Origin of the sequence: Kribbella polygonati, from assembly GCF_050320105.1 — a bacterium.
In the GTDB taxonomy this organism is placed as follows: domain Bacteria; phylum Actinomycetota; class Actinomycetes; order Propionibacteriales; family Kribbellaceae; genus Kribbella.
Window position 1 is genome coordinate 1,578,152 of record NZ_CP190129.1, and the last position, 224,330, is coordinate 1,802,481.

217 protein-coding genes, 1 tRNA gene and 2 pseudogenes (2 of these 220 running past the window's edge) are annotated in these 224,330 nt (G+C 69.9%); 135 read left to right on the forward strand and 85 right to left on the reverse strand.

The genetic code is table 11. From position 1 onward, the window contains the following. On the reverse strand, positions 1-579 hold the start of the coding sequence (locus ACQHIV_RS07415) for an MFS transporter (RefSeq protein WP_427892717.1). Its footprint begins 792 nt before the window's first position; the window shows 579 of its 1,371 coding nt (coding positions 1-579); its start codon is at positions 577-579; the stop codon falls past the left edge of the window. Between the two features lie 148 nt (positions 580-727). Here ACQHIV_RS07415 and ACQHIV_RS07420 point away from each other — a divergent pair, with 148 nt between their 5' ends. Continuing rightward, positions 728-4,372: a GH116 family glycosyl hydrolase gene (locus tag ACQHIV_RS07420; RefSeq protein WP_427892718.1), complete on the forward strand. Its 3,645-nt coding sequence runs from the start codon at positions 728-730 to the stop codon at positions 4,370-4,372. Between the two features lie 52 nt (positions 4,373-4,424). Here the strand turns inward: ACQHIV_RS07420 and ACQHIV_RS07425 are convergent, their stop codons facing one another. Genes ACQHIV_RS07425 through ACQHIV_RS07450 form a run of 6 tightly spaced genes read right to left on the reverse strand, consistent with a single transcriptional unit; the run spans position 4,425 to position 11,057 of the window. Next, on the reverse strand, positions 4,425-5,453 hold the full coding sequence (locus ACQHIV_RS07425; protein WP_427892719.1) for an ABC transporter ATP-binding protein: 1,029 nt from the start codon (positions 5,451-5,453) through the stop codon (positions 4,425-4,427). Next, positions 5,450-6,421 carry an ABC transporter ATP-binding protein gene (locus tag ACQHIV_RS07430; RefSeq protein WP_427892720.1) on the reverse strand — a complete coding sequence of 324 codons (972 nt, stop codon included), beginning with the start codon at positions 6,419-6,421 and terminating at the stop codon, positions 5,450-5,452. The genes ACQHIV_RS07425 and ACQHIV_RS07430 overlap by 4 nt, the downstream gene beginning before the upstream one ends. Beyond that, positions 6,402-7,334: an ABC transporter permease gene (locus ACQHIV_RS07435; RefSeq protein ID WP_427892721.1), complete on the reverse strand. Its 933-nt coding sequence runs from the start codon at positions 7,332-7,334 to the stop codon at positions 6,402-6,404. The genes ACQHIV_RS07430 and ACQHIV_RS07435 overlap by 20 nt, the downstream gene beginning before the upstream one ends. A 4-nt stretch (positions 7,335-7,338) precedes the next feature. Then, complete coding sequence (locus ACQHIV_RS07440; protein ID WP_427892722.1) at positions 7,339-8,337, reverse strand: ABC transporter permease; 999 nt, start codon at positions 8,335-8,337, stop codon at positions 7,339-7,341. Positions 8,338-8,373: 36 nt separating this feature from the next. Continuing rightward, entirely contained in the window at positions 8,374-10,089 is a 1,716-nt protein-coding gene (locus ACQHIV_RS07445) for an ABC transporter substrate-binding protein (protein WP_427892723.1), read from the reverse strand. A 32-nt stretch (positions 10,090-10,121) separates the two neighbouring features. Continuing rightward, complete coding sequence (locus ACQHIV_RS07450) at positions 10,122-11,057, reverse strand: ROK family protein (protein ID WP_427892724.1); 936 nt, start codon at positions 11,055-11,057, stop codon at positions 10,122-10,124. A 118-nt stretch (positions 11,058-11,175) separates the two neighbouring features. On the opposite strand from ACQHIV_RS07450, the gene ACQHIV_RS07455 reads away from it, so the two are divergent. The 3 genes from ACQHIV_RS07455 to ACQHIV_RS07465 are packed head-to-tail and all read left to right on the forward strand — an operon-like array spanning position 11,176 to position 13,178. Continuing rightward, positions 11,176-12,366 carry an ROK family protein gene (locus ACQHIV_RS07455; RefSeq protein WP_427892725.1) on the forward strand — a complete coding sequence of 397 codons (1,191 nt, stop codon included), beginning with the start codon at positions 11,176-11,178 and terminating at the stop codon, positions 12,364-12,366. A gap of 31 nt (positions 12,367-12,397) precedes the next feature. Next, on the forward strand, positions 12,398-12,757 hold the full coding sequence (locus tag ACQHIV_RS07460; RefSeq protein ID WP_427892726.1) for a VOC family protein: 360 nt from the start codon (positions 12,398-12,400) through the stop codon (positions 12,755-12,757). Between the two features lie 16 nt (positions 12,758-12,773). Further along, entirely contained in the window at positions 12,774-13,178 is a 405-nt protein-coding gene (locus ACQHIV_RS07465) for a hypothetical protein (RefSeq protein WP_427892727.1), read from the forward strand. Here the strand turns inward: ACQHIV_RS07465 and ACQHIV_RS07470 are convergent. Beyond that, positions 13,152-13,658: a winged helix-turn-helix transcriptional regulator gene (locus ACQHIV_RS07470; protein WP_427892728.1), complete on the reverse strand. Its 507-nt coding sequence runs from the start codon at positions 13,656-13,658 to the stop codon at positions 13,152-13,154. The two genes, ACQHIV_RS07465 and ACQHIV_RS07470, sit on opposite strands and share 27 nt — an antisense overlap. 38 nt (positions 13,659-13,696) lie before the next feature. Here ACQHIV_RS07470 and ACQHIV_RS07475 point away from each other — a divergent pair, with 38 nt between their 5' ends. The 4 genes from ACQHIV_RS07475 to ACQHIV_RS07490 all read left to right on the forward strand — a co-directional run bounded on the left by ACQHIV_RS07475 (position 13,697) and on the right by ACQHIV_RS07490 (position 18,801). Further along, positions 13,697-14,065: a nuclear transport factor 2 family protein gene (locus tag ACQHIV_RS07475; RefSeq protein ID WP_427892729.1), complete on the forward strand. Its 369-nt coding sequence runs from the start codon at positions 13,697-13,699 to the stop codon at positions 14,063-14,065. A gap of 40 nt (positions 14,066-14,105) precedes the next feature. Next, on the forward strand, positions 14,106-15,149 hold the full coding sequence (locus ACQHIV_RS07480; protein ID WP_427892730.1) for a M4 family metallopeptidase: 1,044 nt from the start codon (positions 14,106-14,108) through the stop codon (positions 15,147-15,149). 123 nt (positions 15,150-15,272) lie between these two features. Continuing rightward, positions 15,273-17,024, forward strand: coding sequence for an ABC transporter ATP-binding protein (locus ACQHIV_RS07485; protein WP_427892731.1), 1,752 nt, complete (start codon positions 15,273-15,275; stop codon positions 17,022-17,024). Next, entirely contained in the window at positions 17,017-18,801 is a 1,785-nt protein-coding gene (locus ACQHIV_RS07490) for an ABC transporter ATP-binding protein (RefSeq protein WP_427892732.1), read from the forward strand. The genes ACQHIV_RS07485 and ACQHIV_RS07490 overlap by 8 nt, the downstream gene beginning before the upstream one ends. On the opposite strand, the gene ACQHIV_RS07495 is transcribed toward ACQHIV_RS07490, so the two are convergent. After that, entirely contained in the window at positions 18,792-20,144 is a 1,353-nt protein-coding gene (locus tag ACQHIV_RS07495) for a phenylacetate--CoA ligase family protein (RefSeq protein WP_427892733.1), read from the reverse strand. The two genes, ACQHIV_RS07490 and ACQHIV_RS07495, sit on opposite strands and share 10 nt — an antisense overlap. Then, on the reverse strand, positions 20,144-20,422 hold the full coding sequence (locus ACQHIV_RS07500; RefSeq protein WP_427892734.1) for a hypothetical protein: 279 nt from the start codon (positions 20,420-20,422) through the stop codon (positions 20,144-20,146). Before ACQHIV_RS07500 ends, ACQHIV_RS07495 begins: the two co-directional genes overlap by 1 nt. A 259-nt stretch (positions 20,423-20,681) precedes the next feature. Between ACQHIV_RS07500 and ACQHIV_RS07505 the strand changes: the two genes are divergently transcribed. From ACQHIV_RS07505 to ACQHIV_RS07560, 12 genes are all read left to right on the forward strand, one after another. Then, entirely contained in the window at positions 20,682-21,602 is a 921-nt protein-coding gene (locus ACQHIV_RS07505) for an ABC transporter ATP-binding protein (RefSeq protein WP_427892735.1), read from the forward strand. Beyond that, positions 21,602-22,948 (forward strand): ABC transporter permease, encoded by a 1,347-nt coding sequence (locus ACQHIV_RS07510; RefSeq protein ID WP_427892736.1) that lies wholly within the window; start codon positions 21,602-21,604, stop codon positions 22,946-22,948. Before ACQHIV_RS07505 ends, ACQHIV_RS07510 begins: the two co-directional genes overlap by 1 nt. A gap of 123 nt (positions 22,949-23,071) precedes the next feature. Then, positions 23,072-25,711 (forward strand): alkaline phosphatase family protein, encoded by a 2,640-nt coding sequence (locus ACQHIV_RS07515; RefSeq protein ID WP_427892737.1) that lies wholly within the window; start codon positions 23,072-23,074, stop codon positions 25,709-25,711. 47 nt (positions 25,712-25,758) lie between these two features. After that, positions 25,759-26,415 (forward strand): DNA/RNA non-specific endonuclease, encoded by a 657-nt coding sequence (locus ACQHIV_RS07520; protein ID WP_427892738.1) that lies wholly within the window; start codon positions 25,759-25,761, stop codon positions 26,413-26,415. After that, a complete protein-coding gene (locus ACQHIV_RS07525; protein ID WP_427892739.1) occupies positions 26,412-26,795 on the forward strand; it encodes an immunity protein YezG family protein in 384 nt (127 codons plus the stop codon). Before ACQHIV_RS07520 ends, ACQHIV_RS07525 begins: the two co-directional genes overlap by 4 nt. 266 nt (positions 26,796-27,061) lie before the next feature. Further along, positions 27,062-29,089 carry a HelD family protein gene (locus tag ACQHIV_RS07530; RefSeq protein ID WP_427892740.1) on the forward strand — a complete coding sequence of 676 codons (2,028 nt, stop codon included), beginning with the start codon at positions 27,062-27,064 and terminating at the stop codon, positions 29,087-29,089. A 26-nt stretch (positions 29,090-29,115) separates the two neighbouring features. Further along, positions 29,116-30,387, forward strand: a complete 1,272-nt coding sequence (locus ACQHIV_RS07535) for a hypothetical protein (RefSeq protein ID WP_427892741.1) — start codon at positions 29,116-29,118, stop codon at positions 30,385-30,387. A 39-nt stretch (positions 30,388-30,426) separates the two neighbouring features. Continuing rightward, the gene (locus ACQHIV_RS07540; RefSeq protein ID WP_427892742.1) at positions 30,427-31,749 is read left to right on the forward strand and encodes a glucose-6-phosphate dehydrogenase; all 1,323 of its coding nucleotides are present in this window, start codon (positions 30,427-30,429) and stop codon (positions 31,747-31,749) included. A gap of 89 nt (positions 31,750-31,838) precedes the next feature. Next, entirely contained in the window at positions 31,839-33,515 is a 1,677-nt protein-coding gene (locus tag ACQHIV_RS07545) for a carboxylesterase/lipase family protein (protein WP_427892743.1), read from the forward strand. 20 nt (positions 33,516-33,535) lie between these two features. Then, positions 33,536-35,989, forward strand: coding sequence for a X2-like carbohydrate binding domain-containing protein (locus tag ACQHIV_RS07550; RefSeq protein ID WP_427892744.1), 2,454 nt, complete (start codon positions 33,536-33,538; stop codon positions 35,987-35,989). Positions 35,990-36,086: 97 nt separating this feature from the next. Beyond that, positions 36,087-37,013 carry a GTP-binding protein LepA gene (locus ACQHIV_RS07555; protein ID WP_427892745.1) on the forward strand — a complete coding sequence of 309 codons (927 nt, stop codon included), beginning with the start codon at positions 36,087-36,089 and terminating at the stop codon, positions 37,011-37,013. Further along, positions 37,010-37,597: a TetR/AcrR family transcriptional regulator gene (locus ACQHIV_RS07560; RefSeq protein ID WP_427892746.1), complete on the forward strand. Its 588-nt coding sequence runs from the start codon at positions 37,010-37,012 to the stop codon at positions 37,595-37,597. Before ACQHIV_RS07555 ends, ACQHIV_RS07560 begins: the two co-directional genes overlap by 4 nt. Here the strand turns inward: ACQHIV_RS07560 and ACQHIV_RS07565 are convergent, their stop codons facing one another. Continuing rightward, positions 37,598-38,365: an NPP1 family protein gene (locus ACQHIV_RS07565; protein ID WP_427892747.1), complete on the reverse strand. Its 768-nt coding sequence runs from the start codon at positions 38,363-38,365 to the stop codon at positions 37,598-37,600. A gap of 210 nt (positions 38,366-38,575) precedes the next feature. On the opposite strand from ACQHIV_RS07565, the gene ACQHIV_RS07570 reads away from it, so the two are divergent. After that, positions 38,576-38,827 (forward strand): hypothetical protein, encoded by a 252-nt coding sequence (locus tag ACQHIV_RS07570; protein ID WP_427892748.1) that lies wholly within the window; start codon positions 38,576-38,578, stop codon positions 38,825-38,827. Here the strand turns inward: ACQHIV_RS07570 and ACQHIV_RS07575 are convergent. From ACQHIV_RS07575 to ACQHIV_RS07605, 7 genes are all read right to left on the reverse strand, one after another. Further along, positions 38,798-40,006 (reverse strand): MFS transporter, encoded by a 1,209-nt coding sequence (locus ACQHIV_RS07575; RefSeq protein WP_427892749.1) that lies wholly within the window; start codon positions 40,004-40,006, stop codon positions 38,798-38,800. The two genes, ACQHIV_RS07570 and ACQHIV_RS07575, sit on opposite strands and share 30 nt — an antisense overlap. After that, complete coding sequence (locus tag ACQHIV_RS07580) at positions 40,006-41,343, reverse strand: ADP-ribosylglycohydrolase family protein (protein ID WP_427892750.1); 1,338 nt, start codon at positions 41,341-41,343, stop codon at positions 40,006-40,008. Before ACQHIV_RS07580 ends, ACQHIV_RS07575 begins: the two co-directional genes overlap by 1 nt. A gap of 19 nt (positions 41,344-41,362) precedes the next feature. Next, on the reverse strand, positions 41,363-41,734 hold the full coding sequence (gene crcB / locus ACQHIV_RS07585) for a fluoride efflux transporter CrcB (protein ID WP_427892751.1): 372 nt from the start codon (positions 41,732-41,734) through the stop codon (positions 41,363-41,365). After that, entirely contained in the window at positions 41,731-42,213 is a 483-nt protein-coding gene (locus ACQHIV_RS07590) for a fluoride efflux transporter FluC (protein WP_427892752.1), read from the reverse strand. Before ACQHIV_RS07590 ends, crcB begins: the two co-directional genes overlap by 4 nt. Before the next feature lie 144 nt (positions 42,214-42,357). Continuing rightward, positions 42,358-44,649: an FdhF/YdeP family oxidoreductase gene (locus ACQHIV_RS07595; protein ID WP_427892753.1), complete on the reverse strand. Its 2,292-nt coding sequence runs from the start codon at positions 44,647-44,649 to the stop codon at positions 42,358-42,360. Between the two features lie 27 nt (positions 44,650-44,676). Continuing rightward, the gene (locus tag ACQHIV_RS07600) at positions 44,677-45,921 is read right to left on the reverse strand and encodes a PucR family transcriptional regulator (protein WP_427892754.1); all 1,245 of its coding nucleotides are present in this window, start codon (positions 45,919-45,921) and stop codon (positions 44,677-44,679) included. Between the two features lie 98 nt (positions 45,922-46,019). Next, complete coding sequence (locus ACQHIV_RS07605; RefSeq protein WP_427892755.1) at positions 46,020-46,955, reverse strand: hypothetical protein; 936 nt, start codon at positions 46,953-46,955, stop codon at positions 46,020-46,022. Positions 46,956-47,099: 144 nt separating this feature from the next. Between ACQHIV_RS07605 and ACQHIV_RS07610 the strand changes: the two genes are divergently transcribed. Then, positions 47,100-47,513 (forward strand): MarR family winged helix-turn-helix transcriptional regulator, encoded by a 414-nt coding sequence (locus ACQHIV_RS07610; RefSeq protein WP_427892756.1) that lies wholly within the window; start codon positions 47,100-47,102, stop codon positions 47,511-47,513. Positions 47,514-47,615: 102 nt separating this feature from the next. Next, positions 47,616-48,026 carry a DUF6069 family protein gene (locus ACQHIV_RS07615; RefSeq protein WP_427892757.1) on the forward strand — a complete coding sequence of 137 codons (411 nt, stop codon included), beginning with the start codon at positions 47,616-47,618 and terminating at the stop codon, positions 48,024-48,026. Here ACQHIV_RS07615 and ACQHIV_RS07620 read toward each other — a convergent pair. Continuing rightward, entirely contained in the window at positions 48,016-48,825 is an 810-nt protein-coding gene (locus ACQHIV_RS07620) for a PIG-L deacetylase family protein (protein ID WP_427892758.1), read from the reverse strand. The genes ACQHIV_RS07615 and ACQHIV_RS07620 overlap by 11 nt on opposite strands. Before the next feature lie 81 nt (positions 48,826-48,906). Between ACQHIV_RS07620 and ACQHIV_RS07625 the strand changes: the two genes are divergently transcribed. The 9 genes from ACQHIV_RS07625 to ACQHIV_RS07665 all read left to right on the forward strand — a co-directional run bounded on the left by ACQHIV_RS07625 (position 48,907) and on the right by ACQHIV_RS07665 (position 57,126). Continuing rightward, complete coding sequence (locus tag ACQHIV_RS07625) at positions 48,907-49,908, forward strand: lysylphosphatidylglycerol synthase transmembrane domain-containing protein (RefSeq protein ID WP_427892759.1); 1,002 nt, start codon at positions 48,907-48,909, stop codon at positions 49,906-49,908. Continuing rightward, entirely contained in the window at positions 49,905-50,972 is a 1,068-nt protein-coding gene (locus ACQHIV_RS07630) for a glycosyltransferase family 4 protein (protein WP_427892760.1), read from the forward strand. Before ACQHIV_RS07625 ends, ACQHIV_RS07630 begins: the two co-directional genes overlap by 4 nt. Continuing rightward, positions 50,969-51,712, forward strand: a complete 744-nt coding sequence (locus ACQHIV_RS07635) for an FAD:protein FMN transferase (RefSeq protein WP_427892761.1) — start codon at positions 50,969-50,971, stop codon at positions 51,710-51,712. Before ACQHIV_RS07630 ends, ACQHIV_RS07635 begins: the two co-directional genes overlap by 4 nt. Next, a complete protein-coding gene (locus tag ACQHIV_RS07640; protein ID WP_427892762.1) occupies positions 51,709-52,368 on the forward strand; it encodes a response regulator transcription factor in 660 nt (219 codons plus the stop codon). The genes ACQHIV_RS07635 and ACQHIV_RS07640 overlap by 4 nt, the downstream gene beginning before the upstream one ends. Then, on the forward strand, positions 52,365-53,600 hold the full coding sequence (locus tag ACQHIV_RS07645) for a sensor histidine kinase (protein WP_427892763.1): 1,236 nt from the start codon (positions 52,365-52,367) through the stop codon (positions 53,598-53,600). Before ACQHIV_RS07640 ends, ACQHIV_RS07645 begins: the two co-directional genes overlap by 4 nt. A gap of 460 nt (positions 53,601-54,060) precedes the next feature. After that, positions 54,061-55,482 (forward strand): ferredoxin reductase family protein, encoded by a 1,422-nt coding sequence (locus tag ACQHIV_RS07650; RefSeq protein WP_427892764.1) that lies wholly within the window; start codon positions 54,061-54,063, stop codon positions 55,480-55,482. Between the two features lie 370 nt (positions 55,483-55,852). Continuing rightward, positions 55,853-56,116, forward strand: coding sequence for an FMN-binding protein (locus tag ACQHIV_RS07655; RefSeq protein ID WP_427892765.1), 264 nt, complete (start codon positions 55,853-55,855; stop codon positions 56,114-56,116). Further along, positions 56,113-56,559: an FMN-binding protein gene (locus tag ACQHIV_RS07660; RefSeq protein WP_427892766.1), complete on the forward strand. Its 447-nt coding sequence runs from the start codon at positions 56,113-56,115 to the stop codon at positions 56,557-56,559. The genes ACQHIV_RS07655 and ACQHIV_RS07660 overlap by 4 nt, the downstream gene beginning before the upstream one ends. Before the next feature lie 111 nt (positions 56,560-56,670). Further along, a complete protein-coding gene (locus ACQHIV_RS07665; protein ID WP_427892767.1) occupies positions 56,671-57,126 on the forward strand; it encodes a hypothetical protein in 456 nt (151 codons plus the stop codon). Here the strand turns inward: ACQHIV_RS07665 and ACQHIV_RS07670 are convergent. Further along, positions 57,123-58,079 carry a zinc-binding dehydrogenase gene (locus ACQHIV_RS07670; RefSeq protein ID WP_427892768.1) on the reverse strand — a complete coding sequence of 319 codons (957 nt, stop codon included), beginning with the start codon at positions 58,077-58,079 and terminating at the stop codon, positions 57,123-57,125. The genes ACQHIV_RS07665 and ACQHIV_RS07670 overlap by 4 nt on opposite strands. A 67-nt stretch (positions 58,080-58,146) precedes the next feature. Here ACQHIV_RS07670 and ACQHIV_RS07675 point away from each other — a divergent pair, with 67 nt between their 5' ends. Next, positions 58,147-58,722 (forward strand): TetR/AcrR family transcriptional regulator, encoded by a 576-nt coding sequence (locus ACQHIV_RS07675; protein WP_427892769.1) that lies wholly within the window; start codon positions 58,147-58,149, stop codon positions 58,720-58,722. 51 nt (positions 58,723-58,773) lie between these two features. On the opposite strand, the gene ACQHIV_RS07680 is transcribed toward ACQHIV_RS07675, so the two are convergent. The 4 genes from ACQHIV_RS07680 to ACQHIV_RS07695 form a co-directional block, all read right to left on the reverse strand. Continuing rightward, positions 58,774-58,986, reverse strand: coding sequence for an antitoxin (locus ACQHIV_RS07680; RefSeq protein WP_427892770.1), 213 nt, complete (start codon positions 58,984-58,986; stop codon positions 58,774-58,776). 14 nt (positions 58,987-59,000) lie between these two features. Beyond that, complete coding sequence (locus ACQHIV_RS07685) at positions 59,001-59,525, reverse strand: hypothetical protein (protein ID WP_427892771.1); 525 nt, start codon at positions 59,523-59,525, stop codon at positions 59,001-59,003. A 210-nt stretch (positions 59,526-59,735) separates the two neighbouring features. Continuing rightward, positions 59,736-60,122 carry an ArsR/SmtB family transcription factor gene (locus ACQHIV_RS07690; RefSeq protein ID WP_427892772.1) on the reverse strand — a complete coding sequence of 129 codons (387 nt, stop codon included), beginning with the start codon at positions 60,120-60,122 and terminating at the stop codon, positions 59,736-59,738. A gap of 20 nt (positions 60,123-60,142) precedes the next feature. Further along, positions 60,143-60,724 carry a sigma-70 family RNA polymerase sigma factor gene (locus ACQHIV_RS07695; RefSeq protein WP_427892773.1) on the reverse strand — a complete coding sequence of 194 codons (582 nt, stop codon included), beginning with the start codon at positions 60,722-60,724 and terminating at the stop codon, positions 60,143-60,145. Between the two features lie 224 nt (positions 60,725-60,948). On the opposite strand from ACQHIV_RS07695, the gene ACQHIV_RS07700 reads away from it, so the two are divergent. Both ACQHIV_RS07700 and ACQHIV_RS07705 read left to right on the forward strand, forming a co-directional pair. Then, positions 60,949-61,395, forward strand: a complete 447-nt coding sequence (locus tag ACQHIV_RS07700; protein WP_427892774.1) for an N-acetyltransferase family protein — start codon at positions 60,949-60,951, stop codon at positions 61,393-61,395. A 64-nt stretch (positions 61,396-61,459) separates the two neighbouring features. Next, the gene (locus ACQHIV_RS07705) at positions 61,460-61,969 is read left to right on the forward strand and encodes a DUF2505 domain-containing protein (RefSeq protein ID WP_427892775.1); all 510 of its coding nucleotides are present in this window, start codon (positions 61,460-61,462) and stop codon (positions 61,967-61,969) included. Here ACQHIV_RS07705 and ACQHIV_RS07710 read toward each other — a convergent pair. Next, positions 61,943-62,137, reverse strand: coding sequence for a hypothetical protein (locus ACQHIV_RS07710; protein WP_427892776.1), 195 nt, complete (start codon positions 62,135-62,137; stop codon positions 61,943-61,945). The two genes, ACQHIV_RS07705 and ACQHIV_RS07710, sit on opposite strands and share 27 nt — an antisense overlap. A 42-nt stretch (positions 62,138-62,179) precedes the next feature. On the opposite strand from ACQHIV_RS07710, the gene ACQHIV_RS07715 reads away from it, so the two are divergent. From ACQHIV_RS07715 to ACQHIV_RS07745, 7 genes are read left to right on the forward strand one after another with little or no spacing between them, the layout of a single operon-like run. Beyond that, the gene (locus ACQHIV_RS07715; RefSeq protein WP_427892777.1) at positions 62,180-62,692 is read left to right on the forward strand and encodes an NADH-quinone oxidoreductase subunit B family protein; all 513 of its coding nucleotides are present in this window, start codon (positions 62,180-62,182) and stop codon (positions 62,690-62,692) included. Next, complete coding sequence (locus ACQHIV_RS07720) at positions 62,689-64,704, forward strand: proton-conducting transporter membrane subunit (protein ID WP_427892778.1); 2,016 nt, start codon at positions 62,689-62,691, stop codon at positions 64,702-64,704. The genes ACQHIV_RS07715 and ACQHIV_RS07720 overlap by 4 nt, the downstream gene beginning before the upstream one ends. Next, positions 64,701-65,630: a respiratory chain complex I subunit 1 family protein gene (locus ACQHIV_RS07725; RefSeq protein WP_427892779.1), complete on the forward strand. Its 930-nt coding sequence runs from the start codon at positions 64,701-64,703 to the stop codon at positions 65,628-65,630. The genes ACQHIV_RS07720 and ACQHIV_RS07725 overlap by 4 nt, the downstream gene beginning before the upstream one ends. 5 nt (positions 65,631-65,635) lie before the next feature. Continuing rightward, positions 65,636-66,280, forward strand: a complete 645-nt coding sequence (locus tag ACQHIV_RS07730; RefSeq protein WP_427892780.1) for a hypothetical protein — start codon at positions 65,636-65,638, stop codon at positions 66,278-66,280. After that, positions 66,280-68,181 (forward strand): proton-conducting transporter membrane subunit, encoded by a 1,902-nt coding sequence (locus tag ACQHIV_RS07735; RefSeq protein ID WP_427892781.1) that lies wholly within the window; start codon positions 66,280-66,282, stop codon positions 68,179-68,181. Before ACQHIV_RS07730 ends, ACQHIV_RS07735 begins: the two co-directional genes overlap by 1 nt. Beyond that, positions 68,178-69,686: an NADH-quinone oxidoreductase subunit C gene (locus ACQHIV_RS07740; protein ID WP_427892782.1), complete on the forward strand. Its 1,509-nt coding sequence runs from the start codon at positions 68,178-68,180 to the stop codon at positions 69,684-69,686. The genes ACQHIV_RS07735 and ACQHIV_RS07740 overlap by 4 nt, the downstream gene beginning before the upstream one ends. A gap of 20 nt (positions 69,687-69,706) precedes the next feature. Further along, the gene (locus tag ACQHIV_RS07745) at positions 69,707-69,970 is read left to right on the forward strand and encodes a hypothetical protein (protein WP_427892783.1); all 264 of its coding nucleotides are present in this window, start codon (positions 69,707-69,709) and stop codon (positions 69,968-69,970) included. A 3-nt stretch (positions 69,971-69,973) separates the two neighbouring features. Here the strand turns inward: ACQHIV_RS07745 and ACQHIV_RS07750 are convergent, their stop codons facing one another. The 4 genes from ACQHIV_RS07750 to ACQHIV_RS07765 are packed head-to-tail and all read right to left on the reverse strand — an operon-like array spanning position 69,974 to position 75,153. After that, positions 69,974-71,146, reverse strand: a complete 1,173-nt coding sequence (locus ACQHIV_RS07750) for an acyl-CoA dehydrogenase family protein (protein ID WP_427892784.1) — start codon at positions 71,144-71,146, stop codon at positions 69,974-69,976. Positions 71,147-71,154: 8 nt separating this feature from the next. Next, positions 71,155-71,931, reverse strand: a complete 777-nt coding sequence (gene phaZ / locus ACQHIV_RS07755; RefSeq protein WP_427896422.1) for a poly(3-hydroxyalkanoate) depolymerase — start codon at positions 71,929-71,931, stop codon at positions 71,155-71,157. A 10-nt stretch (positions 71,932-71,941) separates the two neighbouring features. After that, complete coding sequence (locus ACQHIV_RS07760; protein ID WP_427892785.1) at positions 71,942-73,654, reverse strand: PHA/PHB synthase family protein; 1,713 nt, start codon at positions 73,652-73,654, stop codon at positions 71,942-71,944. Between the two features lie 5 nt (positions 73,655-73,659). Then, a complete protein-coding gene (locus ACQHIV_RS07765) occupies positions 73,660-75,153 on the reverse strand; it encodes a long-chain-fatty-acid--CoA ligase (protein ID WP_427892786.1) in 1,494 nt (497 codons plus the stop codon). A 133-nt stretch (positions 75,154-75,286) separates the two neighbouring features. On the opposite strand from ACQHIV_RS07765, the gene ACQHIV_RS07770 reads away from it, so the two are divergent. Next, complete coding sequence (locus ACQHIV_RS07770) at positions 75,287-76,435, forward strand: PucR family transcriptional regulator (protein WP_427892787.1); 1,149 nt, start codon at positions 75,287-75,289, stop codon at positions 76,433-76,435. Here the strand turns inward: ACQHIV_RS07770 and ACQHIV_RS07775 are convergent. Next, a complete protein-coding gene (locus ACQHIV_RS07775; RefSeq protein ID WP_427892788.1) occupies positions 76,371-77,288 on the reverse strand; it encodes a LysR family transcriptional regulator in 918 nt (305 codons plus the stop codon). The genes ACQHIV_RS07770 and ACQHIV_RS07775 overlap by 65 nt on opposite strands. 73 nt (positions 77,289-77,361) lie before the next feature. Here ACQHIV_RS07775 and ACQHIV_RS07780 point away from each other — a divergent pair, with 73 nt between their 5' ends. Then, positions 77,362-77,724 carry a hypothetical protein gene (locus ACQHIV_RS07780; protein ID WP_427892789.1) on the forward strand — a complete coding sequence of 121 codons (363 nt, stop codon included), beginning with the start codon at positions 77,362-77,364 and terminating at the stop codon, positions 77,722-77,724. 4 nt (positions 77,725-77,728) lie between these two features. Further along, positions 77,729-79,264 (forward strand): multicopper oxidase family protein, encoded by a 1,536-nt coding sequence (locus ACQHIV_RS07785; RefSeq protein ID WP_427892790.1) that lies wholly within the window; start codon positions 77,729-77,731, stop codon positions 79,262-79,264. Here the strand turns inward: ACQHIV_RS07785 and ACQHIV_RS07790 are convergent, their stop codons facing one another. Continuing rightward, positions 79,265-80,860, reverse strand: a complete 1,596-nt coding sequence (locus ACQHIV_RS07790) for a DUF4139 domain-containing protein (RefSeq protein WP_427892791.1) — start codon at positions 80,858-80,860, stop codon at positions 79,265-79,267. It abuts the gene before it with no gap. Between the two features lie 10 nt (positions 80,861-80,870). Beyond that, entirely contained in the window at positions 80,871-83,135 is a 2,265-nt protein-coding gene (locus ACQHIV_RS07795) for a N,N-dimethylformamidase beta subunit family domain-containing protein (RefSeq protein ID WP_427892792.1), read from the reverse strand. Positions 83,136-83,307: 172 nt separating this feature from the next. Between ACQHIV_RS07795 and ACQHIV_RS07800 the strand changes: the two genes are divergently transcribed. The 3 genes from ACQHIV_RS07800 (at position 83,308) to ACQHIV_RS07810 (ending at position 88,373) form a co-directional block, all read left to right on the forward strand. Further along, a complete protein-coding gene (locus tag ACQHIV_RS07800; RefSeq protein ID WP_427892793.1) occupies positions 83,308-83,721 on the forward strand; it encodes a hypothetical protein in 414 nt (137 codons plus the stop codon). 222 nt (positions 83,722-83,943) lie between these two features. Continuing rightward, entirely contained in the window at positions 83,944-85,005 is a 1,062-nt protein-coding gene (locus ACQHIV_RS07805; protein ID WP_427892794.1) for a LacI family DNA-binding transcriptional regulator, read from the forward strand. Beyond that, complete coding sequence (locus ACQHIV_RS07810) at positions 85,002-88,373, forward strand: sugar-binding protein (RefSeq protein ID WP_427892795.1); 3,372 nt, start codon at positions 85,002-85,004, stop codon at positions 88,371-88,373. The genes ACQHIV_RS07805 and ACQHIV_RS07810 overlap by 4 nt, the downstream gene beginning before the upstream one ends. 35 nt (positions 88,374-88,408) lie before the next feature. On the opposite strand, the gene ACQHIV_RS07815 is transcribed toward ACQHIV_RS07810, so the two are convergent. Next, positions 88,409-88,978: a hypothetical protein gene (locus ACQHIV_RS07815; protein ID WP_427892796.1), complete on the reverse strand. Its 570-nt coding sequence runs from the start codon at positions 88,976-88,978 to the stop codon at positions 88,409-88,411. Positions 88,979-89,145: 167 nt separating this feature from the next. On the opposite strand from ACQHIV_RS07815, the gene ACQHIV_RS07820 reads away from it, so the two are divergent. The 3 genes from ACQHIV_RS07820 to ACQHIV_RS07830 all read left to right on the forward strand — a co-directional run bounded on the left by ACQHIV_RS07820 (position 89,146) and on the right by ACQHIV_RS07830 (position 93,282). Further along, complete coding sequence (locus ACQHIV_RS07820) at positions 89,146-89,526, forward strand: hypothetical protein (RefSeq protein ID WP_427892797.1); 381 nt, start codon at positions 89,146-89,148, stop codon at positions 89,524-89,526. Positions 89,527-89,611: 85 nt separating this feature from the next. Beyond that, the gene (locus ACQHIV_RS07825) at positions 89,612-92,650 is read left to right on the forward strand and encodes a BTAD domain-containing putative transcriptional regulator (protein WP_427892798.1); all 3,039 of its coding nucleotides are present in this window, start codon (positions 89,612-89,614) and stop codon (positions 92,648-92,650) included. 65 nt (positions 92,651-92,715) lie between these two features. Further along, positions 92,716-93,282, forward strand: a complete 567-nt coding sequence (locus ACQHIV_RS07830; protein WP_427892799.1) for a GNAT family N-acetyltransferase — start codon at positions 92,716-92,718, stop codon at positions 93,280-93,282. On the opposite strand, the gene ACQHIV_RS07835 is transcribed toward ACQHIV_RS07830, so the two are convergent. Together ACQHIV_RS07835 and ligA are read right to left on the reverse strand one after the other, a co-directional pair. Continuing rightward, positions 93,279-94,886 (reverse strand): DHA2 family efflux MFS transporter permease subunit, encoded by a 1,608-nt coding sequence (locus tag ACQHIV_RS07835; protein WP_427892800.1) that lies wholly within the window; start codon positions 94,884-94,886, stop codon positions 93,279-93,281. The genes ACQHIV_RS07830 and ACQHIV_RS07835 overlap by 4 nt on opposite strands. 248 nt (positions 94,887-95,134) lie before the next feature. Next, complete coding sequence (ligA, locus tag ACQHIV_RS07840; protein WP_427892801.1) at positions 95,135-97,132, reverse strand: NAD-dependent DNA ligase LigA; 1,998 nt, start codon at positions 97,130-97,132, stop codon at positions 95,135-95,137. Positions 97,133-97,226: 94 nt separating this feature from the next. Between ligA and ACQHIV_RS07845 the strand changes: the two genes are divergently transcribed. The 9 genes from ACQHIV_RS07845 to aqpZ all read left to right on the forward strand — a co-directional run bounded on the left by ACQHIV_RS07845 (position 97,227) and on the right by aqpZ (position 106,640). Then, positions 97,227-97,730 carry a hypothetical protein gene (locus ACQHIV_RS07845; RefSeq protein ID WP_427892802.1) on the forward strand — a complete coding sequence of 168 codons (504 nt, stop codon included), beginning with the start codon at positions 97,227-97,229 and terminating at the stop codon, positions 97,728-97,730. 63 nt (positions 97,731-97,793) lie between these two features. Beyond that, a complete protein-coding gene (locus ACQHIV_RS07850) occupies positions 97,794-99,221 on the forward strand; it encodes a serine hydrolase domain-containing protein (RefSeq protein WP_427892803.1) in 1,428 nt (475 codons plus the stop codon). Between the two features lie 51 nt (positions 99,222-99,272). Then, positions 99,273-99,917, forward strand: a complete 645-nt coding sequence (locus ACQHIV_RS07855) for a MerR family transcriptional regulator (protein WP_427896425.1) — start codon at positions 99,273-99,275, stop codon at positions 99,915-99,917. Positions 99,918-99,956: 39 nt separating this feature from the next. Then, positions 99,957-100,970 (forward strand): hypothetical protein, encoded by a 1,014-nt coding sequence (locus ACQHIV_RS07860; RefSeq protein ID WP_427892804.1) that lies wholly within the window; start codon positions 99,957-99,959, stop codon positions 100,968-100,970. A gap of 82 nt (positions 100,971-101,052) precedes the next feature. Then, entirely contained in the window at positions 101,053-101,889 is an 837-nt protein-coding gene (locus ACQHIV_RS07865; protein ID WP_427892805.1) for a glycosyltransferase family 2 protein, read from the forward strand. Next, entirely contained in the window at positions 101,889-102,605 is a 717-nt protein-coding gene (locus tag ACQHIV_RS07870; RefSeq protein ID WP_427892806.1) for a polysaccharide deacetylase family protein, read from the forward strand. Before ACQHIV_RS07865 ends, ACQHIV_RS07870 begins: the two co-directional genes overlap by 1 nt. Before the next feature lie 74 nt (positions 102,606-102,679). Next, entirely contained in the window at positions 102,680-104,326 is a 1,647-nt protein-coding gene (locus ACQHIV_RS07875) for a DUF4091 domain-containing protein (protein WP_427892807.1), read from the forward strand. A gap of 33 nt (positions 104,327-104,359) precedes the next feature. Then, positions 104,360-105,814: an LCP family protein gene (locus tag ACQHIV_RS07880; protein WP_427892808.1), complete on the forward strand. Its 1,455-nt coding sequence runs from the start codon at positions 104,360-104,362 to the stop codon at positions 105,812-105,814. Between the two features lie 64 nt (positions 105,815-105,878). Continuing rightward, the gene (gene aqpZ, locus ACQHIV_RS07885; protein WP_427892809.1) at positions 105,879-106,640 is read left to right on the forward strand and encodes an aquaporin Z; all 762 of its coding nucleotides are present in this window, start codon (positions 105,879-105,881) and stop codon (positions 106,638-106,640) included. A gap of 28 nt (positions 106,641-106,668) precedes the next feature. On the opposite strand, the gene ACQHIV_RS07890 is transcribed toward aqpZ, so the two are convergent. Beyond that, entirely contained in the window at positions 106,669-107,118 is a 450-nt protein-coding gene (locus ACQHIV_RS07890) for an Lrp/AsnC family transcriptional regulator (RefSeq protein ID WP_427892810.1), read from the reverse strand. Between the two features lie 156 nt (positions 107,119-107,274). Between ACQHIV_RS07890 and ACQHIV_RS07895 the strand changes: the two genes are divergently transcribed. After that, the gene (locus ACQHIV_RS07895) at positions 107,275-110,715 is read left to right on the forward strand and encodes an indolepyruvate ferredoxin oxidoreductase family protein (protein ID WP_427892811.1); all 3,441 of its coding nucleotides are present in this window, start codon (positions 107,275-107,277) and stop codon (positions 110,713-110,715) included. A 67-nt stretch (positions 110,716-110,782) separates the two neighbouring features. Continuing rightward, entirely contained in the window at positions 110,783-112,321 is a 1,539-nt protein-coding gene (locus ACQHIV_RS07900; protein WP_427892812.1) for a CehA/McbA family metallohydrolase, read from the forward strand. 3 nt (positions 112,322-112,324) lie between these two features. Here the strand turns inward: ACQHIV_RS07900 and ACQHIV_RS07905 are convergent, their stop codons facing one another. After that, on the reverse strand, positions 112,325-113,140 hold the full coding sequence (locus ACQHIV_RS07905; RefSeq protein WP_427892813.1) for a phytanoyl-CoA dioxygenase family protein: 816 nt from the start codon (positions 113,138-113,140) through the stop codon (positions 112,325-112,327). A gap of 85 nt (positions 113,141-113,225) precedes the next feature. Here ACQHIV_RS07905 and ACQHIV_RS07910 point away from each other — a divergent pair, with 85 nt between their 5' ends. Further along, the gene (locus ACQHIV_RS07910) at positions 113,226-114,077 is read left to right on the forward strand and encodes an AraC family transcriptional regulator (protein WP_427892814.1); all 852 of its coding nucleotides are present in this window, start codon (positions 113,226-113,228) and stop codon (positions 114,075-114,077) included. Continuing rightward, positions 114,074-116,017, forward strand: coding sequence for a beta-galactosidase (locus ACQHIV_RS07915; protein WP_427892815.1), 1,944 nt, complete (start codon positions 114,074-114,076; stop codon positions 116,015-116,017). Before ACQHIV_RS07910 ends, ACQHIV_RS07915 begins: the two co-directional genes overlap by 4 nt. Here ACQHIV_RS07915 and ACQHIV_RS07920 read toward each other — a convergent pair. The 3 genes from ACQHIV_RS07920 to ACQHIV_RS07930 form a co-directional block, all read right to left on the reverse strand. Continuing rightward, positions 116,014-116,391 carry a hypothetical protein gene (locus tag ACQHIV_RS07920; RefSeq protein ID WP_427892816.1) on the reverse strand — a complete coding sequence of 126 codons (378 nt, stop codon included), beginning with the start codon at positions 116,389-116,391 and terminating at the stop codon, positions 116,014-116,016. The genes ACQHIV_RS07915 and ACQHIV_RS07920 overlap by 4 nt on opposite strands. A gap of 15 nt (positions 116,392-116,406) precedes the next feature. Beyond that, entirely contained in the window at positions 116,407-117,894 is a 1,488-nt protein-coding gene (locus tag ACQHIV_RS07925; RefSeq protein ID WP_427892817.1) for a CASTOR/POLLUX-related putative ion channel, read from the reverse strand. Positions 117,895-117,975: 81 nt separating this feature from the next. After that, positions 117,976-118,737 carry a RibD family protein gene (locus ACQHIV_RS07930; RefSeq protein ID WP_427892818.1) on the reverse strand — a complete coding sequence of 254 codons (762 nt, stop codon included), beginning with the start codon at positions 118,735-118,737 and terminating at the stop codon, positions 117,976-117,978. A gap of 107 nt (positions 118,738-118,844) precedes the next feature. Between ACQHIV_RS07930 and ACQHIV_RS07935 the strand changes: the two genes are divergently transcribed. Continuing rightward, positions 118,845-119,570: a VIT1/CCC1 transporter family protein gene (locus ACQHIV_RS07935; RefSeq protein WP_427892819.1), complete on the forward strand. Its 726-nt coding sequence runs from the start codon at positions 118,845-118,847 to the stop codon at positions 119,568-119,570. 121 nt (positions 119,571-119,691) lie between these two features. After that, a complete protein-coding gene (locus ACQHIV_RS07940; RefSeq protein WP_427892820.1) occupies positions 119,692-120,531 on the forward strand; it encodes a universal stress protein in 840 nt (279 codons plus the stop codon). Here ACQHIV_RS07940 and ACQHIV_RS07945 read toward each other — a convergent pair. From ACQHIV_RS07945 to ACQHIV_RS07955, 3 genes are all read right to left on the reverse strand, one after another. Then, on the reverse strand, positions 120,515-121,504 hold the full coding sequence (locus tag ACQHIV_RS07945; protein ID WP_427892821.1) for an Acg family FMN-binding oxidoreductase: 990 nt from the start codon (positions 121,502-121,504) through the stop codon (positions 120,515-120,517). The genes ACQHIV_RS07940 and ACQHIV_RS07945 overlap by 17 nt on opposite strands. 132 nt (positions 121,505-121,636) lie before the next feature. After that, positions 121,637-123,370: a GAF domain-containing protein gene (locus ACQHIV_RS07950; protein WP_427892822.1), complete on the reverse strand. Its 1,734-nt coding sequence runs from the start codon at positions 123,368-123,370 to the stop codon at positions 121,637-121,639. Positions 123,371-123,379: 9 nt separating this feature from the next. Further along, a complete protein-coding gene (locus ACQHIV_RS07955; RefSeq protein ID WP_427892823.1) occupies positions 123,380-123,814 on the reverse strand; it encodes a pyridoxamine 5'-phosphate oxidase family protein in 435 nt (144 codons plus the stop codon). A 205-nt stretch (positions 123,815-124,019) separates the two neighbouring features. Between ACQHIV_RS07955 and ACQHIV_RS07960 the strand changes: the two genes are divergently transcribed. The 6 genes from ACQHIV_RS07960 to ACQHIV_RS07985 are packed head-to-tail and all read left to right on the forward strand — an operon-like array spanning position 124,020 to position 130,573. After that, on the forward strand, positions 124,020-125,177 hold the full coding sequence (locus ACQHIV_RS07960; RefSeq protein WP_427892824.1) for an extracellular solute-binding protein: 1,158 nt from the start codon (positions 124,020-124,022) through the stop codon (positions 125,175-125,177). Beyond that, positions 125,174-126,118 (forward strand): ABC transporter permease, encoded by a 945-nt coding sequence (locus tag ACQHIV_RS07965; RefSeq protein WP_427892825.1) that lies wholly within the window; start codon positions 125,174-125,176, stop codon positions 126,116-126,118. Before ACQHIV_RS07960 ends, ACQHIV_RS07965 begins: the two co-directional genes overlap by 4 nt. Further along, the gene (locus ACQHIV_RS07970) at positions 126,118-126,984 is read left to right on the forward strand and encodes an ABC transporter permease (RefSeq protein WP_427892826.1); all 867 of its coding nucleotides are present in this window, start codon (positions 126,118-126,120) and stop codon (positions 126,982-126,984) included. Before ACQHIV_RS07965 ends, ACQHIV_RS07970 begins: the two co-directional genes overlap by 1 nt. A gap of 28 nt (positions 126,985-127,012) precedes the next feature. Continuing rightward, a complete protein-coding gene (locus tag ACQHIV_RS07975; protein ID WP_427892827.1) occupies positions 127,013-128,068 on the forward strand; it encodes an ABC transporter ATP-binding protein in 1,056 nt (351 codons plus the stop codon). Then, complete coding sequence (locus ACQHIV_RS07980; protein ID WP_427892828.1) at positions 128,065-129,567, forward strand: inositol monophosphatase family protein; 1,503 nt, start codon at positions 128,065-128,067, stop codon at positions 129,565-129,567. Before ACQHIV_RS07975 ends, ACQHIV_RS07980 begins: the two co-directional genes overlap by 4 nt. Before the next feature lie 28 nt (positions 129,568-129,595). Further along, complete coding sequence (locus ACQHIV_RS07985) at positions 129,596-130,573, forward strand: cytochrome c oxidase assembly protein (protein WP_427892829.1); 978 nt, start codon at positions 129,596-129,598, stop codon at positions 130,571-130,573. Here the strand turns inward: ACQHIV_RS07985 and ACQHIV_RS07990 are convergent. Further along, the gene (locus ACQHIV_RS07990; RefSeq protein WP_427892830.1) at positions 130,570-132,129 is read right to left on the reverse strand and encodes a N,N-dimethylformamidase beta subunit family domain-containing protein; all 1,560 of its coding nucleotides are present in this window, start codon (positions 132,127-132,129) and stop codon (positions 130,570-130,572) included. The genes ACQHIV_RS07985 and ACQHIV_RS07990 overlap by 4 nt on opposite strands. 94 nt (positions 132,130-132,223) lie before the next feature. Here ACQHIV_RS07990 and ACQHIV_RS07995 point away from each other — a divergent pair, with 94 nt between their 5' ends. After that, positions 132,224-133,066, forward strand: a complete 843-nt coding sequence (locus ACQHIV_RS07995; protein WP_427892831.1) for a MalY/PatB family protein — start codon at positions 132,224-132,226, stop codon at positions 133,064-133,066. Beyond that, the gene (locus ACQHIV_RS08000; protein WP_427892832.1) at positions 133,063-133,311 is read left to right on the forward strand and encodes a hypothetical protein; all 249 of its coding nucleotides are present in this window, start codon (positions 133,063-133,065) and stop codon (positions 133,309-133,311) included. The genes ACQHIV_RS07995 and ACQHIV_RS08000 overlap by 4 nt, the downstream gene beginning before the upstream one ends. Here ACQHIV_RS08000 and ACQHIV_RS08005 read toward each other — a convergent pair. Beyond that, entirely contained in the window at positions 133,295-133,876 is a 582-nt protein-coding gene (locus ACQHIV_RS08005) for a DUF2249 domain-containing protein (RefSeq protein WP_427892833.1), read from the reverse strand. The genes ACQHIV_RS08000 and ACQHIV_RS08005 overlap by 17 nt on opposite strands. Positions 133,877-133,930: 54 nt before the next feature. Here ACQHIV_RS08005 and ACQHIV_RS08010 point away from each other — a divergent pair, with 54 nt between their 5' ends. The 7 genes and pseudogenes from ACQHIV_RS08010 (at position 133,931) to ACQHIV_RS08040 (ending at position 137,421) form a co-directional block, all read left to right on the forward strand. Next, positions 133,931-134,536 (forward strand): helix-turn-helix transcriptional regulator, encoded by a 606-nt coding sequence (locus ACQHIV_RS08010; RefSeq protein WP_427892834.1) that lies wholly within the window; start codon positions 133,931-133,933, stop codon positions 134,534-134,536. Between the two features lie 4 nt (positions 134,537-134,540). Next, positions 134,541-134,747 (forward strand): annotated as a pseudogene (locus ACQHIV_RS08015) (O-methyltransferase); the annotation flags it as partial. Next, a complete protein-coding gene (locus ACQHIV_RS08020) occupies positions 134,735-135,124 on the forward strand; it encodes an O-methyltransferase (RefSeq protein WP_427896427.1) in 390 nt (129 codons plus the stop codon). The pseudogene ACQHIV_RS08015 and the gene ACQHIV_RS08020, both read left to right, overlap by 13 nt. 64 nt (positions 135,125-135,188) lie before the next feature. Then, positions 135,189-135,683 (forward strand): carboxymuconolactone decarboxylase family protein, encoded by a 495-nt coding sequence (locus ACQHIV_RS08025; protein WP_427892835.1) that lies wholly within the window; start codon positions 135,189-135,191, stop codon positions 135,681-135,683. Next, a complete protein-coding gene (locus ACQHIV_RS08030) occupies positions 135,680-136,018 on the forward strand; it encodes a GNAT family N-acetyltransferase (protein ID WP_427892836.1) in 339 nt (112 codons plus the stop codon). The genes ACQHIV_RS08025 and ACQHIV_RS08030 overlap by 4 nt, the downstream gene beginning before the upstream one ends. Beyond that, positions 136,018-136,926, forward strand: a complete 909-nt coding sequence (locus tag ACQHIV_RS08035; protein WP_427892837.1) for an SDR family NAD(P)-dependent oxidoreductase — start codon at positions 136,018-136,020, stop codon at positions 136,924-136,926. The genes ACQHIV_RS08030 and ACQHIV_RS08035 overlap by 1 nt, the downstream gene beginning before the upstream one ends. A gap of 18 nt (positions 136,927-136,944) precedes the next feature. Continuing rightward, complete coding sequence (locus ACQHIV_RS08040; RefSeq protein ID WP_427892838.1) at positions 136,945-137,421, forward strand: GNAT family N-acetyltransferase; 477 nt, start codon at positions 136,945-136,947, stop codon at positions 137,419-137,421. An 8-nt stretch (positions 137,422-137,429) separates the two neighbouring features. Here ACQHIV_RS08040 and ACQHIV_RS08045 read toward each other — a convergent pair whose 3' ends face one another. Genes ACQHIV_RS08045 through ACQHIV_RS08055 form a run of 3 tightly spaced genes read right to left on the reverse strand, consistent with a single transcriptional unit; the run spans position 137,430 to position 140,722 of the window. Further along, entirely contained in the window at positions 137,430-137,978 is a 549-nt protein-coding gene (locus ACQHIV_RS08045) for an alpha/beta hydrolase (RefSeq protein ID WP_427892839.1), read from the reverse strand. 51 nt (positions 137,979-138,029) lie between these two features. Further along, positions 138,030-139,190, reverse strand: coding sequence for a glycoside hydrolase 5 family protein (locus ACQHIV_RS08050; protein WP_427892840.1), 1,161 nt, complete (start codon positions 139,188-139,190; stop codon positions 138,030-138,032). A gap of 20 nt (positions 139,191-139,210) precedes the next feature. Continuing rightward, positions 139,211-140,722, reverse strand: a complete 1,512-nt coding sequence (locus ACQHIV_RS08055) for an FAD-dependent oxidoreductase (RefSeq protein WP_427892841.1) — start codon at positions 140,720-140,722, stop codon at positions 139,211-139,213. A gap of 71 nt (positions 140,723-140,793) precedes the next feature. On the opposite strand from ACQHIV_RS08055, the gene ACQHIV_RS08060 reads away from it, so the two are divergent. Continuing rightward, positions 140,794-141,507 carry a helix-turn-helix domain-containing protein gene (locus tag ACQHIV_RS08060; protein WP_427892842.1) on the forward strand — a complete coding sequence of 238 codons (714 nt, stop codon included), beginning with the start codon at positions 140,794-140,796 and terminating at the stop codon, positions 141,505-141,507. Here the strand turns inward: ACQHIV_RS08060 and ACQHIV_RS08065 are convergent. The 3 genes from ACQHIV_RS08065 to ACQHIV_RS08075 all read right to left on the reverse strand — a co-directional run bounded on the left by ACQHIV_RS08065 (position 141,497) and on the right by ACQHIV_RS08075 (position 143,000). Then, complete coding sequence (locus tag ACQHIV_RS08065) at positions 141,497-141,784, reverse strand: hypothetical protein (protein ID WP_427892843.1); 288 nt, start codon at positions 141,782-141,784, stop codon at positions 141,497-141,499. The two genes, ACQHIV_RS08060 and ACQHIV_RS08065, sit on opposite strands and share 11 nt — an antisense overlap. 20 nt (positions 141,785-141,804) lie before the next feature. Further along, the gene (locus ACQHIV_RS08070) at positions 141,805-142,635 is read right to left on the reverse strand and encodes a ZIP family metal transporter (protein WP_427892844.1); all 831 of its coding nucleotides are present in this window, start codon (positions 142,633-142,635) and stop codon (positions 141,805-141,807) included. A 167-nt stretch (positions 142,636-142,802) separates the two neighbouring features. Next, positions 142,803-143,000 (reverse strand): hypothetical protein, encoded by a 198-nt coding sequence (locus ACQHIV_RS08075; RefSeq protein WP_427892845.1) that lies wholly within the window; start codon positions 142,998-143,000, stop codon positions 142,803-142,805. A 176-nt stretch (positions 143,001-143,176) separates the two neighbouring features. Here ACQHIV_RS08075 and ACQHIV_RS08080 point away from each other — a divergent pair, with 176 nt between their 5' ends. The 8 genes from ACQHIV_RS08080 to ACQHIV_RS08115 all read left to right on the forward strand — a co-directional run bounded on the left by ACQHIV_RS08080 (position 143,177) and on the right by ACQHIV_RS08115 (position 150,755). Beyond that, complete coding sequence (locus ACQHIV_RS08080) at positions 143,177-144,226, forward strand: LacI family DNA-binding transcriptional regulator (RefSeq protein WP_427892846.1); 1,050 nt, start codon at positions 143,177-143,179, stop codon at positions 144,224-144,226. A 79-nt stretch (positions 144,227-144,305) separates the two neighbouring features. Beyond that, on the forward strand, positions 144,306-145,607 hold the full coding sequence (locus tag ACQHIV_RS08085) for an ABC transporter substrate-binding protein (protein WP_427892847.1): 1,302 nt from the start codon (positions 144,306-144,308) through the stop codon (positions 145,605-145,607). Further along, positions 145,604-146,485 (forward strand): carbohydrate ABC transporter permease, encoded by an 882-nt coding sequence (locus ACQHIV_RS08090; protein ID WP_427892848.1) that lies wholly within the window; start codon positions 145,604-145,606, stop codon positions 146,483-146,485. Before ACQHIV_RS08085 ends, ACQHIV_RS08090 begins: the two co-directional genes overlap by 4 nt. Before the next feature lies 1 nt (position 146,486). Then, positions 146,487-147,320 (forward strand): carbohydrate ABC transporter permease, encoded by an 834-nt coding sequence (locus ACQHIV_RS08095; protein ID WP_427892849.1) that lies wholly within the window; start codon positions 146,487-146,489, stop codon positions 147,318-147,320. 15 nt (positions 147,321-147,335) lie between these two features. Continuing rightward, positions 147,336-148,427, forward strand: a complete 1,092-nt coding sequence (locus tag ACQHIV_RS08100; protein ID WP_427892850.1) for a glycoside hydrolase family 172 protein — start codon at positions 147,336-147,338, stop codon at positions 148,425-148,427. A gap of 114 nt (positions 148,428-148,541) precedes the next feature. Continuing rightward, positions 148,542-149,318, forward strand: coding sequence for a phytanoyl-CoA dioxygenase family protein (locus ACQHIV_RS08105; protein ID WP_427892851.1), 777 nt, complete (start codon positions 148,542-148,544; stop codon positions 149,316-149,318). Between the two features lie 67 nt (positions 149,319-149,385). After that, positions 149,386-149,880, forward strand: coding sequence for a SigE family RNA polymerase sigma factor (locus ACQHIV_RS08110; protein WP_427892852.1), 495 nt, complete (start codon positions 149,386-149,388; stop codon positions 149,878-149,880). Next, positions 149,877-150,755 (forward strand): hypothetical protein, encoded by an 879-nt coding sequence (locus ACQHIV_RS08115; protein ID WP_427892853.1) that lies wholly within the window; start codon positions 149,877-149,879, stop codon positions 150,753-150,755. The genes ACQHIV_RS08110 and ACQHIV_RS08115 overlap by 4 nt, the downstream gene beginning before the upstream one ends. Here ACQHIV_RS08115 and ACQHIV_RS08120 read toward each other — a convergent pair. Then, positions 150,745-151,806, reverse strand: a complete 1,062-nt coding sequence (locus ACQHIV_RS08120; RefSeq protein WP_427892854.1) for a phosphotransferase family protein — start codon at positions 151,804-151,806, stop codon at positions 150,745-150,747. The two genes, ACQHIV_RS08115 and ACQHIV_RS08120, sit on opposite strands and share 11 nt — an antisense overlap. A gap of 53 nt (positions 151,807-151,859) precedes the next feature. Continuing rightward, entirely contained in the window at positions 151,860-152,816 is a 957-nt protein-coding gene (locus ACQHIV_RS08125) for a VWA domain-containing protein (protein WP_427892855.1), read from the reverse strand. Positions 152,817-152,995: 179 nt separating this feature from the next. On the opposite strand from ACQHIV_RS08125, the gene ACQHIV_RS08130 reads away from it, so the two are divergent. The 9 genes from ACQHIV_RS08130 (at position 152,996) to ACQHIV_RS08170 (ending at position 164,546) form a co-directional block, all read left to right on the forward strand. Further along, positions 152,996-154,555 (forward strand): DUF5722 domain-containing protein, encoded by a 1,560-nt coding sequence (locus tag ACQHIV_RS08130; protein ID WP_427896429.1) that lies wholly within the window; start codon positions 152,996-152,998, stop codon positions 154,553-154,555. Positions 154,556-154,571: 16 nt separating this feature from the next. Continuing rightward, positions 154,572-155,582: a LacI family DNA-binding transcriptional regulator gene (locus tag ACQHIV_RS08135; protein ID WP_427892856.1), complete on the forward strand. Its 1,011-nt coding sequence runs from the start codon at positions 154,572-154,574 to the stop codon at positions 155,580-155,582. A gap of 119 nt (positions 155,583-155,701) precedes the next feature. Then, positions 155,702-156,622, forward strand: a complete 921-nt coding sequence (locus ACQHIV_RS08140) for a carbohydrate ABC transporter permease (protein WP_427892857.1) — start codon at positions 155,702-155,704, stop codon at positions 156,620-156,622. 2 nt (positions 156,623-156,624) lie between these two features. Further along, the gene (locus tag ACQHIV_RS08145; protein WP_427892858.1) at positions 156,625-157,488 is read left to right on the forward strand and encodes a carbohydrate ABC transporter permease; all 864 of its coding nucleotides are present in this window, start codon (positions 156,625-156,627) and stop codon (positions 157,486-157,488) included. A 27-nt stretch (positions 157,489-157,515) separates the two neighbouring features. Continuing rightward, on the forward strand, positions 157,516-158,958 hold the full coding sequence (locus ACQHIV_RS08150) for an ABC transporter substrate-binding protein (protein ID WP_427892859.1): 1,443 nt from the start codon (positions 157,516-157,518) through the stop codon (positions 158,956-158,958). 14 nt (positions 158,959-158,972) lie between these two features. Continuing rightward, positions 158,973-161,897, forward strand: a complete 2,925-nt coding sequence (locus ACQHIV_RS08155; protein WP_427892860.1) for a DUF5722 domain-containing protein — start codon at positions 158,973-158,975, stop codon at positions 161,895-161,897. An 82-nt stretch (positions 161,898-161,979) separates the two neighbouring features. Beyond that, positions 161,980-162,528 (forward strand): hypothetical protein, encoded by a 549-nt coding sequence (locus tag ACQHIV_RS08160; protein ID WP_427892861.1) that lies wholly within the window; start codon positions 161,980-161,982, stop codon positions 162,526-162,528. A gap of 27 nt (positions 162,529-162,555) precedes the next feature. Beyond that, positions 162,556-163,236, forward strand: a complete 681-nt coding sequence (locus ACQHIV_RS08165) for a response regulator transcription factor (protein WP_427892862.1) — start codon at positions 162,556-162,558, stop codon at positions 163,234-163,236. After that, complete coding sequence (locus tag ACQHIV_RS08170) at positions 163,233-164,546, forward strand: sensor histidine kinase (protein WP_427892863.1); 1,314 nt, start codon at positions 163,233-163,235, stop codon at positions 164,544-164,546. Before ACQHIV_RS08165 ends, ACQHIV_RS08170 begins: the two co-directional genes overlap by 4 nt. Here the strand turns inward: ACQHIV_RS08170 and ACQHIV_RS08175 are convergent. After that, positions 164,543-165,151 carry an SMI1/KNR4 family protein gene (locus ACQHIV_RS08175; protein WP_427892864.1) on the reverse strand — a complete coding sequence of 203 codons (609 nt, stop codon included), beginning with the start codon at positions 165,149-165,151 and terminating at the stop codon, positions 164,543-164,545. The two genes, ACQHIV_RS08170 and ACQHIV_RS08175, sit on opposite strands and share 4 nt — an antisense overlap. Before the next feature lie 113 nt (positions 165,152-165,264). On the opposite strand from ACQHIV_RS08175, the gene ACQHIV_RS08180 reads away from it, so the two are divergent. Further along, complete coding sequence (locus ACQHIV_RS08180) at positions 165,265-165,996, forward strand: class I SAM-dependent methyltransferase (RefSeq protein WP_427892865.1); 732 nt, start codon at positions 165,265-165,267, stop codon at positions 165,994-165,996. Here the strand turns inward: ACQHIV_RS08180 and ACQHIV_RS08185 are convergent. Continuing rightward, entirely contained in the window at positions 165,958-166,671 is a 714-nt protein-coding gene (locus ACQHIV_RS08185) for an STAS domain-containing protein (RefSeq protein WP_427896431.1), read from the reverse strand. The two genes, ACQHIV_RS08180 and ACQHIV_RS08185, sit on opposite strands and share 39 nt — an antisense overlap. A 67-nt stretch (positions 166,672-166,738) precedes the next feature. Further along, a pseudogene (locus ACQHIV_RS08190) lies at positions 166,739-167,545 on the reverse strand (SulP family inorganic anion transporter); the annotation flags it as partial. On the opposite strand from ACQHIV_RS08190, the gene ACQHIV_RS08195 reads away from it, so the two are divergent. Next, positions 167,490-167,648 carry a hypothetical protein gene (locus tag ACQHIV_RS08195; protein WP_427892866.1) on the forward strand — a complete coding sequence of 53 codons (159 nt, stop codon included), beginning with the start codon at positions 167,490-167,492 and terminating at the stop codon, positions 167,646-167,648. The pseudogene ACQHIV_RS08190 and the gene ACQHIV_RS08195 overlap by 56 nt on opposite strands. Before the next feature lie 86 nt (positions 167,649-167,734). After that, positions 167,735-168,472 carry a dienelactone hydrolase family protein gene (locus ACQHIV_RS08200; RefSeq protein WP_427892867.1) on the forward strand — a complete coding sequence of 246 codons (738 nt, stop codon included), beginning with the start codon at positions 167,735-167,737 and terminating at the stop codon, positions 168,470-168,472. 85 nt (positions 168,473-168,557) lie between these two features. Here the strand turns inward: ACQHIV_RS08200 and ACQHIV_RS08205 are convergent, their stop codons facing one another. Then, a complete protein-coding gene (locus ACQHIV_RS08205; RefSeq protein WP_427892868.1) occupies positions 168,558-169,322 on the reverse strand; it encodes a universal stress protein in 765 nt (254 codons plus the stop codon). Positions 169,323-169,475: 153 nt separating this feature from the next. Between ACQHIV_RS08205 and ACQHIV_RS08210 the strand changes: the two genes are divergently transcribed. Then, positions 169,476-170,285, forward strand: a complete 810-nt coding sequence (locus ACQHIV_RS08210; RefSeq protein WP_427892869.1) for an amino acid-binding protein — start codon at positions 169,476-169,478, stop codon at positions 170,283-170,285. Here the strand turns inward: ACQHIV_RS08210 and ppk2 are convergent. Next, positions 170,282-171,076, reverse strand: coding sequence for a polyphosphate kinase 2 (gene ppk2, locus ACQHIV_RS08215; protein ID WP_427892870.1), 795 nt, complete (start codon positions 171,074-171,076; stop codon positions 170,282-170,284). The two genes, ACQHIV_RS08210 and ppk2, sit on opposite strands and share 4 nt — an antisense overlap. Before the next feature lie 144 nt (positions 171,077-171,220). On the opposite strand from ppk2, the gene ACQHIV_RS08220 reads away from it, so the two are divergent. The 4 genes from ACQHIV_RS08220 (at position 171,221) to ACQHIV_RS08235 (ending at position 174,468) form a co-directional block, all read left to right on the forward strand. Then, entirely contained in the window at positions 171,221-172,276 is a 1,056-nt protein-coding gene (locus ACQHIV_RS08220) for a zinc-dependent alcohol dehydrogenase family protein (RefSeq protein WP_427892871.1), read from the forward strand. A 44-nt stretch (positions 172,277-172,320) separates the two neighbouring features. Next, the gene (locus tag ACQHIV_RS08225) at positions 172,321-173,178 is read left to right on the forward strand and encodes an LLM class F420-dependent oxidoreductase (protein ID WP_427892872.1); all 858 of its coding nucleotides are present in this window, start codon (positions 172,321-172,323) and stop codon (positions 173,176-173,178) included. A 118-nt stretch (positions 173,179-173,296) separates the two neighbouring features. Next, positions 173,297-173,803, forward strand: a complete 507-nt coding sequence (locus ACQHIV_RS08230; protein WP_427892873.1) for a hypothetical protein — start codon at positions 173,297-173,299, stop codon at positions 173,801-173,803. Continuing rightward, positions 173,800-174,468, forward strand: coding sequence for an alpha-ketoglutarate-dependent dioxygenase AlkB family protein (locus tag ACQHIV_RS08235; RefSeq protein ID WP_427892874.1), 669 nt, complete (start codon positions 173,800-173,802; stop codon positions 174,466-174,468). The genes ACQHIV_RS08230 and ACQHIV_RS08235 overlap by 4 nt, the downstream gene beginning before the upstream one ends. 10 nt (positions 174,469-174,478) lie before the next feature. On the opposite strand, the gene ACQHIV_RS08240 is transcribed toward ACQHIV_RS08235, so the two are convergent. Genes ACQHIV_RS08240 through ACQHIV_RS08255 form a run of 4 tightly spaced genes read right to left on the reverse strand, consistent with a single transcriptional unit; the run spans position 174,479 to position 178,605 of the window. Then, on the reverse strand, positions 174,479-175,189 hold the full coding sequence (locus ACQHIV_RS08240) for a GAF and ANTAR domain-containing protein (protein WP_427892875.1): 711 nt from the start codon (positions 175,187-175,189) through the stop codon (positions 174,479-174,481). Beyond that, complete coding sequence (locus tag ACQHIV_RS08245; RefSeq protein ID WP_427892876.1) at positions 175,186-176,106, reverse strand: GAF and ANTAR domain-containing protein; 921 nt, start codon at positions 176,104-176,106, stop codon at positions 175,186-175,188. Before ACQHIV_RS08245 ends, ACQHIV_RS08240 begins: the two co-directional genes overlap by 4 nt. A 10-nt stretch (positions 176,107-176,116) precedes the next feature. After that, positions 176,117-177,988 (reverse strand): CheR family methyltransferase, encoded by a 1,872-nt coding sequence (locus ACQHIV_RS08250; protein WP_427892877.1) that lies wholly within the window; start codon positions 177,986-177,988, stop codon positions 176,117-176,119. Beyond that, positions 177,988-178,605, reverse strand: coding sequence for a chemotaxis protein CheB (locus tag ACQHIV_RS08255; RefSeq protein WP_427892878.1), 618 nt, complete (start codon positions 178,603-178,605; stop codon positions 177,988-177,990). Before ACQHIV_RS08255 ends, ACQHIV_RS08250 begins: the two co-directional genes overlap by 1 nt. A gap of 141 nt (positions 178,606-178,746) precedes the next feature. Between ACQHIV_RS08255 and ACQHIV_RS08260 the strand changes: the two genes are divergently transcribed. Beyond that, positions 178,747-179,205 (forward strand): hypothetical protein, encoded by a 459-nt coding sequence (locus tag ACQHIV_RS08260; RefSeq protein WP_427892879.1) that lies wholly within the window; start codon positions 178,747-178,749, stop codon positions 179,203-179,205. Between the two features lie 83 nt (positions 179,206-179,288). Here the strand turns inward: ACQHIV_RS08260 and ACQHIV_RS08265 are convergent, their stop codons facing one another. Further along, positions 179,289-179,579, reverse strand: a complete 291-nt coding sequence (locus ACQHIV_RS08265) for a hypothetical protein (protein WP_427892880.1) — start codon at positions 179,577-179,579, stop codon at positions 179,289-179,291. A gap of 136 nt (positions 179,580-179,715) precedes the next feature. On the opposite strand from ACQHIV_RS08265, the gene ACQHIV_RS08270 reads away from it, so the two are divergent. Genes ACQHIV_RS08270 through ACQHIV_RS08300 form a run of 7 tightly spaced genes read left to right on the forward strand, consistent with a single transcriptional unit; the run spans position 179,716 to position 187,174 of the window. After that, the gene (locus ACQHIV_RS08270; protein WP_427892881.1) at positions 179,716-180,813 is read left to right on the forward strand and encodes a sugar phosphate isomerase/epimerase family protein; all 1,098 of its coding nucleotides are present in this window, start codon (positions 179,716-179,718) and stop codon (positions 180,811-180,813) included. Then, the gene (locus ACQHIV_RS08275; protein ID WP_427892882.1) at positions 180,810-181,811 is read left to right on the forward strand and encodes a sugar phosphate isomerase/epimerase family protein; all 1,002 of its coding nucleotides are present in this window, start codon (positions 180,810-180,812) and stop codon (positions 181,809-181,811) included. The genes ACQHIV_RS08270 and ACQHIV_RS08275 overlap by 4 nt, the downstream gene beginning before the upstream one ends. Before the next feature lie 45 nt (positions 181,812-181,856). Next, positions 181,857-183,311 carry an extracellular solute-binding protein gene (locus ACQHIV_RS08280; protein WP_427892883.1) on the forward strand — a complete coding sequence of 485 codons (1,455 nt, stop codon included), beginning with the start codon at positions 181,857-181,859 and terminating at the stop codon, positions 183,309-183,311. A 23-nt stretch (positions 183,312-183,334) separates the two neighbouring features. Next, positions 183,335-184,240, forward strand: a complete 906-nt coding sequence (locus ACQHIV_RS08285) for a carbohydrate ABC transporter permease (RefSeq protein WP_427892884.1) — start codon at positions 183,335-183,337, stop codon at positions 184,238-184,240. Further along, positions 184,237-185,160, forward strand: coding sequence for a carbohydrate ABC transporter permease (locus tag ACQHIV_RS08290; protein WP_427892885.1), 924 nt, complete (start codon positions 184,237-184,239; stop codon positions 185,158-185,160). Before ACQHIV_RS08285 ends, ACQHIV_RS08290 begins: the two co-directional genes overlap by 4 nt. Beyond that, complete coding sequence (locus tag ACQHIV_RS08295; protein WP_427892886.1) at positions 185,157-186,479, forward strand: amidohydrolase family protein; 1,323 nt, start codon at positions 185,157-185,159, stop codon at positions 186,477-186,479. The genes ACQHIV_RS08290 and ACQHIV_RS08295 overlap by 4 nt, the downstream gene beginning before the upstream one ends. Before the next feature lie 17 nt (positions 186,480-186,496). Continuing rightward, a complete protein-coding gene (locus tag ACQHIV_RS08300; protein WP_427896433.1) occupies positions 186,497-187,174 on the forward strand; it encodes a GntR family transcriptional regulator in 678 nt (225 codons plus the stop codon). Here ACQHIV_RS08300 and ACQHIV_RS08305 read toward each other — a convergent pair. Next, positions 187,171-187,725 (reverse strand): 2-oxo-4-hydroxy-4-carboxy-5-ureidoimidazoline decarboxylase, encoded by a 555-nt coding sequence (locus ACQHIV_RS08305; protein ID WP_427892887.1) that lies wholly within the window; start codon positions 187,723-187,725, stop codon positions 187,171-187,173. The two genes, ACQHIV_RS08300 and ACQHIV_RS08305, sit on opposite strands and share 4 nt — an antisense overlap. A 128-nt stretch (positions 187,726-187,853) precedes the next feature. Here ACQHIV_RS08305 and ACQHIV_RS08310 point away from each other — a divergent pair, with 128 nt between their 5' ends. Both ACQHIV_RS08310 and ACQHIV_RS08315 read left to right on the forward strand, forming a co-directional pair. Beyond that, positions 187,854-189,083: an amidohydrolase family protein gene (locus ACQHIV_RS08310; RefSeq protein WP_427892888.1), complete on the forward strand. Its 1,230-nt coding sequence runs from the start codon at positions 187,854-187,856 to the stop codon at positions 189,081-189,083. Positions 189,084-189,112: 29 nt separating this feature from the next. Continuing rightward, positions 189,113-189,448, forward strand: coding sequence for a TraR/DksA family transcriptional regulator (locus ACQHIV_RS08315; protein WP_427892889.1), 336 nt, complete (start codon positions 189,113-189,115; stop codon positions 189,446-189,448). Positions 189,449-189,457: 9 nt separating this feature from the next. Here the strand turns inward: ACQHIV_RS08315 and ACQHIV_RS08320 are convergent, their stop codons facing one another. Further along, positions 189,458-190,186, reverse strand: a complete 729-nt coding sequence (locus ACQHIV_RS08320; protein WP_427896435.1) for a PIG-L deacetylase family protein — start codon at positions 190,184-190,186, stop codon at positions 189,458-189,460. A gap of 58 nt (positions 190,187-190,244) precedes the next feature. On the opposite strand from ACQHIV_RS08320, the gene ACQHIV_RS08325 reads away from it, so the two are divergent. Beyond that, on the forward strand, positions 190,245-190,718 hold the full coding sequence (locus ACQHIV_RS08325) for a ribonuclease H family protein (RefSeq protein WP_427892890.1): 474 nt from the start codon (positions 190,245-190,247) through the stop codon (positions 190,716-190,718). A 6-nt stretch (positions 190,719-190,724) separates the two neighbouring features. Here the strand turns inward: ACQHIV_RS08325 and nadB are convergent, their stop codons facing one another. Genes nadB through nadC form a run of 3 tightly spaced genes read right to left on the reverse strand, consistent with a single transcriptional unit; the run spans position 190,725 to position 194,094 of the window. After that, positions 190,725-192,227 (reverse strand): L-aspartate oxidase, encoded by a 1,503-nt coding sequence (gene nadB / locus ACQHIV_RS08330; RefSeq protein WP_427892891.1) that lies wholly within the window; start codon positions 192,225-192,227, stop codon positions 190,725-190,727. Further along, on the reverse strand, positions 192,224-193,192 hold the full coding sequence (gene nadA, locus ACQHIV_RS08335) for a quinolinate synthase NadA (RefSeq protein WP_427892892.1): 969 nt from the start codon (positions 193,190-193,192) through the stop codon (positions 192,224-192,226). The genes nadB and nadA overlap by 4 nt, the downstream gene beginning before the upstream one ends. Positions 193,193-193,221: 29 nt before the next feature. Further along, positions 193,222-194,094, reverse strand: a complete 873-nt coding sequence (gene nadC / locus ACQHIV_RS08340; RefSeq protein WP_427892893.1) for a carboxylating nicotinate-nucleotide diphosphorylase — start codon at positions 194,092-194,094, stop codon at positions 193,222-193,224. Positions 194,095-194,161: 67 nt separating this feature from the next. Here nadC and ACQHIV_RS08345 point away from each other — a divergent pair, with 67 nt between their 5' ends. Further along, positions 194,162-194,866 (forward strand): NUDIX hydrolase, encoded by a 705-nt coding sequence (locus ACQHIV_RS08345; RefSeq protein WP_427892894.1) that lies wholly within the window; start codon positions 194,162-194,164, stop codon positions 194,864-194,866. 3 nt (positions 194,867-194,869) lie between these two features. Here ACQHIV_RS08345 and ACQHIV_RS08350 read toward each other — a convergent pair whose 3' ends face one another. Both ACQHIV_RS08350 and ACQHIV_RS08355 read right to left on the reverse strand, forming a co-directional pair. Beyond that, positions 194,870-196,012: a Dyp-type peroxidase gene (locus ACQHIV_RS08350; protein WP_427892895.1), complete on the reverse strand. Its 1,143-nt coding sequence runs from the start codon at positions 196,010-196,012 to the stop codon at positions 194,870-194,872. Then, on the reverse strand, positions 196,005-197,162 hold the full coding sequence (locus tag ACQHIV_RS08355) for an imelysin family protein (protein WP_427892896.1): 1,158 nt from the start codon (positions 197,160-197,162) through the stop codon (positions 196,005-196,007). The genes ACQHIV_RS08350 and ACQHIV_RS08355 overlap by 8 nt, the downstream gene beginning before the upstream one ends. Before the next feature lie 193 nt (positions 197,163-197,355). Between ACQHIV_RS08355 and ACQHIV_RS08360 the strand changes: the two genes are divergently transcribed. Next, positions 197,356-199,521 carry an alkaline phosphatase family protein gene (locus tag ACQHIV_RS08360; RefSeq protein WP_427892897.1) on the forward strand — a complete coding sequence of 722 codons (2,166 nt, stop codon included), beginning with the start codon at positions 197,356-197,358 and terminating at the stop codon, positions 199,519-199,521. Between the two features lie 77 nt (positions 199,522-199,598). Here ACQHIV_RS08360 and ACQHIV_RS08365 read toward each other — a convergent pair whose 3' ends face one another. After that, on the reverse strand, positions 199,599-200,897 hold the full coding sequence (locus ACQHIV_RS08365; RefSeq protein ID WP_427892898.1) for an MFS transporter: 1,299 nt from the start codon (positions 200,895-200,897) through the stop codon (positions 199,599-199,601). Between the two features lie 171 nt (positions 200,898-201,068). On the opposite strand from ACQHIV_RS08365, the gene ACQHIV_RS08370 reads away from it, so the two are divergent. The 3 genes from ACQHIV_RS08370 (at position 201,069) to ACQHIV_RS08380 (ending at position 203,413) form a co-directional block, all read left to right on the forward strand. After that, positions 201,069-202,079, forward strand: a complete 1,011-nt coding sequence (locus ACQHIV_RS08370) for an RNA polymerase subunit sigma-70 (protein ID WP_427892899.1) — start codon at positions 201,069-201,071, stop codon at positions 202,077-202,079. Positions 202,080-202,182: 103 nt separating this feature from the next. Then, positions 202,183-202,992: a hypothetical protein gene (locus ACQHIV_RS08375; RefSeq protein WP_427892900.1), complete on the forward strand. Its 810-nt coding sequence runs from the start codon at positions 202,183-202,185 to the stop codon at positions 202,990-202,992. Between the two features lie 85 nt (positions 202,993-203,077). Beyond that, positions 203,078-203,413: a hypothetical protein gene (locus tag ACQHIV_RS08380; RefSeq protein ID WP_427892901.1), complete on the forward strand. Its 336-nt coding sequence runs from the start codon at positions 203,078-203,080 to the stop codon at positions 203,411-203,413. Between the two features lie 14 nt (positions 203,414-203,427). On the opposite strand, the gene ACQHIV_RS08385 is transcribed toward ACQHIV_RS08380, so the two are convergent. Next, positions 203,428-203,513: transfer RNA gene (locus ACQHIV_RS08385), tRNA-Leu, on the reverse strand. Between the two features lie 170 nt (positions 203,514-203,683). Here ACQHIV_RS08385 and ACQHIV_RS08390 point away from each other — a divergent pair. Next, a complete protein-coding gene (locus ACQHIV_RS08390; protein WP_427892902.1) occupies positions 203,684-204,475 on the forward strand; it encodes a maleylpyruvate isomerase family mycothiol-dependent enzyme in 792 nt (263 codons plus the stop codon). Positions 204,476-204,487: 12 nt separating this feature from the next. Continuing rightward, positions 204,488-204,976 (forward strand): VOC family protein, encoded by a 489-nt coding sequence (locus ACQHIV_RS08395; RefSeq protein ID WP_427892903.1) that lies wholly within the window; start codon positions 204,488-204,490, stop codon positions 204,974-204,976. 2 nt (positions 204,977-204,978) lie between these two features. Here ACQHIV_RS08395 and ACQHIV_RS08400 read toward each other — a convergent pair whose 3' ends face one another. Further along, a complete protein-coding gene (locus tag ACQHIV_RS08400) occupies positions 204,979-205,383 on the reverse strand; it encodes a DUF1003 domain-containing protein (RefSeq protein WP_427892904.1) in 405 nt (134 codons plus the stop codon). 130 nt (positions 205,384-205,513) lie between these two features. On the opposite strand from ACQHIV_RS08400, the gene ACQHIV_RS08405 reads away from it, so the two are divergent. Beyond that, positions 205,514-206,056 (forward strand): AAA family ATPase, encoded by a 543-nt coding sequence (locus ACQHIV_RS08405; RefSeq protein WP_427896437.1) that lies wholly within the window; start codon positions 205,514-205,516, stop codon positions 206,054-206,056. Beyond that, positions 206,053-207,378, forward strand: coding sequence for a M20/M25/M40 family metallo-hydrolase (locus ACQHIV_RS08410; protein WP_427892905.1), 1,326 nt, complete (start codon positions 206,053-206,055; stop codon positions 207,376-207,378). The genes ACQHIV_RS08405 and ACQHIV_RS08410 overlap by 4 nt, the downstream gene beginning before the upstream one ends. Here ACQHIV_RS08410 and ACQHIV_RS08415 read toward each other — a convergent pair. Next, positions 207,369-209,828 carry a glycosyl hydrolase gene (locus tag ACQHIV_RS08415; RefSeq protein WP_427892906.1) on the reverse strand — a complete coding sequence of 820 codons (2,460 nt, stop codon included), beginning with the start codon at positions 209,826-209,828 and terminating at the stop codon, positions 207,369-207,371. The two genes, ACQHIV_RS08410 and ACQHIV_RS08415, sit on opposite strands and share 10 nt — an antisense overlap. 41 nt (positions 209,829-209,869) lie before the next feature. Between ACQHIV_RS08415 and ACQHIV_RS08420 the strand changes: the two genes are divergently transcribed. After that, positions 209,870-210,370, forward strand: coding sequence for a hypothetical protein (locus tag ACQHIV_RS08420; RefSeq protein ID WP_427892907.1), 501 nt, complete (start codon positions 209,870-209,872; stop codon positions 210,368-210,370). Here ACQHIV_RS08420 and ACQHIV_RS08425 read toward each other — a convergent pair whose 3' ends face one another. Together ACQHIV_RS08425 and ACQHIV_RS08430 are read right to left on the reverse strand one after the other, a co-directional pair. Further along, on the reverse strand, positions 210,371-210,979 hold the full coding sequence (locus tag ACQHIV_RS08425; RefSeq protein WP_427892908.1) for a lysoplasmalogenase family protein: 609 nt from the start codon (positions 210,977-210,979) through the stop codon (positions 210,371-210,373). Between the two features lie 42 nt (positions 210,980-211,021). Next, positions 211,022-211,882: a LysR family transcriptional regulator gene (locus ACQHIV_RS08430; protein WP_427892909.1), complete on the reverse strand. Its 861-nt coding sequence runs from the start codon at positions 211,880-211,882 to the stop codon at positions 211,022-211,024. Between the two features lie 73 nt (positions 211,883-211,955). Between ACQHIV_RS08430 and ACQHIV_RS08435 the strand changes: the two genes are divergently transcribed. Continuing rightward, on the forward strand, positions 211,956-213,158 hold the full coding sequence (locus ACQHIV_RS08435) for an MFS transporter (RefSeq protein WP_427892910.1): 1,203 nt from the start codon (positions 211,956-211,958) through the stop codon (positions 213,156-213,158). Here ACQHIV_RS08435 and ACQHIV_RS08440 read toward each other — a convergent pair. From ACQHIV_RS08440 to ACQHIV_RS08460, 5 genes are all read right to left on the reverse strand, one after another. After that, positions 213,129-213,938 (reverse strand): ABC transporter permease, encoded by an 810-nt coding sequence (locus ACQHIV_RS08440; protein WP_427892911.1) that lies wholly within the window; start codon positions 213,936-213,938, stop codon positions 213,129-213,131. The genes ACQHIV_RS08435 and ACQHIV_RS08440 overlap by 30 nt on opposite strands. Then, a complete protein-coding gene (locus ACQHIV_RS08445) occupies positions 213,898-214,707 on the reverse strand; it encodes an ABC transporter ATP-binding protein (protein ID WP_427892912.1) in 810 nt (269 codons plus the stop codon). Before ACQHIV_RS08445 ends, ACQHIV_RS08440 begins: the two co-directional genes overlap by 41 nt. Continuing rightward, positions 214,704-215,162, reverse strand: a complete 459-nt coding sequence (locus ACQHIV_RS08450; protein WP_427892913.1) for a MarR family winged helix-turn-helix transcriptional regulator — start codon at positions 215,160-215,162, stop codon at positions 214,704-214,706. The genes ACQHIV_RS08445 and ACQHIV_RS08450 overlap by 4 nt, the downstream gene beginning before the upstream one ends. Before the next feature lie 78 nt (positions 215,163-215,240). Then, positions 215,241-215,426 carry a DUF5703 family protein gene (locus tag ACQHIV_RS08455; RefSeq protein ID WP_130385444.1) on the reverse strand — a complete coding sequence of 62 codons (186 nt, stop codon included), beginning with the start codon at positions 215,424-215,426 and terminating at the stop codon, positions 215,241-215,243. 21 nt (positions 215,427-215,447) lie between these two features. Continuing rightward, complete coding sequence (locus tag ACQHIV_RS08460) at positions 215,448-216,389, reverse strand: aldo/keto reductase (protein WP_427892914.1); 942 nt, start codon at positions 216,387-216,389, stop codon at positions 215,448-215,450. Positions 216,390-216,440: 51 nt separating this feature from the next. On the opposite strand from ACQHIV_RS08460, the gene ACQHIV_RS08465 reads away from it, so the two are divergent. Both ACQHIV_RS08465 and ACQHIV_RS08470 read left to right on the forward strand, forming a co-directional pair. Then, complete coding sequence (locus ACQHIV_RS08465) at positions 216,441-217,493, forward strand: LLM class F420-dependent oxidoreductase (protein ID WP_427892915.1); 1,053 nt, start codon at positions 216,441-216,443, stop codon at positions 217,491-217,493. Further along, positions 217,493-218,320 (forward strand): undecaprenyl-diphosphate phosphatase, encoded by an 828-nt coding sequence (locus ACQHIV_RS08470; protein WP_427892916.1) that lies wholly within the window; start codon positions 217,493-217,495, stop codon positions 218,318-218,320. Before ACQHIV_RS08465 ends, ACQHIV_RS08470 begins: the two co-directional genes overlap by 1 nt. On the opposite strand, the gene ACQHIV_RS08475 is transcribed toward ACQHIV_RS08470, so the two are convergent. From ACQHIV_RS08475 to ACQHIV_RS08485, 3 genes are read right to left on the reverse strand one after another with little or no spacing between them, the layout of a single operon-like run. Then, a complete protein-coding gene (locus ACQHIV_RS08475; protein ID WP_427892917.1) occupies positions 218,307-219,560 on the reverse strand; it encodes a vanadium-dependent haloperoxidase in 1,254 nt (417 codons plus the stop codon). The genes ACQHIV_RS08470 and ACQHIV_RS08475 overlap by 14 nt on opposite strands. Before the next feature lie 20 nt (positions 219,561-219,580). Beyond that, entirely contained in the window at positions 219,581-220,015 is a 435-nt protein-coding gene (locus tag ACQHIV_RS08480) for a hypothetical protein (protein ID WP_427892918.1), read from the reverse strand. A gap of 30 nt (positions 220,016-220,045) precedes the next feature. Then, complete coding sequence (locus ACQHIV_RS08485; protein WP_427892919.1) at positions 220,046-220,594, reverse strand: sigma-70 family RNA polymerase sigma factor; 549 nt, start codon at positions 220,592-220,594, stop codon at positions 220,046-220,048. A 110-nt stretch (positions 220,595-220,704) separates the two neighbouring features. Here ACQHIV_RS08485 and ACQHIV_RS08490 point away from each other — a divergent pair, with 110 nt between their 5' ends. Both ACQHIV_RS08490 and ACQHIV_RS08495 read left to right on the forward strand, forming a co-directional pair. After that, a complete protein-coding gene (locus ACQHIV_RS08490; RefSeq protein WP_427892920.1) occupies positions 220,705-221,103 on the forward strand; it encodes a BlaI/MecI/CopY family transcriptional regulator in 399 nt (132 codons plus the stop codon). Continuing rightward, positions 221,100-222,176: a M56 family metallopeptidase gene (locus ACQHIV_RS08495; protein WP_427892921.1), complete on the forward strand. Its 1,077-nt coding sequence runs from the start codon at positions 221,100-221,102 to the stop codon at positions 222,174-222,176. The genes ACQHIV_RS08490 and ACQHIV_RS08495 overlap by 4 nt, the downstream gene beginning before the upstream one ends. Here the strand turns inward: ACQHIV_RS08495 and corA are convergent. Beyond that, positions 222,101-223,072, reverse strand: a complete 972-nt coding sequence (gene corA, locus ACQHIV_RS08500; RefSeq protein ID WP_427892922.1) for a magnesium/cobalt transporter CorA — start codon at positions 223,070-223,072, stop codon at positions 222,101-222,103. The two genes, ACQHIV_RS08495 and corA, sit on opposite strands and share 76 nt — an antisense overlap. Before the next feature lie 48 nt (positions 223,073-223,120). Here corA and ACQHIV_RS08505 point away from each other — a divergent pair, with 48 nt between their 5' ends. Next, on the forward strand, positions 223,121-223,816 hold the full coding sequence (locus ACQHIV_RS08505; RefSeq protein WP_427892923.1) for a histidine phosphatase family protein: 696 nt from the start codon (positions 223,121-223,123) through the stop codon (positions 223,814-223,816). A 13-nt stretch (positions 223,817-223,829) separates the two neighbouring features. After that, positions 223,830-224,330, forward strand: partial view of a DUF3090 domain-containing protein gene (locus tag ACQHIV_RS08510; RefSeq protein ID WP_427892924.1) — the 5' portion only. It continues 81 nt past the right edge of the window; 501 of the gene's 582 nt are visible here — the first part of the coding sequence; it begins with the start codon at positions 223,830-223,832; its stop codon lies beyond the right edge, outside the window.

Sequence of the window (224,330 nt, forward strand, 5' to 3'; positions counted from 1 at the left end):
CAGCCGCCGCGACCGCCTGATGACCGCCGGCATCGCCCGCCACGCCCAGATGGCCGCGGGGACGCCGATCACGAGGTTCACGGCGAACACGGCGCGCCAGTTGGCGAGGGCGACCAGGTCGCCGCCGAGGAGTGGGCCGGCGGCCATCCCGGCGCCGCCGGCCGCGGCCCACCAGCTGACCAGCCGGTGCCGCGCGTGCTCGTCGGTCGCGGACGCCGTCGCGAGAACGAGCGCGCTCGGCAGCAACAACGCCGATCCGGCGCCCTGCAACAGCCGCGCGAGGTTCAGCATCAGCATCGATCCGGCGGCCGCGCAGACGGCGGACGAGAGCGTGAACACCAGCAGCCCGGTGAGGAAGGCGCGCTTCGCGCCGACCGTGTCGGCGATCGCTCCGGCGCCCAGCATCAGCGCCGCGAACGACAACGTGTAGGCGTTCAGCGACCACTCGAGCTCGGCGCGGGACGCGTGCAGATGGGTGCCGAGTTCGGCCAGCGTGACGTTCACGATCGTGCTGTCGACGAACACCATGAACGAGGCGATCAACGCGAGCGCGACCACCGACCGGCGAGGTTGGGGCATGGCACCGAGCCTACGACATTGTTTGATGTACGTCGAACAATATCCCACCGGGTGGACCCGTTGACCTCCGCCGGTGCGCTGGTTACGGTGTTCGAACCGCATCTCGGAAATCGATTTCTCCCGCATCCGCCCGTCAAGGAGAACCCGAATGACCGTCTCTGACGCCCCGGCCGGCTGTGCGAACAGATCCTGTGCCGGCGACTGTCCCCGCGCCCAGTTGAGCCGCCGTACGTTCATCGCCCTCGGCGCCACCGCCGTCGGCGCGCTCGCCGTCCCGGTCCAGGCCCTGGCCGCGCCGCAGAAGCCCGACCCGAAGGTCCTCTTCGACCGCGGTACGCCGACGTCGTACACAGGTCCCGCGCTGCCACGGATCGGGATGCCGGTCGGCGGCGGCACGACCGGGCAGGTCTACCTGTCCGGCGACGGGCGGCTGTGGGCGTGGGACGTCTTCAACCCGACGTCGTTCCCGCTCGGCGGCGCGGACTTCTCCGGGCACCACTACGCGTTCCCGTTGTCCGCCGACGATCCGGGTGCGTCGCAGTTCGGCCAGGGGTTCGCGTTGCGGACGACGACCCGAGGCCGGACGACGACCCGCACGGTCGACGCGGCCGGGTTCAAGGACGTGCGCTTCACCGGCTCGTACCCGATCGGCCGGGTCGCGTACGCCGACGCCGCGAGCCCGGTGACCGTACAACTGGAGGCCTTCTCGCCGTTCGTCCCGCTGTCCACGGCGGACTCCACGCTGCCGTCGACGATCATGTCGTTCACGCTGCGGAACACGTCCTCGGCGGCGGTCCGCGCGACGCTGCTCGGGTACGCCGAGAATCCCGTCTGCATCGACAGCCGCAAGCGCCAGCCGACGACGCTGCAGGCGCGTGCCTTCAAGGGCGGCGTGCAGTTCGGGGCGATCGACGACCTCGGCGCGGAGCAGAGCGACATCCTGTTCGAGGACTGGGAGAACGACACGTTCGAGGGCTGGACCGTGACCGGCGACGCGTTCGGTGCGGGCCCGGTGCGGCCGCTCGACGTACCGAACCTGATGAAGCGGTTCGGCGACCTGAACGTGTCCGGCACCCGCTTCGTCACGTCGTACGACTATCGCGGCGGCACGTACGACGGTGCCGTCGGCAAGCTGACCAGCCGCGAGTTCACGGTCGAGCGCCGGTACGTCGCGGTCAGCCTGAGCGGCGGGCGGCACCCGGGGGAGACGTGCCTGAACGTCGTCGTCGACGGCCAGGTGGTGGCGACCGCGACCGGCGACGAGAGCGAGCCGCTGGTCGCGCAGATGCTGGACGTCGGCGCGTACGCCGGACGGACCGCACACCTCGAGATTGTCGACAGCCATACGGGCGCCTGGGGACACCTCAGCTGCGACGCGATCGTCTTCACGGACCGCCCGGACATCGTCTTCGAGACCTGGGACAGGACGACGTACGACGGGTGGACGGTCACCGGCGACGCCTTCGGTGCCGGCCCGGTGACGGCGGCCGAGACGCCGGACGGCTTCCGCCGCGCGTTCGGCGTCCGAACGGATCTGAACGTCAGCGGGCGGTTCGTGACGTCGTACAACTTCCGTGGGACGGGCGATCCGGACCACTACACGGGCTCGCTGACCAGTCGCGAGTTCGTGATCGAGCGCCGGTTCGTGACCGCGTGGGTCGGCGGCGGCAGCCATCAGGGGGAGACCTGCCTGAACGTCGTTGTCGACGGCAACGTCGTGGCATCGACGGCCGGCACCGACATCGAGCCGTTGACCGCGGTGTCGATGGACGTCGGCAAGTACGCCGGCAGGACTGCCTCCCTTCAGATTGTCGACAGCAACACCGGCGGCTGGGGTCACGTCAATGTGGACCGGATCCTGTTCAGCGACCGCCCGATCCGCCGGCAGCCGGTGGCGGAGCGGCCGGACGGCGGGACCTTCGCGCTGACCGCGCTCACGCCGGCCCCGAACCACGCCGCCGGCGAGGACGGTGTGCAGGTCGTGGTACGGCCTTCGATTGCTGACTGGTCGACGGTGGACGCGCTGTTCGACTCGGCCGCGGGGCCGGCAGACTCGGCCGACCCGCAGGCGGGGACGGTCGCGGTCACGGTCACGCTGCCGCCGGGTGCCGCGCGGACGATCCAGTTCGCGTACGGGTGGTTCTTCCCGAATCCGCAGCGCGAGCTGTTCGCCGAGCTCGTCGGCGCATCGACGTTCCGCCGGCACTACGCCACCAGGTTCGGGTCGGCCCGGGAGGTCGTCGAGTACGTCGGCCGCGAGGCAGCCCGGCTCGAGCGCGACACCAAGCTCTGGGTGCAGACCTGGTACGACGACTCTTCGCTGCCGCACTGGTTCCTCGAGCGGACGCTGGCGACTGCGTCGACGATCGCGACCAGCACCTGTTACCGCTGGGACGACGGCCGCTTCTACGCGTGGGAGGGAACGTACTGCTGCGCAGGCACCTGCGAACACGTGTGGAACTACGCGCAGGCGATCGGCCGGCTGTTCCCCGACCTCGAACGGGACACCCGCGAGCGCGTGGACCTCGGCATCGCGTTCCGGCCGACCGGCGAGATCGGGAACCGTGGCGAGTCGGGTGACGCGTCGAGCTCGTTCGCGGACGGGCAGACCGGGACGATCCTGCGGATCTACCGCGAACACCAGATGAGCAAGGACCCGTCGTTCCTGCAGCGGGTCTGGCCGCGGGTCAGGACCGCCGTCGAGTTTCTCGTCACGCACCGGGACGGGGCGGACGAAGACGGGATCTTCCGCGGCAGCCAGTGGAACACGCTCGACACCGAATGGTTCGGCGAGGTGCCGTGGATCAGTGGGCTGTACGTCGCGGCGCTGCGGGCTGCGGCGGCGATGGCGGGCGATGTCGGCGACACCGCGAGCGCCACGCGCTACACGACGATTGCCGATCGCGGGTCGGCGTACCTGGCCGGGACGCTGTTCAACGCGGAGTACGGGTACTACGTGCAGAAGGTGGATCCGGCGCATCCGACGGCGGAGAACAGCAACCGGGGGTTGTTCATCGATCAGCTGTACGGGCAGACGTATGCGTCGCAGCTCGGACTTCCGCGGGTGTTCCCCGAGGACCAGGCGCGCAGTGCGCTCGCCAAGCTGTACGAGTCGAACTTCCGGGCGGCGCCGGGGACGTATCGGCCGCCGGGGATCGGGGCCGGGCGGGTGTACACGACCGGCGACGAGAGCGGCGTGCTGATGGCGACCTGGCCGCACGGGGGATCGGACGAGACCCGCGGGCTGATGTACTTCAACGAGGTGTGGACCGGGCAGGAGTACCAGTTCGCCGCGCATCTCTTCGCGGAGGGGATGGCGGACGAGGGGCTGGCGGTCACGCGGGCCATGTACGAGCGGTACGACGCCACGAAACGCAACCCGTACAACGAGATCGAGGCCAGCGATCACTACGCGCGGGCGATGATGGGGTACGGCGTCTACCTGGCGGCCTGCGGGTACGAGTACCACGGGCCGCGAGGTCATCTCGGGTTCGCGCCGCGGATCCACCCGGAGAACTTCCGCGGCGCGTTCACCGGCGCCGAAGGATGGGGCCTGTACACCCAACGCCGTACGCCGAAGTCCCTGACCGCCACGATCGACATCCGCTACGGCACCCTGAAGGTCACCACACTGTCCTTCGAAACCACAACCCCGGCCCACCACGTCGAGGTCCACGCCGGCCCCACCCGCCTCCCGGCAACCCTAGTCACCACCGGCAACCGAGCCGTCGTCACCCTCGCCAACCCCACCACCATCACCCCGGGGTCCCACCTCAACGTGGTTCTCAGCTGACCTCCGCCCCGCCGCCGGTGCAGGGGAGGTCCGGCGGCGGGACAGAGGCCGGTCAGGTGGCGATGTCGGGTTCGGCTACGTGGCAGGCGGCTTGGTGGTTGTTGCCCAGGGTGCGGAGTTCGGGGGTGACCGAGTGGCACTTGTCGATGGCGAGGGGGCAGCGCCAGCGGAAGCGGCAGCCGGGGGTGGGGTCGATGACCTTCGGGGGTTCGCCGGTGTCGCCCTCGATGCCGGTGCTGAGCGGGGCCCGGGGGTCGGGGACGGCGCCGAGCAGCAGGTCGGTGTACGGGTGCTTCGGGTTCTGCAGGACCGACTCGGTCGGGCCGGTCTCGACCACGTGGCCGGCGTACATGATCATCAGCCGGTCGGCGACGTACCGGGCACTGGCGATGTCGTGGGTGATGTACAGGAACGAGACGCCCTGCGACTCGCGCAGTTCGGCCATGAGATTCAGCAGGCCGATCCGGATCGAGACGTCGAGCATCGACACCGGCTCGTCGGCGAGGATCAGCTTCGGGTTGTGCGCGAGCGCCTGCGCGAACCCGATCCGTTGCCGCTGGCCACCGCTCAGCTCGTACGGGAAGCGGTTCATGATGTCGCCGGCCGGGGTCAGCCCGACCGCCTCGATCACCCGTTCCGCCTCGGCGTACCGCTGCTGCCGGTCGAACTCCGGCCGGTGCAGCTTCAGCGACCGCAGGACGCCGTGCGAGACCCGGAACGCCGGGTTCAGCGAGCTGAACGGGTCCTGGAACACCATCGGCACCTCGCCCCGGTAGGACAGCTGGTCCTTCCGGGAGCGGAACGTCGACATCGCCCGGCCCTGGTAGAAGATCTCCCCGGCGGTCGGCTTGTACACGCCCGCGAGCAGCCGCGCGATCGTGCTCTTCCCGCTGCCGCTCTCGCCGGCCAGCGCGACGATCTCCTGCCGCCCGATCGTGAAGCTGACCTCGTCGACCGCGTGCAGCAGCTGCGGCGAGAACCCGCGCCCGACCCGGAAGTGCCGGGTCAGGTCCCTTGCCTCGAGCAACGGCGCGGCGGCGGACTCGGTCCCGCCGGTCTTCTCGGCATCCACCGTGGTCACTTGGCCTCCCGGACGAGATCAGGTGCGTGCAGCAGGCAGCGAGCCTGTACGGCGCCGACCTGGTACAGCTCGGGCTCGATCTTCGGGCAGTCCTCGAACGCCTTCGGGCAGCGCGGCTGGAACCGGCAGCCCGGCGGCGGTGACGCGAGGTTCGGCGGCGCGCCCGGGATCCCGGTCAGCGGCACCTTCGGCCCGCGAATCGACGGAAAGGCGTCCAGCAGCCCCGCGCTGTACGGATGTTCCGGGTGGTCGAACACTGCGCGGGTGTCGCCGAACTCGACCACCTGCCCGGCGTACATCACCACGAGCTTGTCCGAGAAGTGACTCACCAGCGACATGTCGTGGGTGACGAAGATGACCGCGAACCCGAGCTTCTTCTGCAGTTCCTTGATCTGCACCATCAGCGACCGCTGCGCGACCACGTCGAGCGCGGACGTCGGCTCGTCCATGATGATCAGGTCCGGCGTGAACAGCAGCGCCATCGCGATCATCGCCCGCTGCCGCATCCCGCCGCTCAACTGGTGCGGGTAGCTCTTCAGATGGATGGGATCGATCCCGACCAGCCGCAGCACCTCGGCGGGCCGGCCGTCGTCGACCACCTCGTCGTGCGCCATGATCGTGTCCCGGAACTGCGCGCCGATGCTGAGCACCGGGTTCAGCGCGTTCATCGCGCTCTGCATCACCACGGAGAAGTCCCGCCAGCGCATGGTGGCCAGCTTCTTCTCGTTCATCGTGACGAGGTTCTGCCCGTTGAACCGGACGCTGCCGCCGGTGATCGCGGCCGGCGACGACAGCAGGTGCGCGATCGCGAACAGCAGCGTCGACTTGCCGCAGCCGGACTCGCCGACCACCCCGACGAACTCGCCGGCGTGTACGTCGAGGTCGACGTGGTCGACCGCGACCACCGGCCGCGCGCCGGTGTCGTACTCGACGGTGAGGTCGCGGACCTCAAGAAGCTGTTCTGGCACGTCGCCTCCGAACCGGCCGCAGTGCGGGGTTGCTGATCTCGTCGAACGCGTAGTTGAGCAGGGCGAACGAGACGCCGAGCAGCGCGACCGCCAGACCCGGCGAGAGCGCCCAGGCGGGCAGTCCGTTCACCAGGGCGCCCTGGTTCTGCGCCCAGTAGAGCATCGTGCCCCAGCTCAGCGAGTTGGGGTCGCCGAGCCCGAGGAACTGCAGGCCGGCGGCGGTCAGCACGGAGTACAGCGCCGCACCGAGGAAGTTCGCGACGATCAGCGAGATCATCGTCGGCAGCACCTCGACCACGATGATGTACGACCGCCGCTCGCCGCGGACCCGCGCCGATTCCAGGAAGTCCCGGTTCCGCAGCGACAGCGCCTGCGCCCGCATCTGCCGGGCGCCGTACGACCAGCCGGTGAGGATCAGCACGATGATGATCACGGTCAGGTTGCCCTTGCCGGCGTACGTCGCCAGCACGATGATCAGCGGGAACGTCGGGAGCACCAGGAAGATGTCGGTCAGCATCGACAGACCGTCGTCGGCGAACCCGCCCAGATACGCCGCTGACACGCCGATGATGACCGACAGCACGGTGGCACCCAGCCCGGCGACCACGGCGATCACCAGGGACTCACGGGTGCTGTAGACGAGCTGCGCGTAGACGTCCTGCCCGAGTCCCGTCGTACCGAGCCAGTGGCTGCCCGACGGGTGCTGCAGTGGCGAGTCGCCGATCGCCTGCGGATCGTGGTGCGCGCCCGGGACGAACAGCCCCGGGAACAGCGCGAGGAGCACGAACAGCAACAGCAACGCGGCACCGACCACCGCCTTGCGATTCCGCAGGATCGCCCGGAACAACCCACCCCGAGGCCTCCGGGCAGCACCCGTGACCGGAGCCGATGCACCAGCAACAACAGCACTCATCGGTTCATCCCTTCGTCCGGGCGCGTGGGTCGAGCAGGAACACTGCGAAGTCGCAGAGCAGGACGCAGATCAGCACCGCGAGCGTCACCAGCAGGAAGAGTGCCTGCAGCAACGGATAGTCGGTGCTGACCGTGGCGTTGTAGAACATGTAACCCAGGCCGGGGTAGTTGAACACGTACTCGACCAGGATCGTCCCGGAGATCACGAAGCCGAGCGACATCGCGAACCCGGACAGGTTCGGCAGGAACGCGTTCCGGCCGGCGTACCCGAACATGATCTTGCGGCCCGGGATGCCTTTGGCGCGGGCCATCCGGACATAGTCCTCGGCGAGGGTGGTGACCATGTTGTTCCGCATGGTCAGGATCCACCCGCCGACCGCGGTGACCAGGATCGTGGTGGCCGGCAGGATGCCGTGCTTGATCACGCTCCAGACGAACTCGCCGGTGAACGCCGGCGTCAGGCTCTGGTCGTAGTTGAAGTCGTTCGGCAGCACCGGGTGGTCGCCGATCGCGAACAGCGAGATCAGCAGCAGCGCTACCCAGAAGTACGGCAGCGCCGAGGTGACGATGAACACCGGCGGCACGATGCCGTCGATCAGGCCGCCGCGCCGCCAGCCGGCGACCGTGCCGATCAGCGTGCCGAGGACGAACGCCAGCACGGTCGCGATACCGACCAGGCCGAGCGTCCACGGCAGCGCGCTGCCGATCAGGGTCGTCACCGGTACGCCGAGACTGCTGCCGATCGAGACACCCCAGTGCCCGGTGACCATCGACTTCAGGTACTCGCCGTACTGCAACAGGATGTTCTTGTTCGGGTCGAAGCCGAACTCTGCCAGCACCGTACGCAGTTGCTCGGGTGTGACCACCGCCCCGCCCTTGCTCAGGCGTTCCCGCAGTGCCTGCTCGGGACTGCCCGGCATCAGCCGCGGGATGAAGAAGTTCAGCGTCATCGCCGCCCACAGCGTGAGCACGAAGAACCCGAGACGACGTATCAGGTATCGCACTCCCACCAGCTCCTCGTGCTCACGCTCTTCGAATCCTTACTTCTGGGCGGACTGCGAATACAGGTTGGCCAGCACCTGACCGACGTCCGGGATGTTGTACGGCGCCGGCTGCGCGTACGGGTCGTCCTGGGTCGGCCAGCCCTGCAGGTCCTTGGTGTTGTACTGGTACCAGTCGACCGACTCGGTGGTCGGGATCACCGGCACGTCCTTGATCATGTACGACGAGATCTGCTTGATCAGCGAGACCTGCGTGTCCGGGTCGGCGGCGGCGTACTGGTCGAACAGCTTGTCCACCTCGGGCTTGGAGTAGCGCGAGTAGTTGCTGTTCGCCTGCTTGCCGATCGGCGCGGTGTTCTTCGAGTACAGCAGCTGCCGCAGCTCGTAGTACGGCGTCGGGCCGCCGGACTGGCTCGCGTACGCGAGGTCGTAGTCACCGGTGAACAGCTTCTGGTTGTACGACTGCTGCTGCAGGTCCTGGATCGTCAGGTCGATGCCCACCTTGGCGAGCTGCTGCTTCACGACCGCCAGCGACGCGTCCCAGTCGGTGTAGCCGGTGACCGTGATGATGTTCAGCTTCAGCTTGTTCGAGTCCGAGTACCCGGCGCTCTGCAGCAGCTGCTTCGCCTTGTCCAGGTTCGGCTTGTCGTAGCCGGCCGCGGTCAGCGCGCTCTGGTCGAAGTACTTGTCGAAGGTCGGCGTGACGACACCGGTCTGGTTCGCGGCCGGCTGGTAGCCGCTCTCACCGATCTTCGAGATCTGCTCCCGGTCGAGCGCGTACGCGATCGCCTGCCGGACCGCCAGCTTGCTGGGAGCCGGGCGGGACGGGTCGTTGTTCGGGACGATCGCGACGTTCGCGGTCGGCGGGAACCAGTAGTTGTTGGCCGGCGACTTCGACTTGTAGAAGTTGTCGATGTTCGGGATGTACTGGCCGCCCCACTGGGCCTTGCCGCTGGCCAGGTCGAGGTTGGCCGGGTTGTTGTCCAGGTACGCCGGGTACTGCACCTTCTGGATGTACGGCTTGCCCGGCTGCCAGTACGACGGGTTCGCGACGTACGAGATGTTGTTCGAGCTGCAGGACTCGACCGTGAACGGCCCGGTGCCGACCGGCTTCGGGTCCGCCCAGGTGGCGGGCTTGGACGCGGCCTCGCCGGTCGACCAGATGTGCTTCGGCACGATGCCGACCTGGCCGGCGAAGTTGAAGAAGTACGGCTCGGCGGCGGCCTTGAACTTCAGCGTGACCTTGTTGCCGGCCGCGGTGACGCTGGTCAGCCCGGCGCCGGTCCACAGCGAGTACAGGTCGAGGGCCGGCTGCTCCTTCATCCGCATGAAGGTGTAGACGACGTCGTCGGCGGTGAACGGCTGCCCGTCGCTCCACTTCACGCCGTCGCGAATGGTGAAGACGATCGAGTCCTTCTTCGGCGACCAGGTGAACGCGGTGGCCAGCATCGGCGTGGTGGCGCCGGCCTTCAGCACGTTCACGAACGTCAGCGGCTCGTACACGAACCCGCTGGACTCCTGGTTGACCGCCGGGTTGAACGGGTTGAACTGGCACGGCCAGGTCTGCCCGCCGACGTTGGCGATCGTGACGGTGCCGCCCTGTTTGTGCTCGCCGCCGCCCCCGCCGCCACTGCTGGTCGACGTCGACGGGTTGGACGAGCTTGCGCTCCCGATCGGCTTGTCGCCACCGCCGCAGCCCGCGGTCAGTGCGCCGACCGCGATCGTGGCGACCGCGATGCGTGTGATGCCCCTCATCGACTTCTGCCTTTCGCTACTGGAAATCCGTCTCATGCGAATGCTTCCGCACCGAGGACGACCCCCGCCGCCTCGACGCCGAGGGCGAGCGCTCCGATCAGCGGTGCGTCCGAAGGAAACCGGGCCACCGACAGCTCCGGCGGAAACGGGACGGCCGCGTCGAGGGCGCGCCGCAGGCCGGGTTCGAGCTGCTCCCAGGAGCGGACCAGGCCGCCGCCGACGACGATCCGGTCCGGATCGATCGCGATGGCCAGGTTGGCCAGATGCATTGCCAGCTCCCGGACGAACTCGTCGGTGAGGACGGCGGCGTCCGGTTGGGTCCGCGCCATCGTGAAGACGTCGGCGGCCGTGACCGGGCGGCCGAGCCGGGCGGACCCGGTGGTCTCGAGCGCCTGACCGCTGACGACGTGTTCCAGGATCGTGCGTTCCGCGTCGTCGACGTACACGTCGGCGGGGGAGCGCAGGTCGTAGCCGATCTCGCCGGACGCGCCGTGCGCGCCGGTCAGAACGGTGCCGCCGGCAACGATCGCGATCGCGAGACCGGTGCCGAGATTGAGGTAGAGCCCGGGGTCGGAGCCGGCCAGCGCGCCCCAGCGCAGCTCGGCCTCGGCCGCGGCCTTGACGTCGGTCGCGAGTCTGACCGGTACGCCGGGGAACCCGTCGCGGATCAGCCGCCCGAAGGGCAGCTCGCCCCAGCCCGGGAAGGTCGGTGCGAGTTCGACGTGGTCGTCGTACGGGATGCCCAGCGTGGCCGCGCCGACGCCGGCGAGCTCCTGGTCCGGCGCGACCTCGGCGAGCAGCTCGCGGGCCGCGGTCAGTCCCCGGGTCATCGCCTCCGCCGCACCACCGGACTCGACCTGGCTGTCGACGGTCGTCGCGCCCAGGCGGCGGCCGGACAGGTCGCCGACGGCCACGGCGATCTTCGTACCGCCGAAGTCCAGCCCCAGCACGACCGGTGTCGAAACCACGGGGTGGCACCTCCTCGCGCCGACCAATAGAATCGATTGGAAACTAACTTAACAATCACCGGGACCACAAGGGATCAGTGGAACTTGGTGGCCGAGTTGTTAGCGAGGGGGGTCGATCGTGACTGTTACTGCCGGTGGAGCACGCCCGCAGCTGATCCGGGAGATCAACGAGCAGGTACTGCTCGACCACATCCGGCGATCGGGACCGATCTCGCGGACGGAACTCGCCGGGCTGACAAGTCTCTCGAAGCCGACCGTCTCCGCGGCGCTGGGTTCCCTGGAGCGTGCCGGACTCGTCCACGTGACCGGGCAGCGCACGGGCGCACCGGGTCCGGCCGCCAACTTGTACGAAGTCCGTCCGGAGGCCGGCTTCGTGCTGGGGCTGGATGTCGGGCGGGAGTATCTGCGCGGTGCGATCGCGGACCTCTCGGGGACGTTCCGGGCCCGGTCGAGTGTGCGGACCAAGGCCGGTGACGCGATGGCGCGGATCCAGGAACTGGTGGACCTGGCTGCGGCACTGGCGGACGAGGCCGGCATCGGGGTCGGGCAACTGACCCAGACGGTCCTCGGCAGTCCGGGGGTCTACGACCCGCGGCTGGATGCGTTGACGTTGACCGGGCGGTTGTCCGGGTGGGACTCGCCGGCGACGCTGGCCGCGCTGCGGGACCGGTTCGGGCCGACGCTGATGATCGAGAACGACGTGGATGCCGCCGCGATCGCGGAACGGGTGCACGGGCACGGGCGCGACGTCGACAGCTTCGCGTTCGTCAGCGTCGGTACGGGTATCGGCATGGGGCTGGTGCTGGACGGGAAGCTGCGGCACGGGTCGCACGGCGTAGCGGGCGAGATCGGGTACCTGCCGTTCACCGAGGGGTCCGGCAGTGATCCGCGGGACGCCCGCAAGCGCGGCGGGTTCGACGCGTCGGCGTCGGCGGCTGCCGTCGTACGCGCGGCCCGCCGGGCCGGGGTCCGCGGCGCGTCGACCGCTGAGAAGGTGTTCGCGGCGGCGGCTCGTGGTGATGCGCTCGCGGCGGCGGTCGTCGCCGAGGAGGCGCTGCTCGTGGCGAAGGCGGTGTGCACTGTTATTACTGTCGTCGACCCGGATCTGGTCGTGCTCGGTGGCGGTATCGGACAGGCGCCGGGGTTCCTCGAGGCGGTCAGCAAGCAGTTGCGGGTGCTCGCGCCGGTGATGCCCGAGGTGAAGGCGAGCGTGCTCGGCTCCGAGACGGTGGTGGCGGGTTGTATCGCGGCCGGGCTCGACCGGGCGTGGCGGACACTGGCCGGAAATTCCGCGGAGAACCGGACGTAGACCGTCCGCAACCCGCACTAGAGTCCGGGCCATGACTATCGCGATGTACCCGAGTTTCGTCATCGACTGCCCGGACGCGGCGGCCCTCGGCGCCTTCTACGGCGAGCTGCTGGGCTGGAAGGTGAAGACCGACGACGGGTGGGCCGAGATCCGCCCCGAGGACGGCAGCAACTGCATCTGCTTCCAGCAGGTCCAGAACTACAAGGCGCCGACCTGGCCGACCCAGGACGTGCCGCAGCAGTTGCACCTCGACGTGATGGTGCGCGACCTCGACGAGGCCGAGTCCGAAGTACTGGCGATCGGAGCCACGAAGCCGGAGCACCAGCCGGGTACGTCGTTCCGCGTCTTCCTCGACCCGGCCGGGCACCCGTTCTGCCTGTGTGTCGACTGACAAATAGAGTGAGGGCGTGACGAGCTGGCGCGAGGAACGACGGCAGGCGGCGGCCGAGCATGCGGCGGCGCTGGAGCGGATGAAGGCTTCGGAGACGGCGCAGGCGCGGAAGCTGCTGCAGGAGTTCATCGCGCAGCTCCGCGAGCGCGGCGTCGAGCCCGAGCCGTTGCGTGCGCAGGTCGTCGGGTCGAACGCCAGCTACCGCACGACGCTGACCGGGTGGTACCTGCGCCGGAACCGGTCGCTCGCCGTCGACGTCGACGGGAACTTCTACATCCTCGGCGTACCGGCGAGTCTCAAGGCGCGCGTCGCCGGAGTGCAGGTGCAGCCGTCCGATCCGCCGCTCGTCGTCGGGCAGGGCGCCCGCGACGGCGAGTCGATGCCGCTCGCCGACCTACTCCGCCTTCGGCTCGAGTCCTAGCACCGACGCGATCAACGCCGTACCGGGGGCGGTCCGGCCGCCGGGACCCGGCGACGGTACGACGTCGTCGGTCGCGAGCGTCTCGCCGCACTCGGAGCAGCAGACCGTGGGGGTGGTGACCTTGCCGCACGTCGTGTGGGTGAAGCGGATCGGCTGGCCGGCCGGGGGAGTCGCCCAGCGGTCGCCCCACGCGGTCAGCGCCATCAGGATCGGTACGAGTTCCTGCCCGGCGTCGGTCAGCTCGTAGCTGTAGCGGACCGGGTTCTGCTGGTACGGCGTCCGCTGCACGAGCCCGCCGTCGACGAGCGTGGCGAGCCGGTCCGTGAGCAGGTTGCGGGAGATACCGAGGTCCGTGACGAACTGGTCGAAGCGGTTCAGGCCCAGGTAGAGGTCACGCAGTACCAACGGCGTCCACCAGTCGCCGATCAGCTCCAGCGACTGGGCCCCACCTCCACCCTCTTCTTCCCTCCCCTCACCCAAACGAACCTGCGGGGAACTAGGAGGCGATGGTGGCCGGGATGGCGACGTCGTTCACGTACCGGTTCTACGGAGAGCATGCGCTGGGCGGGGAGCGGCGTACTCACGAGGCGCTGCGGCGCTGGTGGGAGCGGTGCTTCCGGCTGCTGCCCGGGACGAGGTTCGACGTGAACGACGTGATCGTCAGCGGCTGGCCGTGGAACACGCAGGTGGCGACGGCGGTGACGGTGCACGTCAACGTGGTGGACGGATCGACGTACGAGAACGTCGTCCACCAGTTCCTGCGGATCCGCTGGGGCAAGATCACCGAGGTCCGAACGCTGGAGGACACGGCGGTGCTCGAGCGCACGCTGGACCGGCTCGCCGCGGCCGGCTACGAGGAGGCGCACGCGGCGCCGATCGTCGGCTGAGATCTTCCGCAGGTGCCGACAACGATCTACCTTGTCGGCCATGCGACCCCTGACCCGAACGACTGTTGCGCTGACCTCGGCCGCGGCGCTCACCCTGGCCGCCGTCGCGGCTCCGGCCGCCGCCAAGCCGCCGACCGGCGCGACCACCGCGAAGGCGTGGGTCTTCATCCCGAACCCGGTGCAGTCCAGCGGCGACGAGACGCTCACGGACCAGAACGACTCGGCGACCGCCGTCCCACAGGGTGACTACTACGAGGTGACGCTGACCGACCTGGACGGCTCGGGCTACCTGAACGGCACCTGGGCGAACGTGCGCAGTGCGACCGGTACGCCGGCGTACACGACGAACGGCACCTACTTCTACAACCGGCACGACGACCAGTTCGAGCAGGTGATGGCGTACTTCTGGGGAACGCAGTCGCAGAAGTACCTGCAGTCGCTGGGGTTCGGGCGCGACCTGCCGCCGGTGAACGCGGAGAGCCAGGACTACCGGGTCGACCAGTACGGCCAGGACAACTCGTTCGAACGGGACAACCCCGACATCGTCACGCTGGGCAAGGGCGGGGTGGACGACGCGGAGGACGGCGAGGTGATCGTGCACGAGACCGGGCACGCCGTCCACGCCGCGCAGGTGCCGGGCTTCGGGTCGTCGGAGCAGGCCGGTTCGATCGGCGAGGCCTTCGGCGACTACTTCGCCGTGACGGTCGGCGACTGGGTGGCCCGGCAGTACGGGGTACCCGAGCGCGAGGACCTGGCGTGCGTGGCGGACTGGGACTCCACGTCGTACACCTCGACGACGCCGCACTGCCTGCGCCGGCTGGACATGAACAAGAAGTACCCGAGGGACATGGTCGGCGAGGTGCACGCGGACGGCGAGATCTGGTCGCAGGCGCTGTACCAGATCCGTACGGCGCTCGGCCCGGCCGTGGCGGACCGGATCATCATCGACGCGCAGTTCGGCTTCGCCCCGGACACCAGCTTCGCGGCGGCGGCCCGGCAGACGGTCGCGACGGCGCGGTCTCTGTACGGCCCGAGCCAGGCGGCGGTCGCACAGAAGGCGTTCGCGGATCGCGGCATCCTGTGACCTGATTGCGGGCCTGTCCGGAAACTCGGGTGCGTTTTGTCGGTGGGGCGCATTACGGTCGGTCAGGTGCTGACTCTCTTGCGGTACGGCGTTCGGGTTGCACCTGGAAGCACCCTTCTGACGATGGGTCTGGCTGTCTTCGGCTCGCTGCTGGGGATGGCGGTCACCTTGCTGACCGGCCGGGTCGTCGGGGCGGTTCCCGGTGTGGTCGAGCGCGGCCCGGGGGCGATGCCGATCGGTCAGTTCAGCTGGTTGCTCGGCGGGCTGCTCGTGGTGTTCGTCGTGGACAGCCTGAAACCCGCGGTGCAGCAGGTCGCGTCGATGGTGATGGACGCGGGCCTGGTCCGGGCGATCGGCACCGGCATCACCGGGCCGCTGCTCGCGCCGCGCCGGATCGCACACCTCGAGGACGCCGAGGTGCTCGACGTCCAGGAGCGGGCGAAGGGCAAGGGCGGGTTCCACCTCGCGCAGGGGCTCGGCAACCTTCCCTGGCTGCTGGCGAGCCGGGTGACGCTGGTCGGGTCGGCGGTGATCGTAGGCTCGATGTTCGAGTGGTGGGTGGCGGCGATGCTGGTCGCGGTGACCTTCCTGCTGGAGTGGTACGGCGGCCGGCTGATCGAGCGCGAGATCGACGTCTGGTGGGGCAACACCGAGGAGCAGCGGCGCGCGCACTACGTCTTCAACCTCGGCATGCGGGACGCGCCGAAGGAGCTGCGGGTCTTCGGCCTGCACAACTGGCTGGTCGACCGGTACGTGCGCGAGTGGACGGACGGGTACCGCCCGGTCTGGGCGCGCCGGCGGACCAACGCGAAGTGGTCGCTGCTGATCGGCGGCGTGCACCTGATCGCGAACGGGATCGCCATCCTCGCGGTCGGCCGGGCGGCGTACAACGGCTCGCTGCCGCTCACGCAGGTCGCCACCACGCTGCCCGCGATCCTCGCGATCGGCCAGTCCAGCAACGGGTTCGGCGTCGTACAGGTCCGGCGCGGGCTCTCGGCGTACCGGGCGATGCGCGATCTGCCAGGCACGATCGCGACCAGGCACCCGGAGCCGGTCGTCAGCACGAAGCACCGGGTCGAGACCATGCCGGCCCGGGAGATCCGGTTCGAGAAGGTCAGCTTCCACTACCCGGGCTCCGAGAAGGCGGTGCTGCGGGACCTCGACCTGACGATCAACGCGCGCGAGGCCTTGGCGCTGGTGGGGATTAACGGTGCGGGGAAGTCCACGCTGGTCAAGTTGCTCGGCGGCGCGTACCGGCCGACCAGCGGGCGGATCCTGGTCGACGGCGTGGATCTCGCCGAGCTCGACCTCGCGGCCTGGCAGCGGCGGGTCGCGGCGATCGTGCAGGACTTCGTGCGGTTCCCGCTGACCGTGACCGACAACGTCGTGTTCGGTGCGGTCGAGCGCGCCGGGGACGAGCTGACGCTGGCCCGCGTGGCGCGCGAGTCCGGGATCGACGACGTCGTACGGCGGTTGCCGAAGGGCTGGGACACGATCCTGGACAAGACGTTCGACGGCGGCGTCGACCTGTCCGGCGGTGAATGGCAGCGGGTCGCGTTGGCGCGGGCGCTGTTCGCGGTCCATGCGGGCGCCGGCGTGCTGGTGCTGGACGAGCCGGCGGCGGCGCTCGACGTCCGGGCGGAGTCGGAGCTCGTCGAGCGGTACCTCGAGCTGACCTCGGGCGTGGCGTCGCTGATCATCTCGCACCGGTTCTCGGTGGTGCGGAACGCGGACCGGATCTGCGTGCTGTCCGACGGCCGGATCGTCGAGGACGGCACCCACGAGGAGCTGCTCGCGCTCGACGGCGAGTACGCCGGGATGTTCCGCCTGCAGGCCGAGCGGTACGTGACCGGTCCGGAGGCCGTCGATGCCTAAGTCCTTGCGGATCCTCTGGCTGTGGATCACCACGTCGTTCCGGGCGGCGCCGTGGTTGATGACGATCTCGACCGTGCTCGTCGCGGCCCGGGCGATCACGGCGCCGGCGCAGACGTACGGCGTGAGCCGGCTGGTGCAGGGGATCGCCGCGGAGCAGTCGAGCACGATCACGTTCGGTGTCGCGATCATCGTCGGCGGTCTGGCGGTCTCGTTCCTCGCCGACGGTCTCGGTACGCCGCTGCAGGACACCGCCCAGGAACGGATGGCGGGCCGTGTGCACGCCGACCTGGTCGACGTGACGACCGGCATCCCGGGGCTGACCCACCACGAGCGGCCGGACGTCGCGGACCGGCTGGAGCTGGTCCGGGAACGGGCGTGGCGGATGGGCGTCGGTGCCGAAGTACTGCTGTGGGCGTTCGCCACCGTGACCAACACGGTGACCGTGCTGACGCTGCTCGGCTCCGTGCATCCGGTGCTGCTCGCGTTGCCGTTGCTCGGCGGCGTGCGGATCTGGTCGGCGTACCTGAGCAGCACGCGGCAGCAGAAGGCGTGGGAGGACTCGATGCCGCAGGAGCGGCTGGTCGAGCGGCTGATCGAGGTCGCGAAGGACCCGCGGACCGGCCTCGAGGTGCGCGTGTTCGGGCTCGGGAAGGTCTTGCTGGACAAGATCTTCGCGTTGCAGACCGAGCGGTTCGAGCGCCGGGTGGCGGCCGCGCGCTGGGGCGGGAAGGTGGACGGCGCGGTCCGGCTGGTGTTCGGCCTGGCGTACGCCGCCGCGATCGTCTGGGTCGTCGCCCGGGCGCGGAACGGGCACGCCTCGGCCGGTGACGTCGTACTGGTGCTGCTGCTCGCGCCGCAGGTGGACCAGATGACCGGCGGCATCGCGCAGAACGTGTACTGGGTCGGCGAGGTGGTGCGCAGCTTCAGCCGGTACGACTGGCTGCGGGAGTACGCGAAGCAGCACGCGTGGCGATCGAGCCGGACGCCGGCGCCGGCCCGGATCACCGACGGGATCGAGCTGCGGGACGTCGGCTTCTCGTATCCCGGTTCGGAGTCCGCGGTGCTGAGCGGGATCGACCTCAAGGTGCCGGCCGGGTCGGCGGTCGCGCTGGTGGGGGAGAACGGTGCCGGCAAGACGACGCTGGTGAAGTTGCTGGCGCGGATGTACGACCCGACGTCCGGGCGAATCCTGGTCGACGGCGAGGACCTGGCGACGATCCAGCCGGACGCGTGGCGGTCGCAGCTGTCGGCGGGGTTCCAGGACTTCGTGAAGTTCGAGTTCACCGCCCGCGAGGTGGTCGGGATCGGCGACCTGGAGCGGGCCGGCGACGAGGACGCGGTGCGGGCGGCCGTCGTCCGGGGTGATGCCGAGGCGGTGGTCGCCGGGCTGCCGCGGGGGCTGGATTCCCAGCTGGGCAAGAAGTTCACCGACGGCGTGGAGCTGTCCGGCGGGCAGTGGCAGCGACTGGCGCTGGCCCGCGCGTTCATGCGCGAGCGCCCGCTGCTCCTGCTGCTGGACGAGCCGACCGCGGCGCTCGACCCGGAGGCGGAGCACCGGCTCTACGAGCAGTACGCCGACGCCGCGAAGATCGCCGCGTCCGAGACCGGCGGCATCACCGTGCTGGTCTCCCACCGGTTCTCGACCGTCCGGATGGCCGACCTGATCGTGGTCATGCACCGCGGCCGCGTCGAGGAGTTCGGCACCCACGAGAACCTCCTCGCCGCCGGCGGCCGCTACGCCGAACTCTTCGAACTCCAGGCCCGCGCCTACCGCTGAAGCCGCAACGGAACGACCCGCCGGAACTTCCCGCCGGGCTCCCGCTGGGGCGGCTCGTCGGCGCGCTCGATGGTCACCCCAACGACCTTCCGCTCGGCGAGCAGCTGGGTGAGCTCGGCCCGTACGACGTCCCACGTGGTGTCGGCGGGCCGCAGGCGGACACGCAGCGTACAAGGATCCGACTGGACGAGCTGGTACTGCTGCAGACCGGGCACGCGGTCGAGCGACGTACCGAACAGCATGGGGGAGAGGTCGATCGTCCCACCGTCTGCGGCCGGCAACGAGAGCAGGTCCAGCGCCCGGCCCTGCACCCGGACCGCCGGGAAGATCCGCCCACAGGGGCAGGGATCCGGGCGCAGCATCACGCTGTCGCCGAGGTCGTACCGCAGGAACGGCTGCACCTGGTTGGCGAGGTTGCTGAGCAGTACCGTGTGCGACCACTCGCCGGCCGGCGTCGGACGATACTCCGCGTCGACCGGTTCGAGGATCGCCCAGTCGCTGTTGACGTGGTACCAGCCCTCCTCACACCCGCCCGCGAGGTAGCTGCACTCGGTCGCCGCATAGGCGGCACGGACCTTCGCGCCGAACGCCTGCGCGAGCCGGTCGCGGACCTCCGCGCTCAACGTCTCCCCGCCGGGCACCACCACGGCAGGCCGGATCCGCAACCGCCCGGCCTCCTGTTCGCCGGCGAGCAGTACGAGCGTGCCCAGGAAGCCGCTGAGCATCCCCGGATCGAAGCGATTGAGCTCGTCGACCAGCTCCGGGATCGGCCGGTCGATCGAGAAGATCCGCATCCGCTGGCCGAGTCGCGGATGGTCGAGCCGGAAGCGCGCCGTCCCCGCGACCGTGAAGAAGTGCCCGTTCGGCGCCGCGACCACCGCCGTACGACCGCCGCGGGCCAGGAGCCGGATCCCGTCGCGCGCCGACAGCAGACCGCCGGCACGTGACGCGAGGACCATGTCCATGCCGGTGTATTGCCGATCCATCACGTACAGCCCGCGCAGCCCGCTGGTGCCCGACGAGGTGGCGACCAGGTACTCGCCGAGGAACCGATGACCGACCAGCGCCGGGTCGGCCACGAACGCCTCGACCTTCGCACGGGTCACCCGCCGGTCCGTCACCCAGTCGTCGAACCGCGCCATCAGCCGAGGCTTGTCGGTCACCGGCAGCAGCGCCGGATCCTCCACCCGGTCCGGCAGTCCGTCGTACAGCTCGCGGTAGTACGGCGAGTTCTCCCGCGCGAAGGCCACCAGTTCCGCCAGCCGCTCCCGCTGCCGGCGAGCGATCCCCGCCGGCCCCTCCTTGGCGGTACGTCGCGCATCGCGGCTCAGTTCTCGCGTCATCAGAACTCCCCGAGGATCCCGTTGGTCGCCACTGTCAGCGCGTGCTCGGCTGCCTGCCACAGTTCGTCCTGCGTGCGGCCGAGCTGGGCGCACGTGACGCTGGCCTGCTGGATCGCCCCGAGTACTGCCCCCGTCATCGCGGCCGCGGTGATCGGGTCCAGGTCGGGGAAGGCCGCCAGTAGCTGGTTCGCGACCTGGCTCTGCAACCTCAGCTGGAGCCGGGCGCTCTTCGCCTGCAGGTCCGGCGTGGTGAGCACGAGCCGCGAGATCGCGGACACCTGTGCGGCGTCGCGGAACGGCGTCTGCGGCCGGCGGTGGACGGCGTACTCCCGGACCGCTCGTTGCAGGTCTTGGTGTCGGCGTCCGCGGCCGCTGCGATCCCGGCGACGGTGGTCTGGGCGGCCTCTACTTGGCAGACAAAATTGAGACACAACTGAGAAGAAACTGAGAGGTTGGCTGCAATCAGTTGCTGCTCGTTCGCCAATAGTTAACCTTCGGTCTTCACGCGGCCGTACATCCCTTTCTAATGTATTCACCATGGACACACCGCCCGCTGTCCGTGCCCGCGGCATCACCAAGTACTTCGGTGAGGTCGTGGCGCTCGATGGCGTCGACCTCGACGTCGCACCCGGTCAGTTGCACGGCCTGGTGGGACCCAACGGTGCCGGCAAGACCACTTTGCTCGGTCTGCTGCTCGGCCTCGCAGTTGCCGACAAGGGCACGTTGGACATTCTCGGTACGCCGGTCGGCCGCGCCCTCGCCGTACCCGACGGGGTCGCCGGCTTCGTCGACGGACCCGGGCTGTACCCGTCGATGACCGCCCGGCAGAACCTGTCGGCGCTGGCCGCGCTGCGCGGCGACGGGACGCTGCAGATCGACGAGGTGCTCGAGCAGGTCGGCCTGACCGACGTGGCCGACGACCGGGTCCGCGGCTTCTCGCTCGGCATGCGCCAGCGCCTCGGTCTCGCGGCCGCCCTGCTCACCAAGCCGCGGCTGCTGATTCTGGACGAGCCGTCGAACGGCCTCGACCCGGCCGGCAAGAAGCACGTGTACGGCGTGCTGAAGAAGCTGGCCGCCGACGGCACGTCGGTGATCCTGTCGAGCCACCGGATGGACGACGTCGAGGCGCTCTGCTCGGAGGTGACGATCCTGGCGACCGGCCGGGTCGCGTTCACCGGGCCGATCAGCAAGCTGGCGTCCGAGGACAGCGAGCTCGACTACCGCGTCCTCACCTCGAACCCGGCGACCGCGCGGAGCCTGGCCCGGGAGACGCCGGGGGTCCGCCCGCACGAGTCCGACGACGCGGAGCTGCTGATCGTGTCGGCGTCGGTGCCCGCGCTGGACGACTTCGTGAAGCGGCTCGTCCGGCAGGACGTCGCCGTCCGCGAACTCGCGCCGGTCGTGTCGCCGCTCGAAGCAGCCTTCCTCGCCCTCACCGAGCAGCAGGAGACCAACTGATGACAGCCACCGTGGCTGCCCCCGACACCCCTGTGGTACGCCGGGTTCCGATCACCCGCGGGTACCGGTTCGAGCTCGTCAAGCTGCTGTCGCAGTGGCGGGTCCGGGTCCTGATCGTGGCGTGCTGGCTCGCGCCCGCGGTGTTCGTGACCGTGGTCAGCCAGCAGGCGTCGCTGCCGGTCGACACCCTGTTCGGCCGGATGATGCACGCGACCGGCTGGGCCGGACCGCTGGTACTGCTGGGCTTCTCGGGATCGTGGGCGCTGCCGCTGCTGACGTCGCTGGTCGCCGGTGACGTGTTCGCGTCCGAGGACCGGCTCGGCACCTGGCGGCACCTGCTGGTCGCGGTCCGGTCGCCGCGCCGGATCTTCGTCTCGAAGGCGCTGTCCAGCCTGACCGTGATCGTCGTACTCGTGATCGGTCTGGTCGTGTCGAGCACGGTCAGCGGATTGCTTGTCGTCGGCAACCGTGAGCTGATCGGCCTCGACGGCCACCTGCTCTCGCCGGGCGACGCGGCCCGCACGGTCCTGCTCGCCTGGCTGTGCGCGCTGGCGCCGACGCTGGCGCTGGCCGCGATCGGTCTGCTCGGTTCGGTCGCGATGGGCCGCTCGCCGATGGGCCTGCTGCTGCCCGCGGTCGTCGCGCTCGCGATGCAGGTCGTGCAGCAGCTGCCGATCCCGGTCGCGCTCCGGCTGGCGCTGCCCGGCTACGCGTTCATCAGCTGGAACGGGCTCTTCACCGAGCCGGCGCAGAGCGGGCCGCTGCTGATCGGTGTCATCGTCAGCCTGGCCTGGGCGGTTGTCGCGACCGGCCTGGCGTACTTCCTCTTCGTCCGCCGCGACTTCACGAACCCGACGCACGACGGCTCCGGCCGCCGGGCGTTGACGGCCGGACTGGTGCCGCTCGTCGTACTGCTCGGTGTCAGCACCGCGGTCCTCACTCCGGTGACCGGCTTCGGTTCGGGCATCGACCAGGACAAGGTGCAGCGCGCGGTCGCGGTCGAGTTCGCCCACCTGTACCGCCTGCAGACCAAGCAGCTGAACCGGGCCGATGTCACCGAGGCTCAGCTGCGGACCGCTGCCGAGTGCACGAAGGGCGGCGACCAGGTCGCCGCCCGCGGGCCCGGCAACGACTGGCGGTGCGTGATCAGCTGGCACATCCCGGGGGTCGACGTGGCCGGCTCGGCGATCTACCAGCTCGACATCAACCCACTCGGTCGGTACGTGTCCGACGGGGACGGACCGAAAGAAGTGAACGGCTTCTTCCTGGTCCGGACCCCGTCCGGGGACGAACCGAACCCCCTGTGGCAGTTCGACGGCAATATCGAACTGCTACCCGTCAAGTAGTGCCAACCCGAAGGGATTACTCCCATGCAGGTAACACGCCGCCGCAGGCGTGACGAAGAGGGCTCGTCAGGTCCCCTGCGCCGCAGATTACCACTGGTCACGGCGGGGGCCACGGCCGTCGCGGTGACGCTCGGTGGTACCGCGGCAGCCTCGACGACCGGCTTCGGTCACGACCAGGTCGGCCAGGTCACCGACAAGGGCCAGGTCGTCTCGTCCGACCAGTACATCAAGCCGCTCGGCGACCGTCTCGTCCTCCAGAAGGGCAAGATCATGTCGTCCTCGGTCAGCCCCGACGGCAGCCACCTGGCCGCCTCGGTGACCGACGGCGGGATGGCGCTGGCGATCGTCGACCTGAAGAACTGGAAGGTCCAGCAGTACGTCGGCAACAACGCCGCCGCGGACCTCAAGATCCCGGGCAACGACGTCGGCCAGGAAGGCCCGACGTACTCGCCGGACGGTAAGCAGGTCTGGCTGGGGCAGACCGACGGCTACCGGAAGTTCACCATCAACGCGGACGGCTCGCTCGCGAACCCGGCGTTCGTGTCGATCCCGGCCGACGGCGCGAAGCACTCGCTCGCGGCCGAGGCCGTGTTCTCCGCGGACAGCTCGACCGTGTACTCCGCGGTGAACGGGCAGAACCGGGTGGTCGCGATCGACACCGCGACCGGAACGATCAAGCAGAGCTGGGCGACCGGCAACGCGCCGCGTGACCTGGTCATGGTCGACGGCAAGCTGTACGTGAGCAACGAGGGTGGCCGGACCGCCAAGGACGGCGACACCACGCTCAACTCGTACGGCACGAACGTTGTCGCGAACAACGACTCGATCACCACCACCGGTACGGTCAGCGTGATCGACACCGCGAACCCGTCCGCCGCGGTGGCGAGCATCCCGGTGGGTCTGCACCCGACCGCGATCTACGCCAAGAACGGCGCCGTGTTCGTCACCAACACCGCCAGCAACACGGTGTCGGTGATCAACACCAAGTGGGGCAAGGTCACCCAGACGATCGCCACCCAGCCGTGGGCCGAGGCCTCGGTCGGGTACGAGCCGGACGGCGTCGCGCTCACCGACGACGGCCACCTGCTGGTCTCGCTCGGTCGCGCGAACGCGGTCGCGGTCTACAAGTACAACAACCCGCTGGAGCCGGTCAGCTACGTGGGTCTGCTGCCGACCGACTACTTCCCGGCCGAGCTCGCGCAGGTCGGCAAGGACATCGTGGTGTCGAACACCCGCGGCATCGACGCCCGCCGCGACACCACGGCCGCCGGTCACGGCACGCACGACACCACGTCGAGCCTGACCAAGTTCCAGCTGCCGGACGACCAGACGATCAAGAAGTACACCAAGACCGTCTTCGACCAGAACGGCTGGACGAACGGCTCGGCGCAGGTCGCCACCGACCAGGGCCACCGCAACCCGGTGCCGGTCCCGGCGAAGCTCGGTGACCCCTCGACGATCAAGCACGTGTTCCTGCTCGTCAAGGAGAACCGCACCTACGACCAGGTGTACGGCGACATGCCGGAGGGCAACGGCAACCCGGCGCTCGCGCAGTACGGCGAGAACGTGACGCCGAACCAGCACGCGCTGGCCCGCCAGTTCGGGCTGTACGACAACACCTACGACATCGGCACGAACTCCGCCGAGGGTCACAACTGGCTGATGCAGGCCGACAACCCGGAGTACACCGAGTCCTCGGCCGGTGAGTACCTGCGCAGCTACGACACCGAGAACGATGCCCTCGGCCACCAGAAGAGCGGCTTCCTCTGGACCGGCGCGCAGGCGGCCGGCAAGTCCGTCAAGGACTACGGCGAGTTCCTCTCGATCGAGCAGAAGCCGGCCGGCGCGAGCTGGCAGAACCTGTACTGCGACACCAAGCAGATGCAGGCCGGCGCGGACACGAAGTACCCGATCCAGGTCGGCTCGGCGATCCCGTCGCTGAACAAGGTCGCCGTCCAGGGCTTCCCGCAGTTCGACACCACGGTGCCGGACATCTACAAGGAACAGGTCTGGGAGAAGGACTTCAAGAAGAACGGTCCGGCGAACCTGAACATGTTCTGGTACTCCAACGACCACACCGGCGGGACCGCGAACGGCCCGGCGCAGGTGGCCGACAACGACCTGGCCGTCGGCCGGACCGTCGACGCCATCACGCACAGCAAGTACTGGAAGGACTCGGCGATCTTCATCGTCGAGGACGACTCGCAGGCCGGGCTCGACCACGTCGACGGGCACCGGGCGCCGATCCAGATCATCAGCCCGTACGCGCAGCACGGCGTCACGGACAGCCACTACTACACGCAGATCACGATGATCCGGACGATCGAGCAGATCCTCGGGATGAAGCCGATGAACCAGAAGGACACCGCGGCCACCCCGATGTTCGGCGCCTTCACCAGCAAGCCGAACTTCACGCCGTTCACCGCGCTGGCCAACCGGACCTCGCTGACCGGCGGCGTGAACCCGCTGCCGAGCTGTGGAGCGGACACCCCGGCGGCGCAGAACCCGAACGTCGCGGCCGCTCCGACCGCCACCGTTCCGGCCGGTATGGAGGCGACGGCGGCGCAGTGGACGGCCTGGAAGGACCAGCAGCGGACCACCGGCCCGAACGCCCGGGCCGACTTCGCGAACCCGTCCCAGATGAACCACTACAACTGGTACGAGGCGCACAACTGGTCGACGCCGTACCCCGGTGAGAGCCAGATCTTCGCGCCGCAGAACGTTCCCGGCGCGGTGATCCCGGCCAACGAGAACGACGGCTGACACTCTCCGGTAACCACAAGTTAAGAACCGGCCTGTAGAAACACTGCATGCCACAGCAAACGCGGGCGTCGGCCCGGATCGAGCAACCCGCCGATCCGGCCGACGTCCGCGTCGTCGGCTACGGCCCGGACGAGCCGCCGGTGGTGCCGGACAGGTACGCCGAACTGCCGGTGCACCAGGAGAAGTCCGGCCACGGCGACGACTGGAACCCGCACCTGATGGACCCGGAGCCGTCGTCGGTGTACGTCGTCGACGACCGCTACCTGTACGTCACCGACGCGCACGGCCGGGTGGCACACGCCGAGGGCTGGCTCGGATTCCTGCCCTCGAAGGACAACGAGGACCGCCGCAACCTGGACGCGCAGCGCGATGCCGGCAAACCCGACCGGCAGAAGACCGACGACGGCGGGCACCTGTTCGGTACGTCGTTCGACGGGCCGGGCGAGTCGATCAACATCACCGCACAGTCGCGCAACCAGAACCAGGCGGTGAAGGGCGTCACCGACAACTGGCGCCGGATGGAGGAGAGCTGGCAGGCGATGCGGGCCGCCGGTGTCCAGGTGCACGCCGCAATCGACGTCAAGCATCCGAACGGTACGACGCGCCGCCCGTCCAGCCGCACCGTCGTGTCGCGGCACGAGGGGAAGCGGTCGCCCCGGAGTATCTTCAGGGAGACCAAACCCGCGGCCAAGGGAGCCGGATGAGCGAGATCGGTGTCATCGACACGATCGCCCGCGCGCTGGTCGCGGACCTGCCGGCCGGGTGGCGTTCGGTGACCGCGGTCTACCGGGCGACGTCGTCGTACGCCGAACTGGACGCGGACGTGGACGGGTCGCAGGTCGAGGTGTTGCCGGAGGGACTCGAGGACCACTTCGAGGAGCTGCGGCGGGAGATGTACCGGCCGGACAAAGGCACCTGGTTGACGGCTCAGCTGACCATCACGTCCGACGGCCACTTCGCAACCGACTTCCAGTACGACGAACGCCCGGACTGGTCGATCGAGGTGGACGAACGCATCTACCAGGACGACCTGTCCGTGTTCCCCCGGGACCGGGAGAACACCCCGAGCTGGATGCGTAGCTGATCCGCTGCTCCGGCGGGACGGTGGTTGGCCCTCGCGGGGCCTGGTGGTTCCTCCGGCTGGGCGGTGGTTGGCCCCGGCGGGGCCTGGTGGTTCCTCCGGCTGGGCGGTGGTTGGCCCCGGCGGGGCGGTTGGGTGAGTGGGGTTAATTGGGTGGCAGGCGTGGTGGGGTGCTGGTAACGTCGCCGGTCTGTCTTTTCGGGATCGAATCGAACCGGATGGATCTGCTCCGGGGCGGGACCCAGCTCACGATTCGAGGCTCTGCTCCGATGGTCGAACCTGAGTTAGCGACCGAACGCGCCTACCTGTCCGCCGCACGCACCGCACTGCGCTCGATGTACGCCGAGGTCGTGGACCGCGAGGTCCAGATCATCGGCGGCGAGGACAACGACGAGCGCTTCACCAACGAGGCCAACCAGCGGGCCAAGGAGATGCGCACCCACGCGCTCCTCGACCTGCCCGACGTACCGCTGTTCTTCGGCCGGCTCGACTACGAGCGCGGCACGATCGAAGGGCACGACCAGATCTACATCGGCCGCCGGCACGTCCACGACGGCGCCGGCGTACCGCTGGTGATCGACTGGCGGGCACCGGTGTCGGTGCCGTTCTACCGCGCCACCCCGACCGACCGGCAGCAGGTGCTGATGCGCCGCCGGTACGGCTTCTCCGATCATGCGGACCTGACCGGATTCGAGGACGAGTCGCTGACCGTGGCGGTCGAGGTCGACCAGGCCGACGCCTTCCTGCGCGCGGAGATCGAGCGCCCGCGTACCGGTCCGATGCGCGACATCGTCGCCACCATCCAGCCCGAGCAGGACGACCTGGTCCGGGCACCGCTGCACCCGAGCGTCTGCGTGCAAGGCGCGCCCGGCACCGGGAAGACCGCGGTCGGCCTGCACCGCGTCGCCTATCTGCTGTACACCGAGCGCGAGCGCCTCGGCCGCGGCGGTGTCGTGATCGTCGGCCCGAACAAGTCGTTCCTGTCGTACATCCGCAAGGTCCTGCCCGCGCTGGGCGAGGTCGACGTTCGGCAGATCACGATCGACGAGCTGCTGGCGCGGCCCGCCGGCGCGACCGACGAGCCGGCCGCCGAGACGCTCAAGGGTGACGCCCGGATGGCCGGCGTACTGCGTCGTGCGCTCTGGTCGTACGTCGGTACGCCGACCGAGGGAGTCCTGTACAGCAAGGGATCCCGGCGGTATCGCGTGCACGACTACGAGGTCGTCGACATCGTGTCGGACCTGCGCGAGTCGACCCGGTACGCGCCCGGCCGGAACGCGCTCGCGCAGCGGATCGCGCACGTCGTGCTGGTCCGGATGGAGGAGCGCGCCGAGTCCCCGGACGACCGCGTGCAGAACGCGGTGGCCCGCTCGAAGCCGGTGAAGGAGGTGCTGGACGCGGTCTGGCCGCGCGTCGTACCGGAGCAGATCCTGCACCGGCTGCTCGCGGACCCGGAGTTCCTGGCCGCGGCGGCGCCGGACCTGACGGACGACGAACGGACGGCGCTGCTCTGGCCGAAGCCGGCCCGCTCGTGGAAGTCGGCGAAGTGGTCGTTCGCTGACACCGTGTTGCTGGACGAGCTCGAGGACCTGATCGAACGGCGGACCGGATCGCTCGGGCACCTGGTGCTGGACGAGGCGCAGGACCTGTCGGCGATGCAGCTGCGGGCGCTCGGCCGCCGTTGCCGGAGCGGATCCGCGACCGTGCTCGGCGACCTCGCGCAGGCGACGACCGCGTGGGCCGCCGGGCCGTGGGACCAGGTGCTCGGGCATCTCGGCAAGAACGACGGCGTCGTCGCCGAGCTCGACCGCGGGTTCCGGGTGCCGGAGCAGATCATCAACTTCGCCGCGAAGCTGCTGCCCGCGATCGCGCCGACGCTGAGCACGCCGACCGGCGTCCGGACGGTCGCCGACGCGCTGAGCATCGTGCCGGCCGCGGCCTCGTCGTACGCCGAGCAGGTGGTCGCCGAGTGCCGGACCGCGCTGGCCGGTGAGGGATCGGTGGCGCTGATCGCCGCGGACGACCAGATCGCCGTACTGCGGGACGCGCTGACCGCGGCCGGGCTGGAGGCCGCGCTGCTCGGCGAGACCGAGGACGAGATCGACACGGTCCGGCTGGTCTGCGTACCGGCGACGCTGGCGAAGGGTCTGGAGTTCGACGCGGTCGTGGTGGCCGAGCCCGCCCACATCGTCGCCGCCGAGCCGCGCGGCCTGCACCGGCTGTACGTCGTCCTCACCCGCGCGGTCAGTCGTCTTCAGATCGTGCACTCCGACCCGCTACCGGAAGCGCTTACCTGAGCCGCACCCGACGCTATGGTCCGGGGATGAGCTTCTTGGTCGTACTCGCGGTCATCGCGGTTGTGCTCGTCGTGGCCGGGGTGGTCTGGGGCATCGTCGCGCTGGTCCGCCGGCAGGCGTACATCAAGTCGATCCGGGCGCGCGGGTGGAGCTTCGTGAACACCCCGACCTGGGATTCGGTCGCGCGGCTCGGGAACCCGCCGTTCGGACTCGGCTTCGACCGCAAACCGGACGACCAGATCACCGGGACGATCGCGGCCGGCCGGCCGTTCCAGGTCATCGAGTACAAGTCGTCGTACTGGTCGGGCTGGCTCGGCATGGTGACGCTGTCGCGGCGGCTGCCGGAGCTGTGGATCACCGGCGGCGAGACCACCCCGCGGTACGGCGTACTCGCGCAGGCGGTGACCGCGCCGGTGCAGCTCGGCCCGGGATGGCAGGTCGGCACGATGGATCCGGCGTTCGCGCAGGAGGCGGTGACGCCGCAGGTGTGCCAGCAGCTGACCGCGCTGGCCGCGGGACAGCCCGGGGTGAACCTGAGCATCGACGTCGACCAGCTCGTCGTACTGGACCCGCCGCGGAAGGACCTCGACCGGCTCGCGCCGTGGCTCGAGCAGCTCGGCATGGTCGCGACGGCGATCGACAGCACGCCGCTCGACCACTGGATCCAGCCGGAGCCGGAGCAGCGGCTGCGGTTCTACCACCACCCGGACTGGTACTGGGTCGGCGTCGACGACAGCCTGCTGCAGTCCACGCCGGTCAAGGGCGGCGGGTCCAACCACCGCACCGAGGACGTCGTACGGGGCCGGGACGGCGACGGGCCGCCGTTCGTCGCGTTCGAGCACCACTGGACGACGACCCGGACCGAGTCGTACACCGACAGCAACGGCAACACGCAGACCCGGACCGTCACCGAGCACCACTCCGAACCGATCCTCGGCTTCCAGCTGCCGGTCCGGATGCCGCCGCTGACCGTCGGGCCGAAGGGGCTGAGCCGTGGAATCGAGTTCGAGAGCGAGGCGTTCAACAAGCGGTTCGCGATCTTCGCGCAGGACCGGAAGTACGCCTACGACGTGATCCATCCGCGGCAGATGGAGTACCTGATGGCGGCGCAGGGCCGGCCGTTCCAGATCGAGCAGGACTGGGTCTGGTTCTCGCCCGGGGAGCACAGCCAGCCGGCGATCGCGCACTGCTCGGCGTACCTGCGCGGCTTCCTCGGGCGGGTGCCGCGGTTCGTCTGGCGCAACCTCGGGCTGCCCGACACGCCGTACCCGGCGCTGGACAGCTCGCCCGTCGGATAGCGGGGAATGCGGTTGCCCTGACCGTGGTTGGATTCCACCGTGTTGAATCAACGAACCGTCGTCATCTTCGGCGCCAGCGGTGACCTGAGCTCGCGGCTGTTGCTGCCCGGCCTGGGCAGCCTGCTCGCCGGTCCGCGCGCCACCAGTGTGCGGATCATCGGCACCGGCCGGTCGCCGCTCGCTCCGGACGAGTGGACCGGGCGGATGCGGGCCGCGTTCGGCCAGGGCCTCAGCCCGGCCGCGGCCGAGACGCTGGCGACCACGCAGTACGTCGCTGGTGACCCGACGGATCCGGCCCACCTGCGGGCGCTGCTGGAGCTGGCCGGGCCGGCGCCGGTGCTGTACTTCTCGCTGCCGCCCGCGGTGACGACCGCGATCGTGGAGACGTTGCAGGGGATCGATCTGCCGGAAGGGACCGAGCTGGCGTTCGAGAAGCCGTTCGGGACCGACGCGGCGTCCGCGGCCGAGCTGAACAAGCTGGTCGGCACGCTCGTACCGGAGGAGAACGTGCACCGGGTCGACCACTTCCTCGGCCGTACCGCGGTACTGAACCTGATCGGGCTGCGGTTCGCGAACCGGTTGTTCGAGCCGGTGTGGAACGCGGAGCACATCGAGAGCATCGAGATCGTGTACGACGAGACGCTCGGGCTGGAAGGCCGGGCGCAGTACTACGACAACGCCGGTGCGCTGGTCGACATGATCCAGAGTCATCTGCTGCTCGTGCTCGCGCTGCTCGCGATGGACGCTCCGGCGACGATGGACGCCGTCGAGGTGCGGAGCGAGATGGCGCGGGCGCTGCGGAGTACGCATCTGTACGGGCCGGTGGTGCAGGCGAGCCGGCGGGCGCGGTACGCCGGGTATGCCGAGGAGGCCGGGGTCGATGCGGCGCGGGAGACCGAGACGCTCGCCGAGGTGACCGTCCAGGTGGACACGAACCGGTGGGCCGGGGTGCCGATCACGCTGCGGTCGGGGAAGGCGCTCGGGGTCGCGCGGAAGGAGATCGTCGTCAAGTTCAAGCCGCTGCGGCACCTGCCGTCCGGGTTGCACGGTGGTCGCGACGGGGAGACGCTGCGGATCGGGCTGAACCCGGGGGAGCTGTCGCTGTCGGTGCCCGCGCTGGGGGTGGACGGGCCGTACACGATGGGGCAGGTGTTCCTGGACGCGACACTGCCGACGTCGCCGGTGCTGCCGTACGGCGAAGTACTGAACGGGATCCTACGGGGCGATCCGTTGCTGTCGGTCCGCGGCGATGTGGCGGAGCGCTGCTGGGAGATCGTCGAGCCGGTCCTGGACGCCTGGCGCAGCGGCGAGGCCCCGCTGGAGGAGTACGAGCCCGGCTCGAACGGCCCAACCCACTGGTGACACCAGGGACTTACCCTGGCGCGACGGTCCTCCCTCCGCCCGGAGAGTGAGAGCAACAACATCCACTCTCCACCAAGAGGTAGAACCACATGAAAACCGTCCTCCCACGTGTCCGCCGCCTGCCCGCCACCCTCGCCGCAACCACCGCGGCCCTGGCGGCCGCGGTGGTCGGAGGCAGCATCACAACCGCCGCAGCCCCACCCGCTTCCGCGAGCGTGGTGACGCCTCCAGCGGGCGGCCCGGCCGCCGCTCCCTCCAGCCGCGCAAGCGCGGCGACACCTTCTGACGCAAGCGCCGGCGGGTCGCCGGTTGTGGTTGTTGGGGGTGGGGTGCTTCGGGGGGTTGGGGTTGATGGGACTGCTGCGTTTCGGGGGATTCCGTATGCGGCGGCGCCTACGGGGGACTTGCGGTGGCGGGCTCCGCAGGCTCCTGCGAGTTGGCGTGGGGTGCGCGATGCGACGACGTACGCGCCTGGCTGCCCGCAGGCGCCAGGGATCGCCCCGCCGGGCACGCTGAGCGAAGACTGCCTGTACCTCAACGTCTCGACAGCCGCCCTCCACACCCCCGCGAAGCGCCCGGTGATCGTCTGGATCCACGGCGGCGGTCTCACCGCGGACAGCGGCTCCAACTACGACGGTACGAAGCTGGCGAAGGCCGGTGCGGTCGTCGTCACGATCAACTACCGGCTCGGTGCCCTCGGCTTCCTCGCCCACCCCGCACTCCCCGCACACCCCGGCGGCGCGACCGGCAACTACGGACTGATGGACCAGCAGGCAGCCCTCCGCTGGGTGCAGCGGAACATCGGCCAGTTCGGCGGCGACCCGCACAACGTGACCATCGCCGGTGAGTCCGCGGGCGGTCTGTCCGTCCTCGCCCACGTGACCTCCCGCAGCTCGAAGGGCCTGTTCCAGAAGGCGATCGTCGAGAGCGGCGCCTTCGCCCTCGAACAGGAGTCACACGCCACGGCAGAGGCCTTCGGGAAGGAGTTCGCGACCAAGGTCGGCTGCACGGACCAGTCCGCCGACTGCCTCCGCAAGGTCCCGGTCCAAACCCTGGTGAACAACGTCGACAACCTCATCCCCGGGTACGTCGACGGCGCCGTCCTGAAGGAATCCATCGGCACCGCCCTCGCGGCCGGCCGTTTCAACCACGTCCCGGTCCTGAACGGCAGCAACCACGACGAGGAAGCCCTCTTCACCCTCGGCGGTCACGTCGTGAGCCGCGGCTACAACATCCCCTACACCACCCCGGTCACCCCGGAGAACTACGAACAGAACATCGCCACCGCCCTCCGCATCACCCCCACCCGGGCCGCAGCCATCGCCCAGGCCTACCCCCTCAAAGCCTTCTCATCACCTGACAAGGCCTTCGGCACCTTGATCGGGGACGCGACGTTCGCCTGCCCGGCAGCACAGGTCGACAACTGGACCAACGCACGCGCCTACGAGTTCAACGACGACACCGCGCCCTTCCTGTTCGCTCCCGCCGGCGCCATCCAGGTGGCGACCCACGGCTCCGAGATGTGGTACCTGTTCGACCTCCCCAACGCGCCGTTCCCGCAGCCGCTCAACGCCCAGCAGACCAAGCTGGCCGACACCATGCGCGCCGACTGGGTGCGGTTCGCGGCGACCGGCAGCCCCTGGCCGGCGTACGGGCGCAACCACATCACCAGGTCCTTCCAGCTCCCGGCCCCGACCGTCTCGGCGGACTTCGCCGAGCGGCATCACTGCACCACTTTCGCACAGAATCTTGACAACGTTAAGTAAGTAGCCAGAAGATCACCGCCATGACCAGATCCGTTCGGGGCAAGGCGTTACGAGTCGCGGTCGCCGGGCTCGCGGTCGCGGGGCTGCTGCCCGCAGGTTTCACCACCTCGGCAGCAGCTCCCGCGCCGGCCGCCGCGACCACCACCACCCAAGTCCTCTCCGGCCCGGCGGGGGACAAGGCCGCCAAGCCCTACATGGGCTGGAGCAGCTACAGCATGCAGGTCTTCAACCCGAACGGCGGCAGCTGGATCACCGCCGACCAGCTGATCAAGCAGTCCGACGCGATGCACGCGAAGCTGCAGCCGTACGGGTACAACTACCTCAACATCGACGCCGGCTGGAACGACGGCATCGACGCGTACGGCCGGCCGACGCCGAGCAAGAAGCTCTACCCCAACGGCCTGCAGGCGGTCATCGACCACATCCACGCGAACGGCCAGAAGGTCGGCCTGTACGCGATCCCGGGCGTCAGCAAGGCCGTCATCGACGCCAAGCTGCCGATCTACGGCGCGCCCGAGTGCACCACCGCCGACCTGCCGGTGCAGCCGCTGCAGAAGGCGGACTACTGGGGGATCGGCTACCGGCTCGACTTCTCGAAGCCGTGCGCGCAGAAGTACGTCGACTCGATCGCCGACCTGTTCGGCTCGTGGGGCCTGGACTTCCTGAAGTTCGACAGCGTGACGCCGGGCTCGGGGATCAGTGATCTGTCGGTGGACGCGCGGGACGACGTGAAGGCGTGGTCGCAGGCGCTGAAGCGGCACAACATCTGGCTCGAGCTGTCCTGGGCGCTCGACATCAACTACGCCGACACCTGGAAGCAGTACGCGAACGGCTGGCGGATCGACTGGGACGTCGAGTGCTACTGCACGGGTACGGCGCTGACCGCCTGGCCGAACATCAACCGGCTGTTCCCGAAGCTCGCCGAATGGTGGCGGCACGCAGGACCCGGCGGGTGGAACGACCTCGACTCGCTCGACGTGGGCAACGGCTCGATGGACGGCATGACCAAGGACGAGCGGCGTACGGCGGCAACGTTGTGGGCGGTGTCGGCGGCGCCGATGTACATCGGCAACGACATGACGAACCTGGACTCGTACGGGCTCAGCCTGCTGACGAACCCGGAGGTGATCGCAGTCGACCAGGCCGGGCGTCCGGCGCATCCGGTGTCGACCAAGTCCAACCGGCAGGTGTGGTTCGCGCTGAACGCGGACAGCTCGTACACCGTTGCGCTGTTCAACCTCGGCCAGACCGACTCCGACATGACGGTGAACTTCGCCGACCTCGGGCTGAACGGCGCGGCGAAGGTGCGGGACCTGTGGGCGCGTAAGGACGTCGGTACGTTCGCGTCGAGCTACACGGCCAAGAGCGTCCCGATCCACGGCGCGCGGCTGTTCAAGGTCACGCCGCAGAAGAACTCCACGATCAGCGTGAACGACGACGACCTCCGGGTGTCGTACGACGGCGCGTGGCAGCGGAACAACAACTACGAAGTACCGGCCGTGTCGCAGGCGCTGACGGTCGGCGTGACGGACTCGTCGTCGAAGACCGCTGCCAAGGCGCTCGACCTGCCGACGCGGACCGTGCAGGTGAACAACAACGATCCCGGCATCGTCTACACCGGCAACTGGAACTACAGCTCCGGGCGCGGGCTCGGTGACTACCAGGACGACGTGCAGTGGACGGAGACGAACGGCGACTCGTTCTCGTACCAGTTCGTCGGCACTGGGGTCGACTACGTGACCGAGACCGATCCGGGGCAGGGGGACGTCGACATCTACATCGACGGCGAGCTCAAGCAGACCGTGAGCACGTACCTGGATCCGTCGCAGGGGCACAACAAACCGCAGCAGGTCGTGTACAGCGTCTCGGATCTGCCGAACGGGAGCCACACGATCCGAGGCGTGAAGAAGTCCGGCCAGTTCATGCTGCTGGACAAGCTCAACATCCGGCAGGAGAGCCTGCTGAACCCGGACACCGCGGCGTTCGACAAGAACGCGCCGGCTGATGTGAACGTGACGCTCGGGCGGGACCCGGGTGAGCTGGACGGCATCGCGTACGGCGGCAAGGACCTGGTGAAGGGCACCGACTACACGATCGACGGGAACGTCGTCACGATCGGCAAGGCGTACCTCGCGACGCTGCCGGTCGGGAACGCGTCCCTCGACGTACGGTTCCGCGGCGACTACCGCGACGACATCCACGCCACCAAGGACAACGGCGCCGCGGTCACCTTCACCTTCACCGGAACAGGCGTCGACTGGAGCACCGCCCTCGCCCCGGACCAGGGCAACGCCGACGTGTACGTCGACGGCAACCTCGTCCAACGGGTCAACCTCCACCACGACGTACGCCTGACAAACCAAACCGTCTTCACCACCACCGGCCTGAAGAACGGCGCCCACACCCTGAAGCTCGTCAAGGTCGACGGCGACATACTCCGCAACGACACCATCCACTACACAATCGCGAAGTAGCGACCGACAGGGAACAACCAGGGTGGAGACCCTGGTTGTTCCCTGAGTCACAGGGCTCTGACTGACTGATCAGTCAGTTAGTTGTTAACCTTGTCGGGTGTCTTTGAGTGATCTGACCGTCTCGCGCCGCCGGAGCCGTCGGCGGGAAGACTCGCGGCTGGCCGAGCATGTGGACCGGCTCGGCGAGGAGCATCCGCCGATCCCGCTGGGCGGTGTCGACTACACGATGCAGAAGCCGGACCTGCTGGCCGAACGGTTCGGCCCGGTGCTGGCCTACATGACCCGCGTCGAGCTCGAGGTCGAGCGGAACGTGCTGGAGCTGAACATCCTGCTGCCTGACCCGCCTGAGGTCGACCGGCACTTCTACGCCGATGTGTGGATGCCGCAGGAGACCCGGCACGGGCAGATCCTGGACAGGCTGCAGGAACTGCTCGGCGTCGAGCCGCACGAGGCGAACCTCGACGAGGTCTCGTTCAGCCTCAAGCTCCTCGGCGCACTGGGCAAGGTCCCGGGCGTCCAGGACATCAGCCGGATGCTTTACTACCTGACCGGTCTCGCCACCGAGCGTTCCGCCGTCCTCGCCTACAACAAGCTGCACACCGGGCTGGCCGAGCTCGGCGAGCGGGCGATCGCCGCCACGGTGATCGCGCCGATCCGCCGGCAGGAGCCGGGCCACTTCGCGTACTACCAGATGGCGGCCCAGCAGCTGTGGGACCAGCTGTCGGGCTGGCAGAAGTGGCTGACGCGCGGCCTGCGGAAGCGTACGTTCGAAGTGACCGGCGCCTACAACAAGCTGCAGGTCACCCAGTTCGGGGACGTGATGGACAAGCTGAAGCTGAGCCACGGCGGCGAAGCGGAGCTGCGGAAGTACGCACAGCAGGTCGGGCGGGCCGAACACGACCTGCTGTGGGCACATCGCCGCGGTCTCCGCGTCCCCGACTACGTGTTCAAGTCCCTCAAGCGGGCCGCCGTGCTCGCTGCCGAGCGCAAAGGTGAGGTCTGGCCCGCACCGCAACCCTCATGACCGCATCCGCGCACCACACCAGCGCACGATCGACCAAACGGCAGGTCATCATCGAGACCGCCGAGCGGCTGTTCGCGGAGCACGGGTACGACGCGACGTCGACGGCGCGGATCGCGGCCGAGGCCGGCGTACCGTCCGGGCTGGTGTTCTACCACTTCGCGACCAAGCTCGACCTGCTGCTCGCGGTGGTGCACGAGCGGCCGGCGCCCAGTGAGGTACTGCGGTCCGCCGCCCGCAGCCGGACCGTACGGGCGCGGCTGCGGGCGATCGTCGCGACCATGGCCGCCGAGCTGGAGAACGACCGCGCCGTCCGGATCATCGTGTTCCGCGAGGCGCAGGGCCGGCCCGAGATCGCGTCCCGGGCGGCCGAGATGTTCGCGGACGCGACCAGGACGGTGGCCGACGTACTCGCGGGTGCCGACGACGTGATCGCGGATCGGGCCCGGGTGCGGACCGCGGCCGAGTTGGTGGTGAGCCGGGTGTTCCTGGACACGGTCGCACTCGGGCCGGTCGAGCCCGCCACCAAACGGCACGCGGCGATGATCGACCTGATCGTGGAGACGCTGACGACCACGCCGGGTTGATCAGGCCCAGGGGTCGAACGGGATCCCGGACGGCTTGGACGCGTTCAGCAGGTTGCGGAACCGGTCGTCCTTGTCGGTGATCTTGATCGTCGCGGACCCGAAGTCCGCGGTCATCAGCGTGTCGCGCAACGCCGTACTGGGGTAGCCGTTCCAGCCGACGAGCGGTGGGTAGCGCCAGTTGTGGTAGTGGTTCTCCGGCGGTTCGTCGTTGCTGTTGGCGAGCCGGAAGAAGTGCGTACTGGCGCCGTCCTTGTGGTAGACGACCTTCGGATGCGAACCGTCGAAGCGGACCTGCGAGCGGGGGTAGGTGACCTGGCTGGAGTGCTGCGTGGTGGTCACGTACTCAACCTGGTTGGTGGCCTGGTTGACCCACGAGATCACGTGTTCCCAGTCGTGCCGGTGACCGCCGAGGCTGCTCCCCGGCAGCGCCTGGTCCTTCTCGAAGTAGCTGGCGTACACGACCGCGCACCAGCCGTTGTTGCACTTCTCCCGCGAGTAGGTCTGGGAGTTGTCGAGGTCGGACTGGTCGCGGCAGTTGCCGTTCAGCGCGCCGGTCGGGTTCAGGCCCGGGTTCAGCGTGCCGTCCGGCCCGATTGCCGGGGTGGCGTAGCAGCCGTCGGTGTCGTAGTCGTACGCCGGCGAGAACGACTGCTCGTACCCGTCGGCGTTCTGCGGGAGGTTGTGCGGTGGCTCGGCGAAGGCCAGCGCGGCGGAGGTGATCATCAGGGCGGCGGTGCCGAGGACGACGCCGAGCGTTCGTCGGGGCATGGATGCTCCTCACTTATTTCAGGGCGGAAAGGAACTACCCGAGAATGACAGGCCGAGGCCACCTCCGCCTATACGTCACGTGGCTACAGGTTGACGGTCGGTGAAAGCCGGAACCAGAGGGTGCCGAGAGCGGTTCGCGTGCTGCACAGTAGGTCCCTGGCACCTGTCGCGGTGGGGAGACCGCGGCGGTGTCCGTGGGGAGGACCACAGATGCCTGATGAGGACCAGGCGGAGTTCAAGCCGCCGCCGGCACTGCCTGACGGATCGATGCCGACGTACGGCGGCCACGCGCTGCCCGAGGATCCGCCGCCACCGTTCGGCTGGGGCCCGAACCTCTCGCGGCTGGACAATCTGGAGCACGCGCCGCCGCGTACGGAGAGCCCGCTGCTGATCGTTGCCCTGATCGTCCTCGGCGGCGTGGCGGTGTCCGTTCTACTGGCGGCGCTCTCGGCCCACGTCTGACGCGCTGAGCGCGGCGAACCCGACCACGGCGAGCGCGGTCAGGCCGGCCGGGATGAAGAAGACGTGGGGGAGCCCGATGGCGGCGACGCCGATGCCGCCGATGGTGCCGCCGATCGCGGAGCCCAGTGGGATCGCGCTGAGGAAGATGCCGGAGGCGGTTCCGACGCCTTCGGGGTAGAGGCGTTGGGCGATCGTGACGCCGAGGGCGCCGACGCAGGCCCAGAGGCCGGCGGTCAGGGTCTGGCCGAGGAACAGGCCCGCGACGGACGTGCTGACTGCGTACGTGACGTTGCCGGCCAGCCCGAGTACGGCGCCTGCCGTCATCGCGCGGATGGCGCCGTACCGGTCGGCGAGCCGGGCGACGACCGGGAGCAGCAGGAGTTCGAGCAGCGGCTGGATGCCGATGACGGCGCCGCGGACGGTGTCCGAGACGTGCAGCTGGTCGGCCATGTAGAGCGGCAGGTAGCCGAACTTGATCGTGTCGCCGGTCATCGCGAGCACGCACACCGCGGTGAAGACCAGCAGCGGCAGCATGTGGTCGATCCGGCGCCGTTCGGTGGACGGGATCCGCTGCGGGTCGGCGTACCGCTCGACGTGCTGCCGGCCGAGCGGGAGGACCTGGGCGAACACGCAGACGGCCGTTGCCACCAGCAACGGTCGCAACCCGAAGACGCCGCCGAACCAGCTGCCGAACACCGGGCCGAGGATCCAGCCGGTGGTGAACGCCATCCGGACGGTCGCGATCACCCGGTTCTCGGCCCGGGTCGGGTGCCGGCTGAGCTCGTCCCGGCAGGCCGCGAACAGCTGCGCCATCGACCCACCGGCGACGCTCAAGGCGAGTGCGCTGATCACGAACGGCATCCACACCGCGGTCGACGCCGCCATCGCGAGCCAGCCGGCCGCACCGATCAGCGCGCAGATCCGGAACCACAGCAGCCGGTCGTGGCTCCAGTCGGACCAGCGCCCGACCAGGAATCCGGCGAGCGGTGCGGCCAGGTTCGTCACGTAGTACAACCCGGCGACGGGCAGCGGTGTGTGCAGTTCGCGGACCAGGAACAGCGTCAGCTGCGGAGTCGCCGCCGACACCCCGATGCCGGCGACCAGCAATGACAGGAACGCGGAGCGGTAGAACCGTGAGCCGAGGACGATGCCGAGTGCGGACTCCGACCGGTCGAGCATCACCGTCGGCGCTGCACGGCGAGCTGGACGGTGCGCTCCGCGAGGTCCGAGATCCGGGCGTGGTCGAAGCCGAACAGCGCGGACCGGGTGCGGTCCTCCAACGGCGCGATCACGTGCTCGGGCAGGCCCCGGGTGCCGGTCAGTACGCCGAGCACCGAGCCGACGGTCGCGCCGTTCGAGTCGGTGTCCCAGCCGCTCATCACCACCCGGCCGACGCCGGTGATCCAGTCGCCCTCCGACCACAGCAACGCGGCCGCCACGATCGCCGCGTTGTTGATCGTGTGCACCCACGAGTAGTGCCCGTACCGCTCCTGGAGCTGCGCGAGCGCGTTCTCCCAGGTGACCTTGGCGTCGTGCAGTTCGACGACGTCCCGCAGCGCCTGGGCCAGCCGCGACCCCGGCGGCACGACGCCGGTCGCGCGCTCCACCACCTCGCGCGGCGACGACGCGGTGAACGCGGCCGCGACCAGCGCCGCCGCCCACAGCTCGCCGTAGATCCCGTTCCCGGCGTGCGACAGTACGGCGTCCCGGTACGAGAGCCGCGCCGCGGCCCACGGGTCACCGGCGTGCACGTACCCGAACACGTCACCGCGGATCTGCGCGCCGATCCACTCCCGGTACGGGTTCCGCCGCCGCGCGACCTCCGGTACGGCGAACCCGTTGACCAGATTCAGGTACGCCGCCCGCTCCGCCGTGTACACCTGCTCGATCGGGAACAGCCGCGTCCACGCGCGCCCCACATCCTCGGTGCGCAGTTCGTCGCCGTGCTTCTCGAGCAGGTGCAGCGCCAGGATCGCGTAGTCGATGTCGTCGTCCCGCGCCGAGCCGTGCACGTTGCCGCGGGTCGTCTCCGGCCAGCACGGGACCAGCCGGAACCCGTCCGGCATCGGGTCCAGCACCGGCACGTAGTCGCGCAGCGGAAACGCGTCCGCGAGCTCGAGGTACTCGCGGATCCGGTCCGACGTCCAGTAGTCGCCGGACTCGACCGGCTTGCCGAGGTTGCACCCGGCGATCCGCCCGAGCCAGCCGCCGTGGATCCGGTCGGCCAGCTCGGCCTCGGGTACGCCGGACGCCGCGGGCGGGCCGTCCAGCGTGTCCTCGATGTCGGCGAGGCCGTCCGGTTCGACGTACGTCCAGCCGGGCAGGCGTTCGGCGAGGGACATCCGGTCGACGAGGTCCAGGACCGCCTCGCGGTCGGCCGGATCGGTCCGGTTCGCCTCCTGTACGAGCGCGTCGACGTCGTACCCCGTCTCGCGCCGCTGCCGGACCTCATCGGCCAGCAGGTCCACCGGCCGCAGCGCGTCGAACGCGTGGCTCGAGTACCTCAGCTCCGTCACGGACTCAAGTCCATCACGTTCAGGACCAGAGCGCCTGACTGACCGCCGCGCCCAGGAAGACGCTCCCCAGGCCGGCGACGATGCTCGCGGTCACGTTCGCGACGGCGAGGAACCGGGCCCGGTCCTCGAACAGCCGGATCGTCTCGTAGGAGAACGTCGAGTACGTCGTCAGCGCACCGCAGAAGCCGGTCCCGACGAACAGCTGGACGCCCGGCGGGAACGCGTTCGACGCCCCGGCCAGGAACCCGAGGACGAGTGAGCCGAGCACGTTCACGCTGAACGTGCCCCACGGGAACATCGAGTCGTGCCGGGCCTGGACCGCACGGTCGGCGACGTACCGCAGCGGCGCCCCGATCAGGCCGCCGGCGATCACCAGCAGCAGCCGGGTCATCGGGTCCGCCAGGTGATCAGGGCCCGCGTCGCGCTCACCGTGCAACGGACCGCGAGCAGCGCGCCGACGATCGTGGCGGCGAGGTACAGCAGCGCGGTCCCGGCGTGGTCCCCGGTGACGAGCTTCTCGATGTCCACGGCGTACGTCGAGAACGTCGTGAACCCGCCGAGCACCCCGGTGCCGAGGAACGGGCGGACCAGCCGCTGCTGGGTGAAGACGTCGGTGACCAGCACCATCAGGATCCCGATCAGCCCGCAGCCCACGATGTTGATCACGAAGGTGTTGACGGGAAACCCGCCCACCGGCGTCGGCCAGCCGAGGCCGATCAGGTACCGCGCGGTGGCGCCGAGCGCCCCGCCGGCCGCGATCACGCCGAGGACCGCCGGGTCGTGCACCCGCCGATCACGGCCGTCGACCCGCAGGTCGACGTCGGAGTCGACCGCGCCGCGCGGCAGCGGATTCCCAGGATGGTGCTCCACAGACAGGCCTCCTACCAGCACTGACCTCCCGGCGCGACGCCGAGAGGTTCCACAGGTAGGGACTGTTGGCCGCCGGACTGCGACAGTTCGGTCCGGCGAGCCCCACCGCCGGTCTATCGCCGTTCAGCATAACGGAGGCAGGTCTCAGGCGGATCTGGTGACCCGGACGTGCACGTTCTTCATCAGCGGCTGGTCGCTCTGGGTGCTGTAGTCGGTGGCGGCGATCAGGACGTTCATTTCCGGCATGTACCCGGCCGCGTTGCCACGGGGCATGTTGTAGCGGAGGGCGCGGTACTCGCGGAGGACCCGGATGGAGCCGTCGCGGGCGGTCGCCCTGATGTCGACCAGGTCGCCCTGGGCGAGGCCGCGGGTCTGCATGTCGTCGGCGTTCATCAGGATCAGTGTGCGGAGGTTCTTCACGCCGCGGTAGCGGTCGTTGTCGGAGTAGATCGTGGTGTTCCACTGGTCGTGCGACCGCATGGTCTGCAGGATCAGTACGTCGTCGTCCGCGGGCCGGACGTCCGGGAGGTCCGCGGTGGAGAACTCGGCGCGGCCGCTGCCGGTCAGGAAGACCAGTTCGCGGGCGGGCTGCCGGAGCCGGAAGCCGAGCGGGTGCCGGACCCGCCGGTTGAAGTCCTCGAACCCGTCCAGCGCCCGCGCCATGGTGTCGCGGATCCGGTCGTAGTCCTCGACGTACGCCGTCCACGGGGTCCGGGTGTCCGGCAGCGTCGCCCGGGCGATCCCGGCGACGATCGCGGGCTCGGACAGCAGCGACGGCGACGCGGGGCGTTTGCGGCCGGTCGACAGGTGGACCATGCTCATCGAGTCTTCGACCGACACCGACTGCGGACCGGCCTCCTGGACGTCCAGCTCGGTCCGGCCGAGGCACGGCAGGATCAGCGCCTGCCGGCCGTGCACGAGGTGGCTGCGGTTCAGCTTGGTGCTGACGTGGACGGTCAGCTCGCACGCGCGCAGGCCCTCGGCGGTCGCGGCCGTGTCCGGCGCGGCGAGCGCGAAGTTGCCGCCCATCCCGACGAACACCTTCACCGACCCGTCCCGCATGGCCGCGATCGTCTTGACCGTGTCCAGCCCGTGGTGCCGCGGCGGAGTGATGTCGCAGGCGGCCGCGAGCCGGTCGAGGAACGTCGTACTCGGCCGGTGGTCGATCCCGCAGGTCCGGTTGCCCTGCACGTTGCTGTGCCCGCGGACCGGCGACGGCCCGGCGCCCTCGCGGCCGAGGTTGCCGCGGAGCAGCAGCAGGTTGACGATCTCCCGGACGGTGTCGACACCGTGCTCGTGCTGGGTGACGCCGAGGCACCAGCTGATCAGAGTACGGCGGGACCGTGAGTAGATCGTCGCGGCCCGGCGGATGTCCGCCTCGGTCAGCCCGGACTGCTCGACGAGGTCCGCCCAGTCGGTCTCCGCGCAGATCTTCCGGTACGCCGCGAAGCCGTCCGTGTACCGCTCGAGGAACACCTCGTCGAGCGCCTTCCGGTCGGTCTCGGCCTCCTCGAGGACCGCCTTCGCGATGCCGCGGAGCAGCGCCAGGTCGCCGCCGACCCGGACCTGCAGGTTCAGCGTGCTGGTCGGGGTCGACTTGTTCAGCGCCATGTCGACGAACTCGTGCGGCACGATCGTCCGCCCGGCGGCGGCCTCGACCAGCGGGTTGACGTGCACGATCTGCGCGCCGCGCCGGTACGCGTCGGACAGCGCGGTCAGCATCCGGGGCGCGTTCGAGGCGGCGTTCACCCCGAGCACGAAGATCGCCTCGGCGGTCTCCCAGTCCTTCAGGTCCGCCGTACCCTTGCCGGTTCCGAGGGCGGCCTGGAGCGCGCGGCCGGAGGCTTCGTGGCACATGTTCGAGCAGTCCGGCAGGTTGTTCGTGCCGTACTCACGGGCGAACAGCTGGTACAGGAACGTCGCCTCGTTGCTGAGCCGGCCGGACGTGTAGAACGCCGCCTGGTCGGGGGAGTCGAGCGCCTGGAGCTCCGCGCCGATCAGGTCGAACGCGGCGGGCCAGCTGATCGGTACGTAGTGGTCCGTCGTCGCGTCGTACACCATCGGCTCGGTCAGCCGGCCGGCGTCCTCGAGCGCGAAGTCGGTCCAGCTCTCCAGCTCGGTGACGGTGTGCGCGGCGAACAGCTCCGGGCCGGTGCGCTTCGGGGTCATCTCCCAGACGACGTGCTTGACGCCGTTCTCGCAGAGGTCGAGCTTGAGCCCGTCGATCGCGTCCGGCCAGGCGCAGCCGGGGCAGTCGAACCCGCCGTTCTCGTGGTTCATCTTCAGCATCGCCCGCGGCCCGGACGTGATCGCGTGCTCGCGGCCGAGCACCTTGGCCACCGACATCGCCGCACCCCAGCCCGCGGACGGGTGGTGGTAGTCCTTCTGCGACCATTCCGCCTCGGTCGCCGGTCCGTCGCCGCCCTGGTCGCTCATCGTCTCCCGCTCCCTCTAGGTAGGGGTCTAGAGACGAGTCTGCACCTGCCGGTCGGAGAGCGCGGCGAGGTTGTCGGCACCGACAGCCGGTGTCGTCAGCGGCAACAGCCGGACGGCGTACGCCGCGGCCGCGAGCTCGGACGCCTGCCGCGGATCGGTCAGCGAGCGGCCGGTCAGCTCCTGGAGCCGGCGCAGGCGGTAGCGGATCGTGTTCGGGTGGCAATGCAGCGCGGCACCGGCCGCCTCGGCGGACCCGCCGTGGTCGAGGTGCGCGTCGAAGGTGTCCAGCAGTACGGCGCGGTCCTCGGCCGGCAGCGTCAGCACCGGGCCGAACACCTGCTGCGCGATCCGCCGGCCCTCGCGCGGGTCCATCGCCATCATCCCGGCCAGCGGGCTGGAGTCGAACACCTGAACCTCGGCCGTCCCGACCGGCAGCGTGACCAGCGCGGTCCGCGCGAGCTGCAGCGCCCGCGGCGTCTCGGCGGGGGAGTCGTACGGCGGACTGATCCCGGTCCGCGCCGTCGCCGCATCCCGGAGCAGGGCGAGCAGCGGTGCGGGCTCGTCCGGGACCGACACCAGCCCGAGCTGCAGCGCCGGCGTCAGCCGCCAGCCGGACACGACGCCGTACTCGGCGAGCTGCTGCTCGATCCCGGGCAGGCTCTCCTCGGCCAGGCCCTTGGTCTCGGCGGCGACCACGATCAGCTGGCTGTTCGGCGGGAACCCGAGCAGCGCGGCCGCCTCCCACGGACCGCCCTGCGGGCCGGGCTGACCGCTCAACAGGGCCTCGACCAGCGCCGACCGCTGGTGCTGCTGGGCGACCAGGATCGCGGCGGTGGTCGCGCGGTACTCCTCGGTGGCGGCGAGGGACTGCTCGTCGCTCAAGCGCCACAGGACGCCGGCCGCGGTCAGCAGGCCGTCGGCCTCGTCAGGTTCCCAGCTGCGCCGGACGTGCGCGACCAGCCGGTCCCACAGCACCTCGAAGCCCAGGCGGTAGGCCTGCAGCACCTCCGGCAGCGGGACGCTCTGTTCCGCCCGCCGCCGGCCGGTGTACTGGGCCGGGCGGGTGTCGAGGGACGTGTCAGGACGGCGCAGGACGCCGATGGTGGCCCGGATGTTGCCCTTGACCGACTTGTGCATCTCTTCGGCGTCGACGACGCCGCTGTCGCGGTAGAACGGGATCTTCACCCGGATCGCCGTACACGTCTCGTCGGTCAGGTCGTCCAGGTGCGCGTCCGCCCAGCGGGCGAGCGCCGCAAGTCCTGTACTGCTCATCAAATGCCTCCCTGGGGCCTCACATCATGCCCCTACACCAACGACGCCGCCCTCCGGACGTCATGCCGGAGGGCGGCGTCGTTGGTGCTACGGAGCGGTCAGCCGCCGTTCAGGACGTCGTACTTCGGGGCGATCCGGAAGTACTGCGGGTCCGAGAACGTCAGCGGGACCTTACCGAGGCTCCGGATCACCGTGCCGGTGCCGTTGGCGTGGCTGACGGCGTACAGGTAGCCGGACTTGGTGTCCCGGTCGATGCCGAGCAGCAGCGTGCCGTTGGTGCCGCACTTGGTCGCGATCAGCTGCTCGAAGCCCTGCCAGGTGGATCCACGGACGACCCTGCTGGTCGGCGCCGCGAGGTACTTCGTCGGCCAGGTCACCGTGACCAGCGCACCGGACCGGGTGTTGGCCAGGAACGTCTCGGACGTCGCGGTCCGCCCGATCAGCGCGATGCCCTTGACCGTGCTCAGGCCGCCGACGCCGGAGGTGATGCGCCAGCTGCCCCCGTCGGACACCCAGCGCTGCGTGATGCCGTCGGTGCGCTGCCCGTACAGCAGGACCCGCGCCGGGTCACCGGCGTTCGCGGGCTGCAGGACGGACTGCTCGATCCAGCGGTAGTTCCCCCAACCGCCGCCGACGCGGAGGTTGTTCTTCGGGTAGTGCGGGTCGACCTGGCTCTCGCCGTCGACGACGAACGAGTTGGTGTAGAGCGCACCGGCCTGCACCGTCAGCCCGGAGCGTGCCTCCAGAGTGCTGAGCAGCGGCGTACCGGTGAACGTGCTGATGTGCTGCACCTGGTTGGGCGCGAACACGCCGGCGGTGCCGCGGACGCCGCCGATCGTGATCGGGCTGGTGGCGTTGACCATCCGGCTGGTGAACGCCCCGGTGGACGTCACCGATCCGAGCCGGAGCGCGCAGGCGGCCGTGGTGGCGGTCTGCCCGGCCGTCGTGGACTGCTGTGCCTGTGCCGTCGCGGCCGTGCCGATCCCCAGCGCGAGCACGGCGGCGGAAGCGAGACCTACGGTCTTGCGAATCATGGCGGTTCCTCCCCTGACGCGGAGGCACCCCCGCCTCCGTCGTACCGCATTGGAATCCGGACCGGGCCGAAAAGTTGCCGCTATCGTTGGCCATCTTCGACGGGTTTCTGGCATCTCTTGTCAGCGATTGGAAGGGGTCCCACGGTGGTGAAAGCACTCGCGGCCGGGCCGGCTCTGATCCGGGTGTCGACGGCGGTCACCGAGCAGTACGAGCGGATCAGCTCGGACCTCGGGCTGACCATGCAGCAGGCGCGGCTGCTGTTCGTCCTGCACCGGCAGCCGACCAACATGCTCGGGCTCGGCGCGGAGCTGCGGCTGACCAAGTCGACGATGACCGGCGTGGTGGCCCGGATGGAGACCGCCGGCCTGGTGGCCCGGGTGCCGGACGAGGCCGACCGGCGGAACTTCGTGGTCACGCCGACCGAGCGCGGAGCCGAGGTCGCGGAGGAGTTCGAGCGCCGGCTGCGCACCGAGGTACGGCGGATGCTGCAGGTGCTGGCGCCCGCCGAACGGGACACCCTCGGCGTGCTGCTGTCTGCGGTGCTCACCGGCCAATAGTACGAGTTTCGGACTGATTTCGCCGAACCTCTGGTGCTTGCTCAGGGCTCTCGGCTACTCTCAAATTAGTACGAGAGTCGTATCGATTCTGGAGGTGGCCCGATGGCTTCGATCGATGTCCAGCGGCAGTCCGTGGCGGTCGGTCGCCGCCGGTACGCCGTCCTGCTCGCCGCCGCGATAGTGGCGGCCGGGCTGAACTACCTGGTCGCGCGCGGCGCGATCGCGCTCGGTGCGGATGCCGGCTTCGCGCCGCTGACCGCGCCGGTCTTCGTTCCGCTGACGCTGGTCGGGACCGCGGCCGGGTACGCCGGCTGGACGGCCGTCCGCCGCCGGTCCGCGGCCGCGCTCAAGGTCGTGGTGCCCGTGGTGCTCGTGCTGTCGATGATCCCGGACCTGTTGCTGCTGGCCACCAAGTTCATCCCCGGCACCTCCGGCACAGCGGTCGCGGGCCTGATGCTGATGCACGTCGTCGTGACGGCCGTTGCCGTGCCGGCGTATCGGCTTACTGCTTGAGCGAGGCGAACAGGTCGTCCAGCGGTGCGCCGGGGGTGCGGCCGTGCTCGACGTACCATTCCCGGCCGAGCATCGAACGGAACAGCCACCGCGGCAGCTTGAGCAGCAGGCCCAGCGTGCGGTCCCCTTGGTCGGCGCTCGCCTGACTCGCGTGCGCCTCGAACGACGCCCGCTTCTGCGGCGCGTACCGTCGTACGTCGACCCGATGCGTGATCGCCGTACTGGGGGAGTAGGCGTGCTCGTACGCCGCCGTCGACACCGCGGGCAGTACGCCGGGGAGCGCCGTCACGATCCGGATCAGCCGGCGGATCAGCCGCCGGTCGATCGTTGCCTCCAGCACCAACGGGGTGCCGGCCCGCTCGGCGGCGTACGTGCCGGCCGTGTACACCTGGCGGTGGTCGGGATGCCCGTAGCCGCCGGCCGGGTCGTAGATCGTCAGCGCGTCGGCCTGCTCCTCCTGGAGCAGCTCGATCAACGGCTGCGCCGCCTCCGCCGCGGGGAGCGTACTGAAGCCGCCGTCCGTGGGCGGGCCCGACGAGCCGGAGTCCTTGAAGCCGAACCGGACCACTCGCGCGCAGCCGAGCGCGGCCGCCGAGCGGTCCAGTTCGTCCCGCCGGTACGACGCCAGCCCCGGCCCTGAGCGGTACGACGAGGCGGCCGCCCCTGCCTCGCCGTCGGTGGCGACCGCCAGCACGACGCGATGACCTTCCGCGGCGAGCCGCGCCAGAGTGCCGCCCATCAGCAAGGCCTCGTCGTCCGGGTGCGCGTGGAAAGCCACCAGGGTGTACGGCCTCGCCATGCTCGAAGCATGGCATGCCGTACGCCCTCTGGCCAGTCTCTCTCAGCACCCTCTCAGCACCGGCGCGACAGGCTGGTGTCGATGAACGAGCGAGAACGGCTTGCGGGTTGGCGACGGCGGCTGCTGACGTCCGTCCTGAGTGCGTTGGTAACGGGGGCCCTCGTGGTGTTCCTGCCACGAGCGGTCGGCTCGACCTGGCACGAGGTCGGCGACGTACTCGCGCGGGTGTCGGTCGGGTCGCTGATACTGCTCGCGGTCGTGTGGATCGCGGGCTTGTGGGCACATTCGTTCGTCCTGGCCGCGTCCTTGCCCGGACTGACGAAGCGCCGCGCGCTGACGCTGAGCCTCACTGGCAGCGCGGTGGCAAACGTTCTCCCACTCGGTGGCGCCGTCGGCACGGCGCTGAACTTCACGATGGTGCGCCGCTGGGGCTTCACCCGGCGGGCGTTCGGCGGCTTCCTGACCGTGACCACGCTGCTGAACGTGGTGTCGAAGCTCGGAGTGATCGCGATCGCGCTCGGCCTGGTGCCGATCCTGCACAGCGCGGCCGCGTTCGGCCCGAGCAGCCTGCTCTTCCTGCCGGTGCCGGTCGCCGTCCTGCTGGGCGTCTGGATCCTCGCCGACGAGCGGGCCGCCAAGACCATCGGCCGCCAGTTGGACAAGGTGTTCCGGCGTTCGCGTCTCGAGGAACGGCTTCCCCGGTTCCGGCGGACGACGCTGCAGCTGATGCGCACCGGCTGGCGGCCGATGACAGGCGGGATGGTCGCGTACCTCGCGCTCCAGCTGGCGCTGCTGTGGCTGTGCTTCCAGGTGCTGCACGTACCCCTCGGCCTGGCGGTGCTGTTCACGGCGCTGGCGGTGGAGCGGTTGCTGACGCTGGTGGCCATCACGCCGGGCAGCGCGGGCGTCGTCGAGATCGGTACGACGGCCGCGCTGGTCGCGCTCGGCGGCGACCCCGCGGGCGTTGCCGCGGGGTTGCTGCTGTTCCGCGGCTTCACGTTCCTGATGGAGATTCCGGTGGGCGGTGTGATGCTCGCGATCTGGACCTCCCTGCAGCGCCGGTCGCAGGTGGTGGCGGCATGAGGATCGCGCTGGTCAGCGACGTCTACCTGCCGGCCCTCGGCGGTATCGAGCTGCAGGTGCACGACCTCGCCGTACACCTGATCCGGGCCGGGCACGACGTCACGGTCTACACGCTCCAGGAGGGCGCGCCTTCCGGCGTACCGGTGGTGCGGCTGCCGTCGAGGGCCGGCGTACCGCTGCCGTCGTCGGTCGGCCGGCTGCGGTCCGAGCTGGGCTCGTTCGACATCGTGCACGCGCACTCGTCGATCGTGTCGCCGCTGGCCTGGCGGGCGGCCCGGCTGGCGCGGTCCGCGATCGTCACCGTGCACTCGTTGCCCGGTCCGACGATGCCGTGGCCGCTGGCGCCGCTCGACCGGTACATGGGCAATGTGGGCTGGACCGCGGTCAGCGGGGCGGTCGCGAACGTGATCCGGCGGGCGTTGCCGGGGCGCAGGGTCGACGTACTGCACAACGGCGTCGACCCGGCGGCGTGGCGATCGGAGCAGCGGCCGGAGCACCCGTTGACGATCGTGAGCACGATGCGGCTGGCCCGCCGGAAAAGACCGCTCGCGTTGCTCGACACCCTCGCGGCGATCCGCGACCTCGTGCCGGCGCACATCCCGCTGCGCGGCGTGATCGCCGGGGCGGGACCGCGTGAACGGGCGCTGGACGCGCGGCGGCTGGACTTCGCGCCGTGGGTGGAGCTTCCCGGGCGGTTGACGCGGTACGAGTTGCGGCAGCTGTACGCGGCGTCGGACGTGTACCTGGCGCCCGCGGAACTGGAGTCGTTCGGGGTGGCGGCGCTCGAGGCACGGTGCGCGGGGCTGCCGGTGGTGGCGATGTCGACCGGCGGCGTCGGCGAGTTCGTCCGGAACGGGATCGAGGGGTACCTCGTCGACACGGACCACGAGATGGCCCGGACGACGGCGGCGCTGCTGATGACTCCCGCCGTACTGAACCGGCTGCAGCAGTACAACCGGCACACGCGGCCGAGCATGACTTGGGAGCGGGTGATCGCCCAGCACGTGGCGGCGTACCAGGCTCAGCTTGTCCTCAGGGAAGGATCTCTAGCCTCGGCATCATGAGGCGGAGCTGGGTCGAGCAGCTGATGGGGATGCCCATCAGCGTGCTGGCCCGGGGAGAGTACGCCGACTCCGCCGCGGCCGAGGCCGCGGTCAAGGAGCTGTACGCCGAACTGGACGACGTCGACCGGGTGTTCTCGCCGTACAAGCGGGACAGCGACGTCAGCCGGCTCGGGCGTGCCGAGATCGGCCTCGACGAGGTCCACGCCGACGTCCGCGATGTCGCCGAGCGGTGCGCCGCGGCGCGGGAGCTGACCGGCGGGCTGTTCGACGCCGACCTGCCGGACGGCGGATGGGATCCGTCCGGGCTGGTGAAGGGCTGGGCGGTCGAGCGGGCCGGGGACCGGCTGCGCGCGGTCGACGGCGTCGATTGGTGCCTGAACGCGGGCGGCGACGTACTCGTCATCTGCCCGGGCGGTACGCCGTTCACGATCGGGATCCAGGACCCGCACGACCCCGGCCGGGTGGTCGCGAGCCTGGCCCGGACCGGGGGAGCGGTGGCCACCAGCGGTACGGCGGCCCGCGGCGAGCACCTGTACGACCCGCGGACCGGTCGTCCGGCGACGAGCCGGTGGCTGTCGGTCTCGGTCAGCGGGGCTTCGCTGGAGTACGCCGACATCCTCGCCACCGCGGCGTTCGTCGCCGGGGACGGCTGGCCCGAGGTGCTGCCGGCCGGGTACGAAGGACTCGGTGTACTTGCCGACGGCAACCTCCAGGCGACGCCCGGGTGGGGCGTGACGTGAGCGGGCGGATCCTGGTGATCGAGGACGACGCGGACCTGGCCGGAATGCTCGACCGGGTCCTCCGCGACGAGGGGTACGCCGTCAAGCTCGCCGCCGACGGGCACACCGGGCTGCACGTCGGGCTGACCCGCCCGTTCGACGCGATGATCGTCGACCGCGGCCTGCCCGCGGTGGAAGGGCTGGACCTGATCGCGCGATTGCGCGGCCGGGGCGTCGGTACGCCGATCCTGGTGCTGTCGGCGCGGAACAGCACGGAGGACCGGGTCGAGGGGCTCGATGCGGGCGCGGAGGACTACCTGACCAAGCCGTTCGAGCTGACCGAGTTGCTGGCCCGCCTCCGGGCGCTGCTGCGGCGGCACCTCGACCATGCCGGGCAACTCGCCGTGCCGGGTGGGCTGCTGGACCTCTCCACGCGGACCGTGCAGCGGACGGCCGGTGGGCGGGTGGAGCTGTCGGAGCGGGAGGCTGCCTTGCTCGGCCTCCTGGCGGCGCGGCCCGGGGTCGTGTTCAGCCGTGCGGATCTGCTCGACCGGGTGTTCGACGACGCGGAGTCCGAGACGGTCGTCGACACGTACGTGCACTACTGCCGACGGAAGCTCGGGCAGGGCGTGATCAGCACCGTGCGCGGCCTCGGTTACCGGCTGGGTGGTGCATGAGCGGCCGGCCCATCGGCGACGAGGTGCTGGTACGACGTGCCGCGCGCGGTGTCGCCGTACAGGCCGCGGCGCTGGTCGCGCTGGCGATGCTGCTGCTGATCGTGCTCGTCACGGTGGTGATGATCCACGGGCAGTCGGGGGCGGCGGACGACCTGCTCAGGTCGGCGGTTGCCAGTGCGGACGACGTGGGCGACCCGCCGGCCGGTGCCTGGCTGGTGCTGGGCGACACCGCGTCGCCCGGACTGCCCGACGACCTGCGGCCGGACCTGCTGGCGTTGCGGACCGAGGCCGCGCAGCGGATCCAGGTGACCACGGTCGAGGACGACGACGGCGAGTACCGGATCGCGACCGGGCTGGTGAAGGGGCGTCCGGTGCAGGCGGTGCTGGACCTGTCGGCGCAGCACAAGGAACGCGCCCGGATGCTGCAGGCGATGGGGCTCGCCGCGGTGCTGGCGCTGGTGCTTGCCGGGCTGTTGGGCGTGCTGATCGGGCGTCGCGCCGTACGGCCGTTGGCCGAGGCGTTGACGTTGCAGCGGGCGTTCGTGGCGAACGCGGGGCATGAGCTGCGGACGCCGTTGACGTTGCTGAGTACGCGGGCGCAGTTGCTGGGGCGGTCGTTGCATCGCGACGGGGCCAGCGAGCAGGTTCTGGACGACGCGGACGGGGTGGTTCGCGACACGCGGCGGTTGACCGAGGTTGTCGACGATCTGCTGGCCGCGGCCGATCCGCGGCGTGCGGAGGAGCAGGAGCCGGTCGACCTCGTGGTGCTCGCCGACGACGTCGCCGAGGCCGCGAAGGCGCACGCGCAGCAGGTGGGTGTCCGGGTACGGTCGGCGTCGGACCGTGACAGTGCGCCCGCGCTCGGCTCGGCGAGTGCGATCCGGCGGGCGGCGCTCGCACTGGTGGACAACGCGATCGATCACACACCGCGCGGCGGCGAGGTGCGGATCGTGGTCCGGCGGCAGCGCCGGGACGTGATCCTGTCGGTCAGCGACACCGGTCCCGGGATCGGCCCGGAGGCGGCCCAGCGGGTGCTGCGGCGGTTCGACTCCGGTGGCCAGCGGCGCGGGCGGGCGCACTACGGGCTCGGCCTGGCGCTCGCCCACGACGTAGCGAACCGGTTCGGCGGCCAACTACGCCTGGCCCCGAGCGAGACCGGCGCAACCTTCGAACTGGTGTTCCCGGCCCTCCGCGACGACACTCCGGTGAAGCGCCCTCCGGGCGCGCGCTGACAGGTTGAGGCAGGTGCCGGTGGCACCGAGCGACGCCAGCGCGACGTTCGAGCTGGTGTTCCCGGCACTCCGCGACGACACCCCGGTGAAGCGCCCTCCGGGCGCGCGGTGACAGGTTGAGGCAGGTGCCGGCGGGGCCTCGGTGACGGATCCGGGGGCCGCCCAGCGGGCGCGGGGTGATGGGTGTGGGGAGGCGCGCTGCGGGGGCGTGGTGGCGGGTTGAGGTAGGTGTCGGCCGGGGTCTCGGTGAGGGTTCTGGGGAGGCGTCCTCTGGGCGGGTGGTGATGGGTCTGGGGAGGCGCCCTGCGGGCGCGTGGTGGCGGGTTGAGGTAGGTGTGGGCGGGGTCTCGGTTAGGGGTGTGGGGTGGGCGCGTGGTGAGGAGGTGAGGTAGGTGTCGGTCGGGGGGGGGTCGGGGGTGGTCCAAGGAAGGGCTAAGAAACGGCGGGCATCGTCGGGGGCATGACCTCCCGTGCAGCCGTGTCGGCCCTCGGTCGTCCGCGGATGCCGCATCTGCGGCGGCGGGCGCCGCGGACGCCGTCCTGGTGGCGGGACGCGGTGGGGATCGCGTGCTGGGCGAGCGTGCTGGTGGTCGTCGCGCTGTGGGTCTCGGGGCGCGGGCTGCAGAGCCTGTTCAGCAGTCCCGCGGACCTGATCACGTCCCTCGGCCGGCTGTCCGGCCTGGTGGCGGCCGACCTGCTGCTGGTGCAGGTGTTCCTGATGGCGCGGGTGCCGATGATCGAGCGGAGCTACGGGCAGGACGAGCTCGCCCGCCGGCACCGGCTGGTCGGCTTCTGGTCGTTCAACCTGCTGCTCGTCCACATCGCGCTGATCCTCGTCGGCTACACGCTGCGCGACCACAACGACCTGCTGCACGAGACGTGGACGGTCGTCACGACGTACGGCGGGATGCTGCTGGCGACGGCGGCGGCGATCGCGCTGACCCTGGTCGTGCTCACCTCGATCCGGGCGGCACGGAAGGTACTGCGGTACGAGTCGTGGCATCTGCTGCACCTGTACGCCTACCTCGGGGTCGGGCTGTCGATACCGCACGAGATCTGGACCGGCGCGGATTTCTCGACCTCGCGGATCGCCCAGCTGTACTGGTGGACGGCGTACGGCGTCGCGGCCGGGGCGATCGTGCTCTACCGGGTCCTGTTGCCGGCCTGGCGGACGCTGCGGCACGGGCTCACCGTGCGTGAGGTGATCCAGGAAGCACCTGGTGTCGTGACGGTGCTGATCGGCGGACGTGGGCTGCATCGGATGCCCGTACGGGCCGGGCAGTACTTCGTCTTCCGGTTCCTCGACGGGCCGGGGTGGTCGCGGGGGAATCCGTACTCGCTGTCGGCTTCGCCGGCGCCTGATCGACTGCGGGTCACCGCGAAGGTGGCGGGGGACAGCAGCAGCCGGTTGCCCTGGCTGCGGCCGGGAACGCGGGTCGCGGTCGAGGGGCCGTACGGGCGGTTGACGGCCGAGCGACGGGTGACCGATCGGGTCGCGATGTTCGCCTGCGGGATCGGGATCACGCCGCTGCGGGCGCTGCTGGAGGAGCTTGAGTACCGGCCGGGGGAGGCGGTGCTGGTGTATCGGGCGCACAGCGAGGAGGACCTGGTCTTCCGGGACGAGCTCGAGCAGCTGGCGCGGCGGCGGGGGATCGCGGTGCATTACCTGCTGGGACCGCGGTTGCGCCGCCGCCGGTCATGGCTGCCGGACGGCGCGGCGTCCTGGTCGGACGAGTACGCCGTACGCCGACTGGTGCCGGGGATCACGGAGTACGACGTGTACGTGTGCGGCCCGGACCCGTGGATGGACGCGGTCGCGGCGGCCGTCCTCAGGGTCGGCCTGCCGGCGAACCAGCTGCACCAGGAACGATTCTCATGGTGAAGGGAGCACGTGCGTGAGGCGCGGGATCAGACTGCTGATGACGGTGGCGACGACGGCGGTAGTAGCGGTCGCCTTCCGCACAAGCCTCCAACAACCCACCACCACAACCACAGGCACAACCACAGGCACAGCCGCAGTGGTCAACCCGGTGACACCGACGCCCACGTCCGCGCACACGACCAGCCGGCGCCAACGGCGCCCGGCGTCGCCGACGCCGGCCAGGGGTGGGGCGCGCACCGCCGTGCCGCCGCGGCCGGTCGACCCCAGCCCATCTCGCCGTCCCGGTGGGACGCCCTCCGCGGCGCCGACGCGGACGGCCAGTCCCACCCCGTCTCCTCCGCCGGCCAAGTCGGTGGTAGTTGCCGGCGGCGTGGTGGACACGCAGTACGGGCCCGTTCAGGTGGAGGTTTCGGTCAGCGGCGGGAAGATCACCAGGGCTCACACGCTCCAGCACCCGACGGGCGGGCGGAGCGATCATATCAACAGTTACGCCGTACCGCAGCTCAACCAGGAGACGATGACGGCGCAGAACGCCAACATCGACACCGTCTCCGGAGCGACGTTCACCTCCGGCGGTTACCGTCAGTCGTTGCAGTCCGCGCTCGACGCGGCGCATCAGGCGGGCGCACTGTGACTGCCCACGCCGAGCGACTCCGCCGCAACCTGCTCGTCGGCGGCGGTACCGGCGTACTGCTCCTGCTGCTCTTCCTCTACCCGACCAGCACCAACCGCGTCGACCACCCGGCGACACCCGCGGCCGCGCCGGGAGTGGTGAGCTCGTCCACCGGCGACCTCACCGTGAACGGTACGTCGGCCGGCACGCGGTACGGTCCGGTCCAGGTGCGGATCACCGTCCGTGCGAGCAAGCTCGTCGCGGTCGAGGCGATCGCGTACCCGTCGTCGGGCGGGCGGGACCGCGAGATCAGCTCGTACGCGCTGCCGCAGCTGAAGCAGGAAGCGCTTGCTGCGCAGAGCTTCCACATCGATACGGTGTCGGGGGCAACGTTCACCTCTGACGGATACCGTCGCTCGCTGCAGTCCGCTCTGGACGCAGCGCATTTCCGCAGTGCCGGCTGAGACCCCCGGAGTTCGTTGACGGTTCAGCGGGCCGTGTGAAACGTGCCAGACCGGGGTGCTACCTGATAGACACGGGTCCCGTACGTGTTGCGGACAGGGAAGCGGCTTGCGATGGTGATGGCATGGCGGTTCGGCGCTGTTGGCGTGGACGCCGTCATGGACGTGATCCAGGACGGGTCGCGGTTCGCTGACTGGATGGTCGCCGTACCGCCGGAGGTCCGGGCGGGACCCAACTGGCCGCGGAAGGGCAGCGTCGTCCAGCGGTACGACGGTCGCGAACCGCGGATGCGGCATGCGGAGAACCGGCACCTGACCGTCGCCCTGGTCGAACGCTGGCGCCCGGAGGACGACCTGGTGCTGCGGCTCCGCAGTGGTCTCGGCGGATGGGTGCGGATCTGGATCAGGGTGCAGTCACGTCCCGGTGGCGCGCTGATCGAGGTGCACGCGGAGCCGATCACCGCCACCGCCCGGCTGCGCTTCACCGGCAGCGCCCGCGGAGCCGCCGAGGAACGCTGCGCCCAGGTCGCCGAACGCCTCATCGAACTCGCCACCACCCACGAGGACTAGGGCGTCAGCACGATTCGCCCGAACACCTCGCCGGCGTCCATCTTCTGGTGCGCCACCACCGCGTCGTCCAGCGGCAACTTGTCGTGGATCACGATCGGCAACTGCCCGGCCGCCGCGGCAGCGAACTGCTCGACGCGGACGGTACGACGCTCCGCGGGCGGCACCGTGTCCGCGCTGAACGTTGCGAACGTCAACGACTTCCGGAAGTTCGCCATCAAGGCCGTACCGACGTCGGCCGGCGGTGGTCCGGCGACCGCGCCGACCGCGACCAGCCGCCCGTTCGGCCGCAGCCTCCCGAGGAACGACGGCAGTTCCGGACCGGCGACGACGTCGATGATCACGTCGTACGCCGCCAGGCCGTCCCCGGCACCGGACCGGTCCAGCACGTGCGTCGCGCCGACCTTGCGCAGCAGCTCTCCGCGTTCGGCCGACGAGGTCGTCACCGCGACCGCCGACGCGCCGCCGTGTGCGGCGAGCCGCACCGTGAGGATGCCGATGCTGCCGGCCGCGCCCCGGACGAGAACCGACTCGCCGCGCCGGAAGTGGGCGTGCGCCAGCCCGAAGTGCGCGACGACCCCGGAGCTCCCGAGCGTCACCGATCCGGCGGGGGACAGACCGGGCGGCAACGGTACGACGTCCTCGACCGCGGCGATCGCCTGCTCGGCGTACCCGCCGCCGAGGCCGGTGAACGCCCAGACCCGCTGCCCGATCCAGGACCGGTCCGTATCGGGGCCGACGGCAACCACTGTCCCCGCGACCTCCGACCCGGGGACGAGCCCCTCGCGGAAGCCGAAGGCCGACAACGTTCCGCTGCGGATAAGCACGTCCACACCTCCGACGCCGACCGCCTCGACCGCGATCCGGACCTGACCGCTACCCGGTTCGGGATCCGGAAGGTCGACGACACTCAGCCCCTCGGGTCCGCCGAACGCCTTGATGGCCACTGCCTTCACTGCACTCTCCTCTCGACTGCTTCGAGAGTAAGTGGACGCCTGCGTCCGGTTGGCTAGAGTGAGAGTCGTGACCGATCGTTTGTCTCGGAAACTGCGCGCCGACGCGGAGGACAACCGCGAGCGGATCCTGACCGCGGCGCGGACCTTGTTCGCCCAGAACGGGCTGACGGTGCCGATGCGGGACATCGCGCGCGCGGCCGGCGTCGGGCCGGCCACGCTCTACCGGCGGTTCCCGACGAAGCAGGACCTGGCGACCGCGGCGTTCGCAGAACAGGAACGGGCGTGCCGGCAGATCGTCGAGGACGGGCTCGCCGCGGACGATCCGTGGGAGGGGTTCTGCCTGGTGATCGAGCGGATCTGCGAGCTGCACGTGCACAACCGCGGATTCACCGACGCCTTTCTGGCGACGTACCCCGAGGCTGTGGACAGCAGCGCGAGTCGCGAGCTCACGGTGAAGTCGGTCGGGATCCTGGCGCGGCGGGCGAAGGCGCGCGGGCGGTTGCGGCGGGACTTCCAGCTGGGCGACCTGGTGATCATGCTGACCGCGCACCGCGGGCTGCACGCGTCGTCGCCGGCGGCGCGGCTGGCGGCTTCGCGGCGGTTCGCGGCCCTGACCGTGCAGGCTTTCCAGGCACATGCCTGAGGCGGCCGTGGACCGTGTCCACGACCGCCTCTCAGCTACACAGGCGTGCGATCAGCCTTCGTTGTTGAGGTTGTTGACCTGGTCCTTCGCGAGGTCAACGCCCTTGTCGATCTGATCGCCGTACTTGCCGCCGGTCTTCTCGTCGACGAAGTCGCCGGCCTTGTCCAGGCCCTCGCCGACCTTGTCCTCGTGACCGTCGATCAGGTCCGCGGCCTTCTCCTTCAGGCCCTCGGCCGCGTCCTTGATGTTGTCGAAAACACCCATGCTCCGAGCCCCGATCAGTTTCCGTAGTTGTTGTTGTCGTCGTTCGACGAGCCGTAGCCGCCGCCCGAACGCTCGTTGTCGTTGCCGTTGTCGTCCGAGCCGTAGCCGCCCCCGGACTCCTGACGCTGACCGTAGTCGCCACCGCTGGAGTCGTTGCCCGAGTCGTTGCCGTAGCTGGAGCCGCCGTCGTTGGAGTCGTTGCCCGAACCGTAGCTGCTGCCGCCGTCCCGGTCGTTGCCCGAGTCGTTGCCGGAGTCGTTGCCGTAGCTGGAGCCGCCGTCGCGGTCGTTGCCCGCGTCGTTGCCGTAGCTGCTGCCCGAGTCGTTGCCGGAGTTGTTGCCCTGGCCGTAGTCGCTTCCGCCCTCGTTGCGGTCGTTGTCACCGCCGTACGAGTTCCCCCCGGATTCCCCTCCGCTGGAATCCTGGCCGAAGTCGTTGCCCTGGCCTCCGGATCCGTAGTTGTTGCCGGAGTCCTCCCGACCACCCTGCTCGCCGTACTGGCTGTCGTTGCGCTGGTCTTCGTCGTAAGGATTGCTCATGCGATATCTCCCCGTGAGATATGAGTTGTCGCCCGCCCGGAGCCGAACGTGTCGATCAAGATCGCTCGGTACGACAGGGGCGGTCGTGAGCCGGATGGCACCCGCCCTTTCCTACCGGAAGGTATGAGGTGGCGCAAGCTCTTCCGGCCCGTGTTCTGCCTGCCTTCACGAACCGGCCACCCGGATCCTCAGCCGGCACTCAGCGCACTCTCAGGCAGTACGCCGGGAACGGCGGCCCGCGCGGGCGGTACGCCGGTCCTTGGTCGCGGCCAGCGGCTCCTGCAGGTCCTGCAGCAGCTCGGCCTGCTCCGACAGCATGCCGGTCAGGATCGTCCGCGCCACCCGCAGCAGCTCCGCGACCTCCGGACTGGTCAGCGAGTAGATCACCGTCGACCCGTGCTTGCGGCTCGACACCAGCCCGGACCTGCGCAGTACGGCGAGCTGCTGCGACAGGCTGGTGGGCTCGATGCCGACGTCGGTGAGGATCTCGGCCACCGAGTGGTCCCGCTCACTGAGCAACTCGAGCACCCGGATCCGCGCCGGATGGCCGAGCGTCTTGAAGAAGTCGGCCTTGACCCGGTACAGCGGCGTACTCACCCGCCCAACAATAGTGGTGGCTAGAGATCCTTGAGTATTCGGCGCAGTCGGTTGGTGGCGCGGAACTGGAGTTGTTTGATCGCGCCGTCGGTGCGGTCCATCGCGGTCGCGGTCTCGTTGATCGACAGGCCGGTGAAGAAGCGCAGCAGCAGGCACTCGCGCTGGTCGTCCGGCAGCCGGCCGAGGGCGGCGCGCAGCGATGCCTCGCCGACCGAGGCGAGCGCGGCCGCTTCCGGGCCGATCGCCTCGTCGACCTGCGGATCGACCTCGTCGGTGACGATCGCCAGCCGGCTCCAGCCGGAGCGGTGGTGGTCGATCACCACGTTCCTCGCGATCGTGACCAGCCAGGCCGCGAAGTTCAGGTGCGCCCGCGGCCGGCGGGCGATCGCGCGGAACGCCCGCAGGAACGTCTCGCTGGTCAGGTCCTCGGCCGCGGATCGCGACGAGGTCTTGCTGTAGGTGTACCGGTAGATCGACGGCAGGTACCGGTCGTAGAGCCGGCCGAAGGCCGCTCCGTCACCCGCTTGCGCGAGCCGGACCAGTTCCTCCTCGTCGTCCTCGGTGTGGAAGGTGCTTCTGGCGGTGGCGGTACGTGCGGCCATGTGTATGGACATGTCTAGGCCACGCACCGCCCGGTGCGAATGTGCATGCGCTTCCCAAGCCCCGTTCTCAGTCAGCTACGCGGTGAACATCACGAAAAGATTACCGAAAGTCGCCCATCGTGTCACCACCCTTCCGCTGAGTACCCGAATTCGGCTGGTCGGCCATTCTGGTATACCTGAGGCAGGGCAAGCTCCAAATAGTTGCCCAGGGCAACTGGAGGGTGATGGACATCCGGCTCCGTCCGGCGACGGCCGCGGACGGCGAGTTCCTGTACGACCTGCACCGGCGCGCGCTCGGCGACGTCGTCGAGGCGACCTGGGGTCCGTGGGACGACGCCGTACAGCGGGAGTTCCATCGCGCCTGGTTCGCGCCGGAGACCATCGAGATCGTGCTGGTCGACGGGGAGCCGGCCGGGATGGTCCAGGCCGGGCCGGCCGATGCGTCGACGTACTACATCTCCCGGATCGAGATCGCTCCCGAGGTGCAGGGGCGTGGCGTCGGTACGACGTTGCTCCGGCAGTTCGTCGAGCACGCCCGTACGGCGGGAGCCTCCGCCGTCGAGCTGCACGTCCTGCAACGCAACAAGGCGCAGGAACTCTACCAGCGCTTGGGTTTCGTCGTGGTCGAGGACGATCCGCCGAAGCTGCGGATGCGCCTCGCGCTCGACTGAGCCGGGCGGCCGGAAGCTGCAGTGGCGGTGACCGGGTGTGGCCGGTCGGTGCAAGATGGGGCGCATGGATCTGTCTCTCGCCACCTCGTACGACGCCTCTCCGGAGGAAGTCTTCGCGATGATCACCGACATCACGTTCCAGGAGCAGGTCTTCGAGCAGTTGCGGGCGCAGTCGTACGGGGTGCAGGTGGGCGACGACGGTGACGACATCGCGGTCCAGGTGCACTGGATGGTCGCCGAGGTGCCGGTGGTCGCGCGCCGGTTCGTCGGTCACAAGCTGGAGCTGGCGCAGTCCAAGCGCTGGCATCGCGCGGACGTCGACGGTGCCCGCGAGGCCGACGTCGACGGCGGCGTCACCGGTACGGCGGGGGTCGCCGGCGCGACTGTGAAGGTGTCCGGCACGACCCGCATCCTGCCGGTCGGGCGCGGCACCCGGCAGGCGTTCGACCTGCACATCACGGCCTCCCTGCCGGTCGTCCGCGGCACCCTCGAGCAGCTGGTCGCGGACGCGGTCCGGGCCCGGCTCGAGAACAAGTTCAAGGTCGCGTCACGCTGGCTGTCCGGGTCCCTCTGAGGGCTCCGGCGGCACCGTGACGTCGTTCTCCAGGGCCAGCCGCAGATGACTGTCCAGCTCGCCGGCGTACACGCGTTCGGCGTCGAGATCGCCGGCCTCCTGGGCAGCGCGCAGGGCGGCGCGGGCCGCAAGGATCCGCTGCCGTAGTTCGGCGCTGAACGTGTCCACCCGATGCTCCGTCCGTTCACGAGTTGCAGAATTCTTCAATTCATGATCGCATGCATTGCGCATCACGTGGAGGGCGGTTCGTTGAGAGGCCTGTCACGCAAGATCCGGTCGACCGGCCGGGTCGCGGAGTCTGCCCCGGAGCGGGAGCCGGCTCCGGACACCGCGTTCCGCGGCTCCGTGCAGGTCCGGCACGTGGACGCGGGGTCCTGCAACGGCTGCGAGATCGAGATCGGGTCCGCGTTCGGCCCGGTGTACGACGGGGAGCGGTACGGCGCCCGCCTGGTCGCCTCGCCCCGGCACGCCGACGTCCTGCTGGTGACCGGTCCGGTGACGCGGAACATGGCCGAGCCGCTGCGGAAGGCGTACGACGCGACGCCGGCGCCGAAGCGGGTGGTCGCGGTCGGCGACTGCGCGCACGACTGCGGCGTGTTCAAGGGCGGGTACGGCGTCGAGGGTGCCGTCGGCGACGTCATCCCGGTGGACGTCGTCGTCCGCGGCTGTCCGCCGGAGCCGCCGCAGATCATCGCGGCGCTGCGGGACCTGACCGGGCGATGACCATCGGTTTCGCGCTGCTCGGCGTCCTGATCGTCGCCGGGCTCGGGGCGCTCGGAGCTGCTCTGCTCGGTCCGCGTCCGCGCGCCGTCGTCGCGGGCGTGTCCACGACGGTCGTCGGTGCGCTCGGCGTGGTCACCGGCGCGGCCGCACTCAGCGGAGCGACGTACGGCGTCCGAGTCCCGGACCTGTTGCCGTTGAGCGAGGCATCGATCCGGGTGGACGCGCTGTCGGGGGTGTTCTGCGCGTTGGTCGGCGGCGTCGCGGCCGTCGCGGGGCTGTACAGCATCGGCTACACGGACCACGCGGGCGCGCACGGTGCGGGTTCGCGGACCGCGCAGGCGCTGCTGCCGGTGTTCGTCGCCACGATGATCCTGGTGCCGACGGCCGCGAATGTGACGACGTTCCTGGTGCTGTGGGAGCTGATGGCGCTCACGTCACTCGCGCTCGTCCTCGCCGAGCATCGCCTGCGTCCCGAAGTGCGCGAGGCAGGTGTCTGGTACGGCGCGATGACCCACGCCGGGCTCGTGCTGATCCTGCTCGGCCTCGTCCTGTTCGCGGCGAAGGCGGGCGGCGAGTCGTTCGACGCTCTCCGGGCCGCGCAGCTCTCGCCGGCCACGAAGTCGCTCGTGTTCGTGCTGGTGTTCGCCGGTTTCGGGTCCAAGGCCGGTCTGGTGCCGCTGCACGTGTGGTTGCCGCGCGCACATCCCGAGGCGCCGAGCCACGTGTCCGCGCTGATGTCGGCGGCGATGGTGAAGCTCGGGCTGTACGGCGTACTCCGGGTCGGGTTCGACCTGCTCGGCGGCGGCCCGCGCTGGTGGTGGCTGCTCGTCCTGACGGTCGGCGCGCTCTCGGCCGTGTACGGCGTACTCCAGGCCAGCGTCGCCACGGATCTGAAGCGCCTGCTCGGGTACTCGACCACCGAGAACCTCGGGCTCATCATGCTCGCGGTCGGCGCCGGCGGCATGTTCGCGGCCGACGGCAACCGGACGCTCGCGAGCCTGCTGCTGGCCGCCGGTGTGCTGCACGCGGTGAACCACGCCGGCTTCAAGACCTTGCTGTTCTTCGGCGCCGGTTCGGTACTGCGGTCCACCGGCACGCGTGACCTCGACGCGCTCGGCGGGCTGGTGTCGCGGATGCCCGTGACGACCGCGTTGTTCGGCGTCGGCGCACTGGCCGCGGCCGCGCTGCCGCCCGGGAACGGGTTCGTGTCCGAGTGGCTGGTCGTCCAGGGTTTGATCCACGGACTGCCCGGCGCCGACACGGTGGTCGCGGTCGCGATGCCGCTTGCCGTCGGGGTGGTGGCGCTGACCGCGGGGCTCGGCGTGGCGACCTTCGTGAAGGCGTTCGGGGTCGGGTTCCTCGCCCGTCCGCGGACGACGCGCGCGGCCGACGCCACCGAGGCGCCGGCGACCATGAAGGGGGCGATGGTCCTGATCGCCGCCGCATGCGCCGCCCTGGCGATCGTGCCGGCAGCGCTCGGGCCGGCGTTGACCGCCGTACTCGGCACGATGCCCACGGTCCGCGATCAGGACCCCTTGCGTGGCGGCGTGACGCTGCGGCTGGCCGGGATCGCGGGGCGGATGTCGCCACTGCTGATCCTGGCCGGGTTGCTCGTCGCGGCGTTGCTGGTGGTCGTGGTGATCCGGCGCGGGCTGCCGCGTCGGCGGTCGCTCGTCTGGGGTTGTGGCGGGACCCGGCTCGATCCGCGGATGGAGTACACGGCAACGTCGTTCGCGGAGCCGTTGACGCGGGTCTTCGACGACGTACTGCGGCCGGAGTCGGACGTCGACGTCACGCATCACGCGGAGTCGGAGTACCTGATCCAGAGCGTGCAGTACCGGCAGCGGGTCGACGACCGGCTCGAGAACCTGCTGTACCCGCCGGTGCTCGCGGGCGGGCTACGTGCCGGGCGGCTGATCAGCCGGCTGCAGAACGGCAGTGTCCACCGGTACCTCGCGCTCGGCCTGCTCGGGCTGATCGTCGTACTCGTCGTCGTGGGGCTGGTGACATGAGCGCGGTGCTGCAGTTGGTCGTGCTGGTCGTGCTGGCGCCGTACGTCGTGGGGCTGATGCGGCAGGTGCGGGCCGCGCTGGAGGGGCGGGCCGGCGCCGGGATCGGGCAGCCGTGGCGGGACCTGCGGAAGCTGTTCCGGAAGGAGCCGATCTCGCCGGAGGGCTCCAGCTGGGTGTTCGTCGCGGCGCCCGCCGTACTGGCCGCGACCACGTTGGTGATCGCGGCGGTCGCGCCGTTCGTGGCCACCGTGTCGCCGTTGGACGGGGTCGCGGACCTGTTCGCGATCGTCGCGTTGCTGCTGCTCGGGACGGTCGCGCTGGCGCTGGCCGGGTTGGACACCGGTACGGCGTTCGGCGGGATGGGTGCGAGCCGCGAGATCACCGTTGCGGCGTTGGCCGAGCCCACGATCCTGCTGGCCGGGTTCGCGTTGTCGGCCCGGGTCGGGTCGACGAACCTCGCCGCGATCGTTGAGCGGGGCAACCATTCGCCGGGGGACCTGCTGTCGCCCGCGACGTTGCTCGCGGCGGTCGCGCTCGCGGTCGTGGTGATCGCGGAGGCCGGCCGGCTGCCGGTCGACAACCCGTCGACGCACCTCGAGCTGACGATGATCCACGAGGCGATGGTGCTCGAGTACTCCGGGCGCGACCTCGCGCTGGTCGAGTTCGCGTCGGCGCTGCGGCTCACCGTACTGCTCGGGTTGTGGGTCAACCTGTTCGCGCCCTGGGGGATCGCGACGTCCGAGTCGCCGTTGGCGTTGCTCGGCGGCACGGCCGTGTTCGTCGTGAAGGTCGCGGTGGTGGGCGCGGTGCTCGCCGCGGGTGAGGTGTTCATGGCGAAGCTGCGGCTGTTCCGGGTGCCGGAGCTGCTCGCGGGGTCGTTCCTGTTCGGTGTCCTGGCCGTGTCGTCCTCCTTCTTCCTGGCGTGATCGTGATGACCCAATGGCTCTACCTGATCTGCGGCGGCCTGTTGCTGTCGACGGTGCTCGTGCTGTGGCGGCGGGAGTTCGCCGCGATCGTTCGGCTGCTCGTCGTCCAGGGCGTGCTGCTCGGCGCGCTGGCCGGGACACTCGCCGTACGGCTGGACAGCGTCGAGCTCGGCGTGGTCGCGGTCGGCGTACTCGTGCTGAAGGCTGTGGTGGTGCCGGGGATTCTGCGACGCGTGCTGCGGGACAGCGGTGAGGCGCGGGAGACCGAGCCGCTCGTGAACGTGACGGCGTCGATCGTTGCCGCGGCGCTCCTGACGTTGCTCGCGTACGCCGCGAGCCGGCCGATCGTACGGTTGTCGCCGACCGCCGAGACGCACGCGGTGCCGGTCGGGCTGGCGATGGTGCTGATCGGGTTCTTCGTGCTGGTCACGCGGCGGCGGGCGCTGTCGCAGATCGTCGGGTTCCTGCTGCTGGACAACGGGATCGCGACCACCGCGTTCCTGATCACCGGCGGGGTGCCTGGGGTGGTCGAGCTGGCCGTTTCGCTCGACGTACTGCTGGTGGTGCTGGTGCTGCAGGTACTGACCGCGCGGCTGCGGGCCGCGTTCGGCGGGACGGACATCGACGAGCTGCAGGAGTTGCACGACTGATGGACGTTCTGTTGGTGGCGTTGCCGATCGTCGCGCCGGTGGTCGCCGCGGGCGCGGCGCTGGCGATGGGCTGGCGGCGTTCGGTCGCGGTCGGGGCGGTCGTCGCGGCGGCCGTGGTGCTGGCGGTCGGCGTCGGTACGGCGGTGTCGACGGCGGACGGTGGTGCGGTCGAGGCCGGGAGCTGGCTGCGGATCGACGCGCTGTCGGCGGTGCTGCTGATCGTGATCGGGGCGGTCGGGGTGATCGCCACGTGTTGCGGGTTCGGGTACGTCGAGGACGAGTTGGCGGCGGGGCATACGGACGCGGCCGGGGCGCGGAGGTACGGCGTACTCGTGCCGTTGTTCCTCGCGGCGATGGTGCTGGCCGTGGTGGCGAACAACCTCGGGTTGTTGTGGGCCGCGATCGAGGCGACGACGATTGTGACCGCGTTCCTGGTCGGACATCGGGGGTCGCGGCGGTCGTTGGAGGCGACCTGGAAGTACGTGGTGATCTGCTCGGTGGGGATCGCGCTGGCGTATCTCGGGACGGTGCTGGTCAACTACGCGGCGAAGCAGGCCGGGGTCGCGGCGCACGGGACGCTCGACTGGACGGTGCTGGCGGCGCACGCGGGGGAGCTGGACCAGGGGGTGATGCGGCTGGCGTTCGGGTTGCTGGTGCTCGGGTTCGGGACGAAGGCCGGGTTGATCCCGATGCACAGCTGGTTGCCTGACGCGCACAGCCAGGCGCCGGCGCCGGTGTCTGCGTTGATGTCCGGGGTGCTGCTGCCGGTGGCGATCTACGCGCTGGCTCGCTACCGCGTGATCGCGGTCGGCTCGGCGGGGCCTGGCTTCGTGCGGGCGCTGCTGCTGACTGTCGCGATCGCTTCCCTGCTGTTGGCCGCTGGGCTCCTCCTCGCCCAACGCGACTACAAACGCCTGCTTGCCTACTCCAGCATCGAACACATGTCGCTGGCTGCCATCGGCTTGGCAATCGGTACGCCGCTGGCGGTCGCCGCCACGCTCCTCCACATCATCGGCCACGGTCTCACCAAGTCCGTCCTGTTCTGCACAGCCGGCGAGATCCTCAACCGTGAACACACCACCCGAATCGCCTCCGTCCAAGCCCTCTTCACCCGCGCCCCACTCCTGGCAGGCCTCTTCACCACCGGCCTGATAGCCCTCCTCGGCCTCCCACCCTTCAGCCTCTTCGCCAGCGAACTCTCCCTCCTCCGAGCCGGCCTCAACGCCCACCTCCTCTGGCCCATGGCCGCAGTCCTCCTACTCCTCCTGGTCGCCTTCACCGCCATAACCACCAAATCCACAACCCTCCTCCTCGGTGGAAAGCTGACAGGTGCTGCCACACCCGCGGCCGGTGCAGCGGCTAGCACGCCGCCCGACAGCAGTACGCCGACCGCGCCAGGCGCGACCGCGCTCGCGCCGGCGGCGCCCCCCAGCGGAGAAGCTCCTGCGGTGCGGGGCGTTACCGCTGCGTCCGCCGTAGGTGCTACGCCGGACGCGCACGAGCAGGCGCCCGCCTCTCCTGCGGCCGCCGTTCCTGCGGCTTCGGTCGGTTCCATCGTGCCGGCGCCTTCGAGCGCCCCTGGCGGAGGAGTCCCCGCAGCGCGGGGCGTTTCCGCTGCGTCCGCCGTAGGTGCTACGTCGGATGCGCACGTGACGCCCGCGGGCGCCGTTCCTGCGGCTTCGGTCGGTTCCATCGTGCCGGCGCCTTCGAGCGCCCCTGGCGGAGGAGTCCCCGCAGCGCGGGGCGTTTCCGGCTCGGCCGCCGCCGGGGCGGAGGGTTTGCGGTGGGTTGTGCTTGTTCCTTTGGTGGTGGGGTTGGTTTTGGTGGGGGTTTTGGGGGTTGTGGGGTGGCCGTTGGGGCGGTTGCTGGGTGTGGCTGGGGCGATTGTGGGGGTTCGATGAGTGTGGATGTGCGGACCTACCGGAATCGGCGGCAGGTGGGTGTGAGTGCGGTGGGGCTGGGGGAGCGGGCCGCGGGGTTGCTGGGGGACGGGTACCGGTTGGCGTTGGTGTCGGGGCAGGACGACGGGGACGTGTTCCGGGTTGTTTACCTGTTCGTGGCGGGGCGGCCCGATCGGCGGGTCGAGTTGGTGGTGACGGTGCCGCGGGACGCGCCGCGGATCCCGAGTCTGGCGGGGTTGTCGTTCCCGGCGGGGCGGTTCGAGCGGGAGCTGCACGACCTGTTCGGCATCGAGGCGATCGACCACCCGCTGCCGCGGCGTCTCGTCCTGCATCAGCACTGGCCCGAGAACTGGTACCCGCTCCGCCGCGACGCCGGGGACCCGCCCGCGTTCGGCGACATCGACGAGCCGTACCCGTTCCTGACCGTCGACGGCACCGGCGTGTACGAGATCCCGGTCGGCCCGATCCACGCCGGCCTGATCGAGCCCGGGCACTTCCGGTTCTCCGTCGTCGGCGAGACCATCCTGAAGCTCAAGGCCCGCCTCTGGTTCGTGCACAAAGGCATCGAGAAACTTGCCGAGGGCAAACTCCTGGCCGATGTCCTCCCGCTCGCCGAACGCGTTTCCGGCGACACCACCGTCGGCCACGCGCTGGCGTTCTGCCTCGCCGTCGAGGAGGCCCGCGACTGGGTCGTACCACCAGAGGCCCAGACCGTCCGCGCCGTACTGCTCGAACTCGAACGCCTCTACAACCACGTCACCGACATCGGTGCCCTGTGCAACGACGTCGGCTACGGCATCGCGAACGCCCACGCCCAGCGCATCCGCGAACAGCTCCTCCGCCTGAACAAGGCAACCACCGGCCACCGCCTGCTCCGCGGGGCGGTCGCCCCCGGCGGCGTCCGCGTCCAGAGCCTCCCGACGATCGAAGCCCTGACGGCGATCGCCGCCGACATCCAGGAGGTCGTCGACATCGCGCTCGCGAACAGCGTCGTCCGCGACCGGATGACCGGCACCGCGATCCTGACGCCGGACCAGGCCCGCGACATCGGCACCCTCGGGTACGTCGCCCGCGCCAGCGAGCTGGACCGGGACGCGCGCCGCGATCACCCGTTCACCCCACTGACTGCCGGTGTACGACCGGCCGCCCACACCGGCGGCGACGTACTCGCCCGGCTCCTCACCCGTCTGGACGAGATCCACGCCTCGGTCGCCCTGATCGGCGAACTGCTCGCCACCCGCCCGCCGCTGAGCGCCGAGACCGCCAAGCCGAGCTGGCTCGCGGCCGGCCGCTCGTCCGGTGCCGGACTGGTCGAGGGCTGGCGAGGTACGATCGCGCACCGGATCGAGTTCGGCCCGGACGGCACCGTGTCCCGGCTGAAGATCGTCGACCCGTCGTTCTTCAACTGGCCGGCGCTCCCGGTCGCCCTCGCGGACACGATCGTGCCGGACTTCCCCCTGACCAACAAGAGCTTCAACCTCTCCTACGCTGGGAACGACCTGTGAAACGCCGTCAGCCCAAACCGATGAAGATCGAGACCGTCCAGAAGTGGGTCGCGTCGGTGATCCTGTTCCACGTCGGCAGTGTCCCGGCGGTGTCGCTGGCCGTGTACAGCATCGGCTTCGCCGACCACGACCGCGGCCGGGGGATCGGCCTGTGGCTGATGTCCGGCGTGATCGGTCTGGCCACGGTCGCCGGCATGCGGCTCATCCACCGCCGCAACCCGCTGTCGCTGTGGCTGCTGTTCGGCATCCTCCCGACCGTGGTCACCGGCTTCTGGATGTTCTGAGGTTCAGGCGAACGCCGACAGTCCGGTGATGGAGCGGCCGACGATCAGCGTGTTCATCTCGCGGGTGCCTTCGTAGGAGTAGATGGCCTCGGCGTCGGCGACGTACCGGCCGACGTTGTGTTCGAGCAGGATGCCGTTGCCGCCGAGGAGTTCGCGGGCGAAGCCGACGGTCTCGCGCATCCGGGTGGTGCAGAAGGCCTTCGCGAGGGACGCGTGCTCGTCGTACGCGACGCCGCCGTCCTGCAGCTGCGACAACCGGGCGCACAGCGTCGCGGAAGCGGTCGTGTTCGCGAGCATCTTCACGAGCAGGTCCTGGACGAGCTGGAAGCCGGCGATCGGCCGCCCGAACTGCTCCCGGTCCCGCGCGTACGCGAGCGCGTTCCGATACGCGCCGCGCGCACACCCGACCGACATCCACGCGACCCCGGCCCGCGTCATCAGCAGGACCTTCGCGGTGTCGCGGAACGAGTTCGCCCGCGTCAGCCGGTTCGCCTCCGGCACGCGGACGTCGTCCAGCGTGATCAGCGCGTTCTGTACGACGCGCAGCGCCATCTTGTCCTCGAGCTTCGACGTACTGAAGCCGGGCGTGTCCTTCTCGACCACGAACCCCTTCACCTGACCGTCCTCGACGTCCCGCGCCCAGATCACCGTCAGGTCCGCGAACGTCGCGTTCCCGATCCACTTCTTCTGCCCGTTCAGCACCCAGGTGTCGCCGTCGCGCCGGGCCGTCGTCTGCAGCCCGCGGGATGCTCCGGACCCGACGTCGGGCTCGGTGAGCCCGAACGCGCCGATCAGCTCCAGCCGCGCCATCGCCGGCAGCCACCGCTGTTTCTGCTCCTCCGAGCCGCACAGGTAGATCGACCCCATCGACAGCCCGCTGTGGACGCCGAAGAACGTCGCGATCGACGGGTCCGCCGTACTGAGCTCCATCGCGATCAGCCCGTCGAGCAGGAAGCTCCGGCCGGGGCAGCCGTACCCCTCGTACGGTGTGCCGACGATGCGCAGGTCGCGGAGCGCCGGGAGCAGCTCGAACGGGAACGCGGCCTGGGTCCAGTAGTCGTTGATGATCGGCGCCACCTGCTTGTCGCCGAACTCGCGGACCGCGTGCAGCCGCTCGCGGTCGTGCTGGTCGAGCAGCAGTTCGAGGCCGTAGAAGTCGATCGGGTCGGTGGTCATGAGCGTTCCTATCGGTCCAGGAAGTCGGTGATGATCGGCACCAGGGCGGGTGCCTCGGTGACGAGCTCGACGTGCCCGCCGCGGTAGATGTGCAGTTCGGCGTTCGGGATCAGGCCGGCCAGGACGCGGCCGTTGACGACCGGCACGATCGGGTCGTCGTCGCCGGTCAGGACGAGCGTCGGCTGCCGGATCAGCGGCAGGAACGGCAGGCTCGTCCAGCACGCCCCCGCGGCCAGCTGGTAGAGGTACCCGCGCCGCGAGCCCGCGCGGACCTGCCGCCCGAAGACGGTCCGGATCGCGTCCGAGTGCTTGCGGGCGCTGCCGCCGTACAGGTAGCCCGCCATCCCGGCCGCGTACGACGGATCGCCGAAGCGTCGCGGCGTCACCATCTTGACCAGCGTGCTCGGGCGTCCGGGCACCATCAGTACGCCGGTCCCGGTGCTGACGAGCACGAGCCGCCGTACCAGCCGCCGGTACTGGAACGCCAGCTGCTGCGCGAGCGCCCCGCCCCAGGACAGGCCGAGTACGTCGACCTCGCGGTAGCCGAGCTCCGCCAGCAGCCGCTCGACGATCCCCGCCAGCCGAGGGATCCCGTCCGGGAGGAGCCCGGCCGGCGAACCGCCCACGCCTGGTACGTCGAAGCGGATCACGATGCGGTCGAGCTCGTCCACGACCGGCTGCAATACCTCAAGTCCCGCCCCGATCCCACAACACAGGACGAGGGGCGTACGACGTGGGTCCCCGGGCCGCACGTCGTACCGGATCTGCCGTCCCGCGACGGTCATCAGCTCCACGTCACGACTCCCGCACGTAACTACCCGGCGCGTCCTCGAGCGGCTCCAACCCGGCCCCACCCAGCGTTTCCGGCGCCGCCTTCATCCGCCCGCTCCGCGCCCCGAGCCACCCCACGTAGTCCACCCACCACGACCCCTGCTCGGTAGTGGCCGTACGCAACCAATCGTCGGAGTTCTGGGGGTTCGAATCATTTACCTGATACGTAGCCTTCGGATTCCCCGGAGGGTTGACCATGGAGGCGATGTGCCCCGCCGTGGAGAGCACGAAGCGGCTGTCGCTGCCGAGCAGCTGGGTGCTGCGGTAGCAGGACTGCCAGGGGCAGATGTGGTCGGTGATGCCCGCGACGACGTAGGACGGTGTGGTGACTTTCGAGAGGTCGACGGGGGAGCCGAGCATCGTCGCGGCGCCTGGTTCGGTGAGCGCGTTCGACATTGCTTGCTCGACGAAGCCGCGGTGCAGGGCGGCCGTCATCCGGGTGGTGTCGGCGTTCCAGAACAGTACGTCGAAGGCTGCCGGAGTGCGTCCTTGGAGGTAGTTGTTGACCCAGTAGTTCCAGATCAGGTCGGTCGGGCGCAGCCAGGCGAAGACCTCGGCCAGCGCGCGGCCGTCCAGGAAGCCCTTGGAGGCCGACGAGGCGATGGCGGCGGCGGCCATGCGTTCGTCGAGGGCCGCCGAGGCGAGGCCCGCGCGGCTCTGGTCCAGGACGGAGACCGCGAGCGTGAACGTCGCGACCCGGTCCAGTTCACCGCGGTCGGCGAGGTGGCCGAGGAGCATCGAGGCGAGGATCCCGCCTGAGCAGGTCGCGAACAGGTGGGTGGAGTGGGTGCGGGTGATGCGGCGTACGGCGTCCATCGCGTCGAGGATCGCGGCGCCGTACGTGTCGAAGTCCCAGTCGCGGTGGCGGGCGTCGGGGTTGCGCCAGGAGATCGTGAAGACCTGCTGGCCCTGCTGGACGAAGTACTCGACCATGCTGCGGCCGGGGGCGAGGTCGACGACGTAGTACTTGTTGATGACCGGCGGGACGATCAGCAAGGGGGTGGTGCGGACCTTGCCGGTTTGCGGGGTGTACTGGATCAGCTCCAGGACCTCGTTGCGGAAGACGACCGCGCCGGGGGTGACGGCGAGGGTCTTGCCGACCTCGAACGCCGTGGCGTCGACCATGCTCGGGACGCGTGGGGCGGTGGAGAGGTCGCGGATCAGGTTGCGGGCGCCGGCCACCGTGCTCAGGCCGGCGGTGTCGATCAGCGCCTTCCAGGTGGACGGGTTGATCACCGGGTTGTTGCTCGGGGCAAGGGCTTCGACGAGGTTGTCGACGACGAAGGTCATCCGTTGCTTGTCCCGCCAGTTCAGCTCGGCGTCGGACGGGAGGGCCTCGGCGGTCTCGGCGGCGGCCAGGTAGGCCTGGACGATGCGGCGGAGAACCGGGTTCTGCGTCCAGGCCGGGTCGGCGAACCGGCGGTCGCGGCGGGACGGGGCGCGCTCGGAGTGCCCGATCGCGATCTGCCCGAGCTCCCCGGCCAGCTGCGTCGCCCGGTGCCCGAGCGTCCGCGGCCGGGCGGCGAGCCCACTCGCCATCCGTGCCCACGCCGCGTTCGGCGCGAACCGCCGCAAGGGCCCGACCGCCGCGCTGGTGAGCAGCAGGTCGAGGGGCGCAGCCAGGTCGTCGGCCGTCCCCGGCGCCGCCCCCGCCGACCGGGCGGATCGCGTCGTCACCCCGCTCACTGGAGGGCTCCTTCCGGGACGACCACGTCGCGGCGCTGGATCTTGCCGGTCGGGCCCTTCGGGAGGCCGTCGACGATCCAGACGGCGCGCGGGTACTTGTACGCCGCGATCCGGCCCTTCACGAAGTCGCGCAGTTCCTCGGGGGTCGCCGTCGTACCGTCCTTCAGGGCGACCGCGGCGCCGATCTCCTCGCCGAGGGACGGGTGCGGGATGCCGACCACGGCCGCCTCGGCGACGGCCGGGTGTTCGTACAGGACCTCCTCGACCTCGCGCGGGTACACGTTGTAGCCGCCGCGGATGAGCAGGTCCTTCTTGCGGTCGACGATGTAGAAGTAGCCGTCCTCGTCCTGGCGGGCCATGTCGCCGGTGCTCAGCCAGCCGTCCGCGTCGATCGTGGCCGCGGTCTCCGCGGGCTTGTTCCAGTAGGACTTCATCACGTTGTGGCCGCCGATCTGGATCTCGCCGATGTCACCAGGCTGCACCGGCTTGCGCTCCTCGTCGACGACCCGCATCCGGACGCCCTCGATCGGCGTACCGATCGAACCGGGTTTGCGGACCGCGTTCGGGTGGTTGAACGACGCCACCGGCGAGGTCTCGGACAGCCCGTAGCCCTCCAGGATGATGCAGCCGAACGCCTCCTCGAACCCGCGCAGCACCTCGACCGGGAGCGCCGCGCCGCCGGAGACGCAGGTGCGCAGGGTGCCCACGTCGTACTGCGTGCGGTCCGGGACGCCGAGCATCGCGGCGTACATGGTGGGGACGCCCTCGAAGATCGTCACCTTGTCGCGCTGGATCACCTCCAGGGCCTTGGCGGGGGAGAAGCGCGGGATCAGCGTCAGCGTGGCGCCGTTCGCGATCGCGGCGTTCAGGCCGCAGGTCAGGCCGAAGACGTGGAACAGCGGCAGGCAGCCCATCACCACGTCGTCCGGGCCGATCAGGATCAGCGTGCGAGCGGTGACGGCCTGGTTCGTGTTCAGGCCGGCGTGGGTCAGTTCGGCGCCTTTCGGGCGGCCGGTGGTGCCGGAGGTGTAGAGGATGACCGCGGTGTCGTCGCCGTCGCGGCTGGCCGGGTTCGCGAGCGGGCGGCGTACGGCGACCTGCTCCCGGAACTCGCCCGGCACGACCGGGACGAGCTGGGCGCCGGCCTCCGTCGCCTCCGCTGTCACCTCGTGCCAGGCGAACAGCACCTTCGCGCCGGAGTCGCCGAGGTAGTACTCGACCTCGCGCCGCTTCAGCAGCGGATTCATCGGTACGGCGACCGCGCCGGCCCGGAGGATCCCGTAGAAGATCATCGCGAACTCCGGGACGTTCGGCAGCATCAGCCCGACCCGGTCGCCGGGCCGGACGCCGTACTCCTGCAGGAGCGTGGCCACGCGGGAGGCCGCGTCGTCGAGGGCGGTGTAGCTCAGGACGTCGTCGTCCAGGCGGATTGCGGCGTGGTCCGGGTACATGGCGGCGGACTCGGACAGGTTCAGGCTGAGGTTGGTCATCGCGGACTCCGGGGTGGTCGGCTTTGCTGTACCTCCAAGATCGGGCGCCTGCTTCCTGAAGGCGATGGGGCGGCGACCAACGTCACGGCGCTGCGGGTGTGCGCACGAACAACGGGGCTCATATGCTCCGAGGATGAGTGCACTCGACGGGCTGGTGGGCCGGATGACTGCGCGGGCGGACGAGTTGAGTGAGGCGATGGCCTCGCGGATCGAGGCTGAGATCGAGTTCTACCGTGACGGCGGGCTGGTGCCGCACGAGGCGTTGCGGGCGTCGTGCGCGGCGAACTTCCGGTACATGCTGGAGTCGCTGGGCGGTACCAGTTCCGATCCGGTGTCGGCGCGCGAGACGGGGCGGTTGCGTGCCGAGCAGGGGGCTCCGCTCGCGGACGTGATGGCGGCGTACCGGGTCGGCACGCGGTACCTGTGGGACGCGGTGCTCGCCGAGGCGGCGTCGGCGGGGCTGACGGACCAGGTCGTCGTGGAGGCGTCGAGCCGGCTGTGGCAGGTGCAGTCGACGTACACCGACGCGATGACGGACGCGTACCGCGACGTACAGTCCCGGCGCCTGCTCGCCCAGGATCAGGAGCGGTCCGCGCTCGTCGAGGCACTCCTCGAAGGACGGATGCCGGGCGGCGGCACGGTCTGGGAAGCGGCCGAGCTGCTGCGGCTCCCCTACAAAGGCCCGTTCGTCGTGGTGGCCGCCGCCGTACCCGAGGTCGGGCGGCAAGCGCTCCCCGCCGCCGAGGAGCGGCTCCGCGCGGTCGGGCTCGCGTCGGCGTGGCGGCTGCTGCCGGAGCTGCAGATCGGCGTCGTCGCGGTGCCGTCCGGGCGGCTCGGCGTACTCGTCGACCTGCTCGGCAAGTCTGCTACTGGCAAGGTGGGCATCAGCCCGCCGTACGACGAGCTCGACGGGACCGGCCAGGCCGTCCGGTTCGCCCGCGTGGCGCTGGCCGGGCCGAGCACGGTCACGTTGTTCGACGAGTCGCCGCTGACGATGGTGGCCGCGGCGGCACCGGACGTGATGCAGTACTTCGTCCACAAGGTGCTCGGCGGCCTCGACGACCTCGCGCCCGACGACCGCGAAGTACTGCTCGACACGCTGTCCGCCTGGTCCACCCACAACGGCTCCGCGACCGAGACCGGCGAACACCTGTACTGCCATCCGAACACCGTCCGGCACCGCCTCCACCGGATCGAGGAACGCACCGGCCGATCCCTCACCGACCCACGCGCGGTAGCCGAACTCCTGCTGGCTCTGGAGGCGTCCAGGGCCAAGTCGTGATCGCGGTCCGCATCAGCTGGGCGGCTGTCGACAGGGTGGCGTCTGCGCTCCAGAGCAACGACAGGGTACGGCGGCACTCCGGGTGGTCGACGGGGGTCGCGGCGACCGGGTAGTCGGGCATCGTCCGGCGGGCGAAGTCCGGGTTGAAGCCGATGCCGAGGCCGGAGCGGATCAGCTCCTGGATCGCGGCAGCCTCGTCGCTCTCGCAGACGATCCGCGGTGTCAGACCGGTCTCCGCGAACAGCCGGTCGAGCAGCCAGCGTTGCCATTGGCCCTTGCGCGCGATCACGAACGGCTCGTCGGCGAGGTCCTCGACCTGCAGGGACTGCCGTTGCGCGAACGGGTGGTCGAGGTGCGTCACCACCAGCACCGGTTCGTCGAGCAGTACGGCGGACCGGAGCCCGGCGGACGGGATCGGCTGGGACGCGACGCAGAGGTCGACGTCCTGCGCGCGGAGCCGGCGTGGCATGTCCTCGGCCGGGAGCTGCAGCAGCTCGATCTCGATCGTCGGGTGCGCGCGTTTGAAGGCCGCGATCGGCTCGGTCAGCGCGAGGAACGTCTCGGCCGCGAGCCGGACGCTGCCCGCTCCTTGTTCGGTCGCTTCGGCGACGGCGCGCTGCCCGGCGTCGAGCTCGCCGAGTGCGCGTTCGACGTACCCCCGGAAGAGGGCACCGGCCGGGTTCAGCCGGAGGCGGTTCGTGCGGTCGAACAGCGGCGTACCGAGTTCGCTCTCCAGGCGGGCGATCGTCCGGCTGAGGGACGGCTGCGCGACGTGCAGTTCGTCGGCGGCGCGGCTGAGGTGTTCGAGGCGGGCGACCACGACGAACTGGCGGAGCGTGGTGAGGTCCATCATGCGTCTCCGGTCATAACGGGATAGCGATATTGGTCTTGGACTCTCATAACGGCTGAATCATAGTGTCAGCGCCATGATCAAGGTGTTGCGCGGGATGGTCACAGCGCATCTGGTGGTGGTCTTCGGGCAACCGGTGTTCGCGGGCGTTTATCTGAGCGGGGACTTCGACGGGCTCCGCCTGCACGCGCTCGGCGCGGACGTCGTCACGTCGATCGGGTACCTGCAGCTGATCGTTGCTGTCGTGCTGTGGATCCGGCGGCGGCAGGTGTGGCCGTTCCTGGCGTCGCTGGGGGTGGTGGCCGCCGAGACGGTGCAGTACTTCGCGGGGCAGGACGGGGCGTTGTGGTTGCACCTGCCGCTCGGAGTGGTGACGGTCGCGGCGGTGGCGATGATGTTCGTCGCGGTGTGGCGGCGGCCGGAGGTCGAGCATGCCTGAGCGGATGAGCCGTCGACGGCTGCTGGGGATCAGCGGCGCGCTCGGGGTGGTCGCGGCGGGTGGGTTGTCGACGGCGGCCGCGCTGTCGCGGCGTCCGGCGATGACGGGTGCCGTACTGCGGAGCGCCGTACCGCTGCCGCCGGCGTACCAGGTGCCGCTGCCCGTGCCGCCGGTCCTGTCCGGGGCCGATCGGTACGACGTCGTACAGCGGGTGGTGGACCAGGAGATCCTGCCCGGCGTGCGGACCCGGTTGTGGACGTACGGCGGGACGTTCCCGGGGCCGACGTTCGAGACGCGGCGAGGGCGGCCGATCACGGTTGCCCACCGCAACGAGTTGCCGGTGCCGTCGGTGGTGCACCTGCACGGCGGCCGGACGCCGGCCGCGTCCGACGGCTATCCGACCGATCTCGTGCTCCCGGCCGGATGGAACGACATGGGGCACGGGATGCACGACCCGCGAGCGGTGCCGAGCGAGGTCACGCGGGTGTATACGTATCCACTCGACCAGCGGCCGGCGATGCTCTGGTACCACGACCACCGGATGGACTTCACCGCGCCGGCCGTCTGGCGCGGGCTGGCCGGGATGCACATCGTCCGCGACGACGCCGAGGACGCGCTCGGCCTGCCGGCCGGCGTACACGAGCTGCCGCTGCTGATCGCGGACCGGGCGTTCGCTGCGGACGGATCGTTGGACTACCCATCGATCGATCCCTCGCTGATGATGCGGCCGGGAGTCGAAGAGACTTATGTCGCGGGGGTTCTCGGTGACGTGGTGCTGGTCAACGGCGCGCCCTGGCCGGTGCACGAGGTCGACGCGGTCCGGTACCGGCTGCGGATCCTGAACGCCTCGAACGCACGGCACTACGACCTTGAGGCGGTTCTCGACGACGGGCGCCGCCTCGACCTGGTCCAGATCGGCGCCGACCAAGGGCTGCTGCGCGCACCCGTCACGCACCGGAACCTGCCGATCGCGCCCGCCGAGCGGTACGACGTGATCCTCGACTTCGGCCGGATCCCGGTCGGCGCACGAGTACGGATCGTGAACCGGCTGGGCTCCGGGCGGACGCGCGACGTACTCGCGTTCCACGTCGTACGGAAGGCTGTCGACCCGAGCCGGATCCCGGACGTGCTGTCGGACGATCTACCGGAGTGGAAGCGGGAGGACGCCGTCCGGGTGCGGGACTTCTCGTTCCGGGCCGGGCGGATGGGGGACGGGCACGGGTGGCTGATCGGCGGGCAGCCGTTCGCGCCGGACCGTACGGATGTCACCACCCGGCTCGGTGATGTGGAGATCTGGAGGCTGGTGGCTGACGTCCACCATCCCGTCCACCTGCATCTGGCCGGGTTCCGGATCCTGTCGCGCGGCGGCGGCGATCCGCTGCCACACGACGCCGGCCTGAAGGACACCGTGTCGCTCCGGCCGGGGGAGTCCGCCGAACTGATCACCCGCTTCGACGGCTACCGCGGCCGGTACTTGTTCCACTGCCACAACGCCGAACACGAGGACATGGGCATGATGGCGAACCTGGAGGTCGTCTGACTACTCGCGCCAGCCGGTCAGGTCGAGGGCCTTGGCGGTGTCGACGCGGAAGCCGAGTTTGATCACGGACTCGGCGCCGGCGGCGAGGTCGAGTTTCCAGGTGAGGACGCCGAGGTCGGTGGTCTCGGCCGGCTGCGGGTCGGCGGTGATCGGCTTGACCGTGATCTCGTGGTCGCGGGCGACCGGGAGCTGGTCGAGGACGGTGATCTTGGCCTGGCGGGGCGTGTGGTTCTCGATCCGGGTCTCGTACTCGACCTGCCGGCGGCGCGTGGAGCCGAGCGTCGCCTTGGACGCTTCGCGGCGTACGAGCTTGCGCTCCACACGGATGCGGTCGTCGAGGCCGAGTGCCAGCTCGACGTCCTCGCCCGGTGCCCACAGCGGAAGGGCCGCCGAGCCGACGAAGTCAGCCTCGTGGAACACGGACGCCTTGCCGGCCGGGAAGGTGTGGTCGGAGGAGTTGACCACGGTCGCGCGCAGGTGGACGTCGGTGGAGCGGGCGGGTGCGGCGACGTAGTCCAGCTGAGCGTCGAGATCGAGCACGGCAATAGTCGCCCGGTGCGACGCGCGGTCGGCGGGCACGGCGACGGGCCGCGGCGGAGTGTACGTCGCCGCGGTCACCCCCTGCTCGACCGCTGCGGTGAGGTCCGTGAGCGCCGACTGCTCGTGCACCGTCCCCGAGAACTCGTCCGCATCGAAGGCTGCTCGCTCGCGTCGATCGGCCTGCATCGCGAAGCTCGCAACAGCACCCGGGGCGCGCGGCGCCGCCGATACCGGCACCGGCGGGCGGAAGCGGTCGAGGAACCACGGGTCCAGCTCCGGCACCTTCGCGGTCACCGTCGGCCGCGCCGTCGACAGCGTCAAGTCGCACTCCGGCCAGTCCTCGCCGGTGTACTGCGTGATCAGCCCGTACCAGCTCAACGTCAACCGATCACCCTGCAACCGCACGTCGTACGTGCTGCTCCACCCGGCCATCGGAACGACGTACGACACCTCGATCTCGACGTCCGCCTCGGCCGCCAGCTCCAGCCCGACCGCGGCCGCCTGACGGTCCGGCATCACCTGCTCGCGCAGGGCCGTGAGCCGACGGTCGACCGCCCCGAACCGCTGCTCGGCCTCGCGGCGTTGGGCGGCCAACTCCCGGCGCTTCGCCCGTACGGCGGCCAACCGCCCGGCCAGCGACTCCGTGAACCCGCCCAGCTCCCCGTCGGACTCACCGGAAGCCAACGCCCTGGCGAAGCTGCCACCCGCCCGCTTCGCCAACTGCCCGAGAAACCCGTCCAGCTGCGCCTGGACGTCGTCCGCATCCACGAGCGCGGCAACAGCCTCCTGCGCCTCGTACCACGACCGCTCGACCTCCGCGACCGTCTCGTCCGGCGCCTGTGGATGATGCCGCTTCACCAGATCCACCCCGAGCACGGTCGCGGGCCCGCGCCCGGACACCCGCACACTGTCACTCTCCAACGACAACGGCAGCGGCTCGACGTACACGGTCCGATCCCCACCCGGCACGGAAATCACCCCGCGCCGCGTCACCCGAGCCCGATCCGGATAAACAGTCACGGCGACTATCGGCGCATCCACCACGAGTTCGGTCATGCTGTCGAGGTTAGCCCTCCGTCGAGGTCGCGAGTTTGGACTTGGGGACCGCTACCCGGACCTTCGCAGCGGCGGTCTGGTTCGGGACGGTGATGGCGCCGTTGGACACCCACGTGGTGACGTTGGCGATCATCGTTGCGACGGCCTGCTGGGATGCGGCGTCCGGCTCCGGGACGGCCCAGTTCGACGGGCAGCGGCGTACCAGGAAGCAGCCGAACGCGAAGGTCGACGCGTTGAGGACGCGGGCGCCGGACGGGGCGGTGTAGACGGTCGTGTCCATCGGAGCGACGCGGCCGTTCGTGTGGCAGGTCGCGGTGCCGCTCACGATCGTGGTCTGTCCGGGCTGCTTGTAGAGCCCTGGCCAGACGTAGTCGACCTCACCGGCAATGAACCCGGGCAGCTTGGTACCGACCGGCACGCCCTTGAACATCCAGTTGCTCGACGTGGTGAGCGTGCCGGCCGTCACCGCACACACGTAGTCCGCGCCGAGCAGCGGCTGCGACGCGTAGGCATCGCCCTGATACCGCCAGGTCGTCGAGTTGTAGCCGTCGGTGTACCGATCGATGTCCCACGACCGCCGGCTCTCGTCGGTGAACTTGATGTAGCGGTACGCCGCGTTCGCTCCGAGGTTGGCCACGTTCACGCCCTGCTTGATGGCCTGGCTGATCGCAGCTCGCATCCGCAGCGAGTAGTACTCGTCGTGCCCGGGCAGGAACAACGTACCGGCGCGGTCCTTCAGCTGACCGCCGTACTGGTCGAGGTCGTTGTCGGTCCAGTACGTGACGTCGAGACCCTTCGACTCGGCCCAGAACACCAGCCCCTGCTCGAGCGAGAGGTACTGCCCGGAGCCCTGCCCCTCGTTGTACGGCCGGTCGAACGTGAGCCGTCCGGACCCGGACGCAAGGCTGGTGTAGAAGCTCCTGCCGCCATAGGCGTTGTAGGCCTGCCAGGTAGCAGTCGCCTGCTGGATCAGCAGATCGTGCTTGGTGCCGGTGTCGTCCCGGACAGTCAGCGGTGCGTACGTCGCCTCGACGCCGTCGCTGACCTTGATCAGATACGTGCCGGGCACCCAGTCCTTGTCGATCGGAATGCTGAGGGTCTTGGTCCAGCTCGCCGCGGACACCATGTTGAGCGGTTGCCCGGTGGCCGTCGTACCGCCGATGGTCGGATCGGGTTGCTTCACCGTCCGTACGTCGTCCTGCCGCCAGACTTCGCGCGCGCCGAGGCCGTCGTAGTACCCCATCCGGTAGGCGACCACGCTGACGTTGTTGCCGGAGGTGACCTTCAGGTCGACGGTGTCGCCGCAGGTGGCCGAAACCTGCGTCAGGTAGGCGGCCATCGTCCCGTTCATGGTGGCAGGGACGACCCAGTCGCCGGTGCCGGTCCTGGCGTTCTCGGCCGTGGTCGTCGGCCAGGTTCGCGGGCACCCGGCCGGGATGCCGGCGAAGGCATCCGCCGCGACCGCGGGCATCTCGGCCGGTGGCGCGATGAACGTCCGCGTGGTCGAGCCGGACGTGAGTACCGTGCCGGTCGACGTGGTCGCGGAGACGTTGAACGTCATCGTCCCGCCGAAGCGCGACAGCTTCACGCCGTTGACCGGGATCCCGAGTCTGGCTCCGGGCGAGACGTTGATCGGCGCCTTCGGTTTCCAGGTCGCGTACCCGCCGCTGATGCTGAGCGTGCCGTTGATCGTCGTGTACGGACCGGTCGCGTCGGTCGGCAGCTGCATGCGGACCGCGGCCAGCGCACCCGCGCGGGTAATCGTCGCCTGGTACACGATGTTCGTCGTCTGCGCCGGGATCGGGTTGGACACGACGACCGCGACCTGCGGCGTGTAGGTGCGGAGCGGTTGCAGTACGCCGGCACCTGACGTGATCACCTGGTTCGCCGTACCCATCGACTTGAAACCGAGGGTCCACGGGCCACCGGCCGGCAACTTGAGCCCGTACAGCGGGATCGCCAGGCGGGCGCCGACGGCGACCTTGGTGACCCGGGCCGGGGTCCAGCGCAGGACGGTCCGGGTCACCGAGCGGACGGTGCCGTTGACCGACGTGACCCGGCCGGCGGTGCCGGCCGGGATCGCCATCGTGATCTCGCGGATCGTGCCGGCCTTCAGCACGGTCGCGCGGTACGTGAGCGTGGTTGTCCCGTTCGTGGCCTGTGTCGCGGTGATCGAGACACCGGCCGCGGCCGCGTCGGCGGCGCGGTCGACGAACACGAACGCGACAGCGCCGACGACCAGGGCAAGCGCTGCCACGAGCAGCTTGCGGATCATTCGTTTCCCCCCAGGAAAGAGCGGATGACAGATTCCCCCTGGCGGCAGGTTAGGGAACAAAATCGAATTGGTCCAGACCATAACTATCGGCACTCGGACGACTGCGGAGGGCGCAGGAATTCCCTGCTGCGCAAGGCGGAAAGTGTCGGTGGGGCGCTTCATACTGGGAGGCATGAAGGCGCTCGAGCGGATCATCGTCGGTCTGTTGGCGGTGTTTGTGGTGCTCGTGACGACGGTTGCGGTGAGTGGGACCGCTCAGGCGTGGGCGGTGCACGACCGGACGAGCCGGCCGGTGTCGAGGGCGCAGGTTGTCAGCATGCAACCGTCCGCCGGCAAGCCGCCGGTGATCCTGGTCCTCGGGCCGACCGGTTCGGAGCTCAAGGTCAGCGGCACCGAGGGTATGCGTCAGCCGTACCCGTCGGAGGGCGACTACATCGACGTCGTGTTCCCGCGGACCGGCGGCGCGGTCATCCCGTCGTCTAACTCGGCCGTGCCGTTGACCGTGGTGATCTGGATCGGCTGGTGCGTGCTGCTGCTGGCCAGCATCCGTGGCGGCCGCTACCTGGTCAGGAAGCTGGCCCGGTAGGCGCGCGGGCTGGTGCCGGTGAACACCGTTCTGCTCACCAACGCGGGCCATTGCCCGCTCGAGCAGCCCGGCCTGGACCAGATGGTCACCGCGATCGCCGCCTTCTGCGACGAGCGACGTTAGCGTTAAAACTCCAAGGGCCGGCTGACCTCTTGACGCCGCAGGTTCTGACTCAGTAGCTTGCAGGCACTTCTTTTAACGTTAATATCCTGGAGTACGCCGATGCAGCCAACCAGCCGTGGGCCGGCCCCGCACGGGCACGTCACGCTCGTCCAGGTGGCGCAGCGTGCGGGGGTGTCGGCGCAGTCGGTGTCGAACGCGCTGAACAACCCGGACCGGGTCGCGCCGGAGACCCGGAAGCGGATCCTGGCCGCGGTCGAGGAGCTCGGGTACGAGCCGAACCTGTCCGCCCGCGCGCTCCGCAACCGGAGCTCGTCGCTGATCGCGTTCAAGATGCGCCCGGCCCGCCCGGACAAGGCGTCGATGCTGATGGACGACTTCCTGTACGTCCTGAACGCGTCCGCCGTGGACGCCGGGTACCACCTGATCCTGTGTCACGCCGAGGGCGGCCAGGCCGGTGAGATCAAGGCGTACCGCGACCTGCTCAAGAAGACCTCGATCGACGCGTTCATCCTCGCCGAGACGCACCGCAACGACGACCGGGTCGCGGCGCTGCGCTCGTGGGGTGTGCCGTTCGCCGCGTTCGGCCGGTCCTGGGACGGCGACGAGGAGATGGCCTGGGTCGACGTCGACGGCCGCGCCGGCACCCGCGCCGCGACCGCGCACGTCGCGGCCCAGGGGCACACCCGGATCGGGCACATCGGCTGGCCGACCGAGTCCGAGCTCGGCGAGGACCGCCGCGCCGGCTGGCTGGACGCCTGCCGCGAACGCAACCTGGACACCGACCTGCAGGCCAGCGTCGTCGACTCGCTCGAGAACGGCCGCCAGGCCGCGCACCGGATGCTCGACGCGGCCCGTCCCGCCACCGCCCTCGTCTGTGCGTCGGACACCCTCGCGCTCGGCGTCATGCGTGCCCTGCACGAACGCGGCCTGCGCCCCGGCGTCGACGTCGCGATCACCGGGTACGACGACTCGCCGACCGCCGCCCTGGTGAGCCCGGGGCTGACCACGCTCCGGCAGCCGATCGACGAGGTCGGCCGGCAGCTGATCCACGCCGTCGACAACCTGATGGCCGGCGACCCCCGGACGCCGCAACACGTACTGCTCGAACCCGAACTGATCGTCCGCGACTCCAGCCTGCCAGGCCGAAGGGACACAAGATGAGGCACCGAACCAGACTGCTCGCGGCGTTGACCGCCGGAGCTCTCGTGGTGACCGCACTGATCAACACACCATCCGCACCAGCGGCCGCCGCGCCGGCCGACCCGTTCGTCGTCAACGTCGAGAACCTCCCCAGCGGCAAGGGTGTGGCCGGCGCGATGGACCTCCCGTCGTACGGCGACCTCGACTGGGTGCACGTGACCGGTACGTCGATCGACCGGAAGCCCGGCGTACCGACGCTGGCCGTCGACGATCTCAATCCGGCCGGTGGTCGTACGACGCTGGGCGACAGCCCGGTGGCGTTCGGCTGGCCCGGGGCGAGCGGGGTGACGACGGGCGGGGTGTTCAACTACGACACCACGACCGTCGGCGACGCGACCGCGCACGACGCCGGGTACCGGATCACCGTGCCGGCCGCCGACTCGCCACGACGCCTGGTGTTCGTGGGTGGGATCTGGCAGGCCACCGGCTCCGTGACGGTTGCCTCGAGCAACGGCAGCTACGTGACGCCGGTCAACGCGGGCGGTACGGCAGCCGTGAAGCGGTACACCGTGACGATCCGGCCGGGGCAGAGCGTCGTCGTCACGGGCCGGTACGCGAGCAAGCTGCAGGCCGCCGGGAACCTGTCGCTGTCGGCCGTAGGACTGTCGGCAATCTCCACCTTCGCAGCGACGGCCGCGCCGGTCTCGATGAACCTGACCGCGGACGGTACGTCGGACTGGCTGCACCTCGACGGCGCGACGATCAACCGGCGTGCCGGTGACTCCCAGCTCGCCGTCACGAACCGGCAGACGGGCGGCACGATCGGTGCCCAGAACGACAATGCGGTCAGCTACTCGTGGACGAACGGCACGCCGACCGCGTCCCAGTCGGGCACACACCACGGCGGGATCTTCTTCGCCGACGGCGCGGGCACCGGCACCGACCTGACCGATCCGTACGGGTACGACCTCACCGTGCCGGCGGCCGCGGAGCCGCGGACGCTGCGGTTCGTGTCCGGCGTGTGGCGGGCCGCGGCGAAGATCTCGGTGTACCTGAACGGTGCGGCGGATCCGGTCTCGGTGAACACGGACCTGGTGAGTTCGGATCCGTCGGTGACCAAGTCGTTCGAGCTGAACCTCGCGGCCGGTGACTCGGCCCGGATCAGCGCCCAGCTGACCCGCAAGACGAATGCCTCCGGCAACGTGACGCTCGCCGGCGTGGCACTGGCCGGCACGACCGCGGCCGGCTACCGGCAGCTGACGCAGAACGTGCTGGACGAGGCCGCGACGGCCGACGTGTACGCCGCGAGCGAGTCGGCGCAAACCCAACTGGACAACGAGATCGCGGCCGCCCGCGCCACCCTCGGCAACGGCTCGGCGTCGCGGGACGACCTGCGGCTCGCGTACCTGCTGGTGAAGGCGGCGTACGACGAGGCGCTCTCGTCGGCGGCGAACGCGCAGTACACCTACGTCACGAACCCCGGGCTGACCTCGTCGTTCGGGTGGGAGGGCGACCTGAACGCGCCGATCGCCTTCATCGACGGGAGCTACCGGCTGCGCAGCCGGGGCGACGCGATGATCACGTTCGGCGTGCCGAACATCCCCGGCAAGATCAAGTGGTCGAACGCCGAGGGTTACCTGCCGGCGTTCGTCAGCGAGTATGCGAAGGACGGCCTGCGGATCACGGTCGAGAACTTCGCCGACCTGGCCGTTGTCGGCGGCAACCGGTTCGAGATCGCGTACTCGCGGATGACCGTCACCAACACCGGCTCCGCGGACGCCCGCCTGCCGCGGGTGTCGAGCCTGCTGACGCCGCTCAACGTGGCCGGTACGACGATCGCCGCCGGGCAGACCGTTGTCCGGGACTACGCGGTGGCGGCCGACCGGTTCGGGGCGACGTACGACTGGCCGACCGCGGACCAGCTGACCCAGCTCGGCGGGTTCGACCAGCACTACCGGCACATGCGCCAGTACTGGAACGACCGGCTGGCCAAGATCGCGAACCTCACGAACCTCCCGGACAAGCGGCTGATCAACGCCTACAAGGCCGGCTACATCTACACGCTGATCATCCGCGACGACATCAACGGCATCAAGGAACTGCACGTCGGCGAGAACGGGTACGACGAGATGTTCGACCACGACACGATCGGCATCGTGTCGACGCTGCTGACGATCGGCGACTTCACCTACGCGAAGGACTACCTGACCTCGCTGCCGGCCCAGCTGCAGTACGACGACGCGAAGTGGAAGTACTCCTGGCCGTACGCGCTCTACCTGCAGCGCACCGGCGACAAGGACTTCGTCCGCGAACGGTTCGAGACGATCAAGAAGAACACGCACACGATCGAGACCGACCGGATCGACGGCGGCAAGGGCATCATCAAGGCCACCAACGCGATCGACTCGCACGGGTACTGGACGATCGACAACTGGGCCGCGCTGACCGGACTCACGACGTACCGCTATCTCGCCACCGCCCTGGGGGAGACCGGAGAGGCGGCCTGGGCGAAGGCGCAGTACGACGACCTGTTGCGGGTGGCAACGGACCGGATCAACCAGACGATGACGCAGTACAGCCTCGACTACCTCCCGATCTCGATGGTCGAGCCGAACGAGACCGGGCCGCGGAAGGACCCGCGAGACGCGAACTGGGCGTCGATGTTCCTGTTCGGCCGGTGGGCGTGGGACGGGTACCTGTTCGGCGCCGAGCAGAGCGGGACGATGCTGACCAAGATCGACGACACGTACACGCACGGGTTCGAGCGGCGGAAGGACATCTCGGACACGATCTACAACTTCGGCGGGTACCCGCACGGGTACTTCTCGAGCGCGTACAACGCCGGGTACGGGAGTGCCGCGCTGCGCGGTGAGCAGTACCGCGACCTCGGGATCAAGGCGTACCAGTTCATGATCGACAAGAGCCAGAGCGGGCCGTTCGGCTGGTGGGAGGGCGTCGACTACCCGAGCGCGACGTCGCCGTGGAACATCGACCACGCGGCCGGCGGCGGTGGGTCGAACCAGCACATGTGGGGCCAGTCGACGGCGACCAAGGTGCTGTTCGACTCACTGATCGCGGAGAAGGCGGACGGCTCGGTGATCGTCGGCCGCGGCGTACCGGACGAGTGGCTGCGCGGGAACGGCGAGAAGATCGGGCTGAAGGACTACCCGATCAGCGGTGGGCGCCTCGGCTACCAGCTGTCGGTGGCCGGCAAGACCGTCACGATCCAGTTCACCGGCAAGGCGCCGGCGTCCAGCATCGAGTTGCCGGGCCTGCGCAACAACATCGCGAACGTCTCAGTGAGCTCGACGGTGGACCAGGCCGCCGGCACGATCAAGCTCCCGCGAGGCACCTCCCGGGTGACGATCGTCCTCAAGCACACCCTCTAGACCCAGGTCTGACGGCCGGGCTCAGCTCCCGGCCGTCAGACCGCGGTCAGGTCGTTCAGCAACCATCGATCGCCCTGCCGCTTGAGTTCCACCCGAAGCCGGATCTTGTTCACCGCCGCCGGCCGGGCGGCCGCCCTCGTCGTCACGTCCGCGAACACCAGTAGCTCGGCCGTGTCGCCCGACAGCTCCCGTACGGCGAGATCCGAGACCTTCCCGCCGGCGCTCGGCCGCTGCCCGAGCTGCTGCTTGATCGCCGCCACCGACGGCGTGAACTTGTCGACGAACGCGGGCGTGGACACCTCCTGCACGTTCGCGACGAACTGCCCCAGGTGCGCCCAGTCGTACGTGAACGCCGCCTCCACATCCTTCCGCCCCGCCGCGAGTACCGGCGCCGGGTCGACCGCGGCCGGCGCCGTCGTCCGCTGTGCGAGCCCGTCGGCGCGCTCCCGCTCGGAGTTCGCCTTCGCCCGCATGCCGAAGTACCCGGCCACGCTCACCACGCTGATCGCCAGCAGCAACGCCATCACCACCGCGCCGACGATCACCACCGCGACCAACGGCGAACGCCGTACCGGCACCTGACCCATCCCCGAGAACTGACTCACCCCAGGACCCTAGTGGGCGATCGGTCCCCGCGGCCCGCTGAGGGTTGGCTGAGGGTGCGTGAGAGTGGGCGGAGAGTGGTGGGAGAGCGGGGGGAGAGTGCGGGCGGTGAGGCTGTGGGTGTCTTCTCCCGTGGATGGTCCTCGGGGACGTAGGAGGGGAGTTTCGAATGCGCTTCAACCTGCGCAAGCTGAGCAAGCCGCTGGCGGCGACCGCGCTGGCGGCCGGCACGATCGCCGCGGTCACCACCGTCGCGGCGCCGGCCCAGGCGGCCGGTGCGTACGCCGGTTGCCCGTACGGCGCGGTCTGCGTGTACCCGAACGCCAGCTGGAACAACAACCACCCGTCGTACATCTTCTACAGCTACGGCCCGCACAAGATCTACAACCAGTACGGCCAGCACCGGGTGTTCAACAACCAGTACGGCGGTGCGGGTTCCTGGATCTGCAAGGGGGCCGACGGCACCGGCTGCACCTGGTACAACGCGCAGTACACCTACGCGGACTACGACCTGACGCCGATCAACTCGGTGAAGCTCGTCGCGGGCTGACCCGGGCTCTGCCCACAAAGGCGCCGTCTCGATCGGAGACGGCGCCTTTTCTCGTGCTGACCCTCTGTTATGCGACCGTGATCCTATGGGGTCGGGGGTGCGGTTCAAGATCCTGGGGGAGCTGCAGATCGCGATGGAGGACCGTGAGGTCGCGATCAACGGGCGACGCCAGCAGATAGTCCTTGCGCGGCTGCTGTGTCAGCCGAACCGTCCGGTGTCCGCGGACGAGCTGGTCGACGCGACCTGGGGAGAGGCCCCGCCGTCGACGGCCGCGAAGCAGATCCAGACTGCGGTCTGGCGACTGCGCGGACTGCTGGACGAGGACCGGATCCGTAGGCTGCCGGCCGGGTACCTGCTGCGCGCCGACACCGAGGAACTCGACGCGATGCGGTTCGACCAGCTGGTGTCCGAGGTCGCGACCACCGACGAGCCGGCGGCCGTGTCCGGCGTACTGCGGGAAGCCCTCGGGCTGTGGCGTGGACCGGCGTTGAGCGGTGTCGAGAGCGCCGCCGTACAGGTCGCCGCGACCAAGCTGGACGAGCGCCGCCGGGAAACGCAGTACCGGTGCATCGACGCGGACCTCTGCCTCGGCCGCGACGCCCGGCTCGCGTCCGAGCTGGCCGCGCTGATCGCGGAGGACCCGCTGAACGAGCGCTTCCGCGGCCAGTACATGCAGGTCCTGTACCGGGCCGGCCGGATCGGCGACGCCCTCGACGCCTACCAGGACATCCGTACGACGCTGCTCGACGAACTCGGCGTCGAACCCGGGCCGATGCTGGCCGACCTGCACCGCCAGATCCTCAACCGCGAGCCCGGCCTGGACGGCACGCGCGAACGGATCGCCGTCCCGCCGCCGTCGGTCCCGCGCCAGCTCCCGCCGAGCGTCCCGCACTTCGCCGGCCGCGACCGTGAGCTCGCCCGCCTCACCGAGGCCGCGCTCACCCACGACGGCACGGTCCGGGTCGTCGTCCTGTCCGGCATCGGCGGTGTCGGCAAGACGGCGCTGGCCGTGCACTGGGCGCACACGCTGGTCGACGCGTACCCGGACGGACAGCTCTTCCTCAACCTCTGCGGGTACGACGCGTCGCCCGCGCTCACGTCGTACGACGCACTCAAGCAGCTGCTGCGCTCCGTCGGGGTGGCGACCGACCGGGTGCCCGCGACCGAGAGCGAGGCGTCCGCGTTGTTCCGCACGATGGTCAGCGGACGGCGGATGCTGATCATCCTGGACAACGCGTCGTCGGCCGACCAGGTGCTCTCGCTGATCCCGGGCGCCCCGGACTGCGTCGTCGCGGTGACCAGCCGGCACCGGCTGACGGGGCTGATGTCCGACCTCGGCGCCCGCCGGATCGAACTCGAGCCGCTGCCCGCGGACGACGCGGTCCGCCTGCTCGCCTCGATCCTCGGCGGGCAACGTGCGGACCCCGAGGCGACCGCCGAGCTGGCGGCGGCGTGCGGGTACCTTCCGCTGGCCCTGCGGCTGGCGGGCGCCAACTGCGCGGACCAGCCGTACCTGTCGATCCGGGACCAGGTGCTGCAGCTGCGCGAAGGCGATCGCCTCGACGCCCTGGAGGTCGAAGGTTCCGCGGCCGCGTCGGTGCGGACGGTCTTCGCGCAGTCGTACGCACGCCTGCCGGCCGGACCGCGTCGGCTCTTCCGGTTGCTCGGGCTGCTCGACGGCGGCGACGTACCGAGCTGGCTGACCGCGCCGCTGCTCGGCAACGCAGCGGCCGAGGCCGATCGCGCACTCCGCACGCTGGTCGACGCGCAGCTGCTGACGGTCGTCGGCCGCGACATCGACGGCCGCCCGCGGCACCGTCTGCACGAGCTGCTGCACCTGTACGCCCGCGAACGCGCGTACGCCGAGGAGACCGCCGCCGACCGTGATGCCGCCGTACGCCGGGCCCTCGCCGCCTGGCTGACCGTCGCGGACGCGGCCGACCACCGGACGCACATCCGGGTGGTGCCGCGGATCGGCGGCCGGGCCCAGCGCTGTCAGTTGCCGCAGGCAACCGTCGATCGGCTGGTCGCGGACCCGCTGGCCTGGTTCGAGGCCGAACGCGACGGCCTGGTCGCGGCGGTCCGGACAGCCGCCGAGCACGGCGCCGACGAGGCCGCGTGGGAGCTCGCCGACACGATGGTCGACTACGGCGAACTGTTCGCGCTCGACCTGCTGGAGAGCACCACGCGGTACAGCCTGGAGCGCTGCCGCCGGGCCGGCAACCGCCTCGGCGAGGCCGTGATGCTCCGCAACCTCGCGATCTGCGCTCGCTCGCGGAGCGTCTTCGAGCCCGCCGACGGGATCGGGCACGCGGCCGCGGCCGCCGAACTGTTCGAGCAGATCGGGCACGCGGCCGGTGCCGCGGACGCGCATCACCTGCGCGGCGAGCTGCTCGGCGTGCACGACGATCCGGCGGCCGCGCTGGCGAGTCAGGCGCTGAGCCTGTCGCTCGCGTGCGCGGGCGAGTACCCGATGGGCGTCGTCAACGCGTGCAACGAGATCGGTGTCACGCTGCGCCGTACCGGCCGGCTGGACGAGGCCGCCTGGTGGGCGGAGGCGGCGCTGCCGATCGCCCGCGAGCTGGGCATGTTGCGCCAGCAGATCCACCTGATCGGCGAACTCGGCTACCTGTGGATGGAACAGGGCCGGTACGACGAGGCGGTGCCGGCGGTCGAGGAGGCGCTCGGGCTGATCCGCGGCATCGGCTCACCGGGGGAGGAGGCGTTCCTGCAGCTCGTACTGGCCGAGATCCGGCTGCGCCGCGGTGAGCTGGGCGAGGCCGTCGAGGTGTTCGCCCGGTGTCTGCGGTTCGCCCAGCTCGACCGCTGGCCGTACGGGCAGGCGGTGGCGCTGCGCGGCCTCGGTGACGCCGAGGCCGCGCGCGGGAACCTGGTCCGGGCGACGACGCTGCTGAAGTCCGCGGGGCAGATCGCCGACGAGATCCAGATCCCGTTGCTGCAGGGCCGGATCTGGCACCGCCTCGGCAACGCACAACTCCGCGACGGCGACGCCGCGGCCGCCCGCGAGTCGTGGACGGCCGCGCGTCGTCACCTGGCCCTGGCCGGCAACGCCGCGGATCTCGCCGCGGTCGACGAAGCGCTCAGCTGCCTGCGAGCCGGTTGACGAAGGCGGTCTCCTACCGTGTGACGGGCGTCGGACTGTCCGCCATGACCGCTACGGTTCAACTCATGGACGACGGCTATGTGGTGCGGATGCTGAGCGAGGAGACCTGGCCCGCCTTCGCCGAGCTGGTGGAGGCGAACAACGGGGTCTGGGGCGGGTGCTGGTGCATGGGGTTCCACGTCAAGCTCGGGAAGGACCGGACCGCCGCGCAGAACCGCGCCGACAAGGAGCAGCGGGTCCGTGCCGGTACGACGCACAACGCGCTGGTGTTCGACGGGGACCGGTGTCTCGGCTGGTGCCAGTTCGGTGCGCCGGACGAGGTGCCGCTGATCAAGAGCCGGCGACTGTACGACAAGGAACTGGTGGCGCTGCCCGACTGGCGGATCACCTGCTTCTTCACCGGCAAGGGACTGCGCGGTCGCGGCGTCGCCGATGCCGCGCTCGGCGGAGCGCTCGCGGAGATCGCGCGCAACGGCGGCGGAGTCGTCGAGGGGTATCCCGAGGAGACCGACGACCGCAAGGTGTCCGGCTCGTTCCTGCACACCGGACCGATGCCCGCCTTCGAACGCGCCGGCTTCACCCGGACCCGCCAGATCTCACCGCACCGCTGGGTCGTGACGTTGACGGTCTAGGACTCCGTCTGGTCGACGACTGCCGCGTCCGGCAGTTTCTCGCGTTCGCGTTTGCGGGGGAGCATCACGGCCGGGATCAAGGTGAGCAGGACCAGCGCCCACGCCACCCAGTAGGTGTGCGCGAACGACGACGCCGCGTCGACCAGCCCACGTCCGACCGCGGCCGGATCGAGGTGCAGCTGGGCGACGTTCTCCGGGCGCGTGTTGGAGAGGATCGCCGCCTGGGTCTCGCGGAGTCCGCCGTTCAGACCCGGGATGTTCTGCGTGCCGGGGATGACCGGCGAGTTGTTCAGGTGGTTGGTGAGGATCACCGACATGGTCGCGACACCACACGACGACGCGATCTGCTGGGTGATGTTCAGCAACGTCGACCCGCGGGCGACCTGCGGCCCGGCGAGCGTCCGGAGCGCCGACGTGAACAGCGGCATCATCGTGCCACCCATCCCGAGCCCCATCACGAACAGCATCGCGATGATCACGCCGTACGGCGTCGTCGACGTGATCTGGGTGAGGCCGAACATGCCGACCACGATCCCGGCGATCCCGAACGGGACGATCCGCCCGATCGGCAGCTTGTCCACCAGCCGGCCGGCGATCGGCATCGTGACCATCGCGCCGAGCCCCTGCGGTGCGACCAGCAGGCCGGCGTGCAGCGTCGACTCGCCGCGGATCTGCTGGTAGTACGTCGGCACCAGCAGCAGGCCGCCGAAGAACGCGGCGCCGAACAGGAACATCGTCACGATCGACACCGTGAGGTTCCGGTTCCGGAACAGCCGCAGGTCCAGCAGCGGATGCTCCGGCCGGAACGAGTGGAAGACGAACGCCACCATCAGGATCACGCCGGCCAGCATCGACACCCAGACCCGCGGTGCGCCGAAGTCGCCGTTCTTCGCCGGCAGCGAGGAGACACCGAACAGGAACAGCGCGAGACCCGGCGACATCAGCGCGACACCGAGGAAGTCGAACGACTCGGCGCGCTGCGGGTGGTCGCGTTCCAGTGCGCGCCAGGCGTAGATCAGCGCGATCACGCCGAGCGGCAGGTTGATCAGGAAGATCCAGTGCCAGCTCGCCACCTGGATCAGCCAGCCGCCGAGGATCGGGCCCAGGATCGGGCCGAGCAGCATCGGTACGCCGAGGATCGCCATCAGCCGGCCCATCCGGTGCGGACCGGCGGCGCGGGTCATGATCGTCATCCCGAGCGGCATCAGCATGCCGCCGCCGAGCCCCTGCAGGACCCGGAAGCTGATCAGCATGTCGATGCTGGACGCGGTCGCGCACAGCGCGGACCCGGCGGTGAACAGGAAGATCGCGGTCATGTACAGCCGCTTCGTCCCGAACCGGTCCGCCGCCCAGCCGGTCAGCGGGATCACGGTCGCGAGCGCCAGCGTGTACGCCGTGACCGTCCACGCGACGGTCGAGTACGCCACCGGGTTCTGCGGGGTGCCGAACTCGTCCTGGAACGTCGGCAGCGCGACGTTGACGACCGTGATGTCGAGGATCGACATGATCGCCCCGAGCACCACGACGCCGGCGATCTTCAGGACGGCCGCGTCGATGTTGTCGGGATACTCCGGAACATCCGGCTGGGTCGCGGACTGGCTCACGATTCGGTCCCCCCTCGGGCACACGGCACGTCTCACCCCGAGGGTACGCGCCGCCGGACCCCGAAAGCCCCTTCGACCCTGCTCGAATCCGCTCCGTCAGCAAGCCTGTCCGGACGGTGAACAAGTCCAGCATTGGGCAGAAACAGATGAGCGGCGACCGACATGCGTTCGAAGATCTTTCGGGGGCTCGCGGTGGCCGTGTTGGGTGGGGCCGTGGTGCTGGTGACCGGTGGTGCCGCGGAGGCCGCTCAGCGGGGGAGCAGGTCGGCGTCCTGGAGTTGTTGCCAGATTTCCGACTGGTCGACGACCGCGACGCCGAGTTTCTCCGCCTTGGTGAGCTTGGACGCGCCGACGTCGGCGCCGGTGATCAGGAAGTCGGTGCTGGCCGAGACCGACGAGGCGATGGTGGCACCGGCCTTCTCGCACAGGCGCTGGAACGCGGGGCGGGCGACCTTCTCGCCGGAGCGCGGGTCGCTGATCGCGCCGGTGACGACGACGGTCTTCCCGGCCAGCGGCGCACCGGCCGCGACCACCGGTGGCAGGTCCTCCTCGCGTACGTCGAGGGAGACGCCGGCCGCGCGCAGCCGTTCGAGCTCCGGGCGCAGCCGGGTCAGGTGCTCGATCAGCGAGGCCGCGACCTTCGGGCCGATGTCCTCGACCGCGACCAGCCCGTCGACGCCCGCGTCCGCGACCTCCTCCAGCGAGCCGAACCCCGCCCGGCACAGGCGGGCCGCCGTACCCTCCGAGGCCATCGGGATCGCCAGGCCGATCAGTGCCCGGCGCAGGCCGACCTGGCGGCTGCCGTCGATCGACTCGATCATCCGGGCCGCCGACACCTCGCCGATCCGGTCGAACTCGAGCAGCCGCTCGGCGGTCAGCCGGTAGAAGTCCGACGGGCGCTCGAGGATGCCGGCGTCCGACAGCCGCTCGATCCAGACGCCGCCGATCGCGTCGATGTCGGCGGCCGCGCGGGACGCCCAGTGGATCAGCCGCCGGACCGTCTGGGCCGGGCAGGACACGTTGGTGCAGAACAGCTCGCGGCTGTTGCCCTGCTCGATCAGCGGCTGCTCGCAGGACGGGCAGCTCGCCGGCGGTTCGATGTCGCGCTCCTCGCCGGTGCGCTTCGAGGCGTCGAGGACGCCGGCCACGAACGGGATCACGTCACCCGCGCGCCGGACCAGGACGGTGTCGCCGATCTTGATGTCGCGGGCGCGGATCACCTCCTGGTTCGCGAGCGTCGCGCGGGTCACCGTCGTACCGCCGACGAAGACCGGCTCGAGCCAGGCGACCGGCGCGACCTTGCCGATCTTGCCGACGTCCCAGACCACGTCGAGCAGCAGGGTGGTCTTCTCCTCGGCGGCGAACTTGTACGCCAGCGCGCCGCGGGGCGAGCTGGACCGGGTGCCGGCGGCGGCGTACGCGTCCCGGTCGGCGAGCCGCAGGACGGCGCCGTCGAGGTCGTAGTCCAGCTCGTTGCGCTGCTGCTCGATCGCGGTGATCGCGTCCTGCGCCGCGGCCGCGTCCGCACAGTGCCGCATGTCGGCGACCGTGAAGCCCATCGTCCGCAGGGCCCGCTCGAGGTCGGCGTCGGTGCTCTCCCGCTCGGTCAGCAGGTCGAACGCGAGGAACTGCAGCCGCCGCTCGGCGACCGTGGCCGCGTCCTTCGCCCGGAGCGTGCCGGCGGCCGCGTTCCGCGGGTTGATCAACGGCTTGTCCGGGTGGGCGGCGTTGTACGCGGCGAAGGTCGAGCGCAGCATCACCGCCTCGCCACGCACCTCGATCCGGTCCGGTACGTCGAGCCGGTCCGGAACACCGTCCGCGAGCGCACGCACCAGCGGCGTGACGTCGTCGCCGGTGGTCCCGTCGCCGCGGGTGACCGCGCGGGCGAGCTGCCCGTTCTCGTACACGAGCGCGAGCGACAGCCCGTCCAGCTTCGGCATCACCACCACCGCCTGCCCCGGGAACCGCGCGAAGAACGCCTCCACCTGCTCCGGCTTCGTCGCCTTCTCCAGCGACAACATCGGCCGCGAGTGCCGCACGGGCGCGTGCAGCACGGTCGGCGCCCCCACCTGGTCCAGCGGGTTGGGATCCGGCGCCAGCTCCGGACGAGCCTCGATCAGCCCGCGCAGCTCGTCCTCGACCGCGTCGTACTCGGCGTCGGCCACCACGGGCGCGCCGCGATAGTACGCGTCCCGCCACTCGACGATCCGCGCCGCCAGCTCCTGAATCCGCTCCCCAGCATCCACGCCCAGGACCCTACCCGCCCCGACCGACAATCCGTTGTCCGTAACGCCGACCGGCTCCGTGCCGATGGTGTGCACGGGGAGAGAGGATGCGCCGGTGGACGCTGTCGCGCGGTTGGTGTCGGGGCTCGGTGTCTTCGCGGTGCTCGCCGTGGTGTTCGGCGTCGTCGCGATCGTCGACGACCGGCACCAGCGTTCGGTCGGCCGGGAGTTCCTTGCCACCGGCACCCGTACGGTGGCCACCGACGTCGTACTCCAGGTACGTACGAGCCGGGGCGACGAGTACATCGACTCGGTGGACGTCGTGTTCGGGAGCCATCGGGCGATGCTGTCGGAGAGCCAGGGCGACCCGGAGGGGAACGGCGTCGGCGATCATCCACCGAACGCCGGAACGCGGTACGCCGCTCCGCTGCCGGTGCTCTACAAGGCCGACGACCCGACGCAGGTGATCGCGGCGGTGGACGCTGAGGAGTTCGCGGCGCGCTCGGGGATACCGGGGTTCGCGCAGGGGGCGATCGCGCTCGGTGGGACCGTGGGGATCGGGCTGGGCGCCGTGTGGTGGATCGCCGGACGCAGGGGACGAGCGCGTCCGGACCCGTGAGGTTGCCGGTAGCAACCGAACCGTGGTGGCCCCGCGCTCGGGTGGATGTGCTAGAAAGCCGGAATGCCGTCCCAGCGCATCCTGCTTCCCCGTTCGGCGCCGGCCGCGTCGGGGATCTCGTCCCGGGCGATCTCCGCGATGCTCGACAGGCTCGAAGCGCGATCGGGTGAGAGCCACTCGATCATGGTCGTGCACCGCGGCCAGGTCGTGGCCGAAGGCTGGTGGGCGCCGTACTCGGCCGATCGCCCGCACCTTCTGTACTCGCTGACCAAGTCGTTCACGTCGATCGCCGTCGGGCTCGCGATCGGCGACGGGCTGCTCTCGCTGGACGATCGCGTGGTGGACGTGCTGCCCGACCGCGTCCCGGCCGGCGTCTCGGAGCAGGGCCGCCGCATTACTGTCCGCCATCTGTTGTCGATGACGGCCGGCCACGCCACGGACAGCCTCGCCGAGGCGTGGGAGCGGGAACCCGGCGATCTGGTGAAGGGCTTCCTGTCCCTGCCGTTCGCCGCGGCCGAGGGAACCCGGCACGTCTACGACAACTCCACCACCTACATCCTGGCCCGGATGGTGGAGCGGGTCACCGGCCGTGGTCTTCCGGAGTTCCTCGACGCGCGCCTGTTCGTGCCGATGGGCATCGACCACGCCGAGTGGGACCGCGTGGCCAGTGGCGCCGCCTTCGGGTTCCACGGACTGCACCTGACGACCGAGGCCGTCGCCGCTTTCGGCGAACTGCTGCGGCGCGGAGGCAGCTGGGGCGACCAGCAGCTCGTCCCGCGCGGGTGGGTGGAGCTGGCGACCAGTCGGCAGATCGACAGCGAGTGGATCTTGGACGGAACGGAGCAGACGGACTTCTCGTACGGCTACGGGTACCAGTTCTGGAGGTCGCGGAACGGGTACCACGGCCACGGCTCGTACGCGCAGCAGTGTGTGGTGGTTCCGTCCCACGACCTCGTGGTCGCTGTGACGGCTCAAGGGGATTCCCAGGACGTCTTCGACGCGATCTGGGACTGCCTGCTGCCGGGTGTGGGGCATACCGGAAGCGTGGAGGAGGACGCGTTCCTCGCCTCTCGGCTGGAGCGGTTGTCGCTGCAACCGGTGCCGGGTTCGGCCGCGCCGGAGCGTGCTGTGAGCGCGAGGATCGACGGGTCCGCTGAGGGGTCTGCTCTGCCCGACGGAACAACTGTCGTCGTCGAGCCCACCGAGGGCGGGTGGCTCGTGCGATTCGAGTCGCTGTTCGAGGTCGGGGTCGGTCACGGTGACTGGCGGGAGACCGCCCCGCTCGGCCGGCCGATCGTCGCGACCGGTGCGTGGCAGGGCAACACGTACGTCGCCGACCTCTACGTCATCACGACGCCGCACCGCGTTCGGCTGGCCGTCGACGCAGAAGCGGGAACGGCGACGGCGACCTGGAGTACCTTGCCGCTGACCGGCCCGAGCCTCGAGCTGCATGTGCGATCGCCGCTGATGACCCGACCCGACGTCTCCTAGGCGTGGCTTGCAGTTGACACGGTGTCAGGTGGCAGTGTCCACGTCGTGACGATGGAGATCGGAGAGTTCGCCCGCCTCGGCGGCGTGTCCGCCCGGATGCTCCGGCACTACGACCGGATCGGTCTGCTCACCCCGGCCCGCACCGAGCCGAACGGTCGGCGCTGGTACGGCGCCGACCAGCTCGCGAGGCTGCACCGCTTGGTGGCGCTCAAGGGGCTCGGGTTCGGGCTGGACGAGGTCGGGGTGCTGCTGGCCGAGGGGATCGGTGCGGAGGAGCTGCGCGGGATGCTGCGGCTCCGGGAGGCCGAGTTGGAGCGCCGGGTACGGCACGACCGGCACGCACTGGACCGGGTGACGGCGAGGCTCCGGCTGATCGACGAGGAGAACCGGATGAACGTACAACTCAAGCACCTCGACGCGGTGACAGTCGCCGCCCTCACAACAACCGCTCCGCGCGCCCACGTGAACCTGGAGACCCTGTTCGACCAGGTAATCGAACGCATGGCCGACGCCGACCGCACCGCCCCCATCGCCCGCCGTACGACGTCCTGCGCGACTGGGCCGGTGCAGGCGACCGGGCGTGCTGGCGGCAGGTGTTTCTGGAAGCTGACGGCGACCAGGAGCACTGGATCGTGGAGCTCGAGCTCGAGCTGGACCACGCCGCCTGAGACGTTGCGGCGGGCGGATCTGCCGTAACGTCGTGGATTGACAAGTCCATCACGGAGGAAGCCGCCCATGCTGAAAGTTCTTCGTGTTGTTGTGGTGTCGGGTGTGCTGCTGGCCGGGGTGACCGGGCCGGCGGTGGCGTCGACGAGTGCTGCGTCGGATCCGGCGCGGGCCGCGTTGCGCGGGATCGTGGAGAACGTCGCCGGCGCGACCGGGAAGCGGTACGCCGTGAAGGACGACGCCGGTCATGTGATGGACACGGTGAAGATCATCCAGGACACGACCGGTGGATACCTCGCGGTCTCGCACCATCTCGCCGCCGACGGGCACTTCCGGGTCAACCTGGCGACCTCCACCGACCTGCTCAACTGGCACTGGGTGCGGGAGTTGGCGGGCAGCAACACCGGCCCCGCCTCGCAGCCGACCATCATCCAGGCGTCCAACGGCGGGTTCGTGCTCGCCTGGGAGCAGGAGCAACCCGGCGGCGGCAACAACCACCTCGCGTTCCGGTACTTCGCCAATCGCGCGGACCTGCTCGCCGGCAAGGTCAGCCGTTCGTACGACGCCGCACGCAGCCTCTCCTCGTGCGCCGAAGGTACACCGAACATCTACAGCGTCACGCTCTCGCCCGACATCGACCACTCGACGATCGACATCGGCGGCCACTACTGGTGGAACTGCGACCGCGACCGCCAGCAGCGCGGCACGCTGACCAACTTCGGCTCCTGGTCCACGAGCGCCCAGCCGAACTTCGACAACGCGCTGCTGTACTGGGGTGTCGGCGGCAACATCGGCGACCGCGACAACACGACGTACGGCGGCTACAAGTTCGGGCTGATCGAGGGGCAGTACACGAAGGGCGACTTCGGGTCCTGGCGGACGTTCGTGTACGACTACCAGACCGGCAACGCCGACCGCACCGCGATCACCACCGACGGCGGCAGTACGGCGTTCGCGAATCCCACGATCACCAACCTGAAAGCACCGGACGGAAGGCCCGCGATCGTGGTCACGCTGTTCGTCCCGAGCGAGGGCGCGGCGCCGGGGGAGTCGGGCGAACTCATCTACTACACGACGTACTGACGACTCTCAGCGTTCTCTCAGCGGTTGCTCGACAGGATGACAGTCGTCCTGCTCAGCGACCGCACCGGGAGAGGCAGATTGCATGGGTGGGCCCAGATTCACTGTGGTGATCCCTGCGTTCAACGAAGAGCACTTCATCGCGGAGTGCCTGCGATCACTTGCCCGGCAGGAGTTCGCCGGTGAGTACGAAGTGATTGTCGTCGACAACAACTGCACCGACCGGACCGCGGAGATCGCCCGGAGCTGCGGCGCGACCGTCGTCCGCGAGGAGACGCCCGGGGTGTGCGCGGCGCGGCATCGGGGGACGTTGTCGGCGAGCGGCGAGATCGTGGTGTCGACGGACGCGGACACCGTGTTCGGGACCGGATGGCTCGCCGGGATCGACCGGACGTTCCGGCAGGGTCCCGGGCGGGTCGCGGTCGCCGGTCCGTGCCGGTACCCCGAAGGACCCTGGTGGGGAAAGCTGTACGCGCGGATCCTGTTCGAGTCGGTGTACCTGACGTACCGGGTGACCGGGCGGGTCGGGTACGTCACCGCGACGAACATCGCGTTCCGCAAGGACGCCTGGTCCGGGTACGACCTGACCGGCACGCAGGGCGCCGACGAGCTCGGACTGCTGCGGCAACTGCGGTCCCGCGGCAAGGTCGCGTTCGACCGCGGCAACCCGACGCTGACGTCCGCGCGCCGGCTCGCGCAGGGCCTGACGTACAACGTGGTCGTGTCGTTCCTGTACTACTACGCTCTCGCCGTCACGCTGAACCGGCTGGCCGGGCGCACCGTCATCGGCACCGCTCCGTGCTTCCGGACCGACAAGAAGTGGCCGGCGACGCGGCGGTACCGGACCCGGCTGCTCGCGATCGGCTGGCTGCTCGCGGCCGCGGCGGCGACCGTACTCACGGACCGGCTGATGGACGGCTGATGCGTCGGGCAACGAAAACCCTGGCAGGTGTGGCGGCCGGCGTCGGTACGGCGTACTGGCTGATGATGTCGCCGTACTCGCAGCTGTTCGGGCCGTTCCCGTACCGCGGGCGGGACGGCGCGCGGACGGTCGCGCTGACGTTCGACGACGGGCCGAACGAGCCGTACACGTCGCAGCTCGCGGACTACCTCGACGGCGAAGGCATCACGGCGACGTTCTTCCAGGTCGGCCGCGCCGTACAGCGGTACCCGGAGGTGACCACGCGGCTGGCGGACGCGGGGCACGTGATCGGGTTGCACGGGTACACGCACGACTTCACGCAGTACCTCCGGCGCGAGACGCTCGCCGACGAGTTGGAGCGTGGCCTCGACGCGTTCGCCGAGGTGGGGATCCGCCCGGCCCTGTACCGCCCGCCGTGGCTGCTGCGCATTCCCGCACTGCACGGCCTGGCCCGCAAGCACGGCCTGCAACTGGTGTCCGGCGAGTTCTGCCACCCGCTCGAGGTCGCCCAGCCGAGCCCCGAACGCATCGCCCGCCTCGCTGTCCGCGTCACCCGCCCCGGCTCCATGCTCATCTTCCACGACGGCCGCGACGGCAAAGGCGGCCCGCGCGCGGCGACCGTCGAGTCGGTCAAACTCGTCGTCGAAGCCCTCCGTGCGAAGGGCTACACCTTCACCACAGCGGACAATCTCCTCGGAGTCGCGGCGTACCACTGAGCTGCAGGTGTTGTGCATTACTGCGTGAACGGACAGGATTGATGCCACAATCACGCAGGAGGGAGTGGTCGGCTGTGACCGCGACATGGGAGTTCGTGCTCTGCGACGCGCTCGTGAAGGTTCATCCGGTGCGGGAGCCGCGGCCGGCCGGGGAGGCGAAGTTCCAGGCTTTTCTGGGGGAGCCCGCGTCGTTCCAGCTGGCGTATCGGCCACCGCTCGATCCGGGGTTCCGGGATCCTTCGCCGCTGAGTGTGCGGGTCGAGGGTGCGGCGGCGGATCTGGTGGCGGTGTCGGCCGTGGATCTCGTGCCGTGCACGTTCGTGGCGCTGCCGGGGCATGACGACGGGTACGAGTTCGATGAGCCAGGGCTCTATCCCGACGTGCTGCGGCCGGTCGCGGACGGCGAGGCACGGGTGCGGTTCGGAAGTTGGAGCGCGCTGTGGTTCGACGTGACGACGAGCGACCCGGCGCGGGCCGGCGTCCACGAGCTCACGGTCGTGCTGAACGCACCTGACGGGTCCGAGCTGCATCGCGTGCCGGTCAGCGTCGAGATCACCGGGATCGAGCTGCCGCCGCTGGACATCGTGTCGAGCCACTGGATGCACCTCGACGCGCTGGCGGACCACTACGGCGTCGAGGTGTTCGGCGAGGAACACTGGGCGATCGTCGAGCGCTTCATGGCGTCCGCGGTGGAGATGGGCGCGACGTCCCTGCTCGCCCCGGTCTGGACGCCGCCGCTCGACACCGCGGTCGGCACGTACCGGACCGTCGTACAGCTGATCGACATCACCGCGACGGCCGACGGGTACGCGTTCGGCTTCGACCGGCTGCGGCGCTGGCTCGAGCTGTGCCGGCGTACCGGGATCACCGGCGTCGAGGTCGCGCACCTGTTCACCCAGTGGGGCGCGAAATCCACGCCCGGCATCGTGGTGAACGGCGAACGCGCCTTCGGCTGGGACGTCCCGGCGACGGACCCGGCGTACCGCGAGCTGATGCAAGCCCTGCTGCCCGCACTGCAGGCGGTGCTCGACGAGGAGTGGGACCGGGAGTACGTCGTGTTCCACATCTCCGACGAGCCGTCGGGGGAGGACGGGCTGGCGAGCTACCTCGACGCGAAGGCGGTCGTCGCCGACCTGCTGAAGGGCTGGACCGTCGTCGACGCGCTCAGCGAGCACTCGTTCTACACCTCCGGCGCGGTCGCGCTGCCTGTCGTCGCAACGAACCACGTCGAGCCGTTCCTCGCCGAGCGCCCCGAGAAGCTGTGGGTCTACTACTGCGTCAGCCAGGACCGCGACGTCGCGAACCGCTTCATCGGCATGCCGTCGGCCCGCAACCGGGCGATCGGCCACCAGCTGTTCGCCTCCGGCGTGGACGGCTTCCTGCACTGGGGTTTCAACTTCTGGTACACGCAGCACTCGATCCGCCGCATCGACCCGTTCGCCGACACGTCCGCCGGCGGCGCCTTCCCGTCCGGCGATCCGTTCACGGTCTACCCCGGCCCGGACGGTACGCCGTGGCCGTCGCTCCGGCACCGCGTCTTCGCGCAGGCCATGTGGGACCACCGCGCCCTCCAGGCCATCCGCGCCGCCAAGGGCAACGCAGCCGCCACCGAGATCGTCGACCCCGACCACACACTCCGCTTCGACCGCCCCGTTCTGGATCCGCTCCACTACTACGCGGCACGTAACCGGATGGTGAAGGCGCTGACACCCGAGCAGTGACAACCGGCGTGACGGCAGCGGAGTCCTTCAGGTGTGAGGGACTTCGCTGACCGGCGTCGTACCCGTTCCACCGCGGTCGTGCTCGCACTGACGGTGATCGGGGCGATCCTGCCGGGCGTCGGGCTGATCGTCGGGGGACGGCGCAAGCTGGGCGCGTTCGTGCTGACGGTGACCCTGGCGCTGGCCGGGGCCGCGGCGTACGTCGCGGTCGCCCGGCCGCCCGCGGTCCTCGCGCTCGTGGTGTCGCCGCACAAGCTGCTGATCGTCGCGGCCGCGCTGGTGGTGGTGGGGCTCGCCTGGGTGTGGGTGGTGGTCGCGTCGCACGAGCTGGTTCGGCCGTTGACGATGAAGTGGGTGCCGCGGCTGGCCGGGGCGTTGCTGGTCGGCGTACTGAGTTTCGCGATCGCGCTCCCGACGACCGCGGCGGTGACCGCCGTACTGTCGCAGCGGGACCTGATCGGCAGCGTCTTCCTGCCTGGCTTGGACTCCCGGAGTGCGACCCGGCCGGACGTGAACGTCCGCGACCCGTGGGCGAACCGGCCGGAGCTGAACGTCCTGCTGCTCGGCGGCGACGGCGGCGCGAACCGGACCGGCATCCGCACCGACAGCGTGATGGTCGCGAGCATCGACACCCGCACCGGCGCGACCCATCTGATCTCGCTCAGCCGGAACTGGATGCGGATGCCGTTCCCGGCGAACTCCCCGCTGCACAAGGCGTATCCGGACGGGTTCTGGGACCCGGCGCTCGGCGACGTCGAGCAGCCGGAGTACTACCTGGACGCGATGTACGACAACGTACCGAAGGCGCATCCCGGGATCCTCGGGCCGACCGACAACGAGGGTGCCGACGTGCTGAAGGAGTCCGTCGGTGCGGCGGTCGGGCTGCCGATCGACTACTACGTCCAGCTCAGCGTCCAGGGCTTCGAGAAGATGATCGACGCGCTCGGCGGCGTGACCGTGAACATCAACTACCCGGTGCCGATCGGCGGCGACTACGGCATCGGTCCCGGTACTCGCGGTCCGCGCAAGCCGACCGGGTATCTCGAGCCCGGGCCGAACCAGAAGCTCGACGGATATCACGCGATGTGGTTCGCCCGCGGCCGTTACGGACTCGACGACCCGTCCCGGCAGGCGCGGCAGCGGTGCACGATCCAGGCGCTGGTGCACAGCGCGAACCCGGCAACTGTGGTATCGAGGTACCAGCAGATCGCTGCCGCCGGCAAGCAACTGCTGCGCACCGACATCCCGCAGGAGCTACTGCCCGCGCTGGTCCGGCTGGCCGTGAAGATGAAGCACGCCGCCATCACGAACGTCGACCTCGACGGCGCCAAGAACTTCCCGACCGGCCGCGACCCGAACTACCCGGCCATCCGCGAACTGGTGCAACAAGCGCTACACCCCGCGCATCACCCGGCCGCTACGCGACACGCCTCCACGGCGACTCCGGCCGAGAGCCTCGCGCAACTCTGTGCGTATCACCCGAGCTGAAATACACACACTGTCACGGTTTGGTGTCGTACTGTAATAGTACGTTCACTACAAGGAGGCAGTCGTGGAATCACCCAGTCCTGCTGCTCGGATAGGTGCGGAGTTTCTCGGAACGTTCTGGCTGGTGTTCGCCGGCTGCGGCGCGGCGGTGCTCGCCGGCGTGGTCCTCACCCCGGACAAGGTGCCGGTCGGCATCGGGTACCTCGGGGTCGCGCTCGCGTTCGGTCTGACGGTGCTGACGATGGCGTTCGCCGTCGGTCACGTCTCCGGCGGGCACTTCAACCCGGCGGTCACGATCGGCCTGGCCGTGGCCAAACGGATCGAGTGGAAGTGGGTGCCGACGTACATCGTCACCCAGGTCGTCGCCGGGACCGTGGCCGGCGCGATCCTGCTGGTCATTGCCAACGGCAAGCAAGGGTTCAGCGCGGTCGACAGCGGCTTCGCCAGCAACGGGTACGGCGACCGGTCGCCCGGCGGGTACTCGCTGCTGGCCTGTGCGGTGGTGGAGATCGTGCTGACGGCCTTCTTCCTGTACGTCATCCTCGGCGCGACGGACGACCGCGCGCCCAAGGGGTTCGCACCGATCGCGATCGGGCTGAGCCTCACGCTGATCCACCTGGTCGGCATCCCGGTCACGAACACGTCGGTCAACCCGGCCCGGTCGCTCGGCGTGGCCTGGTTCGCGGGCGGCTCGGCGCTCGGGCAGGTCTGGTTGTTCATCGTCGCGCCGATCGTCGGGGCCGCGATCGCGGGCGTGAGCTACGCCGCGATCACCGGCGCCCGCGTGGAGGAAGAGGTGGACCTGGGCGTCGCGAACAACCCGTAGGACGCGAGGCTCGGCGGGCGGCACGCCGTCAGCCGAGCCTGGTCCACTGTTCGAGGACGACCAGCGTCTTCGTCCCCGAGATCGCCTCGCCGGAGCGGAGCTTGCTGACGACCCGGCGCAGGTCGTCGACGCCCTCGACCCGGATTCGTACCAGCGCGTCCGGGTCGCCGGCCAGCGTCAGCACCTCCTCGACCTCGGGGATCTGCGCGACGAACTCCATGATCTGCGCGAGGTCCAGGTCGTCGGCGAAGTGCAGTTCGGTCATCGCCTCGATCCCGGTGGCGATCCGGCCGTGGTTGATCTTCACCGTGTACCGCTCGATCACGCCGAGCTTCTCCAGCCGCGCGATCCGGCGCTGCACCGGCGCCACCGTGAGCCCGACCGCGGCGGCGATCTCGCGTAGCGGCCGGCGGGCGTTCTCCAGCAGCAGGTCGAGGATCACGCGGTCGGTACGGTCGAGAGTCGCCTGGTCGGTCACGCAACAAAATGTACGCCGGACGGCGGGTATGTTGCGCCCGCTCAGGACGAATCGGCGTGCCGGTTGCGAATTGTCGCCAAACTGGAGGACCGGTGTTGTGACCCGGCCCACCAAGCCTCACGCTCGGGGCAACCGTCGCCGATTCTGGGAGTACCGATGACCGAGTTGCTCGATCGCCCGGTCGCCGCGCCGGACAGCACGCCGGCGCCGTACGACCTCGGCGACCGGTTCCGGACGGCGGGCCCGCCGACGCTGCTGACCGGTGTCCAGGCGATCGCCCGGCTGCTCGTCGAGCACCGCGCGCTGGACCGGCGCCGCGGGCTGCGGACCGCGTCGTTCGTCTCCGGCTACCAGGGCAGCCCGCTCGGCGGTCTCGACAAGCTGCTCGGCGGGATGCCGGACGTCCTGGACGCGAACGACATCCGGTTCGTGCCCGGCCTGAACGAGGAACTCGCCGCCACCTCGGTGTGGGGGAGCCAGATCGAGCTGCCGCTCGGCACCGCCACCCACGACGGCGTCACCGGTTTCTGGTACGGCAAGGGCCCCGGCGTCGACCGCGCCACCGACGCGCTGCGGCACGCCAACATGTACGGCGTGAACCCCCGCGGCGGCGCCGTACTCCTGGTCGGCGACGACCCGGCGTCGAAGTCGTCGACCGTACCGGCGGTCAGCGAGCGGTCCCTGGCCGCGCTCGGCATCCCGGTGCTGTTCCCGCGGAACGCCGCCGAGATCGTGACGCTCGGCCTGCACGCGATCGAGCTGTCCCGGACGACCGGCTGTGTCGTCGCGCTGAAGATCGTCGCGGACGTCGCCGACGGCGCCTGGGTGGTGGACGCCGCCGCGGCCGACGTACGCCCGGTCGCGCCCGCGATCGAGTGGGACGGCACGCCGTACAGCTACCAGCAGCGCCCGATGATCATCCGCCCGGACGCGATCGTGCGCGCCGAGGCCGACCTGGTCGGCCCGCGGACCGAGCTCGTCCGTGCGTACGCCGTCGCGAACGGGCTGGACGTGCTCGATGTCGACCCTGAGAACGCGCGGGTCGGATTCGTTGCCTCGGGCAGCTGTTACGACTCGATGCGACAGGCAATGACTGACCTCGGCGTCACCGGCGAGGAGCTCGCCCAGGCAGGCATCCGGGTCCTCCGCCTCGGCCTGATGAGCCCCGTTGCCGCCAGCACCGTTCGCGCGTTCGCCGAGGGCCTGGACCGGATCGTGGTGGTCGAGGACAAGACCGCGTTCGTGGAGACGCAGATCCGCGAGATCCTCTACGGTACGCCGAACGCGCCGCAGATCGTCGGCAAGCGGGACGCGGCCGGCCGGATGCTGATCCCGGCCGACGGCGAGCTCACCTCGGGCCGCCTGCTCGGCCCGCTCCGGCAGCTGCTGCAGGACCTGGTCGCGATCACCCCGCCCACCCCGCGGCGCACGCAGCTCCCGCTGCTGTCGACCAGCCGGTCGGCGTACTTCTGCAGCGGTTGCCCGCACAATCGGTCGACCGCGCTGCCGGAAGGCTCGATGGGCGGCGGCGGGATCGGCTGCCACGCGATGGTGACGATCTCCGATCGGGAGGACAGTGCGGTCACCGGCGTCACCCAGATGGGCGGCGAAGGTGCGCAGTGGATCGGGCAGGCGTGGTTCACCGACGCCGGACACATCTTCCAGAACGTCGGCGACGGGACGTTCTTCCACTCCGGGCAGCTCGCCGTCCAGGCCTGTATCGCCGCCGGGGTGAACATCACGTACAAGCTGCTCTACAACGAGGTCGTCGCGATGACCGGCGCGCAGGACGCCGAGGGCGCGCTGACCGTGCCGCAGTTGACGCACAAGTTGCGCACCGAGGGCGTGGAGAAGATCGTCGTCTGCGCCGAGGACCCGAGCCGGCACCGCCGCCGCGACCTCGCGCCCGGCACGCTGCTGTGGGACCGCGACCGGCTCGACGAGGCGCAGCGCATGCTCCGTGAGACGCCCGGCGTCACCGTGCTGATCTACGACCAGCACTGCGCCGCGGACGCGCGCCGGCAGCGCAAGCGCGGCAACCTGCCCGCGCGCACCCAGCGCGTCGTCATCAACGAGGCGGTCTGCGAGGGCTGCGGCGACTGCGGTGTGAAGAGCAACTGCCTGTCGGTGCAGCCGGTCGAGACCGAGTACGGGCGGAAGACCCGGATCGACCAGACCTCCTGCAACACCGACTACAGCTGCCTCGACGGCGACTGCCCGTCCTTCGTCACCGTGGAGACGGCGTCGAGCCGCAAGCGTACGTCGTACCCCGAGCCGCCGCCGGTCGTCCCGAGCAGCGCCGAGGAGCGGGTGACCGGCACCCAGAACGTGTTCATGGCCGGCATCGGCGGCACCGGCATCGTCACGGTCAACCAGGTTCTGGCGACCGCCGCGCTGCGGGCCGGGTACTCCGTGGAATCCCTCGACCAGACAGGCCTGAGCCAGAAGGCGGGACCGGTCACCGGCCACCTGCGGTTCGCCGAGGGCGAGCTGGAACCCGCGAACCGGCTGACGCCCGGATCCGCGGACTGCTTCCTCGGCTTCGACCTGCTCACGCTCGCCGAGGACCGGAACCTTGCCTACGGCAACGGTGCGCTGACCCGGACGGTGGTCTCGACCAGCCGGACGGCGACCGGTGCGATGGTGTACGACCCGGCCGTCCGGCATCCCGAGGAGGCCGCCCTGCTGGAGCGGGTCCGCACCGCCACCGCGGAGCTGTTCGAGTTCGATGCGCTCGAGGCCGCCGAGCGGCTGTTCGGCAACACGCTCGCGGCGAACTTCCTGCTCGTCGGCGCGGCGTACCAGACCGGCGCCCTGAGACTGCCGGCCGCCGCGATCGAGGAGGCCATCGAGATCAACGGCACCGCGGTCGCGGCCAACATCGCCGCGTTCCGCTGGGGCCGGATGGCCGTCACGAACCCGGCCGCCTTCCGTGCACCGGAGACCCCCGTCGCGGTCCGCGAGGTTCCCGCCTCGGTCGCAACCTCCGGTCTCGAAGGCGAAGTACTGCGGCTCGTCACCCAGCGCGCCACCGACCTCGTCGCGTACCAGAACGTCAAGCTGGCCGACGCGTACGTCGACGTCGTCGCGCGGGTCGCCGCCGCCGAGCAGGCCGTGACCGCGGAGACCCGGTTCAGCGAGGCCGTCGCGCGGAACCTGTTCAAACTGATGGCGTACAAGGACGAGTACGAGGTCGCCCGGCTCCTCACCGACCCGGAGTTCCTGGCGACGACGGACGGCCCGGTCTCGTTCAAGCTGCACCCGCCGATCCTCCGCGCCCTCGGCCGGACGAAGAAGATCTCCTTCGGCCCGCGCACCCACGGCGCGCTCCGGATCCTCGCCCACCTGAAACCGCTCCGCGGCACCCGCGCCGACCTCTTCGGCTACGCCCACGTCCGGAAACTCGAACGCGCCCTCCGGGATCACTACCGCGGCCTGGTCGTCGACCTCGCCGCCACCCTCGACCCGGAGTCGTACGACCGTTCCGTCCAGCTGGCCGAGCTGCCGGACCTGATCCGCGGCTACGAGTCGGTCAAGCTCCGCAACATCGACCGCTACACCGCAGCTCTCGAGGACCTCGGCGTCCGGATGGGCTGAGAGCCCGTTCGGGCGGCGGTCATGTTGCCGTTGCCTGGAAGACGCCGTGGGGTGTTTGGTTTCCGGCATGACTGACGCCGCAATTACCGCCATCACCAGGAGAGGTCTGTTGACCGCAGCCGGTGCGGGGACGATCGTCGCCTTGGCGCCGATCAGCTTCGCGGCTGCGGCGACCGGCACGTCGAACACCCAGGTGGTGGAGGGACACATCGCACCAGGGCCGACGGACTTCGTGTACCTGCCGGTCAACGTCCCGCGAGGGGTCCAGCAGATCTCGGTGAGCTACAGCTACTCCAAGCCGGCAGTGCCGTCCGGTACGCCGGGGAACTCGTGCGACATCGGGATCTTCGACGCGCGGGGCTTCGACTTCGACGGGTCCGGGTTCCGCGGCTGGTCCGGCGGCTTCCGGACCGCGTTCAGCATCAGCCGGACCGAGGCCACCCCGGGGTACCTGCCCGGCGACGTGATGCCGGGGACCTGGCACATCGTGCTCGGTCCGTACCAGGTCGCGCCGCAGGGCCTGGACTACCACGTCGAGGTCACGCTGACGTACGGCGACCCCGGTGCGGCGTACGTCCCGGCGTACCCGCCGAACCGGGCGAAGGGCCGCGGCCGCGACTGGTACCGCGGCGACTGCCACCTGCACACGGTGTACTCCGACGGACGCAACCAGCCCGCGGACGTGGCCGCTGGTGCGCGCGCAGCCGGCCTGGACTTCATGGTGTCGACCGACCACAACACCAGCGCCTCGCACGGCTCGTGGGGTCCGCTCGCCGGTGACGACCTGCTGATCGTCACCGGCGAAGAGGTGACCACGCGCAACGGTCACTGGCTGGCCCTCGGCACGAAGCCGGGGCAGTGGATCGACTGGCGGTTCCGGTCGCGCGACGGCGTGTTCGACAAGATCCAGCACCAGGTCCACAAGGCCGGCGGCCTGTGCGTGTCGGCACACCTGTACTGCCCGTGGATCGCGAGCGAGTGGAAGTTCGGGTTCGAAGGGCTCGACGCCACCGAGGTGTGGACCGGCCCGTGGGGCTGGGACGACGACGCCGCGGTGTCGACCTGGGCGAACCTGCTCGCCGCGGCGGTCCGGGAGAAGAAGCCCTGGCTGCCCGCGATGGGCAACAGCGACGCCCACAACCCGGGCAACGTCATCGGCCTGCCGCACAACGTCGTCCTCGCCGACGACCTGTCGAAGGACGCGGTCCTCGCCGGTCTGAAGGCCGGGCGGTCGTGGATCGCGGAGTCCTCGAAGGTCTCGCTCGAGTTCACCGCGACCTCGGCGTACGGACGGAAGGCCGGGATCGGTGAGCGGCTGGCGGCGCAGCCGACCGAGCAGATCACCGTGACGACCAAGGTCAGCGGCGTACCGAACGGCACCGTGCGGATCCTCACCGACGAGGGGCAGATGCTGCAGAGCAGCCTCGACGGCACGGGCGCCGGTACGGTCACGTGGCTGACCACGCCGCTCAGCGCCGCGTTCGTCCGCGCCGAGGTCCGGCACCCGCTCGCCGACGGTACGCCGGGTCACACCTCGATGGACCCGGGCCTGACCTTCGGTCCGATGGCCGCGCTCACCAACCCGATCTTCCTCGGGCGCGGCTGACCCTCACGCGGGCCCGGCGTACAGGACGGGGTTCAGGGCAGACTGGGGGAGCTGGCCCGCCTGTGCGTCGGGCATCCAGTTGGCGAGGTCGTTGGCCTGGTACTGGTTGGTGGGTTCGGCGATGCGAATGTCAGCGTCCAGGTAGATGACGGTCATCACCCGGCGTGGGACGGTGCCGCGGTTGGGGCCGGCGTGGTGGAAGGTCCAGCCGCGGTGGAAGCTGGCGTCGCCGAGAGCGAACGGTTCGACGACGTCTTCGAACTCCTGCTCGGCCACGGCCTGCTTGAGCCGTTCCTCGGATTCGTCGGAGATCGGGAGGTCGCGGCCGACGGCGAAGTTGTGGCTGCCGCGGGCGAAGGCGAGCGGTCCCATCTCGAGCGGGGTCTCCTGCAGTGGCAGCCAGATCGTCACGCAGCGGTCGCTGGACAGCGGCCAGTAGTACTGGTCGGCGTGCCAGGGGGTGATGCCGCCGCTGGGCTCCTTGTAGAGCGCTTGGTCGTGGTAGAGGCGTACGGCGTGGACGCCGAGGAGTTGTGCGGCGATGCCGGCGAGGCGGCGGGAGAAGACCAGTTCCTTGACCTTCTCGTTCTGCTGCCAGAGATTCGTGACCTGGAGGAAGGCCTTGCCGTAGGTGTCGCGTTCGGCCAGGGGCAGGTGCTGGGTGTTCAGCCGGATCACCTCGCCGGTGATGGTCGGCTCGTACTCGGCGATGGTCTCGGGGCTCAGTACCCCGGACAGGTGCATGAACCCGTCGCGGGTGAAGTCGGCGGTGGCGGTCGGGGGCAGCTTCTCGTACGGCGTGTCCAGCTCGGTCGTCATACTCCAACGATTCCAACCCGGCGCCGTCGGCGCTACGTCGCTGATGGCCTGTTCTGGTACTGGGTTGTCCTTCTACGATGGGCCGATGAAGCCGCGCTACGAGCGACCCGGGGTCCCGGACGGCTCGACGTTCACCAGCTTCCTGCGCTGTGAGGACTCGTACGACTTCGCGTGGCACTTCCACCGCGAGTACGAGTTGACGCTGATCACGGCCGGATCCGGGACGAGATATGTGGGTACCACCGTCGAGCGCTACCTGCCGGGTGACCTGGTCCTGCTCGGCCCCGAGCTGCCGCACACCTACGCATCGTCGCAGCGGTCCGAGGCCGCGGTCACGCAGTTCCGGCACGACTTCCTCGGGCCGGACTTCTTCGACCTCCCGCAGTTCGGCGCGATCCGGCTGTTGCTGAGCGGATCGTCGCGCGGGTTGTCCTTCAGCGCGGTCCCTCCGGAGCTGGCGGCCGCTGTCGCGCGGATTCCCGAGCTCGGACCGGCCGACCAGACCGTGCGGCTGCTCGACGTACTGAGCCGCCTGGCGGAAGCACAGTCGGTGCCCGTCACGGGCGCCGGGTACGCCGCCGCGCCGAGCACCGTCGTACGCGACCGGGTCGACGTCGTGTGCCGGCACCTGCAGGAGACGCACACGGAGCCGGTACAACTGGAGGAGATCGCGGCGCTGGTGCACCTGACGCCGACGTCGTTCAGCCGCTTCTTCCGTCGCGCGCTCGGCTGCACCCTCACCGACTACGTCAACCAGCTCCGCGTCGAGACCGCCAGCCGGCTGCTGACGACCACCTCGCTCCCGATCACCGACGTGGCGACCCGCAGCGGCTTCCGGAACCTCGCCAACTTCAACCGCCGCTTCCGCGAACTCAAGTCGATGCGACCCACCGAGTACCGCGCGGCGCACCCGGCGGCTACGCTCTCCGCCCGATGAGTATTCAGTTCGGCGGTGACTACAACCCGGAGCAGTGGGACGAGGCGACGTGGATCGAGGACGTCGCGCTGATGCGGGCCGCGGGCGTCACGATGGTCACGGTCGGCGTGTTCGCGTGGGCGAGGCTCGAGCCGGTCGAAGGGCAGTACGAGTTCGGCTGGCTCGACCGGGTGCTCGAGCTGCTGCACGACGGCGGGATCAAGGTCTGCCTCGCGACCCCGACGGCGGCGCCGCCCGCGTGGATGGCGCGGCGGTACCCGGAGACGCTGTCGGTCGACCGCAACGGGCAGCGGCGTACGTTCGGGTCCCGCGCGCACTTCTGCCCGTCCTCGCCGCACTACCGGGAGCGGAGCGCGGCGATCGCCGACGCGCTCGCCGAGCGGTACGCCGATCACCCGGCGCTGGCGTTGTGGCACGTCAACAACGAGTACAACGCCGAGTGCTACTGCGACATCTCGGCCGCCGACTTCCGGGCGTGGTTGCGCGAGCGGTACGAGACGATCGCGGCGCTGAACGAGACCTGGGGTACGGCGGTCTGGGGGCAGACGTACGCCGAGTGGGCGGAGGTGGAACCGCCGCGGCCGTCGATCACGCTGCTCAACCCGGCGCGGCTGCTCGACTGGCGCCGGTTCGTGTCCGACGCGACGCTCGCGTGCTTCGTCAACGAGCGGGACGCGCTCCGCCGGCGTACCCCTGGGGTCCCGGTCACGACGAACTTCATGACCATGCACAAGACGATCGACCACTGGACCTGGGCGGCCGCGGAGGATGTCGTTGCCCTGGACGCCTATCCGGATCCGCACAGCCCGACCGGGTCGATCGACGCCGGCCTGGAGTGCGACCGGATGCGGTCCCTGCGCGGCGGTCAGCCGTGGCTGCTGATGGAGTCCGCGACGTCCGCGGTCGGCTGGCGCTCGGTGAACTCGGCACGCGACCCGGGCCAGCTCCGGGTGGCGTCGCTGCAGGCCGTGGCCCGGGGCGCGGACGCGGTGATGTTCTTCCAGTGGCGCGCGTCCCGGCGTGGCGCCGAGCGGTTCCACTCGGCGATGGTCCCGCACAGCGGACCGGACAGCCGGATCTTCCGCGAGGTCAGCGCCCTCGGGCACGACCTCGAACGGCTCGCCGAGCTGGCCGGTACGACGGTGCCCGCGGACGTCGCGATCGTCTGGGACTGGACGTCCTGGGCGACCCTCGACGAGTCGCCGAGGCTGTCGGAACACGTCACGTACGGCGACCAGGTGCTGCGGTACTACCGGGAGCTCTGGCACCGGAACATCGGCGTCGACCTCGTCCGCCCGACCGACGACCTCTCGGCGTACCGTCTGGTGCTGCTGCCGGCCGCCTTCGCCCTCGACGACAACCCGGTACTCCGGCAGTACGTCGCCGGCGGCGGCCACCTGCTGGCGTCGTACGCGACCGGCACGATCGACACCACAGCGGCCGTCCACGCCGGGGGAGCGCCCGGCCCGCTTCGGGAGGTGCTCGGGCTGCGGGTGGAGGAGGCGAACCCGCTCCCGGCCGGCGTCGAAGTACCAGTCGATGATGGGTATGCGGTCCTCTGGCAGGACATCGTCGTCCCCGAGACCGCGACGGTACTCTCCCGTTACACGGACGGTCCGTGGGCCGGAACGCCTGTGGTGACAGCGAATACCTACGGCGCCGGCATCGCGACGTACGTCGGCGCAACCCTCTCGGACCCGCTCGCCGCCCGGGTCCTCGACGAGGTCTGCCGCCAGGCGGGTGTGGAAGGCCACCCGGCGGCACCGATGGTCGAGGTGGTCGAACGGCACAGTGCTTCGCACCGCTACCACCTCGTGCTCAACCACCGACCCGTCCCCGTCGACCACACGGTCCCCGCCGGCGTCGACCTCCTCACCGGCACCGAGTGCTCGGGCCTGATCCGTCTGCAGCCCTACGACGTCAAGGTGATCCGCGTTTAGTCCTCGGACACCACGATCACGCTGTCGCCGGCTCCCAGCGTCAAAGGCGCCGACCTGACCGGGTTGAGGACGACGCCGTACGCCGGCGGCCGGTCGCTGTGCCGCTTGAGCCGGTAGCCGATCGCGATCTCGCCCTGCCGCCGGGCCGCCTCGACGACGGTCGCGAAGTTGGCCTCCGCGCCGGGAACCAGGTAGTTCTGCGCCGGCTTGAGGTAGATCTCGGAGCCGTCCGGGTCGAACAGGTCCGCGAACACCGCGTGCAGATGCCGGTTCTCGGCCAGTTGGGTGAGCAGCAGGCTGACGAGCTTGCTGCTCACGATGAAGTCGTCGGCCTTCGTCACCTGGGCGACCCGGCGGTTGTTGTCGTCGTACATCTCGGTGACGATCGACTACGGGTCGCCGAGCTGGACCTCGATGTCGCGCAGGTGCAGCAACGTCAGCAGCGTGCGGTTGTCGGCGTGATCCGGCGCGACGCCGTCGTCGGCGAGCACCACGATGTGCTGGTATGTGCCGAGGTCGAGGGCCTCCAGCGCGGACCTCGTCGTCGGCTCGCAGCGCCGGTAGCGGACCTTGAGGTTCGTCCGCTTGGCCTTCGTCACGCCGGGCGGCTCCTCCGGCGCGGCGATGTCCAGCGTCGAGCGGGGCTCGACGAAGCGGTCGAGCAGGTCGATGATCTTGGCTGCCCGGTTGTTCCAGCCGATCAGCAGCGTCCGGTTGGGCCGCGGCTCCTGCTCGGCCGGGGTCGCGATCGCCGCCTCGACAACCGGCGGCGCCTCCGCGGCCAGCCTGATCAGCAGGTCGTCCTCGGCCAGCACGATCATCTGGTCGCCGCCGCCGATCACGGTGTCCATCCCCGGATTCACCAGCACCCGTCCGTCGCTCGTACAGACGCCGATCGGTACGCCGAGCGCGTACCGGTTCAGCGTCTCGCCGTACGTCGAACCCTCGAGCACCGGCTCGGCCTTCAGGTAGAACTCGCTGCCCGCGAAGTCCAGCAGGTCCGTGCACACCGCGGACAGCCCGGCCTGCCGGTGCGACTGGACGACGAGCCGGACCATGATGTCGTCGGCGTCGACCAGCAGCGCGTCGTCGCCCGCCGCCAGTCGTGCGGCGGCGACGTTGTCCGAGTCGAGGACCGCCGCCACGACATGCGGACGGGTGGCCGGCCAGGCGCGGTTGTTCAGTAGCAGCAAGGTCTTGATCACGTCGATGTCCGCGTCCGCGCCGGACGGCGGCAGGACCAGGATCGAGCGCGCCGTGTCCGGGCTGACCAGCTCCAGATCGGACGCCTTCAACGGGCTCCCGGACCGGCAGATCACCCGGATCCGGCCGGACTGCGGGACCAGTGCGCGGATCTGGTCCTCCATCTCGACCTTGTCCCGGTCCGCCAGCACGACGACGCACGGCTTGCGCTGCCCGAGGTTCGCGGTCGCCAGCTCGCCGATCACCGTGAACACCTGGTCGGACCAGCCGAGCAGGATCGTGTGCCCGGACTCGATCAGCCGCGATCGGCCCTTCCGCAGCTCACCGATCCGGTTCTCCAGGCCGGTCGTCAGCACACCGATCAGCGAGCTGACGATGAAGATGCCGCCGATCGTGACGGTCAGCATCAGCGCCAGGAAGATCGGCTTGCCGGTGTCGCCGCCCATCGTGCCCGGGTCCAGCGTCCGCAGCAGACTCATCCACGCCACGCCGCCCCAGCCGCCGCTCGCCTCGGTGTCCTCGTTGGTCAGCAGCACCACGAGAATCGTCACCACGGCGATCAACGCGACCGAGGCCAGCCCGAGCCAGCCGATCAGGGCGGGCGTACCGCGGTCCATCGTGCCGTCGAACCAGTACCGCAGCCGATTACGCCACTTGAGCCGCCTCGCGGGCACTACCGCACCTCCGTCACCGTCGCGCCCGCCAGGCCCACCGCCCACCGAATCACCGGCAGAACGCTAACAGTGCAACCGCTTTCAGCCGCGCGGTACGGCGTAGTGCAGGCGGACCGTTCCGCCGGTGTCCGCGTGGACCGACAGCAGCTCGAGCCGGGTCGCGGGTGCACCGATCGCGAGTGGCGGTCCGTCCGCGACCGACGGCGTACCGAGTCCGCCGATCAGGGCGGGTAGGACGGTGACGTAGAGCTCGTCGATCAGGTCCGCGCGGAGCAGGGCGCCGTTCAGGCCGCCGCCGGCGGTGGAGAGGACGCAGGTGATGCCGAGCTCGGTGCCCATCGCGGTGATGGCGGCGGGCAGGTCGACGTGGTCGTCGCCGGTGACGAGGTAGCAGATGCGTTCGCGGCGGAGGTAGGCGAGATAGTCGGCGGGTGTCGCGCGTGACACCAGGACGAGGGCGTCCCAGTTCTCGTGCTTCTCGGTCCACCGCACCCGGCCCCGGCTGTCGACGACCGTGAACCACATGTGCGGCGGCGACTCCTGCCCGACGATGTCCGGCGGCAGAAAGTGCTCGTACAGCCCGTCGACGTCACCGTCGTACGCCGGAAGCTCCGCCGATGTCTCGTCCTCCGCGACCAGGCTGCCACTCCCTTCGAGGAAGGCGTTGCAGCCGTACTGCGCCCTGAGGACGTCGATCACGTCGACGGCCTCGGACGCTTTCGGAGTGAGCGCCGCCCACAACTCCGAACTAGGCGGTCGCATCAGCAACGCATCCCGAGCCAGCGCCACCTTCCCGTCCGCACTGGCCCCGGCACTGACCACCACACGCGGCCGCTCACCCATTGTCGCCTCCCGGATCGTGGGCCCCAATCTCTATCAGCGCCTACCGACAGTTCTGGTGCAATCAATGGGAGCCTGTGATGGGTAGCGCGATCCGGAGGAGGAACGGCATGACCGGCTTGGACGACGTGGACGCACATCCCGGTGAACCGCATCGCGGCGGCATCGCCGAGCGGCTGAACTGGCTGCGCGCGGGGGTGCTGGGCGCGAACGACGGCATCGTGTCGACGGCCGGTCTGGTCGTCGGCGTGGCGGGTGCGACCACCTCGGCGACCGCGATCCTGACCGCGGGAATCGCCGGCCTCGTCGCGGGCGCGGTGTCGATGGCGCTCGGCGAGTACGTCTCGGTGAGCAGCCAGCGCGACACCGAACGTGCGTTGCTCGCCAAGGAGCGTGCGGAGCTGGCGGACTCGCCCGAGGACGAACTGGCGGAGCTGACCGCGATCTACGTGGCGAAGGGGCTGCGCCCGGAGACGGCGAAGCAGGTGGCGATGGAACTCACCGAGCGGGATCCGCTGGTCGCGCACGCCGAGGCGGAACTCGGTATCAGCCCCGACGACCTCACGAACCCCTGGCACGCCGCAGGCGCGTCGGCCCTAGCCTTCACCGCCGGCGCGCTCCTACCGCTGATCGCGATCTTGCTCCCAGGCCCCGCCATCCGCGTCCCGATCACCTTCGCGGTAGTCCTCCTAGCCCTCGCCGGCACCGGCGCCCTGAGCGCCCACCTAGGCGAAGCCCACCGCCTCCCCGCAGTCACCCGCCTAGTACTCGGCGGCGCCCTCGCCATGGCCGTAACCTTCGCCGTCGGCCAACTAGTCGGCTCAACCGGCATCTAACCCACCCGCCCGGACGGGTCGTGTGGGTGGGGAGGTTGGGACCTTGGCCTCTGTTGTGGGGGTGGGGTGGGGACGAGGGTGGGTGGCGAGAGTGCGGCCGGGTGACAGGGAGGAAGCGGTGATGAGCAAGTACATCCTCGTGGGTGTGGACGGTACGCCGGAGGCGTCTGTGGCGTTGCGGTGGGCCGTGGACGCGGCCGAGCGGCGCGGTCTCGGTGTGCGGGTCGTACGGGCGTATTTGAACGATCTCGACCGCTGGCCGGCGATCGGGATGGCCGGGTACGTGCCGCCGCCGTTGCCGTTGGACCAGTTTCAGGGCGAACTCGACGAGGCGGTTCGGCTCGTCCGGGACCGGCTCGGCGACGAGCGCGGCTCGGGGGTGCTGGCGGATCTCGATCCCGCGCACGCGCTGCTGGGCGAGACCGGTGACGCCGAGCTGGTCGTCGTCGGCACCAGGTCGCCGAACAAGTTGTCGGCGGCGTTCCTCGGCTCGGTCGCCACCGCGGTCGCGGCGAAGGCGCCCTGCCCGGTGGTCGTGGTCCGTGGCGAGCACCGGACCGGGCCGGTCGTGGTCGGCTCGGACGGTTCGCCCGACTCCGAGGACGCGATCGCGTTCGCCTTCGAGGAGGCGGCGCGGACGGGGAAGCTGCTGCGGCTCGTGTACTGCTGGCGGCCGGAGGCGGAGTACGCCGTACTGGTCGACAGTACGAAGGAACTCCTGAAGAACTGGCTGGCCGAGAGCCTCGCGCCGTACCAGGAGAAGTACCCGGCGGTGACCGTCCGGGCGACGGTCGTCGAAGGGCGGCCGAGTGCGAGCCTGATCCAGCTGTCCGAGATCGCCTCGCTGGTGGTTGTCGGCTCCCGCGGTCGTGGCGGGGTGAAGGGTCTGCTGCTGGGCTCGGTGAGTCAGAGCCTCCTGCACCACGCCGCGTCTCCGGTCGCGGTCATCCGCCGCCGCTGACCGGGCCTGCCGACTTCAGGAAGTCGGCGACCGGTCGGCGTGCGGTGGTGCCGTGCGGGCGGTCGTGGCCGAAGCGGATGATCATGTGCGCGTGGCCGGGCCGCCCGGTACGGCGCTGTACCTTCCGGCGCAGGTCGTCGTACTCCAGCGGCTGGTTGAGGAACGACGCGCTGACGCCGGCCCGGGTCGCGGTCAGCAGCACGCGTTCGAGTGCGGCGCCCGCGGTCACGTGGTCGGCGGGCTCGTCGAACTCGGTGGACAGTACGGCGAGGTCCGGGTGCTGTTCGAACCGGCGTTCGGCGCGCAGCCGGTCGGCCGGTTTGGTGCCGAGGTCGCGGACGGCGGACGGATAGCCGGTGGATCGCGGTCCGAGAGCCGCGCTCGGGACGCCGTCGACCGGTCGCTCGCCGCCGACCCAGTGCTCCCGCTCGGCGCGGCGGCGCCACTCGTGCACCTCGCGCAGATCGGTGTCGACGATCAGGTCGTAGACGATCCGCAGGTCGGCGTCGCCCAGCCAGGTGAGCTCGGCGCCCTCCGTATGCGCGGCCCGCATCAGAGCGACCCGGACGTTCTCGGCGATCGGGACGGCGTCGGACGGTTCGCGATCGGTGTGCCGGTACGGGATGTACCGGGCGAGGTCGAGCAGTTCGTCGTCGCGAGCCGCGGTCGGCTCGAGGACGATCCGGGCGAGCAGGTCGGGCTCGTCGTCCGGGTACGGCGCCAGCCCGAACCAGGCGCCGTACCCGAGGGTCTCGGCCGCACACCGCAGGTTGAACGTCGCGGCACCGGCGGCGATCCGCATCGCCCGCCCGGTCGGGTCCTCGGCGGGGAGGGTGCGTGAGCCGTCCAGATACACGTCGACCACCCGCCCGTCGACCTCGAACCGCCACGGCTGAGTGTTGTGCATGCTCGGCGCGGCAACAGCCGCCGAGACCAGTACGTCGACATCCCCTGCCGAAAGCTGACCAGCCACCACGAACTCCTCCCACTAGCTCTCCCCCTCCACCCTGCCGCCCGCGGAGCGGCCACCGCTGCAGCCAAGAGTCCCGACCCCACAGGCCTTTCGGCTCCCCACTGGGGCGCTGTGGAGATGGGTGGGGTGGGGTCAGGGGAGGGGGGCGCGGAGTTCGATGATGGTGCCGTGGGGGTGGATGGCGGTGATTTCTACGGTGCCGCCGAGGGATTGGGCGCGTTCGGTGAGGTTGCGGAGGCCGCTGTTGCGGCGGCGGTCGCCGATGCCTACGCCGTTGTCGGTGGTGCGGGTGATGACCTCGTCGCCGGCGATGGTGAGTTCGACGGTGACCTCGGTCGCCTGGGCGTGGCGGACCACGTTCGAGAGGGACTCGCGGACGGTCGCCAGGATCTGCGGGCGGATCACCGCCGACACCACGGTGTCGATCGGCCCGGTGCACACCAGCCGCGGCCGGAAGCCGAGCGCCTCGGCGTACTCCGAGACCAGCGCCTGTACGTCGGCCCGCAACGAACTGGCCCCCGGCGGCTGCTGGAGTTCGAAGATCGCGGCGCGGAGGTCGTGGATCGTGGTGTCGATGTCGTCCACCGCCCGGGTCAGCCGCTGCTGGTGCTCCGGCCGCACCAGCCGCTGCATGCCCTGCAACTGCAGCCCGGTCGCGAACAGCCGCTGGATGACGAGATCGTGCAGGTCGCGGGCGATCCGGTCGCGGTCCTCGAGTACGGCGAGCATGTCCCGGTCGCGCTGGGCCTGCGATCGTTCGAGCGCGAGCGTCGCCTGCCCGGCGAACATCCGGGCCAGTTCGGCGCCTTCGGCGATCCGGGTGCCGGTCCCGGACTCCGCCGCGACGACGAGTACGCCGCCCGTCCCGGAACTGCCCGGCGGCAACGACGCCAACGTCGTACGCCCCAGCACCGCCCCCTCGGGAAACGCGTCCACCCCGCCGGCGTCCCGCAGTACCTGCGCGAGATCCTCGATCACCACCTGCTCCCCGCCGCCCGCCCCCACCCGCCCGAGGATCGGAACAGTCCCAGGCACCCGCCGCCCGACGTACTTCGCGAACTCCGCCGGCCCATCGACGGCCCGCACCACGAGCTCGTCCGCATCGGTCAGCAGAACGGCGGAGACCTGCCCGCCAAGCACCTCACGCGACCGCCGGGCGATCAGCTGCAGCGCCTGGTCGATGTCGAACTCGCCGAGCATCAACTGGGTGATCTCGGCGGTCACCTCGTGCCAGTGCCGCCGCTGCTCGGTGTCGGCGTACAGCCGGGCGTTGTCGATCACCACCCCGGCCGCGGCAGCGAGCGCGGTGACGGTGCGCTCGTCGTCCTCGGTGAAGTCGGCGCCGCCGGTCTTCTCGGTCAGGTACAAGTTGCCGAAGGCATGTTCCCGGGTCCGGATCGGGACGCCGAGGAAGCTCTTCATCGGCGGATGGTTGGCCGGGAACCCGTACGAGCGCGGATGCTCGGCCAGGTCGTGCAACCGGATCGGCTCCGGACGGTCGATCAGCAGCCCGAGGATGCCGTGGCCCTCCGGGTACGGCCCGATCGCGGCGATCTCCTCGCCGGTGACCCCGTGCGTGATGAACCGGACGAGCCGTTTGCCGTCGGCGCCGACCACCCCGAGCGCGCCGTACCGGGCACCGGCGAGTTCGCAGGCGGCCGTGACGATCCGGTCGAGCGTACTGTTCAGGTCGAGATCCGCCCCGATGCCGACGACCGCGTCGAGCAGCGCCCGTAGCCGGTCCTGGTACTCAAGGATCTCGTCGACCCGCCCGAGCAACTCCTGCAGCAGGGCATCGAGCCGCACCCGGGAAAGCCCCGCAGGCTCCAACGCCCCCTCGTCCCAGGTCCCACGCACCCCCTCCACGGAGTCAGCCTAGGCAACCCGCCCCCACGGCACCAGCCGCCGGCCCTGGACCGACTCGATGCCGAGGCGGATCAGGCGGGGCTCGTCGATCGGCATCCAGGAATGCAGGGCGAGGGTACGGCGCAACTCCGCGGTCTCGTCGTCCGTGACGACGGACAGGTGCCCGATCGCGGTCACGGTCCAGCCGACGTGCCGTTCCGGGTCGACGTCGTCGGCCTCGAACGCGACGACGTCGCCGCGTTCGGCGGCCCGGAACTTGTCGCCCTGCCCGCTGCTGAACACGATCGTGTCGTCGTCCAGCACGAAGTTGACCAGCCGGATGGCCGGCAGGCCGGCGTAGGTGAAGACGAGGCGGCCGAGCGGGACCGACCCGAGCAGCCGCAGGCACTCGGCCGGGGACAGGATCGCCAGCCGGGACCGATCGGACAGTTTGCGGGTGCTCACGTCTCCAGGGTGGCCGTGCCGGCGAACTGCGGCCAGGGCCGAAAGTCCCGTGAGATCTTCCCCATTCGGACACGATTTGTTAAAACAAATTGACGCACCTGGCAATGTTGCCTGAGGCAGCATTGCCCGGGGCGCCGCTGTGAGGATAGCGTTCGCCAAATTGCCGCTGCGCGGGTTGAGCGCGGCGCTCGATCAGGAGGCTCGTGTGAAGCTCACGTCTGCCGTCGGGGTCACGGCGGCGATCGCCGCGGCGGCCCTCGGCCTTGCCGGATGTGCTCAGAAGAGCACCGGTTCCGCGGACACCGGTGGGGATTCCGGGACGAAGACCGTCCGGGTCTTCCTCAGCGGCGACACCAACGTCCAGACGCTGTGGGAGAAGGACCTGGCCCCGGCGTTCGAGAAGGCGAACCCGGGCTACAAGGTGGACGTCACGCTCGACCTGCACGGCGAGCACGACGCGCAGACGATGGCGAAGCTGGCCAGTTCGGTCGCGCAGAAGAAGGACCCGGGCTTCGACATCGTGGACGGCGGCTTCGTCGCGAAGGCCTCGGCGGCGAACCTGCTGCAGGCGGTCGACGCGAGCAAGATCCCCGCGCTGTCGGACATCCCGGCGGACGTCGTGAAGGCCGGCGGCACCGGCGGCATCCCGTACCGCGGCTCGTCCGTGCTGCTGGCGTACGACACCAAGACCGTGCCGACGCCGCCGAAGACGCTCGACGAGCTGCTCGCCTGGATCAAGGCGCACCCGGGCAAGTTCACGTACAACTCGCCGAAGTCCGGCGGTTCGGGCGGCGCGTTCGTGGCGACGGTCCTGGACAAGTACGTGCCCGCCGACGCGCGCGAGAAGATGACGGTCGGGTACGAGAAGGACCTCGAGTCCAACTGGGACAAGGGTTTCGCCGAGCTGAAGGGCCTGAACCCGTACGTCTACCAGAAGGGCGTCTACCCGAACGGCAACCAGCAGACGCTGGACCTGCTGGCGCACGGGCAGATCTCGATGGCCCCGGTCTGGTCCGACCAGTTCACCACCGGCGTCGCGAACGGCTCGATCCCGGCCACCGTGAAGGCCGCGCAGATCTCGGACCCGTCGTTCACCGGCGGCGCGGCGTACCTCGGCATCCCGGCGAACACCCCGAACGGCGACGCCGCGCTGAAGCTGGTGAACTTCGTCCTCGAGCCGGCCCAGCAGGCGTCGATCGTGCAGGACATCTCGGGCTACCCGGCGATCTCGCAGGACAAGCTGCCGGCCGAGGTCGCGGCGAAGTTCGCGAACGCCGACACCCGGAACCTGCGCAAGGGCTACTACGACCAGATGGGCAAGGACCTCAACAAGCTGTGGGACGAGAAGGTGCCCGGCAAGTGACCTCGGTCGCCGACGACCGGCCCGCCCCCCGCTCCCGGCCGGTGCGCCGGGCGCGGGAGGGGCAGGCCCGCGGCCTGTTCATGGCGCTGCCGCCGATCGTGCTGATCGCGCTGTTCATCGGGTTCCCGATCGTGCTCGCGTTCCTGTTCAGCCTCGGCTACACCGGTGGCCTGAACCGGACGATCGCGCTGATCGGCCAGAACGTCCACCACGCGAACGGCGGCACGCCGACGCTGGGCGCGTACTCCGACCTGTTCTCCGACCAGCGCTTCCTCGGCGACCTGGTGGTGACGGTGGTCGTCACGCTCGTCAGTACGACGGTCGTGATCCTGCTCGCGACGACGATCGGGCTGTACCTGAAGTGCCGCGGCGGAATCCTCGGCAAGGTGCTGTCCGCGCTGGCGGTGATCCCGCTGTTCATCCCGGTGGTGATCGCGTCCTGGGCGATCCTCGGGTTCTACTCCGCCGACGGGTTCCTGCACAGCGTCGCGGCCCAGTTCGGGGTGGAGTTCCCGATCTGGTCGTTCACGATGGTCACGGTGATCATCGGCTCGGTGTGGACCTCGCTGCCGTTCGCGACGCTGCTGGTCTCGTCCGGGCTGCAGTCGGTGCCGCAGGCAATGATCGACGCGGCCCGGGACGCCGGCGCCTCGTTCTTCCGGGTCGTCACCTCGGTGCTCGTCCCGATGGCCGGAGTGCCGATCGTGATCGCGACGACGTTCACGGCGATCGGTACGCTCGGCTCGTTCACGGTGCCGTACTTCACCGGCCCGAACTCGCCGAACATGCTCGGCGTCGACATGTCGAACTACTTCTCGGCGTTCAACCAGCCGCAGCAGTCGGTGGTGATGGCGTTCGTGGTGTTCGCGATCGCGTCCGGGATCGCCGCGGTGTACGTGTGGGCGAACTTCCGCTCGGCCAAGGAAAGCGGGGCGGTCTGATGGCCGAGGCAACCATCGAGCGTGCGGTCCCGCCGGTCGCGGACACGTCGCGCGCGGTACGGCGGGCCGTGAGCGGCGCGGTCGCGACGATCTTCGCGCTGGCGCTGGCGATCTTCATCATCGGCCCGCTCGCCTGGCTCGCGGTGCACGCGTTCGCCAAGAGCTGGACGTACCCGAACCTGTTTCCGGACGGCTGGACGCTGCACTGGTGGAGCGTCGTGTCGCAGGACCACGCGCTCGGGGTCGCCGTACAGAACTCGCTGTTCTTCGCGCCGATCACGGTGCTCGCGTCCGCGGTCGTCTGCCTGCCGGCGGCGTACGCGTTCGCGCGGTTCTCGTTCCCGGGCCGGCGGTTCTTCCTGATCGGGCTGTTCGCCGCCAACGCGTTCCCGAAGATGGGGCTGTTCGTGTCGCTGGCAGCGCTGTTCTACGCGCTGAACCTGATGAACACGATCCTCGGCATCCTGATCGTGCACGTGCTCGGCACGGTGGTGTTCATGACCTGGATCCCGGCCGCCGCGTTCGCCGCCGTACCGCGGAGTCTCGAGGAAGCAGCGCGGGACGCCGGCGCGTCGAAGTTGCGGACGTTCTTCAGCGTCACGCTGCCGATGGCGCTGCCCGGCATCCTGGTGGCGGCGATCATGAGCTTCCTCGCGTCGTTCGACGAGGCGCAGGGCACCTACCTGGTCGGCGCGCCGGACTACATGACGATGCCGACCGAGATGTACAGCCTGGTGCTCAACTATCCGACCCAGGTGGCGGCGGTCTTCTCGATCCTGCTCGCCATCCCTTCCGTCGCGCTGCTGCTGGCCGCGCAGAAGCACATCGTCGGCGGCCAGCTCGCCGAGGGCTTCCAGATCAAGTAGAGGCGCGCCCGTGACCACCAACTCAACTGTGACCACCGCGACCGAAGCGGCCCGCGAGCAAGCCGCGGCCGGGCTCGAGATCAGCGGCCTGCACAAGGCGCTCGGCGGCCGGACCATCATCGACAGCCTCGACCTCACCGTCCGGGCCGGCGAACTGGTCTCGCTGCTCGGGCCGTCCGGCTGCGGCAAGACGACGACGCTGCGGATGATCGCGGGCTTCCTCACCCCGGACGCGGGCTCGATCCAGGTCGGCGGCCGCGAGGTCGTCCGGCTCGGGCCGGAGCAGCGGCCGAGCGCGATGGTGTTCCAGAACTACGCGCTCTGGCCGCACATGACGGTGGCGAAGAACGTCGGCTTCCCGCTCAAGCTGCGCAAGCTGCCGAAGAAGGAGATCGCCGAGCGGGTGGACGCGGCGCTCGCGCTGGTGAACCTGATGCACCACAAGGACTCGCGCCCGGCACGGATCTCCGGCGGCGAGCAGCAGCGTACGGCGCTGGCCCGCGCGCTCGTCCAGGAGCCGGAGCTGCTGCTGCTCGACGAGCCGCTCAGCAACCTCGACGCGAAGCTGCGGGTCAAGGTCCGCGAGGACATCCGCGAGATCCAGCAACGGCTCGGCATCACCACGGTCGTGGTCACACACGACCAGGAGGAGGCGATGTCGATGTCGGACCGGATCGCGGTCATGAACGACGGGCGGATCGAGCAGTTCAGCACCTCGGTCGACCTCTACAGTGCGCCGGCGACCGAGTTCGTCGCGACGTTCATCGGGAGCCTGAACAGGTTCGAGGGCCGGCTCGACGGCGGCCGGATCACCGCGGGGGAGGGCGTGGTCGGCATTCGCCCGGAGGACGTGCGGTTCTCGACGGAGGTTGCCGACAGCAACGATGGCTGGGTGGCCGCGACGGTCGAGCGGGTGGTGCCGCGCGGGCACTTCGCCGAGCTGTACGTGAAGCGCGAGGACGCCGAGCTCCGCGCGTACGTCACCGGTGCGCTGCCGCCCGTCGGCGTCCGCGGGCACGCGCGGGTGGAGAAGTGGCTCGAGTTCGAGGACGGCAAGCTCGTACGGCAGGGGTCGGCCCGTTGATCACCGCACACCGGGGAGATGTCGAGCGCTACCGGGAGAACACGATCGCCGGTGTCCGGTCCGCGGTACAGAACGGCGCCGACCGGGTCGAGATCGACGTCCGCGTCACCCGCGACGGCCGCGTCGTACTGCTGCACGACCCCACGCTGCAACGGCTGTGGGGCGACGACCGCGCTGTCGCCGAGGTGGACTGGTCGGAGGTGTCCGCGCTCGGCGACGGGGACGACCGGATCCCGCTGCTCGCCGATGCGCTGAAGGTCGTTGCCGGTACGCCGGTGACGCTGCTGATCGACATGTCCGACCCGGACTGCGCCGCGCCGGCCGTTGCCGTCGCACGCGAGGTACCCGACGCGCGCGTCGCGTGGTGCGGGGACCTGGACGCGATGCGGCGGATCCGCGGGCTCGACCCGGACGCGCGGATCTGGCTGCCCTGGGACCGGCGCGACCTTCCGCCGGCGGACCTGGTCGCGGAGTTGCGGCCGGACGTCGTCAACTCGGCGTACATCTTCCTCAGCCCGGCACTCGTCGAGGCGGCGCACGCGGCGGGCGCTCAGATGGCCTGCTGGACGGTCGACGACGAGGACGTGATGCGCTGGGTGCTCGCCACCGGTGCGGACGCCGTGACCACGAACCGATTGCGTGTCCTGCAGGGAGTCGTTGCCGAAGGCCCCGAGTCGTGGAAGAGCGCGCCGCGGCCGGCGCTGCTGACGTACGAGGAGCTGGAAGAGGCCATCGCGGTCGCCCACGAGCTGGCACGCTGGGCCGTCGACTACACGAGCAGCGCCGAGCTCGGCGTCATCCGGACGAAGGCGCATGCCGCCGACCACGTCACCGCGATCGACGTCGCGGTCGAGCAGCGCGTCCGCGAGGTCATCGCGGAGCGCCTGCCGGGCCACCTGGTCGTGGGCGAGGAGCTCGGCGGCGTCGCCCAGGCCGGGACGCCGTGCTGGTACGTCGACCCCGTCGACGGTACGGCGAACCTCGCGAACGGCATGCCCTGGACGTCGTTCTCGCTGGCGCTGGCGATCGACCGGGAGCCGCTCGTCGCGGTGGTCGGCGACACCTGGCACGGGCAGGTGTTCGGAGCGGTCGCGGGGCGTGGGGCGGAGCGGGACGGCGTACCGCTGGTGCTGCCGCCGGCGGAGAGCGTGAGCCTGACCGGGACGATGGTCAGCACCGAGCTCCTGGGACATCAGGCGTGGCCGGGGATGTACGCGTTCTTCGACGCGTTGCGGGACCGGTTCTGCACTGCCCGGATCATGGGATCGGGGACGTTGTCGCTGACCGGACCGGCCGTGGGGCGTGGTGCCGGCGCGGTCATCGAGCGCTTCAGCCCGATCGACCACCTGGCCGCCGCGTTGATCGTTCGCGAGGCCGGCGGCGTACTGCTCGACGACGCAGGGAACGAGACCGTCTGGCCGACCGCGGGTGGGATCCTCGCGGCGCGCCCGGAGTACGCGGCCGAGCTGTACGAGGTGTGGAGCACCGCCCGCGGGTGACGGACCGCCGTGTGTAATGCTGTCTGGCATGAGTGGGATGGAGCCGCTGACCTGGGCCTCGTTCCTGGGCAGTTGGCGGCTCGCGCCGGTCTGGCTCGCGGTGTGCGTCGTACTCGCGGGCGGCTACCTGATGCTGCGGCTCCGTGGGAGCGGGCGATCGACGGTGCGTCCCTGGCGGGCGGCGTCGTTCGTGCTCGGCTGCGCGATCCTGTGGGTGTGCATCGCGTCCGGGATCGGCGCGTACGCGATGTCGGTGTTCTGGATGCACATGGTGCTGCACCTGACGCTGATCATGGTCGTACCGATCCTGCTCGTGCTCGGGCATCCGATCACGGTCGCGCTCGAGTCCGCGCCCACCGAACGGCAGTCCCGCGCGCGGCGGATCGTGGCGTCGCGGCCGGTCGGCCTGCTCACGCATCCGGCGGCCGGGCTGGCGATCTACACGCTGGTGATCGTCGGGACGCACCTGACCGGGTTCATGGACCAGATGGCGATGACTCCTTGGCTGATGACGGGCGAGCAGGTGCTGTACGTCGTCGCCGGCTACCTGTTCTTCCTGCCGTTGCTGGGGGAGGAGCCGCTGCACTCGGACCCGGGGTACCTGTTCCGGCTCGTGCTGTTCCTGATCGCGATGCTGCCGGACACCGTCGTCGGCATCGTGCTGCTGCAGACGACCCGCAACCCGTTCCCGATGATGATGGCGATGCATCCGCAGTGGGCGCCCCCGGCGCTGGACGACATCCACGCCGCCGGGGGCCTGATGTGGGCGGCGGGTGACGGGCTGATGATGTTCGCCGCCGTCGGCCTGATGATCAGCGTCGTCACCTCACCGGCGAAACGCGAGCGGATGACCGGGTGCTGGCTGGACGCCGTACGCCGCGGGGTGATCTCGACCGAGGTGGGCGCGGATCCGAAGGAGCAGCTGGACCCGGACAGCGACGAGGCGCACGAGGCGTACAACCGGATGCTGCAGCGGCTCGCCGGCGACCAGGACAAACGCTCCTAGGACTCGGGTTTCGGCATCGGCGCCTCGACGCCGACCTTGCCGCCGGTGCCGGTCGCGGTGGAGGCCTGGTTGTGTACGGCGGCCAGGTTCGGCACCGCCGGATGCGTACGACCCATCGGTCCTGCCGCGAGCGCCTTGAACAGGTTGAGGGTGACCTGGCGCGCGAAGTCGACCGACTGCTGGTTCACGTTGAAGTCCGGGTCCGGGCCCTCCAGCGCGCGGACCCACTCGATCGTCCCGGTTCCGAACACGCCCGCACCGGACGGCACCGTGTAGTACGTCGAGTCCGCGACCGTGTTCCGTACGCCGCAGGTCGTCGGCGAGTGCGCGACCACCTGCAGGTTCCCCGGCGTCCCGGCGATCGGGTACGCGCGGTCCGCCTCGTCTCCGATCAGCCCCTGGTACGACGACCCGAGGGCGGCGCCGGTGCCCGCGAACAGGAAGAAGTTCGGGTCGAACACCGTGAAGTTGCCCTTCGCCGGAGCGCATTCGTAGAGCGTGCCGGTGAGCGAGTTCTCCGGGTCGGGATGCGGCGCCGCCCGCCAGTGCACGGTGGTGTCGGGCGCGTCGTGGACCGGGTCCAGCGAGGCGTCCTTGTAGCCGAACATGATCCGGTTCGGCCCGTGCGCGTCCACGCCGTACCGGACCCGCCAGAACACCGAGTTCGCGCCCATGAACGCCAGGTTCGTCCCGGCGTCGCGGGCTCGCGTGACGGCCGCCCGGGCCGCGAGCGTCCAGTACTCGTCGTGTCCGCTGAACACGATCGCCCGCGCTCCGGTGAGCAGTCCCGGGTCGGCGGCGAGGTCGACGCTGGTGGCGTACGCGAGCGGTACTCCGCTGCGCTCCGCCTGCTGGATGAGCGGGTCGTACTCGTTGAGGACCCCGCGGGCGCCGTCGAAGTCGTACGGGCGGTCGAACGTGACCATCAACGACCGCCTCGTCGCGAGCCGGTGCGGGCCGTGGTAGAGCGAGTACCCGCCCCAGGCGTTGTACGCCTCCTCGGTGTTGACCGCGTCGACGATCAGCACGGCACGGCGGGCCGTGTCCGAGCGGACCATGAACGGGACGTACTTCTCCTTGCCGTCCGCCCCGCGTAGCAGCAGGAGGTAGCCGCCCGCAGGCCAGCCCTTCGTCTGGACGGTCAACGACGGCGTCCAGTTGACGGCGCTGATCATCCGGTCCGCGGACTTGCTCGGCTGAGGTTGCGACTTGCCCGGGATGCTCGCCGACGTCCAGATCAGCTTCGCGCCGGCACCGCCGTACCAGCCGACCCGGTACGCGCGGACCGTGAACGCGCCCGCGGACGAGGTCACGAACAGCCGGAACGGCTCACCGCTGCGCACGCTCACGTGATCGGCGTACCCGGCGAGATCCATCGGCCCGGCGACCTGGGTGTCGGGGATCTGCCACGGCTCACGACCCCAGCCGATCGCGATCTCGCCCTGCTCCGGCCCGACGTCCACCTGCCCCTGCCCGGAGCTGACCGACGGCCCCTGGCAACCGGCCACGACCGCCACCGCCGCCAGCCCGACAGCCAGCAGCCTCGCACCCCTCAACCAACACCTCCCGAGTCCGCGAAGCATCGTAGACAGGCAACAATGAGTAAACGCTGAGATCCTCGAGGCAACCGGTCACATCAGGGCAGGTGAGATGAACGACTCCGTTTTCGACGAGATCGTCGACCGCCGTACGGCGAACTCGATGAAATGGGCCGGTGGCAATCAATGGCTCACACCCGACGAGGTCGCCGCCGACCCGCTGCCGATGTGGGTCGCGGACATGGACTTCAAGGCACCGCAGGCGGTCCGCGACGCGCTGCGCGAGGCCGTCGACTACGGGATCTTCGGGTACCCGAACGGTCCGACGAAGGGCTACCTGGACGCGGTCACCGGGTGGCAGGCGCGCCGGTTCGGGTGGGAGGTCCCGCGCGAGTGGGTGCTCGTGACGGCGGGGGTCATCACCACGCTCAAGACCGTCGTACAGGCGTTCTCGGCGCCGGGGGACTCGGTGCTGATCCAGCCGCCGGTGTACGCGCACTTCCACGACGACGTACGGCTGAACGGGCGGCACCTGGCGTATGCACCGCTGGTTCGGGACGGTGACGGGTACCGGTTCGACGCGAAGGTGTTCGAGGCAGCGATCCGGCCCGACACGAAGGTGTTCATCCTCAGCCATCCGCACAACCCGACCGGCAACGTCTGGCCGGAGGACGAGCTGCGGACGATGGGGGAGATCTGCGCGCGGCACGGGGTGCTGGTGGTCGCCGACGAGATCCATCAGGACCTGCTGATCAACCCGGAGAAGAGGCACATCCCGTTCGCCTCGCTCGGTCCGGAGTTCGCGCGGAACAGCATCACGTGTACGGCGCCGAGCAAGACGTTCAACCTGCCCGGGATGGTCGCGGGCGAGGCGGCGTACACGACGGCGAACCGTGGCTGGAGGAGTTGCTGGCGTACCTGCGTGGCAACCATCGCCGGTTCGCCGACGCCGTGAACTCGGCCACCGACAAGGTGCGTGTGCTGCCGGCGGACTCGTTGTACCTGGCCTGGATGGACTGCCGCGGCCTCGGCCTGGATGCCGAGGCGCTCGACAAGTTCATGCTCACCAAGGCCAGGCTGTGGCTGGACAAGGGCCAGAAGTTCGGCACGGAGGGCCACGGCTACATGCGCGCCAACCTCGGCTGCCCACGCAGCACGGTCGACGAAGCGCTCAGCCGCCTGCTCAGCGCGGTGGGTTGAGGACGAGTGCCTGGCGGCGCTGATGGACGGTCAGGTAGCGGAGGCCGTCGGGGCCGGCGGTGAATTGGCGGTGCGAGCGGCGGGGGAGCCAGACGAGGGCGCCGGGCTCGAGGTCGAGCGTGGTGAGCTCGGTGGTCAGCCGGCCGTTGCCGGCGAGGACGTGGATGAGTACGTCGAGGTCCGGGCCGGCGTGCGCGTCGATGCGTTGGCCGGGGGCGAGCGCGATGATGTTCGAGTCGAGGTCCCGCTCGCGGGCCTGCAGCCTCCACGTCGCGCCGGTCGTGTCGTCGGTGACCGCGCCGGTGTCGACCAGTACGCGGGGGAGCGGCGTACTGGCGAGCTTGGTGATCTTGATCCGCCAGTCGCGGGTCTCCCGGTTGAGGTACTCCCAGTCGTAGCTGCCGGCGTGGTCCGCCTCGAACTCCTCGTGCAGGTGCTGCGGGTCGTGGTCGTTCACGAGTACGAACGCCGCGCCGACGGGAAGTGCGGCGTACCGCGCGAAGATCGCCGGATGCTTGTCGGGCTTGCGCATCTCCCGCACGTCGACCTCCGGTACGGCTGTCATCACGGATCCTTCCTCGTGGGTTTATACAAGTCGAACTTGTGTAAACTCTAGACCATGAGAGCGGACACGGGGCGCCGCGCGGACGTCCTGCGGGTACTGCGGGACGCCGACCGCCCGATGGACATCCCGGAGATCGCCGAGCGGCTCGGGATCCACGTCAACACCGCCCGCTTCCACCTGGACACCCTGGTCGGAACCGGCCAGGCAGAACGCACGACCGCGCCCCACCGCCGCCCAGGCCGCCCACCACTCCTGTTCCAAGCAGTACGTCGAATGAACCCAACAGGCCCGCGCCACTACCGCGTCCTCGCAGAAATCCTCACCACCGACCTCGCCACCACCCAAGCCACCGAGGCGGGCTACCACTGGGGCCGCACCCAAGCCACCCCACCGTCAATCAATCCGGTCGGGCGGTTGATGGGGATGCTTGAGGGGTTGGGGTTCTCGCCGGAGGAGTTGCCGGGGGATGGGGTGCCGCGGATCGGGTTGCGGCATTGTCCGTTCCTTGAGCTTGCCGAGGAGCGTTCCGAGGTCGTCTGCGCGATCCACCTCGGGCTGATGCAAGGCGCGATGGAATCCTGGGAATCGCCCCTCACCGTCGACACCCTCCAGCCCTTCGCGCAACCGGACCTCTGCATCGCCCACCTCGCCCGAAAGTGAGCACATGGACGACAACCTGGCCGCCCTCACCAACGAACTCCACGAGTACGGCGTCGCCCACGACGCAGACAAACCCGACAGGCTCGACCGTCTCCGCAACCTCGAACCCGACAGCGCCGCCCTCCTCGCCCTCCTGGTCCGCGCCACCAACGCCCAGAACCTCCTAGAGCTAGGCACCTCCAACGGCTACTCGACCCTCTGGCTCGCCGACGCCGTACGGGCGAACGGCGGCCGAATGACCAGCGTCGAACTCGACCCCACCCGCAGCGCCGAGGCAACCTCGACCGCGCCGGTCTCCGCGCCGTCGTCGACCTCCGCATCGAGGACGCGGCCGACGCCCTGACCCGATCGACCGACGCCCAATGGGACCTGATCTTCCTCGACGCCGAACGCCCCGCCTACCGCTCGTACTGGCCCGACCTCGTCCGCGTCCTCAGACCCGGCGGCCTCCTCGCCGTCGACAACGTCCTGTCGCACGCCGACCAGGTCGCCGACTTCCGCGCGCTCGTCACCGCCGACCCTCGCGTCAGCGAAGCCCTCGCCCCGACCGGCGCCGGCGTACTCCTGGTTGTCCGCCATCCCGTCTGATCAGCTCCTGAACATCTTGGGTGAAGGCGCTGTGACTACCATTCCAGGACGCGAGAGGAGACCGATGCGACCGTTCCTGGACAAGGCGATGCCGGAGGCGTGGCAGGCCGCGAAGGCGTATGTGCAGGAGATCCGGACGGCGGCGCTCGCACGCGGCCTGAGCGCTCCGGAGATCGAGCTCATCAACGTCCGCTGCTCGCAGCTGAACGGCTGCGCGTCCTGCCTGGACCTGCATTCGCGGAAGGCGCGACAGGCCGGGCTCCCGGCGCAGAAGCTCGACGTACTGCCGGCCTGGCGCGAGACGGGCCTCTACACCGACCGTGAGACCGCCGTACTGGCCGTCGCCGAGGCCGGCACGCTGCTCCCGCTGAACGACGACCGCCGCGCCGACCTCGAAGTCGCGCTGTCGATCCTCGGCGTCGACGGGTTCGCCGCGGCCGAGTGGGTGGTGGTCACGATCAACGCGTTCAACCGCATCTCGATCCTCAGCGAACACCCGGTCCGCCCGCGCGACGCCGACGGCAAGCTGACCAACTCCGACGACGAAGGACGACGATGACCGACCAGCGCTTCGATGTACAGAACCGGCCCGAGGAATCCCGCTACGTCCTGATCGACACGGGGTCCGGCGAGGTGATCGGCGAGGAGGACTACGTCGACGTCGACAAGCAACGGGTCCTGTTCCACACCGGCGTCTCCGACGACTACAGCGGCCAAGGCCTCGCCTCCCTGCTGGTCCGCGCGGTGGTCGACGACGTCATCGCCCAGGGCTACGCCATCGTCCCCGTCTGCCCGTACGTCGCCGCCTGGCTCCCCAAGCACCCGGAGTACGCCGAACACGTCGTGAAGCCCCGCCCGGACCACCTCCGCGCCGTCGCGGCCCGCGAGAAGTAGTGGCGGGCTGGTCCGAGGACGAGATCGGCGATCAGGGCGGACGTACGGTCGTGATCACCGGCGCCAACTCCGGGCTGGGGCTGCGGGCCGCGACTGTGCTCGCGGGGAAGGGGGCGCGGGTGGTGCTCGCCTGTCGGTCGCGGGAGCGGGGCGAGCGGGCCGCGGGTGCGGTGGGTGGGGAGTTGGTGGTGCTGGATCTTGCTGATCAGACATCGGTGCGTACGGCGGCATCGGAGATTCGGGAGCGTACGGGGGACCGGGTCGATCTGCTGATCGACAACGCGGGCATTCCGGCGGGGCGGTTTCGGCGTACGGTCGACGGGCATGAGTCGATCCTTGCGACGAACTATCTGGGCCATGCTGCGTTGACGTGGTTGTTGATGCCGGCGTTGCGAGCCGCTCCGGCGGCGCGGGTCGTGACCGTGTCGAGCATGGCGCAGCGTGGCAAGGGGTTCGATGTGGGGGATCTGAACTTCGAGCGGCGGCGGTTCCGGATGGCGTACGGGTACTCGCAGTCGAAGCTGGCCGGCCTGATGTTCGCGCTGGAGCTGCAGGAGCGTCTGCGGGGGTCGTCGGTGATCAGTGTCGCCGCGCATCCGGGTTTCACCGCCACCGAGATCGGCGCCGCGGGCGCCCGGAACCAGGGGCTCGGCGCGGTCGCCCGGCCACTGAACGTGCTGACGAAAGCCTTGTCCCAGCCGGTGTCCGAGGGCACGCTCCCGATCCTGTACGCCGCGACCGGCCGCGACGTACGGGGTGGCGACTACTACGGCCCGTCGAAGTTCGGCGAGTTCTTCCGCGGCGTCGGCCCGGCCCGGATCGACCCGCGCGCCGAGGAGCGCGCCGTACGCGCACGCCTGTGGGACCGCACCGCCGAACTGACGGGTGTCACGCCCGATCCCGCCTGACGAGCTATCGTCTCGACGGTGACCGTCAGCGTGCGCTCCTACCGACCCGAAGACGCGGAACCGACCTGGGAGTCGTACTTCCACGCGGTCCGCGACACCGCCTCGAAGGACTACTCACCGGAGCAGGTCGCCGCGTGGGCGCCGGAGCAGGTCGACCTCGAGGAATGGGACGCGCGCCGCGCCGCCGCCCACACGTTTGTTGCCCTCATCAACGACCAGGTGGTCGGCTTCGGCGACGTCACCGGCGACGGCCTCCTCGACATGCTGTTCGTCCACTCGTCCGCCACCGGCCGTGGCGTCGCCCGCGCCCTGGTCTCGGCGGTTGTCGCGAAGGCCCGCTCGCTGGGCCTCGTGGAGCTCCACACCCACGCGAGCCGCACCGCCCGCCCCGCGTTCGAGCGCTTCGGCTTCGAGGTCACCCGCGCCAACGACGAGAACTGGATCCGCGGCCAGAACCTCCCCAACTACGATATGCGGCTGAGGCTCAGCTCCTGATGAGGCTGTCAGGGCCAGACGATCTTGTCGAGGAAGTCTTCTGTGGCGGTGGCTACCTGCCCGAGTACGGCGGTTGAGGCGGCCAGCGGGCCGGGGACGTACAGGCCGTGGTCGGCGCCGTCGATTTCCAGGACGTGGTCGGTGAGGTCGTGGGCGAGGGTGGAGTTCCACAGCGGGTCCGCGGTGCCGCCGACGAGGAGGAACGGGGCGGTGGCACGGCGTAGGGCCCGGACGACCCAGTCGCTGGTGAGGACCGGGGTGAGCCAGATCGCGGGCAGGTGGTGATCGGCGGTGAGGGTCGCTGCATGGCTTCCCAGCGACTTGCCGATCAGGAGGGTCTCCGGTGCGTCGAACGACGGTACGGCGCGTTGGACCTGCTCCAGCACCCACGGTCCCCGCTCCTTGGGGCGGAGGGTGAGCGGGCGGTCGTAGTCGTCCCACCACACCCGCGTCACCTCGGCGCCGCGCCGTTCGGCCGCGTCACCGGCGTACATCAGCAACGGCGCCGTGGGGCCGAACTGGCCGCCGGGCACCAGGATCGCCTCGCGTGCACTCATGCCCTGGATCCTAGGTGCCCGGCGCCACTCGACCGGGACGGTACGCGAGCGTCAGCCGGGCTGTTGCTCGATGTTCATCTCTCGGACGATCTGTGGTGGACGTCCGTCGGACCATGCCTCGGCCCATCGCGTGGTGAAGGCGAGGCCGGCGACGTCATCGGGTGGCAAGGCAACGATCGCCGGAGCGAGCTGGGTGCTCGGGGCAACCTTCCGGAGCTCGGCGACCACCTCTGCGAAGCGCCCGCCGGCGGGCTTGACCTTGTTGTCGATGTCGAGCAGCCCGAGGCCGTACTCGAGCGGCGCGAAACCGCCGTACTCCGGCCGGATGTCGTGCGACGCCCACCAGGTCACCGCGCTGACGCCGGGGACCGAGAGCGAGTGCCGGAGCAGCCGTTCGGTCGCATGTTCGACGCTGACGTCGGTGACCCATTCGGGAGCGACGCCGATCTCCTGGATCCAGATGGGCTTCGGCGCGGTCTGGTGCGCGGCGGCGACCTGTGCGAGGTACGCACCGATCGACCACGCCAGGTCGTTGTCCTCACCGAAGTGACCGATGAAGCCGCTGAAGTACGGCCAGGCATGGACGGTCGTGATGTCGGGTTCGTTGGCGAGCAGCGCGGGGGTGAAGCCGGTCTGCGTGGTGGTCCACGGCTGGTGGTCGGCGCCGAGGACGACCGGGAGACCCGGTGCCGCGGCGTGCGCGGCGTGGATCAAGGTACGCGCCCAGCCGTCGAGGTCCGCCGTGGTGACGGTCGAGGGCTCGAAGCCGACCAGCATGTTGGGTTCGTTGCCGAGGTCGATGCCGGCACCGGCGGGGTGATCGGCGACGAGTTCGGCGACGGAGCCGATCAAGGTCTTGGCGGCGGACACCGCGAGGGCGTCGGTGAACAGGTTCGCCTTCGGGAGCCACGGCGGCCGGAACACCCAGCCGGAGAGGAACCCGTTGAGCACGGTGACCCAGACGTCGAGCCCGACGTCGTGTGCGCGGTCCAGCAGGACCGACAGCCGGGTCATCGCGGTGGCCGAAAGGCTGGTCGGGGTGGGCTGGAAGACGGGCCAGAGGCATTGGATGCGGACGTGGTCGCAGCCGAGGGCGGCGATCGCCGCCAGGTCGTCGGCGATCGAGCGTTCGTCGAAGTCCAGCCAGGCGTTCCACCACTGCTGCCGTGGTACGTAGTTGACGCCGAAGGCTGGGCGGTCCGGTTCGGTCATGGCTCAGTCTCTCCGATTCCTCACGCGACATCCCAACCGAGGACCTGGCCCCGCTCGACGAGCCGCCTCCGCAACGCCGGAACGTCGACATCCTGTACGGCGCACCCGGCCCGGACGGCCTGCACCGCCGCGACCGCCGCGGACTCGGCCAGCACGCAGAACACCGGCTCCATCCGCGTCGCGGCGTACCCGATGTGCGTCGCGGACAGGCAGACCGGGACGAGCAGGTTCCCGCAGTCGCCCCGCTTCGGCGTGACGGCCCGGTAGGGGACGGGGTACGGCCGGCCGGTGCCGAGATGGCCGCCGATGAACATGTCGCCCTCGGTCGCCACACCGAGCTGCCCGGTGGGGCCGGCCGCGGGAATCCGGCGTACCGGATAGACGTCGACACCGAACAGCGCGAGCCCGATGCTGTCGTCAGGATCGTGAAGGTTGGCGACGTCCGCCTGGGTGACGGTGTAGACGCCGTCGAGCCGCCGGGCGACCCGCACGTACAGCTGCGGCGGCCACCCGTCGGTGTCCGGGAACACGCTCGCGTCGAGCCCGTACGCCGCGGTCTCCGCGCGGAACTCCGCCGGTACGCCGGGATCCGTCGAGAGGAAGTGGTGCAGCCCGCGCAGGTAGTCGATGTGCTGACGCCAGACCCGCGCCCGGGTCTCCCAGTCGCCGTCCTGGTACGCGCGGCTCACCCCGAGCGGGGCGTTGGTGACCAGGGAGGCCCGCTGGTAGTTGTACTCGCCCGAGTTGAGCCAGCCGGGGAAGATCCCGCGCAGCGCCTCGAGGTCAGGCCCGAGGTGCGCGACGTACCGCCGTACCAGCTCGTAGTCGTTGGGTGAGTAGTTGTCGGGCGGGGTGATCGGCGCGCGGGTGGCGGGGTCGGTCGTGACGTAGAAGCGGAAGTTGTACGCCTGGGCGTAGTCGTCCGCGGCGCCGACCGGCCGGCGGTGGTCCGCGTCGAGGAGCGGGAGGATCTCACCGGGCGCGACGTACGGGTCGATCGGAGTCCAGTTGGTGACGGGCCGGACGCCGGCGAGGTCCTCGCCGAAGTCGTCCCGCGACTCACGCCCGGTGCGGTACGGGACCCCGGCCAGCGCCATCAGGTCGCCCTCGTACGACGCGTCGATGAAGACGTCCGCCCGTACGTCGATGTCCTGGACCGACTCGCTGGCCGGCAGCGGGACGCCCCACCGGTCCGGCGTCGAGGTCTCCAGCTGGATCGCGGTGATGCGGTTGCCGTCGCGGGTGACCGAGCGGACGCGACGCTCGAAGTGGACGTCGATCCCCGCGGTCCACTCGTGGAAGGCACGCTGTACGTCGGCCGGGTGGTCGCCGAAGCCGAAGACGGCGTCCCTCGTCAACCCGCCGACGGCCGCCGGCAGCGGGCAGTCCTGGCGCGGCTTGATGCCCGCGCTGAGCATGCCGCCGAGCGACCGGCCCGGTTCGATCAGTACGACGGACGCGCCTTCCTGCTGCGCGGTCATCGCGGCGACACAACCGGCGGGCGTACCGCCGTACACACAGACATCGACCATGGCATGCACTCTGCCGCTCGGTCTGTCTCAACAACATAGCGATTCTGAGCATGTGCATGTACTTTTTTGCCATGCTCACGCTCGACGGCTATCTGCTCGCGCCACGCCGGGAGCAGTTCAGCCTCGCCGTCGACACGTACGAGACGTGGAGCCTGCTGCTGCCCAGGAACGGCGCGTTCGCCTTCGAGGTCAGCGGCGTACCGGGGGGTGTCGCGAAGTTCGGCGACATCGTGATCTGCCCGCCGGGCGGTGTGCTGTGGCGCCGGATGCAGCGCCCGACCGCCTTCTTCCATGCACGTTTCAGCACCGAACTCGAGCCGCCGACCGGTCTGACTCGGCTACTGGATCTGGACCGCCTCCGCGCGGACCTGGCCATGCTCGACGACAATCACGCCGAGCTGATCGCGACCCACGTGGTCACCGACCTCGTCCTGCTGGCGTCCCGCAGCCATCGCCCCGGTGACAAGTTGGTGCTGGAGGCAACGGCCTACCTCCACGACCACTTCGCGTCACCGGACCTGTCTCTCGCGGACCTCGCCGATCAGCTGGGCATCAGCCCTGGCCAGCTCTCGCGCCGCTTCAAGGCGGCCCACGGCGTCACGCCGGCCAACTATCTGCGCCGTACTCGCCTGCGAAGGGCCCGCGAGCTCCTCACGGAGACCGACGACACCCTCCAGAGCATCGCCGAGCGCTGCGGGTACCGAAGCGCGTTCTACCTCAGTCGCGTGTTCAGCAGCCAGACCGGCCAGTCGCCGTCGCAGTACCGGCAGACCGTCAGGGTCTGACCTGGCGGCGGTCGGCGGCGATGGTCATGACGATTCCGGCCAGGAGCGGGACGAGGCCGATCGCGCCGACGACGGACCCGGTGACGAGAAACCCGCGGACCAGTTCGCCGAACGACTCGGTGTCCCCACCACCGCCGAGGACGAAGAGCCCGTACGGCATCACCATGATCACGAACGCGAGCGCGAGCACCACACCACCGACGACGAGGCTCGTCATCCCGGTCCGCCGCGGTTGGCCCGAAGGCGTCGGAGATGGGTTCGGCCAGGGCTGCGACATGCCTGGACTGTACCTGTTGCTCAGGCCCCTGCAGCGGTGACGACGGCGTCGGTGGCGAAGCCGGCCAGCAGGCCGAGCAGGATGCACCAGGTGGTGAGCTCCTTGAGACCGGCCTTGCGGGCGACCGCGAGGAGTTCGATGACGACGTACAGGATCGAACCGGCGGCGAGACCGAGGAACGCCACCGACAGTGTGTCGTTGACGAACCGCTGCCCGACCAGGGTTCCGACGAACGTCGGCCCGCCGCCGATCAGGCCGAGCAGCGCGAGCGTGACCCAGGACGGCCGCTCGCCCGCGGCCGCCAGCGGTGCGACGATGCCGAATCCCTCGGTGGCGTTGTGCAGGGCGAATCCGATGATCAGCAGGACGGCGAGCGACATCTCGCCGGTCGCCGCGGAGTTGCCGATCGCGAGGCCCTCGGCGAAGTTGTGCAGGCCGATCCCGGTGGCGATCATCGTGGCCAGGCCGGCTGCGGCCGAGGCCGCGTGCGGCTTCAGCGCGGGATCGCCAGTGGCGGCGGCACCGGGGCCGGCTTTCGGCTGCGCCGTACGCCGCCGCGCCATCCAGCGGTCGTAATACACCAGCCCGAGCAGGCCGATCCCCAGCCCGGCGGCGAGGACCAGGCCGTTGCCGAGCGTCGCACCCCAGTGCTTGTCCGCGAGCGCGGTGTCGATCGGCTCCCAGGCGTGCGCGAGCACGTCCCAGAGCAGGAAGAGCAGGATGCCGATCGCGACCGCGTTCAGCCCTGCCTTGAGCCGGGGCGCGGGATTGCGCAGCCGGCCGATCGGAAGACCGAGATAGATGGTGAGACCGGCGACTGCGCCGAGAACCGCGACCTGCGAGCTGGACATCAAGACTCTCCGGGAAGGTGGAAGTGCAGCTCGGACATTAGGTGAGGCAAGGCTGACCTCACAAGTCCAGAGACGGAACTCACGCTCCCGCTGAGAACCCGCTGAGCAGACCCGGTGGTACCTGCGGCCGGCGCGACCGCCCGACGCAGGTACTCGACCGGTCTGCGTTACTCCGCGAGCTTGGCGATGGCCTGCGCCCAGAGGAAGTACTTGTTGGTGCCGAGGTCCCGGACCGTGACGATGTTGAACGCCGCTTTGAGGTGCTCGGCGTCACTGTCGCTCACGCCCTGGAGAGCAGCCACCGGAGCATTCGCAAGCTCCTCGAGCGCCTTACCTTCGTACGCCTTGTCCAGCTTTGCGTCCATTGCGGACATGTTCGCGTCCCTTCTGGGTCAGGAATGGAGTCTTCAACGTAGCGGGCCCGCCGCTGGTCCTCGAAGACCTCGTCGGCGCGGCCCGGAATCCGGGGCTTGCGTCAACGCGTTTGACGGGATCAGGCTCCCACTTGTCAGGAACGGCAATCGTTTGACGGATGGTTGACATGGTGACCTTGCGGGACATCGCCGAGCAGGTCGGCGTCTCGGTGTCGGCGGTGTCGTTGGTGCTGAACGACCGCGCCCGGGGCCGGATCAGGTCCGATGTCGCGCTCCGGATCCAGGAGGTCGCGGCCGAACTGGGCTACGTGCCGAACCTGCTCGCGCGGGGTCTGAAGACCCGGCAGTCGCTCACCATCGGGCTGGTGTCGGACGGTGTCGCGTCGATCCCGTTCGCGGGTCAGATGCTGGCCGGCGCGCAGCTCGCGGCGGCCGAGCAGGAGTACCTGCTGATGCTGATCGACACCGCCGGGCACCCGGAGGTCGAGGGACCGGCGACCCGCGCGCTGCTGCAGCGCAACATCGAGGCCCTGATCATCGCCGCGGAGTTCCATCGCGACGTCGAGCTCCCGCTGGTCCCGAACTCGTTGCCGATCGTCGTCCTGGACGGCCGGCCGAAGGATCCGCGGGCCGGGGTGGACTGGGTGGTGCCGGACGAGGTCGGTGGCGCCCAGGCGGCGACGGAGCGACTGCTGGCGGCCGGCCATCGCCGGATCGCGTTCTGCAACATCGGCGATCCGACCTTCGTCGCCCGTGAGCTGCGCCGCACCGGGTACGAGAAGGCATTGGGCGCGTACGGCGTCAGCGTCGACCCCAGTCTGATCGTCGAAGCCGCGGACCCGACCGCCCCGGCCGGACGTGGCCCGGCGCTGGAGCTGCTGCGCCGCCCGGACCGCCCGACGGCCGTGTTCTGTTTCTCCGACCGGATCGCGATGGGGTTCTACCAGGTGGCCGACCAGCTCGGTCTGGAGATTCCGCGGGACCTGTCGGTGGTCGGTTTCGACAACCAGCAGTTCGTTGCCGAAAGCCTGCTGCCCAGCCTGACCACTGTCCAGCTTCCGCATCGCGCCATGGGCGAATGGGCCGCTGAACAGGCGATCGTCCGCAGCCGGGGCGACACGGACCCGGAAACCGGCACGGGACCGGCCCACCGGCTGATGCCGTGCCCGGTCGTCGAACGTACGTCGGTCGCGCCGCCCGCTCCCGGCGCCGTCTGAGCTCACCCGTCCACCACCTGCGAGCCCGCGTGGCCGCAGGGCGATCAGTCACGCCTTTCCACAGTTCAAGGAGCCAGTGATGCCATCAATCTCGCGCAGAACGTTCACGGCGGCCGTCGTCGCGGCCGTCACTACGACGAGCCTCACGGCCTGCGGCGGCGGTACGTCGGGGAAGTCCGGCAAGACCTTCAAGATTGTGCAGTACGAGACGCCGTCGACCGCGCAGGGTCAGGGCTGGCAGAAGGCGCTGGAGATCTTCAGGGCCAAGCACCCGGACGTGAAGGTCGAGTTCCAGCAGACCAGCTTCGACGCGTTCCGCCAGAACGCGAAGATCACGCTGTCCGGCAACGACGTACCGGACGTGGTCGAGTTCAACAAAGGCAATGCCGACGGCGGTCAGCTGGCCGCGCAGGGGCTGCTCGAGCCGCTCACCGACCAGGTGACGAAGAACGGCTGGGACAAGAAGGTCACCGGGTCGATGGCGGCGTTCGCGAAGTACGACGACAACGGGCACGCCGGGTCGGGCGACTGGTACGGCGTACCGAATATCGGCGAGTACGTGATGTTCTACTACAACAAGGCGAAGTTCCAGCAGGCCGGAATCACGAAGCTGCCGTCGTCGCTCGCGGAGTTCGAGGCCGCGATGGACAAGCTGAAGGCGGCCGGGCAGATCCCGATCTCGAGCTCGGCGAACACCAGCCAGGGCTTCAACCAGATGTGGATCTGGTACTCGCTGGTGTCGGCCCTGGCGACCCGGAAGCAGATCGACGACTTCATGTTCGTGAAGGCGCCGGTCGACTTCCACAGCGGTCCGTGGAAGGAAGGCGCGGACCGGTTCCAGCAGTGGATCGACAAGGGGTACGTCGGGGACAAGCTCGGTGGACTGTCCTTCGAGCAGGCGACGGTCAACTTCCTCAGCGGGAAGACGGGGATGCTGATCTGGAACAACGGTGAGTTCGCCCGGATCCGGAAGGACGCGAAGTTCGACTGGGGGTACTTCACGCTTCCCGGTGCGGAGCTGTCGATGGGGTCGTCCGGTCACCTGTGGGGCGTGCCGGCGAAGGCGAAGCACAAGGACCTGGCGTACGAGTGGATCAACACGACGCTGAGCCCCGAGGTGCAGAACGTCATCGGGCAGCAGGGCGGGCTGCCGCTGGCCGGAGACACCGCGCAGATCACCGATCCGATCACCCGTCAGTTCACCGAGCGGTTCGACCAACTGGTGAAGGCCGACACGCTGTCGTTCTACCCGGACTATCCGGTGCCGGGCTTCCTGGACTTCATCCAGACGCACATGCAGGCGATGTCGAACAAGAACGAGACCTCGGCGCAGTACCTCGATGCGTTGCAGAAGTTCTACGACGACGGCACCAAGCGATGAGACGTGCCTACTGGTGGTACCTGCTGCCGATAGGCATCGGGTTCACCGCTGTCGTCGCCGTACCGTTCGCGGCGAATGTGGTGCTCAGCTTCTTCCGCTGGAAGGGCGGGATCGCGCCGCTGCACTGGAACGGCCTGGGGAACTACAGCGACCTGTTGCAGGACGCGAACTTCTGGCTGTCGTTCCGGAACTCGGCGTTCATGATCGTCGCGATCGTGGTGATACCCACGGGACTCGGGATCCTGCTCGCCGCGACGCTGGTCGACTACCTGGGCAAGCGGTTCGGAGCGCGAGCGGCGAGTTTCCTGCGCGCGACGTACTACCTGCCGCAGATCCTTCCGATCGCGGTCGCCGGGTTCATCTGGAGCTGGATCCTCGATCCGGGCAGTGGGTCGATCAACATGTTCCTGCGCTCGGTCGGGGTGAGCGATCCGCCGGATTGGCTGGGCAGTCCGGACCTGGCGCTGTACTCGGTGATGCTGATGCTGGTCTGGCTGCAGCTCGGATATCCGTTGGTCATCTTCATGGCTGCGCTGTCCCGGGTGGATCCCGAGCTCTACGAGGCCGCCGCGATCGACGGGGCCGGGTGGTGGCGGCAGTTCGGGGCGATCACGTTGCCGACGGTACGGCCGGAGATCTTCATCGTGGTGCTGACCGCGACGGTCGCCGCGCTGAAGGTGTTCGCGCCGATCCTGATCCTCACCGGCGGCGGTCCGGAGGGGTCGACCGTGGTTCCGTCGTACTACGCCTACCGGAACTTCTTCGAGCTGTCGCAGGTCGGGTACGGATCGACGATCGCGACCGTGATGGCGATCGTGATCTTCGGGGTCGCCGCCGTACTGCTCGGCTGGCAGCGCCGGTCGGAACGGAGGGCGTGACGTGGTGAACCGGACTCGCTCCCCGCTGGCCTGGGCCGTTCTCGTCGCGGGCGGGCTGGTGGCGCTGGTGATGTCGTCGCCGTTCCTGCTGATGGTGCTGAACGCCTTCAAGACCGGCGACGACTACTCGAGTCGCGGACCGATCGCGTGGCCGCACAGTTTCAGCCTCGATGCGTTCAGCAACTACCTGTCGATGGTCGACTTCCCGGTCGCGTTGTGGAACTCGATCCTGATCTCGACCGTGGTCGCGTTCGGCGGAGTTGCTCTCAGCCTGATCAGCGCCTATCCGATCGGGGTCGGCCGGATCCGCGGCAGCGGGCTGATCCTCGCGGTACTGCTGCTGTCCACGATGCTGCCGCACGAGGCGCTGATCTATCCCTTGTTCTACGGCGCCCAGGCGACGCACACCTTCAACACGGTGTGGTCGGTCATCATCGTGTTCGTCGTACTGCAAGGGGCCTTCGGCACCTATCTGCTCGCCAGCGTGATGGGTACGGTGCCGAAGGAGATCCTCGAGGCGGCCGCGATCGACGGCGCCGGCCGCCGGCAGATCCTCTGGCGGATCGTCCTGCCGATCCTGCGGCCGACCCTGTCGGTGCTGGTGGTGTTCTTCTTCATCTGGACCTGGAACGAGTTCTACATCCCGGTCGTGCTGCTGGCCGACCAGTCCTCGCAGACCGTCCCGATCGCGCTGTCGACGCTGCGTGGGCAGCACTCGATCGACATCACCGTACTCAACGCCGGGTCCCTGCTCTCACTGCTTCCGACGCTGGTGTTCTTCCTGATCTTCCAGCGCACCCTCAACCGCGGTGTCACCGCGGGTGCCGTCAAATAGCCCGAAAGGACTCCTTTGTTTCCGACCTTCGAGGTTCCTGTCCTGCCCAACGGCGTCGTGAGCCGGTCGATCAACGCCGAGAACCGGACCGGGGCTCCGGGCGCGGCCGCGCGGACCGAGTCTCCGCTCGGCCCGTCCCGGAAAGGTTCGCCCGCGGTCGTGCTGCCCGCGGGTGAGACGGTCGTCCTCGCCGACATCGGGGGCCCGGGCGTGATCCGGCACATCTGGATCACCGTTCCCGACCGCACGCAGCACGGTCCGTTCGTGCTGCGGGACCTGGTGCTGCGCGCCTACTGGGACGGCTCGGACCTGCCGGCTGTCGAGGTTCCACTGGGCGACTTCTTCTGCAACGGATTCGGCACCCGCGCGCTCGTCACCTCCGCTCCGATCGTGGTCGCGCCGACCGGGGGCATGAACTGCTACTTCCCGATGCCTTTCCGTGCCGGCGCCCGGATCACGCTGGAGAATCAGCACCCCGGCGACCTGTCGGGTGTGTACTTCCAGATCGACTACACCCTCGGCGACGACCTCGATCCGGGTACGCCGTACTTCCACGCCCAGTGGCGGCACTCCGACGGCACCGCCCCGCTCGGCACCGATCACGTCATCCTCGACGGCGTCTCGGGTCGCGGTACGTACGTCGGCACCTACCTCGCGCTGACCTCCCTGCACCGGTACTGGTGGGGCGAGGGCGAGGTCAAGTTCTACGTCGACGGCGATGCCAAGTTCCCGACGCTGTGCAGCACAGGCCTCGAGGACTACGCCGGTGGTGCCTGGGCCTTCCAGGACGAGTTGCGAGCCGATCCGGAGATCATCACGTTCAACGCGCCGTACTGCGGGTATCCGTTCCACTCGACCCGCGACCGTTCCAACGCCTCGCCGTTCTCGACCGAGGCGTTGCCGATGCACGGCCTGTACCGCTGGCACCTCCCGGACCCGATCCACTTCGCCGAACGACTCTCCGTCACGGTCCAGCAGATCGGCGCCTGGGACCACGGCCTCTTCGAACGCCAGGACGACCTCGCCACCACGGCGTACTGGTACCAACTCGCGCCGCATACCCCGTTCCCCCCGCTCCCGCCCGCCCCCCGGCGCCACCCCCGCTGAAGCCGCCCTGCTTGTCCGGGGTGCCGTTGTGGCGAGTCGGGATGTTTATCGGTACACGGGTGGCGTCAGAATTGGTGGGTGACCGGCGGTTCACCACGAAAAGAGGGCACAGACATGCTCGATCCTGTTGTCGGCAAGGGTGCGTTGACCGAGACCGATCGCTTCATCTTCGAGTCGTGGGGCTACTTCCTGATTCCCGGGGTCCTGACGAAGGACGAGGCCGCTGAGGCGTACGACGTGTCGCAGCGGCTGCACGCGGACCGGGACCGCGAGTTCGGGCAGATCGGGCGGACGTACGAGAACGAGCCGGTGCTCGAGCGGCTCATCGACCATCCCGACGTACTGCCGAAGGTTCAGGGGCTGCTCGGTGACCGGTTCGTGCTGCAGGCCGGCTGGAACACGATGCAGCCCGCGCACGCGGGGAACGGTGGCTGGCATCAGGACGGGTCGTCGGCCTTCGACTTCAAGGAACTGGGCTACCCGGTTCCGCTGATCCAGTTGCGCGTGTCGTACCTGCTCACCGACCAGACCACGCCGGGGATGGGCAACATGGAGCTGATCCCGGGCAGCCACCGCTCGCGGGTCGGGCTGCCGGCGTCGATCCGGGAGAGCAAGGGCGACATCGCGATCGGGCACGTCGTGTGCGCCGAGGCCGGTGCGGCGCTGGTGTTCCACAACGGGGTCTGGCACCGGACCTACCGGCACGACGGCGACTACGACCGCTTCACGACCCACTACGTCTACAGCCCGCCGTGGGTGCGCGCGGCCGACCGGTTCGGCAACGACCCCGAGTTCCTCGAGCGCACCACGCCGCTGCGGCGGGCGCTGCTGGGCGAGTTCAGCCGCCCGGACGCTCCGTTCGGCGCCAACTACGATCCGCTGCCGATCTGAGGCACCGATGCAACCAACTTCGCACTCGTAGGCGTGTCTAACCCGGTATCGAGGACCGGGAGGACAGATGAGTGACCGGGACGCCGCGTTCGAGGCGTACTTCGCCGCGCGATCCGACGCCATGCGCGGTACGGCGTACCTGCTGTGCGGCGACTGGCATCGGGCGGAGGACCTGGTTCAGCAGACGTTCACGAAGATCTACCTGGTGTGGCGCCGGATCCAGCGGCACGAGGCGATGGACAGCTACACCAGGCAGACGCTCGTCCGGACGTTCCTGTCGGAGCGGCGCCGGGGATGGTTCCGGCACGAGTCGGTCGGCTCTACGGAGACCGACCGGCCCGCGCCGGCGTCCGGCCTGGCCGACGAACGGCTCGTGCTGCTGGAGGCGCTCGCGAAGGTGCCGCCGAGGCAGCGGGCCGTTCTGGTCCTGCGGTACTGGGAGGACCAGTCCGTCGAGCAGACGGCCGAGTTGCTCGACTGCTCGGCAGGAAACGTCAAGAGCCAGGCGGCGCGTGGGTTGGCGACGCTGCGCGGCCTGCTTGCAGAGGAGAGAGTGCGATGAAGGAAGAGGATCTCGGCGAGGCACTGCACGACCTCATGGTGCGGACCAGTCCGCCGCCGTCGATGGACCCTGCGACTGCCCTCGACCAGGGCCGCCGGGCGCTCAAGCGGCGCCGGATCACGCTCACCGGTGCCGCGGTCGTCACGCTGGCGGTCGGTGTCGGCGTCGGTCCCGCGCTGGTCGTGCACTACGCCGGCAACCGGCCGGCGAGCCCGATGGTGGCAGGCACGGGGCCGGTGGCCACGACGCCGGTCCAGACGCCGTCCGCGGTCTCGACCGTGACACCGTCGGCGCCCGCGACGCGGAAGTCGGGTGACCCGTGGCCGGAGGGGCAGACGGACCGTACGGCGAGTGCGGGCCCGCGCGCCGACCGGGCCGTGGCGCTGATGAACGAGCTGAGCTCGTCGGTGCCGGCGGGGTTCACCGCTCCGAACCTGAAATACCCGGACGGCCGGGGGATGCGGTGGCCGCAGGCGCAGTACGCGTCGAACGACGGCGAGCAGGACTACTGGGAGTACCAGGCCATCATCCCGGTACAGAAAGGCGACCGGGTCGGCGGGCTGCTGGCGATGTCGACCACGCCGGACGGGAAGCCGGCGACGACCCCGTGCAAGCTGGCCCAGAAGTTCTGGGGCGGCACCGGCACCTGCGCCGTCGTGGACGTCGCCGGCAAGAAGGTCGGTGTGGTGACCACGAAGGGCAAGAGCAGCTACGACCAGTGGGCCGCGTACCGGTACCCCGACGGCACGGTCGTGTACGTCGCACAGACCAAGAAGACCGACAACGACGCCCGATCGCCGCTGACGCAACCGATCTTTACCACCAACCAACTGGCCGAACTGGCGACGTCACCGAAGTTCAAGATCAGCGTGTGACCAGAAGCTCGGCGCAGTTCCAGTCGCCGGCGGCCGAGGTCAGGCACTGCATCTTTGGCCACCAGTAGTCGCGTGCCGACCCGTCATACGCGTCCTGGACCGGCATCAGCAGCCAGTAGATGAGTCCGAGCCGGTAATCCTGGACGAGGTCGTCGAACGAGTATCCGGTGACGCCGTAGCCGGTGAGCCTCCGGTGGAACTCACGCAGCAGCGGCACCTCGTACTCGGCGCGCTGGTCGTGGGACCAGAAGGTTGCGATCAGGTTCACCAGGTCGAGGGCGCCGAGGTCGATGCAGGCGCTCTGCCAGTCGATGAGGTACGCGCGTCCCGCTCCGGCTGGGCGAGGGCACAGGTAGTTGCAGAAGTACGCGTCGCCGTGCACGAGGGTGAGCCGATCGGCCATCCGGGGTCGCAGCCAGGTGTTCCAGTGGTTCCCGAGTCCGTCGAACGTGCGCTCGTACAGGTCGACGACGTCGCTCGGGAGCCACGACCGATGCTGGTCGAGAACCGAGCGCCACGAGGCTCGCCGTCGTTGCGCGTACCGCTCGAAGCCTTCGCTGTCGTCGGACCAGTAGCCGAACTCGAGCGCTCCCGCGGCCTGGAGCGGGTGCTCCCACCAGTACGCCTGGAGCCGGGCGAGGGTGTCGACGACGGCGAGTTGGTCCTCGGGCGCGGGCAAGGTGCTCGGCCGTTGGATGGTCTGGGCGCGGGTGATCGGGTGCTGGTGCGTCGCGGACAGATCTTCGAGGACGACGTACGGCGCATCGTCGCCCGCCGCGGCGAGGCAGCGCGGAACCACCGCAGGATGGTCGGGCAAGGTCGCGACCAGGGTGTAGAAGCGCGCCTCGTCGATCGCGGCGGCCCTGCTCCACGCGTTGCCGGCCGGCGTCTTCACCACGAACTGTGCGTCTGGCGCGGACCGGAAGCTGACGCGAACCCGCGCCGTGTCGGAGTTGAACGCACCGGTGTCACGAACCTCGACCGACCGCACGCCGCGGCCCTCGAGTACCCCGGACCGGCGGAGAACCTCGTACGCCGAGTCCTCGTCCATCCGTCCAGAATTGCGATCACCGACAGGCCCTGCAACAGCTTTTCCGCCTGGTGTTACGGGAAACGGGTGGCGGTGGCGATTGAGGCGGCGCCGGCGAGGAAGGTGAGGAGCATGGCGATGCCGGCGAAGCGGGAGGTGACCTCTTTGTCCTGCTTGTCGTAGCCGACGGAGGAGCCGATGTCCTTGTAGACGTTGTCGAGCTGGTCGGAGGACTCGGCATTGTACGCCTTGCCGCCGGTGATCCGGGCGATCTCCTGCATCTCGCCGGGGTCGGGTGGTACGCGTTCGCGGATGCCGTCCATCTCGATGAAGCCGGACTGGGTGCCGATCGTCAGGGTGTAGACCGGGACGTTCTTGGCCTTGGCCGCGGCGGCTGCTTCCTGGATGGTGCGGCCGACGGTGCGCTTGCCGTCGGACTCCAGCACGATCCGCGCGGGCGCCGGTTGGTTCGGGTGGTCGGGGTCCGGCGGTACCTGGGTGATCGCCTGGAGCGCGGCGAAGATGCCTTCGCCGGTCCCGGTCGACTCGGCGAGCTGCAGGCCGTCGATGGCCCGCAGTACGACGGCCCGGTCGGTGGTCGGCGGGACGACGATGGTCGCCGTACCCGCGAAGGCGACGAGCGCGATGTTGAACTTGGCCGGCAGTTGGTTGACGAACTGCTTGGCCGACTTCTTCGCGGCGCCGAGCCGGCTCGGGTCGATGTCGGTGGCCATCATCGACAGCGACACGTCGATGGTCATCACGATCGTCGCGCGTTCCCGGGGGACCTTGACCTCGGCCTTCGGGCGGGCGAACGCGATCACCGACGACGTCGCGGCGAGCAGTACGAGCGCGACCGTGAGGTGGCGGCGCCACTGCGGACGACGCGGCGCGACCCGGTCCAGCAGCGCGAGGTTGGTGAACCGCAGCGCGTACGCGTTCCGCCGGCGCTGCAGGATCAGGTAGACCGCGACGGCGGCCGGAATCAGAATGAGCAGCCAGAGGCGCCCGGGCGACAGGAAGTCCGACACCTCAGTGCCGCTGTTCGCGGGTGAGGCAGCCGGGGACCGACAGCGCGAGGTTCATGGTTTTGCCACTGTAACCCCGCACCCCAGCCGTGGCCGATGGCGGTCAGGATGGTGGGCCCAGGGGTGAACGGGGTGGCTAATGGTCTGGACAGCTCCGCCGCCCCCAGGAGGTTGCCGTGCAGATGGTACGCAGGTTCTTCTCAGGTTTGCTGGTTCTTTCCACGCTCTTGCAGTTCACCGGTGGCCCGCCGGCCGCCGTCTCGAGCGCGTTGCCGTACCCCACTCGGAGCGACTACCGGATCAAGGGGCTGCAGCCCGACTTCTGGCCGAACCGGGCGGAGGTGGCCGGGAACAACGTCGGCGGTGTCGCGATGAACATGGTCTGGGCCAACTGGGAGCCGTCGGTGACCGCACCACCGTGTGCGGCCGGTCAGCAGCAGTTCGACAACCACTGCTTCACCGTCGACGCGCGCACCGACGCCGAGATCAAGGCGTACACCGACCTCGGCGTCGTCGTCACCGCGGTCGTGTACGGCGTGCCCGCCTGGGCGCGGGTGAACCGCGCCTGCTCACCGGCATACCCAGGCTTCGAGATCTTCTGCGCGCCGGACAACGCGGCCGACTACGGGCGGTTCGCCGGCATGCTGGCCCAGCGGTACGACGGCCAGCACGGGAACGGCCGGCTCGCGGACTTCGTGATCCACAACGAGGTGAACTCCAACGACTGGTTCGACATCGGCTGCGGTCAGGGGGTCGCGTGTGACCAGAACGCCTGGATCGACACGTACGCGCAGAACTACAACGCGGCGTACGACGCGGTCGTCGCGCAGCAGTCCACCGCGAAGGTGCTGATCTCGCTGGATCACCGCTTCGGCACCGTGTTCGACCAGCCGGCGGCGAACAGTCCGGTGCTGTCCGAGCAGACCATGCTGACCGCCCTCGCACCGAAGCTCGGCACCCGCGCCTGGAGGGTCGCCCACCACGCTTACCCGCCGGACCTCACCCGTCCCGACTTCGGCGCCGACGACTACCCGCGGGTCAGCTTCGGCAACCTCGGCGTGCTGGTCGGCTGGCTGCGCAAGCAGTTCCCGAACACCCCGTCGGCGTGGGAGGTCCAGCTCACCGAGAACGGCGTGAACTCGGCGAGCCCGTCCAGCGAGGCGGCGCAGGCGGACGGCGTGTGCCGGTCGTTCATCGACGTACTGGGAACTCCCGGCATCGAGAGCTACATCTACCACCGGATGTCGGACAACGCCGGCGAAGGCGTCTCGCTCGGCCTGCACCGAGCCGACGGTACGGCGAAACCCGCGTGGTCCACGTATGCGCTTGCCAACCGCAACGACCTGACACCGGCCCAACTGTCCTGCGGCTTCGAGACGCTGCCGTACATCACGCTGCGCCGAGGGTACGACGCAGCCGCGAACAAACACCGCGCCTCCTCCCGGCTGCTGCCGAGCGGTGTCACGCAGGAGCAGACGTACAAGGTCCTCCGTCAGCCCGCCGCCGGCACCGTGATGCTCTACGAGTGCAAGCTGGGCAGCCAGACATTCCTGACCCGGGCGGTCGACTGCGAGGGCCAGTTCCCGATGGGACCGGTCGGCTATGCGTACACCACCCAGGTCGCCGGGACCCAGCCGCTGTACCGCTGCCGGCGGGACTCCGACAACGACCACCTGATCACCGTGCAGAGCAACTGCGAGGGCTACGTGCTCGAGTCGGTGCTCGGGTACGTCGTGACGTAGACCGTACGATGAGACGGTGCCAGCCAGTATTCGCGACGTCGCGCGGGAAGCCGGGGTTTCCCTCGGTACGGCGTCGACGTACCTGAACGCCCCCGAGCGCGTCGGGCCGGAGACCGCGCGGCGGATCCAGAAGGCGATCGACGAGCTCGGCTACATCCGGAACGAGGCGGCCCGGCAGTTGCGTGCCGGGCACAGCCGGATGCTCGCGATGCTGAGCATGGAGCTGCGGAACCCGTTCTTCGGTGAGGTCGCCGAGGTGATCGAGCAGCGCGCGACCGACTTCGGGCTGTTCCTGATGTTGCTGTACGGCCACGGCGACGTCGACCGGGACCGGCGGTACGTCGACCTCGCCGTCCAGAAGCAGGTGTACGGGATGATCCTCGCCTCGGGCAGCGCGACACCCGACGTACTCGACCTGCTCGACCGGCACAGGGTCCCGACCGTGCTGATGGACGGCCGCGCCGATCGGGACGGGTTCGCGTCGGTCGCCATCGACGACGTGACCGGTGCGCGCCGGGCGGTCGAGCACCTGATCGAGCAGGGGTGCAAGCGGATCGCGGTGATCGGGGGAGAGGCGACGCTGCCGCAGATCCAGGAGCGCGTCCTCGGCGCCGAGCAGGCGGCGGCCGGCCGGCGCGGCGTGACGCTGGAGATCGTGCCCACCAAGGAACGCACGGTGGAGGCCGGCCGGGACGCAGGCGACGAGCTGGTACGCCGGTCCGCGCGCCGCCGGCCCGACGGTGTCTTCGCGATCAACGACCTGATCGCGGTCGGGCTGCTGCAGTCGCTGGTGATCTCGGCCGGCTGGCGGATCCCGCAGGACGTCGCGCTCGTCGGGTACGACGACATCGACTTCGCGTCGTCGTCCGTCGTACCGCTGTCGACCGTCCGGCGGCCGCGGGACATCTTCGGCTGGGCCGCCGTCGACTTCGTCCGGGAGCTGGCCCGGGCCAAGGTGCCGGGGCCGCCGCGGCACGTCGAGATCCAGCCCGAGCTGATCGTGCGGGCGAGTTCGCGTCGCCACTGAAACGATTACAATCGGAGAGCCGTCCGATCCTGGACACCTCGCACTTACGCCCTTGACAGCCAGATAGTGCTCCGCCACAGTTCCACTGAAACGTTTCGACTCGGTGAACGGAGCCCTTCATGTCGGTGGCCTCGACCGTGGCGCGACGGCGGCGGCGGTGGCCGTTCGCGGTCTACCTGACCCTGCTGCCGGTGCTGGCCACGCTGCTCGTGTTCCAGTACTACCCGGCGGCGAGCGGCGTCTGGCACTCGTTCTTCGACTGGAAGCCGGCCGGCCACTCGACGTTCGTTGGCCTGGGCAACTACCGGACGATGCTGCACGACGACCTCTGGTGGAGCTCGTTCCGCAACCTCGGGCTGATCTTCGTCTTCGGCGTGGTGATGTGGGCGATCCCGCTGCTCGCCGCGGAGTTGCTGATCTCGCTGCGGAACCGCAGACTGCAGTTCGTCTACCGCACCCTGCTGATCGTGCCGATGGCGTTCCCCGGCGTGGTGACCGCGCTGGTGTGGTCGTTCATGTACCACCCGAACCAGGGCGTCATCAACCAGGCTCTCAGCGCGGTCGGCCTGCCCGGACTGCGGCAGAACTGGGTCGGCAACCCGGACCTCGCACTGATCAGCCTGCTGTTCATCGGCTTCCCGTTCGTTGCCGGGCTGCCGTTCCTGATCATCTACTCGAGCCTCAGCAACATCCCGGCCGAGGTCTTCGAGGCCGCCGAACTCGACGGTGTCAGCCGGCTCCGCCGGGTCTGGGCGATCGACCTGCCGTTGCTGGCGGCCCAGATCAAGCTGCTGTTCTTCCTCGCGGTCGTCGCCACGCTGCAGTACGGCTTCCTGGCGTACATCGTGACCTCGGGTGGTCCGGACGGCGCGACGACGGTGCCGGTGCTGCGGATGCTCGACGTCGCGTACCAGGGCGGCGACTGGGGTTACGCGGCGGCGCTGTCCACCACGATGTTCGTGATCACGCTCGTGCTGTCGTGCGTGATCGTCTTCGTCCGCCGCCGGAGCAGCGGCCTGTCCGACGCGAAGGGGATGTGACCATGTTCGACACCCGAGCGACCCGGCGCCGGACGGTCCACCGGACGCGCCGGAAGCGCGGCCAGGCCGGCGTGATCGCCGGCCTCACGATCCTGGTGCTGCTCAGTCTCGGGCCGTACGTCTTCATGCTGGGTACGTCGGTCAAGGACAACCTGCAGTTCGCGACGAGCTACTGGTTGCCGTCCTGGCCGCTGCACCTGGAGAACTACTCGGCCGCCTGGCAGCAGATCAGCCCGTATCTGCTCACCTCGCTCCTGGTCGCGGCAGCGGCGATCGTCGGCATCCTGCTGCTCTCGTCGGTGGCCGGCTTCGTGCTCGCCCGGTACTCGTTCCCCGGCCGGCGGTTCCTGTTCGCGATGATCGCCGCGCTGATGATGGTGCCGAGCATCTCGAGCCTGATCCCGCTGTTCGTGATGATGCGCGACTTCGGCCTGCTGAACACGTACGCCGTACTGGTGATCCCGCACCTCGCGGGCGGCGTCGTGCTCGGCACGATCCTGATGAAGACGTTCGTCGAGGGCATCCCGCAGTCCCTGTTCGACGCGGCCCGGACCGACGGAGCCGGGGGAGTGCGGATGTTCACCTCGATCATGCTGCCGCTCTCGATGCCGGTGATCGGAACGGTCGCGCTGGTGACCGTGAACGGCGTCTGGAACGACTTCTTCTGGCCGTTGCTGACGATCACCAAGGACCAGTACCGCACGGTGTCGGTCGGGTTGCTGTTCTTCCACGGCCAGACGGGTACGGCGTACGGCCCGATGTTCGCCGGCTACATGCTGGCGAGCCTGCCGCTGCTCGTGCTGTTCGTGCTGCTGTCCAAGCACTTCCTGGCCGGAGTCCAAGGCGGTCTTCCGGGCAGTCACTGAAACCCCACCTCCAGAAGGGAAATCTCGATGGCGAGACCGCATCGCGCTGCCCGCGCGCTGTCGTGCATCGCGTTGGCAGGGCTGCTGGCACTGACAGCCGCCTGTAACGGCTCGGGGGCCGGGTCCGGTGACCAGGTGACGATCACGATCGCCGGGCCGAACCAGTGGAACTCCGACCCGAAGAGCTTCGGACCGGCCTGGGAGGACCTGGTCAAGCGGTTCGAGGAGAAGGAACCCGGGATCAAGGTCGAGACGACCGTGCTGCCGATCCCGGACTTCGTCCAGACCCTGTCCACTCAGCTGACCGCCGGCACAGCGCCGGAGCTGGTCTTCAACCAGGCGCCGCACCAGCCGGACCAGGTCGTTGCCCTGGACGACTACCTGGCCAAGCCGAACCCGTACGTCCCCGGCAACCAGCACTGGATCGACATCTTCAACCCGGACCAGTTCGGGCCGAAGTCCGGCAAGGTGCGCAACGCTGCCGGGCACTACGAGTGGGTGCCGTTCAACCTGGTGACGATCGGCCTCTACTACAACGTCGACGCCTTCGCGAAGGCCGGCGTACAGGCACCGCTCACGACGTACGGCGACTTCCTGGCGGCCTGCCCGAAGCTGAAGGCGGCCGGGTACGCACCGCTCGCGATGGACAACGGCTGGCTCGGCCAGGGCTGGACGTACAACGTCGTGATGGGCATGTTGATGGACAAGTACTACACGAAGTGGAACCAGTTCGACGCCGACGGCAAGCCGGGTAAGGCCGCGCAGCTGACGGCGAAGTCGGTCGCGCACGCGATCCTGACCGGTGAGCTGGACCCGACCTCGACGCCGGAGGTGGCCGAGGGGCTGCGGCTGATCAAGAAGCTGTTCGACGCGTGCGCGACGCCGAACTGGTCCGGTATCGCCGGTGGCGCGTCGTTCGTCGGGGGCAACGACTTCGTCGGCGGGAAGGCCGCGATCGCGTGGGGCACGAACTTTGCCGACTCCAGCCTGGACCAGGTGACCTGGAAGCACAGCACGATGCCGTTCCCGACCATCACGGCCGCGGACAGCTCGGTGTCGGACGGTACACCGGCCCGGTTCGGCGCGGAGGCCGGCGGGACGTCGTACATGATCCCGTCGACGACCAAGGGCAAGCAGCTCGACGCCGCGGTCAAGTTCCTGCAGTTCGCGAGTAGTACGCAGGGCGGACAGGCCTGGCTGGACAAGTCGGGCGGCATCCCGGCGACCAAGGACGGCAAGGCGGCGCCCGGGTTGCAGGGGCTGATGAGCGGGGAGTGGTTCAACCACCCGCCGCGGGTGATGGGGCTCGACCTCCGGCCGAAGGCGCTGGCCGGGAAGCCCGTGTACGACGGCTATCTGCTCGGCACCAAGAGCGAGTCCGAGACGATGCAGAAGCTCAAGGAGGACTGGACCGCCGCGGTCAAGGAACAGGCCAAGGACGCCGGCTGGACGGAGGCCTGGGCGAAATGACGAGCATCCGACGCATGATCACCGCGGCGGTGGCCACCGCCCTCACCGCCGCGGCACTCGTGACCACGTCCGCCTCGGCGGCTCCGGCCGGCATCACCTCGGTCCGCGCGACCGACCAATCGATCCAGGTCGAAGGCACGGCCGCGTCCAGCACGGATGTGTCCGTCTACGCGCTCGGGGTCGAGCAGGACGACTCGGCGTGGAGCGGCAGCACGCCGGTGGCGACCGTACGATCCGACGCCGCCGGAGCCTTCGCGGCGACAGTCTCCACGAAGCTGTACTACGACAAGTTCGTGGCCGTCGCGGACGGAGCGATCGTCGGCACCGACCACCAGGTCGACGACGTCGCGATCACTCCGACCAACGAGTACCCGTACCCGACCAGCCCGACGAAGAAGGGGCTGCAGGTCCAGCTGACCGCCGACGCCGAGGAGCTCGGGGTCGGGCATGCCGCGATCAACGTCGCGTTCAACCAGATCATGCAGGTGTCCGACGCCGGGGCCGGCCAGTCGATCCCGTTCGTGTCCCAGGGCCGGACGTTCTACTTCGACGCGGCCGCGGTCGGCGGGATCGACCGGCAGATCAAGCCGCTGTCGGACAACGGCACCGTGGTGAACCTGATCCTGCTGCTGTACCGCGACGACCGCCCGAACTCGAGCTGGCAGGTGCTCAAGCACCCGGACGCGGACCTGCGCGGCGGACCGGTCTTCGGCTTCAACACCAAGACCGCCGAAGGCATCGCGTACTACACCGCCGCGGTCGAGTTCCTCGCCCAGCGCTACACCCGCGCCGACCAGCAGTACGGCCGGGCCACCGGGTTCATCGTCGGCAACGAGATCGACGCGCCGTGGGACTGGCAGAACATGGGCCTGAAGACCGTCGACGAGTTCCTGCCGTACTACGAACGCGCGCTGCGGATCACGTACCTCGCCACCCGCAAGGCGTACGGCGAGGCCCGCACGTACGTGTCGCTGACGCACGCGTGGGCGCGCTCGCTCGTACCGGATCCGCTGCGGTACTACGCGGGCAAGGACGTCGTCGACCGGCTGAACGCGATGACCAAGGCGCACGGCGACTACCCGTGGAACGTTGCCTACCACCCCTATCCGGACAACCTCGTGGACCCGCGCTTCTGGAAGGACGGCAACACCACCAGCGACCCGGACACCACCCCGAAGATCACCTTGCGCAACATCGAGGTGCTGCCGCAGTACCTCTCCCGCCCGGGCCTGACGTACGACGGTCAGCAGCGGCGGATCATCCTGTCCGAGCAGGGCTGCAACACCCCGAACACGAGCGCGGAATCGGAGCGCAACCAGGCCGCCTGCTACGCGCTGGCGTACTACAAGGTCGCGTTCCTGCCCGGGATCGACGCGTTCATCCTCCACCGGCACGTCGACCACCGGCAGGAGGGCGGGCTGCGGCTCGGACTGTGGTGGTGGGACGACACCGTCGACGCGCCGGCCGCGCCGAAGACGCAGAAGCTCGTCTACAACGTGTTCCGCGACATCGACACCAGCCGGTCGTTGGAGGCGACGAAGTTCGCGCTCGACGTGATCGGCATCAAGGACTGGTCCGAGCTGGTCCCCGGCTGGGATCCGTCGAAGCTCGCCGTACGGAGCAATCCGACGACGGTCGGAGCCAGTCGTACGGCGATGCCGCGGCAGGCGCGGACGTTGATGGACTTCACCAACGGTACGCAGGGCTGGCGGGTGTCCGACGCGTCGGATCAAGTGACGGCCGTGGACGGCGTACTGCGGACCCACTTCACCTGGTCGGCGGGCAATGCGGCCCAGCTCGCCCAGCTATGGCGCGGTACGGACGTCGTACTGCCGCAGCCGGTCGACACGGCGGGGGCGCAGGCGTTGTCGGTCCGGATCAGGATCCCGGCGGACGCCACGGTCGGGACGCGGTTCGTGAAGATCAAGGCGTACGGCGATAACGGCCGGGTCGTCGAAGGCGCGACTCGGCTCGGTGACGGTGGTGACTGGCAGCAGGCGAGCATCGACCTGTCCGGGTGGACCGGGCGGATCGGCCGGATCAAGGTGTGGGTCCGGGGGAGTACGCAGGCGGCGTGGAGCGGGTCGTTCGACCTGGACGACGTACAACTGGCCGGCGCCCTCGCCGGGGCGGACCGGACCGGCAACCTCTCGATCGCGGCCGCGGCGCCGGACGGGATCGGCTCCGGTAAGCCGGTGCGGGTGACCGTCCGGAACGACGACCTGCGGCCGGTGAGCGACCCGACGGACGTGAAGCCCTGCGACGGTGTCACGCTCAACCCGTCGACGCTCCCGACGACCGGAATCGCTCCGGGGGCTACGAGGACGTTCGACGCGACGGTGGACAGGTCGGCGCCGGCGGATCCGTACAGCCCGCGGATGTGCTTCCAGGTTGCCGGGTTCGAGTACGAGGTAGCGGTCGCCGTACCGCCGAAGCCGGTGCCGGTGGCGAAGCCGTTGTTCGACTTCGACGACGGCACGACGCAGGGCTGGAAGGCCGGGCCGGGCATCGCGTCGGTGTCCGCGGCAACGGCGACGGCGAACGGCCCCGGCGTACCGCAGGCGGGTCCGTACATGCTCGACGGTGCCTCGCCGGTGGAGTCGTCGTTGCTGCCCAAGACGATGTACGCCGACCCGGCGACGCCGCTCGACCTGTCCGCGGCGAAGCGGGTCGTGGTGTGGGTCGACTCGTACGGCGGGGCGCCCAACTCGACCGGGTACGAGGTGACGTTCACACTCAGGTCAGGGTCGTCGGTGCAGACGATCACCCAGCCGTACAAGGCGGACCAGTGGAACGAGGTCAGCCTCGACGTGTCGAACTGGGTGGGCCGGTCGTCGGTCGATCATCTCGAGGTGACGATGCACGCCGTCGGCGGCGACTACCCGAACTGGGGTGCGCACTTCCAGGTCGACTCGGTCGGCTGGTTCGACAGCCTTTAGGGGTTCTCTAAGGTTCCCGGACGGTGGGTCTAGGGGCGGTTGGGTGGAGTGGCAGGTACCAACAGCAGTGAAGGAGCCTGTCATGAAACTCAACCGTCGCCTAATCGGCACCATCGCGGGAGTCGTCGCCGCTGCGGGGATCGCGGTCCCCGCAGCGGCGCTGTCGTCGGGGAGTACGCCGTCACCGGCTGCCAAGGCAAGCAAGTCGTTCGATCCGATGGACCTGCTGTCGGTTGCCGCTTCGGCCGGGCTGAGCGAGAGCCGGCTGCAGGCCGGGCTGGTCGCCGCGAAGCGGGCCGGTGGGAGCACCGACGCCGGGGTCGCGGCGTTCGCGGCCGCGGCGCACACCAGCCGGTCAACGGCGCAGCGGATCGTGTACTCGGTCTTCGGGTTGCAGGGCGATCGCAGCCTGACCGGTCCGGTGGCGGCGGACGCGCTCGCGTCGCGGCTCGGCGTACCGGCGGCTGCCGCCCAGCGGGCGCTGGACCGGATCGGCGCGCTGAGTCGCGAACCGAACGGCGTCGACCTGCACAGTGCGGCGTTCGCCGCCGTCGCGCACGACCTCGGCGTCCAGCCGGCGCGGCTCGCGGCCGCGCTGGACGGGGTCAAGCAGAGCATGGCCGGGAAGTAGGGACGGAACCGGCGAGTACGGCGCAGAATGAGTCGCGTGCGAGTGCTGGTGGTCGACGACGACGCGGCGGTGTGCCGCTCGCTGGTCGTCGCACTCGCCCGCGACGGCTACGAGGTCCACACGGCCGACGGTGGCGGTGAGGCGTTGCGCCAGACCGCGCGGCTCGCGGTCGACGCGATCGTGCTCGACGTCGCGATGCCCGAGCCGAACGGGCTGGAGGTCTGCCGCCGGCTGCGCTCCCGGGGCGACCGCACGCCGATCCTGATGCTCAGCGCGCGCGAGCTGGTCGACGACCGGGTCGCCGGGCTGGACGCCGGCGCGGACGACTACCTCACGAAGCCGTTCGCGCTGACCGAGCTGCGCGCGCGGATCCGCGCGCTGCTTCGCCGCAACGACGTGAGCAGCGAGCAGTTGGTGTACGGCGACGTCGTACTCGATCTCGCCGGCTCCCGGGTATGGCGGGGGAGCCGCGAGATCGTGCTCAGTCGTACCGAGTACCTGCTGCTCGAGCTCTTCCTGCGCAACCCCGGCCGGGTCCTGAGCCAGACGAGCATCTACCAGGCGGTGTGGGGCTACGACTTCGGCGTGGGGTCGAACAACCTCTGGGTCTACATGAGTTACCTGAGGAGAAAGCTCGAGGCGGGTGGTGAGCCGCGGGTGCTCCAGACGGTTCGTGGGCTCGGGTACGTACTGCGGGACACGCCGTGACGTTGCGGAACCGGATCGCGGGTGCGGCGGCGCTGATCGTGCTGGTCGTGGCGGCCGGTGTGAGTACTGTCCTCTACCTGTCGTACGCGGCGAGCCTGCGCGGACGGGTGGACGTGTCGCTGATCGACGCGGCTCAGCAGGCGTCGGCGATCGCCCAGCGGCTGAAGGAGTCGACGAGCGACAAGGGTGCAACGCCCGTACTGGACAAGCCTGTGACGGTCGGCTCGATCGACGTCCAGCTGTATCCGGGACCCGTTGACGCCGGCCGGCCCACCCGCTTCGGCCCGCTCGACAGCCGCGATGCCGCGACCGCCGCGGGTGCCCAGCCGGCGTACTTCGCGGATGTGCGTTACGACAACCAGAACTATCGGCTGTACACCGCGCCGATGCCCGACACGTCGGTCGGCGCGCTGGTCCGGACAAGCCGGCCCGGGAACGCGGACGACGGCGCGCTGCGCAACGCCGTACTGCTGCTTGCCGGGCTCACGGTCGCGGCCGCGCTCATCACGTACGGCGCTGCTCGGCTGGCGGCGGGCCGGATCCTGCGACCGGTCGCGGAGCTCACCGCGGCGGCTGAGCATGTCACGCGGACCCGTGATCTGACGGCGCGACTCGGTGCGCGCGGGTCGGACGAGGTCGGTAGGCTCGGTGCCGCGTTCGACACGATGATGGCGGCGTTGGACGAGTCGGTGACCGCGCAACGCCAGCTTGTCGCGGACGCCTCTCACGAGCTGCGTACGCCGCTGACGAGTCTCACCACCAACCTTGACCTGCTGGACGACGGCGCCGCGCTGGCCGATCCGGAGGCGCCGGCGCTCGTCCGGGCCGCGCGGGAGCAGGCGGGGGAGTTGCGGCAGTTGATCAGCGATCTCGTCGACCTCGCTCGGTACGGCGAGACCGTGCCGCACCGGGAGATCGTGCGCCTCGATCTCGTGACCGCCGCCGCCCTCCGCGGCCGCGCCGTCGAGGCCGACCTGCGGCCGTGCCTGGTGTACGTCGATCCCGGGGCGGTCGAGCACGCCGTGAGCAACCTCATCGACAACGCACTCAAGTGGAGCCCCGGCTCCGTCGAGGTGCTGGTGGCGGACGGCCGCGTCTCGGTCACGGACCATGGCCCAGGCATCCCGGACGAAGACCTGCCCCACATCTTCGAACGCTTCTACCGCTCACCCACCGCCCGCGGCATGCCCGGCTCCGGCCTCGGCCTGGCCATCGTCGGCAGCGTCACGCACGCCAACCACGGCACCGTCGCCGTGCACACCAACAACCACCGCTCGACGTTCACTCTCGCCTTCCCCACCGAAGCCTAGGGGGCCGACCACCGCAGATAACCCTCGTCGACCTCCGGCAGCAGACCGTCCTCGTTCGCGTAGGCGAGGAGGGCGGGCTGTTCGTCCACAAGCGCACCCGCGATGTCGTCGATCATCTCGCCGACCCCCGACCACCATGGTGCCGACGCTGGGCCTCCCTCGGGGTACCACTCCCAAACGCACCCGAACTGGTCGCCATCGCGCAGATCGACGTACAAGCTGCCGGCGTCAGCCGCCTCGGCGATCGGCAGAAAGCTGCCGAGCCAGTTCCCCGACGACCGCCCGGCCGGCTCCTCCTCCTCCGAGGGGCCGGAACCGAAGATCTCACGCTGGATCTTCTGCTGGATCTGCCGACCCGCGAGCATGTCCTTGACCGGGATCAGGTTGTAGAGCGTCGGGACGAGCGAACCCCGGATCGCCCGGTGCTCGGTACCGTTGGCGATCCGGAGGAACTCGACCAGGTCGTCCGGGAGCGGCCGATTGATCGCGGCCTGCAGGTACCGGATGTCGACGGGTGTTGCCGGCGGGTTGATGAGGCCCGCCGTGGCCGGCTGGTTCGTGGCCAGCCATTCGACGATCTTCGACCAGGAACTGGCGACTGCCATTCGATCCCCCCGCCTCGCACGAAAACCAGAACGCTATCGGAGTCGGGGGGCGTTACCGTAGGGGCGTGAGTTTTGATCCGGTGGCGCATAACCGTGTGGCGTGGGACCTTGAAGTGGACAGCGGTAACGAGTGGTCGCGGCCGGTGGGTGGTGAGGTTGTCGAGCGGGCGCGGGCTGGGGACTGGTCCGTCGTACTGATCGGGTATGAGCCGGTCGACCGGGCGTGGTTCCCGGACGACCTGTCCGATGTGGATGTTCTTTGTCTGGCTTCGGGTGGTGGACAGCAAGGGCCGATCCTGGCTGCGGCCGGGGCGCGGGTGACGGTGTTCGACAACTCGCCGCGTCAGCTCGAGCAGGATCAGCTGGTCGCGGAGCGCGAGGGGCTCGAGCTGCGGACGGTGCTCGGCGACATGCGTGATCTGTCCGAGTTCGCTGACTCGTCGTTCGATCTGGTCTTCAACCCGGTCTCGAACCTATTCGTCCCCGAGCTCGCACCGGTCTGGCGCGAGTGCTTCCGCGTACTGCGGCCGGGCGGGACGCTGCTCTGCGGGTTCCTCAACCCCGACGTGTACCTGTTCGACCAGGAGGTCATGGACACCCGCGGCGAGCTGGTCGTCCGGCACCGCCTGCCGTACAGCGACCTGACGCACATCCCGGCCGAGGAACGCGAGCGGCTGTGGGGCGCCAACGCGCCGCTGGAGTACAGCCACACGATGGCCGAGCAGCTCGGTGGCCAGCTCGCGGCCGGCTTCGTGATCAGCGGCTTCGCAGAGGCCCCGCACCACGCCGACGCCACCGCCGGCTGGCTACCCGGCTACTACGCCACCCGCGCCACCAAACCCTGAGGCGTGGCGGTACGCCTCGATCGCGGTGGGAAGGGTCAGGAAGATGCGGTCGGCGCCGATGCGGTCGACCAGGCCGGCGGCGGTCAGCTGGTCGCGGAGGTCCTGTTTGACGCGGGCGATCGCGAACACGATGCCGCGCTGGTGCAGTTCCTGGCGGAGCTGCTCGAGCGCGTCCGCGCCGGAGACGTCGAGTTCGACATTCGCTTCGGCGTTCAGCAGGAACCACTCGGTCCGGTCCGTTGCCGAGGACAACGATTCCAGCGCGCGCCGGCGGAAGTCCTCGGCGTTGGCGAAGCACAGCGGGGCGTCGTACCGGTAGACGACGAGGCCGGGGACGGGCCTGGCGTCCGGGTAGTCGTCGATGTCGTGCATGCCGGCCACATTCGGTACGTGGCCGAGGATGCCGTCGTGCGGGTGCGCGAGCTTGCGGAGCAGGTCGACGATCGACAACGCGACCGCCGCGAGGACGCCGTACAGTACGCCGAGGCCGAGGACCGCGACGGTCGTGAGTACGGCGAGAACCAGCTCGCTGTACCGGAAGCGGGCGATCCGGCGGAACTCTCCCACCTCGACGAGCCGCAGTGCGGCGTACACGACGATCGCCCCGAGCGCCGCGGTCGGGAATCCCGCGAGCGCCGGTCCGGCGACGACGAGTGTCAGTACGACGCCGACCAGGCAGGCGGCCGAGTAGCTGTGTGCGGCTGCCGAGCGAGTCGCCGATGACCGTACGGCTCCCGCTGCAGCTGACCGGGAATCCGTGCAGAACGGCCGAGGCGAGGTTGGTCGCGCCGAGAGCGGCCAGCTCCTGGTTCGCGTCGATCGTCTGGCCGGTGCGGCCGGCGAAGGCGCGTGCGGTGAGTACGTTGTCGGAGAATCCGACCAGGAGAATCCCGAGGGCGGGCAGCGCGAGTTGGGTCAGGTCAGAGGGCTGGACCTTGTCGAAGCCGGGGATCGGCAGACCGCGCGGGATCTCGCCGACGACTCTGATACCGCTGCTGCGCAACGAGAACACGGCAACGGCCGCGGTGGCCAGCAACACCGCGATGAGCGGACCTGGTGCTCTCGGCAACAATCGTCCGACGATCAGCAGCAGGACGAGCACGGCCGCGGCAAGCGCTGCGGTCGGCCAGTGCACACGATCGGCCTGGGCGACGAAGGAACGGACATTGGGTCCGAAACCCTCGCCGGTGACCGCGACTCCGGTCACCGCGCCCAGCTGGCTGGCGATCATCAGCACGGCGATGCCTGCCATGTAGCCGATCAGCACCGGTTTCGAGAGCAGCTCGGCGAAGATTCCGAGCCGGGCCAGCCGGCCGAGGAGCGCCAGTACGCCAACCATCACCGCGAGCGCGGCGGCCAGCGCGCCGTACCGGGCGGGATCGCCGGCCGCGAGCGGGCCGAGGGTCGCCGCCGTCATCAGCGCGGTCGTCGACTCGGGGCCGACGGACAGCTGCCGTGAGGAGCCGAAGAGCAGGTAGACGGAGAGTGGGCCGATGCTGGCCCAGAGTCCGGTGACCGGCGGCAGCCCGGCGACGGTCGCGTACGCCATCACCTGGGGGACGAGGTACGCCGCGACGCCGACTCCCGCCAGCAGGTCGCCCCGCAACCAGCTGTGGTCGTACTCCTTGAACTGCCGCACTTTTCCACCGTGAGGTGCGGCCGGCGCGTTGGGGCAGAGGCCTTGGTCCCTGGCGCGCGGGACCAAAGTCGTGCTGCTCCCGGTGTATGGTCCCGTGCTATGAGTTCGCTCGACTCCTGGGCTCTCGGTAGCCACACGGCAGACGGCGTCACGCACCCGACGTACCGCAAGGGCACCGGGCCGGGTGTGGTTGTGATCCACGAGATCCCCGGCATCACGCCTGGTGTGCTCGAGTTTGCCGACGAGGTGGTGGCTCGCGGCTTCACGGTCGTGATGCCGTCGCTCTTCGGCCGGCCGGGCGCGCCGGCGTCGGTGGGGGAGACGCTGCGGACCGTCGCGGCTGTCTGTGTGAGCCGGGAGTTCAGCATGTTCGCGATGGGGCGGACGACGCCGGTCGCCGGGTGGCTGCGGTCGCTGGCTCGCGAGCTGCACGACGAGCTGGGCGGACCGGGCGTCGGTGCCGTCGGCATGTGTATGACGGGCGGTTTTGCCCTCGCGATGCTGGCCGATGCGCCTGTTGCGGCGCCGGTTCTTGCGCAGCCTGCGTCGCCTGCTCCGGTCGGTGCGGCGCGGAGGGCCGACCTGGGACTCAGCCCGGCCGACCTGGCGTCGGTGAAGGCGAAGGCCGCCGCGGGATGCCAGGTGCTCGGCCTGCGCTACCAGGACGATCCGGCCGTTGGGACCCGCTTCGACACCCTTCGCCGCGAGCTCGGCGACAACTTCATCGCGGTGGAGTTTCCCGGCCGCAAACACTCCACGTTGACCGAACACCGCCAGCAGGAGGGCGTCGACCGCGTGCTGGCGTTCTTCGAGGAGAAGCTGGTGGCGGATCGCTAGGCCATCACAATCGTCTGCCGCGCGGCATCCGCCGCGGGCGTGGGCTGGGCGAGCTGTGATTGTGATGGCCTGCAGGTCCGCAGGTTCAGCCGTCGGTCATGGCGGCGGGGATGACGGCGACGGGGCAGTCGGCGTGGTGGAGGACGGTTTGGCTGACGGACCCGAGGAACATGCCGGCGAAGCCGCCGCGGCCACGGGCGCCGAGGACGATCAGGGCGGCGTCGCCGGCGAGGCGGAGGAGGTGTTCGGCGGGGTGGCCGGAGATCTGGACGAGTTCGGCGTCATGGCCGCCGCGCTCGTGGACCGCTCGGCGTAGCTCGTCCTCGGTGATCCGGTGCAGCTCGGTTCCGGCCGGCTGCGCGGCGACGACCCGGACGAGGAGATCGTGGCGGCGGGCGTAGTCGAGCCCGTAGTCGAGCGCCACCTCGCTTCCGGGCGAACCGTCGTACCCGATCACCACCCGGACCCCGGCCGTGCTGCCGAGGTCCGGCCGTACGACGACCACCGGGCAGCGCGCGTTCGCGGCGAGGTCGAGGCCGGTGGAGCCGACCACGGCCCCGACCATCAGCCCGAGCCCGCGGCTGCCGATCACCACAACCGCGGCCTCTCCGGAGGCCTCCACCAGCACGGCCGACGGCGTACCGTTCTCGATCCGGGTTTCCGGGACGATGCCCGGCCGCACGCTTCGGGCGAGGGACGCCGCGCGATCGAGGACGTCCGCGGCGGCCGGAAGCGCACACAGCAGCCGGAGGTCGGTGCTCAACGACGCGGCCTCCAGGGCTCCCCAGCGGACCGCGACGTCCGCGGCCGGAGAGCCGTCGACGCCGACGACAACGGGTCGGTGAATCATGGGCGTCTCCTCAAGGCTATGGACCTGAGCATCTACCGGTTCGGCACCGAGCGCACCTGCCGTTCGGTGCCCGCCACTCGGGACCTTCGTCTCCGCCGATGAACTTCACAGCCGCGCAACACGCGGGCAATCCGGGCCGGTGACCCTGGAACCATGGATTCGCTGCGTACGACGCTGACCGGCGGTACGGCGTGTGAGGTGTGCGGGCGGTTGCCGCATCCGCGGCGATTGCGCCTGACGCTGGCGAAGCTCGTGGCGGTCGCACCCGTGGAGCTGGCGCTGCATGCGGTGGTGCTGGCCGCGCATCCGCCGTACCTGATGTCGGTGGCAGTGCTCGCGAGCGTTACGACCGCGCTGGTGATCTGGGTGGTGGAGCCGTCGACCATGCGGCTGCTCCGCTCGTGGCTGCACGCGCCGACGGTCCGGCCGCGGCAGGGGATCGGGACGTTGTGGCGGATCCGGGTGACGCTCGACGACCGCGCCGGTTCGTTGGAGAGCGTGACCCGGCGGCTCGCCGTACTGGATGCGAACATTCTCGGCCTGCATGTGCATCCGGTGGACGACGGTGTGCGGGACGAGCTGGTGGTGTCGGCGCCGGAGGAGCTGACCGCTGGTGACCTCGAGGCGGCGGTCGCGGCGGCCGGCGGACGTGAGACCCACGTCTGGCCGACGACCGCGCTGGCGTTGGTCGACGGGCAGACGAAGGCGCTGAGCCTGTCGGCGCGGGTCGTCGCGGACCCGGCCGAGCTGCCCCACGCGGTCGCCGAGCTCCTCGGCGCCCGGCTCGTGACGGACCGCGCGGCGCTGGCCGGGCAGCTGCCCGGGGACGTGCTGAAGGTGCCGTCACCGTGGACGGGTCTGTTCGTGTTCACCCGGCCGGGCGAGCCGTTCACCCCGGCCGAGTCGGCCCGCGCGCACCGGCTGGCCGAGCTGGCGGAGGCGGCCCAGACCATCAGCCGCTAGCGGGGCAACTGGGCCGCGTGGTCGGGGATCTGGGTGTGCATGTCGCGGGGTGGACGTTCGTACCCCTTCGACGGCGGGCGCGGCGGGAGTTCGAGCGGCAGTCGCTGGACCTCGTGGTACGGGATCGTGGACAGCAGGTGGGCGATCATGTTGATCCGGGCGGAGCGCTTGTCCTCGCTCTCGACGACGTACCACGGTGCCTCGGGGATGTCGGTGTGGACGAACATCTCGTCCTTCGCGCGCGAGTAGTCCTCCCAGCGGCTGATCGACTCCAGGTCCATCGGCGACAGCTTCCACCGGCGCATCGGGTCCTCGAGCCGGCTGCGGAAGCGGTTCTCCTGTTCGCCGTCGCTGACCGAGAACCAGTACTTGCGCAGCAGTACGCCGTCCTCGACCAGCAGCCGCTCGACGATCGGGCACTGGTGCAGGAACCGGGCGTACTCCTGGTTGGTGCAGAACCCCATCACGCGTTCGACGCCGGCGCGGTTGTACCAGCTGCGGTCGAACAGCACGATCTCGCCGGCGGCCGGCAGGTGTTCGACGTACCGCTGGAAGTACCACTGGGTGCGCTCGCGCTCGGTCGGTGCGGGGAGGGCGGCGATCCGGGCGACGCGCGGATTCAGGTACTCCGTGACGCGCTTGATCGTGCTGCCCTTCCCGGCGGCGTCGCGGCCCTCGAACACGACCACCACGCGCGCCTTCTCGGTCCGTACCCACTCCTGCAGCTTCACCAGCTCGGCCTGCAGGCGCAGCAGCTCGGCCTCGTAGATCTTCTTCGGCAATCGCTTCATCTCTGAACGATGCCGCATCCGGGGCCCGGATCACAGCTCATCAAGGCCGGAAGGTCCTGGTGGACAGGGGTCCTTCGGCCGCTGCCGGGGCGGGCCGGATCTCCGAGAGTCGGAGTGGGAGTTCTCGTTCAGGGAGGTTCGGAGATGAAAGCGTTGGTCTACAACGGTCCGGGGCAGCGGAGTTGGCACGAGGTGCCCGACCCGGTGCTGCAGGATCCCGAGGACGCGATCGTCCGCGTCGACGCGGTGACGATCTGCGGGACCGATCTGCACATCCTGAAGGGTGATGTGCCGGCCGTGCAGCCGGGTCGAATCCTCGGTCACGAGGCTGTCGGTACGATCACCGCGGTCGGCGCCGGTGTCCGCGGTGTGGCGGTGGGGGACCGGGTCCTGGTCTCGTGCATCACCTCGTGTGGGCGGTGCGAGTACTGCCGGCAGGGGCGGTACGGGCAGTGCCTCGGCGGTGGCGGCTGGATCCTCGGCCACCTGATCGACGGCACGCAGGCGGAGCTGGTCCGGGTTCCGTACGCCGACCGCTCGGTCTACAAGCTGCCCGACAACGTCAGCAACGACGACGCCGTACTGCTGGCCGACGTCCTGCCGACGTCGTACGAGGTCGGCGTACTCAACGGCAAGGTCTCACCCGGCGACACCGTGGTGATCGTCGGCGCCGGGCCGATCGGACTGGCCGCGCTGGCGACGAGCAAGCTGTTCACGCCCGCTCGGGTCGTGGTCGTCGATGCCGCCGACTCGCGCCGGAAGGCCGCCCTCGAACGCGGTGCCGACCTAGCCCTCGGCTCCGACGAGGACGTGGAGGCGAAGGTTCGCGAGCTGACCGGTGGACTCGGCGCGGACGTGGCGATCGAGGCGGTCGGCGTACCGGCGACCTTCGAGCTCTGCACGCGTGTCGTCCGCCCGGGCGGCCGGGTCGCGAACGTGGGCGTCCACGGCGCACCGGCGACGCTGCACCTCGAGGATCTGTGGATCAAGGACGTCACGATCACGACCGGGCTCGTCGACACGTTCTCCACACCGCGCCTGCTGTCCATGCTGGCGGCCGGGCGACTGCAGATGCCGGGCCTGATCACGCACCGCTTCGGTCTGGCCGAGATGCAGGACGCGTATGACGTCTTCAGCACGCCGGCAACCACCGGTGCACTGAAGGTCGCCCTGTTCGGGGACAAGGGTTTCGAACCATAAGGTGGGAGGACTCGAAGGTACGGAACTCACCAGCGGAGGGTCTCGTGAAGCTCGGTCTGCACTACTGGAACTACTCCGAACCGACCGATCCGGCGCGGATCGCGCCGACGCTCGCCGAGACGGCCCGGATCGTGGAGGAGGCGGGGTTCCACCGCTTCACGGTCATGGACCACTACTTCCAGATGGAGCACCGCGGCACCGCCGACGAGCCGATGCTGGAGGGGTACACGACCCTCGGGTACGTCGCCGCGCGGACCGAGCGGCTGCAGCTCGGTCTGCTCGTCACCGGGGTCATGTACCGCTACCCCGGGCTGCTGGCGAAGATCGTGACCACGCTCGACGTACTGTCCGGTGGCCGCGCGTTCCTCGGCATCGGTGCGTCCTGGTACGAGCGTGAGCAGCGGGCGCTCGGCGTACCGGTCGTGCCGATGGGGGAGCGGTTCGAGCGGCTGGAGGAGAGTCTGCGGATCTGCCGGCAGATGTGGAGCGACGACAACGGACCGTTCGACGGACGGTACTACCAGCTCGCCGAGACGCTCTGCGTGCCCGCGCCGATCTCGTCGCCGCGGCCGCGGATCATGGTCGGGGGTGGCGGTGAGAAGAAGACGCTCCGGCTGGTGGCGCAGTACGCCGATGCCTGCAACCTGTTCGCGGTCACGCCCGACGACGTGGCGCACAAGCTCGACACACTGCGAGCGCACTGCGACGACGTGGACCGCGACTACGACGAGATCACCAAGACCGCCGTCTACACCGGCAACGTGCTCGACGACCCGGACGCCTTCCTCGCCGCCGCCGAACAGTACGCCGCCCTCGGCATCACCGAACTCCAGTTCATGCCCGACCGCGACCCGGTCGAGTTCGCCACCCGCCTGACCGAAATCGTCCCACGCCTCGGCTAGCGCCTACAGGCTGACGGTGCCGCGGACAAGCTGGTTCCGTGGTTGTCGGCGCTGATGTCGGCCCCGGCCATCGCGAGCCGGCGGCTCACACGACGAGCGCTGCCGGCGTTTCATGGTCGTGAACCCCAGCCCCCTGCTACGCATCCAGTTCAGCCCGCCTGACGACACGTCCGTCGATGCGCGGGAGGTGGCGGCTCTCGTCGGGCTGGCGCGGTCGCGGGGTGCGCGGTCGATCGCGATCGGTTCGGGGCGCGATCCTGCTTCTGTCGACGCCGTACGAGCGGTCGCGGATGACTGGGACGGTGAGGTTGTGCTGGAGCTGACGTGGCCGGAGACCGCGGCGTCGTGGTTGCGGCAGGCGACCCGGTTCGCGGCGGCCGATGCTGACCTGTGGATCATGTTCGGACCGCCGCTCGGGTGGGCGCAGCTGACCCGGAGGTTGTTGTGGTCGACTCCGTGGGACCCTGCGCGTGCGCTGCTCGCCGCCGCGGTCTCCGACCCGCGGGCGCTGGACCTCGTGGGACGTCACAACCTCCCCGGGATCTCCGGCGTCACCCGCGCCGGGCGGCCGTGGTACGTCGGTGCCGACGAGCGGATCGTGATGATGCGAGGATTCGACGGATGACGGAGTTGCCGCTCGACCTGGACGGCGGACCGGCGAGCGAGCCGGGTCCGGGGGCCGCGCTCGTCCCGGGCTGGCTCGGTCTCGAGCAGCAGGCGTGGATCGTCGGCCAGTTCCGGAACTGGGCCGCGGGTCCGGTCCCGATCCGTGCGGCCAAGGTCCGCGGCCACGAGATGTCGGTCCGGACGGTGTGCCTAGGCTGGCACTGGCAGCCGTACAAGTACACGCGGGCGGCGACCGACGTGAACGGGGCGCGGGTGCTGCCGTTCCCGGAATGGCTCGTCCGCCTCGGCCGGCGCGCGCTCCAGGCGACCGGCCACACCGACGCCGAGGTCCAGGCGTACACCCCGGACACCGCGCTCGTGAACTACTACGACGACGCGGCGCGGATGGGCATGCACCAGGACAAGGACGAGCGTTCCCTCGCCCCGGTCGTCTCGCTGTCGATCGGAGACACCAGCACCTTCCGCTTCGGAAACACCGAGAACCGCGGCAAGCCGTACACCGACCTGCTCCTACGGTCCGGCGACCTGTTCGTCTTCGGCGGTGCCTCCCGCCTCGCCTACCACGGCATCACCCGGATCCACCCGCACACCGCCCCCGAAGGGTGCGGCCTCGCCACCGGCCGCATCAACCTCACCCTGCGCATGACCGGTCTCACCGACTGACGTACGTGCGTCAGCGCGGCGGCGGTGTGGGAAGGACGAGGCTGCCGTCGAGTACGGCCGTGGCCACGTCCGTGAGCCGGCGACCGTTGCGCCGGGCGTACCCCCGCAGTACCTCGAACGACTCGGCGAGACCGAGGCCGAGCCGCTCGGCGAGCACGCCTTTCGCCTGCTCGATGACCACCCGGCTGGTGAGCGCTCCCTGCAACTGGTCGGCCCGGAGCTCGTGCTGCGTCGCCTGATGACTCTCGACACCGAGAGCTGCCGTCGCGGCAAGCAGTTGGCCTGTCTCGAGCGCTTTGGCGGAGAGGGTGCCGGCCGTGTCCAGGAACAGTGTCAGTACGCCGATGGTCCGTTCCGGCAGCGGCATCGGGAAGGCGTGGACCGCGCGTACGCCGTCCCGGCGGGCCGCGGGCGCATAGCCCGGCCATCGCGCGTCGGCCTCGTTCAGATCGGGACAATCGATGCGGAAACCGCTCGCGTAGCAGTCCTGCGCCGGGCCTTCGGCGGTCTGCTGCAGCCCGTGCGCCGACTCCGAGGACGCCGCGACGACGTCGAGCGTGCCCTGCCGATCGGCGAGTGACAGTGCGGAGGCGCTGACGCCGGCCAGTTCGGTACAGCGGTCCGTCAGCCAGCCGAGCGTGCCGACCAGATCCGTGTCCGTCACGAATCTTCCGACGAGCTCCGAGACGGCGCCGTACCCCGGGTGTTCCGCCCCGCTCATCGGTCGCGGTCCTCGTCGAGCCGGAGCCGCTTGTCGACGATCAGCCGGGCCACGTCGGTCACCGGGACGTCGTCGGCGAAGGCGCGGGCCCTGACGAGTGAGAACGCGTCCTCGATGCTGCACTCGCACTGGGCGGCGACCATGCCGACCGCCTGGTGCAGGACGACCCGGTGGTTCGGGGAGCCCAGCAGGTACGCCGCCGAGGCCGTCCCGCTCGCGTCGATCACCTGGCCCAGGCACTGCTCGGTCAGCAGCATCGTGTGGGTGAGTGCGTCGGCGAGGCCCTCCAGGTCGCCGGTCAGCGGATCCGGCCGATCGGCGTCCGGTGGATCGAACACGGCGAGCGCCCCGACGCAGCGTCCGCCCGATCCGAGCGGTACGACGGCCAGCGAGTGGACGCCGAGCGCCCGGACCGCGGGCGAGTAGTGCGGCCAGCGACGGGCCAGCGACGCAGCGGTCGCGATTACCGGCAGGCCGGCCGCGGTGGAATCGTGGACCGGGCCTTCGCCGAGCGTCAGCTCGAGATCCTGGGCGGCCGCTGCCAACGGGCCTGATGCGATCGACGAGGCTTCCGTCCGCTCGGAACCGAGCAGGGTGAGCCCCGCGCCGCGGGCGCCGACCAACTCCGCGACGGCCGAGATCAGCCGCGGACGCTCGCTCTCCATGTCCGTCGCCGAGTACCAGCGGGTGAGTCGCTGGACGTGGGCGTCGTGCAGCCGCGCAGTGGTCAGATGGCGCTCTTCACTCCTGCGGTGAAGTTCCGCGAGGCGTATATGGACACTGCGGAGCGCCTCCGGTGCGGTGGTGGCCAGATCCTCGTGACGGCATGCGATCGCGGCAGCACGGCCGGCCCGGGCGCGTTGCAGCTCGGCCTGCTCCTGAGCAGGACCGATCCACACGGACAGCCCTCCCACCACGCTCGTCAGTCTAGCCCTCCTCGGAGAGCTCCTGGATGTCCTCCATCAGCAGCACCACGCCGTCGGACTGGCTGTCGAGCGGCGAGCAGATCACCGAGCACCGGATCCGCCGGCCCTTGCGGTTCACCGCGATCAGATCGACCGGCTCGGTCCGGACGCCGGTGACCAGGCAACGGTTCACGACCTCGACCAGGGCTTCGGTCGGCAGCCCGAAGTCGAGGTGGAAGAACGGCTGGCGCTGGACCTCGTCGCCGCGCAGTCCCCAGAGCTCTTCCGCGCCGCGGTTCCAGCTGCGCACCCGCAGTTCGCTGTCCAGTACGACCACGCCGGCCGCGACGCTGGACAGAACGCCCTCGAGGAAGGTGCGCGCCTCGTCCAGCTCGGTACTGCGGATCCGGATCTCCTCGTTCATCGTGTCCAGCTCTTCGTTGCCCGACTGGAGTTCCTCGTTGGTGGTCTCGAGTTCCTCGTTCGTGGACTGGAGCTCTTCGTTGGTGGTTTCGAGCTCCTCGATGCTGGACTGGAGTTCCTCGTTGGTGGTCTCGAGCTCTTCGTTGGTCGACTGGAGTTCCTCGTACGCCGTCTCCAGGTCCTCCCGGTTGCGTTTCACCTCCAGCTGCAGCCGGGTGAGCGCGGTCGTGTCGACGAACGCCACGGACGATCCGATGACCAGGCCGTCGTCGGCGGTCAGCGGCTGCACGGTGATGTCGAGGTACTGCACGTCGTCGGCGGACAACCGGCGCTCGACCGCGTTCACCCGGATCGAGCGGCGCTCGGAGTGCGCGCGTTCGATCAGCGAGCGGAGCTCCGTCGGGCGGTACGAGATCTCCAGGTCGCGGAACGGCCGCCCGACGTCCTGCGACGTCAGCCCGAACTGGGCCCGCGCCTGGCTGTTCGCCTGGATGATGATTCCGTCCAGGTCGACCGAGATCATCGCGTTCGGTGCCGTCTCCAGGACCAGGTCGCGCAGTTGCCGCTTCCGCGCGACGTCGCGCACCTCGACCCCGGCCGCCGGGTCCAGGGTCAGCGGGATGGTCAGGTGCTGGGCGTCGGTCCGTCCCGACCGCCGCCGGAAAATCCGCTGCCGCATGCTGACGACCTCGAACCGCTCGCCGTCGGACAACAGCATCTCGGCCTTGCCGAGGAACAGATGGCCGCCCTCGCGCAGCGCGAAGTGGAACCGGTCGATGATCTGCGACTGCGCCTCGACGTTGAAGTACATCAACGTGTTGCGGCAGACCAGCAGATGCAGGCGGGAGATCGGCGCGTCCTTGGTGATGTCGTGCCGGCCGAAGATCACCCGGCGGCGGAGGTCCGACCGGAACACGAACCGCGATCCGCTCTGTTCGAAGTACTCGTTGCGCAGGTCGTCGGACAGCGCCTCGAGCGACCGCTCCGAGTACGACCCGGAGCGGGCCTCCCGCAGGGCCTCCTCGTCCACGTCGGTCCCGTAGATCTTGACCCGCCGAGCACATTCCTCGATCCCGAGCGCCTGGGCGAAGACGATGGCCAGGGAGTACGCCTCCTCGCCGCTGGAGCAGCCCGCGCTCCAGACCCGGATGTCCTCCTCGGAGCCGACGCTGCTCAGCAGCTCGGGAATGATCTCCCGCTGCAGGTAGGTCCAGCTCTCGGCATCCCGGAAGAAGCTGGTGACATTGATCAGGATGGTGTTGAACAGGAAGTCGAACTCTTCCGCGCTCGCCTCCAGCAGATCCCGGTAGTCGAGGTACTCCGTGATGCCGACGTCGGCCATCCGCTTGCGTACCCGCCGCGCCAGCGACGACCGCTTGTAGCCGGTGAAGTCGAAGCCCCGCGCGTCCCGGATGAACGCGAGCAGTTGCTCGAGCTCAGGGTCCAGGCTCTCGTTCGGCTCGCTCGCCATCAGACACTCCTCGATTCGACCAGGGCGTCGATGACGTCCGCGATCTCGCCGAGCGGCAGCACGAAGTCCACCGACCCGGTGCCGACCGCCGCCTCCGGCATACCCCTGAACTCCGCCGTCTGCGGATCTTCCGCGATCACGGTGCCGCCACGTGTTTTGACCGCGCTCACTCCCATCGCCCCGTCGCTTCCGGATCCGGTCAGCACGCAGGCTATCGCGCGGGCACCGTAGGCCCCGGCCACCGACTCGAACAAAAGATCCGCGGACGGCCGGACGAAGTGCACGAGTTCGCTGTTCGACAGCGTCAGTTCGCCGCCCACACCGACCAGCAGGTGGCGGTTCGGCGGCGCGACGTAGACGGTACCGGCGGTCGCGGCCTCACCGGCCGCGGCGAGCTTCACCGGCAGCGCGCTGCGCCGGCCGAGGACGTCCGCGATCACAGTCTCGTGCCGCGGGTCGAGGTGCTGGACGACCACCACCGGCACCGGGAACCCGGGTGGGAGCGCGCCGAGCACCTGGGTCAGCGCACGGATACCACCGGCCGACGAGGCGATCGCGACGATCTCGAACCGCTCACTCTGCTCGGCAACGGGCCGGCCCTGCTCAGGCTGGCTCATGATCTGGTACGCCGACCGTGGAACACGCTACGAGCCTAATGCTCAGGGCGCCGTCCCGGCACCCTGAGAGCCGAAGGGCCGGATGAAGGGTTTGCCTTCATCCGAGGTGGTTGCCCTCGGCCCGTTGTTACGTTCCGCGACATGAGAATGAAGAGCAAGTTCCGGGCGGGGATCGCGGCGCTGGCAGTCGGGGTGCTGGGGACCGCGGTGGCGGCGGTGCCGGCGCACGCGGGTTCCGAGATGAGCGGGTACTTCCCGTGGATCAAGGGCTGCACCAGCGACCAGCAGGTGATCTACTCGACGGGGGTCTGGGACAAGTACGGGCGGTACGTCGGGCAGGCCCGGGTGTACTGGTCCGCGCGCTGTGTGACCAACTGGGTCCAGGTCGCGCCGAGCAACCCGAACGGCATGGGCCTCTACGCGAACATCAGCAACCGGTACGGGAGCTACGGCCAGTCGGCGAAGGACAACACCGTCGGTACCGGCGCGATGCTGTACTCGCCGGCCTCCGCCCCGTGCCTCACGATGACGATCATCGTCAGCGCGGGTCCTTGGAGCGACAGCTACAACGATCCGGTACCGCAGTTCACGGTGTGCTGACGCAGTAACAACCGAAGACCGCACCAACACCGCGACCGGGTCTCCGGTCGCGGTGTTTTGCTGTGTCCGATCGCGAACCGGTCTCAGCTCGGTGGGCGCACCTCGCCGGTGAGGACCAGCCCGCGGGCCCGTTCGACCGCGGCGAGGTCTGCCTCGGCGGTGACGCCGTACGAACGGAAGAGCAGCGCGAGCGCCGGGATCTCGTGGCGGCCGGCGGTGAAGGAATGTTCGGACACCCGATAGGTCAGCTGCGCCCGCGGGGCCAGGTCGTGGTGCAACCGGTCGAGTCGATCGGCCAGCAGGGCCAGTGCTGGGCCCGGATCGCGGTCGAGTGACTGCAGAAAGTGATCGCGTTCGTCTGCGGCGACGGTCATGACGGTGCCGTCCTCTCTTACCCATTGACGACGAATAATGCATCGAATATACAAGATACAAGAACGGTGTGGGGCAGTTCACACCGTCGGGACCTCGCCCGGCGAGGCCGCATTCACCAAGGCAAGGAGTGATCGCATGCGCGTAGGCATCGACGGCCGCAAGATCCCCGGCTCGAAGGCCAACGGACCGCTCGCCAGCCTGGACCACGCCAAGGACCTCGGCGTCTCCGGCATCTTCTTCCGCACCGTCCTGGACATGTCGCCGACGCTCGATCCCGGTGAGCTCCGCGACATCCGGCAGCGGGCCGACGAGCTCGGGCTGTACCTGGAGTCCGGTCTCGGCAAGGTGAACCCGTACGCGATGGCCGAGGCGCCCGAGCTGCGGCAGATCGGCGGCGGTGACACGCTGCTCGGTTTCCGGCGCATGATGACAGCGTGTGCCGAGATCGGCTGCCTCGAGCTGTGGGCGGGTACGGCGAACTACAAGCCGTATCCCGGCCGGCTGGCCTATGACCGGTTCCGCACCGACGTCAGCTGGGAGGACCAGCTCGTCGCCACCGAGAAGTACCTGCGAACCCTCGCCCCGATCGCCCGCGATCTCGGGATCCACATCAATCTGGAGACCCACGAGGAGATCACGACCTTCGAGCTCGTCCGGCTGGTCGAGGCGGTCGGGCCGGACGCGATCGGCATCGTCTTCGACACCTCGAACCCGATGCAGCGGGCCGAACACCCGGTGCGCGCGGCCGAGCGGGTGGCGCCGTACGTCCGGCAGACGCACTTCAAGGACGCCGCGCTGGCCGTCGACGCGGACGGCGTGCTGTACCAGGAACGTCCGCTCGGCCAGGGACTGATCGACTTCGAGGCGATCCTGCGGATCCTCGCCGTCGGTACGCCGGAACTCACGCTGTCGATCGAGAACGCGCAGCCGTGGGAGGAGGTGGCGGTCACCTACCCGACGTTCCGCGCGGACCAGATCCCGAGCCGGACCCAGACCGTCGTCGAGGTGTTCGACGAGGCCTGGCAGGCGGCCCATCCGGATCTGTCGGTGCGCGAACTGGCGGCGTACCTCGGGCTGGCCCAGGACGGCAGCCGCCGGATCGCGGCCGGTGACCTGGCCTCGATCGAGGACTGCACACCGACCACCTTCGGCTTCACCGACGCGGTCGACGCGGCCCGGTCGAGTATCAAGTACCTGCGTGCGCTGGTCGACAACCTCGGGCTGGCGACGTGAACGGCCGGCGGCTCGGCGTCTACGCGCTCAGCCTCGCCGACGAGGACCTCACCCCTGTGGAGGTTCTCCGGCTGGCGCACGGCGCGGGACTCGGCGCGGTCCTGTTCCCCACGGCGTTCTCGCTGAGCACCGGGCTGGACGAGGCCGAGCTGGCCGAGGTTCGCGACCACGGTACGGACCTCGGCGTCGAGGTCGTGGTCGGTTTCCCGAACCTGCATCCGCACCGGCTCGACGACTCGGTGCCGCTGCTGCGGGCCGGGGACGGCGATGCGTTGCGTGGCTTCGCGCGGCTCGCCGCGGCCACCGACGCGTTCGGGGTCGCCGACGTACCGGTGATCATCGGCCTGATCGAGGACCGCTACGCACGACTCGTCCCGTGGCAGCGGCAGCTCGACGCGTTCGTCGCCCTGACCGGGGTGCTGCGGCCGATCCTCGCGGACCACAACCTGCGGCTCGCGGTGAAGACCCACGAGGAGATCTCGACGTACGACGTGGTCCGGCTGGTCGAGCGCTGCGGCGAGGACCTGATCACGGTCGGGTTCGATCCGGTGAACGTGCTGGTCAACCTCGAGGACCCGGTGGCGGCCGCCGCCCGGGTCGCGCCGTACACACGGCATGTGTACGTCGACGACGCGCTGTTCGCCGCGGCCGCCGGGGGAGCGGACCGGCTGCTCTGCCCGGTCGGTGACGGACTGGTCGACTGGCCGGTGGTCACCGGCCTGATCCCGCCGGCCGGCCGCACGGTCCGGTACTGGATCGAGCTGCACCGCGGCCAGTTCCAGGTGCGCCCCTTCGACCCGGAGTGGATGACCAACCACCCCGATCTCTCCGTCGCCGAGTACGCCACGACCGTACGGGCGATGTCTGCCTCGCAGCCCGGCCATCAGGCGCTGCGTGTACTCCAGGCGAGCCAGGCTCGCCCCACCAGCCGACTGGGCGCCGCCCTCGAGGCGTGCGAGCGGCTCGGCCTCCGCGAGGCCGCGACCGCTCCGGCCTGACACCCCCTTCCGGTCCACAGCATCAGCATGAGGAGGACCAGCATCATGACCCACCCGACATCCCCTGCAGGGGGTCACCTCTCCCGCCGCGGCTTCATCCTGAGTGCCGCCGCGGCCGCCATTGCCCCCGCACTCGCGGGATGCTCGAACTCCGGCAGCGCGACCGCCGGTGCCGCCGTACCCACCGGGCCGGGCCCCGGCCACTACAAGCTCGACCTCGGCGGATACCGCGGTCCGGAGCTGCCGAGCAAGCAGATCACGTTGCGCTTCATGCGGCAGGACTACCCGCCGCAGGTCAACGCGTTCCTGCAGAGTCTGTACACGAAGTTCTCGTCGGCGTACCCGAACGTCACCGTGAAGGAAGAGATCGTCCCGTACGGCGACCTGGTCACCAAGCTCCAGGTGTACGTCGCGGCGAACAACGCGCCGGACCTGATGATGGGCCGCAACGACTTCACGGTGGCGTACTCGGTGGGGCAGATCGCCCTGCCGCTCGAGGCCTACCTGACCGACGCGTTCGTCCAGGACATCAGTGCGCCGCTGCGCGAGGCCGGCTCGAACAACGGCCACCTGTACTGCCTGCCCTGGGACAACAACACCGAGGTCCTGTACTTCAACCGCGACATCTTCAAGCGGGCCGGCGTCGCGCCGCCGCCGGAGCCCGAGGATCCGTCCGGTGGCTGGACGATGGAGCAACTGTTCGACGCGATGCACGCGCTGCGGAACAACCTGCGGAAGAAGGGCGACACCAAGACCTGGCCGCTCGCGGCATCCACCGCGGGCAACGGCGGTCCGGGCTCCAACTACACCCAGCACGAGAGCTTCTGGATCCGCACGATGGGCGACCGGTCCGCGGCGAAGGACTCCACGACGTACCGCACCTGGGCCGGGGTGAGTGACGACGGCCTCACCAGCACCGGCTACCTGGACACGCCCGAGGCTGTCCAGGGGATGACCTACTACCAGCAGACCTTCAAGGACGGCCTCACGCCGGTAGGTGCCGTACCCGACCAGTTGACGGCCGGTACGGCGGCCCTCTCGCTCGACTCGTTCAGTGTGGCGAACTACTACGGGAGGCCCGAGAACAAGCCGAGCTTCTCGTGGGGTGTGACTCCCTGGCCGCGCGGCAAGTCGTTGTTCGGCTGCAGCAGCTCGGACTCGCCGATCGTCTGGGCGAAGACCGCGAACCCCGAGGCGGCCGTTGCCCTCGGTGCCTATCTGACGAACGACGCGAACCGGGTGCAGTTCCACCGGCTGTGGGGGTCGATCCCGGCCCGGGCGTCGCTGATCGGCCAGATGACCGAGTACCAGCACCCGATCCAGAAACTCGCGGTGAAGCTGAGCGAGCAGAACTCCCCGGCGCCGCGGACGGTCGGCTGGTTCGACTACTTCAACACGATGAATCCGGCGGTCAAGGACATCGCGCTCGGTGCCGATCCGGCGCAGGCGCTGCACGCGGCCGCGCAGAAGATCGACCAGAACCTCAAGAAGTACAAGTAGCCGACACGTCAGGCAGGGATGTCATGGCCGTTCATCTCATCGCGTCGCCACCGCGGCTGCGTCGCCGCGACCACCGGTTCGCGTACTGGATCATCCTCCCGGCGGTCGCCGGCCTGGTGCTGTTCCAGTACTACCCGATGCTGCAGGCGCTGGCCGGCAGCTTCCAGTCGTTCAACCCGTTCACCCACGCGGCCGGCGGATTCGTCGGCCTGGACAACTACCACGCACTGTTCGCGGATCCGCAGTTCCGGCGCGCGGTCGTGAACTCGCTGCTCTACATCGTGGCGATGATCGTGGTCGAGGTTCCGCTGGGCATGCTGCTCGCCCAGCTGATCAACCGCCGGATCGCCGGCTCGGCCGTCCTGCGGACCACGGTGATCGCGGCGCTGGCCGCGTCCGAGACCGTCGCCATCCTGATCTGGAACCAGATGTTCAGCCCGAACAGCGGCGTACTGAACGCGCTGCTGAACGCGGTCGGACTGCCGTCCCAGCCGTTCACCACCAGTCCGCACCAGGCCCTCCTCAGCCTGGTCGCGATCTCCGTCTGGAAGGACCTGGGCCTGCCGACGCTGATCTTCCTCGCCGGGCTCCAGTCGGTTCCCACCGAGGTCTACGAGGCGGCCAGTCTGGACGGTGCGAGCGAGCGCCGGACCTTCCTGAGTATCACCGTGCCGCTGCTGCGCCGCAGTACGGCGGTGGCCGTGTTCATGGCCACGGTCACCGGGTCCCGGGTGTTCACCTCGATTCTCCTCATCACCCAGGGCGGACCGAACGACAGCACCCGGAACCTCATCTACTACTCGTACCAGCAGGGATTCCAGTACTCCGCCTACGGCACCGCGTACGCGGCCACGATCTGCATGCTCGTCCTGCTCGGTCTGGTCACCGCGGCCCAGCTGTTCTTCCTGCGAGAGAAGGACTCGGCATGACCCACGACAAGCTCACAGTCCTCGCCGTCCGGCACCAGACCCTCGGCCGTACGTCGGCCGAGCCGCGGACCCCGCTCGCGCTCGCCGCGATCGGGCGGCGCTTCCGCGGCACCCTCGTGGTCGCCGTGGTGGTCCTGCTGATCGGGTTCCCGCTGCTCTGGATGACGCTCTCGGCGTTCAAGTCGACCGGCGACATCGTGAAGGATTCGTACCCGTTGAGCTGGCGCACCTTCGTGCCGGCGCCCTTCACCCTGCACAACTTCGCGAACCTGTTCGGCTCGCTCGGCTTCGGCCGGAACCTGCTGAACACCGTGATCGCCTCGGCCGGTCAGATCCTCGGCGCGATGGTCGTGTCGACGCTGGCCGGGTACGGGTTCGCCCGTGTCCGGTCCCGGCTCGGCACCGCGGTGTTCGGGCTGTGCATGCTCGGCGCGTTCATCCCGGTCGAAGCGGTCATCGTGCCGCTCTACAAGACGGTGCAGGGCCTCGGGCTGCTGTCGACGTACCCGGTCCTGTTCCTCCCGTTCGTCGCGAACCCGTTCGGCATCTTCCTGATGCGGCAGAGCTTCCGCGACATCCCCGAGGAGCTGTACGACGCCGCGGCGGTCGACGGCGCCGGTCCGGCCAGGACGTTCCTGCGGCTCGCCGTACCGAACGTCAAACCGGCCCTCGCCACCTTGGCGCTGGTGCAGTTCATCTGGTCGTGGAGCAACTACTTCTGGCCGCTGGTCGCGAACCAGGACCCGAACAAGCAGGTCGCGCAGGTCGCGATGGCGAGCCTGCAGACGGCGGCCAACTACCAGCCGATGTACGGCGAGATGTTCGCCGCCGCGACGGTGATCACCGTGCCGGTTGTCGCGCTGTCGGTCGTCATGCAGCGCTACTACATCCAGGGCCTGCTCTCGTCGGGCCTGAAATGACCGTGGGCTACCGCGCCGCGCGGGTGCTGACCGGCCGCGACGGCCAGGTGCTCCGCGACGGCGAGGTGCTCGTGTCCGGCGAGCGGATCGAGGCGGTGCGACCGGGTACGACCGATCCGCCGTACCCGGTCGTCGACTTCGGCGACGCGACGATCGTGCCGGGGATCATCGACGCGCACGTACACCTCACGATGCCGGCCGACGGTCGCGACTACGCGGCCATCCACCGCGACCCGGACGAACTGCTGGCGCTGGTCGCGGCGGCCAACCTCCGCCGGCTGTCCGCGGCCGGCATCACCACGGTGCGGGACAACGGCGGACGGAACACGGTGATGTTCGCGGTCCGGGAGGGCGTACGGCGGGGCTACCTCGCCGGGCCCCGGCTGCTGCTCGCCGGCCGGCCGATCACGCCCACCCTCGGGCATTTCCACTTCTGCAACGGGGAGGCCGACGGCGCGGACGCGATCCGGGCCGCGGTCCGCCGGCTGGTCGCGCAGGGCGCGGACCACATCAAGCTGATGGCGTCGGGAGGCGGTACGCCCGGCAGCCGGCCCGATCAGGTCACCTACACGGTCGCGGAGTTGCGGGTCGCGGTCGACGCGGCCCATGCGCTGGGCGTGCCGACGACGGCGCACTGCCGATCGACCGGGTCGATCCGGAACGCCGTCGAGGCCGGCGTGGACTGCGTCGAGCACGCGGACTTCCTCGCCGACGGGCGCGGCGGCGCGATCGACTACGACCCCGCGCTGGTCGAGCAGATGCTGGCTGCCGGGGTCTTCGTCAGCATGACCCTGCAGGCCGGTGGCGCCGAGCGGAGGCAGCGGTTCCGGACCGCCGACCGCCCGCTGCCGCCGGCGGAGCAGGCCGAGTACGACGGGCTGCGCCGGTACTTCGACGCGAAACTGGGCGTCGTACGGCGGCTGCTCGCCGACGGGTACGCCGGCCGGATGGCGATCAGCAGCGACGCCGGTCCGGGGGACACCGAGTTCGCCCGGACCGACCTGTGGCTGCGGCTGGCCGGCGAGGCGGGGATGCCGGCCGTGGCGGCGATCGAGGCGTTCACCCGGGTGCCCGCGGAACTTCTCGGCCTGGACGACGCCGTCGGCACCCTGGCGGCCGGGAAGGTGGCGGATCTGGTCGTCGTGGACGGCGACCCGCTGCTCGATCCGGACGCGATCAGCCACCCGGTCGCGGTCCTGCGGGGCGGCCGCCGGGCGGACTCGCCCTGCGACGGGACGCCGGGAGTGCCGCTTCGCCGTGTAGAAAGAGACCTGTGCGCATCGGACCGGACCCGGCCGGAACGGTCGCGCCATGTGTGACCGGAGGTGTGTTGACCGTGCAGCCTATCGGCGGGATCGATCGTTCCCTGCCCCAGCTGATCTACCAGCAGTTGCGGGAGGAGATCATCAACGGCCGGATCCTTCCCGGCACCAAACTGCGCGAGACCTTGCTGGCCGACAGCCTGAAGGTCTCGCGGATTCCCCTGCGCGAGGCCATCCCGATGCTGGAGGCGGAGGGCTTCGTGACGAGCCAGCCGCGGCGCGGCGCGGTGGTGAACCAGCTGACCCGGCGCGACGTCGACGAGCTGTACGCCGTGCGCGGCGCCCTCGAGCCGCTGGCCGCGGAGCTGGCCGCCGCGCGGGTCGGGTCCGACGGAGCACACCTGCTGCGCGAACTGCGCGCCGCGATCGACCGGGAGCGGACCGCGGTGGCGACCGGCGACGACGCGGACATCGCGAGCGAGAGCTCCGACGTCCACCTGTCCGTCGTACTGCTGGCCGACAACAACCTGCTGACCAGGATGATGCGGCAGATCAGTGGCCGCGCGCGCTGGCTCACCAGGCTCACCTCACCGCGGGACTCGCACTCGGCGCTCGACGACCACGAACTGCTGTTCGCGGCCATCGAGCGGGGCGACGGGGCCGAGGCGCGGCGGATCTCGGCCGACCACATCGCGAGCGGACGCCGGAACTCACTGGAGATGATCGGCGACACGCTGCCCGAGCAGGCCTAGCCCGCGCCGCCGGGGCCGGCGAGCTCCTGCAGCAGTTTCGGCAGCCGGATCGCGAGCAGTTTCGCCAGTTCGCCCTTGATCTCGGCGATCTCCGCCGCGTCGTCGTGCTGGATCCGGCGGCGGATCGCGTCGACGATCTGCCGGCCGGTGAGTCGGGTGGCACTGATCAGGAAGACGTGGCCGTAGCGGGCCTCGTACGCGATGTTCGCCTGCTCGAGCTCGGCCAGCAGTTGCTCGTCGGTGCCGACGCCGCCGGACTCGCTCTTCGACCAGCGCGCCTCGGCGTGCGCACCGCGGATCGGGTCGCCGAGCCGGAGCAGGCCGTCGTGCGCCGCGACGATCTCGGCCGCGGACAGCTGCGCCGCGCCGCGCTGCGCGGTCTCGATCAGGGCCGCGAGGCCGGGGTACGGACGCGCGGCGGTCACGTCGTCCGCCCAGCGCCGTACCGGCAGATGGCAGGACGCGATCAGGTGCGCGGTCAGCTCGTCGTCCGGCAGTTCGTTGAAGATGGTGAGCCCGCGCTCGGCGGTGCCGACATCCGTTCCGGTCATGTTCTCCTCCTCCGTGGAACAGCTGGATCTTCCGCAGCCGGGGCTACCCGAGTCAATGGCGGAGCCTCAAATATATCTGTCATAAGGAAGATGTTTTCCGTATACCGGAATTATGAAAGAAGGTGCCGATGACAACCACTGTGGTGGCCAACGCGCAACTCCTCGACCGCGAAGGGCTCGCCGACCTGACCGTCACGGACGGCGTGATCACCCGGGTCGCCCCGGCAACCGGCGCACCACGGACCGGCGCCGTCGTCGACGCGGCCGGAGGGCTGGTCTGCCCGTCGTTCGTGGACGCACACTTCCATCCCGACAAGGCGTTGACCTTCCCCCGACTCGGCCCGATCGGCGACACCTCGATGGCGGAGTCGATGGCCCGCGGCGCCGCCGTGAAGAGCGAGTTCACCCACGACGACGTCGTACGTCGAGCCGGTCAGGCGATCGAAGCCGCCGTCGGCAACGGTGTCGGCGCGATCCGGGCCCAGGTCGACGTGGACAGCTCGGTCGGCCTGACCGGGCTGGAGGCGCTGCTCGAGGTACGGGCGACGTACCGCGAGCAGATCGACCTCCAGTTGGTGGCGTTCCCGCAGGAAGGCATCGTCCGCGACCCGGGCGCCGTCCCGTTGTTGCGGAAAGCACTCGAACTCGGCGCCGACCTGATCGGCGGCGGCCCGGACAACGAGGGCGACCCGGCGGCGTACCGTGCCCACCTGGACGCGGTGTTCGGGCTGGCGCACGAGTTCGGCGTCGATGTGGACATCCACGCCGACATGTCCGAAGTACCGTCGCAGCGGGCGCTCGAACTGGTCGCCGAGCAGACGATCGCGCGAGGCCTGCAGGGCCGGGTGAACGCGGTGCACTGCTGTGCGCTGGCGGCGTACCCGGAAGAGCACGCCGCCGAGGTGATCGCCCTGGTGGCCGAGGCGGGCATGCAGATCTGCATCTGCCCGGTCGGCAACCTCCAACTCGTCGGCGAAGGCACCACCCCACGCGGCCGGGGTGCATCGCGGCCGAAGGAGCTGCTGGCTGCCGGTGTCAACGTGGCAGCAGGTACGGACAACCTCCACGACATGTGGTTCCGCTTCGGCAATCTCGACCCGGTCGAGACCTGCCTTGTCACCTGTCTCTCCGCGGCGCTGCGCACCGACGCCGAGGTTCGTGAAGGCTTCGCGATGGTGACGACGCGCGCCGCGCGGTACCTGGGGCTGAAGAACTACGGCGTACGGGAAGGTGACAACGCAGACCTGGTCGTCTTCTCCCACCCCGACCTGAACGACGTGATCCGCGGACTTCCCGGCACTCGCCGTACGTTCAAGCGAGGAACGCTCGTGGCCACCCGCACGACCACCATCACCTGACGCCACTCCTTGGGTGTCAGGATGGTGGGATGGACGGAGCTCGTGAACTGCTCGGGGCGGAGCGGTTGCGGGTGCTTCGGCGGCTGGCGGATCTGACGGGGGATTTCGACGAGGTGGTTGCGGCCTCGCGGGATGCGAACGCCGACGACGAGCACGATCCTGAAGGTGCGACGATCGCGTTCGAGCGGTCCCAGGTCGCGGCGCTGGTGGAGCAGGCCCAGCGCCAGTTGACGGAGATCGACGCGGCCTTGGATCGCGTGGCGGACGGCACCTACGGGGTGTGCGAGCGGTGCGGCCGGCCGATCGCGCCGGCCCGCCTGGAGGCAAGGCCGACGGCCCGTACCTGTTTCGACTGTGCCTCCTGAGCCGGGGTCTCAGAAGTCCGGTGGTGCCTGCAAGTCGTGGGCGCGGAACAGTACGGCGTGCTCGACGCCCATGGCCTTTCCGCTCATCGCGGTGAACTTCGGGATGAGGTCGGCGGGGGCGGGATGACCGGGAAGCGCGGCCAGGTACGCCGCATGGGCCTCGAGGGAGGTGATGCCGCGGCGCAGCGGCTCCCCGGTGACGTCGACGCCGTGGGACGCGAAGCCGGCGAGCCCGGGAACGAGGTACCAGCGGACGGAGTGCGGTTCGAGGCCCTCGTCGTCGATCTGTTCCGGGAAGACCCACCGGTTACCGGCGTCGCGCACCGCGTCGAGGGTCGCGAGCCCGGCCGCGCGGTGGTCGGCCTGGTCGAAGCCGAACGGCGTCTCGATCTCGTAGCCGGAGCCGAGCACCACGTCGGGCTTGAACCGGCGGATCTCCCGGCAGATGTCCCGGCGCAGGTCGAGGCCGTAGACCAGCACGCCGTCCGGATGGTCGAGGACGGTCAGGTGGTTGACGCCGACGACCTCGCAGGCGGCGTGTTGCTCGGCGACGCGCAGGCGAGCCGTCTCGGCGGGAGGGTTCGGCATGCCGGCCTCGCCGCGGGTGAGCAGGAGGTAGCCGACCTCGATGTCGCGCGCCGTCCAGCGCGCGACCGCCGCGGACGCGCCCGTACTCCATGTCGTCAGGGTGCGCGACGACGCACAGCACCCGTCGGAAGGATTCCTCAGGAAGGGCAGGCAGGGTCATGCGAGTCATCTTGCCACCGAGGTTCGCGCTGGGAGTACAGTTCGGCGGATGCCTCCCGTTCGCCGGCGCCGTCCGCGGCCGCCCGACATGACAGTGCCCGCCGGTGCGCGGCCGGTGTTCACCGACGGCGCGTGCGCCGGGAACCCCGGCCCCGGCGGCTGGGCGTGGGCGTTGTCGAAAGCGGAGTACGCCGCCGGCCATGAGGCTGCCTCGACGAATCAGCGGATGGAGATCCGGGCCGTGCTCGAGGCCGTCCGGGCGAACGACGGACCGTTGCTGGTGGTCTCGGATTCGACGTACGTCGTCAACTGCTTCCGGGACCGTTGGTACGCGGGCTGGCTCGAGCGCGGCTGGCTCACGTCGGCGAAGCGGCCGGTCGCCAACCGGGACCTGTGGGAACCACTGGTGACGTTGGTGACCGAACGCGGCGACATCGCCTTCCAATGGGTGAAGGGCCATTCCGGCCACGAGATGAACGACTTCGTCGACGCCCTGGCCGTCGCCGCCTGCGCGAACCAGTAACGCCGATCACCCCGTTGTGACAGGTTGGCGCGTGGTCGGGCGGCCTTCCTGGTCGAGGCGCACGACTGTGTGGTCGTCCCATCGTTCGTCGGCCTGCGGATAGTCGGAACGCCAGTGGCAGCCGCGGCTGTCCTGTCGTGCGGTCGCCGCGACGACGACCGCGCGCGCCACGGTCGCGAGCGGGCCGGTGCCCAGGGACTCGAGCTCGTCCGCGGCGGCGTTCAGGCCGGCGCCGTCGCGGCGGATGCCGGCGTACCGGCTGAGGATGGTCCGGATCCGCTCCGGCCGACGGTCGTCTCCGAGCGCGAGCTCACGGACTCGGCCGAGGTCCTGCGCGGGGAGGTCGAGGGTCAGGGCCGTTGCGACGCGACGCCCGAAGACGAGCCCTTCCAGCAGGCTGTTCGACGCGAGCCGGTTGGCCCCGTGGACGCCGGTCGCGGCGACCTCGCCGACGGCATAGAGGCCGGGTACGTCGGTCGCGCCGTTCCGATCGGTCCGTACGCCGCCGCAGAGGAAGTGCTCGGCCGGCGCGACCGGGATCTGCTCCGACAGCAGGTCGACGCCGATGCGGGCGCAGGAGGCCAGGACGGTCGGGAACCGCTTCCGCAGTACGTCGGGTGCGACAGCTGTCGCGTCCAGCCAGACGTGGTCGGATCCGTCGCGGCGCATCGTCGCCTCGATCGCCCGAGCCACGATGTCCCGCGGTGCCAGGTCGGCTCGCGGGTGCCGCCCGGCCATGATCCGGCGGCCGTGGATGTCACGCAGTACGGCGCCTTCACCTCGGACCGCCTCGGTGACCAGAGGCAACTGGCCACTGGTCTCCCCGGTGTGGAGCGCGGTCGGGTGGAACTGGACGAACTCCATGTCCACCAGCGACGCGCCGGCTCGCAGCGCCAGGGCGATGCCGTCGCCGCGCACCGTCGACGGGTTGGTGCTCGCCAGGTAGGCATTGCCGATGCCGCCGGTCGCCAGTACGACGGCACGGGCCTCGACCTGCCTGACCTCGCCGCCCGTCTCGACGAGCACCCCGACGATGCCTCCGGACTCCGACTGCAGCAGGCCGACCGTACGCCCGGTCATCGTCTGCACGCTGGTTCGCTGCAGGGCGGTCCGGAGGGCACGATGAACCTCGGCGCCGGTCGCGTCACCGCCCGCGTGCACGATCCGGGGACGACCGTGGCCGCCCTCCAGGGTCCGCGACAGCGAGCCGTCGCCGTTGCGGTCGAAGCGAGCGCCGTGGGCGATGAGTTCGGCGAGCCGCTGCGGTCCCTCCTCGACCAGCGCGCGGACGTTCCGCGGATCGCAGAAGCCCGCGCCCGCGACCTGGGTGTCGTGCGCGTGATCCAGCGGATCGTCCTCGCCGTACGCCGCCGAGACGCCGCCCTGGGCCCAGGGCGTGCTGCCGTCGCCGGCACTGAGCAGGAGTACGTCGCGGGTCGCCGCGAGGCCGAGTGCGGTCGACAGGCCCGCCACGCCGGAGCCAATGACGACGACGTCGGCGCGCGTCATCGCGCACCCGCGGGCTTGCCGATGGCAACCATCCGCTCGACCGAACGCCGGGCCCGCTCGACGACCTCGGGCGGCAGCTGGATCTCGTCGCGCCCCTCCCGCAGGCACCGCACCAGCAGCTCCGGGGTGATCATCTTCATGAAGCGGCACGAGGCCTTCGGGTTCACCGGCAGGAACGTCGTCTGCTGGTTGACCTTGCGCAGCTGATGGAGCATGCCGATCTCCGTCGCGACCAGCGCCGTCTTCGCGGTCATGCCGCGGGCGGTGTCCAGCATGCCCGCGGTGGAGAGGATGTGGGTCCGCTCGGACGGCAGATCACCCATGCCGGCGAGCCAGATCGCCGACGACGCGCAGCCGCACTCGGGGTGCACGAGGACCTCGGCCTCCGGATCGGCGGCCACCTGGGCGCGCAGATCGGCCGCGCTGATGCCGGCATGCACGTGGCATTCGCCCATCCACACCTCGATGTTGTCCCGGCCGGTCTGCCGCCGGACGTGCGCGCCGAGGAACTGGTCGGGCAGGAACAGGATCGGCCGGTCCGCCGGGATCGAGTTCACCACGTCGACCGCGTTGGACGACGTACAGCAGACGTCCGCCTCGGCCTTCACCGCCGCGCTGGTGTTGACGTAGGCAACGACAACGGCGTCGGGGTGCTCGGCCTTCCAGGCCCGCAGCTGGTCGGCGTCGATGGTGTCCGCCAGCGAGCAGCCCGCCTGGGCCGTCGGGATCAGCACGGTCTTGTCCGGGCTGAGCAGTTTGGCGGTCTCGGCCATGAAGTGCACGCCGCAGAACACGATCGTGGACGCATCGGTACTGGCCGCGATCCGCGACAGGGCGAGCGAGTCGCCGACGTGGTCCGCCACGTCCTGGATCGCCGGCTCCTGGTAGTTGTGGGCGAGGATCACCGCGTCCCGGTCCTGGGCGAGGCGCCGTACCTCTTCCTGCCAGCTGATTGCCGTGGTCACAACAGGTCCTTCTTTCGCGAGGTTTTCGCTCAGCAAGCGATAACTGGAGACGGCAAAGCCACCAGCAGGCTGATGTCGAGCGCGTCGGGGGAGTGGGTCAGGGCGCCGACCGAGACGGCGTCGACACCGGTGCGGGCGATGTCCGCGACGGTGTCCAGGGTGATGTTGCCGGAGGCCTCGAGCCGGGTGGCGGATCCGGAGGAGTTGCGCCGCTCGACGATCCGGGCCATCTGCACGGGAGACATGTTGTCCAGCAGGATCCACTCGACCTGGCAGTCGAGGGCTTCGCGGGCCTCGTCGGCCGTGGTCACCTCCACCTCGATCGCGACGCGGGTGTCTTCGGCGGCCATGCCGTCCCGGACCCGGCGTACGGCGGGAACGACCCCGCCGGCCGCGGCGAGATGGTTCTCCTTGAGCAGCACCATCGCGGACAGGTCGAGCCGGTGGTTGGTCCCGCCGCCGCAGCTCACGGCGTACTTGTCCATGGCCCGGAGGCCGGGTGCCGTCTTCCGGGTGTCGAGGAGCGCGACCGGACGCTGCCCGATCGCGGCGACGAACGCCGACGTGAGGGTCGCGATGCCCGACATCCGCTGGGCGAAGTTGAGCGCGACCCGCTCGCCGGTGATGATCGACCGCGCCGGGCCGCTGATCCACGCCAGCGGCTGCCCCGGAACAACCGGGTCACCGTCGGCGACAGTGGTCCGCACCTTCACGGTGGGGTCGACGGCGGCATACACCTCCTGGACAACAGCCAGCCCGGCCACTCGCCCGGACTGCTTGGCGATCATCGTCGCCTCGACCTCGAGCGTCTCCGGGACACTCCACCGGGTCGTCACGTCGTCCGCCGCCTGGTCCTCGGCGAGTGCCGCCGCGACCGCGGTCCGGACCGTCTCCGTTTCCATCCGCCGCACCTTCCGTGATGTTTTCGCTTCAGAGGCGATAACTAGCAGGCACGCTACCATCGGCCTCGTGTCCACAGCCAAGAAAGGTGATCCGGTTAACTTCCCCACTTACCCGCACGAGGTGCTCGCCGTGGTCCTGTCGGTTCGCGACGGCAGGCTGTGCGTGCTGCTGTGGAAACGCGCGCGGAGCCCGTACCGTGGGCGCTGGTCGCTTCCAGGCGGCGGGGTCGAGCGCACCGAGCGGCTTCGGGACGCCATTACCGGGCACCTCGCGGCGAAGGTCGACGTCCGCGATGTCGCGCACCTCGAGCAGTTGGCTACGCACAGTGCGATCGACCGTGATCCACGGGCCCGCGTACTGGCAACGGCGTACCTCGGTCTCGTCCCGTCCGACGTACAGCCGAAGCTCCCGTCCGACACGCAGTGGCACTGCGTCGACGAACTGCCGCCGACGGCGTTCGACCATCACTTCTTCATCGACGCCGCGGTCGCACGGCTGCGCGCGAAACTGTCGTACACGAACATCGGCTTCGCGCTGGCGCCGCTGGAGTTCACCATCGCCGAGCTCCGTGACCTGTTCGGTGCCGCACTCGGCTACGAGCTCGGCGCCACCAATCTAACCCGGGTCCTGACCCGCCGGCACGTCATCGACCCCACCGAACGCCGGGCGAGCCCCGGCCAGAGCGGCGGCCGCCCGGCGACTGTCTACAAGTTCGCCGCCCGCGAACTCACCGTCACCGACCCGTTCGCGGTGCTCCGCCCACCCCGCTGAGGTTCAGGCGAGCATGCTGCGGCCCAACCAGTCGTCGGCGTTCTGTACGCCGGGCAAGGCGAAGAAGTAGCCGCCGCCGAAGGGTGAGATGTAGTCGACTAGAGGCTCGTCGATGAGGAGGGTCTGTACGGCGACGAACTGGCGGTCGAGGTCGGCGTTGAAGCAGACGAAGATCATCCCCAGGTCGAGCTGCCCGTTCGGCTCGACTCCAGCGCTGTAGTTGAAGCCGCGGCGCAGCATCCGCCGGTCGTCGGCGGTGCCGTCGTGGGGGTTGGCCAGCCGGGTGTGGGCGGTCAGCGGGACGGTGTTGCCATGCGCGTCCCGGTAGTAGCTCGGGAGCTGGAACTCCTCCTGACCGGCCACTCGTTCGCCCGGGCGGCCGGACAGCGGTGCGCCGGTGTCGCGGTCGCGGCCGAAGATCCGTTGCTGCTCGTTGATCGAGATCCGGTCCCAGAACTCCACGAACATCCGGATCAACCGGACCACGTGGTACGAACCGCCCGTCACCCAGCCCGGTTCGTCGCCGCCCGCCTTGGTCCACACCAGTTGGTCGAGCAGCTCGGGACGGTGCAGGATCTCCTGGTTGGCCGTACCGTCCTTGAAACCGAACAGGTTACGGGGCGTCCCGGTCGGCCGGGGCGGGCTGGTGAAGCCCTCCAGCTGCCACAGCACCTGCAGGTCGGCCCGGGTCGCGCGCATCAGGATGCGGAGCGCGTGCAGCACGGTGTCGCGGTGGTCGGCGCAGATCTGCAGCAGCACGTCACCGTCGCAGCGCTCCGGGTCGAGCGCGTCGTTCGGGAACTCGTCCATCGGCCGCAACCGAGCCGGTTTGACGTCGGCGAGGCCGTATCTGTCGTCGAACAGGCCGGCACCGACGCTGACCGTGACGGTGAGGCCGTCGGGCACCGTGCCAGGGCCGAGTACGCCGTTCTCGTACGGCGTCGACACGAGGCCGTCGTGGCTGCCGCGTCCGGCCGGTGCGTCGTCGCCGGTGACCAGGTAGCGGATGGTCGCGGTGAGCGTCCGGAACATCCGCTCCAGCGCCGGCCGGTCGGGCGCGGTCACGAGGAACGCGACGACGATCGCCGCCTGCTGCGCGGGCTCGAGGATGCCGGCCTGATGGGCGACGGGGGAGTGGTCAGTCATGGGTGATCGGGCCTCGGTCACTGGTGGCGTTGCGCGGATCGACGATGGCCGCGGCGTGGGAGAGCAGCTCGACACTGTGCTGTACGGCGGCATTGACCGCGGCCCGTTGCCGGACAGTCAGGACGGCCAGCCCGACCCAGCCGTCGTCGTGGTGGTGGCTGCGAACCAGCTCCTGGGTACGCCGTAGCTGCTCGTCGGTCTGCCGCAGGTACGGGTTCTGCCGGCGCAGGATCGGCCGCAGCGGTTCCAGCGCCTGCCAGACGCCGGTGATGTTCGCGTCCACGGTCGCCAACTCGGTCTGGCTGCCGGCGTCACCGATCCCGTTCAGGTCCCACTGCAGGGCATCCTCGAGGATCTCGTGAGCGCGCCGGCCCATGTCGATCGGCGTGATCGCGTTCGGCAGCGCCAGCTCGTCGGCGAGCCGGGTGATTGCCTCGAGCAACGTGTCGGCGTACGGCTCGATCGTCGCCGCGGGGCGGTCGTGCCACAGCATCGCCTCGATCTTGCGGAAGCCGGCGAAGTCCGCGTCCGCGAGCCGCCCGGGAGCGACACCGCGCGGCGGGTCGGCGTTGATGTCGTCACCGGTCTCGTCGTACGCGCGGTACGCGCCGCCGAGCGTCTCGTAGGTGAGGTGGGCGGCCAGCCAGTACCGCCGGGCTCCGGCCGCGTCGTCGACACGCAGGGCGTGGCGTAGCTGTTCCACCTGGTGGGTGAGCGTGGGCAGTTGCCCGGTGATCCATTCGACGTATGAGTTGATCGGGATCCGGAGGTCGAGCCCGGTCACCGGGACGATCCCGTGGACGTCGTACGGCAGCGGGTCGCCGGTGACGATCACCGGCCGGCTGTACTTGATCGTGTAGTCGGTGATGCAGACCCAGCGGTACGTCCCGGGTGGGATCGGTGCCGTGACGGCCCGGCTGACGCCGCGGCCGAAGTGCTCGACCTCGAGGTAGATCCGCCCGGTCGCGGGATCCTCCAGATAGACCTCGGCGCCGGCGCCCTCGTCGTTCACGAACACGAAGTCGTAGCGGCCGGCCGGTCCGCCGAGCCAGTCGTCGATACCGTACGGCGAGCCGACGCTCAGAACCACGGGCCGCGGCCGGCTCGACGGCAGTGACGGTGCGGCCGCCGAGGCCGTGCTGCTGCTCACCGGGCCCACGCTGGGCGGCGGCGGTGAACGGACCCGATGCCGCCCATGACGCGCCGGTGAACAGGGGGTGACCTGCCGGGCAGGGTGCCCTGAGTCTTCAGGGAACGTTCATCACGCGACGCTCGCGAGGTCCGGACCTTTCGACGTTGACTTTGGGGGACTTCACCGCCACGAGAGATTGGGTAGCAACCCCATGTCTGACAACGATTCGGCACCCGCGGACGGCGCCACGGGGCGCAACCGGATCAGCCGGCGCCGGCTGATGCAGGCCGCGGGCGCCACCGGTGCCGCGGTCGCCGCCGGGGGACTGTCGAGCGCCCCGGCCCAGGCCGCCCCGGCCCAGGCCGCGCCGAACCCGGTCACGACGGCCGACAGCACGCCGGGCTCGCAGCCCGCGCAGCACTCGCGCCGCACCGGCACGATCAAGGACCTCAAGCACGTCGTGATCGTGATGCAGGAGAACCGGTCGTTCGACCACTACTTCGGCACCCTCGACCTGGCCGGCGCGCGCGGCTTCGGTGACAAGCAGGTACTGACCTGGCAGAACGGCCGGACGATCTACTACGACCCGAACAGCCGCGCCGAGGGTTACCTGCTGCCGTACCACGCCGACAGCCTGAAGTACAACGCGCAGAACACCAGCGCCCGCAACCGGTACTTCATGGAAGCCGACGTGCCGTGGCACCACGCGATCGCCAAGGCGTACACCATCGGGGACCACTACTTCTCGTCGCTGGACACCAGCACCAGCCCGAACCGCATCATGATGTGGGCCGGCACCAACGACGCGGCCGGCACGCAGGGCGGTCCGGTCATCAACAACAACGGCGACTACGGGTACGCGTACAAGTTCAAGACGTACCCGGAGACGCTGCAGGAGGCCGGTGTCAGCTGGCAGATCTACGTCAACAACGACACCGACGACAACTTCCTCGGCGACTACACGGACAACACCGTGCGGTCGTTCGCGGCGTTCGACCCGAAGAACGCGACCCCGGAGAACACCCTGCCCCGCCAGGGCCTGCTTGCCCGCGGCAACGTCGTGTACGCGCACACCACGCAGCCCGCCGGCATCAAGAACGACACCTCCAACGTCGACTACGTACTGCGGGACTTCATCGCCGACTGCGCGTCGGGCGACATCCCCGAGGTGTCCTGGATCGTCGCGCCCGCCGCGTGGACCGAGCACCCGACGTACGCCCCGAACAACGGCGCGGTCTACACCGACCGGGTGATCCAGGCGGTGCACGACAACCCCGAACTGTGGGAGTCGACGCTGATCGTCCTGAACTACGACGAGCCCGACCACGCGAACCGCATCGGCGAAGGCGGCTTCTTCGATCACGTCGTACCGCCGATCCCCGAGGCCGGCACCACCGGCGAGCGCGCCCCCGGGATCAAGCCCGGCTTCGGCGGTCGCGTCCCGTTCGTGCTGGTCTCGCCGTGGACCCGCGGCGGCTTCGTCAACTCCGAGGTCTTCGACCACACCTCGACGATCCAGCTGATCGAGGAGTGGACCAAGAGCCTCGGTCGGCCGGCCGTTTGCACCAACATCAACGACTGGCGGCGCAGCGTCTCCGGCAACCTGCTGTCGGCGATCGACTTCGGCAACTTCGACCCGTCGTTCCCGAAGCTGCCGAAGCCGGCCGACCTGCTGAAGTCGGTCGTCGTCGACGCCGGCCTGCCGCCCGTACCCCAGCCGGCCGTCGGCGCGCAGGTGCTGCCGACTCAGCCGATCACCGGCCGGGCGAAGCGGAGCCCGCTGGCGTTCCAGCCCAACGGCGTCCTGGTCGAGAACCCCGTGACCGGGACCGCAACCGCGACCTTCACCGTCGAGGGCGGTCCGGAGGGCAAGGCGGTCAGCCTGGTCGGGCTGGCCGACAAGTACGTACCCGCCCTGGTCGGCGCCGAGCCACTCGGTATCGGCCAGGACGCGCTGCCCCTCACGGCGAGCAACCGCCGGTCGAAGTCGTACGCGTGGGACACCAAGACGACGAACGGCAAGTACGCGTTCACGTTCTACGGTCCCGACCACTTCATTCGGTCCTTCGCCGGCACGGTCGTCCCCGCTACCGACCAGACCTCACCCCAGCCCCGGGTAGACGTCCGACTGGTCAAGCCCCACGGCCGGTCCGCCGCAACCGTCGAGCTGGCCCTGTCCGCCGTCGGCCGCCGGTCACTCACCTACACCTTGACCGCGAACGACTTCGCCGGCCGCACGACGACCGTCCAGGTCCCCGCCGGCCAGGAACGCGTCATCACCTGGCCAACCGACGACGGCTACTACGACGTCATCATCACCACCAAGGAGTCCCCAGACTTCACCCAACGCCACGCCGGCCGCGTCGCAGCGAAGTAACCCTCGTGCCGCTCGCAGCTGTGCCCGCATCCGAGCACAGCTGCGACGGCGCAGGCAGCGGTCATCTTCGGAAGACCTCAGTCACGACCTTGTTGATCGGCCGCGCTGGTTGCTCGAGGTGCAGGGCGTTGCGTCTGCAGGAGCGGGTCGGGTATTCGGTCGCCGAGTCGCAGCAAGCCGACTCCGGTCAGTGCTGCCGCCAGAGCGCCGCCCCACCAGACCGCGTCCGGTGAGGTTGCGAGCAGTGCGCCGCCGACTGCGGGGCCGAGGGCTACGCCTGCCATGAAGGTAAGGCCGTAGAGCGACATGTAGCGGCCGAGGAGATGCGGCGGTGCGAGATCGGCGACGATTGGGCCGAGCACGATGAACTGCGCGCACTCACCGATCGCGATCACGATCGCGACCCCGGCCAGGACAGCGGTCGCGGTGAGCGTCGAGGTCGTCAGCGGTGCGAGCAGGACAGCGAGCAGCCCGATCGCAAAGACCGCGCTCGTCGCGGCCAGGGCATGTGTGCGGCGCATGCGACTGACGACTCGTGTGGCTGGAAGCTGCGCGACGACGATGAAGAGCGTGTTGATGAAAATGACGATGCCGATCTCGCCCGGCCCGCCCGGCGTATGCGCCTTCGCGAACGGCGGGAGGATGTTGGAAAAGAAGGCGCCGCCGGTCATGATGAGCACGATGTTGGCGGCGATCAGGACAAGGAAGAGCCGATCGTGAGCGACCGCACGGAATCCTGTTCGCCCGTCGCTCTCCGGCGCAGCGTTCGTACTGCGGAGATTCGGGATCCCCACGAGCAGAACCAGCGCGCAGGCGCCGAAGGTGGCGCCGTCGAGCAGGTACAGCGCCTGGTACGCGCGGAGGTCGTTGGCGGCAGCGATGACGAAACCCGCCACCGTCGCGCCGCTGCCGAGACCGAGGTTGCCGGCGACCCGTCGGAGCGCGATCGAGGAGGCGCGCTGCTCGACTGAGACCAGGGTCAGGCTCAGAACCTGGTTCGCGGTGCTCGCGACTCCGAAGCCGGCGCCGCCGACGGCGGAGCAGACGAAGGCTTGCCAGGGACGCTCGACGAACGCGAAGCCTCCGTAGCCCAGTGCGCTCGCGAGATTGCCGGTGATCAGGATCGGCTTGGCACGAAAACGATCGAGCAGCGCACCCGAAGGGGGCGTCACGACCGCCGCCGTGGCCATGACCGCCGCCAGCACCAGCCCTGCGGTCGCCGTTGAGAAGCCACGGGCTTGGTGCAGGTAGATGATCTCGAACGGGAGGATCAGTCCAGTGCCGAAGTAGTTGACCGCGGTCCCAGCCTGAAGAACGACGACAGGCCCCGACAGGCCGGTCCGCCAGCCGCCGAACACGCGAGCGAGCGATTCCATCGTCAACCTCCAGGGGTCGTTCCCAGTTGCCGCGGCACGATCGTCCGGGCGGTCGCTAGTGGATACACCGCGGTACCGGGAAACTGGGCGCCCGCGCACCGCCCAGTTCGTGTCCTGTGCGGTGTATATACCGGGTAGAGGCACGACAGGCGCGGAGGGAGGGAGCGCAGGATGGTGCGGGCCGATCTGCTCTCACGGGCGCGGGCCGGGGACGGCGAGGCGTTCCGGGAGCTGGCCGAGTCCCACCGGCGGGAGCTGCAGGTGCACTGCTACCGGATGCTCGGATCCTTCGCCGACGCCGAGGACGCCGTCCAGGAGACGATGCTGGCCGCCTGGCAAGGCATCGGCGGGTACACCGAGGACCGCGCGACGCTGCGCACCTGGCTGTACAAGATCGCCACCAACCGGTGCCTCAACGCGCGCCGCGCGGCAAGCAGGCGCCCGGCCAGGGAGTGGGATATGGCGCAGTTCCAACCGCCCGTGCCGACCCCACGCGACGAGGCCGCCTGGCTGCAGCCGTTCCCTGACGTGTTCCTCGAGGGCGCCGTCGACCAGCCGCTCGGGCCGGAGGCTCGCTACGAGCGGAGCGAAGCCATCTCGCTGGCCTTCGTGGCCGCCCTGCAGCTGCTTCCGCCCCGTCAGGTTGCCGTCCTCATCTTGCGGGACGTCCTCGGATTCCATGCCGTCGAGGTGGCCGACATGCTGGATGTCACCGTCCCATCGGTCAACAGCGCCCTCAAACGAGCCCGCGCCGGCCTGCAGCGCCGCCGGCAAACCGCCGGCCACCAGCCGCCGCCCGCCGCAGGTTCGCCCGCCGAGGAGGCGATCGTGGGCAGGTTCGCCCGCGCGTGGGAGTCGGCCGATCTCGACGCGCTGGTGGCCCTGCTGACCGACGACGTCTTCATCGCCATGCCTCCCGAGCCATTCGGATACGAGGGCCGAGACGCCGTGTCCCGCTACTGGGCCCGCCAGTTCGGCGCCGGCCGCAGGTTCGACCTCGTACCAACCCGAGCCAACGGCCAACCCGCCTTCGGCGCGTACCTACGCACCCCGGCCGGAACCCGCCACGCGGCCGGCCTCTACGTACTCACCCTGGCCAGCGACCACATCTCCGCCATAACCCGCTTCGACCCAGGCGTCCTACCCTCGTTCGGACTACCCCGATCCCTCCCGCCCCGCTGACCAGTCAACGACAGCCGAGCAAACTACCTGGGTGCGGGTCGAGGATTACGGGTCCAGGAGAACGACGTTCGCGTTGCCACGCGAGCGAATGGATATTGGATGTATGGCGGCCAGAGACTTGGTTTTCCAATCGGGCGACAGAGTCCGTACCTCTGGCCGTTTCATCTCGGGCACGGACGGCGACTGGCTCGACCTGCAACGCAGCGACGATCTGCTGATCAAGCCGCCGGGCTGGAAGTCGGAGCTGTCGATCCGCCTGATCGGTGCCGACGCAGTGGCCGCCTCCTCCGAGGTCGGCCCGAATCTGATCCCGGGCCGCATCACCGTGGTCGGGAAATGGCATGCGCCCGCCCTCGGTGAGCAGGTACGGCTCGGTGACGAGAGCATCGAGGTCGAGATACAGACTCCGGAAGGCCGGCCTTCACTGCGGCGTGTGGACCGGACCCACCCGCCATGCCCGCCACCTCCCGGGGGCTGGCCACTGAACGTGGTCTGGCACGACGGCTGGCCGCATAGCCCGGTCTCGGACATGGACCTGGACATCCGCGACCTGGAGTCGTCCGGGGCGTTGGTACATAGGGCGATCTTCCGTCCGTCCGAAGACCAGGAAGTCCTCGTCGTGGCCGCCACCGACGTCGAAGCGGTCACCCGTGAGCTGTCCCCGAGCCTCCCGAATCAGCTCTGCGTAGTCCGAAGCCGCTTCACCCGCGCCCAACTGGACGAGGTCCGCGACGTCCTCCTTGCCCACTTCCAGGAATGGCGCTTGGAGTCCTTCGGCACCGGCAACTCCAACGCCCAAGGCCAACCCTTCGCCACAGCTGAACCCGTCTGCGTCACCCCCGAACTGGCCGCCTGGACCGACACCCTCCCCAATGGCCTACTCCTCCTCAACCCGACAATCACCCCTGCCTGAATCCAGCACCCCAACCGACCAGCAGGATGCCAGAGGCAACCGACACCACCTTCATCCTGACTGCTCGAAGTCGACGGTGTCGCCGATGCCGGCTGCGTCGGACCTGACCTGGCGGTTGGCGCAGCGGGGCGCTGTCGGATCGCTCATCGGTCACTGGTCGATGCCGCGCCAACCGCCGGAGAAGGTGCTGGTCGTGGTGCCGACGCAGGAACTCCGCCGTCGGATGGCGTCGGCGTTCGGGGCAGTCGGTACGGCGCAGGATCGGCGCGATGGGCCGGGCGGCTATGACGATCACTGGCGGGTTGTCGAGTACCTGGCGCCGTTTGGTGTAGCCGTCGGCGCGATCCGCGCCTGCGCCGACGGCGCCGAAGGCAGTCGCCGCGAAGCGGTGTCCGATCGTGGCGGTCGGCCCGATGGGTGACCCTTGGGGAAGTGTGTCCGAGGGGGGACTTGAACCCCCACGCCCTAAAACGGGCACTAGCACCTCAAGCTAGCGCGTCTGCCTATTCCGCCACCCGGACGAGTGGTCTGACCGCTTGCGCGGTGCCGACCGGAGAACAGTAGCAAACTTCAGGGGTGGAATTCACATCGGGCCGTGGGGGTGGTGACGAGGGCGTGTCGGGGGCGTAGTTTGAAATTGAAGGATCGGCCTCTCGGGTGGAGGCGAGCAGCCGTGGACGCGTGGAACGGGATGACGTTCGAGGGTAAGGACGCGCTGCTCCGGGTGGTTCGGGACGAGGCGGAGTTGTTCTTCGGGATGGTGGACGGTGCCGACCGGTGGGAGGCGCCGACCGGGGCCGGGCACTGGGAAGTGCGGGATGTGGTGGCGCATCTCACGGACACGACCGAGGCGTACTTCGTGGCGTTCGACGCGGCGCGGTCGCACGCTGAGGTACCGGCGGCGTACGGGCTGCCGGGGATGGCGGAGCGGGTGGACAAGCAGGCGTTGGCGCTGCGCAACGTTCCTCAGGACGAACTCGTCGAGCGGCTCCGAACAGACTTCGACAAGATGATGGGGATGTTCGACGCGCTCGGGCCGGACGACTGGGGTGGGTTCACCGTGCCGCACTTCTACATGGGTCCGCTGCCGGCGTTCTTCTATCCGGCGTTCCAGTTGATGGACTACGGCGTGCACTCCTGGGACATCCGGCAGGGCACCGGGCGGGCGCACGGGCTGTCGGGTGAGGCGTCCGACCTGCTGGTGCCGTTCATGTTCGTGTTGTGGAAGTACACGACCGGTGCGAAGGACCCGTGTGAGCTCGGGATCCGGATCACCAGCGGGCCGAACGCCGGCGACACCCGGGTGACCGTCGGGCCGGACGGCATGGACTACGCGGCGGGTGACGTGAGCGGGCTGCCGACGGTGATCGAGTTCGACCCGGGCAGCTTCGTACTGACCGCGTTCGGGCGCAGCAACGCCGGTACCATCCGCGGAGACCGGGGCGTCGCGGACCGGTACCTGAACCTGTTCTTCCGGATCTGAGGGGGACTCGGCATGACCGACATCGACCTGCCCGCGATCGAGGCGGAGCGGGACCGGATCAGAACGGCGTACCTGAAGCAGGGCGGCAAGTCCTCCGCACGGGGCCTGCACCACACCGCGCTGCTCAGCGCGGACGTCGAGCGGACGGTGCGGTTCTACCAGGAGGTGCTCGGGTTTCCGTTGACCGAGATGGTGGGGAACCGGGACTACGAGGGGTCGACGCACTTCTTCTTCGACATCGGGAACGGGAACCTGCTGGCGTTCTTCGACTTCCCGGGGCTCGATCTCGGGCCGTACGCCGAGGTGCTCGGCGGGCTGCACCACCTGGCGATCTCGGTGGAGCCGGGCAAGTGGGACGAGCTGAAGGCGAGCCTCACGCGGCACGGCGTCGAGTTCCAGGAGGAGAGCGGTACGTCGATCTACTTCCGCGACCCGGACGGCGCCCGGATCGAGCTGATCGCCGATCCGCTGGGGGAGATGTACGGCCTCAAGGTGCTCTGACGCTACGCCTTGTCCTCCTGCACCAGGCGGCGGTGCAGTTCGCTGGTGAGGGCGTGGATCTCGCGGGTCAGCTGGGTGTTGGTCTTGAGCTCCACCTCGGACTCGTTGAAGTCGTGGTCGGCCTTCGCCTGCTGGAACGAGGCCTGGCGGTTCTGGCCGATCATCACGAACGTCGACAGGAAGATCGCCTCGAGCGACACGACCAGCGTCAGGGTCGGCCACGGGTTCTTCTCGATGAACAGCATCCAGACCGCGAACAGCACGACATGCACGTAGACGAACCGCATCGAGCCGGCGAACGCGGTGATCCAGTCGGCGATCCGCAGTTGGAGGTTCGCCGCGCGCTGGGCCTCGATCGCGAGGACGGCTGGGTGACGCGGGCGTGTGTTCGTGGGTTTCGCTGGCACTGGATCTCCCGACCGGTCGGACGGCCCCCGGCCCCGACGACCAGAGATCACCGCTGGAGGTGACAGTAGCGCCGTACCTCGGTCAACTTGCTGAGAAATCGCTGTGCCCGGCGCGGCGTCCGGCGGCAGGATGGTGGGCGTGGACAGCATCCTCGGGACCGGCATGCCCGGGGCCGGCAAGTCGACCGTGACCCGGCTGGTGGCTGAGCGGCTGCCGCGGTCGGCGCGACTGGGCGGCGACGAGGTGAACGCGATGATCGTGAACGGGTTCGTCTGGGCGCTCGGTGAGCCGGCGGACGAGGCGGAGCGGCAGGTCGAGCTGCTGCACCGGAACCTGTGCGCGCTCGCGAAGAACTTCGCCGACGCCGGGTTCACCCCGCTGATCGACGCGACGATCCCGTCGCGCGCCAGGCTCGAGTTCTTCCGGGAACGGCTCGGGCCGAGGCTGTTGTTCGTCGTACTGGCGCCCGGGATCGAGGTCTGCCGGTACCGGAACACGATCCGCGACCCGGCGGAGCGGTTCGACTTCGACGGGTACGAGCGGCTCGAGGCGGACATGCGCCGCGAGTTCGGCGACACCGGCTGGTGGCTCGACACGGCCGGCCAGGCCGCCGACGAAACGGCCGACCGGATCGTCGAGTGGGCGACGCGCGCACCTAGGATGGGCGCATGACGACCTCGACCGACAGTACGTCGTACGCCGCCGACGCCGAGGTGGTGGAGCTCTGCAGTGAGCTGATCCGCATCGACACCACCAACTACGGCAACGGCAAGAGCAACGGCGAGCGGGTGGCGGCGGAGTACGTCGCCGCGAAACTCGACGAGGTCGGGATCGAGTCGACGATCTACGAGTCGGAGCCGGGCCGCGCGACGCTGGTCGCCCAGTGGGACGGCGAGGACCAGAATGCGGACCCGCTGCTCGTGCACGGGCACCTGGACGTGGTCCCGGCGGACCCGAAGGACTGGAAGGTCGACCCGTTCGCGGGGGAGATCTTCGACGGGTGCGTGTGGGGCCGCGGCGCGGTCGACATGAAGGACTTCGACGCGATGGTGCTGTCCGTCGTCCGGGCGCGGCAGCGGGCCGGCGTGAAGCCGCGGCGGCCCGTGCGGCTGGTGTTCACCGCCGACGAGGAGGCCGGCGGCGTGTACGGCGCGCAGTGGCTGATCGAGAACCACCCGGACACGATCGCGGACTGCACCGAGGGGATCGGCGAGGTCGGCGGGTTCTCGGTCACGGTCAAGGACGACCTGCGGCTGTACCTGATCGAGACCGCCGAGAAGGGCATGAACTGGATGCGCCTGAAGGCCCGCGGTACGGCGGGTCACGGGTCGATGGTGAACACCGACAACGCGGTCACCAACCTGGTCGAGGCGGTCACCCGGATCGGGTCGCACGAGTGGCCGCTGCGGGTCACGCCGACGGTCCGCGAGTTCCTGAAGACGCTCGAGGACCTGCTCGGCACCGAGCTCGACCCGGACGACATGAGCACCACGCTGGCCAAGCTCGGCAGCTTCAGCCGGATGTTCGGTGCCACGATCCGGAACACCGCGAACCCGACGATGCTGAACGCCGGCTACAAGGTGAACGTGATCCCGGGCGACGCCGAGGCGCACATCGACGGCCGGTTCCTGCCCGGCTACGAGGACGAGTTCTACGCGACCATCGACGAGCTGCTCGGCGACAAGGTGCAGCGCGAGACCGTGGTCACCGACATCGCGCTGGAGACCGAGTTCAGCGGCGGACTGGTGGACGCGATGAAGGCGTGCGTCCAGGCCGAGGACGCGCAGGCCCGGTTCGCGCCGCTGCTGATGTCGGGCGGTACGGACGCCAAGTCATGGAGCCGGCTGGGCGTCCGGTGCTTCGGGTTCGTGCCGTTGCAGCTGCCGCCGGACCTGGACTTCATGGGGATGTTCCACGGCATCGACGAGCGGGTGCCGACGTCGGCGCTGGAGTTCGGCTCGCGCGTGCTGGATCGGTTCCTGACTCAGGCCTGACGGAGGATCCGCGGTACGGCGAGCAGCCCGGAGTTCAGGTACTCCGTCGCGTGCTCGACGTGCTGCAGGTCGAACCGGTGGCCGTAGGTGGCGGTGGATTCGGCCGCCGCGTCGAGCAGGTGCTGGTCGGCGGAGAGCGCGTTCGCGGCGGTGTTGTGGACCACGATGCGCAGGTCATTGGTGCCTGGTCGCGCGGCCGCGGTGAGGTCGACCTGGTACGGCGGCGCCCACACGGAGCCGCAGTGGATGTCGTTGAGGTAGATGTCGGCGGCTACGCCTACTGGTGGGGTGATGAGGGCGCGGTACGAGTTGCCCGGTAGGTAGGGCTCGCTGTCCGGTGCGACTGGTTCTCCGGGGCCGAGGTCGAGGATCACGGTGGCGGTGTCTTCGAGTTCGAACTTGGTGCGGTACGTGGCCGAGCCGGAGTACGTCGTACGTGCCGGGTCGTCCTCCCAGCGGTGTGGGAGTTCGACCGGACGAATGTCATTGTCAAAGGCAACAGTCCACGGGCCCAGGACTGTTCCGACGAGATGGTTCGACGACGGGACGGCTGGTTCCAGGGGTTGGGGAGACGGGCCGGCCGGTTCGTGGGGTTGGGGAGACGGGCCGGCCGGTTCGTGGGGTTGGTGAGTGGGGGCGAGGATCGCTGACTCGTAGGGGTCGAGGGTCGTGGTTTGGGTGGTGGTGATTTCGCCGGTGCGGGGGTCCCAGCGTTCCATCGGCGTACGGAGGGTGAGGGTGCGGGGCTCGGGGGAGGTGTTCGCAACGAAGTAGAGGTCACCGTCGTCCAGGCGGTGATGGACGACGCCGACGTCGGGGACCGGCGGGAACGGTGGCGCGGGCAGATGGTCGGTCGGGTCGGCCACTACCGTTCCGACGGACTCCAGCCAGCGGGCCGTGGCCGCGGGCGTGGTGGCGCCCTCGGGGACGACCACGAGCGCGATCTCGGCGGGGTCGAGGACCGTGATCGCGTCGTCGTCGATCAGGTCGAAGTCGAGGCCCGCCGCGCGGATCGTGCGCGGGATCGCCGCGGGGATCAGGCGGCGGGCGACCCGGTACAGGTTGAGAGGTTCGGGGCCACCGGCAACGTACGCGTCCGAGCTCGGGATGTAGACCTTGACCGGGCGCACCGGCGTACCTTGCTGGAGCGTCCACGACAGCCGATGCAGGGACCTGAACAGAGCTGTTGCCGTCGGCCACCAAGGGTTGCGGTCGTCCAGGGCGCCGGACGCGTAGAAGACCCAACCGAGGCCGGGGCCGTCGGTGGGGGAGTACGGCCAGCCGTGCCCGATGAGCTGGTTGACGCCGGAGAGGAAGTGTTCGTGCGCCTCGCCCTGCAGGTCCAGTGGCGTCGCGCGGAACGACGGTGAGTGGACCCACGTCCACACCTCCGCCGACACCACCGACCGGCCGTAGATGCTCGCCGCGGACGACGCCCAGCGCGTTTCGGGGATGCCCTTCCAGGCCCAGCCCTCGCCTTCGAAGATGTCCGCGTGCCGGTAGCTGCTCATCGTCGCCGGCGGTTCGCCGTAGCTCTGGATCCGGAACGGTACGCCGTGCCCGGCCGCCCAGCGCTGGAACACCTTGAGGAAGTTGTCCTCGTACAGCTCCGACAACGTCCGCCCGAAGTCGATCCGCAGCTCCCGCGCGCCGGGCGTGTCCACCAGCAACTCGTACAACCGCGGCCGCAGGTCGTACCCGCGCCGTTCCAGGAACTCGGAGAAGATCGCCGGCGTCCAGTTCCCGCCGTACACCTCGAGGCTGTCGCAGAACACGGACCCGACGGGCATGGCGGCCTTGAGCAGCGGCTCGGCGACGCATCGGATGTGCTCCAGCGCCGCCGCCTCCGAGTAGTGATCGAGCGTGTGCCCCTCCGCCCCGACGGCGGTGCGCTTCACCTGCTGCCCGGTCACCCGCGACGTGGCGATCAACACCTCACGAGGCTGCCCGCCGGCCGGTACGTGGACCGCGCCGTCACTGACCGGCACCTCGACGTACGACGAAGGCGCGTTCCCGTCGCCAACGTACGCCGCCACGAACTCGTCCCCGGGCCAGGCCGAGACGATCGGTACGTCGTACGCCGCCGCCCCGATCTCCCGCCGGTCCCAGTGCAGCCGGCGCGCGGCCAGCTCCGGCCCGATGTGCGGACCGCCGTACGACCACCCGCTCCCGAGCGTCACGTCGAACCGCAGCCCGAGCGACCGAGCCGTCCGGGCCGCGTGCCCGACCAGCTCGAGGAACTCCGCCGATCCGAACGGTGCCGTCACCGGCCCCATCGGATACACGAACGCGACTTCCGCCCCGCCCAGTCCGGCCGCGGCCATCACGGCCAGTTCGCGGTCGATCTCGTCTCGCTCGATGGACGGTCCGAACCACCACCAGCGCATCATCGGCCGCCCCTCGGGCGGTGGGTTCCGGAACTGTCGTCGGACGTCGTCGACGGTCGCCATACCGTCCACCCCATAGCGGCGGGCGACGAGCGTCAACGAGGATGACCACTACCGGTCAGACTTGGTCACACTCGAGTGGCCCCCGCCACCGCGATACTGAGCGCGTGACGATGCAAGGCGACCGCAAGACCCGACCGGGCCGCACCATCGCAGGCACCGTGTGGCGCACCGTTGTCGTTCTGGCGGCCGCGGCGTGCGCGATCGCCGCCGCCGGGTGGCTGGGATCGCACCTGATCGGCTACGACGATCGCCTGGCGATGGTTCCGGCCGTGCCGGCAGCGTTCCTGATCGGCATCCTGACCATCGGGTATCTGCGTGCTCGGATCGGCTTCATCGCCGTACCTCTCCTGGGCACGTTGTTCGCGGCCCTGGGCGGTGCGGTTCTGCTGCACAGCGAGGTCCGCCGGTCAGGTTCGTTCCTCGCGACGTACGAGGGAGTGCTGTTCGCGATCGGCGTCGCTGCAACGTTGGTGTCCATCGTGGTAGCAGCCGTCGATGGACACCGTCGACCACCTGATCCGGTAGCCGACAACCCAAGCTGATCACGCCTCGGTCGCACCGGAGACGAGCAGGTACTGCCCGACGGCGTACGTCGACATGACCAGCGCGTCCCGTCCGCGGAAGTCCCGCCCGGCCATCCGGAGCGCGATCAGCGCGTCCGACACCAGGAACAACGCGCCGCCGAGACCGCTGCGGGAGTTGTGCCAGCGCGACGCGATCGCGGTTGCCGTCAGCAACAACGCATACACCGCGACCGGCACCCGCTGGTTGCCGAGGGAAGGCGAGAGTACGGCGATCAGCGCCGCCCAGAGCGCCGCGTACGCCGCGAGCACCCGCCACGACCGCTGCGCCGGATCGGCGAGGAACACCGCCAGATAACACGCATGCGCCGCGGCGAACGCCGCCATCCCGGCGAGCTGTAGCTCCGTCTCGAGCAGCAGATCACCGGCCGCCGACGCCAGCAACGCCGCCTGCAGCAGCGGCGGAGCGTCCTGCGTCCGTGACCACTGCCAGAGCAGCGGCATCAACGTCACCTTGCTCGCCTGCTTCAGGATGTTCACATCGAACGCCACCGCGGCCACCTGCACCACGGTCGCACCCCAGAACCCCGCCAAAACCCGCCGCCCACGCGCCAACCGCCCCAGGTTCATGCCACCGAGTCTGCAACACCGGCAGCCACGACACACCACAGTTCACGACAAGTTCAACGTCGCGCGGAGTTGGGGGAGGTGGGCGATGAGTGGCTTGGGTGGTGTCGGTGGGGTGACGACCGAGAGGGTGAGGCGGTAGCGGAACGGGGCCGGCATCAGGTGTTCGCCGGGGCGGAGTTCGGTGGCCAGGGCGGTGCGGGGGACGAGGGCGAGGTGGGCGCGGCGGCGGGCCATCGCGACGGTGGTGCTGAGGGTGACGCCGCGGCGGGGGAGGGCGCCGAGGGCGGCGAGGCGGTCGTGGACGTCCTCGCTGCCGCGGTCGTACGTCGAGAACACCATCGGGCGGTCCTTCAGCGGCTGCCGGCCGCGGCCGGGTGGGCGGGCGCCGGGCGGGACGAACAGGACGAGCTCGTCGTGGCCGACCCGGCGCGAGACGGTGCCGTGCGGGAGCGACATCTGTTCCGCGATCGCGATGAAGGCGGCGTCCATCGTGCCCTCGGCGACGCGTTCGACCAGGAAGTGGCCGTGGTCGACCTGCTGCTGGATCTCGACGTCCGGGAGGTCGGCGTCCAGGATCGGGAACAGGATCGGCGCGATGCTGTTGAACGTGCCGATCACCAGCCGCTGGCCGGCGGCGGCCGCGCGGGTGGCGGCGTACACCTCCTCGAGATGGCCGAGGATGTGGTCGGCGCGGCGACTGAGCTCGGCCCCGGCCGGTGTCGGGCGGGCGCCGCGGGTGTCGCGTTCGAACAGCTTGGTGCCGCAGAGCCGTTCGAGGCGGGACAGCCGCTGCGACGCGGACGGCTGCGAAATGCGCAGTTCGCGGGCCGCGGTGCCGACCGCGCCGGTCCGGGCGACGGCCTGGACCAGTCGCAGGTCCTCGACCGAGGGTAATGAGGCCATAGGTTCAGCCTATGGCAAGCACGCAACCCCAGCCGGCTACCTGAGAGCCGCCGGAACGCCAAGAATTCAAGGCATGCGGGCGAGAACAGAGGCACTGGCACTGCTGGCGGGCAGCGGTACGGCGGACTTCGCGTTCCGGCTCGCGCAGGTCGCGTTGCCGTTGGTGATCCTTCGTGAGACGGGCTCGGTCGCCGCGACGGGGCTGGTCGGCGGCGCCGCCGGCGTACCGGTCCTGCTGTCGCCGTGGTGGGCCCGGAAGGCGCGGCAGTGGATCGACTCCGGCCCGCGGCTGGCGATCGTCGCGCTGGTGTCGGCGATCGCGCTGGCCTCCGTCCCGACGGCTGCCGCCCTCGGCGTGCTGTCACCGGCGCTGCTCGTGCTGAGCGGCCTGCTGCTCGGCTGTGGCGATGCGCTGGCGCAGCCGGGCCGGGCGGCGTTGCTCGCGGACACCGGCGACCGGTGGGGTGACGGTCGGGCGGTGATGCTGCTGACCTGGCAGGACGGCCTCCGCCGCGTCGGCATGCTGGTCGGCCCGACCGTCGGAGCCCTCGCGGTCGGGTTCGGCTTCACGAACGTGCTGCTGTGGACCGAGGCTGCCGCCGTACTCGCCGCCGGCCTGCTGGCGTGCACGGTCCAACCGGAGCGCACCGTCGGCGTCTCCACCGAACCGCCGTCGATCCGCGGCAGTCTGCAGGGTCGGCGCGAGGTGCTGTACGGCTGGATCGTGCGGGGGACGGGTTGCGTCACCTGGTTCGCCTTCACGCTCGGGCTGTCCGTCCTCGGCGAAGAACGCGGCCGCCCCGGCGTCTACCTCGCGGCGGGCATGACCGGGTACGGCGTGGGCTCGCTCGTCGGTACGGCGATCTCGCTGGCGGTGGTACGGCGTACCAACCCGGTGCTGACCGCGGTCGCCGCGTGGGGCTGGTCCGGGCTGTGCTGGATCGGGATGGGCCTGTGGACCACGCCACCCATGGTCGCGGTGATGGGCGCGTTGTCCGGTGTGGCCGTGGTGATCGGGATCGCCGCGATCTCGGTCCTCATCACCAGGTCCTCGGCCGGCGCCGAGCGCAGGGCACTCCTCGCCGGGCAGAGCGTCGTCGTCAACGCGGGCAGCGCGGCCGGGCTGCTGGCCGGTGGCCCGATCATCGCCGCGGTCGGCGCGGCCCCGTCCCTGGTCGGCGCCGGGCTGGTCACGTCCGGGGTCGCCGTACTGATCCTGATCAGGTGCCAGACTGCGGGACGACCTCTAACGCGCCAGCCGGCCCAGCAGCGCTGAAGCGGCGCAGATGCCCGCGAAGGCGGCGACGATCAGGACGGTGAAGTCGAGCCAGTACGTCGTGGGCTGCCCGATCAGCAACCCCCGCAGCGCGCTGACCTCGTAGGTCAACGGGTTGACGTGGGACACGGCCCGCAGCCAGCCCGGCATCAGCGACACCGGGTACAGCGCGTTCGAGGCGAAGAACAGCGGCATCGTGATCGCCTGGCCGATGCCCATCAGCCGGTCGCGGCGCAGTACCAGCCCGGCGATCGTCATCGACAGGCAGGAGAAGAACGCGGCGCCGAGCACCACCACGACCAGCACCGCGAGCAGTTTCAGCGGATTCCAGGTGAGGCTGACGCCGAGCAGTGCGGCGACGATGATCACCACGATCGCCTGCGAGATCGTCCGTACGCCGGCCGCGAACGCCTTGCCCGCGACCAGTGCGGACCGCGGCGACGGCGTCACCAGGAGCTTGGTGAGGATGCCCGCGTCGCGTTCCCAGATGATCTGGATGCCGTAGAAGATCGACACGAACAGCGCCGACTGGGCGATGATCCCGGGCGCGAGGTAGTCGAGGTACGGGACGTTGCCGGTCGGGATCGCGCGGATCCGGCTGAACGTCTGGCCGAAGATCACCAGCCAGAGCACCGGCTGGATTGCCCGGGTGACCAGCTCGGTCCGGTCGTGCCGCAGCTTCTGCAGCTCGACCAGGCAGAACGTGCCGATCCGCGACAGCAGGCGGAGCGGGGGAGACTCAACCCAGACGCTGGGCCGTACGACGGGTGCCACGGACATCGCGCAGACCTCCCTTCTCCTTGCCTTCGAGGCTCTCGCCCGTGTAATGCCGGAACACGTCCTCGAGGCTCGCGTCCGGTCCCAGCTCGGCCTTCAACTCGGCCGGCGTACCGACGGCGCGCAGCCGGCCCAGGTGCATCAGGGCGACCCGGTCGCAGAGGATGTCGGCCTCCTCCATGTAGTGCGTGGTCAGCAGCACGGTCATCCCGTACCGCTCCTGCATCTCCTGCACCCGCGCCCACACCGAGTCGCGCGCGACCGGGTCCAGCCCGACCGTCGGCTCGTCCAGCACCAGCAGCGCGGGCCGGTTGACCAGCGCCTGCGCCAGCTCCAGCCGGCGCACCATGCCACCGGAGTACGTCGCCGCGAGCCGGTCGGCCGCGTCCGTCAGGTCGACGATCTCGAGTACTTCGGCCACCCGCGCGGCCCGTTCCCGCCGCGGTACGTCGAAGAGCCGCGCGAACCAGGACACGTTCTCGCGGCCGGACAGCGCGCCTTCGATCGACAGCTGCTGCGGCACGTACCCGAGCATCCGGCGGACCGCCATCGCGTCGGTGTGCACGTCGCGCCCGAAGATCCGGACGGTCCCGGTCTGCGGCGGATACAGCGTGTTGAGCACGCGCAACGTCGTCGTCTTCCCGGCCCCGTTCGGCCCGAGCAGCCCGAAACACTCGCCGGGGGAGACGCTCAGATCGAGACTGTCGACCGCAAGCTGATCCCCGAACCGGTGACTCAACCCGGTGACGTCGACCGCAGGTTCCGCACTCATACGCGCTCCTTCTGCTCTTCGGGGTGGAGGCGGTCCGCGAGGACCGAGAGGACCGGCAGAGCCGTCTGCAACGCGTCGCGGTCGGCTGGGGTGAGGTCGTCGAGGGCTCGGGTGACCAGTGCCGTACGGCGGTCGCGCCAGGCCTCGACCTGTTCGCGGGCCGGGTCGGTGAGGGTCAGCCGGGCGACGCGCCGGTCGGCCTTGTCGGGGGTGCGTTGCAGGAGGCCGCGCTCGGTGAGCTGGCCGACCAGGGTCGAGACCGTGTTCGCGACCAGGCCGAGCTCGGCGGCCGCCTCGGCGACCGAGATGCCCGGGTTCCGCCGGACGGTGCGGATCAGCTCGGACTGCGAGTCCGACAGCGACGACATCGGGAACGGGCGGCCGACGGAACGGCGCAGGTGCCGGCGCACCAGCCCGAGCGCGGCCAGCAGTTCTTCGGCGAGGACCTCGGTCATGCATCGAGAATACCTCTGTCGCAGAGATATCGCGCCGCGAAAGCGGCCCGGATTTCCCGGGCCGTCTTCAGGGCTTCGTCACAGGGTCCGCATCACCCGGATGATCCGCCGCCGCAACCACACCCGGCGGGAACCGTCCGGATAGCGCCGGAGCCTGGCCAGCTCCCAGCCGCCGTACTCCGCGTGCTCGGTGAGCAGCTTGCGCACCGCCCCGCGGGACTCCGTCCTGGACACCTCGAACTGCTGCAGTTCGTACTCGGCCATCCACACCTCCACCTGCAGACTTCAGGAAACATCCTCCAGTGCCGCGACGATGGCGGGCGGCAATGTGAGCTCCTCCACACCCAGCACGGACTTCAGTTGCAGCGCCGTCCTGGCCCCGACGATCGCCGCCGACACGCCGGGCCGGTCCCGCACCCAGGTGAGCGCCACCTCGAGCGGGGTCCAGCCGAGCCCGTCGGCGGCTCGCGCGACCGCTTCCACGATGCCCGATGACCGGGCGTCGAGGTAGGGGTCGACGAATCTGGACAGATGCTGAGACGCCGCGCGGGAGTCCGCCGGGATGCCGGTCCGGTACTTCCCGGTCAGCACCCCGCGACCCAGCGGCGACCAGGCGAGGATCCCGATCCCGAGCCCGGCGGCCGCCCGGATCGCGTCCACCTCGGCATCGCGGGCGAGGAGTGAGTACTCCACCTGGTTGGCGACCGGGACCGCGCGGCCCGGCCACGCCTGCTGCCAGGTGACCGCCCGGGCGGACTTCCAGCCGGCGTAGTTCGAGACGCCGACATAGCGCACCTTGCCGGAGCTGACCGCATGGTCGAGGGCCGACAGCGTCTCCTCCAGCGGCACGTCGTCGGACCAGGTGTGCAGCTGCCACAGGTCGAGGTAGTCGGTGTTCAGCCGCCGCAGCGAGCCGTCCAGGTCGCGGAGCAGCGCACCGCGCGAGGTGTCGGTGATCCGCTCGCCACGCCGGACGCTGAACCCGGCCTTGGTCGCGATCACCACGTCGTCGCGCTCCACCACGTCGCCGAGCAGCGACCCGATCAGCTGCTCGCTGTCGCCGTCGCCGTACGCCGCCGCGGTGTCGATCAGCGTGCCGCCCGCGGACACGAACGCGGCCAGCTGCTCGCGCGCCTCGTGCTCGTCGGTGTCGCGGCCCCACGACATGGTGCCCAGGCCGAGCCTGCTCACCGCGAGTCCACTGTGACCGAGATAGCGCTGCTGCATGACCCGAGCCTATTGCGGCCCACCGACAACCTCTCGCTAGGCTCGCCAGTCATGCGACTCGGACTCAACATCGGCTTCGTCTTCGGCGGCGACGACCATCTCGACCACCTGAGGCTGGTGAAGGAGGCCGAGGCACTCGGCTTCTCGGTCACCTGGGCCGCGGAGGCGTACGGCTCGGACGCCGCCACCCTGCTCAGCTGGATCGCGGCCCAGACCACGACCATCGACGTCGGCGCCGCCGTCTTCCAGATCCCGGCCCGGACGCCGGCCATGACCGCGATGACGGCGGCCACCCTGGACCGGCTGTCGAACGGCCGGTTCCGGCTCGGCCTCGGCGTGTCCGGGCCGCAGGTGTCGGAAGGCTGGCACGGTGTCCGGTTCTCTCAGCCACTCCTCAGGACCCGTGAGTACGTTGACATCGTGAACGCCGCCCTGCGCCGGGAAACCGTCGCGTACCAGGGCAAGTACTTCACGCTGCCGCTGCCCGACGGACCGGGCAAGGCGCTGAAACTGACCGTGCGGCCGATCCGCGACCACGTGCCGGTGTACTTGGCGGCGGTCGGCCCGAAGAACCTCGAGCTGGCCGGCGAGATCGCCGACGGATGGCTCGGGATCCTCAACGACCCAGGCTTCCTTGGAGAGCAGTTGACGCACATCACGACGGGCCGCCAGACCCGTCAGAAGGACCTCGACGGCTTCGACGTCGTCGTCACGACCCCGTTGATGACGGGAGACGACGTCCACACCGCGGCGGACCCGGTCCGTGGGTACGCCGCGCTGTACATCGGCGGCATGGGCAGCCGGGAGAAGAACTTCTACAACGACCTCGCGGTCCGGATGGGCTACGCCGACGCGGCGAAGGAGATCCAGGACCTGTACCTCGACAAGAAGCACCGCGAGGCGATGGCCGCCGTACCGTTCGGGCTGCTCGACGGGATCTCGCTGCTCGGCGGCAAGGAGCGGATGGCCGAGAAGCTCACGGCGTACGCCGAGGCCGGTGCGACCACCGTCGCGCTGACGCCGTTCGCGGCCACCGTGGACCAGCGGATCGCCGACCTGCGGGTCGCGGCCGAGGCGCTCGAGCTCTCCGGGGTCGGTCACTGATGACGATCTGGGACTCCATCATCCTCGGCATCGTCGAGGGCCTGACCGAATTCCTGCCGGTCTCCAGCACCGGCCACCTGACGATCGTGTCGAAGATGCTCGGGCTGAAGATCGACGACCCGTCGATCACCGGGTTCACCGCGGTCATCCAGACCGGCGCGATCATCGCGGTCATCCTGTACTTCTGGAAGGACATCGTCCGGATCATCGGCGCCTGGGTGGGCGGCCTCGCGAAGCCCGAGCGGCGCGACGAGTTCGACTACCGGATGGGCTGGTACGTGATCGTCGGCTCGGTGCCGATCGGCATCGTCGGCTTCCTCGCGAAGGACCTGATCTCCGGGCCGCTGCGCAGCCTGTGGTGGGTGGCCGGGGCGCTGATCGTCTGGTCGGCGGTGATGGTCGCGGCCGAACGGATGAGCAGCAAGGAACGGCCCCTGACCAGGATCACCTTCCTGGACGCGCTGGTCATGGGCCTGGTCCAGTGCCTGGCGCTGATCCCGGGCGTGTCCCGGTCCGGCGCGACGATCTCGGCCGGTCTGTTCCGCGGCCTCGACCGGGTCGCCGCGACCCGGGTCTCGTTCCTGTTCGGCATCCCGGCGCTGGCCGGTGCCGGCGTCTACGAACTCAAGGACGCGCTCGGCGGCTCGGTCGGCGCGGTACCGCTGATCGTCGGCACGGTGGTCAGCTTCGTGGTCGCGTACGCGTCGATCGCCTGGCTGCTCCGGTTCGTCGCCAAGCACTCGATCGAGCTGTTCGCGTTCTACCGGGTGCTGCTGGGCGTCGTACTGCTGATGCTCCTGTCGACCAGCACCATTACCGCCACCTGAGGACGTACGAGCCGACCCGGGTCCCGAGCGACAGGCCGGCGCGATGGTCGATGCGGGTGTGGACGCCGGCGTAGATGCGGCTCAGCCCGGCCTCCACGGCGGCGTCGTGGAAGGTGCGGAACGACCGCGTCACGCCGGGCAGCGCCGGTGACGTGACGGTGAAGTCCACGTCGCCGTACAGCGTCGCCAGTACTTCGGCTGCGGCTGCGCTGAGGGCGCTGTGCGCTCCCGGATACGACGGATCGGCCGGGGTGACGGCGAGCGGTGTCCAGGCCGGATCCGCTGTGGTCAGCCGGTTCCGGTCCGTGTCGGCGAGGCGGATCGCGGTGATCGGCCGCCAGAGCCGGTACGCGTACTTCGCGTCGTACAGCGCGATCGTGGTGTCGGCGAGGGCCAGGTCCAGCAGCGCGAGGGTCCGCGCCGACGCCTCGGTGCCGCTGCGGTGGGAGCTCAGGACCTGGTCCGCGATGTCGTTCCAATAGTTCTGGATCGGCGCTGACCAGAACGTACCGATCGTGGTCTGCTCGGGTGTCCGGGTGGTGCTGTGGTCCTGGCCCAGACTCTTCACCTCGTTGAGCGCGGTCGCGTACGCGCGGCCCGACAGTGGCGGCGGGGGACCCGGCCGGAACTGGTCCCCGGTGCGCAGCACGAAGGGGGTGACCGCACCCCAGTGGGTGAAGACGGGCGCGGCGAAACCGGGCGGGGTCGGCCGGAAGTCGCCCGGCCTTCCGCTGGTCAGGTACGCCGGTGGCGTCGCGGCGGAGCCGTCACCGGCGCGAACCGCGAGGACGTGGGCGGCTGCTCGTGCGCCGTCCCGCACCCCCGCGTCCCGCGCACGGTCGGACGGGACGCCGGCGAGATCGTCGGCGAGCTGCCGGTCGAGCCCGCCCGTGAAGCCGGGGAAGATCGCTGTCAGTACGTCGTGCGCGGCCTGCGCGGCGGCGGCGCGCTGCTCGGACGTACGCCGTACGCCGATCACGTGGCTGGACGAGCTGACCGCGTCGTAGACGGCCTGGCTCATGATCGCGAAGTCGCGGGTGGGGTGGACCGTCGCGGGCTGGGCGCCCGGCGTCCGCACGAGCGACAGCAAGGTGCGGTTCCACTCCACGACGACGTTGGTAGCGGTGGTTGCTGTCGGCACCGATGCGTGAGCGGTCAGGGCGGTCGCACCGAGGGCGGCGGCCGAGACAGCGGCGGTGAGCGCCCGGCGACGGGGCAGGATCGGACGATAGTTGGACATGGTTCGGCTCCAGACGGTGGTCAGAGGTCGGCGTCTTCGGTGACAGGTGCGGGTTGCGGCGCGGTGCGGAGGGACCGCAGCTGCCAGGTCGCGATGGCGAGCACGAGCGTCTCGGTCACCAGGGCGGCGATGCCGAGCGTGCAGCTCCAGTTCCCGATCTCGAGCGGGTCGGTCGGCAGTCCGGTCGTGCGGCTGAGCAGGTACGCCGCGAGCGCGCCGGCGGCGAGCAGGTCGACCGGGATCCAGACCCGCGGGCTGGGGACCGCGATCACGGCCGCGGCGGCGATCACGGCGGCGGCGATCAGCGCGATGAACGAGTAGCCGACGAGCTTGTTCTCGGCGAGTTGGTCGCTGAGTTCGAGGAGGTGGACGACGGCGATCGCGCCGAGCGTGACGGCGGCGGTGGCACGGGCGAGGCGTTCGCCGATCAGGCGGCTGGTGTTGGTGTTGGCCATGGGTGGCTCCCGGAGAAGGCCGGCTGATGGTCAGGCGGCGAGGGATGGTTCGAGTTGCCGGCGCAGTCGGCCGAGGGCGTAGTGGAGCCGCGAGCGGGCAGTGCCGGGTGGCACTCCGAGGCGCTCGGCGGCGATGTGCATCGGGCAGCCGAGGAAGTACGTGACGACGACGATCTGCCGGTGCTCCCGGGACAGGCCGCGCAGCGCCTCGACGAGGACACGGCGGTCCATCAACTGGTCGAAGCCGCCGTCCGCGGCCGGCTCCGCGTCGTAGCCCGCGTCGGCGAACTGTGGGCGGCTGCTCGCCGCGCGGGCCGCGTCGATGAGCAGCCGCCGGGCGACCTGGAAGAGCCAGTGCCGGACGGGTCGGTCGTCGTCGAGCAACCTGGGTAGCTGGTGCCAGGCGCGCAGGAACGTCTCCTGCACGATGTCCTCGGCACGCCCGCGGTCCCCCGTGAAGCGTTCCGCGAAGCTCAGCAACGCCTTCGCGTGCTCGGCGTACAGGACAGCCAGTGCGCGGTCGGCGGCGCTGCCGTCCGTCGAGGATGGCGGTTCGTCCCGCCGTGGTTCGATCGGCATGGCTACTAACACGCTTAGTAGATCGCATCCGTTCAGTGGTCCGGCGGATTGAACGTTTCGCGGCCGCCGTGCGTGTTAGCCCGCAGGACGACTCGGAAGGAGTGTTGCCCGTGGCCGCAGCGCGACGGTTGCGTCCGTTCGGCGAGCTCGAGGCCGCGATCATGGAGCGGCTCTGGGACGCGGGCGCGGAGCGTTCGGTCCGGGAGATCGTGGACGCGCTGCGGGTGCGGAGGCCGCTCGCCTACACGACCGTGATGACCGTGCTGGACAACCTGTTCCACAAGGGCTGGGTGACCCGCGAGCGGGACGGGCGGGCCTGGCGGTACCTGGCCGCGGTGAGTCGCCAGGAGTACGCCGCCGCGCTGATGAACGATGCGCTCGCGACCACGAGCGACCGCGCCGGAGCGCTCGCGAAGTTCGCCGAGGAGATCGACGCCGACGATGCCGAGGTGCTGGCCCAGGCCCTTGCCTGCGCGCTGGCCCAGCGGCGCCGGGAGGCCGGACGGTGACCGTCGGCGCGGTGTTGCTGGTCTATGCGCTTGCCCTGGGCATCGGCGGCGGAGCGTTGTGCCGTCGGAGCGGCGGGCTGGAGCGCGCTCCGCGGCTCGGAGCGGCGCTGCTGCTGTCGGTTGCCTGGTCGGTTCCGGTGGCGTTGTTCCTGGCCGGGTTGACGATCGCGGTTCCGCACACGGCCTTGTCGAGTGGCGTCAGCGAGCTGCTCGGCGCCTGCATCATCCGCATCCGCTCGGCCTACAGCACGCCCGGCGGAACCGTGGTCGCGGTCGCCGGTCTTTGTCTGTCCGCTGTCATCGTCGTACGCGTGTGCTGGGTGGCCGGTCAGGTCGTCCAGATTCGCCGGACGGAGCGCCGCAAGCAGCAGGCGTTGATCGCGACAGCCGGGCGGCGGGTGCCGGAGTGGCCGGCCGTGATCGTGGACGAGTCACGTCCGGTCGCCTACAGCCTGGCCGACCGGGCCGGCACGATCGTCCTGACCAGCGGACTTCTCGGGGTGCTCACACCGGATCAGGTCGCTGCCGTGATCGCGCATGAGCAGGCACATCTGCGTGGCAGGCACCACAGTCTGCTGGCGAGCGCCGCTGTGGTCGCGGGAACCCTGCCGGCGCTGCCGCTGCTGCGCGAACTGTCAGCGGTCGTCCGGCGGCTGATCGAGATGCAGGCCGATGACGTCGCCGCTCGTGCCCACGCGCCGGAGACGATCGCGGCCGCGCTGTTCACCGTCGCGACCGGACAACCGGCCGGCAGCCTGCCGATCACCCCGGCGAGCGCGCTGGCGGCCGGGGACTCCGACGCCGTGGCACGGGTACGGCGGCTGCTGCTGCCGCCGGCGATGCTCACCCGGCGGGGCCGCGGCGTGGTCCGGGCCGGGATCGCCGCGGCGGTTCTCGTCCCGGTCCTGACCGCGTTCGCCCCGGCGGCGGTCGCCGCGAACCGTCCGCCGGTCGCGGCCGTGCGGGCCACCGTGCCTGTCCACCGGCCGGCCGAACCTCAGAGCCAGCCGACCTTGCGGAAGAAGCGGTACATCGTGACGCAGACGAGGGCCATCACGAGCAGGATGGCGTAGTACCCGAAGTGCCAGCGGAGTTCGGGCATGTTGTCGAAGTTCATCCCGTAGATGCCGGCCAGCATGGTCGGTACGGCGGCGATCGCGACCCAGGCGGAGATCTTCCGCATGTCGTCGTTCTGCTGGACCGAGACGCGCGCGAGGTGTGCGTTCAGCGCGGACGTGAGCAGGACGTCGATCGCCTCGGCCTGGTCGGAGACCCGGCTGAGGTGGTCGGCCACGTCGCGGAAGAACGGGCTCGCCTTCGGGCCGAGGCCGGCGACGCCGTGCGCGAACTGCTCCATCGGCTCCCGCAGCGGGTCGATCGCGCGGCGCATCTCCAGCACCTCGCGCTTCAGCCGGTAGATCCGCTCCGCGTCGCTGGTCCGGTCCGGCGAGAACACCGACGACTCGATCTCGTCGACGTCGATCTCGACCTGCTCCGCGACCCGCTCGTAGTCGTCCACGATCGCGTCGCAGATCGCCCACAGCACGGCGGCCGGGCCGTGCCCGAGCATCGAGGCGCGGGCCTCCAGTTCGTGCCGGGTGGTGGCCAGTTCGCCGCCTTCGCCGTGCCGGACGGTCACGACGTACCGCGTACCGATGAACGCGGTCACCTGCCCGGTCTCGACCGCGTCGCCCTCGTCGACGTACCAGAGCGTCCGCAGGACGACGAGGATCGTGTCGCCGAACCGCTCGACCTTGGGGCGCTGGTGGATCTGCAGCGCGTCCTCGACCGCCAGGTCGTGCAGGCCGAACAGCCGCTGGACACGCTGCATCTCGGCGTCCGACGGGTCGTGCAGGCCGATCCAGCCGAAGCTCTCGCCGTCGTCGTCGAGGGCCTGGGCGACGGTCTCGGGGTCCTTGGGCAGCTGCTGACGCTCCCCGGCGGCGTACACCCCGCAGTCCACGATCACCCGACCATCATGCCTCACCAGTTGGCACGACCCGCTAACGTGCAGTGCATGCCCACGGTGATTCTGGTCCGCCACGGCCGTAGCTCCGCGAACACTTCCGGCACGCTGGCCGGCCGGACGCCCGGCGTGAAGCTCGACGACACCGGCGTAGAGCAGGCCGCCGCGGTCGCCCAGCGGCTGGCCGAGCTGCCGCTGGCCGCGCTCGTCACGTCGCCGCTCGAACGCTGCCGGCAGACCGCGGCGGCGATCGCGAAGTACCACGACGGGTTGCGTCCGGCAACGGATCGGCGGCTGACCGAGTGCGGGTACGGCGACTGGACCGGCAAGAAGATCTCGGCGCTGGCCAAGGATCCGTTGTGGGCCGTCGTCCAGCAGCACCCGTCGGCCGTCACGTTCCCGGGCGGGGAGTCGATGCGGGGGATGCAGCAACGAGCCGTCGACGCGGTCCGCGCGCACGACGCGGAGCTGGCGAAGACCCACGGCGACACCGCGATCTGGGTCGCGGTCTCGCACGGCGACGTGATCAAGGCGATCGTCGCGGACGCGCTCGGTCAGCACCTGGACACGTTCCAGCGGATCGTCGTCGACACCGCGTCGACGACGATCGTCACCTACACCGCGACCAGGCCGTTCCTGGTCCGGCTGAACGACTCCGGCAGCGAACTCGCCTCGCTGATCCCTAAGCCGTCAGCGAAAGCCAAGCCGAAGAAGCAGTCGTCCGACGCGGTCGTCGGTGGACGGTAATAGGGTCAGGGGTATGGCGCGAGTTGTGCACTCCTACGACGACCCCGAGCGGTTCGTCGCCGGCACCGTGGGGGAACCCGGTGCGAGGACCTTCTTCCTGCAGGCCAGGGCCGGGCACCGGCTGACGTCGGTCGCCTGCGAGAAGGAACAGGTGATGGCGCTCGCGGAGCGGCTCGACGTGATGCTGGACGAGGTCGCGCGGCGCTTCGACCGGGACCCGGTGACGCGGACCGGCGCGGACGACAACGCACCGCTGGAGCAGCCGATCGAGGAGGAGTTCCGGGCCGGAACCATGACGCTGGCCTGGGAGGCCGACGCCGAGCGGGTGGTGATCGAGGTGTTCGCCGTGGTCGCCGTCGACCCGGCCGAGCTCGAGGACGAGGAGCCCGACCCGGTGACCGCGGCGATGGAGTCCGACGACGCCGAGGTGTTCGTGGTCCGGATCACCGAGGAACAGGCCCGGGCGTTCGCCCGCCGCGCGGTCGCGCTGGTCGCGTCCGGCCGCCCGAGCTGC

Excerpts from the sequence above, each read along its gene's own strand:
- ACQHIV_RS08115 (WP_427892853.1), top strand. The coding sequence starts at position 149,877 with ATGAAGGAAGAGGATCTCGGCGAGGCACTGCACGACCTCATGGTGCGG.
- ACQHIV_RS08310 (WP_427892888.1), top strand. The coding sequence starts at position 187,854 with ATGACAACCACTGTGGTGGCCAACGCGCAACTCCTCGACCGCGAAGGG.
- ACQHIV_RS08060 (WP_427892842.1), top strand. The coding sequence starts at position 140,794 with ATGCTCACGCTCGACGGCTATCTGCTCGCGCCACGCCGGGAGCAGTTC.
- ACQHIV_RS07505 (WP_427892735.1), top strand. The coding sequence starts at position 20,682 with ATGGACACACCGCCCGCTGTCCGTGCCCGCGGCATCACCAAGTACTTC.
- ACQHIV_RS07930 (WP_427892818.1), bottom strand. The coding sequence starts at position 118,737 with ATGGGTGAGCGGCCGCGTGTGGTGGTCAGTGCCGGGGCCAGTGCGGAC.
- ACQHIV_RS07620 (WP_427892758.1), bottom strand. The coding sequence starts at position 48,825 with ATGGCGAGGCCGTACACCCTGGTGGCTTTCCACGCGCACCCGGACGAC.
- ACQHIV_RS08140 (WP_427892857.1), top strand. The coding sequence starts at position 155,702 with ATGTCGGTGGCCTCGACCGTGGCGCGACGGCGGCGGCGGTGGCCGTTC.
- ACQHIV_RS08375 (WP_427892900.1), top strand. The coding sequence starts at position 202,183 with ATGGCGGCCAGAGACTTGGTTTTCCAATCGGGCGACAGAGTCCGTACC.
- ACQHIV_RS08280 (WP_427892883.1), top strand. The coding sequence starts at position 181,857 with ATGACCCACCCGACATCCCCTGCAGGGGGTCACCTCTCCCGCCGCGGC.
- ACQHIV_RS07995 (WP_427892831.1), top strand. The coding sequence starts at position 132,224 with ATGAACGACTCCGTTTTCGACGAGATCGTCGACCGCCGTACGGCGAAC.
- ACQHIV_RS07485 (WP_427892731.1), top strand. The coding sequence starts at position 15,273 with ATGGGTCTGGCTGTCTTCGGCTCGCTGCTGGGGATGGCGGTCACCTTG.
- ACQHIV_RS07705 (WP_427892775.1), top strand. The coding sequence starts at position 61,460 with ATGGATCTGTCTCTCGCCACCTCGTACGACGCCTCTCCGGAGGAAGTC.
- ACQHIV_RS07870 (WP_427892806.1), top strand. The coding sequence starts at position 101,889 with ATGCGTCGGGCAACGAAAACCCTGGCAGGTGTGGCGGCCGGCGTCGGT.
- ACQHIV_RS08260 (WP_427892879.1), top strand. The coding sequence starts at position 178,747 with ATGAGAATGAAGAGCAAGTTCCGGGCGGGGATCGCGGCGCTGGCAGTC.
- ACQHIV_RS08090 (WP_427892848.1), top strand. The coding sequence starts at position 145,604 with ATGAGACGTGCCTACTGGTGGTACCTGCTGCCGATAGGCATCGGGTTC.
- ACQHIV_RS07915 (WP_427892815.1), top strand. The coding sequence starts at position 114,074 with ATGAGTATTCAGTTCGGCGGTGACTACAACCCGGAGCAGTGGGACGAG.
- ACQHIV_RS07905 (WP_427892813.1), bottom strand. The coding sequence starts at position 113,140 with ATGACGACCGAGCTGGACACGCCGTACGAGAAGCTGCCCCCGACCGCC.
- ACQHIV_RS08235 (WP_427892874.1), top strand. The coding sequence starts at position 173,800 with ATGACGGAGTTGCCGCTCGACCTGGACGGCGGACCGGCGAGCGAGCCG.
- ACQHIV_RS07435 (WP_427892721.1), bottom strand. The coding sequence starts at position 7,334 with ATGAGTGCTGTTGTTGCTGGTGCATCGGCTCCGGTCACGGGTGCTGCC.
- ACQHIV_RS07860 (WP_427892804.1), top strand. The coding sequence starts at position 99,957 with ATGCTGAAAGTTCTTCGTGTTGTTGTGGTGTCGGGTGTGCTGCTGGCC.
- ACQHIV_RS08485 (WP_427892919.1), bottom strand. The coding sequence starts at position 220,594 with ATGCCGATCGAACCACGGCGGGACGAACCGCCATCCTCGACGGACGGC.
- ACQHIV_RS08255 (WP_427892878.1), bottom strand. The coding sequence starts at position 178,605 with ATGAGCCAGCCTGAGCAGGGCCGGCCCGTTGCCGAGCAGAGTGAGCGG.
- ACQHIV_RS08050 (WP_427892840.1), bottom strand. The coding sequence starts at position 139,190 with ATGACCGAACCGGACCGCCCAGCCTTCGGCGTCAACTACGTACCACGG.
- ACQHIV_RS07700 (WP_427892774.1), top strand. The coding sequence starts at position 60,949 with ATGGACATCCGGCTCCGTCCGGCGACGGCCGCGGACGGCGAGTTCCTG.
- ACQHIV_RS08480 (WP_427892918.1), bottom strand. The coding sequence starts at position 220,015 with ATGGCCAACACCAACACCAGCCGCCTGATCGGCGAACGCCTCGCCCGT.
- ACQHIV_RS08415 (WP_427892906.1), bottom strand. The coding sequence starts at position 209,828 with ATGGCGACCGTCGACGACGTCCGACGACAGTTCCGGAACCCACCGCCC.
- ACQHIV_RS07480 (WP_427892730.1), top strand. The coding sequence starts at position 14,106 with ATGCGACCCCTGACCCGAACGACTGTTGCGCTGACCTCGGCCGCGGCG.
- ACQHIV_RS08450 (WP_427892913.1), bottom strand. The coding sequence starts at position 215,162 with ATGACCGAGGTCCTCGCCGAAGAACTGCTGGCCGCGCTCGGGCTGGTG.
- ACQHIV_RS08155 (WP_427892860.1), top strand. The coding sequence starts at position 158,973 with ATGATCACCGCGGCGGTGGCCACCGCCCTCACCGCCGCGGCACTCGTG.
- ACQHIV_RS08160 (WP_427892861.1), top strand. The coding sequence starts at position 161,980 with ATGAAACTCAACCGTCGCCTAATCGGCACCATCGCGGGAGTCGTCGCC.
- ACQHIV_RS07625 (WP_427892759.1), top strand. The coding sequence starts at position 48,907 with ATGAACGAGCGAGAACGGCTTGCGGGTTGGCGACGGCGGCTGCTGACG.
- ACQHIV_RS07830 (WP_427892799.1), top strand. The coding sequence starts at position 92,716 with ATGGACGACGGCTATGTGGTGCGGATGCTGAGCGAGGAGACCTGGCCC.
- ACQHIV_RS07800 (WP_427892793.1), top strand. The coding sequence starts at position 83,308 with ATGAAGGCGCTCGAGCGGATCATCGTCGGTCTGTTGGCGGTGTTTGTG.
- ACQHIV_RS07560 (WP_427892746.1), top strand. The coding sequence starts at position 37,010 with ATGACCGCATCCGCGCACCACACCAGCGCACGATCGACCAAACGGCAG.
- ACQHIV_RS08110 (WP_427892852.1), top strand. The coding sequence starts at position 149,386 with ATGAGTGACCGGGACGCCGCGTTCGAGGCGTACTTCGCCGCGCGATCC.
- ACQHIV_RS08240 (WP_427892875.1), bottom strand. The coding sequence starts at position 175,189 with ATGAGCGGGGCGGAACACCCGGGGTACGGCGCCGTCTCGGAGCTCGTC.
- ACQHIV_RS08195 (WP_427892866.1), top strand. The coding sequence starts at position 167,490 with ATGCTGGCCCAGAGTCCGGTGACCGGCGGCAGCCCGGCGACGGTCGCG.
- ACQHIV_RS08285 (WP_427892884.1), top strand. The coding sequence starts at position 183,335 with ATGGCCGTTCATCTCATCGCGTCGCCACCGCGGCTGCGTCGCCGCGAC.
- ACQHIV_RS07600 (WP_427892754.1), bottom strand. The coding sequence starts at position 45,921 with ATGAGCAGTACAGGACTTGCGGCGCTCGCCCGCTGGGCGGACGCGCAC.
- ACQHIV_RS07900 (WP_427892812.1), top strand. The coding sequence starts at position 110,783 with ATGACTGACGCCGCAATTACCGCCATCACCAGGAGAGGTCTGTTGACC.
- ACQHIV_RS07940 (WP_427892820.1), top strand. The coding sequence starts at position 119,692 with ATGAGCAAGTACATCCTCGTGGGTGTGGACGGTACGCCGGAGGCGTCT.
- ACQHIV_RS08005 (WP_427892833.1), bottom strand. The coding sequence starts at position 133,876 with ATGACAGCCGTACCGGAGGTCGACGTGCGGGAGATGCGCAAGCCCGAC.
- ACQHIV_RS08080 (WP_427892846.1), top strand. The coding sequence starts at position 143,177 with ATGGTGACCTTGCGGGACATCGCCGAGCAGGTCGGCGTCTCGGTGTCG.
- nadC (WP_427892893.1), bottom strand. The coding sequence starts at position 194,094 with ATGGAAACGGAGACGGTCCGGACCGCGGTCGCGGCGGCACTCGCCGAG.
- ACQHIV_RS07645 (WP_427892763.1), top strand. The coding sequence starts at position 52,365 with ATGAGCGGCCGGCCCATCGGCGACGAGGTGCTGGTACGACGTGCCGCG.
- ACQHIV_RS08460 (WP_427892914.1), bottom strand. The coding sequence starts at position 216,389 with ATGCAGCAGCGCTATCTCGGTCACAGTGGACTCGCGGTGAGCAGGCTC.
- ACQHIV_RS08455 (WP_130385444.1), bottom strand. The coding sequence starts at position 215,426 with ATGGCCGAGTACGAACTGCAGCAGTTCGAGGTGTCCAGGACGGAGTCC.
- ACQHIV_RS08365 (WP_427892898.1), bottom strand. The coding sequence starts at position 200,897 with ATGGAATCGCTCGCTCGCGTGTTCGGCGGCTGGCGGACCGGCCTGTCG.
- ACQHIV_RS07850 (WP_427892803.1), top strand. The coding sequence starts at position 97,794 with ATGCCGTCCCAGCGCATCCTGCTTCCCCGTTCGGCGCCGGCCGCGTCG.
- ACQHIV_RS08025 (WP_427892835.1), top strand. The coding sequence starts at position 135,189 with ATGCGACCGTTCCTGGACAAGGCGATGCCGGAGGCGTGGCAGGCCGCG.
- ACQHIV_RS08130 (WP_427896429.1), top strand. The coding sequence starts at position 152,996 with ATGGTACGCAGGTTCTTCTCAGGTTTGCTGGTTCTTTCCACGCTCTTG.
- ACQHIV_RS07720 (WP_427892778.1), top strand. The coding sequence starts at position 62,689 with ATGACCATCGGTTTCGCGCTGCTCGGCGTCCTGATCGTCGCCGGGCTC.
- ACQHIV_RS08105 (WP_427892851.1), top strand. The coding sequence starts at position 148,542 with ATGCTCGATCCTGTTGTCGGCAAGGGTGCGTTGACCGAGACCGATCGC.
- ACQHIV_RS07685 (WP_427892771.1), bottom strand. The coding sequence starts at position 59,525 with ATGAGCAATCCTTACGACGAAGACCAGCGCAACGACAGCCAGTACGGC.
- ACQHIV_RS07630 (WP_427892760.1), top strand. The coding sequence starts at position 49,905 with ATGAGGATCGCGCTGGTCAGCGACGTCTACCTGCCGGCCCTCGGCGGT.
- ACQHIV_RS08390 (WP_427892902.1), top strand. The coding sequence starts at position 203,684 with ATGACGTTCGAGGGTAAGGACGCGCTGCTCCGGGTGGTTCGGGACGAG.
- ACQHIV_RS07740 (WP_427892782.1), top strand. The coding sequence starts at position 68,178 with ATGAGTGTGGATGTGCGGACCTACCGGAATCGGCGGCAGGTGGGTGTG.
- ACQHIV_RS07765 (WP_427892786.1), bottom strand. The coding sequence starts at position 75,153 with ATGACCAACCTCAGCCTGAACCTGTCCGAGTCCGCCGCCATGTACCCG.
- ACQHIV_RS07750 (WP_427892784.1), bottom strand. The coding sequence starts at position 71,146 with ATGACCACCGACCCGATCGACTTCTACGGCCTCGAACTGCTGCTCGAC.
- phaZ (WP_427896422.1), bottom strand. The coding sequence starts at position 71,931 with ATGACCGTCGCGGGACGGCAGATCCGGTACGACGTGCGGCCCGGGGAC.
- ACQHIV_RS08145 (WP_427892858.1), top strand. The coding sequence starts at position 156,625 with ATGTTCGACACCCGAGCGACCCGGCGCCGGACGGTCCACCGGACGCGC.
- ACQHIV_RS08295 (WP_427892886.1), top strand. The coding sequence starts at position 185,157 with ATGACCGTGGGCTACCGCGCCGCGCGGGTGCTGACCGGCCGCGACGGC.
- ACQHIV_RS07935 (WP_427892819.1), top strand. The coding sequence starts at position 118,845 with ATGACCGGCTTGGACGACGTGGACGCACATCCCGGTGAACCGCATCGC.
- ACQHIV_RS08250 (WP_427892877.1), bottom strand. The coding sequence starts at position 177,988 with ATGGCGAGCGAGCCGAACGAGAGCCTGGACCCTGAGCTCGAGCAACTG.
- ACQHIV_RS08395 (WP_427892903.1), top strand. The coding sequence starts at position 204,488 with ATGACCGACATCGACCTGCCCGCGATCGAGGCGGAGCGGGACCGGATC.
- ACQHIV_RS08350 (WP_427892895.1), bottom strand. The coding sequence starts at position 196,012 with ATGACTGACCACTCCCCCGTCGCCCATCAGGCCGGCATCCTCGAGCCC.
- ACQHIV_RS08380 (WP_427892901.1), top strand. The coding sequence starts at position 203,078 with ATGCCGGCTGCGTCGGACCTGACCTGGCGGTTGGCGCAGCGGGGCGCT.
- ACQHIV_RS08360 (WP_427892897.1), top strand. The coding sequence starts at position 197,356 with ATGTCTGACAACGATTCGGCACCCGCGGACGGCGCCACGGGGCGCAAC.
- ACQHIV_RS08465 (WP_427892915.1), top strand. The coding sequence starts at position 216,441 with ATGCGACTCGGACTCAACATCGGCTTCGTCTTCGGCGGCGACGACCAT.
- ACQHIV_RS07530 (WP_427892740.1), top strand. The coding sequence starts at position 27,062 with ATGGTCGAACCTGAGTTAGCGACCGAACGCGCCTACCTGTCCGCCGCA.
- ACQHIV_RS08055 (WP_427892841.1), bottom strand. The coding sequence starts at position 140,722 with ATGGTCGATGTCTGTGTGTACGGCGGTACGCCCGCCGGTTGTGTCGCC.
- ACQHIV_RS08370 (WP_427892899.1), top strand. The coding sequence starts at position 201,069 with ATGGTGCGGGCCGATCTGCTCTCACGGGCGCGGGCCGGGGACGGCGAG.
- ACQHIV_RS08435 (WP_427892910.1), top strand. The coding sequence starts at position 211,956 with ATGCGGGCGAGAACAGAGGCACTGGCACTGCTGGCGGGCAGCGGTACG.
- ACQHIV_RS07895 (WP_427892811.1), top strand. The coding sequence starts at position 107,275 with ATGACCGAGTTGCTCGATCGCCCGGTCGCCGCGCCGGACAGCACGCCG.
- ACQHIV_RS08200 (WP_427892867.1), top strand. The coding sequence starts at position 167,735 with ATGAGTTCGCTCGACTCCTGGGCTCTCGGTAGCCACACGGCAGACGGC.
- ACQHIV_RS08210 (WP_427892869.1), top strand. The coding sequence starts at position 169,476 with ATGGATTCGCTGCGTACGACGCTGACCGGCGGTACGGCGTGTGAGGTG.
- ACQHIV_RS08405 (WP_427896437.1), top strand. The coding sequence starts at position 205,514 with ATGGTGGGCGTGGACAGCATCCTCGGGACCGGCATGCCCGGGGCCGGC.
- ACQHIV_RS07570 (WP_427892748.1), top strand. The coding sequence starts at position 38,576 with ATGCCTGATGAGGACCAGGCGGAGTTCAAGCCGCCGCCGGCACTGCCT.
- ACQHIV_RS07985 (WP_427892829.1), top strand. The coding sequence starts at position 129,596 with ATGAGTGGGATGGAGCCGCTGACCTGGGCCTCGTTCCTGGGCAGTTGG.
- ACQHIV_RS07805 (WP_427892794.1), top strand. The coding sequence starts at position 83,944 with ATGCAGCCAACCAGCCGTGGGCCGGCCCCGCACGGGCACGTCACGCTC.
- ACQHIV_RS07460 (WP_427892726.1), top strand. The coding sequence starts at position 12,398 with ATGACTATCGCGATGTACCCGAGTTTCGTCATCGACTGCCCGGACGCG.
- ACQHIV_RS07910 (WP_427892814.1), top strand. The coding sequence starts at position 113,226 with ATGAAGCCGCGCTACGAGCGACCCGGGGTCCCGGACGGCTCGACGTTC.
- ACQHIV_RS07495 (WP_427892733.1), bottom strand. The coding sequence starts at position 20,144 with ATGACGCGAGAACTGAGCCGCGATGCGCGACGTACCGCCAAGGAGGGG.
- ACQHIV_RS08205 (WP_427892868.1), bottom strand. The coding sequence starts at position 169,322 with ATGATTCACCGACCCGTTGTCGTCGGCGTCGACGGCTCTCCGGCCGCG.
- nadB (WP_427892891.1), bottom strand. The coding sequence starts at position 192,227 with ATGACGCGCGCCGACGTCGTCGTCATTGGCTCCGGCGTGGCGGGCCTG.
- ACQHIV_RS08475 (WP_427892917.1), bottom strand. The coding sequence starts at position 219,560 with ATGTCCAACTATCGTCCGATCCTGCCCCGTCGCCGGGCGCTCACCGCC.
- ACQHIV_RS07790 (WP_427892791.1), bottom strand. The coding sequence starts at position 80,860 with ATGACCGAACTCGTGGTGGATGCGCCGATAGTCGCCGTGACTGTTTAT.
- ACQHIV_RS07810 (WP_427892795.1), top strand. The coding sequence starts at position 85,002 with ATGAGGCACCGAACCAGACTGCTCGCGGCGTTGACCGCCGGAGCTCTC.
- ACQHIV_RS07595 (WP_427892753.1), bottom strand. The coding sequence starts at position 44,649 with ATGAGCGACCAGGGCGGCGACGGACCGGCGACCGAGGCGGAATGGTCG.
- ppk2 (WP_427892870.1), bottom strand. The coding sequence starts at position 171,076 with ATGAAGCGATTGCCGAAGAAGATCTACGAGGCCGAGCTGCTGCGCCTG.
- ACQHIV_RS07520 (WP_427892738.1), top strand. The coding sequence starts at position 25,759 with ATGCCACAGCAAACGCGGGCGTCGGCCCGGATCGAGCAACCCGCCGAT.
- ACQHIV_RS07680 (WP_427892770.1), bottom strand. The coding sequence starts at position 58,986 with ATGGGTGTTTTCGACAACATCAAGGACGCGGCCGAGGGCCTGAAGGAG.
- ACQHIV_RS08085 (WP_427892847.1), top strand. The coding sequence starts at position 144,306 with ATGCCATCAATCTCGCGCAGAACGTTCACGGCGGCCGTCGTCGCGGCC.
- ACQHIV_RS07865 (WP_427892805.1), top strand. The coding sequence starts at position 101,053 with ATGGGTGGGCCCAGATTCACTGTGGTGATCCCTGCGTTCAACGAAGAG.
- ACQHIV_RS08440 (WP_427892911.1), bottom strand. The coding sequence starts at position 213,938 with ATGTCCGTGGCACCCGTCGTACGGCCCAGCGTCTGGGTTGAGTCTCCC.
- ACQHIV_RS07550 (WP_427892744.1), top strand. The coding sequence starts at position 33,536 with ATGACCAGATCCGTTCGGGGCAAGGCGTTACGAGTCGCGGTCGCCGGG.
- ACQHIV_RS07820 (WP_427892797.1), top strand. The coding sequence starts at position 89,146 with ATGCGCTTCAACCTGCGCAAGCTGAGCAAGCCGCTGGCGGCGACCGCG.
- ACQHIV_RS07525 (WP_427892739.1), top strand. The coding sequence starts at position 26,412 with ATGAGCGAGATCGGTGTCATCGACACGATCGCCCGCGCGCTGGTCGCG.
- ACQHIV_RS07715 (WP_427892777.1), top strand. The coding sequence starts at position 62,180 with ATGATCGCATGCATTGCGCATCACGTGGAGGGCGGTTCGTTGAGAGGC.
- ACQHIV_RS08270 (WP_427892881.1), top strand. The coding sequence starts at position 179,716 with ATGCGCGTAGGCATCGACGGCCGCAAGATCCCCGGCTCGAAGGCCAAC.
- ACQHIV_RS08290 (WP_427892885.1), top strand. The coding sequence starts at position 184,237 with ATGACCCACGACAAGCTCACAGTCCTCGCCGTCCGGCACCAGACCCTC.
- ACQHIV_RS07785 (WP_427892790.1), top strand. The coding sequence starts at position 77,729 with ATGAGCCGTCGACGGCTGCTGGGGATCAGCGGCGCGCTCGGGGTGGTC.
- ACQHIV_RS08410 (WP_427892905.1), top strand. The coding sequence starts at position 206,053 with ATGACGACCTCGACCGACAGTACGTCGTACGCCGCCGACGCCGAGGTG.
- ACQHIV_RS07665 (WP_427892767.1), top strand. The coding sequence starts at position 56,671 with ATGGTGATGGCATGGCGGTTCGGCGCTGTTGGCGTGGACGCCGTCATG.
- ACQHIV_RS07970 (WP_427892826.1), top strand. The coding sequence starts at position 126,118 with ATGGCCGAGGCAACCATCGAGCGTGCGGTCCCGCCGGTCGCGGACACG.
- ACQHIV_RS07795 (WP_427892792.1), bottom strand. The coding sequence starts at position 83,135 with ATGATCCGCAAGCTGCTCGTGGCAGCGCTTGCCCTGGTCGTCGGCGCT.
- ACQHIV_RS07825 (WP_427892798.1), top strand. The coding sequence starts at position 89,612 with ATGGGGTCGGGGGTGCGGTTCAAGATCCTGGGGGAGCTGCAGATCGCG.
- ACQHIV_RS08305 (WP_427892887.1), bottom strand. The coding sequence starts at position 187,725 with ATGACCGGAACGGATGTCGGCACCGCCGAGCGCGGGCTCACCATCTTC.
- ACQHIV_RS08165 (WP_427892862.1), top strand. The coding sequence starts at position 162,556 with ATGAGTCGCGTGCGAGTGCTGGTGGTCGACGACGACGCGGCGGTGTGC.
- ACQHIV_RS07565 (WP_427892747.1), bottom strand. The coding sequence starts at position 38,365 with ATGCCCCGACGAACGCTCGGCGTCGTCCTCGGCACCGCCGCCCTGATG.
- ACQHIV_RS07730 (WP_427892780.1), top strand. The coding sequence starts at position 65,636 with ATGACCCAATGGCTCTACCTGATCTGCGGCGGCCTGTTGCTGTCGACG.
- ACQHIV_RS08030 (WP_427892836.1), top strand. The coding sequence starts at position 135,680 with ATGACCGACCAGCGCTTCGATGTACAGAACCGGCCCGAGGAATCCCGC.
- ACQHIV_RS07770 (WP_427892787.1), top strand. The coding sequence starts at position 75,287 with ATGAGTGCACTCGACGGGCTGGTGGGCCGGATGACTGCGCGGGCGGAC.
- ACQHIV_RS08220 (WP_427892871.1), top strand. The coding sequence starts at position 171,221 with ATGAAAGCGTTGGTCTACAACGGTCCGGGGCAGCGGAGTTGGCACGAG.
- ACQHIV_RS07490 (WP_427892732.1), top strand. The coding sequence starts at position 17,017 with ATGCCTAAGTCCTTGCGGATCCTCTGGCTGTGGATCACCACGTCGTTC.
- ACQHIV_RS07725 (WP_427892779.1), top strand. The coding sequence starts at position 64,701 with ATGAGCGCGGTGCTGCAGTTGGTCGTGCTGGTCGTGCTGGCGCCGTAC.
- ACQHIV_RS08505 (WP_427892923.1), top strand. The coding sequence starts at position 223,121 with ATGCCCACGGTGATTCTGGTCCGCCACGGCCGTAGCTCCGCGAACACT.
- ACQHIV_RS07605 (WP_427892755.1), bottom strand. The coding sequence starts at position 46,955 with ATGATTCGCAAGACCGTAGGTCTCGCTTCCGCCGCCGTGCTCGCGCTG.
- ACQHIV_RS08425 (WP_427892908.1), bottom strand. The coding sequence starts at position 210,979 with ATGAACCTGGGGCGGTTGGCGCGTGGGCGGCGGGTTTTGGCGGGGTTC.
- ACQHIV_RS07535 (WP_427892741.1), top strand. The coding sequence starts at position 29,116 with ATGAGCTTCTTGGTCGTACTCGCGGTCATCGCGGTTGTGCTCGTCGTG.
- ACQHIV_RS08470 (WP_427892916.1), top strand. The coding sequence starts at position 217,493 with ATGACGATCTGGGACTCCATCATCCTCGGCATCGTCGAGGGCCTGACC.
- ACQHIV_RS07775 (WP_427892788.1), bottom strand. The coding sequence starts at position 77,288 with ATGATGGACCTCACCACGCTCCGCCAGTTCGTCGTGGTCGCCCGCCTC.
- ACQHIV_RS07920 (WP_427892816.1), bottom strand. The coding sequence starts at position 116,391 with ATGTACGACGACAACAACCGCCGGGTCGCCCAGGTGACGAAGGCCGAC.
- ACQHIV_RS08150 (WP_427892859.1), top strand. The coding sequence starts at position 157,516 with ATGGCGAGACCGCATCGCGCTGCCCGCGCGCTGTCGTGCATCGCGTTG.
- ACQHIV_RS08120 (WP_427892854.1), bottom strand. The coding sequence starts at position 151,806 with ATGGACGAGGACTCGGCGTACGAGGTTCTCCGCCGGTCCGGGGTACTC.
- ACQHIV_RS08265 (WP_427892880.1), bottom strand. The coding sequence starts at position 179,579 with ATGACCGTCGCCGCAGACGAACGCGATCACTTTCTGCAGTCACTCGAC.
- ACQHIV_RS08420 (WP_427892907.1), top strand. The coding sequence starts at position 209,870 with ATGACCACTACCGGTCAGACTTGGTCACACTCGAGTGGCCCCCGCCAC.
- ACQHIV_RS08065 (WP_427892843.1), bottom strand. The coding sequence starts at position 141,784 with ATGTCGCAGCCCTGGCCGAACCCATCTCCGACGCCTTCGGGCCAACCG.
- ACQHIV_RS07475 (WP_427892729.1), top strand. The coding sequence starts at position 13,697 with ATGGCGACGTCGTTCACGTACCGGTTCTACGGAGAGCATGCGCTGGGC.
- ACQHIV_RS08325 (WP_427892890.1), top strand. The coding sequence starts at position 190,245 with ATGCCTCCCGTTCGCCGGCGCCGTCCGCGGCCGCCCGACATGACAGTG.
- ACQHIV_RS08175 (WP_427892864.1), bottom strand. The coding sequence starts at position 165,151 with ATGGCAGTCGCCAGTTCCTGGTCGAAGATCGTCGAATGGCTGGCCACG.
- ACQHIV_RS07420 (WP_427892718.1), top strand. The coding sequence starts at position 728 with ATGACCGTCTCTGACGCCCCGGCCGGCTGTGCGAACAGATCCTGTGCC.
- ACQHIV_RS07510 (WP_427892736.1), top strand. The coding sequence starts at position 21,602 with ATGACAGCCACCGTGGCTGCCCCCGACACCCCTGTGGTACGCCGGGTT.
- ACQHIV_RS08445 (WP_427892912.1), bottom strand. The coding sequence starts at position 214,707 with ATGAGTGCGGAACCTGCGGTCGACGTCACCGGGTTGAGTCACCGGTTC.
- ACQHIV_RS07575 (WP_427892749.1), bottom strand. The coding sequence starts at position 40,006 with ATGCTCGACCGGTCGGAGTCCGCACTCGGCATCGTCCTCGGCTCACGG.
- ACQHIV_RS08315 (WP_427892889.1), top strand. The coding sequence starts at position 189,113 with ATGGACGGAGCTCGTGAACTGCTCGGGGCGGAGCGGTTGCGGGTGCTT.
- ACQHIV_RS07735 (WP_427892781.1), top strand. The coding sequence starts at position 66,280 with ATGGACGTTCTGTTGGTGGCGTTGCCGATCGTCGCGCCGGTGGTCGCC.
- ACQHIV_RS07855 (WP_427896425.1), top strand. The coding sequence starts at position 99,273 with ATGGAGATCGGAGAGTTCGCCCGCCTCGGCGGCGTGTCCGCCCGGATG.
- ACQHIV_RS07615 (WP_427892757.1), top strand. The coding sequence starts at position 47,616 with ATGGCTTCGATCGATGTCCAGCGGCAGTCCGTGGCGGTCGGTCGCCGC.
- ACQHIV_RS08045 (WP_427892839.1), bottom strand. The coding sequence starts at position 137,978 with ATGAGTGCACGCGAGGCGATCCTGGTGCCCGGCGGCCAGTTCGGCCCC.
- ACQHIV_RS07650 (WP_427892764.1), top strand. The coding sequence starts at position 54,061 with ATGACCTCCCGTGCAGCCGTGTCGGCCCTCGGTCGTCCGCGGATGCCG.
- ACQHIV_RS07545 (WP_427892743.1), top strand. The coding sequence starts at position 31,839 with ATGAAAACCGTCCTCCCACGTGTCCGCCGCCTGCCCGCCACCCTCGCC.
- ACQHIV_RS08010 (WP_427892834.1), top strand. The coding sequence starts at position 133,931 with ATGAGAGCGGACACGGGGCGCCGCGCGGACGTCCTGCGGGTACTGCGG.
- ACQHIV_RS07445 (WP_427892723.1), bottom strand. The coding sequence starts at position 10,089 with ATGAGGGGCATCACACGCATCGCGGTCGCCACGATCGCGGTCGGCGCA.
- ACQHIV_RS07745 (WP_427892783.1), top strand. The coding sequence starts at position 69,707 with ATGAAGATCGAGACCGTCCAGAAGTGGGTCGCGTCGGTGATCCTGTTC.
- ACQHIV_RS08075 (WP_427892845.1), bottom strand. The coding sequence starts at position 143,000 with ATGGACGCAAAGCTGGACAAGGCGTACGAAGGTAAGGCGCTCGAGGAG.
- ACQHIV_RS07635 (WP_427892761.1), top strand. The coding sequence starts at position 50,969 with ATGAGGCGGAGCTGGGTCGAGCAGCTGATGGGGATGCCCATCAGCGTG.
- ACQHIV_RS07780 (WP_427892789.1), top strand. The coding sequence starts at position 77,362 with ATGATCAAGGTGTTGCGCGGGATGGTCACAGCGCATCTGGTGGTGGTC.
- ACQHIV_RS08070 (WP_427892844.1), bottom strand. The coding sequence starts at position 142,635 with ATGTCCAGCTCGCAGGTCGCGGTTCTCGGCGCAGTCGCCGGTCTCACC.
- ACQHIV_RS08430 (WP_427892909.1), bottom strand. The coding sequence starts at position 211,882 with ATGGCCTCATTACCCTCGGTCGAGGACCTGCGACTGGTCCAGGCCGTC.
- crcB (WP_427892751.1), bottom strand. The coding sequence starts at position 41,734 with ATGACCCGGCTGCTGCTGGTGATCGCCGGCGGCCTGATCGGGGCGCCG.
- ACQHIV_RS07695 (WP_427892773.1), bottom strand. The coding sequence starts at position 60,724 with ATGGCCGCACGTACCGCCACCGCCAGAAGCACCTTCCACACCGAGGAC.